The following is a 209,384-nucleotide window of genomic DNA, read 5'->3' as shown; positions in this document are numbered from 1 at the left end:
CGCCGCGAACTGGACAGACGCGAACGGCAGGCCGCTGCCAATGGCCGCGCCTCCCTGACCGACCGCAACTAAGGAGCAACAGCCATGATGATGACCCTGGGCTGGTTCGTGTTTATGCGCTCGACCCTCGCCCCCCTCTCACAACAAGACGAACGGGCATGGCGCCATCCGGGCAATAACCGGATCGGTGCTCGTCCTGCCTATCAGTTCCTCGGCCCCGATGATGAAACCACAACCCTGAGCGGGGTGCTGCTGCCCGAAGTGACCGGCGGCCCCGTCTCCCTCGACTTGCTCAACAATATGGCTGACAGCGGTCAGGCTTTCCCCCTGATCCAGGGCGATGGCGTCATGCGTGGGTCATTCGTGATCGAGGGCATCAGCACCACCCGCAGCGAGTTTTTCAGCGATGGCACCGCCCGTAAAATCGAGTTCACCATCAAGCTCAAGCGGGTCGATGACAACGACAGATCCCTTGTCCAAACCCTGCTGGGCCGCACCGCGGGCAACCTCTTTGGCCGCCTGGGCCTGGGCAAGCTGGTCGGCAGTATCGGCAACAAGCTCGGGGGGCTTCTCTGATGGGGGCTTTCGACCAGTTCGGCACGCGATTGGCCGAAGATTTGGGGCTGACCAATCCGCTCGACGCCTTGCGCCAAGGCCACCCGATACCGGCTTACCAGGTACTTGTCGACGGCAAAGACATCTCGGCCGCCATCAGGCCGCGCCTGATGTCGATGACCATCACAGACAACCGGGGCTTCACCGCCGACACCATCGAGATCACCCTCGATGACAGCGACGGCCAGCTCGATATGCCACGCCGGGGCGCCACCCTGCGCGCCCTCATTGGCTGGCAAGGCCAGGCCTTGGTCGACAAGGGCACCTACAAGATCGACGAGGTGGAGCACGGCGGGGCCCCGGATGTGCTCACCATACGGGGCAAGTCAGCAGACCTGCGCGGCGGCATGAACAAACTGCGTGAGCAAAGTTGGCACCAGACCACAGTCAGCGACATCGTCAGCCAGGTCGCCGCCCGCTACCAGCTCACCCCCTGCGTGGGTGACTCACTCAAGGGCCAGCTGATCGACCACATCGACCAGGCCAACGAGAGCGATCTCGCCTTCCTCACCCGCATGGCTGGTCAGTGTGATGGCATCGCCACCGTCAAGAATGGCCGCCTGCTGTTTATCAAGGCGGGCCAGGGCACCACCGCCAGCGGTCAGCCTCTGCCGGCCATCACCATCACCCGTCGGGATGGCGATCAACACCGCTTCTCGGTTGCCGACCGGGATGCCTACACCGGCGTGACCGCCTACTGGCAAGACAACAAGGAGGCGGAAAAGAAGAAAGTCGAGGTGAAGCGCAAGAAGAAGAGCAAGCCATCGCCGGAACGGCCCTTGCCCCCGGGGGTCATGGTGAACAAGCAAGAGAACGAGCTGCTGGTCGGTAGCAGCGAGAACGTCAAAGAGCTGCGGCATGTCTATGCCAGCCAGGCTAATGCCATGCGGGCCGCCCGGGCTGAATGGGAGAAGCTGCAACGCGGCGTGGCCGACTTCCAAATCACCCTGGCGATGGGCCGCCCTGAACTCTACCCGGAGCAACCCACCACCGTCAGAGGGTTCAAGCCCCAGATTGACGAAGCCGACTGGCTGCTCACCCAGGTGGTGCACGACCTCACCAATCAGGGCTTCACCAACCGCATGCAGCTCGAAGTGAAGCTGGCAGAGCTGCCGGAATAAATCTGTGTGGATCAAATGTGGACACTGATGAAAAACAAAAAAGGCCACTATTGCTAGTGGCCTTAGTAAGTCTTTGATTTTAATGGTGCCCGAGGCCGGAATCGAACCGGCACGACGCGAACGTCGAGGGATTTTAAATCCCTTGTGTCTACCGATTTCACCACTCGGGCACCGCAATCGGTATCAAGCTCGCGTGGCGGGCTTGTCAATATGGAGGCACGTTCCGGAGTCGAACCGGACTAAACGGATTTGCAATCCGCTGCATAACCGCTTTGCTAACGCGCCATGCAAAAGAGAGGAACTCTCTATTGTCTGAATTTGGAGCGGGAAACGAGACTCGAACTCGCGACCCCGACCTTGGCAAGGTCGTGCTCTACCAACTGAGCTATTCCCGCATCGGTCTGGCTGACTGCCTGACTGTGAGAACGCATTCTAGCGATGTTCCCCGCCCAGTCAACCAAAAACATTTAATACGCTGATCGTTCGGGTGTTTTTTACCCTTGTCCCACACTTTTGGCGCTCATGGCCGTTTCTCGGCGCCAGTGGCAGAGAAACGGCCATCTTCCCGTTTGGACTAGAACCGGGAGTGGTAGCTGAGATCGCCCCAGGCAGCCTTCATGTACTGGAACATGGACCAGAAGGTGAGCACGGTGGCCACGTAGAGCAGCACATAGGCGAGCCACACCATCCAGATGTCGTATTGCCAGATGAGGCCGGTGAGCGACACCATCTGGATCATGGTCTTCCATTTGCCAATCCAGCTGACCGCCACCGAGGAGCGCTTGCCAAGCTCGGCCATCCATTCACGCAGGGCGGAGATGATGATCTCCCGGCCAATCATGGTCATGGCGGGGATGGTGACCCAGACGGTGTTGTAGTGCTCGACGATGACCACCAGGGCCGCCGCCACCATGATCTTGTCGGCCACCGGATCGAGGAAGGCGCCAAAGGCGGTGGACTGGTTCAGCTTGCGGGCAAGATAGCCGTCAAACCAGTCGGTTGCGGCCGCCAGGATGAAGACGATGGCCGCCGCCATGTAGGACCACTGATAGGGAAGGTAGAACAGGATGACGAAGACGGGGATGAGCAAAATCCGAAAGAACGTCAGCAGGTTAGGAATATTTGTCATTATTTTCAGCCACTTCTTGTATGCCGCTACATGGTAGCCCCAAGCCGATCGCGGATGCAACCGAACTGGCGCCCGCCTTGGTCCATTAATCCATCAATAACCTCAGGATGCCGGTCATTATGGCATTTGGGAGCCCCCTGCGTCACGGCTCTTGTGCGCAGGCGGCACGCCCTGATGCCCCCTGGCGTGACCTCCTTCACACCAAAGGCAGCGCTAGAGCGAGTGCAATGCGTCGTGGATGGACTGGGCCAGCTCCTGGCTGATGCCGGGCACCTTGGCGAGCTCGTCCACCCCGGCCTTTTTCACCTCCTGCAAACCCCCCAGGTATTTGAGCAGCGCCTGTCGCCGTTTCGGCCCCACCCCGGGAATCTCTTCCAGGGTACTGGTGGTGCGGGCCTTTGCCCGCCTGGCCCGGTGGCCCGTGATGGCAAAGCGGTGGGATTCGTCGCGAATGTGCTGAATGAGGTGCAAGGCGGGCATATCTGCCGGCAGGTGCAGCTCTTCGTGGCTGTCCCCCAGGATCAGGGTTTCCAACCCCGCCTTGCGGGTCACCCCCTTGGCGATGCCCACCAGCAGCGGATATTTGCCACCGAGAAACTCCAGCTGGCGCGCCAGGATCTCCTCGGCGCGGCGCAACTGGCCGAGGCCGCCGTCGATGAACAGCACATCCGGCACCTTGTCCGGCTCCTGCTGCTTGCCAAAGCGACGCTCCAGCGCCTGCTCCATGGCGGCGTAGTCATCCCCGCCGGTGATACCGTCGATGTTGAAGCGGCGGTATTCCGAGGAGAGCGGCCCCTCCCGGTTGAACACCACGCAGGAGGCCACGGTGCGCTCCCCCATGGTGTGGGAGATATCGAAACATTCCATGCGGGCGATGGGGGTCTCGAGCTCCAGCAGCTCCTCCAGCTGATCATAACGGGCGGTGATGGTGCTCTTGTGGGCGAGGCGCGAGCGCAGCGCGGTCTGGGCATTGATGGAGGCGAGCTTGATGAAGCGGGCCCGTTCGCTGCGCGTCCGGCTCACCACCCGCACCTTGTAGCCGGCGGTCTGGCTCAGGGTGTCGGCGATGACGCTCTCATCCTCCAGCGCCACGTCCAGCAGCACCTCGCTCGGGATCTGCCGTCCCCCCTGCCCCGACAGATAGAACTGCAGCAGGAAGGATTGCACCACCTCGTCAAGCGGGGTATCGGCCGGCACTTTCGGGAAGTAGCTGCGCGATCCCAGCACCTTGCCCTGGCGGATGAAGAGCACGTGGATGCAGGCGGTCCCCTGCTCGAAGGCCACCCCCACCACGTCGAGCTCGTCCAGCACGTTGCCGCTCACCGACTGCTGCTCGGTGACCCGGCGCAGGGCCTGGATCTGATCCCGGTAGCGGGCCGCCTCCTCGAAGCGCAGATCGCCGCTGGCGGACTCCATCTTGCCCACCAGTTCGCCGATCACCTGCTGGTTCTTGCCCGCGAGGAACAGCTTGGCCAGCGCCACCTGCTGGGCATACTCGGCCTCGCTTACCAGCCCCGCCACACAGGGGCCGGCGCAGCGCTTGAGCTGGTAGAGCAGGCACGGGCGGGTACGGTTGGCATAGACGGCATCCTCGCACTGGCGCACCGGGAAGATCTTCTGCATCAGGTGCAGGCTCTCGCGTACCGCGCCACCGGAGGGGTAAGGGCCGAAATACTCCCCCTTCACCTTGCGGGCGCCGCGATGGACGCCAATGCGCGGGTGCCGATGGTCGGTGATGATGATCCAGGGGTAGGACTTGTCATCCCGCAGCAGCACGTTGTAGCGGGGCTGGTACTGCTTGATGAGGTTGTGCTCGAGGATCAGCGCCTCGGTCTCGGTGTGGGTGACCGTTACCTGCACATCGGCAATCTGGCGCACCAGGGTGCGGGTCTTGATGCTGTCGACATTGGCCCGAAAGTAGGAGGCGAGCCGTTTCTTGAGATCCTTGGCCTTGCCCACGTAGATGACGGTGCCGCCGCTGTCGTACATGCGGTAAACACCGCTCTGGTGGGTGACGGCACTCAGGAATGCCTTGCTGTCAAAATGGGGCTCGGGAGAGAGGGTCATCGGCAACTCGACTCAACGGATGAATGCAAAAAGACGGGGAGAGCATACTGCCCACAGCCTGCAAAAAGCAAAAGGCGGCCGGTGCCGCCTTTGGTGTCCACACGCCCCCGTTACAGGGTATCGGCATCCAGCATGCCATAACGAATGGCCAGATGGGTCAGCTCCACGTCACCGTTGATCCCCAGCTTGCTGAACAGGCGGTAGCGGTAGCTGTTGACCGTCTTCGGGCTCAGGTTGAGTTGCTCGGAGATGTCGGTCACCTTCTGCCCCTTGGTGATCATCATCATGATCTGCAGCTCCCGCTCGGAGAGGGACTTGAAGGGGTTCTCGTCGGCGGAGGCGAACTGGCTCAGGGCCATCTGCTGGGCGATCTCCGGGGAGATGTAACGCTGACCGGAGTGAACCAGGCGAATGGCGTGGATCATCTCGTCCGGCGCGGCCCCCTTGGTGAGGTACCCGGCAGCGCCCGCCTGCATCACCTTGGTAGGGAACGGATTTTCTGAATGAATGGTCAGCACTATGATGCGTACATCGGGGCGGATCCGCAGGATCTTGCGGGTCGCTTCCAGACCGCCGATGCCCGGCATGTTCATGTCCATCAGGATCACATCGGGGTGATGTTGCCGACAGAAGGCCACCGCGGTTTCCCCGCTCTGCGCCTCGCCCACCACCTTGATCCCGCGGACGTCTTCCAAAATGCGTCTTATCCCTGTACGCACCAACTCATGATCATCGACCAGGAATACATTAATCACCCAAACACCCCGTTTTTATCTCGTTATATGCCAGTTAGGGTTAACACGGCGTCTTGCATCATAACCAAACTCGATGATTTGGCAAACCATGGGCGGGAAAAGTTTGAAATTGCTCGTAAAATTCGTTTTAAATCAAATTATTATACAAAGAATCAATTAAAAAACGGCGCCCTGGGGCGCCGTATTGCATCAAAGCCGTTCCGCCAGCTTCAACCGGCCAGCAGCGCTCGCACCTTGTCGAGATCGGCCTGGGTGTCCACCCCCACCGGCGGGGCTTGCAGCGCCTGGGCCACGTGGATCTTCTCCCCGTACCAGAGCACCCGTAGCTGCTCCAGGGCTTCGACCTGCTCGAGCACGCTCGGTGCCCAGTCCACGTAACGCTGGATGAAGCCGGCGCGATAGGCGTAGATGCCGATGTGGCGCTGGTAGTGATCGCCAATCTGCTCGCGGCTCTGGGCAAAGCGGTCCCGATCCCAGGGGATGCTGGCGCGACTGAAATAGAGGGCATACCCCTCCCGGTCGGTCACCACCTTGACGGCATTGGGATTGAACGCCTCTTCGGCATCCCTGATCGGCACCGACAGCGTCGCCATGGGCGCGCTGGCCGCGGCCAGGTTGTCCGCCACCTGGCGGATGATGACGGGGGGAATGAGGGGCTCGTCCCCCTGCACGTTGACGATGATGGTATCGGCGGCAAAGCCGTAGTGACGGCACACCTCGGCCAGACGCTCGGTGCCGGACTGGTGATCCGCTGAGGTCATGCACACCTCGAACCCGGCAGCGGCGGCAAAGGGAGCCAGAGCCTGCTGCACCCGCTCGTCATCGGTGGCGACGATCACCCGATCGGCGCCCGATTGCAGGGCCTTCTCCACCACGTGCTGCACCATGGGCTTGCCGTGAATGTCGGCCAGCGGCTTGCCCGGCAGCCGGGTGGAGGCGTAACGGGCAGGAATGACGACGACGAAACTCATGGCTTCAGCTCTTCCAGCGCCAGGTGACGGGCCCGGTTCTCCAGCAGCACCGGGATCCCCTCCTCCAGGGGATAGGCCAGTCTGTCGAAGCGGCAGATGAGCTCCTGAGGGCCCTCGGCGTGCGCTTGATAGTGCAGTTTCCCCTTGCAGACCGGGCAGGCGATGATGTCGAGCAGTTTAATATCCAGTGCCACAACGAAACTCCTTTAACGATTTCCCACAGGCGATCTTGCCTGGCATGTCAATGTGCAGGGCCAGCCCCCGAGTCCGGGCGCTGGCCGTCTGTTCCAATCCGGTGGCGCCCCGTCAGGGCGCCTGGTGCCCGTCCCCTCTTCCGGGCTGCGGGCCCAGGGTGCGCAGCAGCGCCTCCCCCAGGGCATCGGGCAGCTCGGCGCTGACCGGCAGATACCACCAGTTGTCCGGGGCGAAGGGGCGGCACTTGACCGCATCCTTCTCGGTCATCAGCAAGGGGCGCTGGCCGAAGCGGGCCAGCAGCTCGGCGGCGTCGAACGCCTGGTGATCCCCGTAGCCGACGCTCTGCACCAGCTCATAACCAAGGGCGGTCAGGGTGGCGAAGAAACGGGGGGGATGGCCGATGCCCGCCAGGGCATCCACCGGCCCCGAGAGGGGGGCCGTGAGAGGCGCATCGTCGCACACCCGGCGCAGGGTATCCGGCACCAGGCGCATGGCGTACTCGCCACGGGCGGGTTCGCCGCCGTTGCAGATGATGGCGTCCACCCGCTTGAGGCGGGTCGTGGGCTCGCGCAGCGGCCCCATCGGCAGCAGACAGCCATTGCCAAAGCGGCGCGCACCGTCCACCACCACCAGTTCGATGTCACGGGCCAGGGCATAGTGCTGCAGGCCGTCGTCGGTGACGATGATGTCCACCTCACCGCTTTGCTCCAGCAACCGCACCGCATCGGCCCGTCTGGGGGCCACCGCCACGGGGCAGCCGCAGCGTCTGGCGATGAGCACGGGCTCATCCCCGGCCTCGGCCGGGGTGCTGCTCTCATCCAGTCGATAGGGGTAATGGGGCGCCTTGCCGCCATAGCCGCGGCTGACCACGCCTGGGCGCCAGCCCCGGGCCTGGAGTTGTTCCACCAGCCAGACCACCACCGGGGTCTTGCCGTTGCCCCCCACCGAGAGATTGCCCACCACCACCACCGGCAGGGTGGCCCGATAGGCGCTGAACCAGCCTCGGCGATACCCCAGACGGCGGACGCCGCTGATCAGGGCAAACAGCAGGGCGAAGGGGGCCAGCCCCCAGCGCCAGAGGCTGTTCCCGTACCAGAGTCTGGCCAGCATCAGCCCTTGTTACCCGTGGCAGTATTACCAAACTGAATGGCCCGCAGCTGGGCATAAGTACCATGCATGTCCATCAGGGTTTGGTGGTTGCCGCGCTCGACGATGTGTCCCTCGTCGATCACCAGGATCTCGTCCGCCTTCTCGATGGTGGAGAGGCGGTGGGCGATCACGAGGGAAGTGCGTGCCTTGCACAGCTCGTCGATGGCCGCCTGGATGTGGCGCTCGGACTCGGTGTCCAGGGCCGAGGTGGCCTCGTCCAGCAGCAGCACCGGAGAGTCCCGCAGCAGGGCGCGGGCGATGGCGATGCGCTGGCGCTGGCCGCCGGAGAGGGAGGCGCCGTTCTCGCCGATGACGGTGTCATAGCCTTCCGGCATCTTGCTGACGAAGTCGTCCGCATGGGCGATGCGGGCCGCCTGCTTGATCTCGTCGCGGCTGTACTTCTCTTCCGCCGCGTAGGCGATGTTGTTGGCCACGGAGTCGTTGAAGAGGTGCACGTGCTGGGAGACCAGAGCGTACTGCTTGCGCAGCTCGCTCAGGCGGTATTCGCGGATGTTGACGCCATCCAGCAGAATTTCCCCCTCTTCGATGTCATAGAAGCGGGTCAGGAGGCTCGCGATGGTGCTCTTGCCGGAGCCGGAACGACCCACCAGGGCCACCGATTTGCCCGCCTCCACCTTGAAGCTGATGTTGCGCAGCGCCGGTGTCTCCTTGGTCGGGTAGGTGAAGGTGACGTTGCGAAACTCGATTTCACCTCGGGCACGTTCCAGGGTGCGAGTGCCGGTGTCCTGCTCCGGAGTGGAGTCCAGCAGACCGAACAGGCTCTGGCAGGCGGTGATGCCGCGCTGGAACTGGTTGTTCACGTCGGTCAGGCTTTTCAGCGGCTTGAGCAGCATCATCATGGAGGTGACCATGACGGTGAAGGTGCCCGCGGTCAGGGTCGCCTTGACGCTGTCGATGGTGGCGACATAGAGGAAGACCGCAAGGGCCACGGAGGCCACCATCTGGACGATGGGGCTGCCGATGGCGTCGGCGGCGACCATCTTCATGGTCTGCTGGCGCATCCGGTTGCTCACCTGGTAGAAGCGCTTGTCCTCCACCTCCTGACCCCCGAACATCAGCACCTCTTTGTGCCCCTTGAGCATCTGCTCGGTGGAGGTGGTGATGTCACCTACCGCCTGCTGGATGTGGCGGCTTATCTTGCGAAAACGTCGGCTGATGATGCTGATGAGGATCCCGACCAGGGGCCCCACCACCAGGAAGATCACCGACAACTGCCAGGAGTGCCAGAACATCAGGCCCAGCAGGCCGATGACGGTGGCCCCTTCCCGCACCAGGGAGACCAGGGTCGAGCTCGCGGCGGACGACACCTGACCGGCGTCATAGGTCACCTTGGAGAGCAGGTTGCCGGTGTTCTGGCGGTCGAAGAAGCTCATGGGCATGGCCATCAGGTGGCTGAACACCTGCTGCTGCAGGCGCATCACCACGTGGTTGCCGACCCAGGCCATGCAGTAGTTGGAGAGGAAGGCGGCGCAGCCGCGCAGAGCCACGATGCCGAGGACGAAGAAGGGCATCCACTTGAGCACGCTGCTGTCGTTGCCGTTGAGCCCCTGATCGATGAGCGGTTTGATGGAGTAGACGAAGGTGGTATCCACGGCCGCATAACCCAGCATGCCAATGATGCCGCCCACCAGACCCAGCTTGCGATCCCGGACATAACCGAGCAGGCGCTTGAAGACGGTCCAGCTCTCTTGTGAGGTTTCTTGTTGCATGAATAGCCGTTAATAAGGGAAATGACGGGCTATTCTAGCCAAACCTTGGAGCTACACCAAGCGCCGCTGGCGCGATGGCTACAACCCGGGTCACAAATGAAGGCCGCCCCTTGCCGGGCTGGCTCACCGGATCCTCACTCCCTTCCCCATACCTGCGGCTGCCACCAGGGGCCGCCACGCCTGTACCAGGGCCCCTGCTCCCGCTCGGCCCGGATCCTGAGCCCCGCGTCCCCCGGCTCGATCAGGATGGCGCCATCCTGCCCCGTGACCCACTGCCGCGCCCCTTGGTATCGCGCCACCACCTCGGGGCGGGGAAAGCCCCACTGGTTCATGAAGCCTGCGCTGTGCACCACGAAGGCAGGTTTCACCGCCGCCACGAAGGGGGCCGTGGAGGAGGTGCGACTGCCATGATGCGGGCTCACCAGCAGGGTGCTGGCCAGCCCCGCGCCCTCACCCTCCTCCAGCGCCAGTGCCAGCAGGCGGCGCTCTGCCTGCTGCTCGATGTCGCCGCTCAGCAGCAGCCGATGACGCCCGTCGTCCAGCTGTACCACACAACTGTCATTGTTACGCCCCGCCCCGGCTGCCAGGGGCCAGAGCACCCGCACATCCAGTCCCTGCCAATGCCACTGCTGACCTCGGCGGCAGGCCTGGGTAGCCGGTGCAAAGGGGAAGGAGGAGAGCTCCCGGCGCACCGCCATGCTCTGCAGCAGAGCCTGCCGGTTGCCCGCGTGATCCCTGTCTCTGTGGCTGATGATCAGGGTGTCGATCACCCGGATGCCGAGCCGGTTGAGCAGGGGCAGGATGGCCGCATCCGCCATGTTGTAGCCCCCGGGGTAGCGATCCCCGGTATCAAACAGGATGGCCCGCTCGCCCCGGGTGACGAGCACCGAGAGCCCCTGCCCCACGTCCAGCACCCGCACCTGCCAGGAAGCGGGAGCAGGCCAGAGGGCGAGCAGCAGAGCCGCCGCCACCGGCCCCCCCAGGGCGCGCCCTCCCGGCAGGTGCCATCCCGTCCACAGCAGGATCAGCAGGGCGCTGGCGGGCATCAGCCAGCCGGGCACCGGCCACCAGAGCTGCAGGCGATCCGCCAGCTGCGTGAGCCCCCACAGCACCCCCTCCAGGCCGAAGGCGGAGACCCAGAGCAGGCCGTGGGCCAGCAACGTGGAGAGGGGCGCCACCAGTACGCCGACGAGCGCCAGGGGAATGATGACAAGGCAGAACAGCGGCAGTGCCAGCAGATTGAGCAGAAACGCCAGGGGCGCCATCCCCTCGAACAGCAGCAGTTGCAGGGGCAGCAATCCGAGCAGCAGCAGAAGTTGCAGCCGCACCAGGCCGGGGCGATCGTGCAGCAGGCTCGCCAGCAACAGCAGGGCCACCGCCAGAAAAGAGAGCCAGAACCCCGCAGAATAGAGGGCGAAAGGGTCCCACAATGTCAGCACCACGAAGGCCCACAGCCAGATCCGGTGGCTCGGCCAGTCCCGCTTTAGCCAGCGCAGCAGGCTCCACACCAGCACCATGATGAGGGCACGCTCGGTGGCCACCGCAAACCCCGCCAGCCAGCTGTAGGTGGCCGCGAACAGGAGTGACACGCAGATAGCCCCGCGCAGCCCGAACAGCCGCCCGAGCCACCAGCCGAGCACCGCCACCAGAGCGATATGCTGGCCCGAGATGGCGATGATGTGGGTCAGGCCGCTGCCGCGAAAGAGTTCCCACTGGGCATCCGTGATCCCCCCCTGTTCCCCGAAGGTGAGGGCTGCCAGCAGGGGGGCCTGCGCCATCCCCTCCCAGGCGCGACTCGCCGCCGCCAGCCAGCGATCGCGCACACCCGGGGGCACGGCATCCAGGGCGATGACCCGGCGCAGGTTGCCGGTGGCGGTGATCCCCTTGCCAAGGAGCAGGCGCCGCCCATCCATCCCCGCTTCGTTGGCCAGGCCATGGGCCAGCTTGAGAGAGGTCACCAGGGTGACGCGGCTGCCGGCAGGCAACGGCGGCAACACCTGATAGGCATTGACCCGCACCAGGGGTGGCACGATGAGGGGGCGATCGTCCAGGGTGTCGAGGCGCAGCAGCAGGCGCGCAAATTTATCCCCCTCTTTCTCTCCCGAAGACTCCGTACTTTGCACGTGTGCGGTTATGATGTGGCTCGTTTTTTTGCCAAGTTGATCCAGCCAGGCAAGCCGGTAGTGCAAATTCACCTGCATCCAGAGGATGCCGAGCAGCAGAAACAGCAGCCGCCAGCAACGACCACCGGCGAGAGGAAGCGCGAGCAGCAGCATCAGGCCACCCCATTCCCATGAAGGCAGCCATGGCCAAAGCAGTGAGGAGCTTGCCCCCAGGGCAAACGACAACAGACGCAGATCCATGGAGCAAGTATTTAGCAAGGTTCAGAACATGCCCAAACGAATCATACAACGCTGGCTACCCGACCCGGCGACCCTCAAGGAACACAAGCACTTGCGACTCTTTGGCAAGCTGCTGCTGGATACCAATCTCTGGCATCTCAACCGGCGCTCCGCCGCCGGTGCCTGTGCGGTCGGCCTCTTCATGGCCTGGGTGCCCCTCCCCTGCCAGATGCTGCTGGCCGCTGGCGGCGCCATCGCCTGCCGGGTCAACCTGCCCCTCTCGGTGGCCCTGGTCTGGCTCTCCAACCCCCTGACCATGCCACCGCTGTTTTATGGCGCCTATCTGGTGGGCTGCCAGTTGCTGGGGCACCCCTCCCAGCACATCGAGATCACCTTCACCTGGGCCTGGCTGGTGTCGGTGTTCGAGACGGTGGCCCCGCCGCTCTTGCTGGGCTCCCTGGTGCTTGCCCTGCTGAGCGCCCTCGTCGGCTATGTCCTGGTTCGCGCGGGCTGGCGCCTGAGCACGGTGCGCCAGTGGCAAAAACGCAAGGTGGCGCGCCCATGCTGAATCGCTGGTTGGCCCGCTTCAAGATTGACCCCGATACCCTGCGCCAACAGAAGTGGTTCGCCCTCTTTGGCGAGCGACTGCTGACCCCCGCCCTCTGGCAAGGGGGAACACGGGCCCTCTGTGGCGCCGTGGCGGCCGGGCTGTTCGCCAGCTGGGTCCCCATGCCCATGCACTCCCTGGTGGCCGTCGCCCTGGTGCTGGCCTTCAGCTTCAACCTGCCGCTGGCCCTCTTGGCGGTCTGGTTCAACAACCCGCTGACACTCCCCTTCATGTACCTCTACGCCTATCGTACCGGTTGCCTGGTGCTGAACGAGACGCCAGCCCCCTTCCATCTCACCTGGTCCCTGCACTGGCTGGAGCAGGAAGCGGCTATCCTGGTGCCCCCCTTCCTGCTCGGCAGCCTGCTGCTGGCGGTGCTGAGCGCTGCCGCTGGCGCCTTGCTCACCCTGCTGCTGTTGCAACTGGGCAAACTGGCCCGCCCCCGCTAGGTTGCCAGCACGCCGTCCTTGTCTCGGGCGGCGTGCCTTGCCATCGTCTGCCTCTGCCACCACACTCCTTGTAACCCGTTGTTTTTCGACCCCCATTCGAAACAAGGAGCCCACCATGGCCGAACCGCTCACGCTGGCCCATGCCAATGGCAACCCCCTCTCCCTGCTCCCCGCCATGGCCAATCGCCACGGCCTTATCACCGGGGCCACCGGCACCGGCAAGACAGTCACCCTGCAGGTGCTGGCGGAGGGGTTTTCCCGCCTCGGCGTGCCGGTCTTTCTGGCAGATGTGAAGGGGGATCTGAGCGGCCTGGGCGCCGCCGGCACCCCCTCTGCCAAGCTGGATGCCCGTCTGGCCCAGCTCGGCCTTCAGGCACCCGACTTTGCCGCCAGCCCCACCCTGTTCTGGGATCTCTTCGCCGAAGAGGGCCACCCGGTGCGGGCCACCGTCTCCGACATGGGGCCTCTGTTGCTTGCACGCCTGCTCGGCCTCAACGACACCCAGAGCGGGGTGCTGGAGCTGGTGTTCAAGGTGGCGGACGACGAGGGGTTGCTGTTGCTCGATCTGAAAGACCTGCGGGCCATGGTGCAGTTTGCGGGGGAGCACGCCAAGACCCTCACCACCCGCTACGGCAATGTGTCGACCGCCTCCATCGGCGCCATCCTGCGCAACCTCCTCACCCTGGAGAGCGCGGGCGGCGATCACTTCTTCGGCGAGCCCATGCTGGACATCCAGGATCTGATGCAGACCGACGAGGCGGGCCACGGCCATATCAATGTGCTGGCCGCCGGCAAGCTCACCCAGTCCAGCCGCCTCTATGCCTGCTTCCTGCTCTGGCTGCTCTCCGAGCTGTTCGAACAGTTGCCCGAGATAGGGGATCCGGAAAAGCCCGTGCTGGTGTTCTTCTTCGACGAGGCCCACCTGCTGTTCAAGGATGCGCCCAGGGCGCTGCTGGAGAAAATTGAGCTGGTGGTGCGCCTCATCCGCTCCAAGGGGGTGGGCGTCTATTTCGTGACCCAGAGCCCGGCCGACATCCCCGACAGCGTGCTGGGGCAGCTTGGCAACCGGGTGCAGCACGCCCTGCGCGCCTTCACCCCGAGCGATCAAAAGGCGGTGCGCATCGCCGCCAACACCCTGCGGGCCAACCCTGCCTTCGACGCCGCCGGAGCCATCACTGAACTGGGGGTCGGGGAGGCGCTCATCTCCCTGCTCGACGAGAAGGGGCGGCCCAGCGTGGTGGAGCGCGCCTTCATCGCGCCCCCGGCCAGCCGCATCGGCCCCCTGAGCGCGGCCGAGCACCAGGCGCTTATTCAGGGCTCATTGCTCTACGGCAGATACGACACCCAGGAGGACAGGGAGTCCGCGTTCGAGCGACTTCAAGAGACATCGCCCGCCGCCGGTGACGAGACCGCTTCCCCACAGAACGACCAGGGCGGCGGTCTGCTGGATGCCTTGAATGGCATCCTGTTCGGTCGCACCGGCCCCCGTGGTGGCCAGCATGACGGGGTGGTGCAGACCGCCGCCAAGAGCGTGGCCCGCACCCTCGGCAACGAGGTGGGACGCCAGCTGATGCGCGGGGTGCTCGGCTCCCTGCTGGGAAGCAGCAAGCGGCGCCGCTGATGCCGGAAAATGAAAAAGCCCGCCGATACGGCGGGCTTTTTATGGCTGAAGCAAGGCGCTGGGCGCAGATGCTTCTCTCTTACAACACCTTGGCGATGGCGTCGCAGAGGGGATCAATGTTGGCGCGGGTGATGCCTGCCACGCTGATCCGGCCGGAGCCGACGATATAGATGGCGAATTCGCTCTTGAGGCGCTCCACCTGATCCTTGGAGAGACCGGAGAAGGAGAACATGCCGTTCTGTTCGCGGATGAAACTGAAATCCTGGTTCACCCCCCGCTCGGCCAGCTTCTCCACCAGCAGCTCGCGCATCTCGCGAATGCGCACCCGCATGGCGGCCACTTCTTCCACCCACTCCGCATAGAGGGCCGGGTCGCTCACCACGGTGGTGACAACGGCGGCGCCATGTGACGGCGGATTGGAGTAGTTGGCACGAATGACGGTCTTCACCTGGGTGAAGGCGACGTCGGCCACCGCCTTGGTCGCGCAGACCAGGGTGAAGGCGCCGACCCGCTCGTTGTAGAGGCCGAAGTTCTTGGAGAAGGAGCTCGCCACCAGCAGCTCGTCGTGGCACTCGGCGAAGATGCGAAGGCCTTCGGCATCCTCTTCGATACCCCGGGCGAAGCCCTGATAGGCGAAGTCAAAGAGCGGCAGCCAGCCGGCGGCGGCACTCTGCCTGGCCAGGGCGCGCCACTGCTCGGTGGTGGGGTCGATACCGGTCGGGTTGTGGCAGCAGCCGTGCAGCAGCACCAGATCCCCCGCCTGCGCGTCAGACAGGGAGGCCTGCATGGCGGCGAAGTCGAGCCCCTTGGTGGCGGCGTCGTAGTACTTGTACCACTTGACGGTCAAACCGGCCGCCTGGAACACGCTGACATGGTTCGCCCAAGTGGGATCGGAGATCCAGATGGTCTTGGCGAGATTGTTGCGTACCACGAACTCGGCGGCGATGCGCAGGGCACCGGTACCGCCCGGCGCCTGCGCCGTCTTGGCGCGGCCGCTGGTCACCAGGGCGGCATCACGGCCGAACAGCAGTTGCTGCACGATGCGGCCGTATTCGATATTGCCTTCGATACCGAGGTAGTTCTTGGTCTTCTCGTCGGTCAAGAGCTTCTGCTCGGCTTGCTTGACGCAGTGAAGGATAGGAGTGGCACCGGTCTCATCCTTGTAGATACCGACCCCCAGATTGATCTTGTGGCTGCGAGTGTCGGCACGGAAGGCTTCGGTCAGGCCCAGGATCGGATCCGCTGGGGCGGCAACAACCTTTTCAAACATGGTATTCCCTGTAGTCCGTTGAGTTCGTTGGCTGGCAAAGTAGGTTGGCAAACAAAAGCGCCCGTCCAGGGAGCGCTTCGTCAGCTCTTTATACCACTGCCTTCCATAGGGGAAAACCGCTTTCTCGGCGCCGCCTCAACCAATCCCGTGCCAATCCGGTGCCAGGGCACACACCTCGACCGACAGACCCCGATTCGACTCCACCAGATCATTGCACTGCGCCAGCAGCGCACGGGGGATACGGCTCGGCTCCCAGGGCCGGCCATCCCCCAGGGGAACCCCGTAAGCCGCCTTGATGGGCACCAGATCCCGGGGCAACCACCAGCTCGCCGGTCTCCCCAACCGCTGGGCCAATGCCAGTACTCTGTCGACCCCGGCCGGATCCAGGGCAGTGAGGTGGCTCCAGAGGGTCTGGGGCGGCAAGGCGGCGATCAGGGGCTCCAGCGTGCCGGGATCCTCGGCGGGATACCAGACCAGCAGGGCGTCGGCGGGCAGTGGCAACTCGGCGAAGGCGCCGACGGCATCGGTCGTGATCACCCGCAGTATCTCCCCCTCTCCCCAGAGGATCTTGCCAAGCTGCGCCAGGGTGCGGGCTGGCAGCGCCACCTCCCCCAGGGTCTGGAGCCAGGGGGCGGCATCCAGCAGGGTGCCGCCGCTGAGAAACAGGCTGAACGGCCGTGCGGCCCGCAGACGAAGGGGCAGATCACTGCAAAGCCGGATCCCCTTGTCTTCGAAGTCGATCTGCTCGATGGGGCTGAAATGGCCCTCCCCCTTGCGATACAGGGCCGCCAGCACCCGCTCGTTGACCCTCTCCCCCAGTTGCCAGCCGTGGGATTGCAGCCACTCCTCGGGTTCCGGCGGGGCACTGGCCATCTTCGCCAGCATCAGCTCCCGGGTCAGATAGCGGTGCCCGGCAGGGGTGAGCTCATAGTGATGATTGCCAAGGGCCAGCAGCAACTGGTTGTCCCGAAGCATACCGATGAGCGGCTGCCATTGACGACCGCGAACAGCCTGGGGGCCGCCTCTCAGCAACTGCTGTGCCAGCGCGCGCCACTCGGGGTGGGTGAAATCGATCAAAGGCATCCTTCCCTGTCGGCCAATCTGCTTCAACAAATTGAATAATCTAGCGATTTACCAGAGGAGAACCAAGGGTGCAAAGAAGACAACGTGATATGGCGCAGGGCCAGAGGACGAAAAGTGGTGAAGGGGCCAAAAAACAGAACGGCCAAGCAAGCTTGGCCGTTCATCAACTAAATCAGCGCAGAGGCTAGATTAGAAGTTGTATTGCAGGGCAACAGTGAACTCGTCGTCCTTGTCGTTGATACCCTGGATTTTGTACTCGGTGTACGCCTTGAACTTGGAAGTGAAGTTGTACTGCACGCCCAGCAGGGTTTCGTCGACGATGTCTTCGTAAGAAGAACCGGCGGAGTTGGACAGTACCTTGCCTTCGGCGAAGTTGTAACCGGCCAGGAAGGTCCAGGCGTCAACGTTGTAGGAAGCAGCCAGCTCGTAGCCACGGCCCTTGTCCTTGTTGTTGCCTTGGGTGGTGTTGTCGTAGCTCAGGTCACCCTGGGTGTACATACCGGCGAAGTAGAAACCGTTGATGGCGTAGTGTGCGCCCAGGGCCCACTCTTTCTTGTCGCCAGAAGCGGTGCTGACGGTGCTTTCCAGGTCGGAGTAAGCGTAACCGGCGTTCAGGCCCAGACCGAAGTCGAAGTCGTAGCCAGCAGCAGCGGCGTAGCCGTAGTTGCGCTTGACGTTCGGACCGTAGACGTCGGTTTCCTTGATGCCTTGACCGATGTCAGTAACCTTGACGGCTACGTCATCGTTGGTCTGGTAGGACACTTTGCCCTTGAAGCCACCGAAGGTGTTGGAGTAGATGATCTGGCCTTCTTGACGACCGTCGTAGAAGTTACCTACGTCACCCCACTCGTTGAAGATATCGGTCGGCTCCAGCACGTCGTAGAACGCGGTGTCGGTCTGGCCGAAGATGATCTTGCCGTACTGGGTACCGTCCAGGCCGACATAGATGTGACGGGAGTTGAACTTGTTGTCAGAGTTTTCGGCGGATACTTGCCACTCGGTCTTGGCGATACCGGACCAGGTGTTGTTCAGGCCAACTTTGCCGGACCAGCCCAGACGGGAGGAACCAACCAGTTCAGCGTCGGTGTCGTCGTGGTCTGCGTACATGTTGGCTTGTACACGGCCGTAGATGTCAAAGGAGGTGCCGTCTTTGTCGTAAACGACAGCAGCGTTGGCTGCGGATGCGAACAGAGCCGGGATAGCAATAGCCAGAATTGTCTTTTTCATAGTTTCCAATGCCTACTGTAATTAAACACTAAGTCCTTGTTATTCCCTGTGTTAGCGATGTTCTTTGCATCACTATGGCGCCGAGACTATCACCGGGTTTTCGAATCCGCAATGAAAAAACTTGGAACTTTTTATGAAAACCATAGTCACAGGGAAAAATTTGTGAGCTGAATCTCACAATGTTTGCCCCATCAGGGAAAACGTTTACAGCGATACTCTCTGCCTGAATCCCTCTTTTTTGGTGGTTTATTGCAACCCCCTGTTCCCTCATAACATATGTGCAAAGCCGGGGCTGACCCGACTGCTTCTCCCCTGCCTCGACCAGGGCTGCCTGTTGCGGGTATCCTGTTGCCATCCACACCGACACGGCCTCACCTTCTTTATGCTATCGACTCGCCTCAAAGCCACCATCCGCAATACCTATCGCCAGATTGCCGATGGTTTACCCGGTTTTGTGCCGCGCAAGGAGCAGAATTTCCTGGTTGCCGAAATCGCCAAGACCCTGACGGGAGAATATGACAGGAGTCGCCGCATCCTGGTGGCCGAGGCAGGCACCGGCATCGGCAAGTCCCTCTCCTATGCCCAGGGGGCCATACCAGTGGCACGGCTGACCCAGAAGAAGCTGGTGATCTCCACCGCCACCGTGGCCCTGCAGGAGCAGCTCATCCACAAGGATCTCCCCTTTTATCACCGTCACAGCGAGCTGCCGTTTCGTTTCATGCTGGTCAAGGGGCGCCAGCGCTACTGCTGCGAGCACCTGCTGGAGCAGGCGGCAAACGGCAGCGAGATGGCCAATTTCGAACTCGACTTCGGCGCATTGAGCAAACACAAGCCATCGGATGCTGACAAAGCGTGCTACCAGGGGCTGTGGCAGGCCTACACCGAAGGCAAGTGGGACGGGGATCGGGACAACTGGCCCAAACCCATAACGGACCCTTGCTGGGATCGCATCGCCGCCGACCGCCACACCTGCAACAAGGCCCTGAGCCACCATCAGCACTGCCCCTTCCATCGGTCCCGCAACGACATGGACGCAGCAGACGTGCTGGTGGTCAACCACGCCCTGCTGCTCTCCGACCTCACCATGGGGGGCGGCATCATATTGCCGCCACCGGACGAGTGCATCTATGTGCTGGACGAAGCCCATCACCTGCCCACCATCGCCCGGGATCACGGCGCCGCCAGCGCCAGCATCAAGGGATCCCGCCGCTGGCTGGAAAAGCTGGTGCAAAGCGCGGGCAAGCTGGCAAGGACGCTGAACAAGGAGAGCCTCCTCGATCCCCAGCTCAAACTGCAGGATGCCCTGGCCTCTCTCCAGCCGGATCTCAAGGCCCTCGAGCAGTGGCTCACCAGCAATGATCACCTCTTTGGCGGCGAGCCCCACCACAGATTCGCCGATGGGGTGCTGCCGGATCCCCTGCCCATGCTGGCGGAAAACCTCAAGGAGGCGAGCAAGAAGGCGTTGCGGGCGCTGGACAGAATGCAGGGGGCCATCGGCGAGGCGCTCAAGGATGGCGAGATTCGTCGCAAGGAGGCCGAGCCTCTGCTGGCGGAGAGCGGTTTTCACTTGCAACGGCTCGAGAGCTTCTACGCCCTCTGGGAGATGCTGAGCCGCCATGTTCCCACCGGCAAGACCCCCCTCGCCCGCTGGATGGCCAGAAGCGAGGACGGGGACATCTGGCTGCACGCCTCCCCCATCGAGGTGGGGTATCTGCTGGAGGAGTGGCTCTGGTCCCGCTGTCTCGGGGCCGTGCTGGTGTCGGCGACCCTCACCGCCCTCTCCTCCTTCAGTTATTTTCGCCACCAGGTGGGGCTCAAGGAGCATGACGGCACCCGCTATCTGCGGCTGCGCTCCCCCTTCGACTACCACAAGGCCGAACTCTATCTGCCCAAGATGGCCCATGAGCCCAGTGCCCCCGCCTTCACCCAGGAGTTGATCGATACCCTGCCTCGCCTGCTGGCAGGCAAGGAGGCCAGCCTGGTGCTCTTCTCCTCCTATCGCCAGATGAACGAGGTGGCGGTGGGGCTGCGGGCCAAGGGGATGTCGCTCCTGGTACAGGGGGAAGCGTCCCGCAGCGCCCTGCTCCTCCTGCACAAACAGAAGTGCGACGGCGGCCAGGCCAGCATCCTCTTTGGCACCGGCAGCTTCTCGGAAGGGCTGGATCTGCCCGGCCACTACCTCACCAACCTGGTGATCACCAAGCTCCCCTTCGCGGTGCCCAACTCCCCCGTGGAAGAGGCGACCGCCGAGTGGATAGAGCAGCGCGGCGGCAACCCCTTCCTGCAACTGACGGTGCCGGAGGCGTCGCGCAAGCTCATCCAGGCCTGTGGCCGCCTCATCCGAAAAGAGGCGGATCGGGGGCGGGTCACCATCCTGGACCGGCGCCTGCTGACCAAGCGCTACGGCAAGGGGCTGCTGGACGCCCTCCCCCCCTTCACCCGACGCATCGAGTGACACGGCTGACGCCCGCCATGCGTTCCCCTGTCCCTCATGTCAGGAGGGGGCAGGAAGATAGAAGAGCACGCTGCCCGCAGGGCTCGGGGCAGCGGGATCCACACCCCGCACACCGGAAGGCGCCATAAACGGCTATTGCCGCTGTGGGGCAAACCTGTAAAAATGACCCCCTATTTTTCAGTGGGCAATTGCCTGACTGTTCAAGGAGATGAAATGAAACTGACTGTTCTGGTACCGGCCCTGGCTGGTCTGTTGTGGGCAGGTAGCGCCCTGGCCGCTAGCCAACTGGAAATTACGAATCCCTATGTCATCCAGCTGCTCGATGGCGAACCCGTCAACCCCCAGCTGCTCGATAAAGCCACCGTCTTCTCCCTGGAGCCCGGCAGGCACCAGGTCGTGGTCGCCTTCGAGGGCAACTACTCCAGCCGCAGTGAAACCAAGCTGGTCACCGCCGAGCCCCTGGTGATCAACTTCACCGCCGCCGACAACCAGCAACTCTTCCTCGACTTCAAGAAGCCCCGCAAGGAAGAAGAAGCCAAGCGTTTCGTCAAGGAACAGAACGTCGTTCTGAAAGACAAATCCACCGGCCAGGTTCTGAAATCCGAGCAGTTCGTCATGCCGACCGTGGGTGGCTTCCAGCTGACCCGTGACTATCAGCAGGAGCTGCTGAAGATGGGCAAGGCCTTCAACCAGCCCAAGACCGTTTCCGTCTCCACCGCCGCCGTGATGGCTGCCGCCAGCGCACCGGTGGAAGTGGCCCCGAGCAAGGCCATGAGCAACCCGGAAGCCCTGACCCAGCTGCAGAGCTGGTACAACAAGGCCGATGCGGAGACCCGCAAAGCCTTCCAGATCTGGGTGATCCAGCAGCAGTAAGGCGCATCGCACGCCTGCATCGAGGGGAGCCTGGCTCCCCTTTTTCATACCCGTTCATGGCCGATGCTTCATGTCACTGCGCATCTTCTATCACCCCCACTACTCCGCCCTGACGCTGCCCGAGCGTCACCGCTTCCCCCTGGCCAAGTACCAGGCGCTGTTTGAACGCCTTGTCGCCCTCGACTATCCGCTGGCACAGGCCGCCCCTGCCAGCCGTGAGCAGATAGAGAAGGTGCACGATACGGCCTATGTACAGGCCGCCCTCGCCGGCACCCTCGATGAAGGGGCCATTCGCCGGCTCGGCTTTCCCTGGTCTCCCCTGCTGATAGAACGTACCCTGCACTCGGTCGGCGCCACCCTGGCCGCCAGCCGCCACGCCCTTGCACAAGGCTGCGGACTGCAGATCTCCGGCGGCTACCACCACGCCCACCGGGGGTTTGGCAGCGGCTTCTGCCTCTTCAACGATCTGGTGATTGCGGCGCGAACCTGCCTGGACGAGGGACTCTGCGAGCGAGTATTGATTGTGGATCTCGATGTCCATCAGGGAGATGGCAGCGCTGCCCTGTGCGCGGGCAGCCGTGACATCATCACCCTCTCCCTGCACGGGGAACACAACTTCCCCCGCCACAAGCCAGCCTCCCATCTGGACTTTCCCCTGCCAAGCGGCATGGAGGACGACGCCTATCTCGAGACCCTGGACCAGGCCCTCGCCCTGGCTCATCGCCTCTACGCCCCCGACTTCATCCTCTATCAGGCCGGGGTGGATGTGCACCGGGACGACGAGCTGGGCTACCTCTCCCTGAGCGACTCAGGCGTGCGCCAGCGCGATGCCATGGTCTTTGACTCTGCGCTTCGCCACGGGCTGCCCATCACCGCCGTACCGGGAGGGGGTTACCGGCGAGACTGGCAGCAGTTGATCCCGCTGCACCTCTCGCTCTTTGAAGCAGCAAGGCACCGGTTTGGTTGAGCGGCACTACCCGGCCCATGACGAAAAAGAGGCGACCCTTGGGTCGCCTCTTCTATATACGTGCACAGGGATGATGACGCCGTCTGCCCTCAGGCATGGGCCATCGGCGTCGGGTGCTCGCCCATCTTGCGCAGCAGCATCAGCAGATAGACAAGGGAGACCCCGGCAATCACCATGAACAGCAGATGATCCGAGTAGTGCTGCATCAAGAGCGCCGTCAGGGTCGGCCCGAGCAGGCTGCCGATGGTGTAGCTCAGCAGCAGCGCCTGGTTCATGGCCACCAGTTGATGCTGCTCCACCTTCTCGCAGGCCCAGGCCATGGCCACCGGATAGAGCGTGAAGCCCGCGGCCCCCAGAATGAACAGCGTCGGTGCCATGGCCGCGTTGCCGAGCATCGCCATGGCCCCCAGGATCACCACCAGCACCTGTACCCGCAGCACCGGCAGGCGCCCGAAACGATCCGCCAGACGTCCCACCGGCCATTGCCCCAGGATGCCGGCGCTCACCATCACCGCCATCCAGTAGCCGATGGCCCCGTCGCTCACCCCCTGGTGGTTCAGATAGAGCGGCATCAGACCATAAAGTACCCCCAGCACGATGCCGGAGAGGATGCAGCCGTTCACCCCCAGACGCGCCTGACGCAGGCGCAGCATCGGCCAGACCGGAGTCCTGGCCTGGTGGTTGCCTGACGGACTGGCGATGCGGGTGAACAAGAGCGGCAGCATGGCCGTCAACACCAGGGCAATCACCCAGGGCAGCACCGCCATCAGCGACGTCGGCACCTTGCTCACCAGCAGTTGCCCAAGCACAGTGCCCACGTAATAGACCATCATGTAGGCGGCCAGCAGGCGACCCCGATTGCGGGCGTTGCCGCTGCACATCAGCGCGCTCTCCACCACCACCCAGATCATGGCGCAGCCGACCCCGGCGATGAATCGCCAGGCGAGCCAGCTCCAGAACGCCAGGGTAATGCCGAGCCCGACGCAGCCTGCGGCAAAGAGCGCACTGGCCAGGTAGTAACTGCGATTGAAACCGCAGCGGGCGATGAGTCTGCCCGCCAGCAGGGTTCCCAGCAGGTTGCCGGTGAAATAGGAGGAGCCGACCATGCCGACCTGCCAGGTGGGCAGATGCTCATGGGCGAGCCAGAGCGGCACCAGGGTATTCAATACCGCGATGGCTAGGGTCAGTAACAGCAGGCCACAGAGCAGGAGCAGCACCGGGCGGGAGTATGTGGTCATGGATAGAACCGTGGGGAGATGCAAAATGCGAGCGCATCATGCCACCGCCTGTGCCTTTGTCAATCGGCACTGAGGCCGGGTCGCAAGGTTTTTCTGCCCACCGTGATGGCAACGCGGCACGGCCCTCCCCTGGCGGGAGCCTCATCCCCTTGATTGGCCGGCACCTTGGTCATGATGAAGGGAACCGGGCGGTTGAATATCGCCCCTTTGCCTCCCTCACGCCAGAGCGCCATGACCAGAAGAGGCGACCCAGGGCCGCCTCTTCTTTCTAACAAGCACAACCTATCGTGCACAACGCCGGTCAGCGCTGACGCTTCTTGGCGTACTTGCGACGAGCCCGGGCCTGGCGCTCCTCTTCCCGCTCCGCCTTCTCCCTGGCTTTCTGCTCAGCCTCGGCCTCGGCTTCCACTATCTCGACGCTCACCATCTCTGGCGTTTCCAGGGAGATCCGCCCCAGCATGCCGGACCGGAATTCATTGACCAGGATTTCCGAGGCCTTGTGCAGATCCGCAAGCCCCCCCTTGCGCATGAAGCCGCGCTGACGGGCAATGAGATCCAGCAGCTCGATCTCGGTCTCCGGCAGCTCGCTCAGCTGGTAGCGTGCCTTGATGCGCTCCGGATAGGCCTTGATGAAGTAGTCGGCGGCAAACATGGCGATGTCGGCGTAATCGAAGACGGTATCCTTGATGGCCGCCGTGATCGCCAGTCGATAACCGCAGGAGGGCGGATTGAGCTTGGGCCACAGGAAACCAGGGGTGTCCGTCAGGATGACGTGGTTGTCGAGCTTGATCCGCTGCTGGGACTTGGTCACCCCCGCCTCGTTGCCGGTCTTGGCGATGATGCGCCCCGCCAGGGTGTTGATCAGGGTGGACTTGCCCACGTTGGGGATGCCCATGATCATGGCGCGCACCCCGCGCAGCTCGAAGTTGCGCTCCGGCAGCATCTCGTGGCACAGGGTCAGCAGTTGCTTGATCATCGTAGGCTCCTGCTGGGTCAGGGGCAGAGCCTTGATCCCCTTCTCCTGCTCCATGTGGGCCACCCACAGCGCGGTGATCTCGGGGTCGGCAAGGTCTGCCTTGTTGAGCACCTTGATCACCGGCGTCTCCCCGCGCAGCTCCGGCACCAGGGGGTTCTCGCTGGAGAAGGGGATGCGGGCGTCGAGCATCTCGATGATGACATCGACCTGGGGCATGACCTCTGCAATCTCTTTGCGGGCCTTGTGCATGTGGCCGGGGAACCAGTTGATGGACATATCCGTTACTCTCTCATTGGCATGCGGTCCCCTCTCGGGGCTGCGGGCGCTCGGGGTTGCGGGTGCGTGGTGATGCGCCAGACCGCTGGCACTCATCGCAAGGGGGCGCATTTTACCTGCTGCGGCCCCGATTTGACAGGCTATTCTGGCCGGGTGTTGTCACCCGGGTGGCCGGATGCCCACCACGCCACCGGGAGGTGAGTGGCAAAACACAATCAACATAACCCATTGATATAAGATAACATTTGCAAGGCGCTTTCACCGTATTGTCATCTCTCTTCACTAAAAGTGTCATCTGCCCCCTCTAGGCTGCGCTCAGGTTTCACAAGGAGCGAACCCCAATGAGAAAGATGGCAGGACTTGCAGTGATGATAGGCGCCGCCCTGGCCGCCGGCTGCAACTCCAACAACGACAGCAACACCCCGGAATCCAGCGCCAAGAACGTGATCTTCTTCCTCGGCGACGGCATGGGTCTCAACACCCTCACCGCCTCCCGGATCTATGGCGTCGGCGAAGAGGGCAGCCTCACCATCGACACCCTGCCGGAAACGGCCTTCATCAAGACCTTCTCCCACGATGCCCAGGTGACCGACTCGGCCCCCTCCATGGCGGCCTACATGACCGGGGTCAAGAGCAACAACGGCGTCATCAGCATGGACAGCGACGCCACCCAGGAGAGCGATTGCAGCCAGAGCGGCGGCAAAGCGGTGACCACCCTGCTGGAGCTGGCCAAGGCCGATGGCCGTGGCACCGGCGTGGTCACCACCACCCGGGTCACCCACGCCACCCCGGCCGCCACCTATGCCCATATCTGCAACCGGGACCTGGAGGCTGATATCGCCGTCCAGATGGTGCCGGGGGGCAGCGGTTACAACAGCGCCCTGAAGGAGGGGCTGGACGTGGTGCTCGGGGGCGGCAGCGGCTTCTTCCTGCCCAGCGCCGACAAGGGCAAGCGGACCGATGGTCGCAACCTCATCGACGAGATGAAGGCGAAGGGCTATCAGTTTGCCGCCACCCTGGACGAGCTGAACCAGGCCGATGCGAGCAAGCCGCTGCTGGGCCTGTTTGGCTCAAGCCACATGAAATATGACCTGGACCGGCCCGCCAGCGAGCCGTCACTGGCCCAGATGACCCTGGCTGCCATCAAGCAGCTCAAGGGCAAAGAGAAGGGCTACTTCCTGATGGTGGAAGGGGGGCGTATCGACCACGCCCTGCACGACACCAACGCCAAGCGCGCCCTGCAGGATACTCTCGCCTTCGACAACGCCATCCTGGCCGCCATCAATGAAGTGAAGAAAACCGATCCCGAGCTGAAAAACACCCTGATCGTGGTCACCGCCGACCATGACCACACGCTTGTGCTCAACGGGTACGCCAAGCGCACCGGCAAGACCACGGCAGGCAATGCGGGCGTGCTCGGGCTGGTGAAGAACTACGAGACCGGCGAGCCGAGCAAGGATAGCGATGGCATGCCCTACACCATCATCGGCTTTGGCAACGGCTACAACCGAGTGGATGGCCCGCGCAGCAGCGTGGCGGCCCTCGACGACGCCACCGCCTCCGCCGACGACTATCACCAGGAGGTGGTGGTCAAGGTGGGCGAGATAGGCAACGAGACCCACGGCGGTACCGATGTTTTCCTCGGCGCCATCGGCCAGGGGGCGGAGCGCTTCCACGGCTCTCTCGACAACACCGCCGTGTTCGGCAAGATCAAGGCTGCGGCCAAGCTGTAAGGGATTATCAGGATGAACATCACCATGAAAAAGACGCTGGTCTGCACCGCCCTGCTCGGCACGCTTGGCGGCCTCTCCCAGGCGCACGCCGCCGATGCCAAGAACGTCATCCTCTTTATCGGAGACGGCATGGGCCCCACCGTGCTCACCGCCACCCGCCTGTTCAAGGTGGGGGAAGAGGGGGATCTCGAGATGATGAAACTGCCCCAGAGCGCGCGCATCAAGACCTTCTCCCACGATGCCCAGACCACGGACTCCGCCCCCTCCATGGCGGCCTACACCACCGGCGTCAAGATGAACAACGAGGTGATCGCCATGAGCAGCGACACCAGGGCAGTGGCACCGTCCAAGGATGCCAACGGCAACAAGGGCATCAACAACTGCACCAGCGACAACGGGAGCCCGGTGCCCACCCTTCTCGAGCTGGCCAAGGCGGCGGGCAAGTCGGTGGGGGCCGTCACGACCACTGAGCTCACCCATGCAACCCCGGCGGCGACCTATTCCCATATCTGCCACCGGGATGCGGCCTACGCTATCGCCGAGCAGGCGGTACCAGGCGGAGCCGGCTTCAACCAGGCGCTGGGGGATGGGGTCGATGTGCTGATGGGGGGCGGCGCCAACCACTGGACGCCCTACAGTGCCAGCAACAAGGGCGGCCGGGCCGACGGCCGGGATCTCACCGCCGAGCTGACCGCCCGGGGCTACCGCTATGTCACCACCAAGGATGAGCTCTCTGCCGTCAACTCGGGCAAGGTGCTGGGGCTGTTCAGCACCAAGTCCCACCTCGACTACGAACTGGACCGCGTCGCCAAGGGGGCGGCCAGTACCCAGCCGTCCCTCTCCGAGATGACCGCCAAGGCGATCGATCTGCTCAGCCAGAACAGCCAGGGCTACTTCCTGATGGTGGAGGGGGGGCGTATCGACCACGCCCTGCATGCCACCAACGCCAAGCGATCCCTGACCGATGCGGTGGCGCTGGACGAGGCGGTCAAGACGGCCCTCGGCAAAGTGGATTTGAGCGATACCCTGATCGTGGTCACCGCCGACCACGACCACACCATGACCATCAACGGCTATTCCGCCAAGGGCAATAAGGTGCTGGATCTGGTCAAGAACGCCGATGGCTCGACCCAGAACGACGCGGACGGCAAGCCGTTCACTACTCTGGTGTTCGGCAACGGCCCCAACCGCCAGGACCAGCGCCCCACCCTCACCAGCGATGAAGTGATGGCGGATGACTACCTGCAGGAGACCGGAGTCAAGCTCGGCTCCGAGACTCACGGCGGCGGCGATGTGATGCTGTTCGCGGGCGGCGCAGGCAGCAGCCAGTTCAAGGGCACCCTCGACAACACCCGGGTGTTCGGCAAGCTCAGGGAGGCCCTCGGCCTGTGATAAAGGGGCCCGGCACCGCGCCGGGCACCTTTTCCGTCGAGCGAGAGACGATGATGAAATATCTGCTTTCTTTATGGCTGCTGGGCAGCGCCCTCTCCTTCCCCCTCCTGGCCGACGAGGTGCCCGATCTGGCCGCCCGCATCCGCTACGTGGACAGGGCTACCGGCAGCGACGGCATCACCCGGGAGAGCCAGTGGCAGGAGAAGTGGCTGCGGGTCGGTGACCAGGTGTGGAGCCAGCGGCTCATTCCCGTTCCCCTGGCCCGTGCCTATCACGCCACCCACGATGCCCGCCCCGGCCACAAGCACTTCACCCACCAGATGGCGGCGCGCTGGGTCACCCGCAGCGAGGGAGACACACTCCAGTTGCGCTACGCCGATGCCTGGCACAACCAGCTGGTGGAGGTGCCGCAGGAGGAGTACGGCCAGGTGGCCTTCAAGCCGGAGTGGGCGCGGATCCGCCACCTCATCAACCCTGCCCTGTTAGAGGGAATGACACCGCTGGATGAGGCCGCCCCCGACCAGGCGAACTGGTATGAGACCCGCGAAGGTCGCCAGCGTACCCGCATCCTCTGGTCGAGCCGCTGGCAGTTGCCCCTGGTGGTGGAGTCGGCAAGCCTCGACGGTTATCGCAGCTACCGGATGGAGGTGACGCTCAAGCCGCTGCCAAAGACCCTCCCCTGGCAGCAACTGGCAGGGTACCAGACCCTGGATCTGCGGGATTTCTTCGACTGATCCCCCCAGGCGGCAATCGCCTGGCTGACATGGCGTAACGGGATGTTACACTCTCTGTACTCATCCCGGACCCGAACATCCATGCGCCTTGTTACTCTGCTTCTGCTGCTCTCCCCTCTGATCGTCTGCGCCTTTTCGGCCCGTGCCGTGGTCGTCGTGGCCGCGGACATTCCCCCCTATGTGATCCGCGCCCAGCAGGGTGCGCCGAGCGGCATGGCCATCGAGGTGCTGGAGGAGGCTGCCCGCCGCCTCGGGGAACCGCTCGAGATCGAGTTGATGCCGCTGGCTCGCGCCCTCAGCCAGGCCAGCCACCGCCCGGATGTCCTGTTGTTGCCCCCGGCCCGAAATCCCCAGCGCGAACCACTGTTTCTCTGGATTGCCCCCCTGCTGGAGGAGGCCTTCGTGCTGGTCAGCCATCGCCGTCACCATCCAGCGCCGCTCTCCATGAAGACACTGCCAGGTCTCACCGTTGGCGTGATGCGTGGCTCCCATAGCCAGAGCCTGATCCAGCCGCTGACAGGGGTGACCCGGGAGCTGGTCACCGAGGAGGTCAGCAACGCCAGCAAGCTGGCGCGCGGCCGCATCCAGGCATGGGCGGTGGCCTGGAACACCGCCCGTTACAACCAGCAGCGGGCGGGTCTGCCGCTCCCGGATCTGGTGCGAGGCGAGACCTTGCAGCAGAGCACCCTCTACCTGGCCGCCAGTCCCCGCTTCTCCCGCAGCGAGGCGCTGCGCTGGCGCCGGGTCATTCAGGAAATGAGGGAGGATGGCAGTCTCGCGCGCATCCTGCACCAGTACGATTACCAGGCTCCCTGATGAGACAGTCAGTCCAATTGCCAAACCACCCCAGAATGGTTATGGTATCTCCATGAAAGCAATCATGATTTTTTCCAGTACGCTCACACCCCGCTGAGCCCCCGCCCTCGCCCCGCTGCGCGAGTCGCTCGGGGGCATCGCTTTTGCTGTCTGCTTTTTACCCTTGCACCGTTTTTTGTCGACCAGTCTGCCCGTCATCCTGGTCCCTTCAGTCATTGATAAGGAAATACCCTATGAAACAGCCTCATCTCGTCATCTCCAGCCTGGATCTGGATCGCATTGAACAGCTGCTTGGCAACCACCCCCAGCACCTGGCCCTGCAAGAGGAGCTGGATCGCGCCGAGATCCGCGAACCCGCCGACATGCCGCCGGACGTGGTGACCATGAACAGCACGGTGCGCTTCAAGATGCAAAACAGCGGCAACGACTTCTGCCTGACGCTGGTCTATCCGAAGGATGTGCAGGGGGACGAATCGAAGATCTCCGTGCTGGCGCCAGTGGGCAGCGCCCTGTTGGGGCTCAAGGTGGGTGACAGCATCGCCTGGCCGGGGCCGGCCGGTCGCACCATCCAGGTGGAGATCCTGGAAGTGGTCTATCAGCCGGAACGCGCGGGGGAGCTGCACCGCTGACAGGCGGCTAGGCGGCCATTCTGGTCTGATGCGACCAGGTAGCTGACTCGGTATGCCTTTGTCCGGTCGGAGCCAAGGGCCACCGGCCGGGCATGACCTGACGGGGGATCAGGCCCCCTGACAAATCCGGTTCTTGCCCTCCCGCTTGGCCTGATAGAGAGCGCGATCGGCCTGGCTGAACAGGGTGTCAAAGTGCCATTCGCGGGCGCTGGGCGCCCACCCCAGGCTGGCCGTCACCCGGACCCCCTTCAGCCCCAGCGTTTCTATCCCCTGGCGGATCTGCTCGCAGCGCGCCTGCTGGGCCAGGGGGTCCCGCTCGGGCAACAGCAGCACAAACTCCTCCCCGCCGAAGCGGCTGGCCACCAGATCCCGCTGGCCGGCAAGATAGCGACCCACCGCCTCCAGCACCCTGTCCCCGGTCTCGTGACCGTGGCGATCGTTGATCTGCTTGAAGTCGTCGAGATCCAGCACCACCAGCGCCCCCTGCCTTGCCATCGTCACGCAGTGGTCCATGAAGCCGCGCCGGTTCAGGAGGCCGGTCAGGGGATCCTGGCTGGCCTGTCGACGCAGGGCCAGGGCCCGGTACTGGGTACAGAGCAGCAGCACCCCGAAGGTCGACAGATAGTTGCCCATCAGCATGGAGAGGAAGGGGAGCACATTGACCGCATGCTGATCCATCAGGACCCGCACCTCGCCGCCGAGCAGGGCCCCCATGCGCACCAGATTGAAACCGTAGAGCAGGATGTTGACCACGGTGAACACCAGCACAGCAGGCAGATAGTCAGGGTAGCCATGGCGCCAGATGAGCCAGACAATCACCGCCCCCACCATCATGTAGCTCAGGCAGGCCAGCAGCACCCGGGGGGCCATCTTGTCGTTGAAGATGACGCTCCAGCAGAGGATCAGCAGATAGACCAGCATGAAGAGGGTGAATGCCCGCCAGTTTGGCGGCTCCCCGAAGAAGCGCTGGATGGCGAGTGGCATCAGGGCGAGGCAGAAGGTGATGAGCAGGTTGGCCAGCCAGATCCCCGCGATATGGGGGGAAAATGCCTGCATGAAGAAGAGCGATTGCGCCGCCAGGGCACAGAGGCTGGACCACCACCAGAGCCCGAGACCGGGTATTTCCCTGTGGGTCGACCAGATGATGGAGAGGGTGATGAATCCCAGGCTGTAGCCCCCGAGGGCCATCAACATCAGGGTAAATACGTCCAGATTGAGCAGAATTGAGGCGTCCATTCCCGAACCTTCCAATGGGGATGGCTGAGTATATGGGAAGCCCATGACAAGACACAGAGGGAGCCTATGGGCCGGGCAAAAATATTTGCCCGACTCGCACGCCCCATTCCCCGTGAAGCGTGCCGGACAACGCCCTGTCTGTGCCCGGATTTTCCACCGAGACGGCCGCCGGATATTTTGCACTTGAACCGGCGCCATTAGATAGATATGTTGTTTTCATGTGGTTTTATGAGTCACCACGAGGGATAAAAGTCTCCATAACTTATTGAGTCTTCTGGCACAAACAGGTTTTGGTACATTTTTCATCCAACGAACCATTCATAGAATCTCATATGGGGCTTTTGCCCCGACCAAGACAATAATCCTGTCTTGCCTGCTGCCGGATGCAGCAGTCTCTTGTGCCATGGAGTCGCACGGGAGCAGGTTCAAGGCCGACCACATTTACGACAGAGACGTCATTTATGATCAAAAAACTCATTCTCTCTACCCTGCTGCTGTGCGGGCTGGCCAACGCCGCGCCCACTTCCACCCTGGATGCCGTGCTGGAGCGCGGTGTGCTGCGGGTCGGCTTCGATGCCGGCTATCAACCCTTCGAGATGACCAACAAGCAGGGCCAGTACATCGGCTTTGACGTGGATCTCGCCAAGATGGTCGCCAAGGAGATGGGCGTGAAGGTGGAGTTCGTCAACACCGCCTGGGACGGCATCATCCCCGCGCTCTTGACCGACAAGTTCGACGTCATCATGGGCGGCATGACCGTCACTCCCCAGCGCAACCTGCGCGTGAACTTTGCCGATCCCTACATCGTCGTCGGCCAGACCATCGTGCTTCGCAAGGACAAGGCGGGCGAAATCAAATCCTTCCAAGACCTCAACGATCCCAAATACAAGATCGCGGTCAAACTCGGCACCACCGGCGAGCAAGCGGTCAAGCGCATGATCCCCAAGGCCACCCTGCTGCAGTTTGAAACCCAGGATGACGCCAAGCTGGAAGTGATCAACGGCAAGGTGGATGCCTTCGTCTACGACCTGCCCTACAACGCCATCTTCGCGTCCCAGAACCAGGGCGCCGTGGTGCACCTCGACAAGCCGTTCACCTTCGAGCCGCTGGCCTGGGCCATCCGCAAGGGGGATCAGGACACCCTCAACTGGTTCAACAACTACCTGCGCCAGATCAAGGGCGACGGCAGCTACGACCGTCTCTACAAGAAGTGGTTTGAATCCACCGCCTGGCTGAACCAGCTCAAATAACCTCTCAAAGGGGCGGCATGCCGCCCCTTCACGCAGACTCCCCACACGATAACGACAAAAGAGGTTGTGACAGTGATCAACCCCAAACTCACAAGACAGATGGAAAAACAGCCCAATCAGCTGCTCTGGCACGGGATCTTCCTGCTGCTGGTGCTGGCCGCCATTTTCGGCATCTACAAGGCCGTGCAGGCAGTGGATTACACCTGGCGCTGGGAACGCATTCCCCAGTACATCGCCTATCAGGCAGAACAGAAACACTATGCCGAGTTTGACGGCACCGTGGTCGCGGACAAGGGACAGCTCTTCCTGCAAGACGATCTCGACCCCAGCCGCCGTCAGGCCATCGCACCCAAGGGCTCCCAGCTGGCTGAAGGGGATACCGTCTTCCTCGGCGATACCCTGGATGTGCAACTGAGCTGGACCGCCGGCCCCATCGCCTGGGGCGTCTGGGTCACGGTCAAGCTCTCCCTGGTGGCGGGCATCTTCGCCATCCTGCTTGGCACCCTGGCCGGGCTCGCCCGCCTCTCCCCCAATCCGGCCCTGCGCAACCTGGCCGTGACCTATGTGGAGCTCATCCGTGGCACCCCGTTGCTGGTGCAGATCTTCATCGTCTATTTCTTTATCGGCACCGTGCTGAACCTCGACCGATTCACCGCTGGTGTGGCGGCGCTCGCGGTCTTCACCGGCGCCTACGTGGCGGAGATCGTGCGCGCCGGCATCAGCTCCATTCACAAGGGGCAGATGGAAGCGGGCAGAAGCCTTGGCATGACCTCGGCCCAGACCATGCGCTACGTCATCCTGCCCCAGGCCTTCAAACGGGTGCTGCCACCGCTCGCGGGTCAGTTCATCAACCTCATCAAGGACTCCTCTCTGGTCTCCGTCATCTCCATCACGGATCTCACCAAGGCGGGGCGCGAAGTGGTCAGCTCCACCTTCAGCCCGTTCGAGGTGTGGTTCACCGTGGCTCTGCTCTATCTGGTGCTGACCGGCACTCTCTCCTTCCTGGTGCGTCGTCTGGAGGTGAAATATGCGCGCAGCAACTGATCCCGTTATCAAGGCGCCATCGGTGTCGAAACGTTCTGCCATCACCGGCACTCCCTGCCCCTTCCCGGTGCGTCGTCTGGAGGTGAACTATGCGCGCTGCAACTGATCCCATCATCAAGGCAACCGGTGTAGAGAAGTTCTACGGCACTGAGGTGCACGCCCTGAAAAACGTCAGCACCCAGGTGGCCGAAGGGGAAGTGGTGGTGATCGTGGGGCCGAGCGGCTCGGGCAAGTCCACCTTCCTGCGCACCCTCAACCAGCTGGAGACCATCAACGATGGCAATATCGTGGTCGACGGCATCAGCCTCACCGAACCCGGGGATGTCAACAAGCTGCGGGAAGAGGTGGGCATGGTGTTCCAGTCCTTCAACCTCTTCCCTCACCTGACGGTGCTGGACAACATCACCCTGGCCCCTCAGAAGGTGAGAGGGCTCTCTCGCCAGGAGGCTGAGGAGCGGGCCAAGGCCCTGCTGCTCAAGGTCGGTCTCTCCAACAAGGCCCAGAGCTACCCCTCCCAGCTCTCCGGCGGCCAGCAGCAGCGGGTGGCCATTGCCCGGGCGCTCGCCATGCAGCCGCGCATCATGCTGTTCGACGAGCCCACCAGCGCCCTCGACCCCGAAATGGTGGGAGAGGTGCTGGACGTCATGAAGGGGTTGGCCCGCGAAGGGATGACCATGGTGGTGGTGACCCACGAGATGGGCTTTGCCCGGGAAGTGGCGGACAGGGTGCTCTTCATGGAGAGCGGCGAGTTGCTGGTGGACGAGAAACCCGCCGACTTCTTCGACAATCCCCCCTCCCCGCGCCTGCGCCAGTTCCTGAGCCAGGTGCTATAACCCGCGATGCACCAGCACGAAGAGGGAGCCCATGGCTCCCTCTTCTATGCTTGCCTTCTTCACCCCCCAGATCATCTCCCTGGCGCATTCCTTTCCGCAGCCTTTTGCCATCGGGTTGTCACCACGCCAACGAGCAAGGATGTTAATGAAATTTTAAATTCATCCGGTATGCTGACATCCAACTGGTCCAACCGGATGGCTCACATGGATGTGCAACTGCTCCTGCTCTACCTCTCGCCCCTCTTTCTGGTCTTCATCGGCTGGGAGATGCTCTACCTGCGAAAACACGGCACCGCCTATCCCACGGCGGGTTACCAGTGGAAGGATCTCTTCGCCAATGCCACCCTGGCACTGATGCATCAGGGGGGCGATGCCCTGGCAGCCATTGCCATCGCCTATCTCTATGACACCCTCTGGGGCTGGCGACTATTCGATATCGAACTGAACCTCTGGAGCCTCTTGCTGCTCTTTCTGTTGCAGGATCTCTGCTACTGGCTGTTTCACTTCGCGAGCCACCATGTGCGCTGGCTCTGGGCCTCCCACGTGGTGCACCACAGCTCGGAGCGGCTCAACCTCTCCACCGCCTTTCGCCAGAGCCTGATGTACCCGGTCTCCGGCATGTGGCTGTTCTGGATCCCCATGATCCTCATCGGCTTCCCCCCCGAGGCGGTGGTGGCCACCGTACTCTTGAGCCTGGGTTTTCAGTTTTTCGTCCACACCCAGGTGGTGGGCAAGCTGGGCAAACTTGAATGGATTTTCAACACCCCCTCCCACCACAGGGTGCACCACGCCAGCAACGCCAGATACATCGATCGCAACTTCGCCGGCGTGCTCATCATCTGGGACCGGCTGTTTGGCACCTTCGTGGAAGAAGACTTGGGCGAGCCGTGCCGTTTCGGCATCACCAAGCCAATCCACAGCTTCAACCCGCTCACCCTCACCTTCCACGAGTGGCGCGACATGCTGCAAGAGGCCCGTGGCCTCCCCTGGCGGCAAAAGCTCGCCGTGCTGTTTGGCAAACCGGCGGGCCCCACCAGCGGTTGACCCACCGACCAGGATAAAAAAAGAGCGCCCAGGGGCGCTCTTTTTCATGACAGGGACACCCCCCGGGTCAGACGTGAACGAAGGACCAGACGGCGGGGATCAGGCTCAGCAGCGTCACCCCGGCCAGCAGCCGTTCGCGCCCGCTGAGCCGCTGTTCGGCGCCGAGCTGGCGACGGCTGTAGAGAAACAACAGCAGACCCGGCCCGTAGAGCAGAAGCGACAGCAGCAGGTACTCCACCCCGGCGGCGTAGAGCAGCCAGAAACCATAACCGCTCGACACCAGCGCCACCACCCGCATCAGGCCGCGGCCCTGCCCACCCTTGCCACTGAAGACCAGCTTGAGCAGGAAGAGGCCGATGAGCAGGTAGGGCACCAGGATCATGGAGGTGGAGATGAGCAGCAGGTTGGTGTACCCCTTGCCAAGCAGCCACACCAGCAGCAAGCAGCCCTGCACGGTCAGGCTGGTGAGCCAGAGCGAGGCGATGGGGGTGCCGTTGCGGTTCTCGCGCCGGAAGATGGCCGGGAAGGCCCCGTGACGCGCCGCGCTGAACGGCACCTCGGCCGAGAAGAGGGTCCAGCTCACGTAGGAGGCGAGCACCGACACGATGAGACCGGCGCTGATGAGCAGCTTGCCCCAGGAACCCGTCATCTGGGCCATCAGTCCCGCCATGGAGGGGTTGGGCAGGGCCGCAAGCTCCGGGCGGCTCAATATTCCGAGCGCCAGCACCGAGATGAGCACATAGAGCAGCAGCGCCAGCACCACGCCGAGCACGGTGGCGGTGCCCACATCCCGCTTGTTTCTCGCCCGGGCCGAGAGCACCGCTGCCCCTTCGATGCCGGTGAAGACCCAGAGGGTGATGAGCATGGTGTTACGCACCTGCTCGGAGACCGGTACCGCCAGGGTGCTGCCCTCCTGATCCGCCGCAAAGGTGACCGGATCGAACCAGTAGCAGGCGAACAGGATGAACAGCAGCAGCGGCAGGCTCTTGGCCAGGGTCGCCACCAGATTAAACAGGGCCGCCTGCTGCACGCCGCGGGCCACCAGCAGGTGCACCGCCCAGAGGATGCAGGACTCGCCGACAAAAGCTGCCAATGTGTTGCCCTCGCCAAACCAGACCCGCTCCGGCGTGTCGACGAAGCTGCCCAGCGCCGCGAAGGCGATCACCAGATAACCCACCACGCCGATGGTGGCACAGAGCCAGTATCCCCAGGCGGAGAAGAACCCTACCAGCTCGCCAAAGCCGGCGCGGGCATAGCTGTAGATGCCGCCGTCGAGCTCGGGTTTGAGCCGCGACAGGTAAAGGAAGCTCATGGCCAGCGCCAGTATGCCGACCCCGGTGACGGCCCAGCCGATCAGCACGGCGCGAGCGCCCGCCACATCGGCCATGTTCTGGGGCAGGCTGAAGATGCCGGCCCCCACCATGGAGCTGAACACCAGCGCAGTGAGGGACCAGAGCCCGATCTTGCTCTCTTTCATGGGCGCTCCTTAACGCAGCCGGCTGGCCAGCGCCTCGATGTGTTCCGGGCCGATGCCGCAGCAGCCGCCGATGAGGTTTGCCCCGGCTCTGCGCCAGCGCTCGGCCCAGCCGAGGTAATCCAGCGGCCCCAGATCGCCGCGGATCTCGTCCAGACCGTCATTGGCAGTCGCCTCCTTGGGCTGGGGCGGGAAGGCGTTGGCATAGGCGCCGAGGCGAACGTCGGTGCGCCCCTGAACCTGCAACGCGGCGACGGCCACCTTAAGCGCCCCTTCAATCACCTCGGGCTGGCAGCAGTTGAACAGGATGGCATCCACCCCGGCCGACGCCAACGCGGTCACGGCATCCGCCACCCGCTCGCCGGAGCGCAGGGTGGGCTCGCTGCCCGGCGCCTCGTCTTCCAGAGTAAAGGAGACCCAGAACGGCTTGCCGTCCTCGGGCAGCAGGGCCTTGAGGGCCAGGGGCTCGGCGATGAGGCTCATGGTCTCCGCCAGCCAGAGATCCACATGGGGTGACAGGGCACGGATAAGCGGTGTCGCCAGCTCGCTCACCCGCTCGGCCTGATAGAGGTCCGCACGATAGGAGCCAAAGAGCGGCGGCAAGGAGCCGGCCACCTTGACGGCTCCCCCCTGTTCGTCGGCCACGTCTCGGGCCAGTTGCCCGGCCAGAGCCGCAAGTGCCTCCCCTTGGGCGGCAAAGCGTGCCTCGCCGATATGGAAGGGCACCAGGGCATAGCTGTTGGTGGTGATCACCCGGGCACCGCTCGTCGCATAGGCCTGGTGTACCTCGCGCACCGTCTCGGGCGCTTCCATCAACGCCAGTGCCGACCACTCCGGTTGACGGAACGGCGCACCACGCCGCGCCAGTTCACGGCCCATACCGCCATCGAGTACCCACAAATCCTGCTTGTCCATCTCTGTCTCTCTGCGTCTCCCCGCCATGACGGGTGTTTATTGTGTGAAACCACATTAAGCCATCAAAACATCTAGACGGCTAGAAATCCCAAATATCATGACCCAAAGTAGAACAAGAGGCAATCGGGGGCTACGAACAAATCCGGGCAAGCTCAGGATGATGGCGGCAAAGGGAGGTCTCCCCGGCACAGGCATCACCTGGCCAGGCACTGAAACGACAAGAGGCCACCCCGGGGGGTGGCCTCTTGTGAAACAGGGGATCAAGGCGGGCACAGCCGCCGATAACCAGGGGCTCAGCGCCCGGCCAGCACCCGCTTGGTCTGCTTGACCCAGTCGGAGACCCGGCCCTGCTGGGGATAGCCCTGCCAGATCTGCTCCCACTGGGCGGGGCTGAGGGGGCGGCCCAGCCGACGCTGCACCCCGGCATAGAGGTAGTCGTGGGCCGTGGTGCGTGCCTGGGCCGAGGTGAGGAACTTGGCAACAGGGTCAGTGAGACGCACGTCCCGCATGCCGAGCAGCGGATAGTCGCTGTGCACCGCCGCCAGCATGGTCTCGCGCATGGCGGATTCGATGTAACCCCGGGCAAACAGGGCGGTGACCGATTCAAGCGACCCTTGATCCGGGCCGTGATACTCCTCGTCGAACACCGGGCTGGGCTCTGCCACGGCGCTTTGCACCACCGCATCGGGATCCTGCTGCAGGACCACCACGGCAGGCTGGGGAGCGACGGGTTTGGCAGGCGTCACCGGCTTGCGCGGTGCGCTCTGGCTGCAGGCACCCAGTGCCAGGGCGAGCGCCACACAGGCCAGCGCACGGGAATGAGTCTTCATCTTCATGATTGCTAACGAACTCCTTTAGGATTCCTGAGCGGGCTTCTCATTGCTCACAGGTTCTACCCGGGTGACCAGCAACTGGTCAATCTTGTAACTGTCGATGTCCACCACTTCGAACTTGTAACCGGCATATTTGACCGAGTCGGTGCGCTTGGGGATCTTGCGCAGCATGTACATGATGAAACCGGCGATGGTCTCGTAGTTCTGGTTTTCCGGGAACTCCTCGATGTCGAAGGCGCGCATCACGTCGGAGATGGGGGTCACCCCGTCCACCAGCCAGGAGTTCTCGTCCCGCTGGACGATCTGCTCTTCCACCACGTGGGTGGCCCACTCCCCCATGACGGTACTCATCAGGTCATTCATGGTGACGATGCCCACCACCAGGGCGTATTCGTTCATCACCACCGCAAAGTCCCCGCGATGGTTCTTGAAGTACTCCATCGCCTCGTAGAGGTTGAGGGTGTCGGGAATGATGATGACGTTCTGCACCAGGGAGCCGCTGTTGAGATCGATGCTCTGGCCGCTGATGACGCGGATCAGCAGCTCCTTGGCATCCACGAACCCCTTGATGCTGTCGAGGTTGTGGTCGCACACCAGGAACTTGTTGTGGGGGTGCTCGGCGATCTTCGCCTTGATGCTCTCTTCCCCCTCTTGCAGGGTGAAGTAGATGAGGCTCTCTCGCGCCGTCATGGCGGAAGTGACACCCAAGGACTGGAGCTCGAACACGTTCTCGATGAGCTGGTGCTCCTCGCGCTGGATGACACCGGCTTCGGCACCTGCATCCATCACCGCATAAATATCGTCGGAGGTGATCTCGTCGTTGCGCACCATGGAGATGCGCATCAGCCGGAACAGGCCGTTGGCCATGCCGTTGAACAGCCACACCAGCGGCATCAGCAAGGTGACGCACAGCATCATGGGACGCACCACCACCACGGCGATCCGCTCCGGCATGGTCATGGCAAGGCGCTTGGGCATCAGATCCGCTATCAGGATGAACATGCCGGTGACGAAGACGAACGAGGCCGCAGAGCTAATCTGGCCGAGCCAGGGCCCCTGGTAGAAGCCGGCTATCAGCTCCCTGATGGCGGGATTGAGGGCGGATTCCCCCAGGATACCACCGAGGATGGCGACGGTATTGAGGCCTATCTGCACCACGGTAAAGAAGTTGCCCGGCTGGGCCTGCAATGCCAGCACCTTCTCGGCGTGGCGGTTGCCCTCGTCGGCCATCACCTGCAACTTGATCTTGCGGGAGGCGGCAAGGGAGATCTCGGAGAGTGAGAAGAACACGCTGCCGGCGACCAGCAGCATCAGAAAGAACAAACTATCGGCAAAACTCATGATTAACCTATTGCTACAGCCGCCTTAGCACAAGACGGCAAACTGGGCCCGGGAAACCGGACCGTGACTCCATCCGGGACTCACACAGGGGCCATATACTAGCAGAAAAGCGCCCGCTGGGTGGCGTTATCTTGAACTGCCGTGACATGCAATGAAAAAGGCGCTCAAAGCGCCTTTTTATTCAATCAGGGTTGGATTCCCGTCGTGCAGCCGCGACGGGAGCTCCACCCAAGGCGCCCCATCAGCCCTTGCCCAGCAGATCGCTCAGGTCATCGGCCTTGGTGTGACGCACATCCTTGCCCTTGACGTAGTAGACGATGTACTCGCAGATGTGCTGGCAGCGATCGCCGACCCGCTCGATGGCCCGCGCCGCCCAAAGCACGTTGAGCACCTGGGGGATGGTGCGCGGATCTTCCATCATGTAGGTCATCAGCTCGCGGATGATGGACTCGTATTCGCGGTCCACCTTGTCATCTTCCTTGTAGACCGCCAGGGCTGCATCCAGATCCATGCGGGCGAAGGCGTCCAGCACGTCGTGGAGCATCTTGATGGTGCGACGCCCCATGTTCTCCAGCGACACCAGCGGTGGCTGGGGTTTGTTGGCGTTGTCGGTCAGCATGCGGGCAATCTTGTCCGCCACGTCGCCAATCCGCTCCAGATCCGTGATGGTCTTGATGATGGCCATCACCAGCCGCAGGTCGGACGCGGTGGGCTGACGCTTGGCGATGATGCGGGTGCACTCCTCGTCGATCGCCACTTCCATGGCGTTGACCTTGTGGTCGTTGGCCACGATCTTGCGCGCCGCATCCAGATCCTGGCCATGGATGGCGGCGATGGCGTCGGTGAGTTGCTTCTCCACCAGCCCCCCCATCACCAGTACCTGGTTGCGCACGCTCTCAAGCTCGGCGTTGAACTGACCGGAGATGTGTTTGTTGAGGTTCATATTGTCCATACCAGTAATCCTTGTTGCTCCGATTATGCCTTAGCCGTTGAACTGACTGCCAATCTGTTTGTTGATGCCCATCTTGCTCATCTTGCTCATCTCAATCACCGGCATCCCTTAGCCGTAACGACCGGTAATGTAGTCTTCGGTCTTCTTCTTGGCCGGGGTGGTGAAGATGGTGTTGGTATTCGAGTACTCGATGAGTTCCCCCATGTACATGAACGCGGTCTGATCCGAGACCCGCGCCGCCTGCTGCATGTTGTGGGTCACGATCACCACGGTGAACTGGCTCTTGAGCTCGTTGATGAGCTCCTCGATGGTGAGGGTGGAGATGGGGTCCAACGCCGAGGTCGGTTCATCGAGCAACAGCACTTCCGGCTCGATGGCGATGGCACGGGCAATCACCAGACGCTGCTGCTGACCGCCGGAGAGACCAAAGGCGTTGTCGTGCAGACGATCCTTCACCTCCTCCCACAGGGCGGCACCGCGCAGGGAACGCTCGGCGGCCTCGTCCAGGGTACGGCGGTCATTGATGCCCTGCAGGCGCAGGCCGTAGACCACGTTCTCGTAGATGGACTTGGGGAAGGGGTTGGGGCGCTGGAACACCATGCCCACCTGACGGCGAAGGGCGGAGACATCCACGCTCTTGTCATAGATGTTGTGGCCGTGCAGCTGGATCTCCCCCTCGATGCGGCAAATCTCCACCAGATCGTTCATCCGGTTGATGCAGCGCAGCAAAGTGGACTTGCCGCAACCGGACGGGCCGATGAAGGCGGTGACCTGACCCTTGGGGATCTTCATGTTGACGTTGAACAGCGCCTGCTTGTTGCCGTAGTACAGGTTGAGATCCTTCACCTCCAGCGCAGTCTGCTCCGGGGTCAGGTTGAGCAGGTCGGTGGCGGTGTGCGGGGCCGAACTCGGTGTTACGTTGATCATCTGTTTACCTCAAATTCTCTTGGTGGCAGCGGGCAAACGTCTTGCCCGCTGCCGGAATATCTGGTTGGCAGGGAAGGTCCCTGCCCGTCTCTGTAATGGCTGGATTAATGTTCCAGCGACCGGAATTTCTCGCGCAGGTGGTTACGAATACCGATCGCCGTCAGGTTGAGGCCGACGATCACCGTCACCAGCAGGAAGGAGGTGGCGTAGACCAGAGGACGCGCCGCCTCGACGTTCGGGCTCTGGAAGCCCACGTCATAGATGTGGAAGCCCAGGTGCATGAACTTGCGCTCCACGTGCAGGTACGGGAAGTTGCCGTCCATCGGCAACGTGGGAGCAAGCTTCACCACCCCCACCAGCATCAGCGGCGCCACCTCGCCCGCCGCACGGGCGATGGCCAGGATAAGGCCGGTCATGATGGCCGGGCTGGCCATGGGCAGCACGATGCGCCACAGGGTCTCGGCCTGGGTGGCACCCAGCGCCAGCGAACCCTGGCGAATGGTGCTCGGGATCCGGGCCAGCCCCTCTTCGGTGGAGACGATCACCACCGGCAGGGTCAGGATGGCCAGGGTCAGGGCTGACCAGATGACACCGGGGGAGCCGAAGGTCGGGCTCGGCAGCGCTTCCGGGTAGAAGAGGCGGTCGATGCTGCCCCCCAGGGTGTAGACGAAGAAGCCCAGGCCAAACACGCCGTAGACGATGGAGGGCACCCCCGCCAGGTTGATCACCGCGATGCGGATGATCTTGGTCAGGCTGTTCTTGCCCGCGTACTCGTGCAGGTAGACCGCCGCCACCACTCCGAGCGGGGTCACGATGATGGCCATCAGGATCACCATGAAGACGGTGCCGAAGATGGCCGGGAAGACGCCGCCCTCGGTGTTCGCCTCCCGAGGGTCATCGGAGACGAACTTGCCAATCTGGTGGAACCAGTGACCCACCTTGGCCATCAGGCTCATGTCGTTGGGCCAGACCACATCCAGCACCCGGGACATCGGCATGGTCACCAGCTCGCCGCGCATGTCCTTGACAGTGATGCTGTCTCTGTCCGCCTGGGTACGCAGGGAGAAGAGCTCTTTCTCCAGCACCTGGTAACGGTCGTTGAGCGCCTGACGCTCGCTCGCCAGCTCGGCTTTAAGCTGATCGGTCAGCTTGTCATCCAGCTCGGCCTTGCGCTCTTTCAGGCGCAGGCGCTCCAGCTGGTAGTTGATGCTGCCGATGGCCCCTTTTTGCAGGTCGTTGGCTTGGCTTGAGAGGCCGTTGGCACGGGCCAGCACCCGCTGCAAGGCGGGATGCAGATCCGTGGTCAGCTCCTGGCCATCTTCCTTCACCGAGGTGATGTAACCATAGAAGTTGCCGTTGGTGGCGCGTTCCACCATGGCGAGCTCCGCCGGCTGGGTGCGCGATTTGATATCGGTCTCCAGCACCCAGCGAAAATCGAGGTCGACGAACTCCCGGTTGCCGGTCTTGACCAGATAACGGGTAATCTCTTCGCGCTCCTCCCCTTCCAGCGCCTGGCCTGCGGCGCGCAGGCGCTCCACCGGCACCAGCTCCCGGTCGTTGATCTCGCCAATCAGGACGCTCTTGTTGCCGCTTGCATCTTCAAGTTGCCACTCATAGATGGGATGGGGCCAGAAATAGACCAGACCACGCCAGCCAATCAGCAACAACAGACCCAGTACGGCCACCAGACTCAGGCTGACGGCGCCCCCCGTCATCCAGATCCAGGGGGCCCCCGATTTAAACCACTTACCCATTGTCGATTCCTTAGTCCTTACAGAGAGCTGTACTTTTCACGCAACCGCTGGCGGACGAATTCAGCCAGGGTATTGAACAAGAAGGTGAACACAAACAGCACGAAGGCGGCGAGGAAGAGCACCCGGTAGTGGGAGCTGCCCACTTCCGATTCCGGCATCTCCACCGCGATGTTCGCCGCCAGGGTCCGCAGCCCCTGGAACATGGAAAAGTCCATGATGGGGGTGTTGCCGGTGGCCATCAGCACGATCATGGTCTCGCCCACGGCGCGGCCAAGGCCCATCATCACCGCCGAGAAGATGCCCGGGCTCGCGGTGAGGATCACCACCCGGCTCAGGGTCTGCCACGGGGTAGCCCCCAGCGCAAGCGAGCCCTGGGTCAGGTGCTTGGGCACCGAGAAGACCGCGTCTTCGGCGATGGAGAAGATGGTGGGGATGACCGCAAAGCCCATGGCGATACCGACCACCAGGGAGTTGCGCTGGTCAAACTTGATGCCCATGTCGTGGGTCAGCCAGATGCGCGAATCACCGTGCATGAAGGCGTTCTCGATGATGGGGCTCAAGGCGAAGGCGCCCCATCCGATGAACAGCAGCACAGGGATAAGCAGGATGGCGTGCCAGCCTTCCGGCAGCCAGGTGCGGCCGCGCTCCGGCAGATAGTTCCACACCAGGGCGGTGAGCAGCATGCCCATGGGCAGCAGGATCAGCAGCAGGATCACCCCGGGCAGGGCCCCTTCGATGATGGGCGCGAGCCACAGACCCGCCAGGAAGCCGAGGATGACGGTCGGCAGCGCCGCCATGATCTCCACCGTCGGCTTGACGTATTTGCGCAGTCCCGCCGACATGAAGTAGGCGGTATAGATGGCGCCGGCGACACCCAGGGGCACCGCGAACACCATGGCATAGAAAGAGGCTTTCAAGGTACCGAACACCAGGGGCACCAGGCTCAGCTTGGCTTCGAAGTCGTTGCTGGCGGAGGTGGACTGCCACACGTACTGGGGCTCGGGATAGCCTTCATACCACACCTGTTGCCAGAGGGCAGACCAGGTTACCTCGGGGTGATCGTTCTCGACGTCAAAGACCTTGAAGTCATCCCCCTGCTGGGTCAACAGCAGGTTGTGGCGAGGAGAGATGGCAACGGCAGCCAGGTTGCCCCCGTCAACCTTCTCGCCAAGCAGCTTGGCTTCGCCGGTGGCATGGAAGAAGTTGATGGTGCCGTCGCTGCCTGCGCTGATGAAGCCCTTGCGAAAGTGCTCGGGGGTCAGCAGGGCGACCGGCGCGTCACTCTTGAAGTCACGGATCTGGGTGAACTGGCGCTTGCCATCCTTTGCCACCTCGAACCACTGGGAGATGACGCCGTTGTCGTTGCCCACCAGCAGGGAGGACGCACCGGAGAGCAGGGCAACCTGGGTCACGCTGGCATTGGGGGCGTTGATCTCCATGACATTGCGCAGGGAGATGTCGCTCAGGTTGTGGATGTCATAGACCGACAGGCGGTTGCCCTCGCGCACGAACAACAGGCGCAGGTTCGGGGTCAGCAGCATCTGGTCAACATGGCGTGGCAGGGACGGAATGGTGTAGGTCTGGTTGCTCCACTCGATTTCGCCGGAGAGGAAATTCTCCTCGCCGCTCATCACCATCAGCACACCACGACCATCTTCGGTCACGGCCGCGGTCGCCATCTTGTCCTTGGTCGCCTCGAAGACCATGCGCGTCAGCGCCTTGCCCTGGGGATCGATCACCACGGGGGTCTCGCCGAAGGGATATTGCAGGCTGGGCTCGATGACGCGCACGTCATTGGGATAGGAGATCTTGAAATAGGGTTGCACCACCTGGGCCTTGCCGTCGGCAAACCCATAGGCGATGAGTTTCTGGCCCGGCGCAGGCGGCGCGACCGCCGTGATCTCGCCGTTCACCTGCGCCTCGCCAATCACCTGTCCGGTCTTGATCTTGCCATCCGGTTGCACGGCAAAGAACTTGACCTTCCCCAGGTCACTGAAGCGGTAACCTATCTCGTTTTGCTCCTCGACCCCGAGCCAGGCGGTCTTGCCCTTGATGGGCAGGGTGAAGGAAGCGGTGCTCTCCATGCTGGCGCCATTGAAGATGGGCTTCACCACATAAAGCAGGTAGAAGAAGATAAGCAACAGCGCCACCAGCACCAGGGCTCCCCCTGTGGTGACGCCATATTTGGCCAATTTATCCTTGATCCGGCGTTTTCGACTGCCCGCCATGACCAGATTTAACGATTCCGATGACATGCAAGACCTCAATGTGAGCTAGGCTTGGCGGCATTATATGGCGGATGCATGACAGTTTTGTTACATCAACAGCGGCAAAGAGCGCGGGCTTCATCGCAGGGGTGGCAGTTGGTAGGAAGCAGGCCGCCGGTCTGGCAGTGAAATAAAAGCAAACGGGGCCATCAGGCCCCGGTGTCATCGTGAGGAAGCGCCTCTTTCGCGGCGAATCTGGCCGCCTTCTTCTCGGCGCGACGCCGTTTGAAGAAATCCGACAGCTGGGCCGAGCAGGCGTCGGCGAGCACCTCCCCCGTCAGTGCCACCTGGTGGTTGTGGCGGGGATCCAGCAGGATGTCGAACACAGACCCTGCCGCCCCCGTCTTCAAATCCCGGGCACCATAGACCACCCGTTTGACCCGGCTGTGGATGAGGGCGCCGGCACACATGCAGCAGGGCTCCAGCGTCACATAGAGGGTGGTGTCGAGCAGGCGATAGTTTTCAAGCTGCTTGCCCGCTTCCCGAAGCGCCATCACCTCGGCATGGGCGCAGGCGTCGTGCTCGCTGATGGAACGATTCCACCCCTCTGCCACTATCTCGTCCCCCAGCACCAGCACGGCGCCCACCGGGATCTCGCCTATCCCCTCTGCCCTGGCGGCCAGGGCCATGGCATGGCGCATCCAGCGTTCGTCCTGCTCGCGCTGGCTGATCTGTGCTGCAACTTCAGATGGTTTCACGCCCTGATCCTCTCGTCGATATGATGTCGGCTTGCCTGGCACCTGCACGGCATCGGCCGCGCACTCCCGGATTGCTGCGTCCCGGCCCTGGGCACACCGGGCCCCTTCCCCCTCGCGCTGACCGGTAGCCGGTAGCCCACGGCAGAAGATGCTGTCAATGAAAGAGAGGCCAAAGGCCCCGGCGACATCGGAACGCCCCGAGTTGGGTGTTCGCCACCCTGTGCCCGCCTAAGGGGGCGGCGATTATGCCAAAACTCCGGCCAGGGCCCAAGTTGCATCTTGGCTGAACAATAAAGAAGCAGTCGGCATCTCCCTGATAAAAAAGGAGTTGCGCCCGCCAAATCATCCGATTAGACTTCCTCCCCGTCAGCCGAGCTGACTCCGTCGGTGTGTAGCGCAGCCAGGTAGCGCATCTGCATGGGGTGTAGAGGGTCGGAGGTTCGAATCCTCTCACACCGACCAAATTCCCCGAAAATAGCCCAGTCAAACGACTGGGCTATTTTTTTGCCTGCACGCCCGACGCTTGCCTCTTTTCCTCTCACCTCCCCCGTTCATCGGGTCGCCGCTTTTTATTGGCATGAATTTTATACAGAACCACTTGAAGCTTTCATAAAGTGCCGCTAGGATACGCAACTTTTCCGCCGGCCATAAAAACAGGGAGGTGGACACTAGGGTGATGGAATCACCGACCGGCTTGCAATCAATGAGGCAAGCATCCATGACCCAAGCTGTTGACTCCCAGCCCGTTCAGCCCCTGATCTCCCCCACGCCCTCCGAGCTCGATTCCGCAGAGCACGAGTTTGGCAGTTCAGTGCACCTCGATGTGATCGATCTCGCCGCCCCGGATGAAGATTACTGAGACGAGCCCGTGCCATAGTGCGATTCAAGACGCCGGTTTTGCTGTCCGGCACCGCCCTTGACCCCGGCCAACAGACCGCCACCGCAAATAACGACAAAATGCTAGTTTTTCTTCAAAAATCAGTTTGATTGACTACTTACTGCGCCCCAACCTCCCTCTCCTTCATGGACACGCCTTGATACAAACCTACGTTATTGCTCGTCATTTCCCTCTCTCCTGTTCGCCTTCGCCATTTTGACCCAATTTGACATTTTAGTTTTAAACATAAGTTCACTATCCAGTCACTTCATAGCCCCCATGCATGCTGGATTGAACGAAGGCATTTCATACAAATGTTTTTGCAAAGCTTGGAGTAATGTCGGGATTTGTTTTTGCATTTGTAATTTAATTACGTAATTAGTTACATTTTTAACCCATCCCCTCTACCGAAATCCTCCCCCCTGCCGCCCCGGCAACCCAAGAGCATAACCATCTGCAAAGAGCTTTTGCACCAATCACATAAATCCATTTAAAACAGCATCTTAACTATCATCAAGAAACACCTGTTTTAAAAATCAAGTTGACGAATCCGCCATTCTTTTGCACCTTATGAATCGTGTTACCCCGCTGTTATGGGGAGTTTGAAAGAAAGGGATATAGACGTTAGTCGTAGTTAATAAATTCAAAATGTAACTTTTGGAGGAGTACCCACTATGTCGGCACCGGCCCAGACCATCAGCAGCACCCGCCTGCGCATTCAAGGCGAGATGCTTCCCGATTACGCGCAGATCCTGACGCCGGATGCGGTGGCCCTGGTGTCCGAACTGGTGGAACGTTTCGCTCCCCAACGCAACGAGCTGCTGAAGCAGCGAGTCGCACGCCAGGCCCGTATCGATGGCGGCGAGTTGCCGGACTTCCTGCCAGAGACCGCCCATATTCGCGATGGTGACTGGACGGTGCGCGGCATTCCCGCCGATCTGCAGGACCGCCGTGTGGAGATCACCGGCCCGGTCGAGCGCAAAATGGTGATCAATGCCCTCAACGCCAACGTCAAGGTCTTCATGGCCGACTTCGAGGACTCCCTGGCCCCGGCCTGGAACAAGGTGATCGAGGGCCAGATCAACCTGCGCGATGCGGTCAACGGCACCATTGCCTACCAGAGCCCGGAGGGGAAGGCTTATACCTTGAATCCCAATCCGGCCGTGCTCATCTGCCGGGTGCGCGGTCTGCATCTGCCGGAGAAGCACGTCACCTTTGATGGTGCCCCCATTCCCGGCGGCCTGTTCGACTTCGCCCTCTATTTCCTGCACAACCACAAGGCGTTGCTGGCCAAGGGCTCCGGTCCCTACTTCTACGTACCCAAGCTGCAGAGCCATCTGGAAGGGCGCTGGTGGAGCGAGGTGTTCGCCTGGACCGAGGACAAATTCGGTCTGCCCCGCGGTACCATCAAGGCCACCGTGCTCATCGAGACCCTGCCGGCGGTGTTCGAGATGGATGAGCTGCTCTATCAGATGAAGGATCACATCGTCGCCCTCAACTGCGGTCGCTGGGACTACATCTTCAGCTATATCAAGACCTTGAAAAACCACCCGGATCGCGTCCTGCCGGATCGTCAGGTGGTGACCATGGACAAGCCGTTCCTCTCTGCCTATTCGCGACTCCTTATCAAGACCTGCCACAAACGCGGCGCGCTGGCGATGGGGGGCATGGCTGCCTTTATTCCGGCCAAGGACGCGGCCGTCAACGAGCAGGTGTTTGCCAAGGTGCACGCGGACAAGCAGCGCGAGGCCGACAACGGCCACGATGGCACTTGGGTCGCCCACCCCGGTCTGGCCGATACCGCCATGGCGGTGTTCAACGCCACCATTCCGGCGGGTGCCCAGAACCAGATCGGCGTGCTGCGCGAGCAAGATGCCCCCATCACGGCCGCCGATCTGCTGGCCCCCTGTGAGGGTGATCGCACCGAGGCGGGCATGCGCACCAATATCCGCGTCGCCCTGCAATACCTGGAAGCCTGGATCAACGGCAATGGCTGCGTGCCCATCTACGGACTGATGGAAGATGCCGCCACCGCCGAGATCTCCCGCACCTCCATCTGGCAGTGGATCCGCCACGGCAAGACCCTCTCCAACGGTCAGGCAGTGACCAAGGCGCTGTTCCGCCAGATGCTGGCCGAGGAGCAGGAGGTGGTCAGAGGCGAAGTGGGCGAGGCCCGCTGGCAATCGGGCCGTTTCGCCGAGGCAAGCGCCCTGATGGACGAGATCACCTGCGCCGACACACTCATCGATTTTCTGACGCTGCCCGGCTACGAGCGGCTGTGAGACCCGGGCCGGTAACGGCCCCCATAACAAGTCAATGGAAACGTGAAATCAATGAAAGAGGGAACTGATATGGCACTGACCCGTGAGCAACAGATCCAGGCTATCGAGAAAGACTGGGCAGAAAACCCCCGCTGGAAAGGGATCAAGCGCGGCTACAGCGCCGAGGACGTGGTGAACCTGCGTGGCAGCCTGCAGCCGGCACACACTCTGGCCCAACGCGGCGCCGACAAACTGTGGGAGCTGATCCACGGCGGCGCCAAGAAAGGCTATGTAAACTGCCTCGGCGCCCTGACCGGCGGCCAAGCGGTGCAACAGGCCAAGGCCGGCATCGAAGCCATCTATCTCTCCGGCTGGCAGGTGGCGGCGGACAACAACCTCTCCTCCACCATGTACCCGGATCAGTCCCTCTACCCGGCCAACTCCGTCCCCTCCGTGGTGGAGCGCATCAACAACTCCTTCGCCCGGGCCGACCAGATCCAGTGGGCCAACAAGGTTGGACCAGAGGACAAGGGCTTCATCGACTACTTCCTGCCCATAGTAGCGGATGCGGAAGCCGGTTTCGGCGGCGTGCTGAACGCCTTCGAGCTGATGAAGGGGATGATTGAAGCGGGCGCCGCCGGCGTGCACTTCGAAGATCAGCTCGCGTCCGTGAAAAAGTGCGGCCACATGGGCGGCAAGGTACTGGTCCCGAGCCAGGAAGCGGTGCAAAAGCTCATCGCAGCCCGTCTGGCAGCCGACGTCTGCGGCACCACCACCCTGGTGATCGCCCGTACCGACGCCAACGCGGCAGATCTGCTGACCACGGATGCCGACCCCTACGATGCCGGCTTCCTGACCGGTGAGCGCACCAGCGAGGGCTTCTACAAGGTGCAGGCTGGTATCGAGCAGGCCATCTCCCGCGGCCTGGCCTATGCCCCTTATGCCGACATGGTGTGGTGCGAGACCGCCAAGCCCGATCTGGACGAGGCGCGCAAATTTGCCGAGGCCATCAAGGCCCAGTACCCGGACAAGATCCTGGCCTACAACTGCTCCCCGAGCTTCAACTGGAAGAAGAACCTGGACGATGCCACCATCGCCCGCTTCCAGCAGGAGCTCTCCGACATGGGCTACAAGTACCAGTTCATCACCCTGGCGGGTATCCACAACATGTGGTTCCACATGTACGAGCTGGCCTACCAGTACGCCCGTGGCGAGGGGATGAAGCACTATGTCGAGATGGTGCAGCAGCCCGAGTTCGCCGCTGCCGAGCGGGGCTACACCTTCGTGGCACACCAGCAGGAAGTGGGTACGGGTTACTTCGACAAGGTGACCACCGTCATTCAGGGCGGCCAGTCCTCGGTGACCGCCCTGACCGGCTCCACCGAAGAAGATCAGTTCCACTGATAGCTGTGTAATGCTCGCAAACAAACCCCGGCCAAGTCCCGGGGTTTGTCGTTATGGGGCTTAGAACCTATCCCAGTAGGCGTAATCGTTGAAGGCAGTTTGAACACGGACAGCGCGCAGAAACCGGAGCGTACTGTAGTACGTGAGGATTTCGAGCACTGCCCAGGTTCAAAATGGCGAATAAGATAGCCTAATGGGATAGGTTTTCAGAGCTCGAGTATCTCTTTGACAAAGGGAATGGTCAGCTTGCGCTTGGCACGGAAGGAGGCGTTGTCGAGACGATTGAGGGTGGCAAGCAGGGTGCGCATGTCGCGGGAGAGGCGGTTGAGCAGGAAACGGCCCACGTCGATGGGCAGCTTGAAACCCCGCAGCTCGGCGCGCAGTTGCAGGGCGCTGAGTTTGCCCTCGTCGTCCAGCTCGTCGAGGTGGAAGCTCACTCCCCAGTCGAGACGGGACGCGAGATCCGGCAGTTGCAGCCCCAGCTTGCGTGGCGCGCTGCAGCCGGTAACGATGAGCGTCCCCTCCCCCTTCTCCTTCCAGCGATTGTAGAAGTCGAACAGGGCCCGCTCCCACAGGGCGTTACCGGCGATCGCCTCCAGGCTGTCGAGACAGACCAGGGGCAGGCTCTCCAGGGCATCGAGCATGCTGGGGTCGAGCTGTTCGAATTGATCGAGGGAGAGATAGGCCGCCGCCGCGTCGCGGGCGTTGACCTCGGCGCAGGTGGCATGGAGCAGATGGGAGCGGCCCGACCCCTTGGCTCCCCAGAAATAGAGGAAGGGCGAGCCCTGACCGATGGCCGCATTCTTGAGGGCGGTGATCAGATGGGCGTTGTTGCCGGGATAAAAACTGACGAAGGTTTCATCATCCGGTAGTTGTACGGCTAAAGACAGTTGGGCCGGTTGCTTCACTCGTTGGGCTTTGACTGTGATATTTGCGGGCAAGTGTATCACCAGCGGGGCAGATAGAGAACCGCCCGGACCATGCCGGGCGGTCAGGATCCTTCCCCGGGATCAGGGCTGCGACCATTGATAGCGCAGGCCGCTCTCGTTGTCTTCCACCTGATGCAGGCGGCTCTCCAGTTGCAACCCCCTCACCAGCTCGGCCTTGTCCCCCTGCAGCGAGAGGTTGAAGGTCACCTTGTCCCCTTCCAGCTTGCCGATGGCCACCTTGGTGACACTGGCCATCCCCTGCAGCAGCTTCTGGATCTGGATCATGCCATCGATGTCGGACAGCCCCTCCACCACCAGGGTCTGGCTGGAGGCGACACCGGAGAGACGGGTACCGTACTGCTGCACCAGCCAACCGGCCAGGGCATCGGCAAAGCCCTTTGCCACCTCGGCCTGGGTACCTGAACCCGAGCCCTTGGTCAGCTCGGTCAGCTCTCCTGCCTGCGCCCCCGGCTTGGTACCATAAAGACCCCAGTCGATGCTCCAGGCCTCCCCCTCCGGGCTCAGTTTGCCGAGCACCACCATTTCGGCGCCGTAACGCTGGCTCGCCTTGAGCACGGGATCAGCAAAGCGGCCCCAGACATCGGTGGCATTGACCGCCATGTTGTCATCCAAGTCCATCAGCGGGAGACTGACCGGCAGCCCCATGGCCTGGGTCTGGGCACGCAGCGCCTCGGACCAGCCATCGCCGGACTGATCCGGCAGAATGCGCCGCTCGCCTTCGTCGACAACCAGCCAGATGGCGACCTGCGGCCGCACCGGGCCAAGCAGGGCAAACTTGCTCTGGCCGACCAGGGCGTTCACCTTGGCCACATTGAAATCCGCCTTGAGAAACTTGACCGAGCCGATGTCCTGATAGCTGTATTGCTGCACGTAATCCGCCGGCGCCGCCAGGGCCTTCACCACATCCGGCTGGGTGAGGATATCGCGCTTGCCCGTCACCTTGACGAGCACATCCCCCAGCGCCTGGGACTGGGCGGCCGTCATGTCGCCACTGGTGGGAGCCTTGCCCTGATAGAGGTCGGTTACCTGGGCGGCCGACACCACGAGAGGCAGACAGCAGCAGAGGAGAGTCGCTAAGCGTTTCAGCATAAAGAAGATTCTCGAAATGGGGGATGGTGCTTATGGTAGCGGCAAGGCGCGCATGGCAGCAAGCAAAGGGGGGGAGAAACAGCGGAGCCGGCAGGGTGCCGGCTCCGTTTGCGCGCCTTGGGCGCGGCGATGGGGTGAGGCTTACTTGGTGCCGAAGATCTTGTCGCCAGCATCACCCAAGCCCGGGACGATATAGCCCTTCTCGTTCAGCCCCTGGTCGATGGAGGCACAGAACAGCTCCACGTCCGGGTGAGCGGCTTCCAGCGCCTTGATGCCTTCGGGGGCGGCAACCAGCACCAGCACCTTGATGGACTGGCAACCTTTCTTCTTGAGCAGATCGATGGTGGCGATCATGGAGCCGCCGGTGGCCAGCATGGGGTCGATGACCAGGGCCAGACGCTCTTCGATGTTGCTGACGATCTTCTCGAAGTAGGGGACAGGCTGCAGGGTCTCTTCATCGCGATAGATACCGACCACGCTGACGCGGGCGCTCGGCATGTGCTCCAGCACGCCATCCATCATGCCAAGACCGGCGCGCAGGATGGGCACGACGGTGACCTTCTTGCCCTTGATCTGGTCGACTTCCACAGGGCCGTTCCAGCCATCGATGGTCACTTTTTCGGTTTCGAAGTCAGAGGTCGCTTCGTAGGTCAACAAACTGCCCACTTCCTTGGCCAGTTCACGGAAACGCTTGGTGCTGATGTCGCCTTCGCGCATCAGGCCGATCTTGTGCTTGACCAGGGGGTGTTTGACTTCAACGACTTTCATTATTATCTCCTCTAACCGGCGCCAAAAAAATCGCGGAATCATACAACAAAAGCCACGGCTTGTAGAGCTTTTCGATTCAAAAACGCGCAAACGATTTTCTTTCTGGTTTTTCGTGCCCGCTGGTAGAATACGCCCCGAATTTTACCCTCCACTTCTTTATATGACGGGGAATACGCGTGACTGACAAAACCTCACTGAGCTACAAGGATGCTGGCGTAGATATCGATGCCGGCAATGCACTGGTTGAACGTATCAAGGGCGTGTCAAAACGCACTCGTCGTCCTGAAGTCCTTGGTGGTCTTGGCGGCTTTGGGGCCCTGTGTCAAATCCCTGCTGGCTACAAGGAACCGGTACTGGTCTCCGGTACCGACGGGGTGGGCACCAAGCTGCGTCTGGCCATCGACCTGAAGAAGCACGACACCGTGGGGATCGACTTGGTCGCCATGTGCGTCAATGACCTCATCGTGCAGGGCGCCGAGCCCCTCTTCTTCCTCGACTACTATGCCACCGGCAAACTGGACGTGGACACTGCCGCTGCCGTGGTCACCGGCATCGGCGCCGGCTGCGAACAGTCCGGCTGTGCCCTGGTCGGCGGTGAAACTGCCGAAATGCCTGGCATGTATGAAGGGGAAGATTACGACATCGCCGGTTTCTGTGTCGGCGTGGTGGAAAAGAGCGAGATCATCGACGGCAGCAAGGTTGGCGAAGGGGATGCCCTGATCGCCCTGGCCGCCAGCGGTCCCCACTCCAACGGCTTCTCCCTCATTCGCAAGATCCTGGAAGTCTCCAAGGCCGACGTGCAGCAGCCGCTGGGTGATACCACCCTGGCCAACGCCCTGCTGGAGCCGACCCGCATCTACGTGAAGCCCGTGCTCAAGCTCATCGAGGAGTGCGAGATCCACGCCCTGTCCCACATCACCGGCGGCGGCTTCTGGGAGAACATCCCGCGCGTGCTGCCCGCCAACACCCAGGCGGTCATCGACGAGCAGAGCTGGCAGTGGCCGGCGGTGTTCAGCTGGCTGCAACAGGCAGGCAACGTCACCCGCCACGAGATGTATCGCACCTTCAACTGCGGCGTCGGCATGATCATCGCCCTGCCGGCGGATCAGCTGGACAAGGCACTGGCCCTGCTCAAGGCCGAAGGCGAGAACGCCTGGCACATCGGCCACATCGCCAAGGCGGCCGATGGTGAGGAGCAGGTCATCATTCAATGAATGATCGGATCAACGGCCAGATGACCTCCCCTATGAAACGCATCCTCGTCCTCATCTCAGGCAGCGGCAGCAACCTGCAGGCCATCCTCGACGGCTGTGCCGGCGGCAAGATTGCCGGTCAGGTGGTCGGCGTCATCAGCAACAAGGCTGATGCCTATGGCCTGGTGCGTGCCAGGGAAGCCGGGGTGGCAACCGCCATCCTGGCCCAGCAGCAGTTCGCCAGCCGGGAGGAGTATGATGCCGCCCTGCTGGCCCTGATGGCGGATTATCAACCGGATCTGGTTGTGCTGGCCGGCTTTATGCGGATCCTGAGCGCCGACCTCGTGCGCCACTTCGCGGGGAGGATGATCAACATCCACCCCTCGTTGCTGCCGAAATACCAGGGTCTGCACACCCACCAGCGCGCCATCGAGGCCGGTGATGACGAGCACGGCGCCAGCGTCCACTTCGTCACCGAAGAGCTCGACGGCGGCCCGGTGATCCTCCAGGCACGGGTCCCCATCTTCGAAGGGGACAGTGCCGACGAGGTCGCCGCCCGGGTCCAGGTGCAGGAGCACAGCATCTACCCCCTGGTAGTGCAGTGGTTCTGTGAAGCGCGCTTGCAGATGCGAGAAGGGTCTGCCTTCCTCGATGGCAAGCAGCTTGGCCTGGCAGGCTATGCCAGCGAGTAACCGCTAGCAGCAGTAAGACACAACAAGGGAGGCTCAGGCCTCCCTTGTCATTTCCATCGACCAGCGCAATGGCTGTCATCACGTCCGATGACGCCGCTGCGCGGCTAATCGGCCCTACACCGGATTGTCGATATCGATAAAGGTCACCTCCAACCCGTGTACGGTGGCGAGCCACTCTCCCAGCGCCTTTACGCCGTAACGTTCGGTGGCGTGGTGGCCTGCGGCGTAGAAGTGCATGCCCATCTCGCGGGCGGTGTGGATGGTCTGCTCGGAGGCTTCGCCGGAGATGAAGGCATCGATGCCCTGCTCCGCCGCCTGGCTGATGTAGCTCTGACCACCGCCGGTGCACCAGGCCACGGAGCGGATGAGCTCGGGACCACTGTCACTGCAATGAAGCGGCTCGCGACCGAGACGCTCGGCAATCAGCTTGGCAAAATCGCTGCCGCTCATGGGCTCCTCCAGCTTGCCCACCATGGCGACGCTCTTGCTGTTCCAGGGTTCGAGGCCGCGACGCACCTTGATGCCGAGCAGCCTGGCAAGCTGGGCGTTGTTCCCCACCTCGGGGTGCACGTCCAGCGGCAGGTGATAGGCAAACAGGTTGATGTCGTGGGTCAAGAGGGTCTTGAGACGACGCTGCTTCATGCCGGTGATCTGGGCCGGCTCGCCGCTCCAGAAGTAGCCGTGATGGACCAGGATGGCATCGGCCCCGGCGGCCACGGCGGCATCGATGAGGGCCTGGCTGGCGGTGACGCCGGTCACCACCTTGCGAATGCGCTCGCGCCCCTCCACCTGCAGGCCGTTGGGGCAGTAATCCTTGATGGCATGGGGTTCGAGCAGGTGGTTGAGCAGGCTTTCCAGTTTACGATGAGAGATCATGGGGGTCTCCTAGCTGGGCTCCCCACGCACTGTGCGGGGAGCCGGATTCCGATCGTCAGGGCCCATGATAATCGAGCCGGCCCGGCAAGGCCATGCGCCTGTCAGGCCTAGGCGGGCAGCTCGATGCCGGCGTCACGCATCTGGGCCAGCTTGTAACGCAGGGTGCGCGGGCTGATGCCGAGCTTGTCGGCCACAGCTTTGCGACTGCCGTTGCACTCCTGCAGGGTGTCCAGAATGATCTGGTGCTCCTGCTGCTTGAGTTCGCCGCCGAGCCCCTCCCCTGACAGCCGCTCGAGCGGGCGCACCAGGGTCTCGTCCGTCTCCTCCAGGATCAGGTGCTCACAGTCGATGAGGCCGTCTGGACAGAGGATCAGGGCGCGCTGAACCACGTTGTCGAGCTCGCGCACGTTGCCGGGCCAGGGGTGAGCCATCAGACGCTCTCGGGCGTCCTCTGCGAGCTGCGGCGTCGGCAGCCCCATCTGGCTGGCATGCAGCGCCAGCAGATGCTCCGCCAGGGGAAGAATGTCCCCCGGGCGCTCCCAGAGCGCCGTCCAGCGCAGGGGGAAGACGTTGAGGCGGTAGTAGAGATCCTCGCGGAACAACCCGTCCTGCACCGCTTTTTTCAGATCCCGGTTGCTGGTGGCAATGACCCGCACATCCAGGGGGATCATCTTGCGGCTGCCGAGCCGCTCCACCTCTTTCTCCTGCAAGACCCGCAGCAGCTTGGCCTGCAACCCCAGATCCATCTCGGTGATCTCGTCGAGCAGCAGGGTTCCTCCCTGAGCCTGCTCGAACTTGCCAGGGCACCCCTGCACCGCACCGGTGAAGGCGCCCTTCTCGTAGCCAAACAGAGTCGCTTCCAGCATGTTCTCCGGAATGGCGGCGCAGTTGATGGCGACGAAGGCCTGCTCTGCCCGGCTGGAGTGGTCGTGAATGTAGCGAGCCAGCACCTCCTTGCCCGTCCCGCTCGGTCCGGTCACCATGACGGTGGCTTCGCTTCTGGCCACCCGGGTCGCCAGCTGGAACAGCTCCGCAGTCCTGGGGTCCCCGTACACCACGGCACGCTTCTCCACCTTCTGGGCCGGCACATAACGGCTGACCTGGTTGAGCAGCACCTCGGGGGAGAAGGGCTTGGCCAGATAGTCGATCGCCCCCTCGCGCATGGCGCGCACCGCCCCGTCGATGTTGGCGTAGGCAGTCATCAGGAGCACAGGCACCTGGGGATATTGCTGGCGGATGTTGGCGAGCAGGGTCAGACCATCCATGCCCCCCATCTGGATGTCGGAGATCACCATGTCAAAGCGCTGACGGGACAGGGCAAGCAGGGCCCGCTCGCCGCTGTCAACCTCGCGGCACTCATAGCCACCGAGCAGCAGGGTATCCACCAGCGCCTCGCGCAGGCCGTTGTCATCTTCCACCACCAGAATACGAGCCTGGGTCATGCCACACCTCCTACAACCAACATGGCCTTGTCGAGAATCATCTTCACCGGCGCTCCGGCTTTTGCGCGCATCATGCCACGCCCCCCAACTGAACCTGTTGCTGATGCAGGGGGAAGGACAGGGTAAAACAGGTGCCCTCGCCAGGGACCGAGGCCACGCTTACCTCCCCCTGATGGGCTCGTACTACCGACTGCACCACCGCAAGACCGAGGCCCGTGCCCTGAGATCGGGTGGTAAAGAAGGGTTCGAAGATCTGGTTGAGCAGGGAGGGGGCCATCCCCTTGCCGTTGTCGATGACCCGCATCTCCACCCGGTTGCCGCTGCGCACAGCGCTCACCAGGAGCGAATCGGCGCCGGCCTGCCGGGCATTGGCGATGAGGTTGTTGATAGCCCCAGCCAGAGCACTGCTGTTGGCAAGCAGACAGAGATCGGGCTCAGGGGCCTCCAGATGCAAGGCGCAGCCCTGCTGCTGGCAGAAGGCTTCGGCCCCCGCCTGCACTTCCGCCAGCAAGCCCTGCACCGAGAGGGGCGCCACCACCTGGTTGTCGCCATTGCGGGCAAACAGCAGGATGTCGTTGATCTGTTTTTCCAGGTCTTGCAACCTGGCCATCAATTTTTGCTGGAACTGGCTGCGGGATTCAGGCTTGAGGGTGCGGTTGGCCAGGTTGGCCGCATAGAGCATGGCGGCGGAGAGCGGGGTGCGGATCTGGTGCGCCAGAGAAGCCGCCATGTTGCCAAGGGCGGAGAGGCGCTTCATGTGGTTGACCCTGTCCTGCAACTGGCGGGTCTCGGTCAAGTCGGTAATGAACACCAGTTGGCCGGGCTGATCCGGCAGCGGCTGGGTCGACAGCTGGACCCGGCGGCCGTCGCGCAAGGAAATCTCGTGACCGTCATCCTCACGGGGTTCGAAGCAGCGGGCGATGATCTGGCGCCAGGAAAGGCCTTCCAGTGGCTCTCCCAGCAGCGCCAGGGCGGCAGGGTTTGCGCGGGTGATCAGCCCCTCGCCATCGAGCAGCAGCACGCCGGTCGGCAGCGCCGTGAAGATGGCGTAAAGCTGACTCACTTCATGTGACTGGAGGGGGGCATCCTGCTGCAAGATTGTCATAAAGCTGACCTCAAACTGGCGATTGAGTCAGCTTATTCAATTTCCATGCCAGCAAAATAGACGTTATTTATCAATGTATTGGGTCTATGCGTCAAAGCATTGACCTCAATTGTCCTTGCTCATGCCGTACTTCTTCATCTTCTCCACCAGGGTGGTGCGGCGCATGCTGAGCAGGTCGGCGGCGCGGGCCACCACCCCGTCCTGGGACTCCAGGGCCTGGCGGATCAGCTCCACCTCGAGGTCGGCCAGCATCTCCTTGAGGTTGACTCCTTCCTGGGGCAACTGCATGGGCAGGGGCATGGCGATGCCGGGATCCAGCTCTGGTGGGGACTGGAACACGGCAGCCAGGGCGTCCCGCTCGTCCATCTCGGTGAGCCGTTCATCTCGTGGCTCGCAGGGCAGCAGGCGATAGCGGCCGGGCAGATCCGCCACATCGACGATCTGGTTCGGATAGAGGATGAGCAGGCGCTCGATGAGGTTGGACAGCTCGCGCACGTTGCCGGGCCAGGCGTACTGCATCAGGGACTCCATGGCGCGCTGGGTCAGACGGATGATCCCTTTGTGCTGTTCGGCATGGCGATTGAGCAGCTCCTGCAGCAGCAGCGGGATGTCGTCGGCCCGATCCCGCAGGGGGGGCGTCTCGATGGGAAACACATTGAGGCGGTAGTAGAGATCTTCGCGAAACGCCTGGGTGCGGATCATGGCTTCCAGATCCCGGTGGGTCGCCGCGATCACCCTCACATCTGCCTGGACGGCCTTGCCGCCTCCGACCCGGTCGAACTGGCGCTCCTGCAGCACCCGCAGCAACTTGACCTGCATCGGCAGCGGCATATCGCCGATTTCGTCGAGGAAGAGGGTGCCCCCCTGGGCCAGTTCGAAGCGGCCGCGCCGGGCGGCAATGGCACCGGTGAAGGCCCCCTTCTCGTGACCGAACAGCTCGCTCTCGAGCAGCTCCGCCGGAATGGCGCCGCAGTTGATGGGCACGAAGGGGCCCGCGCTTCGGGCGGACAGCTCGTGGATGGCGCGAGCCACCACCTCCTTGCCGGTTCCGGACTCACCGAGGATCAGTACGTTGGCGTCGGTCTCGGCCACCTGGCCGATGAGACGGCGCACCTCCTGGATGCCCCTCCCCTTGCCCACCAGCAGGCGCAGCAGGGTCTGACCCTTGTCGTGGGTCTGATGACGGGGATGCAGGGAGATGAAGGCCTGGCAGAAGTGCAGATGACGGGTGAGGGACTCATAGGTAAAGGGCGCCTCGGCCACCCCGATGAAGTTGCTGCAACCATGGCTCGCCGGCATCAGGGAGAGGAAGGGCAGACGAGGATGGGCGGCAAGCAGCTCACTCAGGGCGCGCTCGCGCAGTTCCCCGGCCAGAATCCCCTGCAAGGGCCCGGCAGTCTCGATGGCCACATCGAGATCGCTCTCCACCACCTCCTGCCAGGGGATCCCCATGAAGGAGAGCACAGTCCCCAGTTGCTGGCGCCGCACATCATCGGCATCAACAAGCAGCACACCCATAGCCATCCTATCCATATTTTCACACCTGACGCCAAGTTATTGTTTTTTAAGTGCTTATTAAAACCAATTTCGCACTGTGTCATAAGGGGGACAAAGTGCCAAAATTCTGGCGGATTGTCAAAACTTGTCGCATCCTCCCGGACCCTGGCGGGACGGGGATCACGCTTCCAGCCAGATTGAGTATCGGATGAAAACCAGCGAAGGGGAAAGAATGACGCCGACAGGGTGCGGCGTCAGAGGAGGGATCAGTGTTTCACGCTCTCCTGGGGAGCGGCATAGCGGCACTCGGGAAACCGGCTGCAGGCGAGGAACAGGCGACCGGCATGGGGACCCTTTCGTGCTTCCCGTGCCACCAGGGGCGCGGCACAGCGGGGGCAATGAGGGGTCGTCTCCCGGGGCTCCTCCTCATCCGGATCGAGGAAGGGATTCTCCTCCATCAACGCGGGCATTGCCTCTTCGGCCTGGGGGGGCGGCACCTGGGGCTCCCTGGCAGCCCCCGGGTGTGACGTACCCAGATCGACACCATCGAGCAGCAGCGGGCTGAAGGTCGGTTCGCGGCGCTCGCCGGGCAGCAGGTCATCCACCGGCGCCGTCGTTCTCGCCAGCAGGGGCAGCAGTTGCTCCCGCAACTCGTCGACCTGGTAGTGGCTGCTGGCCGGGATCTGCAACAGCGGCAGGCCGGCGCCATCGCAGGCCGCCTTCAGGAAGAGATCCCGCGCCTTGCGCTTCTGGTGGCGGTGCCCCTCGTCATCCAGCTCCACGGCACACAGGAAAGAGAGATCCGCCGGGTGGCAGAGCAGAAAATCGAAGTGCTTCTCCCCTATCTTGCCGAGCGCCTGCTGGCGCTTGCCCTTGCCAAGGTACGCCTCGGGCGCCAGTACAAAGGAGGCTCGTACCTTGGCAAAGACACGGGCCTTGTCCCCCACCGCCTGGTCCAGCACCCCGAAGAAGGTGCGCTCCGCTGGGCTCATCAAGGTTTCCTGCAGATCATAGGGCTCGGCCTTGCCCCCTTTCTCCCTGCGCCAGACGATCACCAGCAGGAGCAACCCCAGCAACACGGCTCCCGATACGACAAGGCTATTCATACACGCACATCCCGTTTACAAGACAAATTCAGTTCACACCAGAGGAAGGGGCACACTCTACCACGGGGAAAGCGACTCAGGCAGCGCAGAAATCAAGCCCGTCCCGGCATTCGCGTTTTTTCACTGAATTTGCGCAAGGCGGGCTTCATATGGCCTGTCACAGCAGGCACAATGCTAGAGCCCATGGACGTTCTGGCGCACTCCCCGTCGCCGCCAGGCGTCAACGGACCCCACGCAGCCCCATTCAAGGAGAGCAGGATGCAAAAGCAATTGGTCGTCACCGTGATCGGCGCAGACAAACCCGGTATCGTCGAGAGCCTGGCCGATACCATCACCCGGCAGCAGGGCAACTGGCTGGCCAGCTCCATGAGCGAGCTGGCGGGGCAATTTGCCGGCATTTTGCACGTCGCCGTGCCTGACGAGCATTACCGCAGCCTGTGCGAGGCCCTGGTGATGCTGCCTGGCCTCACCGTGAGCTTCGCCGAAGGGCAGCTCAGCCCGCAACCGGCCCATCAGGTGATGCTGAGCGTCACCGGCAACGACAGACCGGGCATCGTCCATGAAGTGGCCAGCATCCTGCGCCAACTCAACATCAACGTCGCCGACCTCACCACAGGTTGCGAACCTGCGCCCCACTCAGGCGCCCCCCTCTTCTATGCCCACGCTCTGGTGGCCCTGCCGCCGCAGCTCGAACTGGACGATCTCATCACAGCCCTGGAGTCCCTCTCCGACGACCTCGTCGTCGACATCGATCAGGATCTGAGCGAATAGTGTCGCCTGTCATAAATTTGTCATGGTTTGACGCCATAACTTCCGCGCAGACGCAACCAGAGCAAAGAGGCACCAGATGAGCACCGACAAGCAGTATGAAGAGAAAGAGCTTAGCTGGCTCTCATTCAATGAACGGGTGTTGCAAGAGGCGATGGACAAGACGGTACCCCTTATCGAGCGGGTCCGCTTCCTCGGGATTTTCTCCTCCAATCAGGACGAGTTCTTCAAGGTACGGGTGTCGGACGTCAAGCGCCGCATCCTCATCAACGAAGTCCACGGCGGCGACGACGAGGCCAAGGTGCTGCTGCGCGCCATCCAGCAGAAGGTGATGGCGCTCGGCGAGGCGTTCGACAACACCTACAAGGAGCTGCTGATCGCCCTGGCCCGCCACAACATCTTCCTGGTGAACGAAAGCCAGCTCTCCGAGTCCATCCAGCAGTGGCTGCGGATCTTCTTCCGGGAAAAGGTGCTGCGCCACATCATCCCCATCCTCCTCAACAAGGAGGTCAACCCGGTCAAGTTCCTGAAAGACGAGCACACCTATCTCGCCATCGAGATGAAGAAGAACGGCCAGGTGATCCAGTACGCCCTGGTGGAAGTGCCCACCGACGATCTGCCCCGCTTCTTCCAGCTACCGCCGGAGGGCACCCGTCGCAAGAAGCAGATCATCATCCTCGACAACGTTATCCGCTTCTGTCTGGACGAGATCTTCAAGGGCTTCTTCGACTACGACGAGATTGCCGCCTACGCGGTCAAGCTGACCCGGGATGCCGAATATGACCTCTCCGACCAGCTGGACCTCAGCCTGGTGGACAAGATGAGTGACGGCTTGAAACAGCGCCTCACCGCCATGCCGGTGCGCTTCGTCTACGAGCGGGAGATGCCGGCGGCCATGATAAGCTTCTTGAAGCTCAAGCTGCAGATCAGCTCCTACGACGCCATCATGCCCGGTGGGCGCTATCACAACTTCAAGGATTTCATCGGCTTCCCCAATGTGGGCCGGGATTATCTGGAAAACCCCAAGTTGCCGGCCCTGGATTGCCGCGACTTTGACGGCTTCGTCAACGCCTTCGACGCCATCGCCAAGCAGGACATCCTGCTCTACTACCCGTACCACAAGTTCCACCACTTCACCGAGCTGGTGCGCCAGGCGGCCTTCGACCCGGCGGTCAGCGCCATTCGCATCAACATCTACCGGGTGGCCAAGAAGTCGCGGATCATCCACTCCCTCATCGACGCTGCCAACAACGGCAAGAAGGTGACCGTGGTGGTGGAGCTGCGCGCCCGCTTCGACGAGGCGGCCAACATCGACTGGGCCAACATCCTGACCGACGCAGGCGTCAAGGTGGTGTTCGGGGTACCCAGCCTCAAGATCCACTCCAAGCTCTGCCTCATCACCCGCCACGAGAACGGCGAGGCGGTGCGCTACGCCCATATCGGGACCGGCAACTTCAACGAGAAGACCGCCAAGATCTACACCGACTTCTCCCTGCTGACCCGCCATCCGGACATCACCGCCGAGGTGGAGAGCGTGTTCGAGTACATCGAGTACCCGTACCGGCGCTACAAGTTCAACCACCTGCTGGTCTCCCCCATCAACAGCCGCCGCCAGCTCTATCGCCTCATCGACAACGAGCTGACCAACGCCAAGGCGGGGCAACCCAGCGGTATCACCCTCAAGATCAACAACCTGGTGGACAGAGACCTCATCAACCGGCTCTATGCCGCCGGCCAGGCCGGGGTGCCCATCCAGATGATCATCCGGGGCATGTGCGCCCTGCGCCCGGGGGTGCCGGGTCTGAGCGACAACATCCGGGTCATCAGCATCATCGACCGTTTCCTCGAACATCCGCGGGTGATGGTGTTTCACAACAAGGGCAATCCCCAGCTCTATATCTCCAGTGCCGACTGGATGAGCCGCAACATCGACGGTCGCATCGAGGTGGGCACCCCCATCTATGACGAGCGGCTCAAGCAGCGCATCCTCGACATTCTCGAGCTACAACTGAGTGATACCTGCAAGGCGCGGGTGATCGATGCCGACCAGAAGAACGAGTACGTGAAGCGGGGCAACCGCCGCAAGGTCCGTTCCCAGGTGGCGATTTACGACTACCTCAAACGCATAGAGTCAAACCATGGACAATAGTCTGTACGCCGCTGTCGATCTGGGCTCGAACAGCTTCCACATGGTCATTGCCCGCCTCACCGAGGGGCGGATGCAGATCATCGATCGCATCAAGGAGCGAGTGCGCCTCGCCGAAGGGATGGATGAGCAGCGCCGCATGTCCCAGGAGGCCATGGCGCGCGGGCTGGACTGCCTCGCCCTGTTCGCCGAGCGGCTCACCAACATCAAGCCGGATCAGATCCGCATCGCCGGCACCTACACATTGCGCCGCGCCAGCAACGCCCGCGACTTCGTGCGCGAGGCGGCCAAGGTGCTCAACCACCCCATCGAGATCATCAGCGGCCAGGAAGAGGCCCGCCTCATCTATCAGGGGGTCGCTCATACCCAGCACATCGAGGGCCAGGTGCTGGTTGTGGACATCGGCGGCGGCAGCACCGAGCTCATCATCGGCGAAGGGTTTGAGCACAAGGCGCTCACCAGCCGCAAGATGGGCTGCGTGAGCTTCACCCAGAGCTTCTTTGGCAACGGCAAGCTCGGCGAGAAGGCCTTCAACGCCGCCGTGCTGGAAGCCCAGCATCAGCTCGCCCCCATCATCAACCAGTACCGCAAGCTGGGCTGGCAGAGCTGCCTCGGCAGCTCGGGCTCCATCCGCACCGTGCGCGACGTGTTGCAGGGGGAAGAGTGGACCGATGGTGCCATCACCCTGGCGGGACTCGAGCGGCTGAAAGAAGAGATGCTCAAGCACAAGCGGGTCGACCAGCTCAAGCTGGCGGGCCTCACCGAGGAGCGTCAGGGGGTGTTCGCCGCCGCGGTGGCCATCCTGCTCGGGCTCTTCACCTCCCTGCCCATCGAACGGATGGAGTACTCCGACGGCGCCCTGCGCGAAGGGTTGCTCTACGAGTTCGAGGAGCGCCTGCAGCATCACGACATTCGCGAACGCACCGCGCTTGCCCTCAGCACCCACTATCGCATCGACAAGCGCCAGGCCACCCGGGTGGAGAGCAGCGTCCTCTCCCTGTTCGACGCCCTGAGCGGCCCCTGGGAGATGCCGGAAGAGCCCTATCGCGCCATCCTCGGCTGGGCGGCGCGGCTGCACGAAATCGGCCTTGCCATCAACTACAGCGGCATCCACAAACACTCCGCCTACATCTTGCAAAACACCGATCTGCCCGGCTTCAACCAGGACGATCAGGCCCTGCTGGCGGCCCTGGTGCGCTTTCACCGCAAGGGGCTCAAGCTCTCCGAGCTGCCGGCCCTGCCCAACCACGACGAGCAGACGGTGCTGCGCTGCATCCGCATCCTGCGCCTCGCGGTGGCGGCCCACCACAGGCGTCAGGACAACCTGCTGCCCGAGTGGAACGTGCAGGCCGCCGGGGATCAGCTGGTGGTCACCCTGCCGCTCGACTGGTGCGACGAGAACAAGTTGCTGATGCAGAACCTGGAAAAGGAGCACCGCTACTGCCACGAGCAGGGCTGGCCCCTGCTGTTCCAGCTCGGGTGATCCGCCCCTCTGTGCAAAAAGGCAGCCGATGGCTGCCTTTTTTGTCTCTTGTGCTTTCCTACTGCAGATCCGGCAGGATCAGCTTGGCTATCTCGAAGTAGATGATGAGGCCGGTACCGTCCACCAGGGTGGCGATGAAGGGGGCGGAGACCACCGCCGGGTCGATGCGAAAGCGACGCAGCACCATGGGGATCACCGAGGCGACGGTGGCGCTCCAGAGCACGATGGCGACGATGGTCAGGGTCACCACCATGCCGATCTCGGGCCCCACCCCCAGGCTCCAGGCCCGCACCCAGGCCGCCAGCGCGATGGCGGCCGAGATGAGCAGACCGGTGGAGATCTCCTTTTTCAGCACGGTGCCGAGGTTTTTCAGGCTCACCTCCCCCACCGCCATGGCACGCACTATGGTGGTGGTGATCTGGGTGCCGCTGTTGCCACCGGTGCCGATGAGGAGCGGGATGAAGAAGGCCAGGGCGATGGCCGCCTCCAGCTGCTCTTCAAAGGCCCGCAGCACGGTACCTGTGTAGGCTTCCGCCACGAACAGGATCAGCAACCAGCCCACCCGCTTGCGCCACAGCTGCCAGGGGGTGGCCTGCAGATAGGGGGTATCCAGCGGCGAGGAGCCCCCTTGCAGCTCCGCATCCTCGGTGGACTCCAGCTCCAGGATGTCGGCGGCATCGTCCACGTGGAAGACCCCCACCAAACGCCCCTGATCTTCCACCGGCAGGAGCGAGAGGTCACGGTCAATGAGCAGGCGGGCCGCCAGCTCCTGATCCGCCCGGGCGTTGATGCGCACTGCCTCCCCCTCCATCAGCTCCCCTACCGGCAGCAGAGGATCGGCGATCAGCAGCGACTTGAGGGAGACGCTGCCAAGCAGGCGCTGCTCGCCGTCAACCACATAGAGATGACCGAACAGCCTGGCCTGATCCCAGGCCCCGTGGATCAGCTGCTTGGCGCTTTCCACCGTCGCATCGGCCTCCACTGCCAGGTATTCGTGGCGCATGTTGGCCCCCACCGACTCGTTCGGCCAGGCCAGCAGTGACTGGAAGGCTTTACGGGCGGGGTCTGGCAGCCGGGCGAGCAGGGTCTTGCGATCGTGCTCGTCGAGCCTGCGCAGGATGGCCAGCAGGTCCCGACGGGCCAGGGTGCCCTGTAGTATTCCCACGATGCTGCCATGCAGTCTGAGCAGCAGATGGCCGGCACACTCCGCCGGGAGGGAGGCGAGCAAGGACGCCCCTTCCGGCATGGAGAGGGTATCGAAGATGCAGTTGAGCTCTTCCGGGCGCAGGGTCAGAAGCTGATCGGCACGGGCCACCGGATCCAGGTTGTGAGCCAGCCAGTTGCGCAGGGCGACCGGGTCGAGCAGTTGATGACGATTGAGCAGGGTGTGTGTTTTCTTCATCACAGATGTCCTCATGTGATTTCAGGCGAACCTGAACGCCTCCGGCACCTGGCCGGATGCAACGGCAAGAAAACAGCAATTTGATTGACGAGTAACAGGCAGGAAATGACGCCGTCCGGCGTGTTTTCATCCCCACGTACCAGCTTTAGCACTGCATAACGTATCCGGCATGCCGGAAGCCACTTGGGTTGACACCTTAATCCGATGAAAACTGTCCTGATCTTGGGCGTCTCTGGACGTCGTGAGATCAGTGGCCTGTGTTTATGCAGGAGCCTCGCCTAACGAGATGCTGCGAACATTGATTGCACGGCGCTACCGTGCGGGCGGCATCATCTGCCCAGGCGCAGGTCGAGTCAAGGCAAACGGGCCCCTGGCAACGGGTTGTTACAAATTGGCCGGACGGCGGGCCTTTCATGAAATGAGGCTCCCCCGTACGTGGCACGGAGGAGCCTGCGGTCAACGGACGAACGTCAGCGGATATAGTCGAAGAGGGTCAGCTTGCTTATCTTGCTGAAGGCGAGCTGGGAGGCGCTCATGGCTGCATCCTCCTTGGAGAGGGCCGCGATCACCTCGTACATGTCCGCCTCGGACACCTTGGCCCGCGCCTGCTGGTTCAGGGTGCTGAGTCCGTCGTTGGAGCTCATCACCTGCTCCAGGCTGTTCATCCTTCCCCCCAGCTCCCCCAGTCCCCGGTCTATCTTGGTTCTGGCGTTGCTCATGTGGGTGGTGGCATCGGAGACCGCCAGCTGGAAATCGCTCTCGGACAGGGTCGGATCGCGCATGGCGGAGATGAAATCGGACATGCCATTGAGGATGTTGTCGTTTTTCGGGGTATCCAGCACGAAGTTCTGGGTCGCCGATCCCGCAGGGAGGTCGAGGGTGAGCGCCAGGCCGTTGAAGGGGATCTTGTTGCCCGCCACATAGTCGCCGCTTTGCAGCAGGGTACCACCGCTGTCACGGATCTCGTAGGTGTCCGGCGGCCCGGCCAGGGTGCTGACCGCATACTGGTTGCTCGGCAGGGAAGCATCATAGTTGTTGCGATAGAAGCTCTCGAAGTTCCCCTGATCCGCCACCGACACCTGGATGTTGCCACTGGCGGCGCTGGCGGTGCGCCGGGTCGCCACCATCTCGAACAGATCGAAACCGGAGTCGTTGGCCGGGATCTGCACCGTGGGAGAGACCTGGATGTTGCGCTGCCCCGTGTCCCCCTGAAACACATAGTTGCCGCTGGCATCCTTGACGAAGGGCTGGGTCTTGCTCTGATTGCCGCCGAAGATGTACTCCCCCTGGGAGTTCTTGCTGTTCATCAGGTCGAACATCTGCTTTTGCAGCCCCTCCAGTTCGCTCGCGATGGCGTTGCGCTCCTCGGAGCCCATGGCGGAGTTGTTCGCCTTCTGGATCAGGGTCTGGGCACTCAGCATGGCGTTGTTGAGGGAGGTCAGCACCGTCTCCTCGTGGCCCAGGCTGTTCTCCAGCAGGCTGCCGTTGACGCCGTACTGCTTGAAGAGATCGATCTCCTTGGTCAGCGCCATCTTCTGGCTCATGCCGGCCGGGTCCTCCCCGGAACGGGAGAATTTATCCCCCGTCATCAACTGGTTGTAGGCGGTGTTCTGGCGCTCGCTCACCTTGCTCATGGAGGCAAGGTTGCGGTCATAGATCATGTTGGTGGTGATGCGCATGACTTACCTCACGGAGGAGAGCAGGGTGTCGAAGATGGTCTTGGCGGTATTCACTATCTGGGCCGAGGCCGCATAGGACTGCTGGAAGCGGATGAGGTTGGCCGCCTCCTCCTCCAGATTGACGCCGGAGACACTCTCGAAGATGGCGGTACTCTGGGTCAGCTTCGCCTCGTTGGCTTGCAACAGGGTCTTGGCCTGACTGGTCTTGTTGCCAATGCCGCTCACCAGACCCGAGTAGGCATCGTTGAAGGTCATCTTGTCGTTGCTGGTGGCGGCGTTGTTGTTCTTGCGCACCAGCTCCTTGTTCTGCAGCTCCGCCAGCGCCAGGCCGTTGGCGTTGTCCGCGAAGCCATCCTTGTTGTAGCTGAGCGTGAAGCTGTCGCTGGCCTCCACCTTGCCGGTGATGCTGAACTCATAGCCCGGGCTCTGGGTCGGATCGGCGTAGACCTTGGGCCCCCCCAGGGGGCTCTCGAGGGCGGCCATCAGGTTCTTTCCCTTGCTGGAGGCGGGGGCCACACCGAGCAGGTTGTTGTTCTTGTCATAGACCTCGTAGTTGCCGCTGCCGTCGATCTTGATGACCTGGGGTGCACTCGGGTCCAAAGTGTTGGTGCCAAAACCCGAGCCCGTGCCGGTGTTGTAGACACCGCCCAGCGTTATCTCGCCCGAGCCCAGGTTCTGGGATCCCTTGTCCGCCTTCAGGGGGGATGCCAGCGCGATATCCTCGGGACGGGTGATCGCCTGCTCCAGGTTGGCAGCCGCATTCCGGGTGGGTTGCAACAAGATCTTGTCACCCGCGACCGGAGTGCCGGAGAGATCGATTTCGATGCCGTGCCCCGCCACCTCGAAGGTGGCTGGCGGCGTGGTCCCCGTGGCGAGCGAGGTACGCTGCCCGCTGCCATCGATGGCGAATACCTCGTAACCGGTGGCGCTGTTGAACCGCACCTCGTAGTCGAAGGTGGTGACCTCGCTCCCCTTGCCGGGGACGAAGTTGACGCTGGCCGCCCCGTTACCCTGGTTGCTGGCGTAGGGCAGCCCCTGGCTTCCCTTGAGGGTGAAGAGATCCCCCCCAAGCTCGTTGTCGAGATCCATCCCCAGCCGGTTCTGCTGGTTCATGGCATCCCCCAGGGCGACGGCCAGCTGCCCCAGCTCCCGCTTGGCGGGCTCCAGATCCCGGCGCGCGGTGAAGAGGCCACCGATGGCACCGCCAATATCCTTGTCGTTGATGCTGGCCTGGTTCTTGCCCAGGGTCAGCTGCAGGGAAGGCTCACGGGAATCCGGGTCCCCCGGCACCACCTTGAACTGGGCCACGCCGCCATCGAGCACCAGGGAGTGCCCTGTACTCATGTTGACCAGCATGCTGCCATTGGGCTGGGTCACGGTGCGGATCTCCATCTTCTCGGAGAGCTGGCGAATGGCCTCATCCCGCTGATCGAACAGCATCAGGTTCTCTTCAGGGGAGCCCTGGGTGCGGACGATGGCCTGGTTCAGATCGTTGATGCTGTTCAGCAGGCTGTTCACCCTGTCCGTCTCGTCCCCTATGGTGGCATTGATGGTATCGGACTGCTTGTCGAGCTGGGCGGAGAGGGTATGGAATCTGTCCACCATGCCGCTCAGTTCACTCAGGGTCGTCTTGCGCCCCCCGATCTCGGACGGTGACTCGTTGGCGGTGTGGAAAGCCTTGAAATAGGAGGTGATGGTGGTCCCCACGCTGTTGCTGGCATCACCGAGCAGGCTGTCGAGCCGGAACAGTTGATCGTAGCGGGTGTTGGCCGCCTGATAGGCGGACGTATCCCGGCGCACCTCGGCCTGGGCATAGGCGTTGATGATGCGCTCGCTCACCATGTCGCCCGTCCCCAATCCGACGGAATTGGTGTAGATCAGGGTGCGTTCACGTACATAGCCCTGGCTATTGACGTTCACTATGTTGTTGCTGGTGGTCTGCAGCAGTCGCTGCTGGGCCAACACACCCGAGGTCCCAATTCCAAGCAGATCGCTTGCCATAGCTTACAGCTCCATCTCTGTGTTCCTGTCTGCAATGTTGCCGGACGTCGAGTAACCGGCGATGGCATCACTGCGCAACACTTGTTTAAGTTTCCTGGCGTACTGGGGATCGGTGGCATAACCGGCCTGCTGCAACGCCTCGAAGTAACGATCCGGGCTGTCCACCTTGGCCAGCGCCCCCTTGTAGCGACTCCCAGAGGTCAGAAAATCCACGTAGTCGTTGAAGCTCTCTTCGAACGACTCGTAGGAGCGAAACGCCGCCTTCTGGCGCGAGGCCACCCCTTGCTCGTATTCCAGGGTGCTCACCACCGCCTTGGGGCCTTCCCAACGCGGATCGGCCTTGATGCCGAACAGGTTGTGCGTCACGTTTCCGTCTGCATCCTTGATCACCCGCTTGCCCCAGCCACTCTCAAGGGCGGCCTGGGCCACCAGCACCGCCGGGCTCAACCCCAGCTTGTCCGCCGCCTTCTTGGCCAGCGGCATCAGCCTGTCGACGAACTCTTCCGGGCTGTCAAACACCTTGGCGCTGCCATCCAGGGCCGAAGGCCTCTGGCTGCTGCCCATGGGCGGCACGGTGCGGTGGGGACGTCTTGGCATGGCCAGCGTACGCTCGGCCCCATTCAGCTCACCCTTCATTTCGTTATCAGCAAAATCTTTGCCAACTTTGGAGGCAGCAATCAGATCGTTGGAGGCACTGGGGGGTTGATAGGGCTTGTAGACCCGCTCGGTACGCTGGGGCAGCTTGAGTACCCGGCCATCCTGATGGGTGAAAGTCTGCTCGGGTGAGAGCTGCCTGGCCACCATCTCGGCAATGCCCAGCCCCCCCTTGCTCGACATGTCGGCAACCCGCTGCTCGTCCAGCATCCCTTCATAGAACTGGGTGTAGCTGCTGTTCATCGGGTTGCCCTCGGTGAGCACCGAGTTGGCCTGGCGCATCCCCTTGAACAGGGTCTGGGTGAAGATGGATTCGAACTGGCGGGCGGCCGCCATCAGGGCCCCTTGCTTCCCCTCCTTGCTCAGGCTCATCTGGCGCAGTTTGTCCAGGTTCTGGACGTCCTGCACCATGCCAATATTGATACCGCTCTGGGTGTCGAACTCTGCCATAACCTACCTCTTTGCCGCCCGTGGCAACCGCTTGCCGCTCACGAAATTACAGAATGACCAGTTGGCCCTGGATCGCGCCCGCCTGCTGCAGCGCCTCCAGGATCGCCATCAGATCCCCGGGGGCGACCCCCACCTGGTTCACCGCCCGCACCAGGTCGTCCAGGGTCGCGCCGGTATCAAGCTTGAACATCCGACCGGGATCCTGCTGCACGTTGATGGTGGAGTTGTTGGTGACCGCCGTCTGCCCGCCAGCGAGCGGATTGGGTTGGGAGACCTGCTGGTTCTCGGCGATGGTCACCGTCAGCCCACCGTGGCTGATGGCCGCCGGGCGCAGCTTGACCTCGCTGCCGATGACGATGGTCCCGGTGCGCGAATTCACGATGATCTTGGCGGACTCGCTCGCCGGGTCCACTTCCAGGTTCTCGATGGTGGAGAGGTAGGAGACCCGCTGGGCCGGATCCCGCGGCGCGAATACCTTGATGGAGGTGGCGTCCATCGCCTGGGCGGTGTTCGGACCCACCAGATCGTTGACCACGTCCGCCAGACGGCGGGCGGTGGTGAAGTCCGGCCGGTTCAGGTTGAAGGTGATGGTGTCGCCCTGGCTGAAGGAGTTGGGAACCTCCCGCTCCACGGTCGCCCCGTTGGCGATGCGCCCCACTGTGGGCGTGTTCACCACCACCTTGGAGCCGTCCGCCCCTTCGGCCCCGAGGCCACCGACCACTAGGCTGCCCTGGGCCACCGCATAGACGCGGCCATCCAGCCCTTTCAGGAAGGTCTGGAGCAGGGTGCCGCCACGCAGGCTCTTCGCCTCGCCGATGGCGGAGACGGTGACGTCTATGGTCTGACCCGGCTTGGAGAAGGGGGGCAGATCCGCGTGGATGGCTACCGGTGCCACGTCCTTGATCTTGGGCTTGATGTTGTCAGGCACCTTGATGCCGAAGTTGTTGAGCATGGTCCTGAAGGTCTGCTCGGTGAAGGCGTTGTTCTTCTCCCCCGTGCCGGGCAGGCCCACCACCAGACCGTAACCGATCAGCTGGTTGCTGCGCACTCCTTCCACCGAGGCGAGGTCCTTGATGCGGGATGCGTGCGCCAGCCCGAAGGGCAGCAGGCAGCACAGCAGAGCAAGCAGACGGAATCGGTTCATGACATCTCCTAACAAAACCTTCCTGATCCGGGGCCCGTGAACGCCCCGGACTCTTGAGTCTTAAATGGGCCACCAGGGGCCGTTGAAGAAGCTGGTGAGCCAGCCCTGTTCCTGGGTGTTCGCCAGATCCCCGGTACCGCCGTAATAGATACGCGCATTGGCCACCCGCTGGGAGGAGACGCTGTTTTCCGAGCTCACGTCCTCCGGACGCACCAGACCGGTGATACGGATATATTCGTTGCCATTGTTGAGCATGATCCACTTCTCGCCGCGCACCAGCAGGTTGCCGTTTGGCAGTACCTTGACCACGCTGACCGAAATGTTGCCCTGCAGGCTGTTGCTCTGATCCGCCTTGGCCTGCCCCTTGAAGGCACTGTTCTGGCCGATGGAGGCCGACAGATCGTAGGGCCCCGCCGTGACCGGCACGCCACCCAGGGTGACGGGGTCGAGCGCCAGCTTGTTGTCCTTGCCGCTCTGGGTGTTGGCCTTTTTCGACGCCGAGGTCGACTCCGCCAACTGGATGGTGATGATGTCACCCACCCGGTGCGCTTTGATGTCCGAGTAGATGCCGTTGACCTGCTCGGGCTGGAAGATGGCGCCGGTCGGGCGCACCGACACCGGCTCCGACTCCCCGTAGACGGGGGCGAAATCCGGGTCATCCGGTTTGGCGGTATTGGGGGTACTGGTGCAACCCGCCAGCGTCAGCAGTCCCAGCATCCATATGGCTTTCATCATGGCACTCCTTTCATCAGGTCCGCTGGGTCAGGAAGGACATCATGGAGTCGACGGCGGAGATGACCTTGGAGTTCATCTCGTAGACCCGCTGAGCCTGGATGAGATTCACCAGCTCCTCGGTCACGTTGACGTTGGAGGTCTCCAGCATCCCCTGCTTGATCACCCCCAGCCCGTCCGCGCCGGCAGTCCCCTGAATGGGGGCGCCGCTGGACTGGGTCTCGAGGAAGAGGTTCTCCCCCATGGGCTGCAGGCCGGTGGGGTTGACGAAGTCCGTGGTGTTGATCTGGCCCACCACCTGAGACTGGCCATCCCCCTTGAGCTGGACGGAGACCTGGCCATCCTCCCCCACGGTGACGCTCTGGGCGTTCTCGGGGATCTGGATCTCCGGTTGCAGCGGATAACCGTTGCCCGGGGTGACGATGGTCCCCTCGTCGTTCAGGGTGAACTGGCCGTTGCGGGTATAGGCGGCGCTGCCATCGGGCAGCTGGATTTCGAAGTAGCCGCGGCCGCTGATCATCAGGTCAAGGGAGTTGTCCGTGGTCTGGACGTTGCCCTGACTGTGGTTTTTCTGGGTGGCGACCACCTTGGCCCCCGCCCCCAGCATCAGGCCGGAAGGGAGCTCGGTATCCGCCGAGGAGCGACCGCCAGGCTGGTTGATGTTCTGATAAAGCAGATCCTCGAAGATGGCCCGCGCCTTCTTGTAGCCCACTGTGCTGGCGTTCGCCAGGTTGTTCGAGGTGACCGAGATGTTGGTCTGCTGGGCATCGAGGCCGGTCTTGCTGATCCAGAGTGCAGGATTCATGGGGTGCTCCTTGATTAGCTGATACGCAGCAGCTGGGTTTGTGCCTCGTCGTTCTCCTCGGCGGTCTTCATGATCTTGACCTGAGTTTCAAACTGACGTTGCAAGCGAATAAGGTTGGTCATCTCGTCGACCACGTTGACGTTGCTCCCCTCAAGGGAGCCGGCGATCAGGCCCACATCCGCAGACGCGGCCTCATTCTGGCCATCCTTGCGGCGAAACAGGCCGTCCTGGCCTTTCTCCACCGCATCTGCCGCCGGGTTGACCAGCTTGATACGCTGGAAATCTTCCGGCAGGTTGGCGGCTGCCCCCTCGGGACGGCCGCTGATGGTACCGTCACGATTGATCTCAATTTTCTCCATGGGCAGGGGCAGCACGATGGGCTGACCGGCATCATCCACCACATTCAGACCGGTAGAAGTTTGCAGATTACCGGTGGCATTGAGCTGCAGGTTGCCCATGCGGGTATAGGCTTCCGCGCCGTTGGGATCCTGCACCGCAATCCAGCCCGGCCCATCGACGGCAACGTCAAGATCCCGACCCGTGGTCATCAGCATGCCGTGCTGCAGGTTCTGGCCCGGCCGCTCGGTCATGGCGAACACCCGCGTGGGCAGCCCTTCGCCAAACGCCTGCATGCTGCGCGCCTGCTCGAAGTCAGACTTGAAGCCAATGGTGTTGGCGTTGGCAAGGTTGTTGCCACGAACAGCCAGGCTGTTCATGTTCTCCTTGGCCCCGGACATGGCGATGTAAAGCAGGTGATCCATGGGATCCTCCGTCAAACAGATGACTCTCACAGCTCAACTGCAAGTTGAATGCCAAGAGAGATGACGAAGACGGAATGAAAGGAGGAAATGAGGCGGGACGGAAATGACAAGGGGCGCCGAAGCGCCCCTGCCAACTACCCGCCGTCTTAGCGGATCTGCAGTATGTTCTGCTGCAGGGAGCTGTTCACTTCCAGGGAACGGGAGTTGGCCTGGAAGTTGCGCTGGGCAGTGATGAGGTCGACCAGCTCGGTGGTGAGATCCACGTTGGACTGCTCCAGTGCCGACGACTTGATGGAGCCGAACGTGCCGGAGTTCGGGGTGCCGGGCAAGGCATCGCCAGAGAGCAGGGACTGGCGCCAGGAGGTGTCGCCGACCTGGGTGAGACCCTGGGCATTGGCAAACTTCGCCATGGCCACCATGGCCACCTTGACGGTGGTGGCGTTGCTGTAAGTGGCGGAGACTATGCCATCCGCCCCGATCTCCACCTTGGTCAGGCGGCCGACGGTGGAGCCGTCCTGGGTCAGCTTGCTCACTTCAAAGGGGGAGGCGTACTGGGTCACGGTACCAAGCTTGAACTCAATCTCCTGGGTGCCATCGGCGCCATTGGTGATGATACCAGCCCCTGTCGCCCCCAGGGGTTCCGTCTTGATGACCGCCGGGGTGGTGGGTGTGACCATCTTGCCGGAGGCATCGAAGGTCACCCGGGCGCTCAGGGGGGCCTGGCTCAGACCGGTCGCCATGGTGGTGGCCGTACCGCCTACGATGTCGATGGGCTTGTCCCCTTCATAGAGGTACATGCGCCAGGCAGTCGGCACCGCCGCTTGGGTAGGATCGGCCGGATCCGCTTCCTTGGTGAAGTACTGGGTGATGGTGTGTGGCTCGCCCAGGGAGTCATAGACCACCACGGAAGTGGAGGAGGAGTAGGTGGTCGAGTCCGTGGGATCGAATTTGGAGGCATTGACATCCATCAACGTTTTCGTGCTGGAAGGCAGGTTGAAACCAGCTTCGACCGTCGTGGTCTGCACCGGCTCACCGGCCTTGTCCGGGATCTGGATGGGCTTGGTGGCGTTGATGCTCACCGCCTTGGGGGTGCCGTCAGAGTTGATCTCGTACCCCTGCAGATAACCGCCGGAGTTGCTGACCATGTAGCTGCTTTCATTGAGCTTGAAGGCGCCCGCACGGGTGTAGGTGCGATCCAGGTTGGTCAGGCCGTCCGAGGTCACGAAGAAGCCGTTGCCCTGGATGGCGAGATCCAGCGCGTTGTTGGTGAATTGCAGCGCGCCCTGGTGGAACTGCTGGGCCACAGCGCCAGTCGCCACCCCGTTGCCAACCTGGGTCTTGGCGTTGACGAAGATGGAGTTGGCGTAGACGTCGGCAAACTCGGCACGGGACTCCTTGAAGCCGGTGGTATTGACGTTGGCAATGTTGTTCGCGGTGACGTTCAGGTCTTTTTGAGCCGCATTGATGCCGCTGAGGGCATTGTTGAATGACATGTCTTTCTCCTTAGATCACTGCGTTAGAGGACGAAGCCGACTGGGTGGTGGTCTTGCCGGTCGTCGCGCCAATTTCCAATACATCGGTCAGGTAGATGCCGCCCAGTCCCTTGAGTTTGAGGGTGCTGGGGTTGGTGCTCGTTCCCAGGGTGACGCTCTCCACCTTGGCGTAAGTCAGGGCGGGGACGCTCTCCGACTTGCCGTCGACGGTGGCATGCGCCTCTATCGAATATTTGCCGCTCTTGGCCTGGTTGCCGGACTTGTCCTTGCCATCCCATTCAAAGGCCACGTTCCCCTTGTGGCTCCCTTCGATGGCGAACTCTCGGATGACCTGGCCGCTCTCGTCCTTCACCGTCACCTTGATGTTGCTGCCGCCATCGCCGGTGGCGATGACCCCCGTGAGGGTGCCTCCCTTCTCCACGTAACCCGTGTTGGACGGGATCAGCACGTTCTGTCCCACCAGCGCGGAGGCCTGCAGCGCCTGGCTGGAAGTCATCAGGCTGTTGAGGCTCTCCATCTGGGTGGAGAGGCTGCTGATCCCCTGAGACGTCGACATCGAGGTCATCTGGGAAAGCATCTGGGCGTTGTCCACCGGTTTGAACGGATCCTGATAGGAGAGCTGCATGGTCAGCAGCTTCAGGAAGGACTCCTGATCCAGCTCCTTTTTCTGGGTACTGGTGTTGACCGTACTGGTCTGGGCCGACGTCGTCCGGTTGACGCCCAGCAGGCTGTCATAGGTATCTGCCACTTATGCTCCCCCCTCTAGGGCGTGCCCACTGGGCCGATTGTTGCCGCCAGGCAGGCGATCACGGGTCACTCTCATCCGGGTTCACCTCTGTCAGGACTTGCCCAGACCCAGGGTCTGCTGCAACATTTTCTTGGCCGCATCGGCCACCTGGACGTTGGTCTGATAGCTGCGCGACGCCGCTATCATGTCCGCCATCTCTTCCACCATGTTGACGTTGGGCTTGAAGATGAAGCCATCCTTGTCCGCCATGGGGTGATTCGGGTTGTACTCCTTGAGCAGGGGCGCATCACTCTCGACGATGCCCTTCACATCCACCCCGACCGAGGCCTGCTTGTCGGACATGGCCTGATCCAGCTGGGCGGCAAAGACTGGCCGCCTGGCGTGGTAAGTTTTTTCCACGCTGGAGCTGACACTGTCAGCGTTGGCCATGTTGCTCGCCACCGTGTTGAGGCGAACGGACTGCGCGCTCATGGCAGAGCCTGCAATGTCAAAGACCTTGAACAAACTCATCCTTGCTCTCCTTTCAGTGCCTTGAGCAGGCCGCTTATCTTGCTGTTCATGAATTCAAGGGAGGCCTGGTATTCGAGGCTGTTGCGCAGGAACTCGCTGCGCTCCTGCTGCACGTCCACCGTGTTGCCGTCACCGGTATCCGGTTGCAGGGGATTGCGGTACTGGGTCGTGCCCGGGGTATCCATCTGCAAGGCGAAGTGCTTCTCGCTGGTGGTGCTGAGCCCGAACCCTTGCTGGCCCTGGGCATCCTGCAACGCCTGTGAGAAGTCGATGTCACGAGCCTTGAAGCCCGGCGTGTCCGCATTGGCGATGTTGCTGGACAACACCTCGGCACGCTTGGCGCGCACGCTCAGCGTGTACTGATGAACACCGAATGCCTTGTCGAATGAAATTGCCATAGCACACCTCCTGCTTCATGAATATTTAGCAAGAGGTGTGCCAAGAGGGTATTGAGCGGGGTTATTTGACCTTGTAGACGATGCCGGGGTTGCAGCGGATCATCTCGAACTTGTCGGTGAGGCCGGCCAGAGACTCGGAGGCCCCCAGCATCAGGTAGCCGCCAGGATTGAGGCTGCTGGCGAACTGGTTGAGGATCTTGGATTTCACTTCGGGCGCAAAGTAGATGAGCACGTTGCGGCAGAAGATGATGTCAAACTTGCCGAGCAGGCTGTAGCTCTCCAGCAGGTTGAGGGGACGGAAGCTGGTCAATTTTCTGACACGCTCCACCACCCGCATCTTGTTGTCGCCACAGGGTTCGAAAAAGAGTCGCTTGCGCTCGGGGGAGAGCCCGCGGGCCAGCGCCAGGCTGTCGTAGACCCCCTCCTTGCACTGGTTGAGCATGGTGCTGGAGATATCGGTCCCCACTATCTGCACCCCGCCCGGCAAGGTACCCGGCCGCTTGACTTGCTGCTCCAGCGCCGTCATGGCGATGGAGTAGGGTTCCTGCCCGGATGAAGAGGCGGCAGACCATATCTTGATGGGACGACCGCTCTTGCCAAGCTCCGGGAAAATCTTGTCGCTCAGCAGCTGGAACGGATAGGTATCGCGAAACCACAGGGTCTCGTTGGTGGTCATGGCATCGACCACCGCCATCTTGAGCTCCCGCTCGCGCACGCTCATCGCCCGGGTGACCAGATCAGACAGACTCTCGATACCAAACTGAGTCATCAAGGGCGACAGGCGGCTCTTGACCAGATACTGTTTGTTGTCACCCAGCACTATGCCGCTCTGTTGCGCCAGAAAATTGCTGAATTGCCTGTATAAGTCGTCCGAAAGTGTCTTCATGCAGTTGTTCTTCTTGATTAGAGAGCGCCTTGTACGGCCTTGGCCAATTCATCCGGCTGGAATTTGGCAATGAAATTGTTCGCTCCGACTTTCTGCACCATGGCCTGATTGAACACCCCACTGAGGGAAGTGTGCAGGATAACATGCAAATCCTTGAGGTTGGGATTGTTGCGGATCTCGGCGGTGAAGGTATAACCGTCCATCTCCGGCATCTCGATGTCCGAAATGACCAGGGCTATCTGATCCTTGATGGGACCGTTCTTGGACATCTCCAGCAACATGTTGAGCGCTTCCCGTCCATCCTTGGCCAGCACGCACTGCACCCCGATTGCCTCCAGTGCCCGTTGAACTTGCTTGCGCGCCACCGAAGAGTCGTCCGCAACCAGCACGGGACGCCCGTGAGGATTGCGCTCCACGCTTGCTTCCACCAGTTCGGTGGACACCTCGGTGGAGACCGGCGAGATCTCGTTGAGAATGCGCTCCACATCCAGGATCTCCACCAGCTCACCATCTACCTCGGTCACCGCCGTCATGTAGTTGATGCGACCTGCCCCTTTGGGTGGCGGCAGGATGGACTCCCAGTTCATGTTGATGATGCGTTCGACCGAGTGGACCAGGAACCCCTGAATGGAGCGGTTGTACTCGGAGATGATGATGAAGCACTTGGAGAGGTCCTGGATGGGGCGCTTGCCCATCGCCATGCTGAGATCGATCACCGAGATGGTCTGGCCACGGATATGTGCCACGCCGCGAATGCAGGAGTTGAGCTTGGGCATGACGGTCAGAGGGGGACACTGCAGCACCTCGCGTACCTTGAATACGTTGATGCCAAATCTTTGACGTCCATTGAGACGAAACAACAGCAGCTCCAGCCTGTTTTGTCCCACTAGCTGGGTTCGCTGGTTGACCGAGTCCAGAATACTCGCCATAAACACTCCCTAAAAATGCTTGGCACTGATCGTGCATGTCATTATGCATGCACATTGGCTTGCATCAGATCATCGTTGTTTCAACAATCGAATAATTCTGGAGCAAGCATAGTTAACTACGGTGGTATACGTGAATAACTTATCGACCGGTAAGCAAAAATGATTAGTAGACTTTTCCTTATCTTACTGCCGTTTTGCAGTCTGTCTCACGCCATGGCGTCCGAGGTCACCGACTATCTGCAAGAACAGGCACAGGCGTTCGTGCTCGACCAGCTCGATATTCCCCTCGATGCACAGGCCGACGTCAAGGCCGGTACCATTGACGAGCGCCTCCCCCTCACGCGCTGCGAAGATGCCCTCACCATTTCCCTCCCCGCCAGGATGGAGATCCGTCGCAACACCACCGTCTACCTCAAGTGCGAGGGAGAGAAATCCTGGGATCTCTATCTACCGGTCCGGGTCAGTATCCAGAAACCCTATGTCACCGTCACCGTCCCGGTTGCCAAGGGAGATATTCTGAGTGAACCCATGCTGACCCTGGCATACCAGGATCAGACCCTGATCCGTGGCGACTACCTTACCGACCCGACCGCCCTCATCGGGGTACGCAGCAAGCGTGAGCTCAAACCGGGTCAGCCAATCAGGCTCACCCAGGTATGCGTGGTCTGCAAGGGGGACCAGGTCACCCTGAGCGCCGAAAACAGCAGCATGCAGATCAAAACCATGGCCCGCGCCTTGCAAGATGGCAGCTTCGGAGACATGATCCGGCTTGTCAACACGCGCTCGGGCAGAACGGTGCAAGGCCAGGTCAGTGCAGTGGGCTCCGTGGTCGTGACATTCTGACACAGGAATGCACTGCGCAATTTTTTTCTAAAGTTCTGACCGCCGTCACCGATACACAGGTAAGCGAACAGCAAAGCAGACGAAGGTAAACCTTATGGCTATCAACAATATCAACAACTTGGCTAACAACCGCCTGCAAAACAGCGGCAACAGCCAAGGTGTAGCCACCAAGTCGGCGACCTCCAGCGAGAGCAGCCGTGCGACGACCGTCAAGAGCGACTCTGTCTCCTTGACCAGTGAGGCGCAGCAATTGCAACAGATGCAGAAGACCCTCAACACCGCCTCCACCGGTAACGAGAGCCGCGTCGAGAGCCTGAAGAAGGCCGTGGCCAGTGGGGAGTACAAGGTCAACAGCGAAGCCGTGGCCAGAAAGATGTTCAGCTTCGAAGCCGATCTGGATAAACGGTTGGGATGATGGACCTCCCTTCGCTGCTGCGCGCTCAGGACGACAACCTCTCCCAGATGCAAGGCTTGCTGGCAGAGGAGTTCGACCTCCTCAAGGCTCACCGGGCCCTTGCCTTGCCGGCACTCGCCGATCGCAAGCAACAACTGCTGGTGGCCATCGAGATGCTGGACAAGACTCTGGCAGAGCTACCCGACTTGCAGCAACAGCTGGGCGCCTTCCCGATCCAATTGCAGGCCCTTCAAGCCAAGCTGGAAGCCTGTCAGGAGCAGAACAACCTCAATGGACGTCTGCTCGAACTCAGCATTGTCTCCAATCGCCGTCTCGCCAGCTTCCTCAGCAAGCTCAGAGACAGCAGCTCCCTGACCTATGACGCCAAAGGCAATACCCGCTCAGGCACCCGCTCTTTCGGGATCAAGGCCTGATCTCCTCTCCCCCTTCTGATTTTCTCTCCTTGTCAGCCCCTAGTCAGAGCACCAGCTGCATCAGGGTTTCTCCATCCTTGCAGGCATGGATGCTCATGCAGCCCTCGTCATAGCGCCCATAACTGGCCACCCACTCGCCCCTTGGAAAACAGATAGACCCCGGGTTCATCAGGATCATTTCTCCCTCCTGGCGCAGCACAGGCACATGGGTATGACCGCTGATGAACAGGCTCCCTGCTGGCAGGGGCACGTTGCCGGGCTCATAGAGATGACCGTGGCTGACAAACCAGCGCCGCCCATCCACCAGCAGTTGGTTGTAGGGCGCCGTGATGGGGAAATGGAGCAGCATCTGGTCCACCTCCGAATCGCAATTGCCACGCACCGCCATGATGCGGGGGGCCAGCTCGTTGAGCCTTGCCGCCACAGTTGCAGGATCATACCCCTCCGGCACCGGATTGCGCGGCCCGTGATTGAGCAGATCCCCGAGCAGCAGATAGTGATCAGGCTGCCAGGGAGCGAGTTGCGCCAGCACCTGCTCGAGGGCAGTCAGACTGCCGTGCAGATCCGAGATAATGGCAATCTTCATTCCACACTCCTCATGGCTGGCTGAAATAGAGATCCTTGGTGGCGATGGCGCCCTTGAGGTTGCGGCTCGGCAAGCCGCGCAGTGCCGGGTCCACCAGTCGCATCTGGTTGTAGTGATAGACGGGGATGACGGGCACCTCCTCCATCAGCAGTTGCTCGGCCTGATGATAGATCCCGGACCGGGCGTTGGCATCCAGGGTCTCGGAGGCCTGCTGCAGCAGACCATCGAAGGCGGGGTTGCAGTAGCCGCTCTCGTTCTGGGGATCCTGGCAGCGGAAACTGCCAAGCATGGACGACGGCTCGACATAATCACCAAACAAAAATGAACGAGCCAGCATGAAATCACCACTGTCCTTGGCTACCTGATAGGCATTCCACTCCATGTTGTTGAGGGAGACCTCGACCCCCAGCGGTTTCCACATGGCCGCCACCGCCAGGGCCAGCTTCTTGTGGTTCTCCGACGTGTTGTAGGTCAGCGTCAGCCTGAGGGGATGTGCGCTGTTGTAGCCCGCCTGGGTCAACAGCGCGGCGGCCCGGGCCAATCGGGTCGGCTGGTCTTCCCGGGAGAGGGGGATATCCAGCTCGTCATAACCCGGCATGGCGGGCAGCAGTGACCAGGCTGAGCGCTCCCCCTGGCCGCTCACCTTCTCGGTCAGCAGGTGGCGATCGATGGCCATGGAGAGCGCCTGGCGCACCCGCACATCCTGCAACTCGGGGCGATTGAGATTGAAAGTGTAAAGATAGGTGCCAAGCAGCGGCAGACCCCAGATCCGCTCCGGTGCCTCCTGCATGGTCTTCTGGTAGTACTCCAGCGCCACCTTGTTGGTGAGCTGGATCTCCCCCGCTTCGTAACGCAGCCGCTCCCCATGCTGGGAAGCGATCGGCAGGTAGGTCACCCGCTGGATCCGGGTATGGGCGTCATCCCAGTACTGGGGGTTGCGTTCGGCTTCGATGCGCTCGTTCACCACCCAGCTCGCCAGCTTGTAGGGGCCATTGCTCACCATCTTGCCTGGCTGGGTCCACTGCTTGCCAAACTGGGCGATGACCCGCTCGTTGACCGGCACGAAGGGGCGCTGGCTGACCAGTTGCAGGAAATAGGGAACGGGGCGCTCCAGGGTCACTTTCAGGATCTGGTCGCTTTCTGCCTCCACCCCCAGGGCATCGAGGTCGAGCGCCCCGGCATAGATGGACTGGGCATTGTTGATGCCGGTCGCCAGCAGCAGGCCAGCGGAGGGGGAAGCCTGCGCCGGGTTCAGCAGCCGCCGCCAGGCGTAGACGAAATCCCGGGCGGTGAGGGGCTCGCCGTTGGACCATTTGAGCTGGGGACGCAGGAAGAAGCGCCACACCAGCCCATCCTCGCTGGTCTCCCAGCGCTGGGCCTGGGCGGGCACTATCTTGCCCTGACCATCCTCGCTCACCAGCCCCTCGAACAGGTCCACCAGCACCACCTCCCCCGGGAAACCGGAGCGGATCAGGGCCGGATCGAGGGACTCGGGTTCGGCGCCATTGCCCTTGACCAGGGTCTGCCTGTCCGACAGCACGGGCTGCTGCACCACGGTAGTGGCCTGAAGCGGCGGCACCGCCATCAACCCGAACAGCAAGGGAGAGAGCCAGCGGCGGGCTGGCCTGGCGGCGAAACGGTAAAACATGACATCAACCTCGTTCAATTCTTTTGACTGCAATGGGGGGAAGGCCGGCGGCGCGCCTGGAACCGAATGCATCATGCCGCGCTTGTTATCCCCGAAGACGACCCGTATTGTATCGGGCCTGCCCGATAGAGGGAGTCTTTCGGGCTATTTTTTTCAAGGTTTTATGACGACACGGCCGCCACGGGTGGGCGCAATCGCCAGAAGGCGCACTCCCCTGCCCCGTTGGCAATCGGCCCGGGGCGATGTGTCGCCTGCAAGTCCGGTTGTCGTCTACCGTTTCAGGGGTCTTTATGGGTTACGAATGGCTGGCGCTGGCTGCCGCCAGTTTATGGGCGATCGCCGCCCTCATCTCCGTCAAACCGGCTCGCCATCTGGGGGCCTTTGCCTACAGCCGCTGGCGGATGTTCCTGGTCAGCCTGATGCTGGCCAGCGCAAGTCTGGTGACGGGAGGCTGGCAGACCCTCACCGAGAGCGCCCTTCCCCTGCTGGCCCTCTCCGGCCTCATCGGCATCTTCGTCGGCGACACCGCCCTCTTTGCCTGCATGAACCGACTCGGCCCCAGGCGCAGCGGTCTGCTCTTCTCCTGCCACGCCCTCTTCTCCGCCCTGCTCGGGCTCTGGCTCTTTGGCGAGCGGCTCGATGGTTGGCGCCTGCCAGGCGCCTTGCTGGTCCTGGCCGGGGTCATGCTCGCCATCCTGTTTGGTCGTCGTGGCGACAACCCGCAGAACGAATGGGAGCTGGTGCGCGGCCGCCTCGTGGTCGGCATAGCCCTTGGCCTCACCGCAGCCCTGTGCCAGAGCCTCGGAGCCATCATCGCCAAGCCGGTGATGATGAGCGGCACCGTGGACGCGGTGAGCGCTTCCGGCGTGCGCATGGGCAGCGCCCTCTTGGCACACTGCGTCTTGCGGGCACTTCGCCTGCCGCTCGCCATGCCGCACAACCCCATCAACCGGCAGGTGCTCGGCATGATAGGCATCAACGGATTTCTGGCGATGACGCTGGGAATGACCCTGATCCTGGTGGCCCTGCGTCAGGGAGATGTGGGCATGGTGGCCATCTTGTCTTCCACCACACCGGTCATTCTGCTGCCCTTGCTGTGGTGGCACTCGGGGATGCGTCCCTCGCTCCCCGCCTGGGCCGGAGCCCTGCTGGCCACCCTGGGCACGGCCCTGGTGCTGGGAATGGGGAACTGAGCCCCGTCTCTCCTGCAAGAAGGAAGGACCAACACGCCCATCGGCGGCACTGAGCCGCCGATGCTCCCCCGTGCCGGACAGGGAGAGAGGCGATCGCGCCCCTAGAACAGAGCCACTTCCTCTTCGGTCAGCTCCCGGTATTCCCCCGGTGCCAGCTCATCGTCCAGAGCCAGATCGCCGATGCGTTCCCGATGCAGCCCGACCACCTTGTTGCCGATGGCGGCGAACATCCGCTTCACCTGGTGATACTTGCCCTCGTGGATGGTCAGGCGTGCTTCCCGCTCGTCCAGGATTTCCAGCTCCGCAGGGCGGGTCTTGTCGTTCTCGTTGCGCAGGTAGATACCGTCGGCAAAGAGCGAGATAGCCTCTTCACTCACGGGATCAGCCAGCCAGACATGGTAGGTCTTCGCACACTCGTGCCGGGGCGACGTGATGCGATGGGACCACTGGCCGTCATCGGTGATCAGCACCAGCCCGGTGGTATCGAGATCGAGGCGCCCCACCACATGCAGTTTGCCCATGGCCGGCTCGTCGAGCAGGTGGAACACGGTGGCGTGATCCGGGTCCTCGTTGGAGCAGACATATCCTTCCGGCTTGTGCAGCATGAAGTAGCGATTCTGCAGGTTCAGGGTCAAGGTCACACCGTCAAACTCGATCTGGTGTTGCTCATTGATGTGAAAGGCGGGCTGCTTGACCAGCACGCCGTCTACCAGCACTTCCCCCTGACGGATCAGCTTGCCCGCCTGGGAACGGGTCAAATCGGAGCAATCGCAAAGAAATTTGTCGAGCCGCATGCAAAAACCTCGGAATCCATCATGATTGGGGGCGACATTATATCGGTCAGACCCGACAACACCAGTACTAAGCGACAGGGACTCAAGATGGCGCCTGACGCCATGATGTGCCAGTGATAGACTGCCGTCAGCAGACCGACATCACACATAATAATAAGCCCAGGATGTACCCATGAAGCCGACGAAGTCTCACCCCGTCATCCCCGTCAGCCAGTTGAAACCTGGCATGTACGTCATTGCCATTGCCAGCCAGACCGGCGCCATGGAAATTGCCCAGACGGGCATGGTGACCAACCCTCAGCAGGTGGAGGCGCTGATCCGGCGTGGCGTGCTGACGGTGCGGGTGGATCTTGCCCGCAGCAAGCTGCCGGGAGGGGGCACGGCAAGCCCGGCGGATGTGGTGACAAACGGGGCGGGCTCCTCTCGTCAGATCGGCAGTGGTGAAGGGCGCGAGCTCAAGATCCGTCGGCTCTATCAGGAAGCGCGCGAACTCCAGGGCAAGTTCATTCGCCATCTCAAGGCCGGTGAGCCCATCGACATCACGCCCCTTGCCGCCGTGGCCGAAGAGATGGTCGATACCATGTTCACCCACGGCGATGCCATGCTCTGTCTGGCGCGGATCCGTGCCAAGGATGCCTACCTGATGGAGCACTCCATGAATGTCGCCATCCTCCTGGCGAACTTCGGCCGCTACCTGGGGCTGGATCGCAGCGTGCTCAAGGAGCTGACCCTGGGTGGCCTGCTCCACGACGTGGGCAAGATCATGACCCCGGACGAGGTGCTCAACAAACCGGGCAAGCTCACCGATGAGGAGCTGGAGGTGATGCGCGAGCACGTGGTCCACAGCCACGACATCCTGGCCGCCACCGCCGGCATCACCCCCATCATGCTGGAGGTGGCCGCCAACCATCACGAGCGGATCGATGGCACCGGCTACCCGCGGCGCCTCAAGGGGGATCAGCTCTCCCTCTACACCCGCATGAGCGGCATCGTCGATGTTTACGATGCGGTGACGGCAGACAGGGTCTACAAACAGGGCATGCAGCCAACCCAGGCGTTTCGCATTCTGCTCAAGGGGGTTGATCTGCATTTTGATGCCGACCTGGTAACCAGGTTCATCAAGTGCATGGGGGTCTATCCGGTGGGTACCCTGGTGCAGCTCTCCAACCAGCGCCTGGCCATCGTGATGCAGCGCAACGAACAGCAACCGCTCAAGCCCGTGGTCAAGGTGATCTATCACGCAGGCCATCGCCATTATCTCGAGGTGCAGTGGCTGGATCTCGCCAAAAACGGGGTTCAGGAGACCATAGAGAGCACGGTGGACCCCAAGGAGTTTGGCATCAACCTGGCCAACTTCGTCTAACCTGTCCGGCTTGTTGGCGGCTGCTCGCGGCAATGGCGAATCAGGAACTCCTCATCCAGCGGGGAGAGATCGAAGCGCAGGCAGGCCTCTTCGATGGCCCGGATGTCGTGTTGATGGTGTTCGCTGAGCCAGCGCACCGCGCGGCGCAAGTCTTCACCATGGGGCAGCAGGGTATGGTCGCTCATGGAATACCTCCGGTCAGCCATCGACGCCAGCCCGTCAATCCGGGCTCTCACTTTTAGCTTAGCCCGCCCGCACTCGCCCGGCAGACACCTGCGCCCTTGACGGTGCCCACCCTGTAGCAGGTATGCTCGACCCCTTCGGCGCCCTGCCGTGCCGGCGCCGCTCAAACAAGGATGCTGCATGCAAACCAAGGACAAGTGTCTGGCCGCCCTGGTCATTCTCTGCTGGGGACTCAACTTCGTTGCCATCAAGTGGGGGCTGGAAGGCATCCCCCCACTGCTGCTGGGAGCACTGCGTTTCGTCGGAGTCGTCTTCCCCGCCATTCTGCTGGTTCCCAGGCCTGCCATGCCCTGGCGCTGGCTGCTGGCCTATGGCGGTGCCATCAGCCTGGGCCAGTTTGCCTTCCTGTTCTGTGCCATGAAATTCGGCATGCCCGCCGGCATGGCCTCCCTGGTGCTGCAATCCCAGGTGGTCTTCACCCTGCTGTTCGCCATGATCTGGCTGGGAGAGCGCTGGCAGCCCCACCACTGGGTAGCACTGCCGCTGGCGGGAGCAGGTCTTTATCTCATTGCCACCCATGGGGAGGGCAACCTCACCCTCATCGGATTTGTGCTGACGCTGTGCGCAGCCGCCTGCTGGGGCCTCGGCAACGTCATCAATCGCCAGATAGGTCTGCGCTATCGCACCTCTCTGCCGAGCCTGGTCGCCTGGGGCGGGCTGGTGCCCATCCTGCCCTTCTTCGCGCTCTCCTGGCTGTTCGAGGGGCCCGAACTCATCGCAAGCAGCCTGCTCAACATCCGTTGGCAGGGCGTCTTGTGCGTGCTCTATCTCTCGTTTATCGCCACCTGGCTCGGTTATGGCCTGTGGGGGAGGCTGCTGATGCGCTATCCGGTGGCCCAGGTTGCCCCCCTCTCCCTGCTGGTGCCCTGTGTCGGCATGGTGGCCGCCGCCCTGCTGCTCGATGAACACCCCACTCCCCTGCAATGGCTGGGCTCGGGTCTGGTACTGCTCGGCTTCGTGGTGCATCTGCTGGGGGGCAAGATGCGCTTCTTGAAGACCCAAACCGAGGATTGACCTCGCCCGGGAAACTTCCCATCATGGGTCAGGCCCTCTTGGGCCCACCCCGTTATTTCGGCAGGACGCCATCATCAGGAGAGCAAGGACATGCGTCATCCGTCACTTTCGATCATCCCCTCTTTACCAGGCATCATGCGGGTCACGGCCATGCTGCTCCCCTTCTGCTGGAGCCCGTTCGGCTGGAGTGCCACCCTGCCGGCAGATCTCAAATGGGAGAGCAACGACACCGACCCCGTCTATGCAGACCCCGAGGCCAAGCGAGGCGGCACCTTCCGGGATTTCATGTCGAGCTTTCCGCTCACCTTGCGCAAATACGGGCCGGATTCCAACGGCGGTTTTGCAGCCTACGTGCGCGAGACCAACCTGCCGCTCCTGAGCACCCATCCCGTGACGCGTAATCCCATCCCCATGCTGGCCAACCAGTGGGCTTTCGGCACGGATAACAAGACGCTCTATTTTCGCATCAACCCCAAGGCCCGCTGGTCGGACGGCCAGCCCGTCACTGCGGATGACTGGGTCTTCACCCTCAAGATGATGCGCAGCAAGGAGATCAACGACCCCTGGTACAACAACTACTACAGCACCCAGATAAGCGAAGTGACCAAGTTTGACGATCACACCCTCGCCATCACCAGCGGCACCGAGAAGAGCCGGGAAGATCTGCTCGAAGCTCTCCCCTTCACCCCGGAGCCCAGCCACGCCATCAAGCTGACCGCCAACTGGGTCAAGGAGTACAACTGGAAGGTGCTGCCGGTCACCGGCCCCTACCAGATTGGCGAGCTCAGGAAGGGCAAGTCGGTTACCTTCGACCGGGTCAAGGATTGGTGGGGGAACGACGAGCGCTACTTCCAGCACCGCTTCAATCCGGATCGCATCGAGATCAAGGTGCTCAGGGATCAGAACATCGCCTGGCAGCACTTCCTGCGCGGTGAGCTCGACACCTTCCCACTCGTGATGCCCAACTGGTGGCATGACAAGAGCAAAACCGCCGAATTCGAGAAGGGCTATATCGAGCGGCTCTGGTTCTACAACCAGACGCCTCAGCCCCCCATGGGGCTCTATCTCAACACCGCCGATCCCTTGCTGAGCAATCTCGACGTCAGACTCGGCATCCAGCACGCCCTCGCCCTGGACAAGATGATCGCGACCCTGCTGCGGGGGGACTACCAGCGTCTCAACACCTATGGCTCGGGCCAGGGAGATTTCACCAATACCGACCTCAAGGCGCGCCCCTTCGATCCCGCCCTTGCTCGCGAATTCTTTGCCAAGGCGGGCTTTACCAAGACCGGACCGGATGGCATCTTGCGAAACGACAAGGGCCAGCCCCTCTCCCTCAGCATCACCTACACCACGGCGGAACATGCCCAGCGTCTCACCCTGCTGCGGGAAGAGGCGAAAAAGGCGGGGCTCAACCTCGAGCTCAATCTGATGGATGCGTCTGCCGGCTTCAAATCCATGCTGGAGAAAAAACACCAGAGTGCCTGGATGGCCTGGAGCGGTGGTCGTTATCCCGCCTATTGGGAACACTTCCACAGGGTCAATGCCAACAAGCCCCAGACCAACAACATCATGAACATCGATGACGACAGGATCTCGGCCCTGGTGGAGCAATACGACAAGGCGTTCGATTTCGGCAAGAAGGCCGACCTCTCCCGCCAGATCCAGCAGCGACTCTATGAGCTCGCCAGCTTCGTCCCCGCCTATCAGGTGCCCTATACCCGGGCCGGCGCCTGGCGCTGGATACGCCTGCCCAAGGTGCCGGCAACCCCTCAGAGCGACTTGCTCTACTGGCCCCTCGACGGCTCCAACTCGGGTTACAGCTTCGGCGGCCTGCTCTGGATTGACGAAGCGGCAAAGGCGCAGACCCGGGCCGCCATCAAAGGGGGGCAGACCTTCCCGCCAGTGACCATCACGGATACCACCTACCAACAGAAATAGGGCAGCTGGCACCGTCAGCCCCAAAACAAAAGACCCCGCACATTGGCGGGGTCTTTGTTACAACCGGGATGGCACCAGGCAGAGGGCATTCAGCCGCGTTTGGCCTGCTTTTGCGCAATGGCGTCGGCGACGTCGGCCGGGTCCAGCACAATGCCTTCCTGATCCGGCGTCGGGAACACGGCCACGCAGAGATCATCCTGCTCCATGCCGTCCACCCAGCGATCCAGCCACACCTTGAGGGTGATGGATTGCGGCTTGCACTCGGCCCACTCCCCTTCGGCCCAGGCCTTGGCGTAGTCGGGATGCGGCCATACCGGGATGCAGTCTTCCTCTTCGGTCGTCAGCATCATGACGCCGTGTTCGTCGGTCAGGACAAACAGCTCTTCGTGCTCGACCAGCTTGCTGATGAAGTGATCAAAGCGGTAATCGGCGTTCAGTTGCAGCGCGGCATTGCGCTCGGTGTCGCTAAGTTCATAGCTCATCGGTCAAGTCTCTCGTTCATTAAAGGGCGACATGTTCACATCTTGCCGACCCCTTGTCCAGCAGGAGTAATGGGTCATCCGTCTTTCCATCGCCTCACCCCAGCTCGGGGGTCAACAGCCGGAGTCCCGCGGTCTCACCCAGTCGCTCCCTCAGCCAATAGGCGGACTCCACTTCCACAAAGCAGAGCTGATCCCGCCCCGCAGCGACCCCCACCATGATCTGCTCAAGCCGTGCTTGCTGGGCGGTACTCCAGGCAGCAACCAGCTTGCCGCCATGGGCCTCGTCCACCACCTCGCGGCGCAGCTCGAACAGGTTATCGGTGATCGGGCTGTTTATCTTGCTCGGGTGGCGCCAGTACATCTGCAGGTTGTCCAGCATCTCCTCATCGTAGCTTGCCAGCGCATCGAGCTCCGGCGTCTCTTTGCTCTGGGCCGCGAATTCACACCAGCCTGCCGACAAGGTAGCCAGACTCTGGGCATCCTTGCCATGCTGGCGCAGGGTTGTCACGTCTTCCCCACGAATGGCCGGCAGCCAGAGATCTCCTTGATGTTGCGCCAGGAGAGGGAGCAGCAAGGAGGGAGCATAAACAGGAAAACGGGGACCCAGAGAGTGCAGCAGAGAGACCAGAGTAACAGTGATCATGAGACGCGCCTTGAACAAGATGACCTGGCATCACGCCTGGTCATGAGGGTGAACGAGGGTGCCATTCTAGCATGTTTGCCTTGCTGGGGGCGTTTGCGTCCAGCCGGGCCGGTGATAGATAGCGTCCAAAAAAGCAGCGTTTGAACCAGAGCGGCCCCGATAAAGGCCAATTGTTTGAGCCAGCGCCCACTAAAGAGGCACCGGGGATGCTAGGTTGCATACATCTTTAGCGTAAGGAGTGCATCCATGAGTGGGATCAACCAGGTTTCTGACGATTTTGTGAATGAGCTGAAAATACTGGCGTGTTTTGATCCGGCCAACATGAGCCTGGGGATCAAGCTGCGCAGCGACATGTCGGAAGCGCTTTGCCAGGCGGCAGCGCGCCTGCACAGCCAGGGCCTGATCACCGCAGCAGATGGCGGCTATCTGACCCCTTTCGGCATGACCATGCTGGAGCATCTCCAACACCTGCTGGTTGCACTCAAGCCGAATTGAGCGGTTGTGGTGCCCAGAGCGAGAAGTTGAGCAACTCCCAGCGCTCTCCTTGTCGCAGCAGACAAGCAAACAGCAAAGGACCTTCGGGTCCTTTTATCTTGCCATCGACCAGCCACTCTCCCGCCCGTTTTGGCACCGGCTGTACCCTGATCTCATCGGGTTTCACCGCGTTTCCCAGGCGAACATGTACAAACTGTTGGCACACGGACACGGCATCATTCACCGCAGGATCCGGCGCTGGCGGGCTGGCCTGACCGGTCAACGCCACGGTCAGCAAAAGGGAGGAGAGCAGGGCCATGACGCGTATTGATGAAGCCATGAAAACAAAAAGCCGTGGCACCAGAGGTACCACGGCTTTCTTAAATTCTGCAAGAATTACAGAGCAGTTACGTTCTCAGCCTGCGGGCCTTTTTGACCTTGGGTCACAGAGAACTGTACGCGCTGACCTTCAGCCAGGGTACGGAAGCCGTTACCTTGGATAGCGCTGAAGTGAACGAAAACGTCCGGGCCGTTTTCTTGCTGGATGAAGCCAAAACCTTTGGTTTCGTTGAAAAACTTAACGGTACCGGTGATCATGTTAGACATATCTTTAAACCTGTATTCAAAATAATTACTTATGCTTTTCAGCGGATAAAGCTCAAAAAACGGGATTACTTATGAACAACAGGAAAAGATGTAAAACATCATATTCATTGACATAACTATCGCCCTTTCAAGCTGGTTGAGATTATACGTGCCTTTGTCGATTACGCAAACAAATTTGTACCCCGCCAGCGGCGGGGTACAGCGGTTTAGACCTGTGCCGACTCCAGTGCCTGAACCAGGGCTTTGAGGAAGCGAGCCGCCTCTCCACCGGTGCAGGCTCTGTGGTCAAACGTCATCGACAGGGGAAGTGCACGCACCGGGCGCGCCTCGCCGTGGATGAACACCACCTTCTCGAACAACTTGCCCGCTCCTATGATGGCCACCTGGGGTGGTGTGACGATGGGGCTGGCGTAACGGCCAGCGATGGCGCCAAAGTTGGTGAGGGTGATGGTTGCCCCCTGCAGCATTTCCCGCGGCACGGCACGGGCCTTCACATCGGCGATCATCCGATCCAGCCCCTGCCGTATGTCAGCCGGGTCCCGCTCTGCCACGTTCTCCATCACGGGCACATAGAGCCCATGCTTGGAGTCGACCGCGATGGCCACATTGACCTCCCTGAACAGGCGCCGCGACAGGGTCTCTCCGTCAAACCACGCATTCATGGAGGGTTCGGCCCGACACGCCACGCCGATCGCCTTGATGAGGCGCACCGTCACATCTTCATCCGGGCGCCAGTGGCGCAAGTCCACTTCGTCGGTGATGCTCACCGGCACCACAGTCCGGTGCGAGAGCTCCATCGCCTTGGCCATGGCCCGGCGCGAGCCTTTCAGGAATTCGTTGCCGCTCTCCTGCTGGGCCTCGAACGCCTGTTGCACATCCTGCTCGGTCACCATGCCAGCGCTGCCGGTTCCCTTGACCTTGTCGATGTCCAGTCCCAGTTTTTGCGCCAGCAGACGTACCGCTGGCATGGCTTGCACCAGCGTGCCGCCGGGCGCCATGGCCCCCACCACGAAATGATCCTCGATATGCTGCTGATGGGCGCTGACCTTGCCAACGACGGTGCCGTCATCCTCGCCCCCTTCAAACTCCACCAGCGGTGCCCCGATGTGGAGGATGTCCCCCTCCTGCCCGCACAATCTGGCGATGACCCCGGCCACCGGTGAGGGCACATCCACCAGCGCCTTGGCTGTCTCCACCGACAGCAGTACCTGATCTACCTGCACCGTATCACCGGCGCTCACCTTCCACTCGACGATCTCGGCCTCGGCCAGTCCTTCGCCCAGATCCGGCAATTTGAAAAATTTCATGACCTGCTCTCCCTCTGCTGGGACATCACCAAACATTGACAGACACCATGGAGCCCTGTGGCCCAGGCACTTGCGCATCCGTACCTGTCGTGCGTCATAGCCACTGGTTCTCCATCAGTTGCCGAGCCGCCTGCGCGATCTCCTGCTCGGTGATGAGGTAATACTCCTCGTTGCGATAGTAGGGGACGGCGGCATCCACGCCGGTGAGGCGTCTTGGCGGCGCCTTGAGGGCAGTCATCGCCTCTTCGGTCACCTGGGACACGATTTCGGCACCCACCCCGAAACTGCCACAGGCTTCGTGTACCACCAGCAGCCTCCCGGTCTTGCGTACCGAGGTCAGGATGCTCTCCATGTCCAGGGGTTTGATGGTGGCAAGATCCAGCACCTCGCACTGGATGTCCTGCTCCGCCAGCAGGTGCGCCGCGCGCATGACTTCCTGGATGCAGGCTCCCCAGGCCACCACAGTGATGTCCCGGCCGGGACGCAGGGTGAAGCAGACATCCAGCGGCAGGCCGATGCCGTCATCCACCACATCCGACTTCATGGAGCGATAGATGCGATCCGGCTCGAAGAACATCACGGGATCCGGGTCCCGAATGGCCGACAGCAGCAGGCCGTAAGCCCGCTTCGGGCTCGAAGGGATCACGACCCGCAGCCCGGGGATATGGGCAAACAGGGCCTCGACGCTCTCGCTGTGGTGCTCGGGTGAATGGATGCCGGCGCCGTAGGGGGAGCGGTAAACGATGGGACAGGTGATGCGGCCACGGGTCCGGTTTCGCATCCGTGCCGCCTGGCAGATGATCTGCTCCATGCCCGGGAAGATGAAGCCCTGGAACTGGAATTCGGCCACGGGTTTGAGCCCCTGGGTCGCCATGCCCACCGCCACCCCGGCGATGAGCCCTTCGGCCAGCGGCGTATCGATGACCCGCTTGAACCCGAATTTATCGCGAAGCCCCACGGTGGCGCGAAACACACCGCCGTTGACCCCCACATCCTCCCCCAGTACCACCACATCAGGATCGCGTGCCATCTCGTGGTGCAACGCCAGATTGATCGCTTCGAGCAGCGTGATATCGCTCATAGTCCCTCCCCGCTCTGCTGCATGCCCTTGGCGATGATGCGCTGGCGCTGGGCAAGATAGGCCTTCGGCAGCTCGGCAAACTGGTAATCGAGCAGGGTCTCCGGCGCCTGGGGCGTGATGGCCTCATAGGCGGCAACGGCGCGTTCCACTTCCCGGCCCGCCTCTGCCAGCAGCGCCTGTTCCTGCTGCTCGTCCCACCAGCCCCGTTCAAACATGAACTGGCGCAGCCGCTTGACCGGTTCCCTGGCCCAGGCCGCTTCCACCTCGGCGCCGTCACGATAGCGAGTCGCATCATCGGCGGTGGTGTGATCCCCGAGCCGGTAGCTGACGGCTTCGATGAGCGTCGGCCCCTTGCCGCTGCGAGCCCGCTCGACGGCGGCGCGGGTCGCCTCATAGACCGCCACCACGTCATTGCCGTCCACCTGAAGGCTGCGCACCCCGGCTCCTATGCCCTTCTGGGCCAGGGTGGGCGCGCTCGACTGCAACTTGCGCGGCACCGAGATGGCCCACTGGTTGTTGTTGATGATCATCACCATGGGGAGATGCCAGACACCGGCACAGTTGAGCCCCTCGAGGAAGTCTCCCTTGGAGGTGCCGCCATCGCCGATGGTCACCACGGCGACCCTGGGCTGGTTGCGCAGCTTGAAGGCGGCCGCGATGCCGGCAGCATGGGTGATCTGGGTGGCGATGGGAACGCAGATGGGCAAGTCTTCCGACAACTCGCCATCGGCCTTGTAGAAGACGCTGCCCCGTTCATCGCCGCCCCAATACTGCAGGTTCTGCTCCATGGGCACGCCCCTCACGTAGAGAGTGGGCATGTCCCGGTAGTAGGGCACATAGACATCCTCTGGCTGCATCGCGAGCCCGACCCCGATCCCCACCGCTTCCGCCCCGAGATGGGAGGGAAAGGTGCCGAGTTTGCCGGTTCGCTGCAGTGCTATCGCTTTCTTGTCGTAACTGCGCACCATCACCATGTTGCGGTAGAAGGTGTGCAGCATCGCCTTGTCCAGCCAGGTCGGCAGTGTCGCGACCGGGCGCCCCTCCTCATCGAGGTAACGAAGGAAGGGGATGTCGACATGGGTCATAACTGGCTCCTTGCCGTTGTCAGCGTCACCACCATGAGGTGACATTTAAAATGTAAACAACATGTTAATCAAAGGGCAACGAGATTCATCCAGGTAAGACCAGTAGAAACTTCTTTTATTTTCGAAGGTAATCGGAATTTTCGGCGAGCATAAACAAAGAAGGGAGCCTGTTCAGGCTCCCTGTCATATCGAGTTCGGGATCATACCCATCACCGCCATGCTGCTTGCCACCGCCCGTGGCGCAGGATCAGCATGACAAAAAGGCGTCAATTCACTCCCACAAACGGGTGGGTACCACCAGCAGCATGGTGCGCTGCCCGATGGCCACGTTGGCGTTGGGGAAGACCACCGCCTCCCGCGGTTTCTCTACTCTGTATTGCCGATCCCCATCTTCTGCCAGCACAAAACCCTGGGGAAATTCGGTGAAATTGTCCACATCGCTGGCAAACAGGAAGCGGAACTGCTCCGACTGCTTGTTGATCACCCGATCTATGGCAAAAAGGGTGAAGTCATCGGCTCGCCATGGCTCGAGGGCCACCTCATCCCGGGTCACCAGCTCCTGCAATGTCTGGCGCACCTCGATGAAGCGGGTCATGTCGTTTTCACCGAAGGGCCGCACCTTGCCCAGCTCCACCGTAAAGGCATGGGCGCCGTGCTGGTGCGAGCTGTAATAGCTGAAGGTGGTAGTCGGGCCGCTCGAGAGCAGTATGGTGCGCACGCCGCAGGCACCGAGGAAACGTACCTGCTCCTTGCAGTGGGGGCGTTCGTGGGGGAAGGGATAGACGGCAAACTTCTCGTGGCGCGAGCCGCGAATGGCGGTATGCAGATCGTAGTGGTAACGGGGCCTGCCCGAGTCGGCAAAGAAGCGGCTCACATACTGCTCCAGACGCATGGCGCGGATGCGCTCCCGGTTGCACAGCCCCTCCCCCTTGCTGTGGGCGCCCGAGAAGAGGCGATTCATGTTCTCTTCCACCTCCCTCACCCCCTGGTTCATGGCGGCGGGGTTGCCAAAGAGGAAGAGCACCCGGTGACGAACCTTGAGCTCCTCTGCGAGCAACCGGGTCAGCAACTGGTTGCAGATCTCGATGGGGGCGGTCTCGTTGCCGTGAATACCGCAGGAGAGGACGATGTCCTTGTGCCCGGGTTGCCCCGCCTCGGAAGCGGGTTCCAGGCAGATCACGCCGGTATCCCACACGCTCACCCGGGTACCGTCGGTCAGATTGAAGGCGAAAGGCTCGAGCTGCCACTCATGGCGGCGCGTCAGGGCCAAAAAGTCATGCTGGGGAATCATCCGTCTCACCCTTTAGTCTGGAATGCCATGGCCGGATTATACGCAAGGCAACCGGGCTTAAAATCAGTTTTTAAACAAATTCAAACAGTAAGGATACAAAAGTGGCGAGAATGAATGACAACTCATGCAACAGGGTCAAGCGGGGGGAAACACGGGAGAGGGAAATCAGTGAACGGGTATCGGCAGGTGAAGACAGCATGCCTTCGGCAGACGGGTGGGCAGAATGCCCCTGGGATCAGCAGAAAAACAAGGCATCCATGCCCGGCTGATCAACCACGCCAGAACGGCTTGGTGGTCTCTTGATAGCGGTCGGCTTCGTTCAGACCGATGTCCTTGAGCAAGTAGGCGGGCAGCTCGGAGAGCTGGCGACGGCTGCGACTGCGTTCCAGCCAGGTCAGGACGGTCATCTTGACGCGAGCAACCAGATTCGATTCGCTGGAATGCTGGTAACCGGCTTCGGTATAAGTCATGTTGGCCATGATATGGCTCCTCTCTCGTTCTGCGCAAGGCTCGGATTTGATGCGCAAAGCTTAGTCAGGGCGGGGAGGTGCCTCAATTGACGAATTTTGATACATGACATTAGTAAAAGTAATGGTTGATATCGCCAGGGCAATAACCATAACCATATGATTTTAAAATGAAATAATGCTGAAAATTTCCCCCTGGCAGCCTGACAGCATTTTCTCCTGCGCCACCCACTTCTAACTATGCACTTTCCCACGCTAGCTATGCACGGCACGACGCCGAGTCAGCAGGGTGCAAACTCTCGGCCACCAGGTTTTGTTAACAAATAGATCGCAACAAGATCGTTATTTAACAAAAAGATACGAACAGGCAACCTGAACCGGATGCCCCCATGTCACCCCCATCGTCAGGGTGGCACCGGACACTTGGCACCCTGCTATCATACTGGTATGGTTATTTATACAGTAGTTTATCATGCTGCCTCCCCACGTTGTCCCGATACCATGCTGAACAAGGGAGCGGCACACACACAGGATCTGCCGATGGACACCTTTACCCCCACCGCCGCCCTGCGTCAACAGATGGCCCTGCTGGAGGCGTCGCTGGCACGCCTTGCCCGGCAACTGGGCCAGCTCGACCTGCTGGAGGCTCATGTCTATCCCCTCCCGGCCGTGGCCCAGGGGGAAGAGCATGAGCCCATCGAGGCCATCGAGGTGGGCTATCTCTCGGGCGAGGCGGCCCTGGCCGCCACCCTCGCCGCCTTTCAGGACCACAGCGCCCGCCCCGGCTGCTCCACCAAGGCGACCCACCGTCTGCCCGGCTGGCTGCGCTTTCCTGCCGCCTGCGCCAGGGAGCTGGCACCCGTCATCGAGGAGATCAACGCGCACAAGCTCGCCTTCAAGGCCATGGTGCAGGCGGCGGGCGGGCGGGACGAGAAGTTCGAGCTGGTGCACGGCGCCCTGCCCGGCGTCATCACCCTGCAGGTCTATCGCAAGCTGACCTGGCTTCAGGGGGATCTCCATTCGCTGGGTTTCACCTGGGCCGACAAGCAGAGCATCAGCCGCCTCAGCCGGGAGCAGGTACTGGAGATGCTGGAGCGCAGCCGCCGGTATGTACCGGCGCTCTTTGACAACGAAGAGTGGAGCAAGATGGTGGATCAGGAGGTATACGACATTCGCCGCCTGCCGGCGGATGCCGCCCTGCGGATCCGCAGGCCGGTCAAGACCCACCCCATGATCAACCTGCTCTGGCAGGACCGGGAACCCCGCAAGCAGCAGATCAAGGCGAGCCTTCCCCTGCTGCTCTGCTCCGATACCCAGCCGGCCGTCACCCATCTGGGCCACTACCCGCCCAAGCTGCGCCAGGCACGCCGGGATCGCAAGATTGGCGGTGACCCCATCATAGAGCGGCTGCACCTCTACCTCTATCAGGGGTAGCGCAGGCTCGGCACCGCCACAAACGACAAGGGGAGCATCACGGATGCTCCCCTTGTCACATCGGGCGACAGCCCATCGCCGTCAGCTCATCAGCAGTGCCCGCAGGCTCTCCACATCCAGCCCCTTCACCTCGGACTGGCCGCTCAGGAGGCCGTCGGCCAGTGCCCGCTTCTCGTCGTGCAGCGCCACTATCTTCTCCTCCACCGTCTGCTCGCACACCAGGCGATAGACGGTTACCGGCTGGGTCTGGCCCATGCGGTGCGCCCGATCGCTCGCCTGATCCTCCACCGCCGGGTTCCACCAGGGATCGAGGTGCAGCACGGTGTCGGCCTGGGTCAGGTTGAGGCCCGTGCCCCCCGCCTTGAGGCTGATGAGGAAGAGCGGCACCATTTCATGGCGAAAACGCAGGATGGACTCCTGACGGGACTTGGCCGAGCAGCCCCCATCCAGATAGCAGTAGTCCCACTGCCGCTGTTCGATACGGCTGCGCAGCAGGCTCAGCAGATCGACAAACTGGCTGAACACCAGCACCCGGTGGCCACCATCGATGGCTTCGTCCAGCAGCGCCATCGCCTCGTCCAGCTTGCTGCTGGTCTGGGACCACTCCGGCATCACCAGCTGGGGGGAGCAGCAGAGTCGGCGCAGCCGGGTCAGGCCGCTCAGCACATGCATCAGGGCACGGCCATCGGCACTTTGCACCTGCTGCACCACCTCGCGCCGGGTCGCCTCGTAGAGCTGACGCTCCTCGGGGGAGAGGCTGATGTGATGGATGATCTCGGTCTTGTCCGGCAGCTCCGTCAGCACCTGTTGCTTGAGGCGGCGCAGGATGAAGGGGCTGATCACCGCCCGCAGCATCGCCATGTGCTGGGGATCCTTGACCGCCTTGCCAAAGCGGCGCTTGAACTCCCCGAGGCTCCCGAGCAGGCCGGGATTGATGAAGCTGAACAGGCTCCACAGCTCCCCCAGATGGTTCTCGATGGGGGTGCCGGAGAGGGCGAGGCGAAAATCCCCGTCGAGCTGGAACAGCAGCTTGGCGCGCTGGGTACCGGCATTCTTGATCTGCTGTGCCTCGTCCAGCACCATGCTCGACCAGCGGCGGGACTTGAGCGCCTGGGAGAGACTGCCGAGCATGCCGTAGTTGACCAGGACGATCTGTCCGGCCCTGGCCCCCTGGATCAGGGTCTCCCTCTCGGCGGGATGGTCGAACACCACCACCTCGAGCTCGGGGGCAAAGCGGACCACCTCCTCCTGCCAGTTGGTGACCACTGACTTGGGCACCACCACCAGCGCCGGGCCCAGGTGCTGGCGCATGCGCAGCACAATGAGGGCCTGCAAGGTCTTGCCCAGACCCATGTCATCGGCCAGACAGGCGCCAAAGCCGTGATGGGCCAGGGTCGCCATCCAGCGTACCCCCTCCTTCTGATAGTCCCGCAGCGCCGTCAGCAGCTCGGGGGGACAGCTCACCTCCTGCTGCCACTCCTGCTGGAGATTCTGCCAGGCGGCATCCCCCTCGGTGGTGATGACGGAAAGCAGGCGGGCCAGCGGATAGGCCAGCTTGTTGTTGATGCGCTGCTCGTTGTCCAGCATGGCGCCGAGCACGGTGAGGCGTTCCACCAGCTTGTCGCTCAGCATCAGGCTGGTCTTCTCGTCGAGCTGCACCGTGCGCTGGCCCGGTGTCAGCTGGCGCAGGATGAGGCGAAGATCGAGGATCTGGTGCTCGTCCAACGAGAGCGCCCCCTCCACCTGGAACCAATCCTGACGCCGCTCGATGCGCAGGCTCAGGGCCGCCTCATCAAGGCTCTTGAGGCGGGCGCTGTCCTGGTGCCAGTGCACCACCACACCGGCGTCCACCAGCTCGGGCAGGGCGTTGACCAGGGTAAGCGCCTGCTCCCCGTCCAGCTTCCACTCGTTGCCGGGCAGGCCGATGGGCAACTGGTTGCGAAGGCGTTGGGCATCGTCCTTCTCGGCAGCCAGATCCCGCTGCCAGTAGTGATACTCCCGGATACCCTGGCGCACGATGGCCTCCCCCTTGCCCAGAGGCAAGGGAGGCAGGTCCCCCTCCCGGGTCACCAGCTGGACCACGAGCTGCCCCTCCTGCCAGTCGAGCAGGACGGAGGGAACGCCGGGCCAGGGGGCCAGCTCGGCGTTGCCTCTGAGCCCCGCCACCTGGCTGTGCCAGGGGAGATCGGGGATCGCATCCAGCGTGCGTTGCAGCTCCTCGAGCCCGGCCGGCGGCAATGCCGGAATGGCCTCCAGGGCCGGTAATCTGTCCAGCAGCGCCTGCGGTGTCAGAATAAGCTGCCACAAATCCTGAGCCAGGGGGACGATGTGCGCACCGCGGGCGGCGGGAGCAGGATGTAGTCTGGCGCTCATGCCCTCCCCGCTCTGTACCAGTTGCAGCAGGGGGGCGCTGACGGCCAGTTGCAGCTTCTGCCCCTTGGCATTGAAGAGGCGAGGATGGTTTGCCAGGGGCACCCAGGCATCCCGGGGCAGCTTGCCCATGTTGCGCGGCAGGGTGCGCACCAGTGCCCAGTCCGCCTCGTCCAGCAGGCTGGCGTACTGGGTGGAAAGCAGGGCCGGATCGACCCTTCGCCCGGCGGTCCACTCCCCCTTGGTGCTCTGCTTCTGGATCTTGCACTCAAGCTCAGGCCCCTCCGCGTGGAGCAGCCAGACCAGCCGCTCCTGGGGTTTGCGCACCCCGCTCGAGCGTCCCAACCCCTGCAGCCAGTTGAGCCAGCTTGCCGAGGCGGGGGCCTTGCCTTCCTCCTCGGTGGCATCCTCTTCCTCCCCTTGAGCAGGACGCAACGCGCGCAGGGGCCAATGGGCGGCTTCCCGGCCAAGCAGGAGTCGCAGCAGATCCTGGCAGAAGGCCATCAGGCGATGCCGGGGCTCGGCGTCCAGCACGTGGGAGAGGTCCCACTTGTGCAAGATGGTCACCTGGGGGCTCTGCTCGCCGTGGCGCGCCAGGGCGCAGAGATCGAGCCAGAGGTAACCCCAGTGGAGCTCCTCCAGCGGCAGTTGCAGGGTATCGAACAGGCCGACCGCCTGGCCGTGGCGATCTCCGGCCCACTGCCCCAGCAGATCGGCCAGCAGGGGGGAGTGATGGCCCAGACTGCGCTGCCACTTCTTGCGCTGCTCGCTCCCCTGCACCGGATCTGCCTGTTGCAACCAGCCGAGCCAGAGCAAGGCGCTGAACATCCGAGGCCAGGGCGACGCCTCTTGCCCCTGCCACTGGCCAAGCGCCCCCAGCAGCCGCTCGGCCAGGGGTTGCTCATCCCCCTGCTGCGCCAGTTGTTGCAGTGCAGGCCAGTGAGTGGTTACCTCGCCCCCAAAGGAACCGCAGAGCCACTCCCATTCTCGGGCGCGAGCCTGGATCAGGCCAGAGAGCACCGGGGAGCAGGAGGCGACCAGCGTTGCCAGCGGCCAGCCCTCGTCAGGCTCAGCATCAAGCAGGGCCTGCAGGGCGAAGTGCTCGAGCAGCAGGGCCTGCCAGGCGGGGCTGGAGCCTGCCAGCAGGCGGGGAGCATCGGGGAGATCCAGGAGGCTCAGGAGCTCGGCACTCTGGTAATAGGCCGGGATCTGCCCCGCCTCCCCCAGACAGAGCTCGCGCACCACCTCCTGTGCCCGCTCCAAGCCCGTGACCGAGGGGATGCGGGACCACTGCGGCATGGGGCACTCCCCCGCACGCACCGCCAGGATCAGGGTCAGGGTTCCCTCTGCCGTCAGACTCCACTGCTGCTCCGTTCGTTGACGGACAAGCCCCCACTGCTGCAACTGATCAAGGGTGCCGAGCAGCGCACGCCCGGGTGCGCCCGGGGCATAGAGGGTGTCTTGCAGGTAACGAGTGCTGGCGGCGCGCTGCAATTGCAGCTCGCACAGCAGGGCATGGCAATCTGAAGAGAGGGTGAAGGCTGACATCAGAACTCACGGGCAAGTGCAAAGGCGGAATTTTAACGGGAAAGCGGCGGCGGCTCGACCCTTAAGCGCGAAATAGTGCAAAAAAGCTGGCGCCTTTGATGGGTACGCGAGCGACAGGGCTGACAGGGCACTCGTCCCTGCCACCGGGCAACGGGCTGCAGGAGCGGCGCTGTCATCAAAAAAGGCGCCGCAGCGCCTTCTGGAGACAGGTTGTTGGCTCAGCCTTCCAGCCGTGCCAGACGGGCTTCCAGCCCCTGCAACTGCCCCTTGAGGTGCTCGACCTCTTCTTCGAGCGCTGCCAGTCTGTCTGCCGCCGGTGACACAAGGTTGCCAGCGGGCGCCGCGTCGGCCAGCGCCTGCAGATCCACCTCGCCACTGAACAGGTGCGCGTAGCGGGATTCCCGCTTGCCCGGCTCACGGGGCAGCTTGACCACATAGGGCCCCCGTTCGATGAGGGTGGCCAGCACGGCATCCACTTCGGTCACATCGTCAAAGCTGCACAGCCGGTTGGTGCGCGAGCGCAGCTCACCCGGGGTCTGCGGGCCACGCAGCAAGAGTTCGCAGATAATGCCGAGCTCCTGGGCCGAGAACTTCAGCTCACCGAACTCGGTATTGCAGAAACGATGCTGATAACGGGGCACCCTGGCGTTGAAACCGGCGGTATTGACCACCAGACGGCGGCGGATCAGCTCGTCGATGACGGCGCGAATATCCAGCTCGGCGAGCTCCAGCACGGGTTCCCGGTTGCTCTTCTGGTTGCAGGCATTGACCAGTGCATTGAGCGAGAGAGGGTACTGATCCGGCGTGCAGATCTCTTTCTCAATCAGGCAGCCGATCACGCGGGCCTCTAATGGGCCTAGTACTATCTCCATGTCATACTCCCTTGCCAAACAAGACGTTAAGACGGTTATCTTAACCAAGGCGCTTGCGCCGTCCAGCAGATAACCCCATTTTTGCGAGCCGATGAAACCCTTGCTGCAACCTTGTACAGCAAAACGGCTGCGGTGCGCGGCGATGTGGACGGATGGCCAGGAGCCTCTTTGGCAACAAGCCCCTCCCCCTTCAACGAGGCGGGCACAAAAACCATCACGGCCGCAAAGGCGGCCGTGATGGTTGACAGATTGAAACGCCCCTCATGAAGAGGGCTTGCGCTCCAGGGTCGCGGCCACCTTTCTTGCGGCCGACACGGTGAGCAAAGGCTCACCCGGATAGAGCATCAGGGCGCTTGCCCGCAGGTTGTCCGCCTCCGCCGTGCGCCCCAGGGCATTGAGGGCGATCACCATGTTGGCGTAGATGTTGGCCCTCGGGGTATGGCGCACGAAGGCCTGCCCCCAGTCAAGGTAGGCTTCAAGCTCCGCCTGGTTGTTGGCCTGCAGACCGACCATGAGGCGCACCGCGTTCACGTCGAACTCCACCCGGGTCAGCCAGGCCATGGGGTTGACGATGTCGAGCAGGAGCGCAGGCTGCTTGTAACCGCCCCGCTCATACTTGGTCACCACCCAGGCGGTATGCAGGGCGGTCAGCATGAAGGGGATGACGATCAGGGGAATGGCGATGGCCATGAAGCGCAGCAGCAACCAGGGGCGGCACAGATGGTCGCGCCAGTTGCCGTGGCCTTGCTCCTCTACCTCCGCATCCATCGCATACAGGAGCAGCAGCAGCGCCCACCACAGGGCGATGGCGTGGTAGAAGGGGTACTCGGTCTGGGTGTGCAGCAAGATGGGGGTCACCAGCGCAAGCAAGGCGGCGCCCTTGACCCAGCCCGCCCGGCTCAGACGCCACAGCAGGGCTCCGCCCATCAGCACCATGCCCAGCATGGGTGCCAGACCCCCTTCCACCGCCCAGTAGAGAAACTCGTTGTGGGGGTGATCCAGGTTGTACTCGATCTGCACCATGGCCGGGTTCAGCGCCTTGTCGGCCATGTAGTGATGGAGAAACACCGACTCGAAGCTGCCATAGCCCCAACCGGTCCAGGGCATCTGGGCAATCAGCTTGGCGGCGTAGGGCCAGTAGATGGAGCGCATGCCGCCGGACTGGTAGATCTCCAGCCCTCGTCTGGCACCGGCCATCAGGTATTGCGAGGTCAGCCCGAGCAGAATGCCCAGAGCCACCAGCGCGAGCATCCGGCCCAGCCGCCGCTCACGACCCAGCTGGGCAGACAGCAGCAAGAGAGCCATCACGCCGCCAAGTTGCCCGACCCGCGATTGCAGGACCACCAGCAGCAGAGAAGTGGCCAGGATCACCCCATAGCGCAGCCCCTTGAGCCAGGGGTTGGCATCACCGCGCAGCTCCAGCCAGATGGCCAGTGATAGGCCGGTCGCCATGAAGCTCGCCATCACGTTGGGTTGCTGGAAGATGCCATAGGGGCGGTTGGTCTGGGTGTCGTACCCAATCCAGTTGCCCGGCACCAGCAGGTAGTACTGCACCAGGCCGAGCAGCGCCTCGATGGCAACGGCCCCCAGCAGCAGATAGAGCAGCCTGTCTCGCGCCTCGCGGTCGAATCGCCACTGATAGAGGCTTGCCAGAAACAGCAGGCCGGCAAACAGCCCCAGCAGCCGGGGAATGGCATAGTCCTTGAGCTCGAATCCCGGATAGGCCATCGGCAGCAACAACAAGATCCCCCCCAGCCACTGGGCCGTCAGCAGCGGCGAGACCACCAGTCGCTGGCTGAGGGTCACATGCCACAGCCCCTGCGCCATCACCAGGCTGGCGAAGATCCAGCCCCAGGCATTGAACGGCAGATAGAGCCCTGCCCCGCCTGGGTTGTGCATGAAAAAATGCATGCCAAGCAACCAGTAAAGGAGGCTGACAACCCCCAATATCCCTGTCGTCGACATCACCGTCACTGCTCCCTGTTGTGTCATGCTCATGCTCGTTTTCTTCCGACACGCCATACATGAAGGGGGGCAAAGCCCCCCTTGTTCACTTCAATCATCCTTGTGCCGATTCCGGTCGGCGAAACGCATGGCGCACCAGCACGATGCCCACCCCCAGCATGCCACCGAGCAGGGTAGCCAGCACCACGACCAGAGGGCGCTTGGGCTGCTCGCGGCTCAGGGGCTCACTCGGCGAAGCCAGATAGGCGAACGACTGGAAGGGCTGTGCCTCAAGCTTGAGGGCCTCAAGACTGCCCAATTGCAGGCGCAGGTCGCTCAGCGCCGGGTTGAGGAACTCGGGGTTCTTGATCTCCTTGAGGATCTTGAGCTTCTCGGAGAGGGCGCGCGCCCCCAGATCGATGGGAAGGCTCCCCTGCTCCTGCAGATTCTGCACCGGCGCCTCCAGCCCGGCCGCCTGTGTAATACGCAGACCATATTCGGTACGCAGAATATCGTCTTGCAACTGCTTGAGGGTATCGGCCTTGGCACTCTCGAACTGGGTCTGCAGCGTCTTGATGCGGTTCTGCCAGATGGTATACAGCTCCTTGCCCTTGGCCGCCGACTCCTGATGCTGGATAAAGGCGATGTACTGCTCCAGCCGGGATTTGGCCTCCCCCGCCGTGGCCGCGGCAAAGGAGAGCGTCACATCTTCACGCAATTTGTCCGGTGCCTTGGCGCTGATCCCCTCGGCCATCTTCTTGAGCAGCAGCCGCTTGCCTTTGGGGTCTGTGACGTCGGCCTGCGCGGCCTCGGCATCCAGGTAACCCCTTTCTTGCAGGAACTGGCGCTTGTTGTTGAAGCTGTTGAAGTTGTTGACGAAGTCGCCATAGAGCGCCTTCTTGTCAAAGGCAGTAAAAGCCGCCACCGGTACCTGGGCATTGATTAGCTGATTGATGTTGAGCTCGAGGGACTCCACCTCCTTGAGGGTGGGCGACTTGATCTCGGCCTGGCTGACCCAGACCTGGGGAGCCAGCAGGGCATAGGCGATACCTGCTGCGGCAAAGACGCCTGCGACCAGCAGGATCAGTATTTTCTGGCGCCACAGGACCAGGATCAGCTCACGCAGATCGATTTCATCACCGGAAGAGGCTTGCCAACCCTGGGGCAACTGACTGTCTGAATTATCGAATACTTGTTTGTTCATATCGGGCTCTGAAGATGAGGTGATTGCCAGAGAGGGGCGTGACGGTCTTTCTCTGACAAGCGTAATGGCACATTGTCCATGAGGGGCCACTCAATAGCCAGTGTCGGATCCGACCAGTGAAGGGAGGCTTCCAGCTCGGGAGCGTAATAGTCGGTGCACTTGTAGAGCACCTGGGCCCATTCGCTCTGAACATAAAAGCCGTGGGCAAAACCTGGCGGGATCCAGAGGGAGGTTCCCTCCTCGGCCGAGAGCGACACCCCCACCCACTGGCCCAGGGTCGGGCTCCCGGCGCGCACGTCGACGGCCACGTCGAAGATGGTGCCTGCCAGCACCTGTATCAGCTTGCCCTGGGGCCGCTGGCGTTGATAATGCAGCCCCCGTAGTGTCCCTTGTCGGGAACGACTCAGATTGTCCTGAACGAAGCAAAAATCACCGCATCTGCGGGTGAAGAGATCGTGGCGAAACAGCTCCATGAAGTCGCCCCGCTCATCTGGATGACGCTGGTGGCGGATCTGGATAACATCCGGAATCTTCAATGAAATAAAGTGCATAGGTGTTTTCTTTGGAATAATGGGCAAGGATATATCACCCAATGGAGTGCCTTATCAATCCCAATCGGGGTGCATTTTGCCAAAGGGCTCTTGCAACAGACGCAACAGATAGGCGCCATACCCGCTTTTTGCCAGTGGCTGTGCCAGTGACGCCAGCGCCTCGTCAGAGATCCAGCCCTGGCGCCAGGCGATCTCCTCCGGAGCGGCCACCTTGAGCCCCTGGCGTTTCTCCAGAGTCTGGATGAAGCTGCTCGCCTCCTGCAGGCTGTCATGGGTCCCGGTATCCAGCCAGGCAGCACCACGCCCCATGAAACAGACCTCCAGACTTTGCTGTGCCAGATAATGGAGATTGACATCGGTGATCTCGAGCTCTCCCCGTGACGAAGGGCGCAGGCCCCGGGCAATCTCGCTTGCCGTGGCATCGTAGAAATAGATGCCCGTCACTGCGTATTGACTGGCAGGAGATGCCGGCTTCTCGACGATCGACTCGACCCGCCCCTCACCGTCGAACCCCAGCACACCGTAACGTTCGGGATCCTGTACATGATAGGCAAACAGGGTGGCGCCTTGCGTCTTGGTGCTCGCACGCTGCAACTGGCGGGGCAGCTCGGTGCCATAGAAGATGTTGTCCCCCAGAATCAGGCAGCAGGGGTTGCCGGCCAGAAAGGGTTCGGCAATGAGCAGCGCCTGGGCCAGCCCGGCAGGCTCTTCCTGCACCGCGTAGCAAAATTGCATCCCCCACTGGCTGCCATCCCCCAACAGCAGCTCGAAGCGGGACAGATCCAGCGGCGTGCTGATGATGAGAATCTCACGGATACCCGCCTGCATCAGGGTTGAGAGGGGGTAATAGATCATGGGCTTGTCATAGACCGGCAGCAGTTGCTTGCTGATGGCCAGCGTCGCCGGATAGAGACGGGTGGCGGATCCCCCGGCCAGGATGATGCCTTTACGCTGGTGCATGGAACACCTCCAGAGGAGAACAGAGAGCCATCAAGACACGCGTCACGTCATTCACCTTCACACTGACTGGCAAGCCAGCGGCTCATCAGCCCTTCCCAGGCCGGGATCTGGATCCCGAACACAGTGGCAAACCGTCGACAATCGAACCTGGAGTTGGATGGCCGACGGGCTGCCTGGGGCCAGTTTGCAGATGGAATGGGTTTTATCGGAACGGGCTGCGCCAGCAGACCAAGCCGACAACCTTCCTCAACCAGGGCGGATGCAAAGCCATGCCAGCTCGTCTCGCCTGCGGGGCAGAGATGATAGAGGCCGCCCTTGTCTGGCGCCTTTACGACCTGTGTCAGCGCCAGGAGAACGGACGTTGCCAGCCAGTCCACCTGGGTCGGCGCTCCCCACTGATCCGCCACCACCTCAAGGGGCTGGCCCTCGTTGGCACGGCGCAAGATGGCTCGGGCGAAGTGTGCCCCCTCCCCACCATAAACCCAGCTGGTGCGCACGATCAGATGATGGGGACATAGCTCCTGAATGGCCTGCTCTCCGGCCAGCTTGCTGGCACCGTAGACATTGAGCGGGGCAGGCACATCCACCTCGCGCCAGGGAGCGCTGCCGGAGCCATCGAACACATAGTCGGTGGAAAAATGCACCAGCAGCGCCCCCCTGGCACCGGCTTCCCGGGCAAGCAGTGCGACGGCCTGATGATTGATACGCTCTGCCAGCTCGGGCTGGCTCTGTGCGAGATCGACTGCCGTAAAGGCCGCACCGTTGAGGATGACATCAGGCTGATGGCGGTTCAGGGCGCTGATCAGCGCACCGGGGTCGGTGATATCACACGCATCCCTGCCAAGGGCCGTCACCTGCCAATGGGGATAATCCCGGCAAAGGGCAGAAAAAAGGGCTCGTCCCAACTGGCCACGAGCCCCCAGCAACAAGATCCGCATCGGGATTACCGCGCGCCAAAACCGGTCAGGATGGTGCGGATGGTCTTGAACACGATGAGCACATCCAGCCAGAGGGAGAAGTGCTTGATGTAGTAAAAATCGTGCTCGATCTTGATGCGGGTATCATCGGCATCGGCGGCATAACCGTGGACCACCTGCGCCCAGCCACTGATCCCGGGCCGCACGATGTGACGGTACATGTAGAACGGGATCTCCCGTTCGAACTGATCGACGAACGTGCGCTGCTCCGGTCTTGGCCCAATCAGGCTCATGTCCCCTTTAAGGACGTTGAAGAACTGCGGCAGCTCGTCGATGCGCAGCTTGCGGATCACCTTGCCCACCCGGGTGACGCGCATGTCGCCGTCCTGGGCAAACTGGGCGCCGGCTTTTTCCGAATCCTTGCACATGCTGCGGAACTTGTAGATGCGAAAATCCTTGTTCCCCTTCCCTACCCGGTTTTGCAGGAACATCACGGGGCCCGGACTCTCCAGCTTGATGAGGATCGCCGTCACCAGCATCAGGGGGGAGAACAGCGGGATCGCGATCAACGCGGCCAGAATGTCCATTCCACGTTTGATGAAGGCATAGACGGGGGACGGCAAGAGGGAACCAAGCTGGTTCTCGTGCAGATGATCAATCTTCACGCGCCCGGTCAGGGTCTCGCTGATCTGCTTGATGTGATAGACGGGAATGTGAGACAGGGCGCAGCGCGCCAGGAAACGCTCCCACTCACCCGCCAGCTTCTCATCCCGAAGGTCTGCCACCACGGCGTCATAACGCACGGCCCCGAGATCGGGTTTGTCCAGCAGACGCCACTGCACACACTCGTGCCGGGTCAGGGCCTGATAGTCCCCAAAGGGCAACAAGGCGTATTTGGGGGTCCGGTAACGGCGGCCAATGAAGTAGGCCAGCCAGCAGCAGAGCAAGGCAACCAGATACGATTCGAACAATACCTGACGGCTGTAAGGCAGCCGCAGGAAGAAGAGAATGCCGACCAGGGCACCATAGAGGGTGGTCACCGTGGGGATCATATAGGCCACGGGACTTGCGCCCGGATAGCGCAGGAAGCGATGCAGCACAATCCCGGTCAGCAGAAACGCCACAAAGGCACCGCTCAGGGTATTGATCCGGACGGCATCGAGGTGATGCCAAAATTCCAGGCCCCATCGCTCAATGGCAGGCAGGCAAACCGCAAGCAAGGCCCCGAAGATGAACAAGGCAGGAGGGCTGAATAACACACGTTCATACCAGCGTGAGTGACGGCGTTGAAAGGACAAAGTTACCCCCAGAGATCGAAATAAAGGTCAAATAAATACATAACTTTCTAATTCTACTCGCGAATTCGTTTTTTCAACGCGATGACGACATAGCTGAGCCAATGATACAAACTATCTGGCAAACTTAACAACAACTTGTGCCGATAGATATGCCACTGCCATTTTGCTGCGGTCAATTTATTTGCAGATAATGAGTTTGAACTCAATCTATAACGAGCAATGATGTCTTGAACGCAGGCAGCCTTTTTTGCAACCTTCATTATTGCAAGCCACATCAGGTAATCTTCATGCCCACAGCGCTCTTGGTAAAATGTGCCAAGCAGTTCGCGGTTATATATTCCCGTCAGATTTCCGATCCGGTTGCTGTTCAGCATATCCTTGTAGCTGAATTCCATCGGACTGGTTCGCACTGCCACGGTGCGATCAATGTCATCAGAGAGAAAAGTAGAGTAATTGCCACACACCACAGCATACCCTTGCTCCAGCAAAGATATCTGTTTTTCCAGTTTGTTTGATTCCCAGAGATCATCACTATCCAGAAAAGCAATATACTTGCCCTTGGCTGATTGAATGCCGACATTGCGGGCATTGGCTACACCACCATTATCCTTGAGCAGGATATATTCGATTCTATCATCGTGGATATCTGCCACAACATTCGCTGTGTCATCTGTTGATGCATCATCAACAATATAGAGGCGCCAATCGCCAAATGATTGGGACAATACAGATTCAACACTATGCCTTATATATCTTGCCGCATTATAAGCGGGCATGATAATAGACACTGATTCAAATGGCATTTATATCAACCTCATCCACTGTTTGACAATGATCTCGGGTGAATAGCGCTCTGCTGCAGACAAGGCTGCGAGCTGCATGTTTCTTCGTGCATCATCCGAGTTCATTAAAAAGACCAACTTCTCCTTGTATGCTTCCATGTCACCATCCGATACCAGGAATCCATCAACACCTTCGCTGATAATTTCTCTTGGCCCGGTCTTGCAATCAAATGCAACCGCCGGCAATCCAAAAGACTTCGATTCTATCAATACCAGAGGAAGGCCTTCATAATGGGAGGTCATCGCCAGAATGCTCGCATTGGCATACTCAATGTCAATGTTCTTGGCAGCGGGGAGCAAGGAAACTGTGTCAGCAAGCGCATGATCATCGACAATCTTTTGCAACTTGTCGCGATCCTCTCCATCTCCGATGATACGCAGCTCCCACCCCTTTTTATCGTCGATAGCAGCCCAGATATGCAATAAACGATCAAATGCTTTTTGATAGGTGAGACGACCAACCGCCAGGACGACTTTTTTCTTTTGTGCCAGGCTATCTGCACCTTGCACCGGAAATGCACTGGCGTTGGAAATAACACTCACATTGGCTTTGACCTTTCCATCGAGAATGGATTGATCATGTTGTGTCAATAACACCAACTCATCCGCAAGATGATAGCTTAAGCGTTTTAAAGCACGAATCCAACAAGGTGAAGTTTCGTAGGCTACATGCTCACTTAGAATAATTTTACTCTTGTGGCGCAACAAGAAATGAATAATCGATAATTGAAATGAGAGCCGCCCCATGGAGATTGATATCAATATATCACAGCAATGATTTTTTAGAAATTTTGCCAAAGCATACTGTGATGTAGACCCAACTACTTGACATGTGACTGACTCATTTAGATGATAGTATGGCTCTTGTTTGTTTAGTGTTAAAGATATAAGTGCAACATCGTAGCCTAATAACGAAAAACTATTAGCCAAAAATGATGCTACGCGTTCCGTTCCACCTGAACAACTAATATCATTAATGAAGATAGATATTTTTTTATTTTTTTGCATAGTTTGCCACTATATAAACTAACGACCTAATGGTATGAAATACATATCAACAAGATAAGGTGATTGAAAACCAATCGATATAACTAGCTGTAATACAAACACCGCAATACAGATAAATGTTGCAACACCAGAAGAAAATCTACTTGCTATTACCATTGGTAGCATGAAGACTTCGGCATATGAAAATGCTGTTGACAAACGTCCACTCAGAATACCAAAATCAGAAAAACCTATTCTCGTTGATATTGCTACAGACTGCATAAAAAACATAAATCTAAATAAATTGTCATTCCAAAGTTTCATGGGTGACATTATGAGCACAAAAACAAATATGCCTACTGTTCTAATAACAGGAAGGGTTAATATACCGACAGGATCTGAGAATTTTTCGGATGCAGCATAACTCTGCAATCTAGATGACATACCAATCAGCATATCAAGTAGTAAAAATTTAAATACAACAATCAAAAATATCATCATCACTGAGCATAAAAATATAACTTTCTTTCCTTTAAAAAGGGATGATGAATTAAAAATAAAGAAAACAAGGGAAAACAAAAACAATATGAATGCTGACTGATGAAAACACGATGCGCATAACATCAATGCAAATAGATAAGTAACTCTCTTGAATACAAGATAATGCGAAATAGCAAAAAAAGCTATACTAATAGCCAATCCTTGGCGCATCTGCATAAATTGCTGCATAAAAAAATATGAACTTGATATATAAAATAAAAAAATCAGGTGATATTTTACATGCGTTAGCTTTGTTGTTTTATATATGAAAATAAAATTCAAAAATGAAAACAATGAAAAAAGAACAAATGAAGAGTCAGAAATTAAAGATACAACATAAGCATACCATCCAAAGCCAATCTCAACACCTGATAACATATAAAAATCAGATGGACTAAATAGTGGATAGCTATTTATATCAAGAAACAATCTGTAGTATATTTGTGTATCGGGAGTCCCTCCCCTCATTCCCACTATAAGTATAATAGGCAGGGACATTAATATCGATATCACAAAGCTCTTCTTAATTACCATGGTAGCACTCTATAATGATCATATATATTTAAACCCTTGCCGACATTAACGTTTGCTGGAGGTTTTTTATAATTTCCTTCCATGATATCCGTGTTACTAAAAGCTTTAGGTTGATATATAGCATTGAGGGTCGCAAAAACTATTTCATTAATGTCATCCACGCCTCAAGCTTTAATAGGTTGAAAATTGTGACACAAGCACTTAAATATAAAAACGCTCATACTAATAAGAGCAATTAAATTCTATATTGTTATGGTTTTATAAGTAAAATCATAATCAAAACCTGAAGTCTCTATGTCAAAAACATAATTAACAACACCACGATGTGAGCTCATATTTATTTGAACTGAACTTCCAAAACCATATAAATTTATTGTTTCATATCTTTTTAACAAAGATAGAATTTTGCTTTCAGCAATCTCAGGCCCATCGATACGCATTCCATTTATAAAGAAGTTATGTGTATCTCTTGGGTGTGGGATATAATAGAAATCTTTATCGGCAAAAAAGCATGACAATTTTTTAATTATTACCTCATTATCCGAAAACACCTCATCATAAACTGTACCTAACAATACATTGGCGACTGAGTTTTTGTCGTTAGTTTCCTTTCGGCCATCAGAACATTGAGCAGGAAACTCAAAATCAATATATGTTGTATTGGGTACTATATTTTTTTTATTCTTATATACGGTATAATGAGAACGAATTATTGATTTCGTTTTTCTCAAGTCATATTTACAACCTGTCAATCTGAACAATATCCGTTTAAAATAACCTCTCTGTTCAATGTAATATGTAGAGTTTCTATTTAAATTAGCAGACCCATCATCAAAAGAGTAAAAATTGTCAAATTTTATAAACGATAAAATACTGTGTGTGAATACACTATCAACAGAGGCACTGTAGACAGATTGGTAATACCTACCTTTGAATAGACGCCTGATGTCTAATATATGATAAGGATAACGCTTGTCACTAATATAGAGTTGTGATGAAATAGCGTGCTTCTTAACTTGCTCAAAGTAATATTCTACTTGTGCAGTTTTATTTTTACAAAAATAAAAAAAATCGAAGTTTGTTATTATTCCTTTGGCAACCAAATTGATAATCTGCAAAGCTTGAAATGGTGTATTACAAACAACTAAATTCATAGTTTCCCACCTTGAGGTAACCATGGCATAGCTAGAACAAAACTTGAATAAAGCCAAGTGCTAATGAATTGAATGAATTTGGTAATAGCGAACGCCCATGCAGCCCCAATCAAACCGAACGAGTTAACTAGTAGTAGTAATAGTCCAACATTGATGATGCCGGATGTAATGGTAATTAAAGATAACCCACTATTTTTCTTAGCATAAAAAATATAATTAGTCACCATTAAATACATACCACCAAATATTTGCCCTAAACAAAGCCAGCCAATTATCTCTCCTGCTTTTCTAAACTCTTCTCCAGCAATGAAACATAAAGCCCAAGGCCCAATCAAAAAGGGAATGGGAGCGATGGCTAGTAAAAATATGAAATATAGATAAGTATAGTTAACGACTCTACGTTTTTCCGCCATTTCATCATGCTTTAATATTTCAAATAACCAAGGCACATAAGCCTTGTTTAGCGCATCAAATACAATATTAAATGCCATGCTTAATTGGACCGCAACCATATATATACCAGCATGACCAAGCCCTAACTTTTGATTTATTACAAAGCGATCAATTGCTGATAGCAAAAAAAATCCGAAAACATGAGGGATTAATGGAATTCCGAATTGCAGTGCTTGCTTAATATAATCTACACGCAAGGAATACAGATGAACCAACCCATCTTTCATTAATAGATAAACTGCAACAACAGTAGACAATCCAGCAGCAATTATTTGTGCATCAATCCTACCCTGAGCGCCGTGATGTAAGGAGAGGACCAATAGCAATGATAATCCCATATTAAAAAGGCTGTTGCTGATCTGTAGTGCGCCAAATTTAATGGCCTCCCCTCGAATCTGCCATTGCCCTAAACGTAAATTTAAAATGAAATTAAAAGAGCTTAATAGCACAGCACTGTAAATCCAATTAACAGGGATAGACAAATAGCTGACCAACAGTTCAGAAAATAACACACACAGGATAAAAACAATTATCATTGAACCTAATAATATCTGTAAGCAAGCTCCATTGTATAAACCAAGCGCTTTCAAACTATTATTATGCTCATAAAACTTCCGATTAGCTGCACCTACCGTATTTAAACCTACAAATGCAGCCAAGCCTGCCACCAATATTTGAAACATGGCTACTTGGCCATACTCGGCAGGTGAAAGCAGCCGAGTCAATATTGGTAATAATAAAAATGGGATTAATGCATTGATAATATTTGAAATGAGATAAACTAAGGAACTTTTGGCTAAAGACATATTTTATTGGGTGAAGCAAAAGCTTCACCACCTTCTTAAATAAATTCAAATGATAACGGAGTTCCGCGTTTAATATCAACTATAGCCGTTTTGCCAAGGACTTGCTCTAAATACTTCGGAGCCAAACCAAATCCGGGCCTAATGCTACGCACATTATCATTACTTAATACATCCCCAGCTTTAATGTCTCGTATCACATATAGAGAACGCCGAAATTTGACATTTCCTTTTTCGGCTTCAGTACGCGTATAATTTACGCTGCCTAATGCTGACCAAGCAGTTTTAGCATCTTTACATAACGCAGCAAGCTCATGAGGTTCGAGCGAGAAGCTATCATCAGCGCCCCCGCCATTTCTATCCATGGTGACATGCTTTTCGATTAAACAAGCCCCCAAGGCTACCGCGGCCACAGCGGTGGCATTATCGATAGTGTGATCAGACAAGCCAGATAGCACACCAAAACGCTCAGCCATATCGGCAATGGTCCGCAGATTGTATTGATCCGCCGGCGCAGGATAACCGCTGACACAGTGCAACACGACCAACTCTTGGCAACCATTGGACTGGGCAGTAGCAATCGCTTCGGCAATCTCTTCCGCATTGGCCATGCCGGTAGACATGATCATTGGCTTACCTGTTTGCGCCACACGTTTTATCAATGGCAAATCTATCAACTCAAAAGACGCTATCTTGTAGGCTGGTGCGTCAAGATCTTCCAACAAATCAACAGCAGTAAAGTCAAAAGGAGAACTGAAGATGGTGATCCCCAACTCTTTGGCTTTCTCAAACAACGGTTGGTGCCACTCCCATGGCATTTGGGCCTCTTTGTAGAGTTGGTACAAATTTTTACCATCCCATAGCCCACCGTGAATTTGAAATTCCTCACTATCACATTCAAGAGTAATAGTGTCTGCGGTATATGTTTGAAGTTTTATTGCATCTGCGCCCGCTTTTTTTGCCTCTTCCATGATCGCAAAAGCACGATTGATATCACCATTGTGGTTAGCGGAGAGTTCCGCAATAATATATGGTGGATAGTCAGGGCCAATCTTGCGGCCATTGATGGTAATAAACGGCTTGATTATTTTGTCCATAATGGTTCTCTTATAAATTTATCTGGCGCTACCTGCTGGTAGCCAGCATTAGAAAAAAGGCGCTGCGATGCTATATTTTCGGTCAGTACTGTGGCATGAATCCTGATTTTTGGTAGGCATCTATCAAGTAATTTCAAACCTGTTAATCCAATACCCTGACCATGCTTATTAGGAGCAACAAAAATTGAGATAAGGTAATTGTCAGTACCTAGTTCATCTAGTCTAACTGCACCACAGGGTTCGCTACTTTCAGCATTAATTATCAAAAAGAAATAATCTTGCTGGCACTGTATTTTTTTTTCCATCCAGCTTTTGTGCTCTACCCAACTAGGGGGATTGGGATTAAGCGCATAACGTCTGGTTATTGGATCAGATTGCCACTGATAAATCAGTAGAGTATCATCGATTGATACCGGCCTTAGCCTAAATCCTGATATTTCTGTATTAGCCATAATAGTATTAATGACTCGCTGCGCCCCCTTGCCATCACACAACTCGAGATTATTATCTACGTATTCTTTATAATTATTCAACAAGTCATGCAGTGCAGGGATTAATCTACTTTCAATATCAGACTGTTGTACTAATAAAGCAGCTTGATGTGCCAACAATGCTTGGCAAATGGCCTGTTGGTTTTCTGCTATCGGAATTACTATATTTGGTAATCCCAGACAGGCTCGCTCCCAAGTGGTTGTCCCTGGAGCACCGATGGCCAGATCGTGCTCGCTCATCAAGGTTGCCATATCTTGTATAAAATCATAATGAACAACATTAACACGATCATCACACCACGTTTTCACTGCTTGATAGTGTGGTGCTCGAGGGCTTAACAGCACGGTAAATACAGCATTAAACTCACTTAACGCCTTAAGTACTCTTAGCGTCACATTTGGCTCATCAATACCACCAAAGGAGAGTAAAATCCTAGGCTGACGACTGGCAGGGGCTCGTAGTATCCCCTGATTTCTTATTTTTCCAAATTGTGAAGACAGCAAGGCGTATGCAACTCCACTTAATACTACAGGCTGCTTGTCTGATATATTAAAACACTCAAAATAGGCCTCCGGAGTGCGGTCAAGCGTTTGATCCAGAATCAAATCAGCATCATGGGGGCGCACCAGATCATCGATAGACAAAACTTTACAATTTAACGACAGCCTTATTTCCCGTTCCCACTGAGCATTAATTCCATAATGATCAACTATCAGCCAGTCAGCGTATACCACACTTTCTAAAACATCTGCAGCGTCTTGTTGCCATGGCACTTGCAACCAAGAAGAATAATCAGCCCCATGCTCAGGTCTGATAACAGTTGTCAGAGATGGTAAGGCAAGCAGATTATGGTTACGCGCAGCAATCAAATCGAGCAAATCACCATCTTGCGGTCTACAAATAAATGTTACCTGATGACCTGCCGATTTTAAGCCATCGGCTAGCACTAGGCAGCGCATTACATGGCCGGAACCTATCCAACGTGATGCATCGGTGCGAATAAAAAACTTCATGGCTATTACCTTAGCGTAAATAGCTTCTCAGCACGCAGCCAATCATCCTGAGTATCAATATCTTGCACCCTGTGGCTGGGTAATAGAACTACCTGTGTATGCGCGGCAAATATAGGTAATTTATTAAGCCAAGCATTAGCCTTTCCCCAATAAAATTGCCCCGCATCATGGTAGGCTTCCTCCAGATCTTGGGAACGAGTTAGTTGATACTCGGGATGAAACATACTCACCCAACCTGACTCATCAAGCTTGATAGCGCGTTGAATCGGAAACGAAAAGCGAGTAGCACTGAAAACAAATTGGCATTCCTTGTTGAACGTTAACAATTCTAATCCCTGGCATAAATCATCAGGCTCAACAAAAGGTGCTGTTGCATAGAGGCAGCATACGTTTTCCGGCACTTGCCCTTGCTGATTTATCAACCAATTAATGGCATGGCTTATCACCTCACCAGTAGTGGCATAATCGTTAGCAATCTCTGCCGGGCGAGTAAATGGCACTTCAGCACCATATTCGAGTGCAACAGCAGCAATTTCAGCATCATCGGTTGAAACAATTATACGTTCAAAACAACCAGCCTTCTTAGCAGCTAAGATGGACCATGCGATCATGGGCTTGCTATGAAATGGTTTGATATTTTTCCTAGGAATACGCTTACTGCCACCACGGGCAGGGATGATGGCAATATTCATTTATTTCCCTTCCAATATCTCAGACAATACGCATACTACTTTATCTTGCTGCTCTTCTGTCATGCCGTGGAACATCGGCAAAGAAATAGCTTCACGATAATATTGCTCTGCCTCAGGAAAATCACCAGATTTGAATCCCATATCTTCGTAATAAGGCTGTGTATGTACAGGTATGTAATGAACATTCACCCCGATACCATTTTCACGTAACGCTTCAAAAACCTCTCGGTGCGTTAATGAAATATTATTAAGCTGAAGTCGTATAACGTAAAGATGCAATCCGGAATGGGTATTTTCTAACTGGAATGGTAAGACTATCGGTAACCGCTTCAAAAGTCTGTTATAACGGTCAGCCAAGCGATGACGAGCAGCGATAAATTCATCAAGGCGTTGTATTTGGGTGATCCCTAATGCAGCTTGTAACTCGGTCATTCGGTAGTTAAAGCCCAAGTCAATCTGTTGATAATACCAACCACCATGACTTTCGCCTTTCATCTGCTCGATATCACGGGTGATACCATGGCTACGTAACAAGGCCATTTTATCAGCTAAATCTTTTTGGTTAGTTACCACTGCGCCACCTTCAGCAGTAGTGATAATTTTAACCGGATGGAAACTAAATACCGTAATGTCGCTGTATCGACAATTGCCAATGGGTTCGTTTAAATAACTACCGCCGATAGCATGTGATGCATCCTCGATAACTTTAAAGCCATATTCAGTTGCCAGACGGGAAATCGCTTCCATGTCACAAGGTTGGCCACATAAATGAACAGGAACGACTATCTTGGGTAAGGTACCGTTGGCTTTAGCTGCAATTAGCTTTTTCTCCAATTGCTTCGGACACAGATTATATGTATCTGGATCTATATCTACAAAATCGACTTTGGCGCCACAATACAAACCGCAATTTGCTGATGCAACAAAAGTAACTGGGCTTGTCCATAAAACATCGCCAGGACCAAGACCCAAAGCCAAACAGGCAATGTGTAGTGCCGAAGTAGCACTATTTAAAGCCAACGCATACGCTGCGCCAGTATGGGTTGTTAAATATTTTTCAAATTCAGGGACTTTTGGTCCCTGAGTTAGAAAATCAGATTGTAACACCGCAACCACGCCATCAATATCTTGCTGGGTGATCTCTTGTTTACCGTATGGAATCACGTTTTATCTCACACTTCAAAGTTGGCATCTACATGAGTTTTTATCAATTCCCGCAGAGACTCCACGGTCTCCCACTCAGTGTTAGTACCTGAGTTATATTTGAAACCAAACGGTACTTTTACGGCACTATGATGCTTAATATAGTCTTCTTCTGTATGATTGAATGACACAGAAGGTAAAATTGCGTAATAGCGGCCCAAATCAATTGTGTTCAATGAATCGGTATCTGTAATCATCTCTTCATGCAGCTTTTCTCCTGGACGAATACCAACTACCTTCGTCTTGCATTCAGGAGATATTGCTGTTGCTATATCTAAAATACGATATGATGGGATTTTTGGCACAAAAATCTCACCACCGAGATGATGCTCCAGAGCATACATCACCATATTAACACCATCCTGCAGTGAAATATTAAAACGTGTCATTTCTTCATGGGTGATCGGCAACACACCCTCAGCACGTTTTTTCAAGAAAAATGGTATTACAGAACCCCGAGACCCCATTACATTTCCATAGCGAACTACACTGAATCTTATATTTCGCGAACCTTTGATATTATTTGCTGCTGTAAACAACTTGTCAGAGGTCAGCTTTGTCGCTCCATAAAGATTGATCGGCGCACAAGCTTTATCTGTTGACAACGCTACAACTTCTTTTACTCCACACTGCAAAGCAGCGTGGATAACATTTTCAGCACCATCGACGTTAGTGCGAATGCACTCTGTCGGATTATACTCGGCTGTATCTACTTGTTTAATAGCAGCAGCATGAATAATGACATCGATTCCTTCGCACGCTTGAACCATTCGATTACGATCACGTACATCACCAATGAAAAAGCGTAGTTGTGGATAATCTTTTTGCGGATAATTTAAACGTAATTCAGATTGCTTTAGTTCATCTCGAGAAAAAATGACAATGCGCTTAACTTGGGGGTAGCGCTCAAGGATAGTTTTTATAAATTGTTTACCAAATGATCCCGTACCACCTGTGATTAATACTGTTTTATTATTCAGCATAACAATTCCTATATGTTCTCTCAAATTAAACAAGTTATCACTACATTAGTGATTCCAATACTGAGCTTATCAAAAATCAGTGTTGCCTATTGGGATTAAAATGTCTTTGGATAACTGCAATGAATATTATCAATATTCATTGTGCTAGTTTTACAAACACCACGAGCTATCTAAGTACCATTGTACTGTTTTATACAATCCTGACTCAAAACTCTCCTGCGGCAGCCATTTCAATTCAGTGGCTATTTTGCCGGCATCAATGGCGTAACGTCGGTCATGGCCGGGCCTGTCGGCCACATGGGTGATTTGATCCCGATAGCTTTTCACCCTTTCCCCGGGCTTTTCTCCCTCAAGAGGAGATGGGGACAAGGGGACCAGTTCGTCGAGCAGATCGCAGATGGTTTGCACCACTTCCAGATTGCGCTTCTCATTGTGGCCCCCGATGTTGTAGGTCTCTCCCACTCGCCCTTTGGTCAGCACCAGCAACAGTGCTCTGACATGATCCTCCACATAGAGCCAGTCGCGGATCTGATCTCCCCGGCCATAAAGCGGGATGGGCTTGCCGGCCAGGGCGTGGGCGATCGTTTGTGGAATCAGTTTTTCCGCATTTTGCCAGGGCCCGTAATTGTTCGAGCAGTTGGTCACCAGCACGGGCAGCCCGTACGTTCGGTGCCAGGCGCGCACCAGATGATCGCTCGATGCCTTGGCGGCAGAATAGGGGCTGCTCGGCGCATACGAGGTAGTCTCGGTGAAAAACGGCAACGCGGCTCCGGAAGTCAACTCATCCGGATGGAGCAAATCGCCGTATACCTCGTCGGTGGAGACATGATGGAAGCGAAATGCAGCCTTGCGTACCTCGTCCAGATCGTTCCAATAGGCGCGTGCCGCTTCCAGCAACATATAGGTGCCGACGATATTGGTCTGGATAAAATCGGCAGGACCTGTGATGGAGCGATCAACGTGGCTCTCGGCGGCCAGGTGCATTACGGCATCGGGTTGATGGGTTGTAAAGACCCTGTCCACTTCAACGCGATTGCAGATGTCGACCTGCTCGAACACATAACGATCGCTCGTAGATACAGACGCCAGAGATGCCGGATCCGCCGCATAGGTCAGCTTGTCCAGATTGACAACTGAGTCCCGGGTATACCGGATGATATGGCGGACAACGGCAGAACCGATAAAGCCGGCACCACCGGTAACAAGAATTTTCATATCAGTGGGTGTTCATGCATGGTCAGTGAATAGCTGAGGCAGGCAAGGCCATACTTGTATGACCAGTATTCGAGGTCAATATTGCCTGAGAAAACCACGACAGCCAGAAGCTGGCAACAGTGTTAGCTACCGCCCTTGGGTTACAGCTCCCAACATGCTGCTTTTAACCTGATTGTCCGTGCTGTTGGCCATCACATCCTCCAGCTTCTTGTTTTGATTGATGTTTAACAATGTTGTCGCATTACATTACACACCCAGGCAGTCCACAGCCTGCATTGCTCACATCTTGGGCTATCTGCGCCCCAAACCCGATTCGGGGTCAGATTCTATCTTGTTTAACCCAAAGATGAACAGTCAAAACAATAGGAAAGCGCCTATTGAAATCAGGATTCAAAAAAAACCATTCATGTGATACTGCCCTCCGTGAATCCACTCAGCCGTTGCCGGGGATTACCCTGCTTTGTTCCAGCATCCAGGCCAGGGCATGTAAACATGTTTAATTTCAAACAATTAAATTCATACCTCAAGCGCGTGCAGGCACTCGGGGATGGCCTGACGCCAGCAAGGCCCCCCGCCCCTGTGTACCGGCAGGCTGAAAGCGGCAAGCCGCTTGTGCGATAAGAATGGTCGCGACCAACCCCTGCACCGGCTCTGACCCTCAACACCCAGAAACCGACAGGCACGGATAGCGAGCCTGAACACGAGGCTGATGACACAGCGTTGCATCATGGGAAATGCATGAGGAAAGAAGGCAGGGATGATTCAGTCCCGATACAGCGGGGTCAGGTAGGATCCGGATTGACTCTCCCTCTTGTTGACCCTCTAATTGACAGCCTGGACCCTCATCATCATGCATCTTATGAAAATCCTACTGGTTGAAGACGACAAGCTGCTCAATCACCACCTCTCCACCCTGTTGACCGAGGCCCAGAACCAGGTTTACAGCACGGACAATGCCCAGGTGGCGCTGCACTACGCAGCCGACTACCCCATCGATGTCGCCATCATCGATCTGGGCCTGCCTGACATGGATGGCCTTCAGCTCATCACCCGCCTGCGCGAGCAGCAGATCCCCTTTCCCATCATTGTGCTGACGGCCAGAGGCAACTGGCAGGACAAGGTGGAAGGACTGGAGGCCGGGGCGGACGACTACCTGGTCAAACCCTTCCAGAAGGACGAGCTGCTGGCCCGCCTCAATGCGCTGGTACGCCGCAGCGCCGGCTTCATCTCCCCCAGAGTGAAGGCGGGTGACTACGAGCTGGATCTCTCCCGCAAGGAGCTGACCATCGCCGGCGAGGTCACTGTGCTGACCAGTTTCGAATATCTGATCCTGGAATACCTGATGCGAAATGCCCGTCAGGTGGTCTCCAAACAGCAGTTGCTGGATCAGCTCTATGGGGATGGTGAAGGGGATCCCAACACCATCGAGGTGATGGTGAGCCGGCTTCGCAAAAAACTGGATCCGGAAGGGAGCATCCAGCCCATCTCCACCATCCGCCGCCAGGGCTACATCTTCAACCTCGCCTGCAGCTGATGCGCCTTGCCATGTTGCATCCCCTGACCCTGATCCGCCGCTCCCTGCATCTCAAGCTGATGCTGAGTGCCATGCTGGTCATCGCGCTCATCATGGCCTTCTCCGTCTACATCCTCTACCTCGGCCATGCCGAGGAGCAGGCCCAGAAAGCCAGTGTCCGCATGCAGGAGAACCTCTCCAAGCTGTTCTCGTCCAAGCAGCCGGAGCCCCACGCCATGACGGATCTAGGCAAGCTCACCCCGGATGCCATCGATCCCAATCTCGATACCCTGATCTGCCGCGCCGACGGAGTGCTGAGCTGGTCCAGCCTGCACATGCCGGAGGTGGTCTCCATCAAGGAGACCATCTGCCGGGATCTGATGAGATACCTGGGGGGACTGGATCAGGACTATTTCTTCAAGCTGCATACCATCAAGAACGGCGAGAGCTACTTCATCTACAGCCTGCGTTTCCTGCGCAATCATGGCGCCGGCCCCACCACCTACTACGTGGTGATGGTCGATTCCGCCCGGCGCTATCAGGCCCAGACCCGCGATTACCTCTACCGCTGCATTCGCCAGGCGCTGCTCGCCTACTGTCTGCTGGGCGCTCTGTTGCTGCTCACCAGTTTCTGGAGCCTCTCTTCCCTGCGCACCATGGCGCGCCAGATTGACGAGATCCGCGCCGGTACGCGAGAGGCGCTGTCAAACGACTACGAGCGCGAACTGACCCCCCTGACAAGCTCGGTCAACCAGTTGCTGGAGAACGAACGCCAGCAGACCCAGCGCTACCAGCACGCCCTCAACGATCTCGCCCACAGCCTGAAAACCCGGCTGGCGCTCATCCAGATCACCGCCCAGGAGCTCAAGCTCGGCCACGACATCCATGACAACATCAATGAACAGATCACCACCATGGATCAGATCATCCAGTACCAGTTGCGCCGCGCCGTCACCGGGCGAAAGCGCCTCGCGAGCAAGGGCACCGAACCGGTTCCCCTCATCGAGAAGCTGCTGGCCAGCCTCGCCAAGGTCTATCGCCACAAGAAGCTGCAGACCGGCTTCCAGTTTGACGACGATGTCTTCTTTCACGGCGAGCAGGGCGATCTGATGGAGCTGATGGGCAACCTGCTGGACAACGCCTGCAAATTCGCCATCAGCGAGATCCGGGTTCATGTCCGCCACCGGGAGCGCGGCCTGCTCATCGTGGTGGAAGACGACGGTCCCGGCATCGATCCCGGCAAATCGCAGCAGATCTTCCAGCGCGGCGTGCGGGCTGACAGCTCCCCCGGCCAGGGGATTGGCCTCGCCGTGGTGACCGAAATCGTGCACAGCTACGGCGGCGAGATCCGGGTGGATGACTCCCCGCTCGGCGGCGCGAGATTCCACATCACCCTCCCCTGACAGCGCAGGGGTCAGTACCTGGCCCCTGCCGCATTCGGGCATTGCCATCCCGGTGCTTGCCCTGTCTCACGCCTCACTCCTTATGCTTCGACCAGGCCAAGCACATGGCAGCGAGGCTGACGAGCTTGTGCACCCATCAGAAGCTGGCCTGCCGCTCCCCTCGGCCCCATGCTCGCGCAGAAACAACAGGCATAAAAAAACCGGCCGCGAGGGCCGGTAAAACAGTTCAGGCTTGTCAGGTGACAATGCGCACCCAGCGGATGAAGACCGGTTTCAATTCCCTATGAAGCCCCGTCCTCTTGAGTACGTAGGTTCACTTTACGCCCCGGTCACTGAATCGGGACTGAACCATGTTCACGCTGGCAAGGCTCAGAGACGGATCCCGAGTGACTGGCGCAGATAGGCGCCGGCACCGAGCAGCCCCGGCCCTTCATGGGTGATGAGGAAGACCGGAATGTCTTTGAGATAAGGCTTGAAGCGCCCCTTGTCCTCGAAGGCGACCCGAAAGCCCGATCCGATGAAGAACTCCTGGAAGCGCGGCACTATGCCACCGGCGATGTAGACACCGCCGAAGGTGCCCATGTTGAGTGCCAGGTTGCCGGCAAAGCGGCCCATGAGCACGCAGAACAGGCTCAAGGTGCGGCGGCAATCGAGGCAATCCCCCGCCAGCGCGCGCTCGGTGATGTCCTTGGGGGCAAAAGGTTCGGGCTCGCGGCCATCGGATTTGACCAGGCCGCGATAGAGATTGACGAGCCCGGGGCCCGAGAGGAAACGCTCCGCCGACACATGGCCCAGCTCGCCGCGCATCACCTGCAGCACCGCATCTTCCTCTTCCGTGTTGGCGGCGAAGTCCACGTGACCGCCCTCACCCGGCAGGCTCAGCCACTGCTCACCGGCCTGCACCAGGTGGGCGACGCCAAGGCCGGTCCCTGCGCCATAGATGGCGATGGGCTTGCCGGCTACCGGAGCCGCGCCCCCGAGCTGGATGCGATCGCTCTCGCCGAGCACGGGCACCGCCATGGAGACGGCAGTGAAATCGTTGATCACCTGCAGGCGCGCAAGGCCGAGGTTGGCCTGCATCTCGCGGATGGAGAACTCCCAGCTGTGGTTGGTCATGGCGACCCAGTCACCGTTGATGGGACAGGCGATGGCGATGCACGCCTCGCCCACGGTGGCATCGTGCTCTTCGAGATAGAGGCGCACCACGGCCTCCAGGCTGGGATGAGCCAGCCCCGAATAGGTTTTTGCCTGGGAAATGGCGCCCGTCGCCAGTTCGCAGAGGGCCAGCCGGGCATTGGTACCGCCAACGTCGCCCACCAGCGCATGGGTATGCTGCATAACAAACTCCTTCGTTACCGACTCGGGGCGGCCCTTACCGTCCCGACATTATTATTTGGCTGCAATACTACTCGAGCCCACAGCCGGGCTGCGCGATTTATGCAGACAAGTGTGCGCCCGCTCACAGTGTTGTTGCTTTGCAACATTTGTAAGCGTTTTCAAGACGCAAATGGAAGTTTGCAACTAAAAACACGAAATAATTAGACATGAGTCATACTTTGCAGGGCCGAGATTAGTTCCGATAAGCGCTTGTCTTGTATAGTCATCGCGGAGACTGGAAACCTGCTTGAGCTGTGAATTTAGTGCACAGACACTGAAGTTAAATTACAAAAATGCCTGGTGGTAATGATGAATACCCTCGATAAAATTACGAACAATCTGGAAAGTTTCAGTAAATCAGAGCGTAAGGTGGCTGAAGTGATCCTGGCCTCACCCCAGACCGCCATTCACTCCAGCATTGCTACCCTGGCCAAGCTGGCCGATGTGAGCGAACCGACCGTCAACCGTTTCTGCCGTCGCCTCGATACCAAGGGTTTTCCCGATTTCAAGCTGCACCTGGCCCAGAGTCTGGCCAACGGCACCCCTTATGTGAACCGCCACGTGGAAGCGGAAGACGGCCCGGATACCTATACCGCCAAGATCTTCGAATCCACCATGGCCTGCCTCGATGCCGCCAAGAACAGCCTGGACATCTCGGCCATCAACCGCTGCGTCGATATTCTGACCCAGTCCAAGAAGATCAGCTTCTTTGGTCTGGGCGCCTCCTCCGCCGTCGCCCGGGATGCCCAAAACAAGTTCTTCCGCTTCAATATCCCCGTGGTGAGCTTCGATGACATCGTCATGATGCGCATGAGCTGCATCAACAGCAGCGAAGGGGATGTGGTGGTCCTCATCTCCCACACCGGCCGCACCAAGGCCCTGGTGGAAATTGCCGCGCTGGCCCGGGAAAACGATGCCACCGTCATCGGCATGACCGCCAAGGACTCTCCCCTGGCCCGCGAATGCAACCTGGTGCTCTCCATGGACGTGCCGGAAGACACCGACGTCTACATGCCCATGGCCTCGCGCATCGCCCAGCTCGCCCTGGTGGACGTGCTGGCCACCGGTTTCACCCTGCGCCGTGGCATGAAATTTCGCGAAAACCTGAAGAAAGTCAAAGAAGGTTTGCGCGAATCCCGCTTTGATACCCCGCATTCCTCCTGATCATTCGGGGGTCCGCCCCCGACTGTCTATGCCAACGGGCTTGGTGTAGTATCGAAATTCAATCAAACAAGGCCACCCAGATGGCCTGCCAGTTGGCGCCATGCCACATGCTTGACGGGGCAGTATTTCAAGTCATATCAACTTCACATTGGAGTCTTTCATGCCAAGACGTACAAAGATTGTTACCACACTCGGTCCGGCGACCGATCGCGACGGCATTCTCGAGGGGATCATTCGCGCCGGTGCCGACATGGTGCGGATGAACTTCTCCCACGGCACTCCTGAAGATCATATCCAGCGCGCCAACCAGGTGCGTGACATCGCCGCCAAGCTGGGCCGCCACGTGGCCATCATGGGCGATCTGCAAGGCCCCAAGATCCGCGTCTCCACCTTCAAGGATGGCAAGATCTACCTCGCCATCGGTGACAAGTTCATTCTCGATGCCGCCCTCGGCAAGGGCGAAGGCTGCCAGGAGCAGGTCGGCATCGACTACAAGAGCCTGCCGCAGGACGTGGTATCCGGTGACATCCTGCTGCTGGACGATGGCCGCGTGCAACTGAAGGTCGAGCAGGTCGAAGGCACCCGCATCCACACCACGGTGACCGTGGCCGGCCCTCTCTCCAACAACAAGGGCATCAACAAGAAAGGTGGCGGCCTCTCCGCCCCGGCCTTGACCGAGAAGGACAAGGAAGACATCAAGACCGCCGCCCGCATGAACGTGGACTACCTGGCGGTCTCCTTCCCCCGCAGCGGCGATGATCTGCGCTACGCCCGCGAACTGGCCCGCGAAGCCGGCTCCAACGCCAAGATCGTGGCCAAGGTCGAGCGCGCCGAGACCGTCGCCAGCGACGAGGCGATGGAAGACATCATCCTTGGCTCCGATGCCGTCATGGTGGCCCGTGGTGACCTGGGTGTCGAAATCGGCGACCCCGAACTGGTGGGTGTGCAGAAGAAGCTCATTCGCCACTCCCGCCGCCTGAATCGCGTGGTCATCACCGCGACCCAGATGATGGAGTCCATGATCAACGCGCCGCTCCCGACCCGTGCCGAAGTCATGGACGTGGCCAACGCCGTGCTGGATGGTACCGATGCGGTGATGCTCTCCGCCGAGACCGCCGCCGGCCAGTTCCCCATCGAGACCGTGACCTCCATGGCCAGCGTCTGTGTGGGCGCCGAGAAGCACCCGAGCCTGAACGTCTCCAACCACCGCATGAACTACACCTTCACCTCGGTGGAAGAGGCGGTGGCCATGTCCACCATGTATGCGGCCAACCACCTGGAAGGGGTCAAGGCGATCGTGGCGCTGACCGAGTCGGGCACCACCCCGCTGCTGATGTCCCGCATCAGCTCCGGCCTGCCCATCTTCGCCATGTCTCCTCACAACAAGACCCTGGCCTGGGCCAACCTCTACCGCGGCGTCACCCCCGTGCTGTTTGATGGCGACGAGACCAAGCCGGTCTACGAGGTGTGCCGCGACGCGCTGGACGTGCTCAAGGCCAAGGGACTGCTGCAAAGCGGCGACATGGTATTGCTCACCCACGGCGACAAGATGGAGACCGTCGGCAGCACCAACACCTGCAAGGTGATGATGGTCGAGTAATCGCCCCTCCTCCCTGCCACAAAAACGGCTCCCGCGGGAGCCGTTTTTTTATGGGATCTGCCCAGGTTCAACCGCGAAACAGCTCCACCTTGTCTCCATCCTGCAGGCTGCCGGCGCCGCGCACCACCACCTTGTCTCCCTGCTTGAGAGCGCCGCTCACCGCCACCTCCCGGCTGTCCCCAAAGAGCACGGTGACCGGCACCCGGTTCACCGTGAGCGCCTCGCCGCGCTGCTCCACCTGATAGACCACGCTTCCCTCGGTGCCGAGCACCAGGGCATCCCGTGGCAGCAGCATGGTGTGCTGCTCTCCCATCGGCAGCGCCACCCGCACTGGCGAGCCGATGATTAACGTGCCCGCTTCCGGCTTGAGGCGCAGCTCGATGAGCCGGGACTTGGGATCGGCGCTCGCCGCCCGCTGGTAATAGATGGCGTGGCTGCTGAGCTGCTCCCCTTCCACCCGCAACCGGGTCTGGGTGGCCAGTTGCCGGGCCCAGGCAATAGGCGCACGCAACCGGAGGTCCGGCTGGTCCGGATTGACCAGCTCAAGCGCCTGTTCGCCCGCATCCACATGCTCCCCCGGCTGGATGAAGTGTTCATTCACCACCCCGTCAAACGGGGCAAAGATGCGGCTTCTGCGCAGCTGCTCCTCAATCTGGCGCACCTGCACCCGCGCCAGCTGCTCGGCCAGCTCAGCCTGCTCCACGTCATAGCGCGCCTTGTCATACTGGCTCTGGGAGGCACTCTTTTGCTGGTGCAAACGATCCAGGCGCTGGAACTCGGCGCGAGCGTAACGCAGGTTGCTCCCCTCTCTGGCTTGTTCAGCCCTCGCCTGCTCCAGCGAGAGGCGCAGAGCCGCGCTGTCCAGGCGCAGCAACTCGTCCCCCGCCTTCACCCGGCTGCCAAACTCGGCTATCCACTCCACCCGACCGCTCACTTCGGCGCTGAGCGCCGCCTGCTGGCGGCTCGCCACCGTGCCGCTGACCCAGATGCTGGCCCCCGCCTCTCCCTGGGCCACCTCCGCCAGCGTCACCATCTTGCTTTGTGCAAGCGCAGGCAGCCCGCCAGCCAGCAGCAGAGCCCCCACCACCATCCTTGTGAAACCTTGTGTCATCGATGAGCTCCTTGCTCAGGCACGCTGCCGAAGGGCGTGCGGTATGTCGGTCTGCTCCCCCAACCGCAGGAAGGCGGGCAACAGGATCAGGGTGAAGAGGGTGCTGCAACTCATGCCGCCGACGATGACGGTGGCCAGCCCCCGGTAGATTTCGCTCCCCTCGCTCGGACTCAGCATCAGGGGCAGCATGCCGAAGATGCTGGTGAGGCTGGTCATGGCGATGGGACGCATCCGGCTTTGCAGAGCATCGGTGACTGCCGACTGTCGGCTCATCCCCTCCCGCTCGGCCATCCTGGTCTGGTGCACCAGCAGAATGGCGTTGTTGACCACCAACCCGAGCAGGATGACGAAGCCGATGATGGTGAGCAAGTCCATCGGCAGCGGCGCCACCAGACCGCTCAGGTGCAGCGCCAGCACGCCGCCGACAGTGGCGAGTGGCAAGGTGAGCAGCACCAGCACGGCATCCTTGAGGGAGGCGAAGACCCCCCACAGCAGAATGAGCAGTATCATCACGGCGAACAGGAAGATGCTGCCGAGGTTGCCCAGCGCCTGCTGCAGGCTGTCGGCATTGCCGGCGACCCGCAGCTCCCCCCCGGCCGGCAGCAACGGCCGGATGGCGGCAAAGCTCTTGTGCTGCAGGGTGTCGAGCACCTGCTCCATGCTCATCCCCGCAGGGGGCGAAATCTGCAGGCTGATGCTGCGCCGCCCATCGGATCGGAAGATGCTCTCAGGCCCGAGTTGCGGCTCCACCCGCAGCAGTTCCCCAAGGGGAACGATGCGCCCGGACGGGGTAGCAAGCGGCACCGCCTTGAGCTCGTCCGGGTTGGCGGAGGCCTGCCCCATCAGCAGGATGTCGAGCCGCTCATCCCCGTCGAAATATTCGCCGACCCGCAGACCATCGCCAAAGGTCTGGATGATGGCGGGCATGGGGGAACGATCCCAGCCCACCTCGGCCAGGCGCCTGTCCTGGGGCACCAGCCGAAGCTCGGGAGCGGTGAAATCGAGTCCGGGTTCTGGCCTGACCTGGGCGCCGGGCAAGTCCCGCTGCACTATGGTCATGCTCTCCCGGGCCGCCTGATAGAGTTCGGGCAGCCCACCCCCCTGGATCAGCAGGGAGATGCTGTTTTCACTGTCAAAACCGCCAAACAGGGACCCCTGACCGCCAAACACCCGGGTGTCGGGAATGCCCACCAGCAATTGCTTCATCAAGAGCTGCTCCAGTACCTTGATCTGGCTCTCCTCCTTTGGCCGCACCCCGATCTGGGCACCACCCGGGTAGCGCAGGATGTAGTAGTTCTTGAGGACAGGCTCCTTCTCCCCTTTCATATAGGGGTCGAGGCGGGCAATCAGGGTATCGATCACCTCCTCCCGCTGGGCCTTGAGATTGACCCCGGGGGTGAAACTCATCCAGACGTCAATGGCGTCCCGCTTCACATCCGGCAGGTAGTTCATCTTGGGCAACATCAACCAGCTCACCAGCACAGGCCCCGTCATCATCAGGACGATGATGGCCCTGCGCCTGGGGGCGGTGGCCGTCCAGCGGATCACATGGCGGGTGGCGCGGCACCACAGGCGCTCAAAGGGATCAATCAGCCGCTCGTGCCCCATCCAGCGCGCCGCCACCGCAGGCAACACAGTCACCGCCACCACCATGGAGACGGTCACCGCGCAGGCGATGGTGAGCGCAAGATCGGCAAACAACTGCCCTTCCACGTCGTTGAGCAGGAGCACCGGCAGGAAGATGGCGACCGTGGTCAGGGTGGACGCCACCAGAGCGGTCCACACCCGGCGGGTGCCCTCCAGCGCCGCCTCTCCCTTGCTGATGTCACCCCGCTCATGGCGCCGGTAGATGCTCTCAAGCACCACGATGGCGGCGTCGAGCACCATGCCGACCGCAAACGCAATGCCCGCCAGGGAGATGATATTGAGGGTCCGCCCCATCACCTTGAGCAAGCAGAAGGTGAGCATGATGCTGATGGGAATGGCGATCGCGATCATCAGGGTCGCCTTGAGCTGGCGTAGAAAGACCCAGAGGATGGCGCAGGAGAGCAGCACCCCGAGCCCCAGGTTGGCGGTCACCATGCTCACCGCCCGGTTGATATAGAGAGAAGCGTCAAACGACTGCTCCATGTGCAGGCCGACCGGCTCCAGCACCTCCCGGTTAAGCTCCCCGACCTTGGCCTTGATCCCCTCGAGCGCCGCCAGGGCATTGGCGCCGCTCTCCTTGAAGATCTGCGCCGCGATGGCGGTGTTGCCGTTCTGGATGCGCAGCACCGGGCTCTCCTCCCGGGCCACTCTGATCTCGGCAACGTCCCGCAGATAGATGGGCAGGCCGTCACGCCAGTCCACCACCTTTTCCCCCAGGGCCGCCACGTCATAGCGACCGGCAAAGCGCAGCTTGTACTCCCATCGTCCGATGTCGAGGGTGCCGGCCGACACATCCCAGCCCGTCGTTGCCCGGCTGGCGAGCACCGGGATCTCCACCCCCAGCTCGGCGGCGCGGTAAGGGTCGAAGCGGATCTGGATCTGGCGCTCGTTGATCCCCTCGATATCGACCGTGGACACCCCGGGGATCCGCTCCAGCTCGGGCTTGACCCTCGCCTCGATCAGCGCCTGGTGATCGTCTATCTCCCCCTTGGCACCGGGCAGTTGCTGGATGAAGAAGAAGGTCAGGGTGTCGTTGCTGCTGTAGTTGTTGACGTAAGGACCACCGATGTTGTCCGGCAGTCCCGAGACCCGGTTCAGGCGGGAGATGACGTCAAGCTGGGCTCGCTGCATGTCGGTGCCGAGGGCAAACTCCATGTCGATTTCGGTGAAGCCGGGGTAGCTGTTGCTGCTGAGGCTCTTGAGCCCCTGTACCCCCTGCATCTCCTGCTCGATGGGATCGGTTATCTCCGACTCCATCTCCTGGGGCGAGGCCGAGCGCCAGTCCACCGTGATGTTGAGGTGAGGACGGTCTATGTCGGGAAACAGCTGGACGGGCAGTCCCCGGATGCTGAGCAGGCCCAGCAAAAAAATCAGCACGACCGAGACCGCCACCCAGATGGGGCGTTCGATCGCCGTTTTGGCGAGGTTCATTCACTCTTCCTGAGTTGTTGTTATCGGCCATTCCGATGGCCTTGCTTCCTGCCCCAAGGGTGGGGGCCATTGCATTAAACTGGAATTAATCGACCTTGTAAATGCCTGGTTAAACAACAAAAAACCGGCCACTAGGGCCGGTTGTCGGTTTACGCTCGGGGTCAGGCTGCATGCTCGACCGGGTTCGGTTGAGACAATCCTTCCAGCTCGCCAGGAGCGAAGTTGTCCACCTGGATAGCCTCGTAGCGCAGGGCATCGGCGGCCAGCAGCTTGTCCGCCTCCTCCTTGCCGAGGATGGACTGGGACAGGGCCGCAGCCACCAGCTCAGGCAGCGCCAGCTTGCGGGGCAGTCTGCCCTCTTTCTGGGCCTGCACCAGCTTCTTCTCGATGGGCTGCACCGAGACCATGGCCTGGAAGGCACGCTCCATCAGCCCCACCGGATCCGCCTCGTCCTTGCCCACGTAACAGAGCGCGGTCAGACGATCCCGGAACTCGCCCGGCGTCATCATGGCCAGGCAGATGGCATGGCAGCGATCGTCCGCCGGCATCTTGTAACCGACGCCGAACGGGAACACCACCCGCTTGAGTACGGCACCCACCACCTTGTTCGGGAAGTTCTGGAAGAAGCCCTCGAACGCCTTGCCAATCAAGTAGAGGTTGCGCTCCACCGCGTACTGGACGAACGGCAGGTCAGAGACCATGCGGCCCTGATCCTCGTAATGCTTGAGGGTGGCGGAGGCCAGGTAGAGGTGGCTCAGCACGTCACCCAGACGGGCGGAGATCATCTCCTTGCGCTTGAGATCCCCGCCCAGCATCAGCATGGAGACGTCGGCGCACAGGGCCAGCCCCTTGCTCATGCGGGAGAGCTGCTTGTAGTAGCGGGCGGTTTCGCCAGCTACCGGCGCGCTGTTGAACTGGCCCAGGGTCAGCCCCTGGAACAGGGCACCGAAGAAGTTGCCGGTACCGAAGGCGATGTGCTTCATCAGCAGGGCGTCAAACTTCTCGAGACCGCGCTCCACATCGGTGTCGGCCGCCGCTTCCAGCTCGGCAAACACATACGGATGGCAGCGGGTGGCCCCTTGCCCGAAGATCATCAGGTTGCGGGTCAGGATGTTGGCCCCTTCCACCGTGATGGCTACCGGAATGCCCATGTAGGCGTAGCCGGTGTAGTTTTTCGGGCCCAGCTGGATGGCGCGACCGGCGTGGATGTCCATGGAGTCATCCATCACCTGGCGGGCCATCTCGGTCATGTGGTACTTGGAGATCGCGGTGACGATGGCCGGTGCCTGACCCAAGTCCAGGGAACCTGCGGTCATGCGACGAGCCCCTTCAAGCTGATAGGTGAGGCCGCCGATGCGGGCCAGCGCTTCTTGCACCCCTTCAAACTTGCCGATGGACATGCCGAACTGCTTGCGCACGTAGGAGTAGGCGCCCACGGTGCGGCTCGCCATGTGTCCACAGGCGGTGCCCAGAGCAGGCAGCGAGATGCCGCGACCGGCGGAGAGGCACTCCACCAGCATGCGCCAGCCGCGGCCGGCGTAATCCGGGCCACCGATGATCCAGTCGAGCGGAATGAACACATCCTTGCCGAAGGTCGGGCCGTTCAGGAACGCCAACCCCATGGGGTAGTGGCGATCGCCGACGCGCACGCCAGGGTGACTGGTCGGGATCAGCGCACAGGTGATGCCGATCTCTTCCTTGTCACCCAGCAGTTTTTCCGGGTCATAGAGCTTGAACGCCAGCCCCAGTACGGTGGCGCGCGGCGCCAGGGTGATGTAGCGCTTGTTCCAGTTCAGGCGAATGCCCAGCACCTCTTCCCCCTTGTGCATCCCCTTGCAGACGATCCCCTTGTCCGGGATGGCGCCCGCATCGGAGCCCGCTTCCGGCCCGGTCAGGGCGAAGCAGGGCACCTCCTTGCCGTTGGCCAGCCCCGGCAGCCAGAAATCTTTCTGGGCCTGGGTGCCGTAGTGCATCAGCAGCTCACCCGGGCCGAGGGAGTTGGGCACCATGACGGTGACCGCGACGCTCAGGCTCTTGGTGGCGATACGGGTGACGATGGTGGAGTTGGCAATCGCCGAGAACTCGCGGCCACCGTAGGATTTCGGGATGATCAAGGAGAAGAAGCCTTCTTTCTTCAGATAGTCCCACACCGGCTCCGGCAGGTCCTTGGTCTCGTTGACGATCTTGAAGTCGTCCACCATGGCGAGCAGGGTTTCGACCTGGTTGTCGATAAAGGCCTGCTCTTCTGCGCTCAGCTCGGCCTTGCCGTAGCCGTGCAGTTTCTTCCAGTCCGGGTTGCCGCGAAACAGCTCCCCGTCCCACCAGACAGAGCCGGCCTCCATGGCCTCCCGCTCGGTGGCCGACAGGGGCGGCAATATCTTCTTGAAGATGCCGAACACGGGGCGGGTCACCACCTTTTTACGGATGGCGGGGACACCGAGCACCACGGCTATCGCCAGCACCAGCAGGACAAGCAATGTGATCATACCGAAGTTCCTTCTATTTCACTGTTTCCGTTGATTATTGTTAGGTGTTACACGGCCAGGGAGAGCCTGGTCGACTCCACGGGCGCACCGACACCGGACGCCAGATAAGGAATGACGTTGCGCACCAGCCCTTCCACATCGAGCTGCTGGCCAAAATCGGCCTGGGCGATGTCACGCAGGGCATCCGCAGAGGCCATGGTGAAGACGACGGTGCCCAGGGTGAAGTGCAGGCGCCAGAAGAGATCCGCTGGCGACAAATCCGGATTGGCCTTGGAGATGGCCTGGGTGATCCCGTGCAGGGTCGCCCCATAATGGGTGGTAATAAAGCGGCGCAGGTGCCCCTGACTGTCGATATAGCCGCGCCCCAGCAACTGCATGAAAAGCGCCGGGCCATTCGCCCTGACGGCCGACAGTTTCATCAGGGGTTCGACAAAGCTCTCGAACACCTGCAACAGGGTCAGCTGATCCTGCGCCATCAACGTCTGCAACCGCCCGTCCAGTGCCGGCATGAAGAGGCTCAGATAACGGTCGAGCACCGCCTGGATAAGCTCCTTCTTGGAGCCGAAGTGATAATTGACCGAAGCCAGGTTCACATCGGCCTCGCTGGTGATCAGACGCAACGAGGTATCGGCGAACCCCCGCTCGGCAAACAGCACCTCGGCGGCATCGAGAATACGGTTCTTGGTATCGATTTTACTCACTGGACACCTCACTTAAACGAATGTTTAAAAAGTACGTTTCACGCCCACCCATGTCAAGAGAATGTGAACAAGTGTTGGCTAAATGTTTTTAATCAAAAAAGAGGGAAGATGGCGGGAACTTCGCGGCGAGACGGCACTCTATATCTATGCCACTGCAATTAAACATTAAGTCTCGCCCAACCTGCGTCATGCTAGTTGGGCATTTTTTTGCCCTGCCGTCACCCGATGCGCCGACAGAGAACCAAAAAAAACCGTCGCAGGGGCGACGGCGGGGAAAACGGGTCTGACCATCCAGTGTCGACCCATCGATGGGTGTTCAGGCTTGCATCGATGTCGCTATCCTCGCAGTGAAACGTCATCAGACTTTGTCAGCACAGACCCAAATTGTGACAAAGTATGGCAACCAGCCACATGGCCCGGCTTCGCCAATCTTGCTATGCTGTCGCCTTATGCCAGAGGGGAGAGAAGATGAAGTATACGGTCGATACCCACACGCACACCGTCGCCAGCACCCACGCCTACAGCACCATTCATGATTACCTGCCCATCGCCAAAGCCAAGGGGATCAAGCTGTTCGCCACCACGGACCATGGCCCGGACATGGCAGATGCCCCGCATTACTGGCATTTCGTCAATCTGCACGTGTTGCCCAGGGTCGTGGACGGGGTCGGCATCCTGCGCGGCATAGAAGCCAACATCAAGAACATCGATGGTGAAATAGACTTCCCCGAGCGCTACGAATCGCGGCTCGACATGATCATGGCGGGCTTTCACGAACCGGTGTTTCCCCCCTGCGATCAGGCGACCCACACCCAGGCCATGATCAACGCCATTCGAAGTGGTCGGGTCGACATCATAAGCCACCCCGGCAATCCCGCCTTCCCCATCGATATCCAGGCGGTGGTCAAGGCAGCGGCAGAGTATCGAGTGGCGCTGGAGGTCAACAACTCCTCGTTCAGTCACTCCCGTGCAGGCAGCGAAAGCAACTGCCGCGCCATCGTCGAGGCGGCGCGCGATCTGGGTGCCTACCTCACTTTCGGCTCCGACTCCCACGTGGCATTCAGCCTCGGCGACTTTGATCACTGCCATCGGCTGGTCACCGAAGCCAACTTCCCACATGAGCGGATCCTGGCCCGCTCCCCCCGCGCCCTGCTCGATTTTCTCGAGAGCCGCGGCCGTGCTCACATCCCGGAGTTCGTTGACCTCTGATATGCCTTAACATCATGAGCCAACTCATAAAATCGAGTTGGCTCAATTGACTTGTCCGGCTTTTTTCACGACTCTGAACATCAAACCGCCGGTATAGCTCAGTTGGTAGAGCAGCGCATTCGTAATGCGAAGGTCGTAGGTTCGACTCCTATTACCGGCACCAGACAGACGAAGGGTTGGCCTCAGTGCGAGGCCAACCCTTCGTGCTTTTTGTCCCGGGTCTCTGGCCAAGACGCCGGTGTGACTGCACCAGAACCCCCTCCCCCTCCAGGACACCGCCATCCGCGACGGTCCTGTTCATCTTTCAGAGCCTGACGCACCAACCTGGCCCCACCATCAGAGAGGGCAGCCAGGCAGCCACGCCCCGGCTGCACCTGGGTGAGCATCGTTATCCCGGGGCGCCTCAGCGCTGGGCATAGATCTGGTCGAACACCCCGCCCTCCTTGAAGTGAGTGCGCTGGATCACAGGCCACTCGCCGAAGGTCTTCACCACGTCGAGGAAGGTGGCGTTCGGGAAACGGTCTGCAAACTCGGCGAGGATCGCCGGGTTGCGCGGGCGTAGATAGTTGCTGGCAGCAATGCGTTGGCCTTCGTCGGACCAGAGATAGGCCAGATAGGCTTCGGCCTCCTTGCGGGTACCCTGCTTGTCGACCACCTTGTCCACCACTGACACCGGCAGCTCGGCCACGGCGGTGACGCTCGGATAGACCACCTCGAAGCTGCCACGACCAAACTCCCGGGCAATCATCTCGGCTTCGTTTTCGAACGTGACCAGCACGTCCCCTATGCGGTTCTGGATGAAGGTGGTGGTGGCAGCGCGGCCGCCGGTGTCGAGCACGGGAACCTGCTTGAACAGCTTGCCGACAAATGCCCTGGCCGCATCTTCATCGCCCCCCTGCTCCAGCACATCCCCCCAGGCAGACAGGTAGGTGTAGCGGCCGTTCCCCGAGGTCTTGGGGTTGGGCACGATGACCTGTACCCCCTCCTTGAGCAGATCAGGCCAATCCTTCAGCCCCTTGGGGTTGCCCTTTCGCACGATAAACACGGTGGCCGAGGTGAAGGGGGCGCTGTGATCCGGCAGGCGATCCGCCCACCCCTTGGGCACCAGGCCCCCATGCTCGGCGAGGGCGTTGATGTCGGTGGCCATGTTCATGGTGATGACATCGGCGGGCAGGCCGTCGATGACGGCGCGCGCCTGCTTGCTCGATCCGCCGTGGGACATGTTGATCTGCAGTGGCTCCCCGCCTTCGGCCTGCCAGTGCTTCAGGAAGGCTCCGTTGTACTCCTTGTAAAAATCGCGCATCACGTCATAGGAGGCGTTGAGCAGGGTGGTCGCCTGGGCCAGCGGGGCGAGAGCCAGTCCTGCAACAAGCAGGGTGGCGGGCACGAGTCGTTTCATTTCACATCCTTGGAATGAGGGGCGAGTGACTGACTATAAGAGTCGACCATTTATTCTTTGAAAGAATAATTACGGCACAGCTTATGCGATAAATGGCATCTCCTGGGTCCAGCGCAACGGATGACGGCGATGAGGTGGTCACCTCCAGGCGGGTCATGATGGTTGCCGAGGGCGGCGCCCATGAGCGTGGAGATCCTCCTGCCCGCGCCCTGACCCGGGCAGGGAGCGCCGTTGTCACCTGCCTCGATTTGGCTTCTCGACATGACAGATAAAAAAACGGGGCGAACCTAGTGGTTCGCCCCTGATGCTTTTTACGTCAACCCCGAGGGGTCAACCCTGTTTGTCTGATGCCGGCTCTGCGTCCTTCGGCGCCTGCCAGCCGCCACCGACGGCCTTGTAGAGGGCGACCTGGTTACTCAGCTGGGCGAGCCGGGTGCTGATGAGCCCCTGCTTGGCGCTGAACAGGGAGCGCTGGGCATCGAGGCGGGTCAGGTAGCTGTCCACCCCTTGCTCGTAACGCACCTCCGCCAGCCTGAAGTAGGTCTGGTTGGCATCCACCAGCGCCTGTTGCGCCTGCAGCTGCTGCGCGTAGTCAACCTGGGCACCGAGGGTGTCCGCGACCTCCTTGAAGGCGGTCTGGATGCTCTTCTCGTAGCTCGCCACCGCCTGCCTGGTCCCCACCTCGGCCACGTCCAGATCCGCAACGCGCTTGCCGCCATCGAAGATGGGCAGATTGATCTGGGGCATGAAGGTCCAGGTGCCGGTGCCGCCGTCAAACAGACCGCTCAGCTGGTTGCTGGCGGTGCCCGCCGTCGCGGTGAGCGAGATGGTCGGGAAGAAGGCGGCGCGGGCCGCCCCTATGTTGGCGTTGGCCGCCTTCAGGTTGTGCTCCGCTGCCAGGATGTCCGGGCGTTGCTGCAACAGGCTGGAGGGAGCCCCCACCGGGATCGGCGCCAGTTTCACCTCGGCCAGGGTGGCCGGTTGTGCCGCCAGCACCGGGATATCGGTGCCAAGCAGCAGGGCCAGACCGTTTCTGTCCTGTTTCACCAGACGCTGGTATTGCGCCTGGCTGACCTTGGCGTTTTCCAGTGCCGTGCGCCCCTGGGCCAGCTCCATCTCGGAGGCGGCGCCCAGGCGGTATTTGTGCTCGGTCAGGGCATAGCTCTCCTGCTCGGTGGCGAGGGTCGCCTGGCTCAGGGCCAGCAACTCCTGATCCGCCAGCAGGGTGAAGTAGGCATTGGCCACCGAGGCCACCAGCGCAATCTGGGTGCTGCGCTGGGTCTCGATTTGCGCCAGATAGGTCTCAAGGGCCTGATCTTTCAGGCTCTGGATCCGGCCAAACAGATCCAGCTCATAGGCGGTGATGCCGATGTTGGCGCCGTACTGGCTGCTGATGGTGCCCTGCCCCGTACTACTGAGATCGTCGGATCCCTGCTGGCGGGTGCCGCTGCCACTGGCGGCCAGGGTCGGCAACTGGGCCGCCCGCTGGATACGGTATTTCGCCTCGTAGGCCTCGACGTTGAGGGCTGCCAGGCGCAGATCCCGGTTGCTCTCAAGGGCGGTGCCGATCAGCGTCTGCAGGGCCGGGTCCTGGAACTGCTGGCGCCAGGGGGCAAGTTCCCCCTTGGCGGCCAGGTCAGCTTGCCAGGAGGCGCCTTGGGGCAGCTCGGGGCGCTGGTAGTCGGGGGCCATGGAGCAGCCCCCCATCATCAGGGTCACGCCCAGGGCGATCAGGGTCTTAGTCATGGTTGATCTCCTTGGTGTGGACACTCTCTTCCCCGGCATGCTTGCGTTCGGTGAAATAGCGCATCACCAGCACAAAGAACAGCGGCACGAAGAAGATGGCGAGCACGGTGGCACTGATCATCCCCCCCATCACGCCGGTCCCGATGGCGTTTCGGCTGCTGGCGCCCGCCCCGGTGCTGATCACCAGGGGCAGTACCCCCAGGATGAAGGCGAGCGAGGTCATCAGGATGGGGCGCAGGCGCTGACGCGAGGCCTCCACCACCGCATCCCCGAGCCTCATCCCCTTGTCGTGCAGCTCCTTGGCGAACTCGACGATGAGGATGGCGTTCTTGGCCGACAGCCCGATCGTGGTGAGCAGGCCCACCTGGAAGTAGACGTCATTCTCAAGCCCGCGCAGGGTCGCGGCCAAAATGGCCCCCAGCACCCCGAGCGGCACCACCAGCATGACCGAGAACGGAATGCTCCAGCTCTCGTAGAGGGCGGCCAGACAGAGGAAGACCACCAGGAGCGAGATGGCGTACAGGGCCGGCGCCTGGGAGCCTGCCTGACGCTCCTGGAAGGAGAGGCCGGTCCACTCGATGCCGATCCCTTCCGGCAACTGCTTCACCATCTCCTCGATGGCCGCCATGGCATCACCCGTACTCTTGCCAGGGGCCGCCTCACCGACGATCTCCATGGCGGAGACACCGTTGTAGCGCTCAAGACGGGGCGAGCCGAAGCTCCACTCCGTGCTGGCAAAGGCGGAGAAGGGCACCATCTGGCCCGCGCTGTTGCGCACGTACCACAGCTTCAGATCTTCCGGGTTCATCCGGAAAGGGGCATCCGCCTGCAGATAGACCTTCTTGACCCGGCCTCTGTCGACGAAGTCGTTCACATAGGAGGAGCCCCAGGCCGCCGACAGGGTGTTGTTGATGTCGGTGATGGAGAGCCCCTGGGCCAGCGCCTTCTCGTAATCGATCTTGATGTCGAGCTGGGGTGTGTCTTCCATCCCGTTCGGGCGTACCCGCACCAGGTTGGGATCCTGCGACGCCATGCCGAGCAACTGGTTGCGCGCCTGCATCAGCTTCTCGTGACCCAGACCGCCTCGGTCCTGCAGGAAGAAGTCGAAGCCGGTGGCCGTGCCGAGTTCCGGAATGGGGGGCAGGTTGAAGGCGAAGACCTGGGCTTCCTTGATGCTGAACAGGAACCCCATGGCGCGGCCGATGATGGCATTGGCGCTGCGCTCTTCTCCCTTGCGCTCGCTCCAGTCCTTGAGCTTGATGAAGGCCATGCCACTGTTCTGACCGCTACCGGCGAAGCTGAAGCCCGCCACCGTCAGCACGGAGTCCACGTTCTCCTTCTCGTTCTCGAGGAAGTAGTCGCGCATCTCCCCGAGCACCACCTCGGTCCGCTCCTTGGTCGCCCCCACCGGGAGCTGCACCATGGACATGATGACCCCCTGATCCTCTTCCGGCAGGAAGGAGGTGGGCATGCGCATGAAGAGCACCGCCAGCACCGCCAGCATGGCCAGATAGATGATGCCGTAGCGGGTGCCCTGCTTGATCACCTTGCGCACGCCGTTCTGGTAACGGTTGGCGTTGGTGTCGAAGAAGCGGTTGAACCAGCCGAAGAAGCCGCGCTGGGCGCCGAATTCACCGTGCTTCATGGGTTTGAGCAGGGTGGCGCACAGGGCCGGGGTCAGGATCAGGGCCACCAGCACCGAGAGCACCATGGCCGAGACGATGGTGAGGGAGAACTGGCGATAGATGGCACCGGTAGAGCCACCGAAGAAGGCCATGGGCACGAACACCGCCGACAGCACCAGGGCGATGCCCACCAGGGCGCCGGTGATCTGGGTCATGGACTTGCGGGTCGCCTCGAGGGGGGAGAGATCCTCCTCGCTCATCAGACGCTCCACGTTCTCCACCACCACGATGGCGTCATCCACCAAGAGGCCGATGGCGAGCACCAGACCGAACATGGTCAGGGTGTTGATGGAGAAGCCGAAGGCTGCCATCACCCCGAAGGTGCCGAGCAGGACCACGGGCACCGCGATGGTCGGAATCAGGGTTGCCCGGAAGTTCTGCAAGAACAGATACATGACGCAGAAGACCAGGAAGATCGCCTCGATCAGGGTCTGCACCACCTCCTCGATGGAGATCTTCACGAACGGCGTGGTGTCGTAGGGATAGACGATCTCCATGTTGGCCGGGAAGTACTCGGAGAGTTCACCCAGCTTGGTCCGCACGTGCTCGGCGGTGTCCAGGGCGTTGGCACCGGTCGCCAGCTTGATGGCGACGGCGGCGGTGGCCTGGCCGTTGTAGAGCGCGGTCGCGTCGTAGTTTTCACCGGCAAGCTCGACCCGGGCCACGTCCTTGAGCTGGACCTTGGAGCCGTCCTGGTTCACCCGCAGCAGGATGTTGTTGAACTCCTCCACGGTGGAGAGCCGGGTCTGGCCCATGATGGTGGCGGTAAATTGCTGATCGCTCACCGCAGGGGTCCCCCCCAGCTTGCCGAAGGCAACCTGGGCGTTCTGGGCCTTGATGGCGGCCTGAATGTCGGCCGGGGTCATCTGCACCCGGTTGAGCTTGTGAGGATCGAGCCAGACGCGCATGGAGTACTGGCTGCCGAACAAGGTGATGTCACCGACCCCGTCCAGACGGCTCAGGGGCTCCTTGATGTTGGCTACCACATAGTCCGCCAGGTCATCGTTGGTCATGGCGCCATCGGTGGAGATGAAGGCGGCCACCATCAGGAAGCTGCTGGAGGTCTTCTGGACCCGCACGCCCTGTTGCTGCACCTCTTGGGGCAGGAGCGACATGGCCTGTTGCAGCTTGTTTTGCACCTGCACCTGGGCGATGTCGGGATCCGTACCCGGCTTGAAGGTGAGGGTCACGCTGACGTTCCCTGACGAGTCGGATTGCGCCGACATGTAGAGCAGGTGATCCAGACCGGTCATGTTCTGCTCGATGATCTGGGTCACCGAGTCTTCTACCGTCTTGGCGGAGGCCCCCGGGTAGCTGGCGGAGATGCCAACCGCCGGCGGGGCGATGGTCGGGTACTGGGCCACCGGCAGGCCGATGATGGCCATGGCCCCGGCCAGCATGATCACCAGGGCGATCACCCAGGCGAAAATGGGTCTATCTATAAAAAAACGTGCCATGAGGCGACTACTCCATCCTACTGCTTGGTTGCCGGGGTCTGTTGTGCGCTGTTGCCGGCACGTTCAGTGGGCGCCACCACGACCCCGGGTTTGACTTTCTGCAGACCGGCGACGATCACCTTCTCGCCAGCCTTGAGACCGGACTCCACCACCCAGCTGTCGCCGGACATGCGGCCGACCTGCACTTCACGCAGTTCCACCTTGTTGTCCGCCGTCACCACCATGACGGTGGCACCGCCCTTGGGGGTACGGGTCACGGCAGTCTGGGGCACCAGCAGGCCTTGCGGGCGCTCGCCCTCCTGCAAGGTGGCGCGCATGAACATGCCGGGCAGCAGCAGTTGATCCGGGTTGGGCACGATCACCCGCAGGGTCACCATGCCGGTCGCCTCGTCCACGGTCACGTCGGAGAACTGGAGGGCCCCTTTCTCGCCATACTGGCTGCCATCTTCCAACTGGAAGCTGACACCGGCCCCGTCCTTCTCCCCCTGGGTCAGCTTGCCCTCGGCCACCAGGCGCTTGAGGCGCAGCAGGTCGGCGGTGGACTGGCGCACGTCCACGTACATGGGATCGAGCTGGGAGATGGAGGTGAGGCTGTCCGCCTGCTGGGCGGTCACCAGGGCACCCTCGGTCACCGCCGACTTGCCGATGCGGCCGCTGATGGGGGCCGTGATGCGGGTGTAGGCCAGGTTGATGTTGGCGGTCTGCAATGCGGCCTTGGCGGCCCCGATCTCAGCCAGCTGCTGTTTCCAGGCCGCGTCGGCGTCGTCATACTCCTGGCTGCTGATGGCTTTCACCTTCACCAGCTCGGCGTAGCGCTGGGCCTTGAGGCGGGCGCTGCGCTCGTTGGCCTCGGCCTTGGCGAGGTTGGCCTTGGCGGAAGCCACTTCGGCCTGATAGACGGCGGGATCAATCTGATAGAGCAGCTGACCGGCCTTGACATCGCTCCCCTCGGTGAACAGGCGCTTGAGGATGATGCCGTTCACCTGGGGACGCACCTCGGCCACCCGCAGGGGGGCGGTGCGGCCGGTGAGTTCGGACAACAGTTGCAGGGGGGCCGTATGCAGGGTGACCACGTCCACGGCGGCGGGAGGCATCTCCCCCATGGCCTGCTGGGCCCCGTCCTTGTCACCACAGCCAGCCAGCAGGCCGCTTGCCAGCAAGGCAAGGCCGACCGAACGTGCGAGAATATGTTTATGCATCAAGTCTCTGAACCTCAGTTTCAATCAAAAAGAAGTGACAAAACCACAGGGTTTATAAGGCCCCTGTTGGTAAAACGGCGAAGATGAGGCAATATACATACATTCATGAATGTATGTAAGAAACTTTTTTCACTTTTAAACAGGACCGGAGTCAATGGCCAGACGCACCAAAGAAGAGGCGCAGCAAACCCGCTGCAACATCATGAGCACGGCCCTGGATCTCTTCTGCCAACAGGGGCTGGCACGCACCAGCCTGACCGATATCGCCAAGGCGACGGACCTCACCCGGGGCGCCATCTACTGGCACTTCAAGAATAAAGAAGAGCTGTTCGTCACCCTGTGGGAGGAGCTGTGTGCCCCCCTCTCCCACCAGCTCGATGCCTGCGTCGACGAGGCGGAGCCGGATCCCCTGGGCAAGCTGCGCAGCTTTCTCAAGGAGGTGATGCTCAAGATCAGCACCGAGCCCGCCCACCAGCAGATGTTCACCATCATGTTCAATCTGGAATCCATGGAGGGAGAGGCCGCCGTCATGCGCGAGCACATGCACCTGCAATCCATGAATTTCTTCCGGGATCTGGAGATCACCCTGGCCAATGCCGTGCACCGCGGCCAACTGCCCGAGGGGTTGGATCTGCGCCGCGCCGCCACCCTGCTCCACTGCACTCTGGACGGCTACATCATCAATTGGCTGCACTTCCCGGATCGCATCGATCTGATGGAGGAGTCGGACTTCCTCCTCGATACCCTGTTCACCCTCATCGCGAGCCCCACCCTTCGCCGCCACCCCTGAGTCAGCAAGACGCGCCGCCCCCGCCAATGCTCAACAGCCGGGGGCAAACCTGCTAGAGTAACGCCCCCCCACCACGATGAGCCCGACACCCTTGCCACACGCCCCCGCGCCGGCGCACGACGCCGCCCCTCGCCCCGCCCTCGTGGCAGGCGCCCATGCCCCCTTCCTGGCCCTGCTGGGCAACGGCCGTCATCTGCTGGAGGCCGGTTGCGGGGCAGGAGAGGATCTGCGCCTCTTTCGCCAGCAAGGCCTCACCGTGACCGCCTTCGATGCGAGCCGGGCGCAGGCCGCTGCCGCCTCGCGCCTGTGCGGTCAGCCGGTGCGAGTCTGCCGCGTCGAGCAGATGCAAAGCGTCGTTCCCTATGACGGCATCTGGGCCAGCGGCTCCCTCCCCTGTCTGCCCGAGCACGAGATAGCCCCGGCGCTCGGTCATCTGGCCACCCTGCTCAAGGCCGGGGGCCCCCTCTACGCCTCCTTCCCCCACGGGAAGGGCGAACCGCTGCCACGGTCGGGGGAATATCCCCTGCAGACCCGGCTCGACGAGGCGGGACTACGACGCCTGATCGCTCCCCTCCCCTTCACCCTGCACCATAGCTGGGTGGGGGAAGATGAAGTGAACGGCCCCTGGCTGCACGCCTTGCTGGTGCGGCGCTGATCCGCGAAAGCCCCCGGGGACAGTGACACCTCACGGCATTCAGCCCGTTAACAATATTTAACCCTGAGTTAACCACCATAAAGCAGACAAGATGCGGTGTTTGTGTTAAAAAGCGGCATTAAAATCAAAATTAAATAACAAATCAGACACCAACACCTGGATTCCCCCATGAAACTCGTTCTCAATCTGGTTGCCGGTATCCTCGCCGGCCTGCTGCTCGGTCTCTATGCCCCCGAATGGGTCGCCCGCGTGCTGTTCACCGCCAAGACGGTGATAGGCCAGCTCATCACCTTCACCATCCCGCTCATCATCCTCTTCTTCATCATGAGCGGCATCGCCAGCCTGCCGAAGAACTCCGGCAAGCTGCTGGGCAAGACGGTGGGGCTCTCCTACTGCTCCACCATACTGGCGGGCCTGTTCGCCTTCACCGTGGCGAGCCACCTGATCCCGCACCTGACCACGGCCGCCGAGCCCACCGCCGAGGCTGCCACCAAGCTCGCTTCCTATATCAATCTCGAGATCCCGCCCCTGTTCGGGGTGATGTCGGCCCTGGCCGCCGCCTTCGTGTTCGGCATCGGCATCAGCGCCACCCAGGCCACCGACCTGCGCCGGGTCGCCGATCAGGGCCGTGACATCATCGACCGCCTGCTGGCACGCGTGATCATTCCCCTGCTCCCCTTCTACATCGCCGGCGTCTTCGTCGAGATGACGGTGGAAGGCACCGTCTTCGCCACCCTCAAGACCTTCGGAGTGGTGCTGGTGATGGCCATCGTCATGCACTGGATCTGGCTCTGCGTCCTGTTCGTCGGCACCGGCCTCGCTCAGGGGCGCTCCCCCGTCATGCTCATCAAGAACATGCTGCCCGCCTACTTCACCGCCCTTGGCACCATGTCCAGCGCCGCCACCATTCCGGTGGCCCTGCAAGCCAGCAAGCGCAACGGCGTGAGCGACGGCATCGCCAACTTCACCGTGCCCCTGTGCGCCACCATCCACCTGTGCGGCTCCACCATCACCCTGGTAACCTGCGCCACGGCGGTGATGTTCCTCTCCGAACACCTGGCCATTCCGGGCTACGGCACCATGGTGCCCTTCATCATGATGCTGGGCGTCATCATGATTGCCGCGCCGGGCGCACCGGGTGGCGGTGTCATGTCCGCGCTCGGCCTGCTCACTTCCATGCTCGGCTTCGGTGAGGCCTCCATCGCCCTGATGATCGCCCTCTACCTGGCTCAGGACAGCTTCGGCACCGCCTGCAACGTCACCGGTGACGGCGTCATCGCCCTGTGGGCCGACCGCTTCGCCCGGGGCGAGCCAGCACTCAGCACCGAGCAGGACGCAGCCTGATAGCGCAGGCAATAAAAAACGGGAGCCATCGGCTCCCGTTTTTCGTTGGCGCAAGGGGGCGTCTCAGCCCCGGCGGCGGATCACCCCTTCCTGCATGGTGCTCGCCACCAATACTCCATCCCGGGTGAAGAACTGGCCGCGCACCAGACCCCGACCGCCGCTGGCGCTCGGGCTGTCCACCACGTAGAGCAGCCAGTCGTCCAGCCGGAACTCCCGGTGGAACCACATGGAGTGATCGATGGTGGCCACCTGCATGTCCGGCTCCCAGTAGGAGACCCCGTGGGGCTGCAGGGCGGCGAACAGGAAGTGGAAGTCGGAGGCATAGGCCAGCAGGTAGTTGTGGACCCGCTGATCGTCCGGCACCGGGCCATTGGCCTTGAACCAGGTGTAGCGAAGGGGCTCGTGAACATCCGGGCGAATGGGGTCCACCAGGGTCACGGGGCGAATTTCGATGGGCTTCTCGCACAGGATCTTGTCCCGCAGGGCCGCCGGGATCATCTGCTCGTAGGGACGCACCAGCTCCAGCTCGCTCTTGAGCTGCTCGGGGGGCGTGATGCCGCCCGGCATCTTCGCCTGGTGCTCGAAGCCCTCGGCCTCCACCTGGAAGGAGGCGTTGAGGTAAAAGATGGGCTTGCCATTCTGGATGGCCTTGACCCGGCGGGTGGAAACGGTCTGGCCGTCGCGGATGTTCTCCACGTCGTAGACGATGGGCTTGTTGGCATCCCCGGGGCGCAGGAAGTAGGAGTGGAAACTGTGGACCTGGCGGTCGCTTGCCACCGTCTGCTTGGCGGCTGACAAGGCCTGCCCCATCACCTGTCCGCCAAACACGGATCGCAACCCGAGATCCTGGCTCTGGCCCCGAAACAGGCCCTCCTCGATCTTTTCGAGCGCCAGCAACGCCAGCAGCTCATCCAGTACCTTGCTCATTGGTTTCTCCTGTCTTTGTGCGCGAAAGGCTAACAAGCCCGTCCCGGCAGGGCAACCATCCTGATGCACATCCCCGTCTGCAACCACCTCCCCTTCAAAAAAGGGAAGTGTATGACGCTTTCCAGCCCGTACAGAGGGCACTCTGGCCCCCTCCCCTGGCAAGGGGAGGGCTGGGGTGGGGTCAGACGCGATCAAGCCATGCCCGAATAGAGACAACCACCCCGGGTAGATTTTCCATCACCTCCCTGTTGCTAAATCTCAGTACCGTCAGCGACAGGGCCGCCATGTAGGCATCCCGTCGCTTGTCATGACGCAAACCCCGCATGTCGAAATGGCTGTCGCCATCAACCTCAATGACCAACAACCGCCCGGGGCAGTAAAAATCCGCAATGTATGGGCCTATACCTTGCTGACGGCGAAACTTGACTCCGAGTTGCCCAGCCCGAAGCGCCTGCCACAATCGCCGTTCAGGCTCTGTTGGATTGTTTCGCTGTTCACGCCGTTTATCCAGGGTGGCCTCGCGGTTGAAAACACGAACTGGCTTCTCGTTCATGACAGTATTCCTCCGACTATGACCCCTGTCAGCATAACAACTACTCACCCCCTCCCAGCCTCCCCCTTCAAAAGGGGGAGGAGCTTGTCTGGCCCTTTCTCTCCCCTGTGCGATTCAGTCTCAAGGAGCCCGGCAGGAGCAGAAAACAAAAAAGCCCGCACCTTGGGGTGCGGGCTTGTGGCGTGTCCGGGGCGAGCGGCCCGTGGCGGCGGCTTACTTGCTGCCGGTGCCGGAATTGCGGGTGGAGGAGGTCGGCTTGCGACGGGCGGTGGTGGCACGGGCGCGCGGCTCCTTGCCCTGCATCTCCTTGTGGCGCTTGACGGCGCGACGGATCTGGGCGGCCTGCTTGTGGCGGGTGTTCTTGCCATCCTGCTGCAGGTCGACCTTGGACTCGGTCTCGTTGGGCAGGTTGACCAGGCCGCGCAGGTAGTTCACCTCGGGCAGTTTCAGCTCCTGCCAGCCGCCGCGGGGGATGCCGCGATCCAGCTTGACGTCGCCGTAGCGGATACGCATCAGGCGGCTCACCTGCACTTCCTGGGACTCCCACAGGCGGCGCACTTCCCGGTTGCGGCCCTCGGTCAGGGTGACGTTGAACCACTGGTTCAGCCCTTCACCGCCAGCCGGCTTGATCTTGTTGAACTTGGCCATGCCGTCTTCCAGCTGCACGCCCTTGCGCAGGCGCTGCAGCATGGCTTCGGTGATCTCGCCAAAGACGCGCACCGCGTATTCCCGCTCCACTTCGTGGCTCGGGTGCATCAGGCGGTTCGCCAGCTCGCCGTCGGTGGTGAACAGCAAGAGGCCTGAGGTGTTGACGTCGAGGCGGCCGACCGCTATCCAGCGGGCGCCATCCATCTTGGGCAGACGATCAAACACGGTGGGACGTCCTTCCGGATCGTGACGGGTGCACATCTCCCCTTCGGGCTTGTGGTAGGCCAGCACGCGGCAGATCACTTCCTCTGCGGCGCGGGTCTTGACCTGGTGGCCATCCACCCGGATCACGGCGTTCACTTCGACGCGATCCCCCAGCGTGGCGACCTTGCCATCCACGCTGACCCGACCTGCGGTGATCAGGGCCTCCATCTCACGACGGGAGCCTTGACCCGCGCGGGCCAATACTTTTTGCAGTTTTTCACTCATCGGGTTTACCTGATTGTTGATCGCTGCCCGCCGACATCGCGGACAACCTTGGCTCTTGTGGGAAGGCCCCGTTGGTCTCCCCACCATGTTCATGCTCAGCACGGCCTGCCAGAGGCTGACCGTCACCGCCCTCGCCCGGCATGAGCGACAAGGGGGCCTGCAGCTCGGGATCCAGCTCGGGGAGCTGCTCCAGACTCTGCAGGTTGAAATAGTCCAGAAATTCACGGGTGGTGGCGAGCAGCTCGGGGCGACCCGCCACCTCCTTGTGGCCGATGCTGCGCACCCAGCCACGCTCCTTGAGGGTGTTGACGATCTGGCTCGACACCGCCACCCCGCGGATGGCTTCTATCTCCGCCCGGGTGATGGGCTGACGATAGGCAATCAGCGTCAGCGTCTCCATCACGGCGCGGGAATAACGGGGAGCCCGCTCGCTCCACAGGCGCGACAGCTCCTCGGCATACTCCTGGCGGGCCTGGAAACGCCAGCCGGAGGCCACTTCTTTGAGCTCGACCCCCCGCTCGCTGTAATCCTGTCTGAGCTCTGCCAGCAGCAGCTGGACATAGCGGCCGGTGACCGGGTAGTCCGAGAGCACGCTGCCCTTGATTTCGCTCACCGTGAGGGGACGCCCCGCCACGAAGATCGCCGCCTCGATCAGGGTCTTCAATCGTTCAGCAGGCAGCGCCACGGTGGACCTCCCGGGTCCACGCCCCTGGCGCCGCCCCTCGCTCAGTGTAGATGCTCATGCTCCTCCCCTTTCCCCTGACTGGCCAGGGCAAAATGGATGGGGCCCAGGGGCTCCGCCTGCAAGATCCAGATCAATTGCTCCTTGCACAGCTCCAGCAGGGCCAGGAAGGTCACCAGCACCCCCATGCGCCCCTCCTCGGCCCGCAGCACCTGCTCCAGGCGCAGGGTCTGGCCCAGGGAGAGCATGGCGAGGATCTCCGCCATCCGTACCCGGGTCGGGATCTGCTCGCGGCGGATCTGGTGATGTTCAAAATGAGTCGCGCGTTTTACCACACTTTGCATGTAAAGGGCGAGTTCAACCAGAGAAACATCGGGCGCCAATGGCTTCAAGGCACCAAAATCCGGCGCCATGGCGGCGGCGACGAAGATCTCCCGCTCCACCCTCGGCAGGGCATTGACCCGCTCCGCCCCCAGCTTGTAGCGCTCGTACTCCTGCAGGCGACGAATGAGGGTGACGCGAGGGTCTTCTCCCTCCTCCTCGTCTTCCAGCTCCGGGGCCTTGGGCAGCAGCAGGCGGGACTTTATCTCCGCGAGCCAGGCCGCCATCAGCAGGTATTCCGCCGCCAGCTCGAGGTTGAGACCCTGCATCAGATCCACGTACTCCATGTACTGGGCGGTGATCTGCAGGATGGGCAGGTTGAGGATATCGAGCTGCTGGCGCCGGATGAGGTAGAGCAAGAGATCCAGCGGCCCCTCGAAGGTGTCGAGAAACACCTCCAGCGCATCGGGGGGGATGAACAAGTCCTGGGGCAGCTCATGGTAGGGCTGCCCCAGCACGGTGGCGATGGGCGGGGGAAGGGAAGCCTCCCCCGTCGTGCCCGCGGGGGTTGTCAGCGCGGGCACGGGGTCGGCAAGATCACTCAAACGGCGTCGGATCCCCGGCACCGCGGCGACGCAGCACTGGCTCGTCGTCGGAGAAATCCACCACAGTGGTGGGCTGCTCGCCCAGATACCCGCCGTTGACCACCAGATCCAGCTGCTTGCCGAGCTTGTCGGCAATCTCCTCGGGGTCGAACTCCGCCATCTCGGAGCCCGGCAGGATCAGAGTGGTGGAGAGCAGCGGCTCACCGAGGGCCTCGAGCAAGGCCAGCGCGATGTTGTTGGCCGGGACCCGGATGCCGATGGTCTTCTTCTTCTCGTTCATGAGGCGACGCGGCACCTCCTTGGTGGCCTTGAAGATGAAGGTGTAGGGTCCGGGGGTGTTGTTCTTGACCAGCCGGAAGGCGGTGTTGTCCACCTTGGCATAGGTGGAGATCTCCGAGAGATCCCGGCACACCAGGGTGAAGTCGTGGTTCGGCTCGATGCGACGGATGCGGCAGATGCGCTCCAAAGCATCCTTGTTGCCCATCTGGCAGCCCAGGGCGTAGCCGGAGTCGGTGGGATAGACGATGACGCCGCCGTTTTGCAGGATCTGCACCGCCTGGCTGATGAGGCGAACCTGGGGATTGTCGGGATGTACGTAAAAATGCTGACTCATATGCTCTTCTCGCGATAGGGGGCACGCTCGTTGCCCGCTTCATGGTCAAGGGCCCCTTGGCCCATGACACTACCTTAACCTGTTTGACGCAGACTCGCCTGCATCAAAGATGCCGGCCAGGGGGGTCAGCGGCTGGCCAGCAGGCCCGCATGCTCCTCGGGGGTGAGCCCGAAATGACCGGGGTGACCGAGCCACAGCGGCATCCCCTCCTTGGGGAGCCAGAGGTGGCGGCCAAGCTCGGTCCAGTTGGAGGGGAAGTGAAAATCGGACCCCACCGAAATATAGAGATCGTGCTCCCTGGCCCACTGGCCGAGATTCGCCCGCTCCTGGGGGCTCTGCTGGGGCAGGGAGACCTCCATGGCATCCCCCCCGACTGCCTTGAAGGCCACCAGCAGCCGCTTGATCCACTTGGCGGTGAGATTGTAGCGGCTCGGGTGGGCCAGCACCGCCAGCCCGCCTGCGGCGTGGATGGCCTCGATGGCCTCCCCCATCCCGGGCCACTCGGCGGGCACATAGCCCTTGTTGCCCCGGCTCAGGTACTTCTTGAACACCTTCTGCATATTGTCGGCCACCCCGCGCGCCACAAGCACCCGGGCAAAGTGGGCCCGGGTCACGGCGGCGTCACCGGCAAGCTGCTTGGCCTCTTCATAGGTGCCCGGGATGAGGCACTTCTCCAGACGACGCCCGATCTCCTCGGCGCGCGCCTCCCGGCGGGCTCGCTGCCCTGCCAGAAAGGCGAGCAACTGGGGATTTTTCTCGTCCACCCCGAGGGCCACGATGTGGATCTCGTGATGCTCCCACCCGGTGGAGATCTCCACCCCGCTCACCAGGCGCAGTGGCAACTGGTCGGCCGAGATGGTCTGGCGCACCTCCTCAAGCCCGTCGAGGGTATCGTGGTCAGTGACCGCTAACACCTCCACCCCTTTTTCGGCGGCGCGGCGCACCAGGTCGGCGGGGCTCAGCACCCCGTCCGAGGCGGTGGTGTGGCAATGAAGATCGAATCTCATCGGCGTGTTTCGCTCTTGTTTGGGACCTGCCTGGAAAAGGCCGGCAAAAAAGCGACTTGACTTGGCCGCGGCTTTATCGTTTTCTGTAGGCACTTCATTGCAAACATCTTTTTACAGGACTCAATCTCATGCAAGCGACTTCCATCCTGACCATCTGGTGGTGGCACACTCCCTGACATGCGGGCGTGTGGTCGTTGCTGTACCTGTAATCTGACAGCAAGTTAAGAACCCAAAGAAAAAGCCCGCTGACCCCAGCGGGCTTTTTTATTATCCGGCAAATGGACCTGTGATGAAACCGACAATTCAGAGAAGCACACTGACATGGCGATGGCGAACTCGCTGACGTGACCCGAACCCGACCCATTTTCAAGAGAGACAGCGCCATGACCATCGGTGACACACAACACATGCAAGGGAAGGCATTATGACAGGCAACAAGACCCGTTTGCCCCTGGGCGAATTCGATACCATCCGGCTCAATGCCCCCTATGTGACAGACCCCCTGGCACTCTATACCCGACTCTGCCAGGACAGACCCAACAACCTACTGCTCGAATCGGTGGAGATCGACTCCAAGGCCGGTACCCAGAGCCTGCTGCTGGTGGACGCCTGCCTGCGCATCGAGTGCCGCGGCCGCGCCGTGCAGGTGCGCCCCCTCGGCGACAACGGCGCCGCCCTGCTGCGCCTGCTGGAGCAGCGCCTGCCCGCCGTCATCACCCAGACCCGGGTGGCGGACGAGCTGCACCTCGACTTCCCGGCGTCCGATCGGGAGCTTGACGAAGACAGCCGCCTCAAGGGCAGCAGCGTGCTGGACGTGCTGCGTACCCTGCAGCGGGAGCTGCAATGCCAGCAGGGCAAAGAGGCCCTCTTCATGGCGGGCAGCTTCGCCTACGACCTCATCGCCTCCTTTGAAGACTTGCCCGAGGTGCCAGAGGGGAGCAACGACTGCCCTGACTACTGCTTCTATGTGGCCGAGACCCTGATCACCATCGATCACATCAAGCAGAGCACCCAGTTGCTGGCCTGCCTGTTCGGCGGCGAAGAGGATGAGCAGCTGGACGCGCGCTACGCCCGCCTGACCGCTCGCCTCGAGTCCTTCAAACAGGCCTGTCAGCAGCCGCTGCCTGCGCCGCAGGGCACGGCGCCGCTGACCGGCGCCCTGGCCATCGACAAGGGAGACAAGCAGTTCTGCGCCGAGGTCGAGAAGCTCAAGGGCTTCATCCGCCGTGGTGACATCTTCCAGGTGGTGCCGTCCCGCAGCTTCTCCCTCCCCTGCCCGGATCCCGTCGCCGCCTATCGCCGCCTCAAGCAGACCAACCCCAGCCCCTACATGTTCTACGTGCAGGACGAGGGCTTCACCCTGTTTGGCGCCTCCCCCGAGAGCGCAGTCAAGTTCTGCGCCAACAGCCGCCAGGTGGAGATGTACCCCATCGCCGGTACCCGCCGCCGCGGCCTCAACCCGGACGGCAGCATCAACCTGGATCTGGACGGCCGCATCGAGCTGGAGCTGCGTCAGGACGAGAAAGAGGTGGCCGAGCACCTGATGCTGGTGGATCTGGGCCGCAACGACATCGCCCGCATCTCCGCCCCCGGCACCCGCTACGTCAAGGATCTGCTGAAAGTGGATCGCTACAGCCACGTCATGCACCTGGTCTCCCGGGTGGTGGGCACCCTTCGCGCCGACCTTGACGCCCTGCACGCCTACCAGGCCTGCATGAACATGGGCACCCTGACCGGAGCCCCCAAGCTGCGCGCCAGCGAGCTTATCCGCATGGTGGAAGGCAAGCGTCGCGGCAGCTACGGCGGCGCCGTGGGTTACCTGAACGGCGCAGGGGAAATGGACACCTGCATCGTCATCCGCTCCGCCTTCGTGAAAGAGGGGGTCGCCCATGTCCAGGCCGGCGCCGGGGTGGTCTATGACTCCAAACCCCAGGCCGAGGCGGACGAGACCCGCGCCAAGGCGGCGGCCGTGCTGGCCGCCATCGCTGCCAGCCATGGCACCTCCCTGCAGGCCCTCAGCGCCCAGCAGGAACAACACAAGGACGTGAGCCATGACTAACATCTTCCTGCTCGACAACTTCGACTCGTTTACCTACAACCTCGTCGACCAGTTCCGCACCCTGGGCTACCCGGTGCGCATCTACCGCAACAGCCTGCCTGCGAGCCGCATCATGCAGGAGATCGACGCCTGCGAAGGGGACGCCGTGCTGGTGCTCTCCCCGGGGCCGGGCGCTCCCCATGAGGCGGGCTGCCTCATCGATCTCATCAAGCTGGCCCGGGGCCGGGTGCCCATCCTCGGCATCTGCCTCGGTCATCAGGCCCTGTGCGAAGCCTACGGCGGCACCGTCGGGGCGGCGGGGGAAATCGTCCACGGCAAGCGCTCCCTCATCGAGCACAACGGCCATGGCGCCTTCGCGGGGCTGCCGAGCCCCTTGCCGGTGGCCCGCTACCACTCCCTGGTGGCCACCTATGTGCCACAAGAGTTGCAGGTGATTGCCCACTATCAGGGCATGCCCATGGCCATCGAGCAGCGTGACGAGCGGGTGCTGGGCTTCCAGTTCCACCCGGAATCCATCATGACCAGCGAAGGGGCCCGCCTGCTCACCCAGGCCCTCGCCCATGTCACCCGTCCAGAAAGCCACGTGCGGTAAGGAAGAGACCATGCATCAACATCTCAACACCCTCTATCAGGGTCAGTCTCTCACCCGCGACGCCGCCCGCGACGCCTTCGGCCAGGTGGTTCGTGGTGAAGTGGATCCCATCGTGCTCGCGAGCCTTTTGACCGCCCTCAAGATCAAGGGGGAGACCCCGGAGGAGATCGCCGGCGCCGCCGAGGCGCTCTTGGCCGAAGCGCGCGACTTCCCGCGCCCGGACTATGCCTTCTGCGACATCGTCGGCACCGGAGGGGACGGCCTCAACACCATCAACGTCTCCACCACCTCGGCCCTGGTGGCCGCCGCCTGCGGCCTGAAAGTGGCCAAGCACGGCAACCGCTCGGTCTCGAGCAAGTCGGGGTCGAGCGACCTGCTCGACAAAATGGGCATCAAGCTCGACATGAGCCCGGCTCAGGCCCGCCGCTGCCTGGACGAGCTCGGGGTCTGCTTCCTGTTCGCCCCCCAGTACCACGCCGGGGTGCGCCACGCCATGCCGGTGCGCCAGGCCCTCAAGACCCGCACCCTGTTCAACGTGCTGGGGCCGCTCATCAACCCCGCTCGCCCCAGCTTCCAGCTGATGGGGGTCTATGCCCCCGAGCTGGTGCGCCCCATCGCCGAAACCCTGCTGGCACTCGGCCTGAAAACCGGTATGGTGGTGCACGGCGCCGGTCTCGACGAGATTGCCATCCACGGCCCGACCCAGGTGGCGGAAATCCGTGACGGCGAAATTCGCGAGTACTTGCTCACCCCGGCGGACTTTGGCCTCGACACCTACCCGGTCAGCGCCATCCAGGGCGGTGAGCCCGAGGAGAACCGCGCCATCACCGCCGCCATCCTGGAAGGACGCGGCAGCCCGGCCCACAACGCCGCCATCGCCGCCAACGTGGCGCCGCTCCTGGTCATGGCGGGCGAGGCCCCGGACTTTAGGCAGGCCGCCGCCCGGGTGCTGGCGGTGCTGGCAAGCGGCCAGGCCGCCCTCCTCGCCCGGGATCTCGCTACCCTGAGCCATCAGGAGGCATGATGTCAGCCACCACCACAGCGTGCCCCAGGGGCACTCACCCAGAACGCCCGACGGGCAACAGCCAGCTTCGCAAGGATAACGAGATGTCAGATGTCATTGCTCCCCACGCCTTTCTGAACATGGCCTCCATCAGCCAGACCATTCTCGGCAAGATCGTGGCGGCCAAGCAGGAGTGGGTCGCCGCCCGCAAGGAGAGCCAGCCCCTGGCGAGCTTCCAGGACGCGCTGACCCCGAGCGATCGGGATTTCGAGGGGGATCTGCGCAAAGGCTCCACCCGCTTCATTCTGGAGTGCAAGAAGGCCTCCCCCTCCAAGGGCTTGATCCGGAATGACTTCAGCCCGGAGGCCATCGCCGACATCTATGGCCACTACGCCACCGCCATCTCGGTGCTGACGGACGAGAAGTTCTTCCAGGGGGATTTCGCCTTCCTGCCCCGGGTACGGGGCCGCGTCCAGCAGCCGGTGCTCTGCAAGGACTTCATGATTGACCCCTATCAGGTCTATCTGGCCCGCCACTATCAGGCGGACGCCATCCTCCTGATGCTCTCCGTGCTCACCGACGAGGGGTATCGCGCCCTGTTCAAAGTGGCGAAAGAGTTGGGCCTCGGGGTGCTCACCGAGGTGAGCAACGAGGAGGAGCTGACCCGCGCCATCGACCTCGGCGCCCCGGTGATTGGCATCAACAACCGGGATCTGCGGGATTTGAGCGTCGATCTTGCCCGCACCCGGCAGCTGGCGGCCAGGATCCCGGGGGATCGGGTGGTGATCAGCGAATCCGGCATCAACCACCGCGCCCAGGTGGCGGCCCTGCGCCACCACGCCAAGGGCTTCCTGGTGGGATCTTCCCTCATGGCGGAGCCGGATCTGGAGGCCGCGGTGCGCAAGCTCGTGCTCGGCCAGAACAAGGTGTGCGGCCTGACCCGTCCCGAGGACGCCGCCGCCGCCCATCAGGCGGGCGCCGTGTTCGGCGGCCTTATCTTTGTGGCGAAAAGCCCGCGCTACGTGGACATTCCCGCCGCCCGCGCCGTGATGGCGGGTGCGCCGCTCTCTTACGTCGGGGTGTTTCGCAATGCCCAGCCCGCCACCATCGCCAAGACGGTGGATGCGCTGGGGCTCGCCGCCGTGCAACTGCACGGGGATGAAGATGCCGCCTATGTCGAGGCACTGCGCGCGCTGCTGCCGGCAGGCTGCCAGATCTGGAAGGCCGTCGGTGTCACAAATGGCGAGCCCCTGCCCGCCCTCGACTACCCGGCGGATCGCCTGCTGCTGGATACGAAAGTCGGCAGCCAGAGCGGCGGCACCGGTCAGGCGTTCGACTGGACTCTGCTGGCCGGGCTCGACAAGAGCAAACTGATGCTGGCAGGGGGGCTCAACCCCGACAACGCCCTCGAGGCCGCCCGGGTGGGCTGTGTGGGCCTTGATTTCAACTCCGGGGTGGAGAGTGCCCCGGGCAGGAAGGATGCCCACATGCTGGCTGCCGCCTTTGGCGCCCTGCGCCAACTGTGAGCGCCCCCGTGACTCATTCAACGAATTAATGAACTGCGTTTGCCCATAAGCACAAGGAATAATGTATGACCCTGCTCCATCCGTTTTTTGGTGAATTTCGTCGATGACATGTATGTGCCCCAGCCATACGCCTCAGCCCGCCAAGGCTCATACCTGATCTCAATTGCAGAATGTAAAGGAAGATAACCATGACCCTGCTCAATCCGTTTTTTGGTGAATTTGGCGGTATGTATGTGCCCCAGATCCTCATCCCCGCCCTGCTCCAGTTGGAGAAGGCCTTCGTCGATGCCAAGGATGATCCGGCTTTCGTCGCCGAGTTTCAGGCACTCCTGACCGAGTACGCCGGTCGCCCGACGCCGCTCACCCTGACCCGCAATCTGACCAAGGACACCAAGACCCGCCTCTACCTCAAGCGTGAGGACCTGCTGCACGGCGGCGCCCACAAGACCAACCAGGTGCTGGGTCAGGCCCTGCTTGCCAAGCGCATGGGCAAGCACGAGATCATCGCCGAGACCGGCGCCGGTCAGCACGGCGTGGCGACGGCGCTGGCCTGCGCCCTGCTCGGCCTCAAGTGCCGGGTCTATATGGGGGCCAAGGATTGCGAGCGCCAGAAGCCGAACGTGTTTCGCATGAAGCTGATGGGCGCCACCGTGATCCCGGTGCGCTCCGGCTCCAGCACCCTGAAAGATGCCTGCAACGAGGCGCTGCGGGACTGGGCTGCCAACTATGAAACCGCCCACTACCTGCTCGGTACCGCCGCCGGCCCCCACCCCTTCCCCACCATCGTGCGGGAGTTCCAGAAGATGATCGGGGAAGAGGCCAAGGCCCAGTGCTTCGAAAAAGAAGAGCGCCTGCCGGATGCGGTGATCGCCTGCGTTGGCGGCGGCTCCAATGCCATCGGCATGTTTGCGGACTTTATCGATGAGCCTTCCGTGCGCCTTATCGGGGTCGAGCCCGGTGGTCACGGCATCGAGAGCGGCGAGCACGGCGCGCCGCTGGGTCACGGCAGCAAGGGGGTCTTCTTTGGCATGCACTCCTTCCTGATGCAGGACAACCAGGGCCAGATCCAGGAGTCCTACTCCGTCTCGGCGGGGCTGGACTTCCCCTCCGTCGGCCCCCAGCACGCCCACCTGGCCGCCATCGGCCGCGCCGAGTACCCCTCGGTGACCGACAAGGAGGCGCTGGACGCCTTCCAGGAGCTGGCCAAATCCGAAGGCATCATACCGGCGCTGGAGTCCTCCCACGCCCTGGCTCATGCCCTCAAGATGGCCCGCAGTGAACCGGAAAAAGAGCAGGTGCTCATCGTCAACCTCTCCGGCCGTGGCGACAAAGACATCTTCACCGTTGCCGACATCTTTGAAAAAGAAGGAACCTTGTCATGAACCGTTACGCACAACTCTTCTCCCGTCTGGACAAGGCCAATCAGGGCGCCTTCGTGCCCTTCGTGATGCTGGGTGACCCCACCCCCGAATTGTCCCTGGCCATCGTCGATGCCCTGGTCGAAGGGGGCGCCGACGCCCTCGAACTCGGCATTCCCTTCTCCGATCCGGTGGCGGACGGCCCCACCATTCAGGGTGCCGCCCTGCGTGCCTTTGCCAGCCACACCACCCCGGACGACTGCTTCGGCCTGCTCGCCCGCATCCGCGCCAAGTACCCACAGCTGCCCATTGGTCTCCTGGTCTACGCGAACCTGGTCTATGTACGCCACATCGACGGCTTCTACGAGAAGTGCCAGCAGGCAGGGGTGGACTCCGTGCTGGTGGCGGACGTGCCGGTGCAGATGTGCGAACCCTACAAGGCGGCCGCCGACAAGTTCGGCATCGACAGCATCTTTATCGCCCCGCCCAACGGCGATGCCGAGACGCTCAAGGCCGTTGCCGAGCTCGGCTCCGGTTACACCTATCTGGTGAGCCGCGCCGGCGTGACCGGTGCCGAGACCAAGGCCGGCATGCCGGTGGAGGGCCTCATCAACACCCTGCGCGAGTTCAATGCCCCCCCTGCCCTGCTCGGCTTTGGCATCAGCGAACCGGCTCAGGTGCGTGAGGCCATCGCCGCTGGCGCCGCCGGTGCCATCTCCGGCTCCGCCGTGGTGAAGATCATCGAGACCCACCACCAGAATCCGGAGCATATGCTCACTCGTCTGAAAGAGTTTGTGGAAGGGATGAAGGCGGCGACCCTGCGCTAAGCGTTCAGTCAAACGCCCACCCCCATGACAAGCAAAGGAGCCCAAGCGGGCTCCCTTTTGTTATCCACCATCCCTGGTTGGTGCCACCCTTGTAGGTCTGATTAGCGAAGCGTAATCAGACGTTCGCGGAATTGATGCTGATGCTATGGCGCGGCTTCGCCACGCAGGACACGAGGGCGCTGCCCTCGACAGGGTTTCGCCCGCCCTTCGGGCCAGGGCGAATGACTTTTCTTTGCGTGGCCAAAGAAAAGTCACCAATCGAGCGGCCACCCCCGCTTATTCGCCCGACTGACGTCGGGTACCTTCGTTTCCCCCTCTTGTCCAACGGCACGCGCCGATGGGCCTTTGGCCTCCGCCATCCATGGCTTCGCCCAAAGCCCGCTTCGAACATCCATGTTCTCGCGCCAAATCGGGTCGATCTGTGCTCGCCCTTTCCCGATTTTGCCCATGGCCCAACGCCGCTCGCTCGGCATCCTGCCTCGCGGCCTGGACAAGAGGACTCGCCTCAGCGAACAAGAGGGGGATCAAAACCGTGCTAACCCACAGCCCCGTCTAACAGCAGACATGCTCCCTCTCCCCTTGGGAGAGGGTTGGGGTGAGGGGAACTTCCGTACTATCCACTAACCCAACAACTCACTTAAACAGCAGTAGCGCACCAATTGCTTGAACCTGCTCAGGTTTCTATCAACTTCCTCTTTTCATGTCTCAATCCGGCCCCTTATGATAGCCACAAAACAACCCATCTCTCAAAAGAGCGCTGTGAAAGCGATTGCTGGTCAATGCAGCAAGGTATGACTCAGTTTGTAGAGGGTTCGCTATATGACAGCACATAATTAAAATAAGGCTTTAACAAAATGGATAATATGCCACCACAATATAATATATCTGACTTAGCTGAGTTTATGCGTAAAGCTAAGGAGAGCAATAAGCCATTTGTATTCTTCACTGGGGCGGGTTGTTCTTTTACAGCAGGGATTCCACTAGCAAAAAAACTGATCGCAGAAATGCATCTATGTTTTAAGACTGAGCTTAAATTGCTACTGGGGGCCGATCGCGAAGACTACGGCAAGTGCATGGCGCAGATTGGGCGCGATGATCGTAGAAGATTTCTAAAAAGTTATATTGACGAGGCAAAGATAAATTGGGCGCATATTGCCTTGGCATGCTTACTTCGTGCAGGCTATATCGGACGTGTTTTGACCTTTAACTTCGATAATTTGCTGGCACGCAGCTGTGGCTTATTGGGTTTGTACCCCGCTACTTATGACTTTACAGCTGCCAATTTAAATTTATACCACTTGATTGATAATCCTGCGGTTGTTCATCTGCACGGACAAAGTCACGGCTTCGCCCAGCTTAATTCCGATCAAGAAACGGCTGAACATGCAGCACAATTGAGTCAGTTTGTTTGCGCGACACTGAATGAATCACCAGCGTTATTTATTGGTTACAGCGGGCAGGCAGATGCTTTCTTTCCACAGATTAAAAATCATTTTTCAGGCCAGCATAGACTTTTTTGGGTAGATATGCCGGAGCAAGCGCCCACACATATTTCTGACTCTATTTTAAAAACGAGCCTAGCTTACTATATGAGCTGTGCAAATCGAGCAGATTCATTCTTGATCGAACTAGCGCAGCAGCTAGATTGCTTTCCTCCAATGATTATTACTGATCCATATGCTCACTTGCTCGAAGAACTCGATGCAGTCACTGATTATCCACAACATCATAATGAAAATACAGTCCGTCCAGATGTTAAATTAGACGATAGCCAATCAGTTTCCATAGCAGCCGAAGATATTTTGCAAGAACTACGGCAGCGCCTCATGCAAGCACAAAAAGTAGAGCATCATGCACGACGACCAAATTATCTTGAGTTGTTCTTACAAGGCAAATATCAGGATATTATCAAACTATCCAAACAGGTCAGGCCTAAAGATATTACTGAAGAAGTTTGGGTTGCCAAAGCCTATTTCAACTGGGCGCTTAAACAAACCAGTCTTGCACAAGAGATCAATGTTTATGACGAGCTCATCCAGCACTTTGGCACCAGTGAAGTACCCGCACTGCAAGAGCAAGTGGCTAGCGCGCAGCTCAACAAAGGCTTCAATTTAGGTCAGTTGATTCGTGCAGAAGACGCAATCACGGTATATGACGAGTTAATCCAACGCTTTGACACCAGTGATGCCCCCGCCCTGCAAGAGCTAGTGGCCAAGGCGCTGCGCAACAAAGGCGTCACGTTAGGTCAGTTGGGTCGTTCAGAAGACGCACTCACGGTATATAACGAGCTAATCCGGCTCTTTGGCACCAGTAATACTCCCGTACTGCAAGAACAAGTGGCCAAGACGCTGTGCAATAAAGGCTTCAGTTTAGGTCATTTGGGTCGTTCAGAAGACGCACTCACGGTATATGACGAGCTAATCCGGCGCTTTGGCACCAGTGATGCCCCCGCACTGCAAGAGCAAGTTGCCAAGGCGCTGTGCAACAAAGGCATCACGTTAGGTCAGTTGGGTCGTTCAGAAGACGAAATCACAGTATATGACGAACTAATCCGGCTCTTTGGCACCAGTGATACTCCCGCACTGCAAGAACAAGTGGCCAGGGCGCTGCGCAACAAAGGCATCACGTTAGGTCAGTTGGATCGTTCAGAAGACGCACTCACGGTATATGACGAGCTAATCCGGCTCTTTGGTACCAGTGATACTCCCGTACTGCAAGAACAAGTGGCCAAGGCGCTGTGCAATAAAGGCATCCGTTTAGGTCATTTGGGTCGTTCAGAAGACGAAATCACGGTATATGACGAGCTAATCCGACTCTTTGGTACCAATGATGTCCCCGCACTGCAAGAGCAAGTGGCCCAGGCGCTGTACAACAAAGGCATCACGTTAGGTCAGTCGGGTCGTTCAGAAGACGAAATCACGGAATATGATGAGCTGATCCGGCGCTTTGGCACCAGTGATGCCCCCGCACTGCAAGAGCAAGTTGTCAAGGCGCTGTGCAACAAAGGCATCACGTTAGGTCAGTTGGGTCGTTCAGAAGACGAAATCACGACATATGACGAGCTAATCCGGCGCTTTGGCACCAGTGATGCCCCCGCACTGCAAGAGCAAGTTGCCAAGGCGCTGTGCAACAAAGGCATCACGTTAGGTCAGTTGGGTCGTTCAGAAGACGAAATCACAGTATATGACGAGCTAATCCAGCATTTTGGCTCTAGCGATGTGCTAGCCATACAAGAACAAGTGGCTAAGGCACGGCACTTAAAAGGGCTGGAGCAACTAAGGGGGAATGAGAATGTCCACGTGTCCAAGAAATAGGGACATAATCAACCCTAATAAATGTGGTAGTCCCAGTGGCCTGATTAGACGATTATAATCAGGACTCTCGAACAACTAGATAAATCCTAAATAAAACAGGTAAATAACAGTGAGCTTTTTGATTGTTGGGATAAATGGAAATGTCATCTCACTATGTCCATTTAGTGGTGAAGAAAACTGGCGGACTAAGGTCGGCTCTGGCCATGTGTCAATTTTACAAAAAGAAGGCGTCGTTATCGCTGGATGTAATGGCCATGTATTTGGTCTACGAGCTGAAAATGGAGAAGCTATTTGGGAAAACAAATTACCAAAAGCAGGGTATGGTGATGTCTCATTAAACCTAGAAAACAACTCAATTCAGTACCTTGAAACTGTAGTTATAAAAGAAGTCATAAGAGAAAGGGTTGTTCACAGATAGAAATAAACTAACGTACCGCAATACAGTTTAGAGAAGAAAAGTCGGGGCTACTGCTCTTCTGAGAACGTCGCTGCAACTGTAGCCGGACCTTGTCCACCCCCATGGGACGCAACCCAGCCTTGAGCCCATGGCGGGCATTGCCTACAATGACCCACTTTTTATCACACTCAGGTCTATAAAATGAGCGACAACAAACCGGCACTGCCCGACCGTCTGGCGGCCAACCCGCGCAGCCCGCACCATGTGGCAGAGTGCTTCCAGCACGAGATCGGCATTCGCGTGAACGGCAAGGAGCGCAAAAAATCAGGACACCCACATTTCTGAGTAAGGCGCTGTATAGCCAGCGCACAAAAAGATGGGTGTCCACGTTTTTTTCAGGCATCAGAGATGCAAATAAACATAACAAAGAATTTAAGTCTGGATAGTGCCGCCTAGCATTTTTATTATTTAGGTTTTTTGTAGTATAGCTAGAATACTTAAATTTGACTTTGTACGATTTCCTTTAAAATTACACTGTTTTTAACTTTAACCAAAGAGGCATTAAATAATGGATCGTCAGTTAGCAAAAAACCTAATCAGGTCAATTGGTGAAGAATATGGCTATGAAGTGTCTGGTAATGAAACAGATGCTGAATTCGATGTTTATTTAGCTAGAGAAAAGCATGGGATAGCCTTTCAAATTAAAAATTCTACACATGACTCTGCACGACAGGGCGGTTGGTTGCAAGTTCACCATTATGAAGGTGAGCCAGCTAACTGGGGGCCTGCTCTGCATTCTCTTAGAACGATGGGAGACGTTGTGGCATTTTGCCAGACACTTATAACATTTGCTCAAATTAAATCAAAACGACAAGCATAAAAAATGTGGGCACCCATTATTCTTAGCTGAACGTCACATCGCCAGAATAAAAGAAATGGGTGTCCAAGTTTTTATTTTTTTGCTCAACCACGATATATCCCCCCCCACCTACCGTCCCCTGCCCCACCCCCGCCATCCCATCAACACCAGCATCAATACAACCCCAGGCAGCCAGACCCAGTAGAGCTCGGAGAGGATCACCGCTTCATCCCGGGCGGTGAGATAGGCCTCCAGCTTGAAGGGGGCGACCCGGATCATCTGCCAGGGGGCGAAGAAACGCTCGTCACGCCATGGCCAGAACCAACCTACCCCCTTGCCGCCGGTGGTAAACGAGTCGAGCAGGCTGTGGGAGAGCAGAGAGACCAGAGCGGTGGCGGAATGCTGGGAGTATTCCTATGGACAAGTAGGCTCGTCTCCATTCGTGGCTCAAAACGCTTGCCATGGGTATCCATATTACGCATCATTCACCATTCATAGAGTCATACGAAAACGGAATGGTGATGAAAAAAGGGTTATTCCTGCTTTTAATGCTGTTGCAAGCACAAGTTTTAGCCGAAGGCACCCCTCTGAAAGCCAAAGATCCGCTCGATTTTGTCCCCAAGGGATATGTCGTCTTTGAGAAAATCGAGGGGGATTTAAACAAGGATGGCCAGAGTGATATGGTCATCGTCGTCAAAGGCACTGACAAGCGCAATGTCATTGTTGACGAATACCGTGGTGAGCTGGATCGTAATCGGCGAGGCCTTATCATCGCGTTCAATAAGGGGGATCACTATGAGCTGGCGCTCGATAATCCAAGCTGTTTCTCCTCGGAGAATGAAGATGGTGGTGTCTATTTTGCCCCTGAGCTTTGGGTCTCCGTAGAAAAAGGGATCTTGCAGATCCACTATGGCCATGGACGTTATGGTTACTGGTCTTACAAATTCAGATATCAGAACGCCGGTTTCGAATTGATTGGCTATGACATGAGTGAAAACCGCGGCCCCCTCGTCGAGCGGGTGACGAGCATCAACTTCTCGACCAAGAAAATATTAATAAAGGAGAACATCAATCAGAATGCGCAAGAAGATGGTGACGAGATCTTCAAGGAAACCTGGAAACGATTCACCTTGCCAGCACCGTTTACCCTAAAAACGGTTGCTGACTTTGATGATTTTTACTACGACAAACTGTACAAAATCATTCTCTAGATACCTTGAAGGGTATCTGGATGAAAAGACTACATATATAAAAAACGGTAAATCCAAGTGACGGCAGCGTATACCCAAGACTTTGTGAAAATTTGTACATACAAGGAACCACCGTGAATACAAACAAATTATCCAATTACTGTCAAGCGCAGTGATAGTTCAGGAAACCAGAGAATGAGAGAGTTAATCCAACGGATTGGTAAGATGGAAAACTGCAAGGTATTGCCACCTTCAGACATTCCTGACATGGATATTCCAGATGATTTAAAAGAATTTTATTCACTCTGCGGTGGTGTCATTCTTTTTGAGGCAAGTGACTATTGTTTCAAAATCTCGACACCAGCAGAATTAATCTCTGCGAATCCATCTATACTGCCTGAAGGGTATGAGCAAGACATACCCAAAGATGATATGTCCAATGATTTCTATATCATCGCGAGAAATGGCCCTGAACAAGCAATAAGCATAAATCTCGGGGATTCTCAATTTGGCTACTGTTACGATAGCTTCTGGGACCTCCATGCAACGAGTGATTCCCCCATAATCGCATACAGTTTCACATCGCTCTTGAATAACTTGGTCAAAAATAAAGGTTCTTGTCTTTATTGGCTCAATTCAAGCTTTGTTAGTTTGGGGTACTTATATGACTAGGCGCTTTACAAGGGCCAGCAAACGACAGGGTAACGCCAATTAACATACTGGCAAACAGGTGAGGCCGGGAGCATGTGCCCACAGCCAAAAGTACCGACATATCGCACACCCGCCTTGCTGAGCAAGGCGCTGGATAGCCAGAACACAAAAGATGGGTGTCTACGTTTTTGATTTTCGACTCCCATAGGGATACAGCTGCAATCGCTGCATCACCCCGCCAGATCGACGCCCTTTCGCTTTCCTGCTTGTTGCCAATCACGGCATCGTTGTCGCCTCGCTCGACGGAAGTCGGCAGGAGCGAAGGGGCTTTTTTCATACATCTGCTCACTCAGCAGCCCGCTTAAAACAATAATCTTTCACTAATGTATTGAAGCTAATAGTATTTTTCTCCCCCCCTCTTCCCATGACCCGATCAGAGCCCTTATGATAGCCAAACGACAATCCATCTCTCGGGAGAAGGCCATGACAGCGATTGTTGCTATCTCGCAGGTTAACAGCAGCGAACTGGGGGCTGGAACTCAGGGGCGGTAGCCTTGCCAGGATTGTGGCGCCAGACTCGAAAAAGATGGCGCTCAATGCAGGTTCAACCACTGCAAGGGCTTCGATATCGACCAACAATCCGGCAACATAGCCGGGACTTTTCCATCGTATCGAGATCTGAGTGTGACCAAGACTCCAATTCTGCTTTTAGTCGGCCGCGACGATTGGCAAAGAGATGAAGCATTGAACCAGGCCCTGCTGACCAGATTGAGAAAAAACAATGTCGACATTCGTTGGGAGGATCCAGCGGCCAGCTTCATTTTTTCATTCAGAAAATGGGTAAAACGGCTCCGTCTTCTTCCAAAACACCTGGAACGATTACATCTTCGGGCGGCACAGGTACTCTATGGTATCTTGCACCCATCGTATTTTTCCTATCTGTATCACAGGAAAGACAACGCTGTGTTATCTCGTTGTGATTTTCTCAAGAAGACAATCAGCAGCCAGGGTATCGCTGAACGTGTCATCGTGCTTGCACGCTCTTCAGGTGGACGGGTGTCATCATTGATCGCCGATGAACTGGGTCTCAAGAAAATAATTTGCCTGGGCTACCCTTTCAAACATCCTGATTCGCAGGATGAGCCAGAACGTTATCAGCATCTGGCCAATCTCCAAACTCCCATGCTGATTATCCAGGGTGTTCATGATGAATATGGTGGTCTGGGTATAGAAGATCACTACCCTCTCAGTGCGAATATTCAGATCTCTTATTTTGATACGAATCATAATTTCACTGTCGATGATGCCACCATCACCCGATTGGTTGATGCCATTGAAAACTACTCGGGTTTGGTGAAACGGTCTTGATATTTATACACAGATACATGTGTAGAGACCAGGAACGGTTTGAAACAGGCGGGATAATCAGTTCACCTACCTATTGACCAGAGGTGGTTCTTCTTTGATGATGAGACCACCTTTTTATTATTACCGCCTTTCCGGCTAATTACTATTGAGGTATTCTTGAAAAGTGAAGGATGCCCAATCTGTGGCTTTACAGATATAACCGTGTTGGATGAGTCAAATTGCACCACTTTTGATATTTGCGCATGTTGTGGTGCCGAGTCAGGTTTTGATTATGATCAACACTCCACACCTGAGCATTGTGCCAAGATCCGTCATCAATGGGTTGAAACAAAACATTGCGCATGGTGGGGGAATAAAAAATTGACTCCATTAAACTGGAATCCAAAAAAGAAAATGGCGCTGGCCAATATTGAGATGTCTCTGTAGCAGCCAGTTGTTGGCAAACCATGCACTCACCAAAAACCGGCACTTGAAAACAGCCACGGGTTCTATATTAACCATTGAGAAAATATGAGCTACCGACTCACTGAAAAGGAAATGCAAAACGTCCTTGCTCTTCCGTCGACAGAGCGTGTCATGCATTTCATCAAACGCGTCGCAGACCAGGAGTCTGCCTGGGGATTGCGTGCATCTGACGGCTGGGTGTCTGGCGATATTGATGGTTGTGGCAAGCCAGCATTTGCCATCTGGCCTCACCCTGAATACGCCAGCGCATGTGCCACGGGTCCTTGGTCAACGGCGAAACCTGAGATCATTGGCCTGGACGACTTGATGGACGAGTGGTTGCCTGAAATGTCCAGACTGGGCGTTCCGCTCGCAATATTCCCCACCCCTCAGGACGCCGCTGTGCCCATGACGGCACAAGCGTTATCGGCAGCCCTGGCATATGAACTGGTAAACTACTAGGTGTCAGCGGTCACCCATTCCTGTCGGGCTTCTCATAACGGCGCCTGAACTCGGACCTCAGCAGATAAAAGAAAAGGAGCATCTTTTGAACCCAGACTACCTTGAAACCGGCAAGCAGTTTTTTGTTGGGTGGGGGACATTGATGCTAATCAATGCTGTCCTCGCCCAAGGGAAGAATCGTAGCGGTTTAGCCTGGTTTTTTATTTCATTGCTACTAGGCCCGGTTGCAACATTGATATTGGCTCTGGTTCCAAAAAGAACAGAAAGTCAATGACAAGACATGCTTTAACCATGAGTTTTTTCAATTCTGTGATAACAGGTGGATCATGTAGCGATTCATTTTTATCAATTTGGCAGGCTCTAAAAATCAGTCAATATGCTTGAAAAAAACAAATTATATCGCTGTGAACTGGCGCTATATGAATTTTCCTGGTTGATGTTCATGTTTGCACCGCAATCCAGGTCGTGTATCAATCCCTCACCATGAATATATTTCCATCAGACATATTCGGATATCCCGGTAAGGACCTGGTATCTGATGGTGCGATCATGCTCTCAATCTGAGGCTCATCAAAAATGAACCCCCTTTTTCTATCCGAAAGATATCCTGTTTCCCATAAGGCGGCCATTCTTGCTGATGAAGGGACTTCGGTCTGGCTCTACATGACAGACTCCGGGTCTGATTACCCTGCAGCGGACTGTTGGCTGCTCAATACGGTACCATCCCCTGAACATCTGAATGAGCACTGCGACAACAACGCACCGCCGGCAATCCTCAAGTTTGTTGTTCCTGGTAGTGAAGGTGATGCACCCCTCGAAAGCGATATTGAGCTGCGTTGGGCGCCTGACGGTCATTCCGTCGCCCTGTTGGTCAAGGGTACGCCACTGGGGTTTATTGCACAGGGAAACAAACATGGCTACAGCAAGAATCTGGTGACTGCCAGCCCATTTGGCATGCCATTTGAACAAGAGCTTTATGAGCGGTTGTTCCCATGATCACTCTTGTCTTGTCGGCCTGTCATTCAAGACGCTTATAGCCTTCACTGGTCTGGATTGAACACCCCATCTTGCCAACAGGTCGGGCAATATTGCAGCCAAATCCCCAACACAGAATCTGCCGCAGAACAAATTTCTGTTATACATGTCGACCGCCGCCGCTGGATATAACACGCCATAACATAGAATCTGAGAAGGCAAAATGGACAATCTGGAAAAAATCAGAAACCTTATTCCGCTATGGTATGCACAAAGGAAGTGGGCTGAAGAGCTGCTTGTACGTGTTTTTCATCTGGCCTCCGCAGAGGAAATATTGGAGCCAGAGCATAGGGGAAGCATGACCATACCAGGGACTCATTGGGTCTATCGTACTCATGATGTTGGTGTCGATATATACCGAACTGCTTCTGTCGGTGGAATAGACTTTGATTTCAACAAGCCAGATCCCGACGAATGGCGCTTAAAAGTATTCTTTGAAAAACAGTACAATGAAGGCAACCTCTCTTTCACCGCGTACCGCGAGCTCTATGAGGATGAAGAACTGCTTGACCGCGTTATAAAAATGGCGCTTGACAGGTGATCTACAACACCTGTTGTTTATCAAACCAATATCTGGTTTTAGTGGGTCGTGTCACGACAGGGCGGCGTAGATTTCCCTGGCAAGGTGTCATTCGATCTGGAGGATAATGATGGACATTCGACATAGAGAGCCCGTCAAAGAGTATGTTATCAAGGCAGGCATGACGTCTGTTTCGAACAATTCCAAATGGAATCGTCTTTTTGCGTTGCTGCATCAGAGCAACAGGTTCTTCCAATACCGGCGAACGGATCTGGATGGTTCCACATTTCCAGAAGATGGCAAGAGCTATACACCAGAACTGGCCCAATATTGGGGCAACTTCTGGGCCATGGAGTTTCTGGACGTCCTGGCATACCAGGCTCACTCCAGAGGGGCATTGCTGGCACCGGGCATTGAAGATTTCACGGATGAAGCGATTCATATTGCGAGCCAGGCCGGTGTCAAATTTACCATGCTGGAGCGTGGTATCCGGGTCTGGGGCTATGTGAGAAAAGAGAGCCATCCCGTTTTCGTCTGCATGCACAACCAGTCTCTACAGGCGCAGCGGCAGGACCACTGCGCGAACTAGCGTACTGTGTTGACCCTTATTTTTCTGCATTGCGCAAACGACTTGCGCCCCAAAAAGAGCGACGAATGTCTTGGTGCAAATACATGCCCTACACAGGGTTGTGTTACTGGACATATCAACCATCGTCACCACACCTGATGTTGCAGGTAAAACAATATGCTCGATGAAATACAGCTTGCATTTACGCCAGACAATGTAAAACAGGTTTTGACATGGGGTGCCCATCCAGAAAGTGCACCTCACCATCATGAGTCCATTGCTCACTGGTGTGAGGCTTTCTGGAACAAATACGCTGATATAGATGCCCCCGCAGAGATTGATGCCGTGATGCCCATCCTCGCAGAGGTAGAAACGAACTGGGATATCCACGTTGCACTGAATAAAGAGTCTGCCTCCATGCCTGCTGAATGGTTTGTCGCATGGTTATCTCAACTACCGGAGTGACAAGGCAACTCCTCGCCAGACCGGAATCGCAAAATAGCACGCACGTGACAAAATAGAGTGCCCGAAGAAGAAGACCCATTGTTGAATTACACCAACTGGCATGGCTGATTAACGCAGCGAAAGGCTCGCGACAAGCACCTGCTCCTCCATATTTCGCATCCAGTAAGTGAATCGCCCCATGACAAAAACACTTATCCAGCTTCTGTTGACACCGCTTCTGGCGGTTGCCTTCCTCTATCTTTGCAGCCTGCCGGAGGATCTCTATTTCGACCCGCCGCTCTTAAGCTATGCCGTCATGTTTCTTGTCACTCTGGCTGGCACCGCCTATGGCAGGTTCAAGGCCTGGCGCACCTCCTGACCGACCTCATCACAGATTCTCAAGGCTGCGCCGACGCTGCCTTGAGCCCATGACGGGCATTGCCTACAATGACCCACTTTTTATCACACTCAGGTAAATAAAATGAGCGACAACAAACCTGCACTGCCCGACCGTCTGGCGGCCAACCCGCGCAGCCCGCACCATGTGGCAGAGTGCTTCGAGCACGAGATCGGCATTCGCGTAAACGGCAAGGAGCGCACCAATGTCGAGGAGTACTGCATCAGCGAAGGTTGGGTGAAGATCCCCTCCCCCAAGGCCAAGGATCGCTACGGCAACCCCATGCTGATCACCGTCAAGGGCACCGTCGAGGCTTTCTACGCCTAAGCGGCCCTGACCGCGCGCCCCGCCGGGCCCGCCGCCATGCTGTTCAGAACACCGGCCTTGCGCCGGTGTTCTGCTGTTGAGGGCGGCCCAGGGTGACAGGCGCCTCTCTCTTTGTTCTCTTTTACCTTCCTGTTTCTTCCTTTCCCTCCCTTTCTTTCGCCTTTTCCTTTTCATCTGGGCCCTGATCCGGCTGGCGAGCCGCCTTTTGCATCCAGGCAGGGCGGCGCTCCTGTCATCCCTGCCGGTTTACCCAGGCCATCACAGCATCACTCACCCTCGGGAACGCGACTTGCCGCCCTGCCAGCGTTGCAGCGCAGCCCCCGCCAGCACCAGCAGGATGCCGAGCAGATCGCTCGCGGCCAGCCGTCCGGCCAGGGCATCGAGCAGGGCGCCCCCCGCCAGCTGGCCCGTGACGATGAGCAGGGCGCAGGCCAGGGCGCCGATCCGGCCGATGGCCCAACTGCTGATGGCGACGAACAGCGCCCCCAGCACCCCGCCGAGCAGCAGCCAGGGATCGAGCCCGGCGAGCCGCTCCCAGGGTGCCCCTTTGAGGATGAGCAGGGCGCCGAGCAGCCCGAAGCCGAGCAGGTGGTTGGCCAGCGACGCCGTCATGGCGCCCCGGGCGCTGGCGAGGCGGCCATTGAGGGTGCGCGACAGGCTCACCGCCACGCCGTTCAGCAGTCCCAGCAGGATCAATAGGGTCATGGTGTCTCTCCTAATGCAGCACGATAAGCAGGGCGCCGGCCAGCACCAGCAGGGCGGCGAGCGCGTCTTTTCCCGAGGGGCGGCGGCGAGCCAGTCCGAGCCAGCCGAGGCCATCGCACAGGGCACCAAACAGCAGTTGGCCGAGCAGCAGCAGGGCCAGGGTGCCCGCCATGCCGAGGGGCGAGTTGAGGCAGAGGGCCGCCAGCACCACGGTGAGCGCCCCCGGCAGACCGCCGAGCCAGGCCCAGGGCGGGGCCGCCTCCGGCGTCGGGGGCCTTGGGGAGAGCCACCACAGGAGCCCGGCCACCAGGCTGCCGACCCCGTGGGCCAGCCAACTTGCGAGCCAGGGGTCGGTGGCGCGGGCCAGGGCGCCGTTCTGGGCGATCATCAGCGCCAGCAGCAGGCCGGCGGCGAAGGCGGCCAGGGCACCCAGGGTCTGGCCAAGTGTCTGGCCGAGGGCGGGGCGGCCGGGGCCGTGGTCAACAAGCGGGGGGATCATGGGGTTGCTCCTTGGTTGAACTGACGAGCAGGGTAAATTGTTTTTGATTTGGGGATAATCTACCCTCCTGGAACAGCATTGTTTCCATATCGAGAACAACATGAACCAGGAAGCCTTCGCCCTGCTCCCCGCCTTCGTCGCCGTGGTGGAGTCGGGCACCTTCTCCGGCGCCGCCCGTCAGCTCGGCCTCAGCAAGTCGGTGCTGAGCAAGAAGGTGAGCCAGCTCGAGCAGGCCCTCGGCTGCCAGCTCCTCTATCGCACCACCCGCTCCCTCACCCTCACCGAGGCGGGGGAGCGCTACTTCGAGACGGTGCGCCATGCAGTGCGCCTGGCCAGCGACGGGGAAGATGCCATCGGCGCCCTGCAATCGGCCCCCCGCGGCCTGCTGCGGGTGACGGTGCCTATGGTCTATGGCCGGCGCCACATCGCCCCCCTTGTCCCCGAGTTTCTCGCCCTTCACCCCGAGGTGCAGTTGCAGCTGGAGATGAGCGACGCCCGGCAGGATCTGGTGGCCGAGGGGTTCGACGTGGCGGTGCGCATCGGCGAGCTGGAGGATTCGAGCCTGGTCGCCCGCCGCCTCGCCCCCTGTCTCAGCACCCTGTGCGCCGCCCCCGCCTACCTGGCGCAGGCCGGCACGCCCCGCATCCCGGCGGATCTCGAGCGCCACAACTGCCTCTTCTACTCCCTGTTTCGCGGCGGCACCCAGTGGCGGCTGCACGGGCCCGAAGGAGAGGTGGCCATCACCCCCAGGGGCAATTTCGAGGTCAACAACAGCGATGCCATCCACACCGCGCTGCTGGCGGGGCTTGGCATCGGCAACATGCCGGACTTCATCGTGGCGCGGGATCTCGCCATCGGGCGGCTGGTGCCCGTCCTGCCAGACCATGCCCTGCCCGAGCACGGCATCTGGTGCGTCTATCCCAAGCGCCGCCACCTGCCCGCCAAGGTGGAGGCCTGGCTGGCCTTCCTGCAGGCGCGTCTGGGGCTGCGCTGAGGGGGGCCATCGGGATAACCGGAACGGTTCACGTTTTTTTCATCGGGAAGGGAGTAGAGTAAGCAGCAAACCAAGCATCTGTTTTTATTGGAAAAGCATTCAGGGGACGAGCCACGGCATCGCGCCCCGCACCCCAGAGAGAGCCCCATGATGAAGAAAACCGCGATTGCCCTGACCCTCACCAGCCTGCTGACGCTGCCGCTCGTTGTCTCATCCGATGCCTGGGCCGCCCCGGTGCGCTCCCTGCAAAAGGAGCAGAATTACGAGCAGTTCATCAGCAAGCGCCAGGTGGTGGATCAGCTGCTGGCAGACGCCGCCCGCATCTTCCACTCCCCCGCCCGGGTCTCCGATGCGGGCTTCACCGCCAAGATGCCTAGCAACATGGAGCAGGTGACCACCCTGCTGCTGGAGGCCCACCAGCTCGAGCCCTATCGCACCGATCTGCTCATCTCGGCGGCCAACGCCCAGATCTACAACGGCAACGTGGACAGGGCCATCGCCCTGTTCGAGCAGGCCCTCACCGCCGCCCCGGACGATCTGGACATCAACACCTATCTGGCCACCTGGCAGCGCTTCAAGGGCAACCAGGCCAAATCCGATGGCTACCTCAAGCGGGTCGGCGAGCTCAATGCCGGTCGCGCCGCCGACTTGCAGCGGCTGTTCGCCACCGTGGACAGGGTGGTCGCCACCCCCCTCAAGGAGCGTCAGGGACGGGGCGAGAAGAAGGGGCGCCGCGCCATCGTCACCCTGGGCTATGCCCTCAATCCCGACGGCTCCATGCACGACATTCTGCTGGGACGCCTCGAGACCACCCGCGCCCTGGCCCAGGCCGATCCGGCGGCCCTCGTCATCCTCACAGGCGGCGTGCCCCAGAACCGCCAGACCGAGGGCAAGCTGATGGCGGACTGGCTGGCGAAAAAGGGCATCGACCGCTCCCGTATCATCGAGGAGAACTACGCCACCAGCACGGTGGAGAACGCCCTCTACAGCGGCTATGCCCTCGCCCGCCACGAGATTGAGTTCGCCACCCTGGTGAGCTCGGCGAGCCACGTGCGCCGGGGCCAGACCCTGCTGGAAATCGCCTGTTGGCAGAGCGGCCCGGCGAACATCCGCATCGACAGCGTCGCCTACCCGGACAAGCCCCTCTCGGCCCTGGCCAAGGCGAGCCCGGAGGAGCTGCTTGGCATCTACCGGGACGCCCTGCGCACCTATGGCCTGTGGAGCTACCGCTCGGCCCCGCTGGTGGAGCGCTGATCCCCCGGCCCCGCCACCCTGGCGGGGCCTTTTCCTCTCTTCCCCCTGCCAGTCACTGCGCCCCCTGGGGGCTGGCCCTTGGCCCCTTGCGCCAGCCACCCGATAGACGGCGGGTGAGCAAGCTATCCACTTTCTGGCATATCTCAATCAGATCATTGATTTACCGTTCTTTTTCTAAGAACCAAACGGCATGAGAGCACCCTTCTCGTTCCTTCGCCCTCGGGGATGTTCAGATAAAGATGTGGCTTCCAACACCCCCAACAAGGAAGTGCATCATGACAGCAAAAGGCATCTCTCTGTGGCTCGCGGCCTCCATGCTGCTCGACCAGTCCACCCAGGCCCTCGACGTCACCGTGGCCTACCAGACCTCCGCCGAACCCGCCAAGGTGGCCCAGGCCGACAACAGCTTCGCCAGGGAGAGCGGCGCCACCGTGGATTGGCGCAAGTTTGACAGCGGCGCCAGCGTGGTACGGGCGCTCGCCTCCGGCGACGTGCAGATAGGCAACATCGGCTCCAGCCCCCTGGCAGTGGCGGCGAGCCAGAATCTGCCCATCGAGGTGTTCCTGCTCGCCTCCAAGCTCGGGGAGTCCGAGGCCCTGGTGGTGAAGCAGGGGCTCGCAAAACCCGAAGACCTGGTGGGCAAGCGCATCGCCGTGCCCTATACCTCCACCACTCACTACAGCCTGCTGGCGGCCCTCAAGCACTGGAACGTCGACCCCGCGACGCTGCAGATCGTCAACCTGCAACCACCGGCCATCATCGCCGCCTGGCAGCGGGGCGACATCGACGGCGCCTATGTCTGGGCCCCCGCCCTCAACCAGCTCACCAAGGAGGGCAAGGTGCTGACCGACTCCGCCCAGGTGGGTGACTGGGGGGCGCCGACCCTGGACGTCTGGGTAGTGCGCAAGGACTTTGCCAAGGCCCACCCCGAAGTGGTGCAGGCCTTCGTGAACAGCACCCTGGCCGCCCAGCGCGACTACCTGGCCAACCCCGACGGCTGGCTCACCAAGCCGGACAACCTCGCCAAGCTGGCCAAGCTGAGCGGCGTTCCCGAGGCGGACGTTCCCGCGCTGGTGAAGGGCAACACCTACCTCGATGCGAAGGCCCAGAGCGCCGAGCTCGGGCGCCTCGTCAACCAGACCATCATCGACACCGCCCGCTTCCTCGAGAGCCAGGGCAAGGTCGCGAACGCCGCCTCGGACTACCGCCAGTTCGTGACCGATCGCTTCGTGAAAGCCGTGGCCCAGTAAATCAAAGGAGACGACCATGCTGCAGCTCTCTCATGTGTCCGCCGAGTACGCCGGCAGGCGGGTGCTCGACAACATCAACCTCTCCCTGTCCGAGGGGGAGCTGATGGTGGTGCTGGGGCCCTCGGGCTCGGGCAAGACGACCCTCCTCAACCTGGTGGCGGGCTTCGAGCCTTGCCACCACGGCCAGATAAGCCTTGAGGGCAAGCCGGTCACCGGCCCCGGCGCCGAGCGCGGCGTGGTGTTCCAGAGCGAGGGGCTGCTGCCCTGGCGCAACGTGCGAGACAACGTGGCCCTCGGCCTGCAGCTGGCGGGCGTACCCAGTGCCGAGCGCACCGAACAGGCCCAGGCACTGCTGCGTCAGGTGGGGCTGGAGGGGGCCGGCGATCGCGCCATCTGGCAGCTCTCCGGCGGCCAGCGCCAGCGGGTCGGCATCGCCCGGGCCCTGGCCACCCAACCCCGCCTGCTCCTGCTGGACGAGCCCTTCGGCGCCCTGGACGCCTTCACCCGGGAGCAGATGCAGACTCTGCTGCTGCGCCTGTGGCACGAGCACCGGCGTCAGGTGCTGCTCATCACCCACGACATCGAGGAGGCCATCTTCATGGCCACCGATCTGGTGCTGCTCTCCCCCTCCCCCGGGAGGGTGACGGAGCGGCTGACCCTGGATTTCGGTCGCCGCTTCGCCGCCGGGGAGCCCTGCCGCAGCATCAAGTCCGATCCGGCCTTCATCGAGCGCCGTGAATACGTGCTGGAACGGGTGTTCGCAGAGCGGGAGGCCTTTGCATGACTCTCGCCCTCGCCCGGCAACGGGATCTCACCCACGCACGGGCAGCGGGCTGGCCCCTGTCCCGCCGCCTGACCCTGAGCCTCGCCACCCTGATCGTGCTGCTGGCCCTGTGGTGGCTGGTGGCCCACTTCGGCTGGGTCGATCCCCTGTTCCTGCCGCCCCCACAGCGGGTGCTGGCACAGCTCATCACCATCGCAGGCCCAACGGGCTTTATGGATGCCACCCTGTGGCAACACCTGGGGGCCAGCCTGGGGCGCATCCTGGTGGCGCTCGCTGCCGCGGCGTTCTTTGGCATCACAGTGGGCATCGCCATGGGGCTCTCCCCCACGGTGCGCGGCGTGCTGGATCCCCTCATTGAGCTCTACCGCCCGGTGCCGCCGCTCGCCTACCTGCCACTCATGGTGATCTGGTTTGGCATCGGCGAGACCTCCAAGGTGCTGCTCATCTATCTGGCCATCTTCGCGCCCGTGGCCCTGGCGACCCTGGCGGGGGTGCAGAGCGCCAACGCGGTGCGAGTGCGGGCAGCCCAGGCGCTGGGCGCATCCCGGTCCCAGGTGCTCTGGCACGTGATCCTGCCAGGGGCCCTGCCGGACATCCTGACCGGGCTGCGCATCGGGCTCGGGGTGGGCTGGTCCACCCTGGTGGCGGCCGAGCTTATCGCCGCCACCCGGGGGGTGGGCTTCATGGTGCAATCCGCCGGCGAGTTTCTCGCCACCGACGTGGTGCTGGCGGGCATCCTGGTGATCGCCCTGATCGCCTTCGTACTGGAACTGGGACTGCGCGCCCTGCAGCGCAGGCTCACCCCCTGGCATGGAGAAGGACAATGAGCCACAGGCTGACCTCTTTCCTTCGCCCCCCTTTCCTATTGGTATCGGGCCTTCACGCCCCCAGACATGGAGCAAGACCATGACCGACAAGTTGACCATTACCCCCCTCGGCCCCCACATCGGCGCCGTCATCGCCGGCGTCAATCTGGCCGAGCCCCTGAGCCAGGAGCAGTTCGAGCAGCTCCATCGCGCCCTGCTCAAATACCAGGTGCTGTTCTTTCGCAACCAGCCCATCACCCCGCGAGCCCAGCGGGCGCTGGCGAACCGCTTCGGGGATCTGCACATCCACCCCGTCTACCCCCACACGGAGGAGGCCGAGGAGATCATCGTGCTCGATACCCACGATGACAATCCGCCGGACAACGACAACTGGCACACCGACGTGACCTTTATCGAGACGCCCCCGGCACTGGCCATTCTGGCCGCCAAGCAGCTGCCCCCCACCGGGGGGGACACCCTCTGGGCCAGCGGCATCGCGGCGCTGGCGGCCCTCTCCCCGCCCCTGCAAACCCTGCTGGCAGGGCTGGAAGCCGAGCACGACTTCACCAAGTCCTTCCCGGCCCATCGCCATGATGACAGCGAGGAGGCGCGCCAGCGCTGGCAGGCGGCCGTGGCCCGTCACCCGCCCCTGCGCCACCCGGTGATCCGCACCCACCCGGTGAGCGGCCGTCAGGCCCTGTTCGTCAACGAGGGGTTCACCACCCGGCTGCCCGGGCTGCCCCCCAAAGAGAGCGAGGCCCTGCTCGGCTTTCTGTTCGAGCACATCACCCGCCCCGAGTTTCAGGTGCGCTGGCGCTGGCAGGAGAACGACATCGCCATCTGGGACAACAGGGTGACCCAGCACTATGCCAATGCCGACTACCTGCCGGCCCGCCGAGTGATGCACAGGGCCACCATTCTCGGGGACAAGCCCTTCTGGCGCCCGGGCTGAACGTCCCCCATGGAGAGCGACCATGAGATAACGCCCAGCAAAAAGCCCGCCGGATGGCGGGCTTTTTCATCATCTGACGGGCCTGGGTCTCGCTGACGGGCCTGGGTGTTGCTATCGGCCCTTGCGCTCCGGCCACCAGGGTGAAAAGCCCCGATGGCCAGTCTCAGCCCTTGAGCTCCAGCACGGTGTTGAAGCCTCCGAAGATCATGCGGGCGCCATCAAACGGCATGGTCTGGTGCAGGGGATTGGCGGGGTCCATCCTGGGGTCCTGCATCATCTTGCCCATGGCGTCGTCCCGCACCGCCTTGCTCGGCCACTCCACCCAGGAGAAGACCACGGTTTCATCCTCCCTGGCCGCCACCGCCCGGTAAAAGTCGGTCTGCTTGCCGTGAGGCACGTCGTCCCCCCAGCACTCCAGCACCCGGGTGGCGCCGTATTCGAGGAAGATGGGGTCAAACTGCCCCGCATGATCGATCAGGGCCTGCTTGTTGGCCGTCGGCACGGCGAGCACGAATCCGTCCACGTATGACATCAGAGGTTCCTCCTGTGAGTGAGGATCTCAGCATAGCAGCCGCCCATCAGCCCGCGCTCTGCGCCGCCCCGCGCAGCCAGCCATCACAACGAGACCAGCCGCTCCAGATCGCTGCGGGTCAGGCGCTTGCTGTCCACCTTCACGTAGAGGGAGTGCTCCTCGCGCACCAGCAGCACGTCGCTTACCCCCTCGCAGGCGCGGATCCGCTGCTCCAGGGCCGGGGTGGCCTCGACCCCTTCCGGCAGCACGATGCGCAGGCTGCTCACATAGGGGGGCTCGGCCATGGTGAGGCTCACCCCGAGCCAGGCGAGGGCCAGGGCGGCGCAACCGCCAAACACCAGGGGGCCACCCCCCAGGCTGTAGAGCAGGCCGCCGAGACTGCCGCCGATGGCAACCCCGAGGAACTGACTGGTGGAGTAGACCCCCATGGCGGTGCCCTTGTAGCCCGGCGGGGACTCCTTGCTGATGAGAGACGGCAGCAGTGCCTCCATCACGTTGAAGCCGATGAAGAAGAGCTGCAACCCGGCGAGCAGACCCCACAGCTGCTGGCCGCTCTGCCAGAGCACCAGCTCGGCGGCCAGCATCACCACCACGCACCCGATGAAGACCCGCTTCATCTGGCGGTGCTTCTCGGCATAGATGATGAAGGGCACCACGCTCACGAAGGCGATCATCATGGTAACCAGATAGGCCTGCCACTGGCTGTCACGGGGCAGCCCGGCACGCTCCAGCAGGGGCGGCAGGGCCACGAAGCTCGACATCAGCAGGGTGTGGACGCAGAGGATGCCGAGGTTGAGCTTGAGCAGGCGAGGGTTGGTGAGCACGGTACGAAAGCTGCCTCGCACCATGGCGGACTCGCGATTTTGCAGGTGGGCCGCCGGGGTCGGCACCACCCAGAGCACCATGGCGATGGCGGCCAGGGCCAGCAGGGCGATGAGCCAGAAGAGGCCGGACAAGCCCAGGGCATGGGTGATGAGGGGGCCGGTCACCATGGCGATGGCGAAGGTGATGCCAAAGCTCACCCCGATGAAGGCCATGGCCTTGGTGCGATTCTGCTCCCGGGTGAGATCCGACAGGAGCGCCATGACGGCGGCGGAGATGGCGCCGCTCCCTTGCAGGGCGCGCCCGACGATGACCCCCCAGATGGCGTCGCTCAGGGCGGCGATGACGCTGCCAAGAGCAAACATCAGCAGGCCGCCGACGATGAGGGGCTTGCGCCCCACCTTGTCGGAGAGCAGGCCGAAGGGGATCTGGAACAGGGCCTGGGTCATGCCGTAGATGCCGATGGCAAGCCCGATGAGCGCCTCGGAGGCGCCCGCCAGGGACATGCCGTAGGTGGTCAGCACCGGCAGCACCATAAACATGCCGAGCATGCGCAGCGAGAAGACGGAGCCGAGCGCCCAGGTCGCGCGTCGCTCGCCCCTCGTCATGGTGAAATCATTCATGAGGGCCTCGATGAGTCAAAAAGAAGAGAGAAAGAAAGGGGTGACAGGCGCCCGGCCGCCCCCGATAAATCGGCGATGCCCCTCGCAGGGCGGCGCCCATAATAGCAGAGCCGGGAAGATTCCCGGCTCTGGATTTCATGCATTTCAGGGGTGCAGTTCACACTATCAGGGCAGCATGCTCACCAGCACCGGCGCTGCGTCCGGCTGGAAGTCAACCGACATCATCACACTCAGGCAGGTGAAGATGATGACGACGATGGAGAACATGTCAGCTCCAGCGTCAGGGCAGCATGCTCACCAGCACCGGCGCTGCGTCCGGCTGGAAGTCCACCGACATCATCACGCTCAGGCAAGTAATGGTGACGATGGAGAACATGAACAGCTTGCGCGCCCAGAGGGAGTCGTCCACCGCCGCCTTGTAGCCCGACAGCGCCATCCCCAGCCACCAGACGCTCACCGCGGTGGCCACCACCAGATACTTGTACCCGGCGTAGCCGCCGAGGAACAGCATCAGGGTCGGCACCATGAACGCCAGGATGTAGAGGGTGATGTGGAGCTTGGCCACCGGGATCCCCTTCACCACCGGCAGCACCGGGATGTTGGCGGCCTGGTAGTCCTTGAAGCGGAAGATGGCGATCGCATAGGAGTGCGGCATCTGCCACAGGCTGAAGATCGCCAGCAGGATCAGGGCCCCCGAGTCGAACTGCCCGCTCACCGCGCAGTAGCCGATGACCGGCGGCGCGGCGCCGGAGAGGCTGCCGACCAGGGTGCCATAGACCGAGTGGCGCTTCATGTAGAGGCTGTACACCCCCACATAAACCAGGAAGCCCAGCACCGCCAGCAAGGCGGCCAACGGATTGGCCGCAAAGTAGAGCAGTGCAATGCCCGCAACGCCCAGCGCCGTCGCATACCAGAGGGAGACACCGGGGGCGATGAGCCCCCGCACCAGGGCGCGGTTCTTGGTGCGCTCCATGATGCAGTCGATGTCCCGGTCGATGTAGTTGTTGAACACGCAACCGGAGGCCACCACCAGTGACACCCCCACCATGGTCAGGATGAACAGGGGCACATCCAGGCTCCCCTTCGAGGCCAGCAGGAATCCCCCGATAACCGAGATGAGGTTGCCGAAGATGATGCCCGGCTTGGTCACTTGCAGGTATTGCTTCATCATCATCAACCCGCTCAGTGAACCATCATGTTGATGTTGAGGTTGTACATGATCCACAGGGAACCCACGACCACGATGGCGATGATGAGCACGGTAAAGACCAGTGCCACCAGGTTCCAGCGCTCCTCGGAGGAGGTGTTCATGTGCAGGAAGTAGACCAGGTGTACGAAGATCTGCACCACCGCCATGGCCACCACGGTGCCGAGCACCACGGCGTGGGAGGCGGAGCCGTCCATCACCATCCAGAACGGCACGGCGGTCAGGATGAGTGACAGCACGAAACCGATCATGTAGGACTTGACGCTGCCGTGGCTGGCGCCGTGATTGTCAACGGAATGACTCATTTACATGACCCCCATCAGATAGACCACGGTGAAGACGCAGATCCATACCACGTCGAGGAAGTGCCAGAACAGGCTCAGGCACATCAGGCGAGTGCGGTTGCGCTCGGTCAGCCCCTTCTTGGTGATCGACACCATCATCACGATGATCCAGACCAGGCCGCTGGTCACGTGGATACCGTGGGTCCCCACCAGGGTGAAGAAGGCAGAGAGGAAGCCGCTGCGATCCGGGCCCGCCTCGTGCACGATCAGGTGATGGAACTCGTAGATTTCCATCGCGATGAAGCCGGCACCCAGCAGGAAGGTGACGAACAGCCAGGTGTTGACCGCCGCGACCTTGTTCTTGTTCATGGCCAGCATGCCGAACCCGAAGGTGATGGAGCTCAGCAGCAGCAGCATGGTTTCGGCGAACACGAACGGCAGTTCGAAGATGTCCTTGCCGGTGGGGCCGCCGGCAGTGCCGTTGACCAGGACCGCATAGGTCGCGAACAGGGTCGCGAACAGGATGCAGTCACTCATTAGGTAGATCCAGAAACCGAATACCTTGGTGGCACCGGCATCGTGGTGCCCATCCTCATGGGCACCGTGAGAGTGATGTAGTACGTCAGTCGCCATGGAATTAAGCCACCTTGTTGATGTTGTCGAAATGCTGACCTTCGATGCGCTCGATCTCGTCAACCTGTACGTAGTAGTCCACATCGTCGTTGAAGCTGTGGATGATCCAGGTGGCGATCATGCCGATGAAGCCGGCGATGGCCATCCACCAGATGTGCCAGATCATGGCAAAGCCGAACACCACGCTGAAGGCGGCGATGATGACACCGGCACCGGAGTTCTTCGGCATGTGGATGGGGGCATACTGGGCAGGCTTCTTGTAAGCGCTGCCGTCAGCCTTGGCTTCCCAGAAGGCGTCCAGACCGGTGACCTTCGGCTCGATGGCGAAGTTGTAGAACGGCGGCGGAGAGGACGTCGCCCACTCCAGGGTACGGCCACCCCAGGGATCGCCGGTCAGGTCGCGGTTCTTCTCGCGGTCGCGGATGCTGACCACGATCTGGATGACCTGGCACAGCACGCCCAGGGCAATCAGACCGGCGCCGCAGGCGGCGACCACCAGCCAGCCGTGGAACTCGGGATCGATGTTCTGGCTGACACGACGGGTCATGCCCATGAAGCCCAGCACGTAGAGCGGCATGAAGGCCACGAAGAAGCCGGTGATCCAGCACCAGAAGGCACGTTTGCCCCAGACGTCATCCAGCTTGAAGCCGAACGCTTTCGGGAACCAGTAGGTGATACCGGCGAAGCAGCCGAACACCACGCCGCCGATGATGACGTTGTGGAAGTGGGCGATGAGGAACAGGCTGTTGTGCAGCACGAAGTTGGCGGCCGGCACGGAGAGCAGTACCCCGGTCATGCCACCCACGGTGAAGGTGATGATGAAGCCGACGGTCCACAGCATGGGCGAGGTGAACTCGATGCGACCGCGGTACATGGTGAACAGCCAGTTGAAGATCTTCACCCCGGTCGGGATGGAGATGATCATGGTGGTGATGCCGAAGAAGGCATTCACGTTGGCGCCGGACCCCATGGTGAAGAAGTGGTGCAGCCAGACGATGAACGACAGCACGGTGATCGCCACGGTTGCCCACACCAGGGAGGTGTAACCGAACAGCTTCTTCTTGCAGAAGGTCGCCACCACTTCGGAGAAGATCCCGAACACCGGCAGCACCAGGATGTACACCTCGGGGTGACCCCAGGCCCAGATCAGGTTGATGTACATCATCATGTTGCCACCCATGTCATTGGTAAAGAAATGGGTACCCAGGTAGCGGTCTGCGGTGAGCAGGGCGATGGTGACGGTCAGGATCGGGAAGGAGGCGATGATCAGGATGTTGGCACACAGGGCGGTCCAGGTGAAGACCGGCAGGCGCATCATGGTCATGCCAGGGGCACGCATGCGGATGATGGTGGCGAAGAAGTTCACGCCGGTCAGCAGGGTCCCCAGACCCGAAATCTGCAGACTCCATATCCAGTAATCGACCCCGACCCCGGGACTGAACTCCAGCCCCGACAAGGGCGGATAGGCCAGCCAGCCGGTCTGGGCGAATTCACCGACCCCGAGGGAGACGTTGATCAGCACCACGGCCGCGGCGGTGAACCAGAAGCTCAGGTTGTTCAGGAAGGGGAAGGCCACGTCACGGGCACCGATTTGCAGCGGCACCACGATGTTCATCAGACCGATCACCAGCGGCATGGCCACGAAGAAGATCATGATGACGCCGTGGGCGGTGAAAATCTGGTCGTAGTGATGGGCATTCAGGTAGCCTTCGCCACCCCCGGAGGCGATGACCTGCTGGCCACGCATCAGCACGGCGTCGGCAAAGCCACGCAACAGCATGACCATGCCCAGAATGAGATACATGATACCGAGGCGTTTGTGGTCGACCGAGGTCAGCCACTCTTTCCACAGATATTGCCACTTGCCGTAGTAAGTGATGAGACCGGCGATGGCCAGGCCCCCCAGAATGATACCGGCTATCGTGACCATGATGATGGGTTCATGGTACGGAATAGCCTCGAGTGTCAATTTTCCAAACATCGATTATTCCTCGGATCCTGCTTTCACACTCTTGTCGGCCGACATGGCCATGTGTCCGGCATGGGCGTCATGGTTCATGGCCTGGTTCTCCATGGCGTCCTCTTGCGAGGCCTCATGGTTCATCCCTTCGTGGTCCATGGCACCCGCTTTCGGGGCGGCGTCATGGTTCATGGCCTCGTGGTTCATGCCCTCGTGATCCGCGGAGCCCGCAGCCGGGGTGGCGTGACCACCATGGGACATGCCGCCCATGAACTTGTTGATGATGTTGACGAACAGCTTGGGATCGGCGCTGGCGAAGTACTCCACCGGGTGGTTTTCGCTCTTCTTGGCCAGGGCATTGAACTCATCCATGGTGCTCAGGGCCTTGGAAGAGGCCTTCACCTTGGCTACCCAGGCGTCGAAACCGGCTTGGTCCTGGGTCGCGATGGCCTTGAACTTCATGCCGGAGAAACCGGCACCGCTGTAACCGCCGGAGATGCCCTTGTACTCGCCCGCCTCGTTGGCAATCAGGTGCAGCTTGGTCTGCATGCCGGCCATGGCGTAGATCTGGCCGCCCAGTTGCGGGATGAAGAAGGAGTTCATCACGGTGTCGGAGGTCACCCGGAAGTTGACCGGGGTGTTGACCGGGAAGGCCAGCTCGTTGACCGACGCAATGCCCAGCTCCGGATAGACGAACAACCACTTCCAGTCCAGGGAAATGACATCCACCTGAACCGGTTTGACGTCCGATTCCAGCGGCTTGTAGGGGTCGAGGGAGTGGGAAGTTTTCCAGGTGATCACCGCCAGGATGACGATGATGATGACGGGTACAGTCCAGACGACTGCCTCAATCTTGTTGGAGTGGGCCCAGTCCGGCGCATAGGTGGCACTGGTGTTGGACGCCCGGTATTTGTAGGCGAACGCCACCGCCATGACAATCACGGGCACCACCACGATCAGCATCAAGCCGAGTGCGGTGAGTATCAGTGACTTCTGCTCCATACCGACCTGCCCCTTGGGGCTCATCAGTGCCATGTCGCAGCCACTCAGCAAGCTGGCGGTCGCGAGCAGCAGCAAAGCGCCCAAGCCCCTCTTCACATCAAAGAGTCTCATGCAATGTCCTCATCTTTTGAAGGCTTATTGGTATAAAAAAATGCAGCATTTTATTGCATCAGACCGGCATGTGAACAACATGAAAAATTAATCCCAAAAATGTTCAAAAGGTGATGGAAAGCGGTATCAGATGTTAATCCCTTGACAATGACCAATTTATTCAAGTTACACCGCGGCAATTCATCTTCCGTTAATCTCTCGCGCCACCAAAAGTGACCACCAATTAACCAAAAAGATCCATCTGGTCTGTTTTTAACCCACCATTGCGATCAAAAAAGAGCCATACAGCCCCTTTTCGACTCACAGGTCATTTTTCCACACCTTGATCTGGATGGGTATTTTTCGGGGAAAATTAAAAAAATAATTAATCAAACGAATGTATGATTAACTTCCCGTCCCCCGACAACGGTCGCAACCCCTGGCGTCAGAAGGCACACTTCGTAACAAAACGGGCCCTTGTGCGGGCCCGTTGACAATCGTTTTCTCTCCCTCCCTCGGAGTCGGAGTCAGGAGTCAGGAGTGATCGTGTTCCATCCGGGTCGCCACGGCGATCCGGTTCCAGGCGTTGATGGTGACCACCTGCATCAGGCACTGGGCCAGCAGGGTTTCCCCCAGTTGGGCCAGCGCCGCCTCATAGGTCTGCGTCGTGAGCCCCTTGTCGGCGATCAGGGTCACCTCGTCGGTCAGGGCCAGCACCGCCCGCTCCCGGGCGTCGAACAGCGGCGACTCCTGCCAGGCGGCCAGCGCCAGCAGACGCTGGGCGCTCTCCCCGTGCTTCATTGCCACGTCGGCGTGCATCTCGATGCAGTAGGCGCAGCCGTTGATCATGGAGGCGCGCAACTTGATGAGCTCCTTGAGCGACAGGGGAATGTCGGTGCCCCCGAGGTAGGACTCAAGGCCCATCATGGCCGAGACGGCGGCGGGCACCTGGTTGGCGAGCTGGATACGGTGTGACATGGCGAGACTCCTGTGATGGACCCCGGATGGGGCGGTGAGCCGATTGTTCACTTTTTCATTGTTGATTAGAATATCGTCATAACCTGCAACAGTTTTGCGTTTATCGCAAAGGTGAATCCATGCTGGATCGCATCCGCATCCTGGCCCAGGTGGTGGAATCGGGCAGTTTCTCCCGTGCCGCCCGCGCCCTCAACCAGGCCCCCTCCTCCGTGACCCGTGCCATCGACGCCCTGGAGCAGCAGCTCGGGATCCCGCTCTTCAAACGCAGCACCCGCCAACTGGTGCTGACCGAGCAGGGCGCCTATTTTCTCGCCCGCTCCCTGCCCCTGCTGGAGGAGGCGGATCAGCTGGTGCAATCCCTGCAACCCCTCTCGGTGGCGCCAGAGGGGCCGCTGCGGGTCTCGGTGTTCGAGAGCTTCGGCGCGTCCTGGCTCTCTCCCCGCCTGCCCGACTTCCTCGCCCGCTACCCCGGGGTACGCCTGGAGGTTGCGCTGGACAACCGCATGGTGGATCTCGATGCCGAGAACGTGGACGTGGCGGTGCGCATCGGCAAGCCCGCCGACAGCAGCCTGCACACTCGCCATCTGCTCACCAACCGCTCGCTGCTGGTCGCCTCCCCCGCCTATCTGGCCCGCCATGGCGAACCAGCCCATCCCGCCGAGCTGGCCCACCACAACTGCCTCATTCGCGGCCATGGGCGCCAGCGCCAGCACTGGTACTTCCAGCAGGGCACGGAGCGCGAGAAGGTGGCGGTGCAGGGCAACCTCGCCTCGGTCGGGGGCACGCCCCTGCTCTGCGCCGCCCTCGCGGGGTGCGGCGTGCTGCTGCTGTCGAGCTGGATGGTGCAGCAAAGCATCGACGAGGGCACCCTGCTGCCGCTGCTGCCAGAGTGGCTCGCCTCCCCCTACGAGGATCGCCAGGACGAGATCCACGCGGTGTTTCGTGGCGGCCGCTTCCTCAAACCCCAGACCCGCGCCTTCATCGACTTTCTGGTCGAGGCGATCAGGCCCCTGCAAGGGCTGCGCTGACCGCAACAGGGCCTCCTGGCGAAACCCTGAAAACGCAGACGCCGGGCACAGGGCCCGGCGTCTGGAAATGAGGGTCGCCACGGCGACCGCTCAGCGTGATTTTCGCCCGTCAGGGCTCGGGGAGAGCCCCCGGTAATCCCCGTAGGGGAAGATGTTGCGCAGGCGCTGGGCCACGGGCTCGGGGATGGAGCGGGAGAAGACCAGCCTCACCCCGTTGCCGTCCCGCAGGCCCAGGATGCGCCCGCGCACCGGCTCATGGTGCAGGATCTGGGTCGCCTGGGTCACAAAGCGCGGCGGCACCGAGCCCCGCTTCACCACCACCTTGCCCGGCGCGAGCCGGACCTCGAACAGGGCGCCGCGCCCCAGCGTCATCAACCACCCGATCAGGGCTATCGCCACCAACAGAGACAACCAGGCCATTGCGTCTTCCTCCCGTCAACCCGATGTTCGCCAGTATAACCGGGGGCGCCTCACCATGACCCGGCCGCCATCACGCTTTCACTCACTGCCGTGCCTTATCGGCGCCCCTTGCCCCAGGCCACCAGGGTATCCCGATAGAGGGCGAGCAGGGCCTGATCCCGCACCGCGACCCCGACCTGCTGGGCCGGGCAGTGGGCCCACTCGTCATGGGGATGGCGGGTGTCGTCAAATTTTTGCAGGGTATGGCCGATGGCGGGCCCCTCGGTGATGACCCGCACCGGCCCCTTGCGCAGGGTGAACAGCGCAGGATCGATCACATAGGCGATGGCGGAGGGATCGTGCACATGGCACCCCGCCATGCCGATGCGCTCGGAATAGAAGCGCAGGTAGAAGCGGCTGACATCCCACAGGAAGCGGCCCGGCTCCCCCGCATCGTCCCGCAGGGCATCCAGATAGTCGGCGGTGAAGATGCTCTGCTGGGTGACGTCGAGCCCGATGATCACCAGGGGCCAGGGGGCGGTGAAGACCCGGTCCGCCGCATCGGGATCGTCGTGGATATTGGCCTCGGCATAGGGGGTCACGTTGCCGCGATGGCCGTTGACGCCAAAGGCGCCGCCCATCACGACCACTTCTTTCACCAGGGCGGCTACTTCGGGGGCCGCCTCGAGCGCCAGCGCCAGGTTGGTGAGGGGACCGATGGTCACCAGGGTGATCTCGCCGGGATGGGCCTTCACCGTCTCGACGATGTATTGCCAGGCCGGGCGGGGATCCGGGATGAGGGTCACCTCCCCCGCCTGAACGTCACCAAAGCCGCTCGGGCCGTGCACCACCGTCGTCGGCCCCACGGGCTCGCGCAGCAGCGGCGCGGCGGCGCCCCGGGCCACGTCCGCCTTCATGCCATATTTTTGCTTGAGCCAGAGGGCGTTGCGGGTGCCGTTTTCGATGGTGGCATTGCCAAACACCGTGGTGATGGCGAGCAGGTCAATGGCGGGGTGCGCCTCGGCAAACAGAATGGCCATGGCATCGTCGATGCCGGGATCGGTATCCAGAATGATCTTGTGGGTCATGGGTCCTCCGTGAAACGAGCAGCCAGTGTAGCGGGCCGTCGCCGCTTTGACAGCACCGGGATCACAACCTCGGGGCTTCCTTTGCATCAGGCATGCTGGCGGGACCACTCGCCCTTGGGGTCAGGGCAGGAGTCACTCGGAAGGGGCGACCACGGCCTCCTCTCCCCTGGCGGTGCGTTTCAGTTGCCCCATGAATTGCTTGAAATGGGGGAGAAACCCCTTGAACAGCTCCTCTTTGCGATGCTGCATCATGACTTCGCCAAACAGCTTCAACCCGACGATAAACGCCTGATGCTCCTGCTCCGACATGGCCAGCTTCCCCTTGCTGAGCGCCAGGATGGCAAAGATGTCGTCGTGATTCTGGCAATCGAACTGCAACGGGGGCACCTCGCGGTCCAGCGCCTGGACCTGTACACGATAGGTGTGTGGCATCTTTCATCTCCTCTCGGGCTAGGCTTTTGCCCATATGGTTGATAAAATCAATTAAACCCTTTTAAGTTGACTTTATCAACCATGAAGTTGTCAAACCGCCTCTTCCGGATCCTCGATCAGTACAAAATCGCCATGACGCAGCATTTCCGGGCACAGCAGATCGCCCTTAGCCCCCTCCATTACAAGGTGCTGCAACTGATCCATGCGCTGGATCCCGCCACGCCGCAGCTCATCGCGCAGCGGTCGGGCCGCGACAAGGCGCAGGTGACGCGCCTGCTGCAGGAGATGGAGAAACAGGGGCTCATCGAGAAGCGGCCCCATCCCACTGACAGACGCAGCATCTGTCTGGCCTTGACCCCGCTGGCCTGCGAGCGGGTCAACCAGGGGGAGCAGGAGGCAGCACGGCTCGACGAACGGCTGTGTTCCCTGCTGACGCCGGCGGAGATAGCGCAGTTGCAGCAACTGCTGGACAAGATAGAAAAAGGGCTTGAGTCGACCGATTAGGGTCAGCGTCAGGGGGCCGCTGCCTGATTTGTGGCCAACCAGCGCGGCCTGCGCTGGCGGCGCCTTGTGAGCCACTCCCGGAGATGGTATCACTGGCCCCACTCTCCCCTTCCCGCCGAGGCGCCATCGTGATCACCCTGATTAAAGAGTCCGACCAGTTGAAAATGCCCTGGAAGAACAGGCAGGGCACCACGGCCCAGATCCTGATCTCCCCCCCTGGTTCGACCCTGGACAAGCTCGACTTTGACTACCGGCTGAGCTCGGCCCCCATCAAGGAAGCAGGGAGTTTCTCCCGCTTTCCCGGCTACCAGCGCATCCTGCTGCCCGTCAGCGGTGCCGGTTTCGTGCTCAACGGCCACCCCTACGCCACCTTCGAGGCGGCCCACTTCAGCGGGGATGACGAGACCCACTGCGAGCTGCTGAAAAAAGAGGTGACGGATCTGGGCCTCATCTACGACCCCGCGCGCCTCAGCGCCAACGTGCGGGTGCTGAACCTGCCCTTCCCCCTCAGCCTAACCCTGGAGGCGGACAAGTGCTACCTCTGCCACCTGCTGGAGGGCCAGCTCACCGTGCAGGGGCAACAGGTCGCACCGGGCGAGACCCTGGTGGTGCAGGGGGAGGAGAGCATCCGCTTCGAGTGCGGCAAGAAGACCACCCTCGCCTTCTTTACCCTGCAGCCCAAGCAGGCCGCCGTTTAACGCCGGGGGCACGGCCCCCGCTGTCGAGGCAGGCCTGCATGGTGTCATAGGGGGTATAGTGCCTGGTGCGGCTGTAGTAGGTGCCGCCCTTGGGGTGGCAGATGCCGCTCCGGCTCTTCTTCACCGGGGGCTCGGCGGCCAGCCCGATGGCGCAGACCAACAGCAGGCAACAGCCGAGCACCCATTTGATGGCATTTCTCCCGACAACCTGTTCCTCTTGGGGGGGCATCAGGCCCGAAAGGCGCCTATCTTACCCTCTTCCGTCCCCCACTCACCCCGCGCCGGATCATGAAACGGGGCACGCCATCCCCAGGCGGACGCCCAAAGCTTGGCATGCCACGGCAAGCGGGCACAAAAAAGCCGGGATACCCCGGCTTTTTCCTGTCAGGCCATGGCGGCCTAGCCGACCTTGAAGGCCCCCTTCATCAGGGCGAAGTGGCCCGGGAAGGAGCAGAAGAAGGTGAGATCCTTGCCCGCCAGGCCGTCGGTCTTGAAGGTAACGCTGGTGCTCTCGCCGCCCCCCACCAGCTTGGTGTGGGCCAGGATCCTGGGGTCATCCTTGGGCAGGTAGTCGTGATCGACCCCGGCGCTCATGCCGGCGGTGGCGATGGCCTGATAGTCGGCGGTGTTGGCCAGCACCCAATTGTGGCCCATGTTGGCCACCGGCAGCTTGCCCGTGTGATTGAGGGTCACCGTCACCTCCTTGCAGGTGGCCGGCACGCTCATCGCCGTCTGGTTGTACTGCATGGCGTCATTGCCTTCGATCACCAGTGCGCACTCGTCGGCCAGGACCGGGGTGGCGAGGGAGCCAAGAAGCAGCAGGGTTAACACCTTTTTCATCATTTTCTCCTTTGATTGACGAAGGATGACAGCACAGGCATCTCGCCCCCGTGGGCGCGACCCGCAAAGATGCTGTCAGGATCGATCTTCATTGTATTCAAATGTCGCCGAAGGACGACCGCTTTTGGGCCAGCCTGCGGGCCCGGTCACTTCTTTTCTCCCGACCCGGGGCCCAAAGCGGGTTGATCACATCCCCGTCTGGCTTAATTATTTGCGGCCTTCCCGCCCACGGCCACTCGCCAACACCGCAGCCGTTGGCTAAGCTGCTCCCCCGTCGATGACTCCCGCGAGAATGAGAGATGAAGTTCCCCTTTGCGCCTGCGCTGGCGCGCACCCTGCTGCTCTCCCTGATCCTGCTGCTTGGCGCCTGCCAGCCGGCCCCGACCCAGACCCGCATCCAGGGCAATACCATGGGCACCTATTATGCGGTGACCCTGAGCGACCCCTTCCCCGGCGGACAGGGGGCACTGCAACAGGAGGTGGAGGCGCTGCTGGCACGCCTGAACAAGGAGATCTCCACCTATGATCCGGGCTCCCTCATCTCCCGCTTCAATCAGGGAACGGGGCAGCCCCCCCAGGTCATCCCGGCCACCATGGCGAAGATTGTGCAACAGGGCATTGGCGCCGGGCACCTCACCCGGGGGGTTCTCGACGTCACCGTGGGCCCCCTGGTCAATCTGTGGGGATTCGGGCCGGACAAGCGCCCGGTCAGGCGGCCCAGCGCAGAGCAGATCGCCAAGGCGCGGGAGCGGGTCGGCATCGACAAGCTCACCCTGACCCCCGAGGGGGATCACTTCCTGCTCGGCAAGGCCATCCCAGACCTCTATCTGGATCTCTCCACCCTGGGTGAGGGGGCGGCCTCCGACGAGATAGCCGGGCTGCTGGAGCAAAAAGGGGTCCACAACTACCTCATCGAGGTGGCGGGGGCGGTGCGCAGCAAGGGGCACAACGACAAGGGCAATCCCTGGCGGGTGGCCATCGTCGAGCCCTCTGACAGACCGGGCGCCATCGAGGACGTGGTGACCCCGAACGGCATGGCGGTGAGCACCGCCGGCAGCTATCGCAACTATTACGAGCTCGACGGCAAGCGCTACTCCCACATCATCGATCCTGCCACCGGCGAGCCCGTGACCCACAAGTTGGTCTCCGCCACCGTCATCACCCCCACGGCCCTGGAGGCCGATGCCCTCGACACCGCCCTCATGGTGATGGGTCCCGAGCGGGCGATGGCCTTTGCCAGGGAACACAAGCTGGCGGTCTATCTCATCGAGAAGACCGCCACGGGCTTTGCCGCCAGACACACCCCCGAGTTTGCTCCCTATCTGGTGCGCAAGCAGCCCTGAATGACGAGGCCCCGCAGTGCGGGGCCTCGTTCACTGACCGCCTATTCGATGGGGATGCGGTGGGGCACGGGGCTGGCCGCCTGCTTGGGCAGGCGCAGGGTGAGGATGCCGTTGTCAAAGCGGGCGCTTACCTGCTCTGGCGACACCTCTACCGGCAGCTCGACGCTGCGCGACACGCTGCCATAGTAGCGCTCGCTGCGCAGGGCCCGTTCATCCTTGTTCTGGCTGTCAAACTGGCGGATCTCCGCCTTCAGGGTCACCAGCTTGCCGTGCACGTCCACGTGGATGTCCTCCTTCGCCACCCCGGGCAATTCCGCCTGCAGCAGGTAGTCATCCCCGCTCTCCCGCAGATCCAGCTTGATCTGGTCGGGCAACGGGTCCCCGTGCAGGGGGCGGATGTAGAAGCCGGAGGCCATGTCGTGGAACAGGTCATCAAACAGGCTGGTGCGACTCGGTAGCAAACTCATCTGATCCCTCCTTGTGAGCGGGCAAGGGAGCAGACGGGCACCCTGCCCCCTGCCGCCTCCCGCATGCTGACGCTCTTCAAGTCTAAAAACCGGGACAGCGCCTGCCAGTGCCAACTCGCCTTCCCTTGACCGGGATCAAAGGCAAGACACCCTTTTTTTCACCCAAGGTCTGCGGGAAAAACCGGGGGGCCTCCCCATGTGCAATTGCCTGCCTGCGGACTTTGGTGGCACACTTCTCCCACCAGCCCGTAGCGCCTTGATGCCAGACAGATGCAGACACCGGACTCCGTACCCGAGAAGAAACCCCAGCCCAAGCCCAAGCGCATCCTGCTGGTCAACGAACAGCGTTCCTTCCAGATGATGATGAAGGCGATGCTGATCAACATCGGCATCAACCGCATCACCTACACCAACTCCGCCGACGAGGCGCGCCGCCGCTGCCAGAAAGAGAGCTTCGACATCTATCTGCTCGACTATGAGCTGGGGGCGGGCGAGAACGGCCGCCAGTTGCTGGAAAGCCTGCGGGATCAGCAACTCATTCCGCCCCAAAGCGTGGTGATCATGGTCAGCAGCGACGGCTCCCGCGCCATGGTGCTGAGCGCGCTGGAAGCCGAGCCCGACGAATACCTGATGAAGCCCTTCTCCCAGGAGCAGTTCTCGTTTCGCCTCAAACGCGCCCTCGCCCGTCGCCAGGCGCTGGAGAGCGTCTTCAGCGCCCTTACCCGGGACGATCTGCCCGCCCTGGTGGAGGCCTGTGCCAAACAGGCGGACGCGGTGCCTCGCTTTGCCAACTTCTGCCGCTGCCTGCAGGCCGACACCCAGCTCAAGCTGGGCCAGGCCAAGGAGGCCCGCAGCCTGATGCGCCAGCTGCTGGCGGGGCAGGAGAACAGCTGGGCTCGCCTCACCCTGGGCAAGGCGTGCCATACCCTGGGTCTGCACGAGGAGGCGGTGAGCCACCTGCAAGCCACCCTGAAACACACCCCCCTGATGGTGGAGGCTTACCTCTGGCTCGCGGAGTCCCTGCTGGCGCTGGGCAATGACGAGCAGGCCCAGCAGGAGCTGCGCCGGGCGGTGGACATCTCTCCCCAGTCGGTGCAGCTCTCCCGCCGTCTGGCGGAGGTGTGCCTGCAACGGCACGACTACGCCCAGGCCAAGGACGTGCTGCTCGCCCTCATCGACTTGTCGCGCAACTCGATCCACCGCACGCCGCATTATCTCGGGGCCTATATCCAGACCCTCACCTTGTACGCCCTCAACAGCAACGACGGCTACCACATCGCCAACCTGCAAAAGCAGGTGAACTCCGCCCTGTCGCGCATCCGCGACTCCCTGATGATGTCGGAGTTCAACTACCCGGTGTTCGAGCAGATCTGCCAGGCCCGGGTGCGCATCGCCCTGGGGGAGCTGCTCAAGGGCAAGAAGATGCTCTATCGCGCCAACCAGAACTGGCTGGACGAGCCCGCCACCATGCCTCCGGCTCTCCTTGGCGAGACCATACTCGCCCTCTATCAGCTCGGGGAGTTCGAGTACGCCGAGAGCCTGCAACCCCTGCTGGCGGAGGATGAGGATCGGCTGCTCACCACCTGCATCCAGGTGACCCGGGATGACAAGACGGTGCAGGAGCGGCGCCAGCGCTATCAGCAGCTCAACGATCTGGGCATCAAGGCCTATCAGGCCGGAGAGCTGGAGCAGGCCCTCGGCCACTTTCGCGAGGCCCTGCGCCGGGCGCCCGCCAATACCGGCGCCGCCCTCAACAAGATCCAGGTGCTGCTGCAACTCATGCAGAAGAACCGCAAGAGCCCGGAGTTTGGCGCCGAGTGCAAGGAGACCCTGGAGGTGCTGGAGGGCATCCCCCTCAACCCCGCCCAGCAGGAACGTTTTCGCAAGCTGCGCCAGGAATATCATCAGCACAGCTGATATCCCCCCTCCTCCCCTCACCTATGCTGATACTGACTCAGGGAAGGGAGGGGCAACACCATGGCAATGTGCCGATACCTGGTGGCCGATGGCCGCCACTGCACCGAAGAGGCAGGGGATCATGATCTCTGCCGCTGGCACGACCCCGCTGCGGCCCACAACACCCCTGATACCGCCGAGGCGCTGGAGCGCTATGTGCGCCAGGGAGGCCTGTGCCACGGCCTGCAACTGGCCCGCGCCGAGCTGGCGGATCTCAACCTGGTGAACAGGCAGGGTCCGGAGGGATTCTTGCTGGAGCAGTGCAACCTCTATCGCGCCAACCTGCGAGGGGCACACCTCTATGGCATTCGCATCAAGGGCGGCAGCCTGATGAAGGCCGATCTGAGCGAAGCGAACCTCCATTGCGCCACCCTCGACGACGTCAACCTGCTCGGCATCCGCTGGAAGAACACCCGCCTCGACAACCTGGAGACGGGCAAGCGGCTGATGCAGGACAGAAAGGGGCGCCGCGAGCGGGACCCGGCGCAGGCCCGCGTCTGGTTCAAGGAGGCGGAGGAGACCTACCGGGATCTGCGCAAGGCCTCGGAGGCCCAGGGCATCTTCACCATGTCCGGTCGCTACATCCAGCAGGAGCTCACCATGCGCCGCCTGCAGATGCCGTTCTGGTCCTACCGCCGCTTCGCCTCCTGGATAGTGGATCTCTTCTGCGGCTACGGCGAGGCCCCCATGCGGGTGGTGCTCTTCTCCCTGCTGCTCATTGTCATCTGCAGCATTTTTTACTTCTTCTGCGGCCTCAACTTCGCGGGCACCCACCTCATCTATCGCCCGGACGCTCCTCTGGAGCAGAACGCCATCTTCCTGATGGAGTGCCTCTACTACAGCGTGGTGACCTTCACCACGCTGGGGTATGGGGACTTCACCCCGGTGGGGTTGTCGCGGATCTTCGCCGCCTTCGAAGCCTTTACCGGCAGCTTCACGCTGGCACTGTTCGTGGTGGTGTTTGTCAAGAAGATGACCCGCTAGAAACCTGTCCACGATCTTGCTGGGAAGCCGCTTCCAAGGCTCATGTGCTGCTCGCTTATGTGTCGCCAGGCGCTCTCATGTATACATATACACTCAGGTTCCTCTGCTGCGCGTCACCTTGCTGACAGCCTCACGCGACAGATCGTGAACAGATTCCCGAGCCGCTGCGCCAGTCACAGTCCCCGAACTTGCATCCATCGCGGATTCCTAGTCCAATAAGCGACGAACAAAAACGACATGAGCACCCCGAACATGAAGATCATCTCTTTCAATATCAATGGCTTGCGCGCCCGTCTTCATCAGTTGCAAGCCCTTATCGACAAGCACCAGCCGGACGTGATCGGCCTGCAGGAGATCAAGGTGCACGACGAAGCCTTCCCGGTCGCGGATGTGGAGGCCATGGGTTACCACGTGGTCTTCCACGGCCAGAAGGGGCACTACGGGGTCGCCATCATGAGCAAGCAGGCTCCCATCGAGGTGCAAAAGGGCTTCCCCACCGATCCGGAAGATGCCCAGCGCCGCATGATCATGGCCAGCTTCAAGCGGGAAGACGGCTCCGTCATCAAGGTGATGAACGGCTACTTCCCCCAGGGGGAGAGCCAGGATCACGAGACCAAGTTCCCGGCCAAGCAGAAGTTCTATGAAGACCTGCAGCACTACCTCGAGACCCACCACACCCCGGACGACCAGATTGCGCTGATCGGGGATATGAACATCTCCCCCACGGATCTCGACATCGGCATCGGTGAGGCGAACCGCAAGCGCTGGCTGCGGGATGGCAAGTGCTCCTTCCTGCCCATCGAGCGGGAATGGATGGAGCGCCTGAAAGGCTTCGGGTTGACCGACACCTTCCGCGCCGCCAACCCCACCGAGTGCGAGCGCTTCTCCTGGTTCGACTACCGCTCCAGGGGCTTTGACGAGAACCGGGGCCTGCGCATCGACCTCATCATGGCCTCCGACGCCCTCAAGGACAAAGTGACCGAGACCGGCATCGACTACGAGCTGCGCGGCATCGACAAGCCCTCGGATCACGCCCCAATCTGGACCTGCTTCGCCTGATCCCCACGTCAGGCTAGCCCTCGCCAAAAGAACCTGCCCCCGCCCATGCGGGGGCTTTTTTTGTTCACTGCCCCGCCCTTTCTTAATCCATATCAATTCCCAGGCAGACGGCGCTTGCCAGGCCTTGACCTTCTCCTTTCGGCAAGGTTTAGATTCGGCCCATCCGTCACAGGGAAGCCACCCATGCTCTCATCGAGATTGCCCACCACGTTCATCGCCCGGCTGTTGCTGGGGCTGATGCTCGTCTGCAATCTCACCCTGTGCATCGGCTGGCATGGGGCGGCCACCGCCCTGCCAAGCGACGCATCCGCATCCATCCTGACTCCGGCGCAGTCCCCCCTGTCTCATGGGCTGCACCAGAGCGAGCCTGTGCAGCACTCCGCCATGCACCAGGCCGACACAGCCTCTCTCTCCTGCCACGGCGGCCCCCAGAGTGAGGCGGCCCCGCCCGGGGAGGAGTGCCAGATGCAGAGCGGCGTCTTCGGCGCCACCAGTGCGCCGCCCCTGCTCGGCCTGCTGCTGTCACTGCTGCTTCCCCTGCTGCTGTTCCCTTCGTGGCGCCTCGCCCCCCTGCTGGACAACTGGTTGCGGGATCCCTTCCTGCGATCCCGCGGTACCCACCCTCCCTCCTGGCCGCGCCGACACCTGATGTTGTCGGTGCTGCGCCACTAGAAAGCGCTTCTCTCGCGGCAGCGGCAAGCCTCGCTTGCCCGTTTTCTGCCGCCTTGCCTGACCCTGCGCCCCGGCCAAGCCGGCCCGCTCGCAGGGAGCCGTGCGCGCTGACACAGCTGCGCCCCGTTTGCCGCCTCGTGGTGATGCCCTTCCCGCGCACACCACCACACTGGCGGCCTGACAGAAGAGAAGAGATATCATGTCATCCACCCCCGTTACCCGATCTGCCTGCACGCAGCCGTGCCAGCCCTGCCTTCGCCTCCCGTGCGTCGGAGGCTTGTCATGAACAAGACGTTGTTGATGTCCGCCCTGCTGCTCGCCCTCGGCGCCGGTGGCGGCTACTGGGCCGCCAAACAGACCCCCACTGGCACTGCGGCCAAGGAGAAGACGCCGCTCTACTGGGTCAACCCCATGGATCCCCGCGACAAGCGCGATGCTCCCGCCAAGGACAACATGGGGATGGACTTCATCCCCGTCTATGAGGAAAAACAGGGCGGCTCGCCGGGCACTGTCACTATCAGCCCCGAGATCCAGCAGAACCTGGGGGTGCGGCTCGCCAAGGTGGAGAAGCTCCCCATCCACCAGCAGATCGAGACAGTGGGATACGTCGGCTATGATGAGGACAGGCTGGAGGCGGTCAACGCCCGCATGGCTGGCTGGATCCGCACCCTCGCCATCAAGAGCGAGGGGCAGCAGGTGAGCAAGGGAAGCCTGATTTACGAGCTCTACGCGCCGGATCTGGTCAACGCCCAGCACGAATACCTGCTCGCTCTCAACACCGCCAACCCACTGCTGCTGCGCGCCGCCGAGGGCAAGCTCAAGTCCCTGCAGGTGCCGGCAGATCAAATCTCAGCCCTCAAGCGCACCCGTCAGGTGCGCGAAACCATCAGCATTTACGCCCCCAGCAGCGGTTATGTCTCCGAGCTGAAGGTGCGCGAAGGCCAGTATGTGGAGCCCGCAGCAGCGCTCTTTAACATCAGTACCCTCAAGCAGGTGTGGGTCAGTGCCGAGGTGTTCGAGCGCCAGGCGGCCCAGCTGAAGGTGGGCGATCCGGTCACCATGACCCTCGACTATGCCCCCGGCCGCCACTGGCAGGGCCGGGTCGATTACCTCTACCCGACCCTGGATGCCGCCACCCGCACCCTCAAGGTGCGGCTGCGCTTTGCCAACCCGGACGAGTTTCTGAAACCCAATATGTTCGCCAAGGTGAGCATTCGCACTGGGCAGGGAGAACCCCGGTTGGTGGTACCGAGCGAAGCGGTGATCCGCACCGGCAGCCAAGACCGGCTGGTGCTGGCGCTGGGGAATGGCAACTTCAAGTCGGTCGCCGTCACTCTCGGCCCCCAGTTTGGCGACAAGGTCGCCATCAAGGCGGGGGTGGAAGCGGGGGATAACATCGTCAGCTCGGCCCAGTTTCTGCTCGACTCCGAATCGGCCATCGATTCGGACTTTCAGCGCATGACGGCGGTACGCCCCGCCCAGGTGTGGACCCAGGGCGAGGTTGAAAGCGTCGATCTGGCCAACCGCACCCTGATGGTCTCCCACCAGCCCATCCCCGAGTGGCAGTGGCCCGCCATGGAGATGGAGTTCACCGTCGCCGACGGAGTCGATATCAGCAAGCTGGCCGAGGGACAGACCCTGCACCTGCAAGTAATGCAGGAGGGGGATGAGTACCGCATCACCACCATCCATCAGGAGCAAGCGCCGGCAACTGGCGACACCGCCAAGCCCGCAACGGATGAGATGGAGAAGATGGAAGGCATGGACCATAGCCAGCACGATATGGGAGCCAAGCCATGATCCCTGCCATCATTTGCTACCTTGCCGACAAACCGGCTCAGCTCTCTGCACCCAATGAGCAAGGAGCCCAATCATGATCCCGTCAATTATTCGCTGGTCAGTGGGCAACCGCTTTCTGGTGCTGCTATTGACCCTCATGCTCACCGCCTGGGGGCTCTGGTCGGTCAAGCAAACTCCGGTGGATGCCCTGCCGGATCTCTCCGACGTGCAGGTGATCATCAAGACGGCCTATCCGGGCCAGGCACCCCAGGTGGTGGAGGATCAGGTGACCTACCCGCTCACCACCGCCATGCTGGCGGTGCCGGGGGCCACCACGGTGCGCGGCTACTCCTTCTTCGGAGACTCCTTCGTCTATGTGCTGTTTGACGACAACACCGACCTCTACTGGGCCCGCGCCCGGGTGCTGGAGTATTTGAGCCAGGTTGCCCCCAACCTGCCCGCCTCCGCCCGCCCCCAGCTCGGCCCCGATGCCACCGGGGTGGGCTGGGTCTATCAGTACGCGCTGGTGGACAGAACCGGCAAGCATGACCTCAGCGAGCTCACCTCCCTGCAGAACTGGTTCCTCAAGTACGAGCTGCAGACGGTGGAGGGGGTCTCCGAGGTCGCCACCGTCGGCGGCATGGTGCGCCAGTATCAGGTGCGGGTCGACCCGGACAAGCTGCGCGCCTACGGCATCCCGCTCTCCCTAATCGAGACCGCCATCAAGCAGGGCAACCAGGAGATCGGCGCGTCCGTCATCGAGATGGCGGAAGCCGAGTACATGGTGCGTTCCAACGGCTATCTCAAGAGCGTCGAGGATCTGAAGCAGATCCCGCTCGGTACCAATGTGCGCGGCGCCCCACTGCTGCTGGGTGACGTGGCGGATGTAGTCACCGGCCCCCAGAGCCGGCGCGGTCTGGCCGAGCTCAACGGTGAGGGGGAAGTGGTGGGCGGCATTATCGTCATGCGCTATGGCGAGAATGCCCAGCACACCATCGACGGGGTCAAGGCACGGCTGGCGGAGCTGAAAAGCAGCCTGCCGGAGGGGGTGGAGGTGATCACCGTCTACGACCGCTCCGACCTTATCCAGCGCGCCATCGACAACCTCTCCGGCAAGCTGGTGGAGGAGTTCGCGGTGGTGGTGCTGGTCTGCCTCGCCTTCCTGTTCCACCTGCGCTCGTCGCTGGTGGTGGTCATCTCCTTGCCCATCGCCATCCTGACCGCCTTTATCGTGATGCACCTGCAGGGGATCAACGCCAACATCATGTCGCTCGGCGGCATCGCTATCGCCATCGGCGCCATGGTGGATGGCGCCATCGTGATGATCGAGAACGTCCACAAACACATGGAGCGAGAGGCGCTCACCGACAAGAACCGCTGGCGCATCATCACCGCGGCGAGCATAGAGGTGGGGCCCGCCATCTTCTTCTCCCTGCTGATCATCACCATCAGCTTCCTGCCGGTGTTCGCGCTGGAGGCGCAGGAGGGGCGGATGTTCCACCCCCTCGCCTACACCAAGACCTATGCCATGGCGGCGGCGGCCGGGCTCGCCATCACGCTGGTACCGGTGATCATGGGTTACTTCATCCGTGGCAAGGTGCTGGCGGAGCAGGCCAACCCGCTCAACCGCTGGCTGAGCCAGGGCTATGTGCCTTTGCTCAAGGCCGTCCTGGCCCGCCCGAAAACCACCCTGGCCATCGCCGCCGTGGTGACGGTGGCGGGCTTCTGGCCGCTCAAGTACCTGGGCTCTGAGTTCATACCGCCGCTCGATGAGGGGGATATCATGTATATGCCCACCACAGCGGCCAATATCTCGGTGGGCAAGGCGCGGGAGATTTTGCAGCAGACCGACAAGCTCATTCGCACCGTGCCCGAGGTGCAGAACGTGTTCGGCAAGGCGGGGCGCGCCGAATCGGCCACAGACCCTGCAGACCTGGTGATGATGGAGACCAGCATCCAGCTCAAGCCACGCGACCAATGGCGCCCCGGCATGACCCCGGAAAAGCTCAAGGAGGAGCTAGACTCCCTCATCCGCTTCCCCGGTCTCACCAACGCCTGGGTGCCCCCCATCAAGACCCGCATCGACATGCTGGCCACCGGCATCAAGACCCCGGTCGGCATCAAGATAGCGGGGCCCGATCTCAAGGTGATCCAGCAGCTCGGCCAGCAGCTGGAACAGATCATCGGCAAGGTGGAGGGCGCCTCATCGGTCTACGCCGAGCGGGTAGCGGGCGGCCGCTATGTGAAGGTGGACATAGACCGGCTCAAGGCGGCCCGCTACGGCCTCAATATCGCCGACGTGCAGGCGGTGCTCGCCACCGCAGTGGGCGGCATGGAGGTGGGCCAGACCATCGAGGGGCGCGAGCGTTACCCCATCAACCTGCGCTACCCCCAGAGCTATCGCGACTCGGTGGCGAGCCTCGAGCTGTTGCCGGTGGTCACTCCGAGTGGCGCTCGTATCGCGCTGGCGGACGTGGCCCGGGTCTACATCAGCGATGAGGCGCCCATGCTGCGCAGTGAAAACGCGCGCCTCAACGGCTGGGTCTACGTGGACATTCGCGGCCGCGACATCGGCTCTTTTGTGGCAGAGGCCAAGACCGAGGTGGACAAGCAGCTGGTGCTGCCGGCGGGCTACGCCCTCACCTGGTCCGGCCAATATGAGTACATGGAGCGGGCCAAGGCGCGCCTCGCCTACGTGGTGCCGCTCACCGTCGCCATCATAGTGCTGCTGCTCTATCTGGCGTTTCGCCGCTTCCAGGAGGTGTTGCTCATTCTCACCACCCTGCCGCTGGCGGTAGTGGGCGGGATCTGGACCCTCTGGCTGCTCGACTTCAACCTCTCGGTGGCGGTGGGAGTGGGCTTTATCGCCCTGGCCGGGGTGGCGGTGGAGACCGGCGTCCTGATGCTGGTCTACCTCAACCACGCCTGGGACGAGCTCGTTGCCAGCGGCAAGCCGGACCAGGCGGGCCTGCACCGGGCGGTGATCCACGGCGCCGCCCTGCGCCTGCGCCCCAAAATGATGACGGTGGTCACCATCATTGCCGGCCTTTTGCCCATCATGTGGAGCCAAGGCACCGGCTCCGAGGTGATGCAGCGTATCGCCGCCCCCATGATTGGCGGCATGGTGAGCGCCTTAGGTCTGACCCTCTTGGTACTGCCCGCCGCCTACTACCTGTGGCGCAGCCGCAGCCTTGGCAAGACCGAAACCCGGCAAGCCGATTGACCCAACTTCACCACCGACTTTGAATAAACGACGAGGAAAAGATCATGAATTACAAGACGTTGACCCTGACATTGCTGCTCGGCCTTGCCACCCACACCAGCCTGCAGGCAGAGGAGATGATGAACCACCAGGGGCACGACATGGCGCAAATGGAGGGGATGAACCATGAGGGCCACGGCATGGCCGCCATGCAAACCGAGCAGACCCTGATCAAGGGGACCATCACCCACCTTGATGCCGCGAATGGCAAGCTGGGGATCAGGCACGAAGCGATCACCAACCTCAAGATGCCCCCCATGACCATGGTGTTTCGAGTGGCCGATCCGGCCCTGCTCAAGGATCTGAAGGTGGGGGATACGGTGCGCTTTCATGCCGAGAATCCGGCCGGCAAGCTCACCGTGACCGCCATCCAGAAACAGTAAGCGGAGTCATTTCAATAAAAGACGGCGGGATCATCCCGCCGTCTTTATTTATGACATCACAACATGTGGCTATTTCAGCCACGAATATGCGCGATAAAGGCGTCGATCTGTTCGCGGCCGCAGGCGGGGTTCATAAAGACCGCCTTCTCGCCGGCGATGTAGGAATACTTGCCGCGCTCGTCGTATTCCGAGTGCGCCACCGCCTCCACCCAGTTGGTGTAGAGCCCCACCTTGCCGCGTCCCTTGAACAGGCTGCGGTGATACTCGGTGTTGCGGGCCAGCCGCGCCTTGTAGGCCGCATCCGGGCTGCGGGCCAGCTCGAAGGCGAACTCCGCCTCGGGGTCCTGTACCCACTCGGGGTTGTAGATCTTGAAGCCGACACTGGGCCCCTGGTTCTCCTGGGCCACCAGCTTGACGTTGCCGAGCTGGCTTAACCGGAAGCGGAAGTAGTTGGCGTTTTGCAGGCAGTGGGCCAGCACGGTGCGATAGCCCTCCACCCCCAGGTAGTTGAGGGCCGCATAGGCACCGAACAGGCCGCTCGCCCCCCGGGAACACTCGATGGTGGACTGCAGGTGGGTCTGACCCTGAATGTCCCGCTCAAAGTAGGAGAAGTTCTCCGGGTCGTTCTCCATCGCCTTGAGATCGCTCTGCTCCTTGATCATCACCAGGCTGGAGGTGTAGGGCACATAGCCCCACTTCTGGAAGTCGACGGTGAAGGAGTCGGCATATCTGAGCTCGGCGAAGCGGCTCACGTTGCGCTCGATCCCCGCCAGGGTGGCGGCGTTGATGGCCAGCGGGTTGGCGGCAAAGTCGTAGTCCAGGAAGAAGATCATCGACCAGCCGATGGCGGCGTCGACGTGGATGTGGGGCCTGACCGCCACCTCGAACCGCTCGCAGAGGCGATCCCGCAGCTCGACCACGGGTTTGACCCTATCCACCCCGAAGGTGTCGGTGGTGCCCATGGTGAGCATGATGGTGGGCACCACGTGATGAAGGGCGAAGCAGGCGGTCAGGGTACGCTCGAGGTGGTCGAGATCGATGTCGTTGTTCTCACCCACCTGGATGCGGATGGTCTTGTTCTCTATGTCCACCCCGAGCAGGGAGAGGTTGGTGATGTTGGAGTAGTGGCCGCCCTGAGAGTTGATGATGCGGTAATCCTGATAGTGGCCCAGCCCCTTGTGCTTGGCCTGTGGCAGGCTCTTGCGGATGCCGAGCAGGTAGCCGTAGAGGTTACAGAAGGTCCCCCCCTGGGTGAAGATGCCGGTGGCGCGGGCCGGGTCGTAACCCGCCAGCAGCGCTATCTGGCGCACCACCTTCTTCTCCAGCTCCTCGGCCACCCCGGCGTATTCGGAGTAGACCAGGTTGGGATTGGCCAGAATACCCATCTGGGCGCCATAGATGGCTGGATCCGCCGACATGGTGATGACGTTCTCGACGCTGGAGGGGTTCTCCCAATCCTTTGACAAGGCGCCGGCAAACAGCAGCTCCGCCATGGGCTCCCCCGGCGTGCGCATGGTGGCTGGCACCGGCATGGTTTCGCAGAGATCCGCCAGACGGGCGCGACCATCGGGCCAGGCATTGAGCCGCGCATCCGGCGCCAGTCCACGGGCGCGAAACTCGTTGAGGGTGGCAAAGCCGGGCTCGCGAAAGACCGGCCAGAGGTCGGGGTTGCGTGAGAAAAAGTGGGCTTTGACGGTGGCAAAACGGCGGGCGAATTCGGGGGAGACGGCGTTGACGCCCTCATCTTTCAGATAGACCAAGTGATTCATTTTTATACCAT

192 protein-coding genes, 5 tRNA genes, 3 pseudogenes and 1 riboswitch are annotated in these 209,384 nt (G+C 60.6%); of the genes and pseudogenes, 85 read left to right on the top strand and 115 right to left on the bottom strand.

Going from position 1 to position 209,384, the window contains the following annotated elements:
• Positions 1–84 precede the first annotated feature (84 nt).
• Entirely contained in the window at positions 85–576 is a 492-nt protein-coding gene (locus tag AB5Y59_RS19990; protein WP_104452358.1) for a phage tail protein, read from the top strand.
• On the top strand, positions 576–1,736 hold the full coding sequence (locus AB5Y59_RS19985; protein ID WP_342040397.1) for a phage late control D family protein: 1,161 nt from the start codon (positions 576–578) through the stop codon (positions 1,734–1,736). Before AB5Y59_RS19990 ends, AB5Y59_RS19985 begins: the two co-directional genes overlap by 1 nt.
• 83 nt (positions 1,737–1,819) lie before the next feature.
• On the opposite strand, the gene AB5Y59_RS19980 is transcribed toward AB5Y59_RS19985, so the two are convergent.
• From AB5Y59_RS19980 to AB5Y59_RS19930, 11 genes are all read right to left on the bottom strand, one after another.
• Positions 1,820–1,906 (bottom strand) — tRNA-Leu (locus AB5Y59_RS19980).
• Positions 1,907–1,947: 41 nt separating this feature from the next.
• Positions 1,948–2,021 (bottom strand) — tRNA-Cys (locus tag AB5Y59_RS19975).
• Positions 2,022–2,055: 34 nt separating this feature from the next.
• Positions 2,056–2,131: transfer RNA gene (locus tag AB5Y59_RS19970), tRNA-Gly, on the bottom strand.
• A 179-nt stretch (positions 2,132–2,310) separates the two neighbouring features.
• Complete coding sequence (gene pgsA, locus AB5Y59_RS19965; RefSeq protein WP_010675229.1) at positions 2,311–2,865, bottom strand: CDP-diacylglycerol--glycerol-3-phosphate 3-phosphatidyltransferase; 555 nt, start codon at positions 2,863–2,865, stop codon at positions 2,311–2,313.
• A gap of 213 nt (positions 2,866–3,078) precedes the next feature.
• Entirely contained in the window at positions 3,079–4,932 is a 1,854-nt protein-coding gene (gene uvrC / locus AB5Y59_RS19960; protein WP_029314745.1) for an excinuclease ABC subunit UvrC, read from the bottom strand.
• Positions 4,933–5,042: 110 nt separating this feature from the next.
• Entirely contained in the window at positions 5,043–5,687 is a 645-nt protein-coding gene (gene uvrY, locus AB5Y59_RS19955; protein ID WP_010675231.1) for a UvrY/SirA/GacA family response regulator transcription factor, read from the bottom strand.
• A 209-nt stretch (positions 5,688–5,896) separates the two neighbouring features.
• Positions 5,897–6,658 (bottom strand): 3-deoxy-manno-octulosonate cytidylyltransferase, encoded by a 762-nt coding sequence (gene kdsB / locus AB5Y59_RS19950; protein ID WP_368212550.1) that lies wholly within the window; start codon positions 6,656–6,658, stop codon positions 5,897–5,899.
• Positions 6,655–6,852 carry a Trm112 family protein gene (locus AB5Y59_RS19945; protein WP_010675233.1) on the bottom strand — a complete coding sequence of 66 codons (198 nt, stop codon included), beginning with the start codon at positions 6,850–6,852 and terminating at the stop codon, positions 6,655–6,657. Before AB5Y59_RS19945 ends, kdsB begins: the two co-directional genes overlap by 4 nt.
• A gap of 112 nt (positions 6,853–6,964) precedes the next feature.
• On the bottom strand, positions 6,965–7,963 hold the full coding sequence (gene lpxK / locus AB5Y59_RS19940) for a tetraacyldisaccharide 4'-kinase (protein WP_049636855.1): 999 nt from the start codon (positions 7,961–7,963) through the stop codon (positions 6,965–6,967).
• The gene (msbA, locus tag AB5Y59_RS19935; RefSeq protein ID WP_010675235.1) at positions 7,963–9,732 is read right to left on the bottom strand and encodes a lipid A ABC transporter ATP-binding protein/permease MsbA; all 1,770 of its coding nucleotides are present in this window, start codon (positions 9,730–9,732) and stop codon (positions 7,963–7,965) included. The genes lpxK and msbA overlap by 1 nt, the downstream gene beginning before the upstream one ends.
• Positions 9,733–9,866: 134 nt before the next feature.
• Entirely contained in the window at positions 9,867–12,008 is a 2,142-nt protein-coding gene (locus tag AB5Y59_RS19930; RefSeq protein ID WP_342040394.1) for a DNA internalization-related competence protein ComEC/Rec2, read from the bottom strand.
• A 115-nt stretch (positions 12,009–12,123) separates the two neighbouring features.
• Here AB5Y59_RS19930 and AB5Y59_RS19925 point away from each other — a divergent pair, with 115 nt between their 5' ends.
• The 3 genes from AB5Y59_RS19925 (at position 12,124) to AB5Y59_RS19915 (ending at position 14,751) form a co-directional block, all read left to right on the top strand.
• Positions 12,124–12,642 carry a DUF2062 domain-containing protein gene (locus AB5Y59_RS19925; protein ID WP_103242902.1) on the top strand — a complete coding sequence of 173 codons (519 nt, stop codon included), beginning with the start codon at positions 12,124–12,126 and terminating at the stop codon, positions 12,640–12,642.
• Positions 12,636–13,130: a DUF2062 domain-containing protein gene (locus AB5Y59_RS19920; protein WP_102948610.1), complete on the top strand. Its 495-nt coding sequence runs from the start codon at positions 12,636–12,638 to the stop codon at positions 13,128–13,130. Before AB5Y59_RS19925 ends, AB5Y59_RS19920 begins: the two co-directional genes overlap by 7 nt.
• A gap of 115 nt (positions 13,131–13,245) precedes the next feature.
• Complete coding sequence (locus AB5Y59_RS19915; protein ID WP_368212549.1) at positions 13,246–14,751, top strand: helicase HerA-like domain-containing protein; 1,506 nt, start codon at positions 13,246–13,248, stop codon at positions 14,749–14,751.
• Positions 14,752–14,830: 79 nt separating this feature from the next.
• On the opposite strand, the gene AB5Y59_RS19910 is transcribed toward AB5Y59_RS19915, so the two are convergent.
• The 3 genes from AB5Y59_RS19910 to AB5Y59_RS19900 form a co-directional block, all read right to left on the bottom strand.
• Complete coding sequence (locus AB5Y59_RS19910; RefSeq protein WP_010675240.1) at positions 14,831–16,021, bottom strand: amino acid aminotransferase; 1,191 nt, start codon at positions 16,019–16,021, stop codon at positions 14,831–14,833.
• Between the two features lie 135 nt (positions 16,022–16,156).
• On the bottom strand, positions 16,157–17,098 hold the full coding sequence (locus AB5Y59_RS19905; protein ID WP_368212548.1) for a hypothetical protein: 942 nt from the start codon (positions 17,096–17,098) through the stop codon (positions 16,157–16,159).
• 195 nt (positions 17,099–17,293) lie between these two features.
• Positions 17,294–18,331, bottom strand: coding sequence for a porin (locus tag AB5Y59_RS19900; RefSeq protein ID WP_041214891.1), 1,038 nt, complete (start codon positions 18,329–18,331; stop codon positions 17,294–17,296).
• A 382-nt stretch (positions 18,332–18,713) separates the two neighbouring features.
• On the opposite strand from AB5Y59_RS19900, the gene dinG reads away from it, so the two are divergent.
• The 3 genes from dinG (at position 18,714) to AB5Y59_RS19885 (ending at position 22,626) form a co-directional block, all read left to right on the top strand.
• Positions 18,714–20,786, top strand: a complete 2,073-nt coding sequence (gene dinG / locus AB5Y59_RS19895) for an ATP-dependent DNA helicase DinG (protein ID WP_368212547.1) — start codon at positions 18,714–18,716, stop codon at positions 20,784–20,786.
• A gap of 213 nt (positions 20,787–20,999) precedes the next feature.
• Positions 21,000–21,659 (top strand): DUF2057 domain-containing protein, encoded by a 660-nt coding sequence (locus AB5Y59_RS19890; protein WP_039040268.1) that lies wholly within the window; start codon positions 21,000–21,002, stop codon positions 21,657–21,659.
• Positions 21,660–21,729: 70 nt separating this feature from the next.
• Positions 21,730–22,626 (top strand): histone deacetylase, encoded by an 897-nt coding sequence (locus AB5Y59_RS19885; protein WP_368212546.1) that lies wholly within the window; start codon positions 21,730–21,732, stop codon positions 22,624–22,626.
• 89 nt (positions 22,627–22,715) lie between these two features.
• On the opposite strand, the gene AB5Y59_RS19880 is transcribed toward AB5Y59_RS19885, so the two are convergent.
• Complete coding sequence (locus AB5Y59_RS19880; RefSeq protein ID WP_324032861.1) at positions 22,716–23,864, bottom strand: MFS transporter; 1,149 nt, start codon at positions 23,862–23,864, stop codon at positions 22,716–22,718.
• A 301-nt stretch (positions 23,865–24,165) separates the two neighbouring features.
• Entirely contained in the window at positions 24,166–25,116 is a 951-nt protein-coding gene (ylqF, locus tag AB5Y59_RS19875; RefSeq protein ID WP_041213141.1) for a ribosome biogenesis GTPase YlqF, read from the bottom strand.
• A 341-nt stretch (positions 25,117–25,457) separates the two neighbouring features.
• Between ylqF and AB5Y59_RS19870 the strand changes: the two genes are divergently transcribed.
• From AB5Y59_RS19870 to rnk, 5 genes are all read left to right on the top strand, one after another.
• Positions 25,458–26,849, top strand: a complete 1,392-nt coding sequence (locus AB5Y59_RS19870) for an alkaline phosphatase (RefSeq protein ID WP_368212545.1) — start codon at positions 25,458–25,460, stop codon at positions 26,847–26,849.
• A 24-nt stretch (positions 26,850–26,873) separates the two neighbouring features.
• The gene (locus AB5Y59_RS19865; protein ID WP_171865824.1) at positions 26,874–28,241 is read left to right on the top strand and encodes an alkaline phosphatase; all 1,368 of its coding nucleotides are present in this window, start codon (positions 26,874–26,876) and stop codon (positions 28,239–28,241) included.
• Positions 28,242–28,291: 50 nt separating this feature from the next.
• On the top strand, positions 28,292–28,975 hold the full coding sequence (locus AB5Y59_RS19860) for a hypothetical protein (RefSeq protein ID WP_143237753.1): 684 nt from the start codon (positions 28,292–28,294) through the stop codon (positions 28,973–28,975).
• A gap of 81 nt (positions 28,976–29,056) precedes the next feature.
• On the top strand, positions 29,057–29,791 hold the full coding sequence (locus AB5Y59_RS19855; protein WP_010675251.1) for an ABC transporter substrate-binding protein: 735 nt from the start codon (positions 29,057–29,059) through the stop codon (positions 29,789–29,791).
• Positions 29,792–30,024: 233 nt separating this feature from the next.
• The gene (rnk, locus tag AB5Y59_RS19850) at positions 30,025–30,420 is read left to right on the top strand and encodes a nucleoside diphosphate kinase regulator (RefSeq protein WP_010675253.1); all 396 of its coding nucleotides are present in this window, start codon (positions 30,025–30,027) and stop codon (positions 30,418–30,420) included.
• A 108-nt stretch (positions 30,421–30,528) separates the two neighbouring features.
• On the opposite strand, the gene AB5Y59_RS19845 is transcribed toward rnk, so the two are convergent.
• Positions 30,529–31,656: a GGDEF domain-containing protein gene (locus AB5Y59_RS19845; protein WP_069652540.1), complete on the bottom strand. Its 1,128-nt coding sequence runs from the start codon at positions 31,654–31,656 to the stop codon at positions 30,529–30,531.
• Between the two features lie 461 nt (positions 31,657–32,117).
• Here AB5Y59_RS19845 and AB5Y59_RS19840 point away from each other — a divergent pair, with 461 nt between their 5' ends.
• The 5 genes from AB5Y59_RS19840 (at position 32,118) to AB5Y59_RS19820 (ending at position 35,827) form a co-directional block, all read left to right on the top strand.
• Positions 32,118–32,906: a transporter substrate-binding domain-containing protein gene (locus AB5Y59_RS19840; RefSeq protein ID WP_010675255.1), complete on the top strand. Its 789-nt coding sequence runs from the start codon at positions 32,118–32,120 to the stop codon at positions 32,904–32,906.
• Positions 32,907–33,005: 99 nt separating this feature from the next.
• Positions 33,006–33,950 (top strand): amino acid ABC transporter permease, encoded by a 945-nt coding sequence (locus tag AB5Y59_RS19835; RefSeq protein WP_041201654.1) that lies wholly within the window; start codon positions 33,006–33,008, stop codon positions 33,948–33,950.
• On the top strand, positions 33,934–34,056 hold the full coding sequence (locus AB5Y59_RS19830; RefSeq protein ID WP_257692682.1) for a hypothetical protein: 123 nt from the start codon (positions 33,934–33,936) through the stop codon (positions 34,054–34,056). Before AB5Y59_RS19835 ends, AB5Y59_RS19830 begins: the two co-directional genes overlap by 17 nt.
• Entirely contained in the window at positions 34,040–34,783 is a 744-nt protein-coding gene (locus AB5Y59_RS19825) for an amino acid ABC transporter ATP-binding protein (protein ID WP_010675257.1), read from the top strand. Before AB5Y59_RS19830 ends, AB5Y59_RS19825 begins: the two co-directional genes overlap by 17 nt.
• Before the next feature lie 204 nt (positions 34,784–34,987).
• Positions 34,988–35,827, top strand: a complete 840-nt coding sequence (locus AB5Y59_RS19820) for a sterol desaturase family protein (RefSeq protein WP_029314750.1) — start codon at positions 34,988–34,990, stop codon at positions 35,825–35,827.
• 67 nt (positions 35,828–35,894) lie between these two features.
• On the opposite strand, the gene AB5Y59_RS19815 is transcribed toward AB5Y59_RS19820, so the two are convergent.
• From AB5Y59_RS19815 to tadA, 9 genes are all read right to left on the bottom strand, one after another.
• The gene (locus AB5Y59_RS19815) at positions 35,895–37,304 is read right to left on the bottom strand and encodes a basic amino acid/polyamine antiporter (protein WP_042864109.1); all 1,410 of its coding nucleotides are present in this window, start codon (positions 37,302–37,304) and stop codon (positions 35,895–35,897) included.
• Between the two features lie 9 nt (positions 37,305–37,313).
• The gene (locus AB5Y59_RS19810) at positions 37,314–38,216 is read right to left on the bottom strand and encodes a homocysteine S-methyltransferase family protein (RefSeq protein WP_039040257.1); all 903 of its coding nucleotides are present in this window, start codon (positions 38,214–38,216) and stop codon (positions 37,314–37,316) included.
• A gap of 293 nt (positions 38,217–38,509) precedes the next feature.
• The gene (locus tag AB5Y59_RS19805) at positions 38,510–39,052 is read right to left on the bottom strand and encodes a hypothetical protein (RefSeq protein ID WP_180344755.1); all 543 of its coding nucleotides are present in this window, start codon (positions 39,050–39,052) and stop codon (positions 38,510–38,512) included.
• A gap of 18 nt (positions 39,053–39,070) precedes the next feature.
• Positions 39,071–40,390, bottom strand: coding sequence for a hemolysin family protein (locus tag AB5Y59_RS19800; protein WP_124244578.1), 1,320 nt, complete (start codon positions 40,388–40,390; stop codon positions 39,071–39,073).
• Positions 40,391–40,631: 241 nt separating this feature from the next.
• The gene (phoU, locus tag AB5Y59_RS19795; RefSeq protein WP_029314752.1) at positions 40,632–41,342 is read right to left on the bottom strand and encodes a phosphate signaling complex protein PhoU; all 711 of its coding nucleotides are present in this window, start codon (positions 41,340–41,342) and stop codon (positions 40,632–40,634) included.
• Positions 41,343–41,450: 108 nt separating this feature from the next.
• Positions 41,451–42,269: a phosphate ABC transporter ATP-binding protein PstB gene (gene pstB, locus AB5Y59_RS19790; protein WP_010675264.1), complete on the bottom strand. Its 819-nt coding sequence runs from the start codon at positions 42,267–42,269 to the stop codon at positions 41,451–41,453.
• Between the two features lie 104 nt (positions 42,270–42,373).
• Positions 42,374–44,023, bottom strand: coding sequence for a phosphate ABC transporter permease PstA (pstA, locus tag AB5Y59_RS19785; protein WP_042864111.1), 1,650 nt, complete (start codon positions 44,021–44,023; stop codon positions 42,374–42,376).
• Between the two features lie 17 nt (positions 44,024–44,040).
• Complete coding sequence (locus tag AB5Y59_RS19780) at positions 44,041–46,278, bottom strand: ABC transporter permease subunit (RefSeq protein WP_045524162.1); 2,238 nt, start codon at positions 46,276–46,278, stop codon at positions 44,041–44,043.
• A 161-nt stretch (positions 46,279–46,439) separates the two neighbouring features.
• Positions 46,440–46,988 (bottom strand): tRNA adenosine(34) deaminase TadA, encoded by a 549-nt coding sequence (gene tadA, locus AB5Y59_RS19775; RefSeq protein ID WP_102948620.1) that lies wholly within the window; start codon positions 46,986–46,988, stop codon positions 46,440–46,442.
• 385 nt (positions 46,989–47,373) lie between these two features.
• Here tadA and AB5Y59_RS19770 point away from each other — a divergent pair.
• From AB5Y59_RS19770 to aceA, 4 genes are all read left to right on the top strand, one after another.
• A tRNA-Pro gene (locus AB5Y59_RS19770) sits at positions 47,374–47,450 on the top strand.
• A 256-nt stretch (positions 47,451–47,706) separates the two neighbouring features.
• Positions 47,707–47,847, top strand: coding sequence for a hypothetical protein (locus tag AB5Y59_RS19765; RefSeq protein WP_164882083.1), 141 nt, complete (start codon positions 47,707–47,709; stop codon positions 47,845–47,847).
• A 692-nt stretch (positions 47,848–48,539) separates the two neighbouring features.
• Positions 48,540–50,147, top strand: a complete 1,608-nt coding sequence (gene aceB / locus AB5Y59_RS19760; RefSeq protein WP_102948621.1) for a malate synthase A — start codon at positions 48,540–48,542, stop codon at positions 50,145–50,147.
• A gap of 69 nt (positions 50,148–50,216) precedes the next feature.
• Complete coding sequence (gene aceA, locus AB5Y59_RS19755; protein WP_041214877.1) at positions 50,217–51,530, top strand: isocitrate lyase; 1,314 nt, start codon at positions 50,217–50,219, stop codon at positions 51,528–51,530.
• Positions 51,531–51,736: 206 nt separating this feature from the next.
• Here aceA and hda read toward each other — a convergent pair whose 3' ends face one another.
• From hda to upp, 3 genes are all read right to left on the bottom strand, one after another.
• Complete coding sequence (gene hda, locus AB5Y59_RS19750; RefSeq protein ID WP_010675272.1) at positions 51,737–52,438, bottom strand: DnaA inactivator Hda; 702 nt, start codon at positions 52,436–52,438, stop codon at positions 51,737–51,739.
• Positions 52,439–52,540: 102 nt separating this feature from the next.
• Positions 52,541–53,569: a DUF2066 domain-containing protein gene (locus AB5Y59_RS19745; RefSeq protein ID WP_042864114.1), complete on the bottom strand. Its 1,029-nt coding sequence runs from the start codon at positions 53,567–53,569 to the stop codon at positions 52,541–52,543.
• A 141-nt stretch (positions 53,570–53,710) separates the two neighbouring features.
• Complete coding sequence (upp, locus tag AB5Y59_RS19740) at positions 53,711–54,337, bottom strand: uracil phosphoribosyltransferase (protein WP_005302745.1); 627 nt, start codon at positions 54,335–54,337, stop codon at positions 53,711–53,713.
• Between the two features lie 176 nt (positions 54,338–54,513).
• Here upp and purM point away from each other — a divergent pair, with 176 nt between their 5' ends.
• Together purM and purN are read left to right on the top strand one after the other, a co-directional pair.
• A complete protein-coding gene (gene purM / locus AB5Y59_RS19735; protein ID WP_368212544.1) occupies positions 54,514–55,551 on the top strand; it encodes a phosphoribosylformylglycinamidine cyclo-ligase in 1,038 nt (345 codons plus the stop codon).
• A 32-nt stretch (positions 55,552–55,583) separates the two neighbouring features.
• Complete coding sequence (purN, locus tag AB5Y59_RS19730; protein WP_368212543.1) at positions 55,584–56,222, top strand: phosphoribosylglycinamide formyltransferase; 639 nt, start codon at positions 55,584–55,586, stop codon at positions 56,220–56,222.
• Between the two features lie 114 nt (positions 56,223–56,336).
• Here purN and AB5Y59_RS19725 read toward each other — a convergent pair whose 3' ends face one another.
• The 5 genes from AB5Y59_RS19725 to AB5Y59_RS19705 form a co-directional block, all read right to left on the bottom strand.
• The gene (locus AB5Y59_RS19725; RefSeq protein WP_368212542.1) at positions 56,337–57,098 is read right to left on the bottom strand and encodes a Nif3-like dinuclear metal center hexameric protein; all 762 of its coding nucleotides are present in this window, start codon (positions 57,096–57,098) and stop codon (positions 56,337–56,339) included.
• Positions 57,099–57,205: 107 nt separating this feature from the next.
• On the bottom strand, positions 57,206–58,540 hold the full coding sequence (locus tag AB5Y59_RS19720; protein ID WP_010675277.1) for a sigma-54 dependent transcriptional regulator: 1,335 nt from the start codon (positions 58,538–58,540) through the stop codon (positions 57,206–57,208).
• Positions 58,541–58,610: 70 nt separating this feature from the next.
• Positions 58,611–59,645 (bottom strand): PAS domain-containing sensor histidine kinase, encoded by a 1,035-nt coding sequence (locus tag AB5Y59_RS19715; protein ID WP_010675278.1) that lies wholly within the window; start codon positions 59,643–59,645, stop codon positions 58,611–58,613.
• A 105-nt stretch (positions 59,646–59,750) separates the two neighbouring features.
• Positions 59,751–61,169 (bottom strand): sigma-54 dependent transcriptional regulator, encoded by a 1,419-nt coding sequence (locus AB5Y59_RS19710; protein WP_041213159.1) that lies wholly within the window; start codon positions 61,167–61,169, stop codon positions 59,751–59,753.
• 239 nt (positions 61,170–61,408) lie between these two features.
• Positions 61,409–62,248 (bottom strand): DUF2726 domain-containing protein, encoded by an 840-nt coding sequence (locus tag AB5Y59_RS19705; RefSeq protein ID WP_368212541.1) that lies wholly within the window; start codon positions 62,246–62,248, stop codon positions 61,409–61,411.
• Between the two features lie 258 nt (positions 62,249–62,506).
• Here AB5Y59_RS19705 and AB5Y59_RS19700 point away from each other — a divergent pair, with 258 nt between their 5' ends.
• The 3 genes from AB5Y59_RS19700 to ppx all read left to right on the top strand — a co-directional run bounded on the left by AB5Y59_RS19700 (position 62,507) and on the right by ppx (position 66,645).
• Positions 62,507–63,019: a glycine cleavage system protein R gene (locus AB5Y59_RS19700; RefSeq protein ID WP_104454390.1), complete on the top strand. Its 513-nt coding sequence runs from the start codon at positions 62,507–62,509 to the stop codon at positions 63,017–63,019.
• Between the two features lie 76 nt (positions 63,020–63,095).
• Positions 63,096–65,165, top strand: a complete 2,070-nt coding sequence (gene ppk1, locus AB5Y59_RS19695; RefSeq protein WP_039040240.1) for a polyphosphate kinase 1 — start codon at positions 63,096–63,098, stop codon at positions 65,163–65,165.
• Positions 65,155–66,645 (top strand): exopolyphosphatase, encoded by a 1,491-nt coding sequence (gene ppx, locus AB5Y59_RS19690; protein WP_041214872.1) that lies wholly within the window; start codon positions 65,155–65,157, stop codon positions 66,643–66,645. The genes ppk1 and ppx overlap by 11 nt, the downstream gene beginning before the upstream one ends.
• Positions 66,646–66,703: 58 nt before the next feature.
• On the opposite strand, the gene mgtE is transcribed toward ppx, so the two are convergent.
• The 14 genes from mgtE to AB5Y59_RS19620 form a co-directional block, all read right to left on the bottom strand.
• The gene (gene mgtE, locus AB5Y59_RS19685; protein WP_042017552.1) at positions 66,704–68,047 is read right to left on the bottom strand and encodes a magnesium transporter; all 1,344 of its coding nucleotides are present in this window, start codon (positions 68,045–68,047) and stop codon (positions 66,704–66,706) included.
• Positions 68,048–68,170: 123 nt separating this feature from the next.
• Positions 68,171–68,340: riboswitch (M-box (ykoK) riboswitch) on the bottom strand.
• Between the two features lie 177 nt (positions 68,341–68,517).
• The gene (flgL, locus tag AB5Y59_RS19680; RefSeq protein ID WP_010675285.1) at positions 68,518–69,726 is read right to left on the bottom strand and encodes a flagellar hook-associated protein FlgL; all 1,209 of its coding nucleotides are present in this window, start codon (positions 69,724–69,726) and stop codon (positions 68,518–68,520) included.
• 3 nt (positions 69,727–69,729) lie between these two features.
• A complete protein-coding gene (flgK, locus tag AB5Y59_RS19675; RefSeq protein ID WP_010675286.1) occupies positions 69,730–71,727 on the bottom strand; it encodes a flagellar hook-associated protein FlgK in 1,998 nt (665 codons plus the stop codon).
• A 3-nt stretch (positions 71,728–71,730) separates the two neighbouring features.
• Entirely contained in the window at positions 71,731–72,831 is a 1,101-nt protein-coding gene (gene flgJ / locus AB5Y59_RS19670; protein WP_010675287.1) for a flagellar assembly peptidoglycan hydrolase FlgJ, read from the bottom strand.
• Between the two features lie 46 nt (positions 72,832–72,877).
• Entirely contained in the window at positions 72,878–73,975 is a 1,098-nt protein-coding gene (locus AB5Y59_RS19665; protein ID WP_010675288.1) for a flagellar basal body P-ring protein FlgI, read from the bottom strand.
• Positions 73,976–74,035: 60 nt separating this feature from the next.
• Complete coding sequence (gene flgH / locus AB5Y59_RS19660) at positions 74,036–74,707, bottom strand: flagellar basal body L-ring protein FlgH (RefSeq protein WP_010675289.1); 672 nt, start codon at positions 74,705–74,707, stop codon at positions 74,036–74,038.
• 16 nt (positions 74,708–74,723) lie between these two features.
• Positions 74,724–75,512: a flagellar basal-body rod protein FlgG gene (gene flgG / locus AB5Y59_RS19655; RefSeq protein WP_010675290.1), complete on the bottom strand. Its 789-nt coding sequence runs from the start codon at positions 75,510–75,512 to the stop codon at positions 74,724–74,726.
• A 14-nt stretch (positions 75,513–75,526) separates the two neighbouring features.
• Entirely contained in the window at positions 75,527–76,273 is a 747-nt protein-coding gene (gene flgF / locus AB5Y59_RS19650) for a flagellar basal-body rod protein FlgF (protein ID WP_010675291.1), read from the bottom strand.
• 146 nt (positions 76,274–76,419) lie between these two features.
• Positions 76,420–77,766, bottom strand: a complete 1,347-nt coding sequence (gene flgE / locus AB5Y59_RS19645) for a flagellar hook protein FlgE (protein WP_039040233.1) — start codon at positions 77,764–77,766, stop codon at positions 76,420–76,422.
• Positions 77,767–77,776: 10 nt separating this feature from the next.
• Positions 77,777–78,514, bottom strand: coding sequence for a flagellar hook assembly protein FlgD (locus tag AB5Y59_RS19640; RefSeq protein WP_010675293.1), 738 nt, complete (start codon positions 78,512–78,514; stop codon positions 77,777–77,779).
• A 90-nt stretch (positions 78,515–78,604) separates the two neighbouring features.
• Positions 78,605–79,024: a flagellar basal body rod protein FlgC gene (gene flgC, locus AB5Y59_RS19635; protein ID WP_005329775.1), complete on the bottom strand. Its 420-nt coding sequence runs from the start codon at positions 79,022–79,024 to the stop codon at positions 78,605–78,607.
• On the bottom strand, positions 79,021–79,422 hold the full coding sequence (gene flgB / locus AB5Y59_RS19630; protein WP_010675294.1) for a flagellar basal body rod protein FlgB: 402 nt from the start codon (positions 79,420–79,422) through the stop codon (positions 79,021–79,023). Before flgB ends, flgC begins: the two co-directional genes overlap by 4 nt.
• Before the next feature lie 61 nt (positions 79,423–79,483).
• Positions 79,484–80,308: a protein-glutamate O-methyltransferase CheR gene (locus AB5Y59_RS19625; RefSeq protein WP_010675295.1), complete on the bottom strand. Its 825-nt coding sequence runs from the start codon at positions 80,306–80,308 to the stop codon at positions 79,484–79,486.
• Between the two features lie 17 nt (positions 80,309–80,325).
• Entirely contained in the window at positions 80,326–81,237 is a 912-nt protein-coding gene (locus AB5Y59_RS19620; RefSeq protein WP_010675296.1) for a chemotaxis protein CheV, read from the bottom strand.
• A 237-nt stretch (positions 81,238–81,474) separates the two neighbouring features.
• Here AB5Y59_RS19620 and flgA point away from each other — a divergent pair, with 237 nt between their 5' ends.
• From flgA to AB5Y59_RS19605, 3 genes are all read left to right on the top strand, one after another.
• Entirely contained in the window at positions 81,475–82,080 is a 606-nt protein-coding gene (gene flgA / locus AB5Y59_RS19615) for a flagellar basal body P-ring formation chaperone FlgA (protein WP_045524230.1), read from the top strand.
• Positions 82,081–82,174: 94 nt separating this feature from the next.
• Positions 82,175–82,495, top strand: coding sequence for a flagellar biosynthesis anti-sigma factor FlgM (flgM, locus tag AB5Y59_RS19610; protein WP_042864123.1), 321 nt, complete (start codon positions 82,175–82,177; stop codon positions 82,493–82,495).
• Complete coding sequence (locus AB5Y59_RS19605) at positions 82,492–82,908, top strand: flagella synthesis protein FlgN (RefSeq protein WP_180344754.1); 417 nt, start codon at positions 82,492–82,494, stop codon at positions 82,906–82,908. The genes flgM and AB5Y59_RS19605 overlap by 4 nt, the downstream gene beginning before the upstream one ends.
• Positions 82,909–82,951: 43 nt before the next feature.
• Here the strand turns inward: AB5Y59_RS19605 and yfcE are convergent, their stop codons facing one another.
• Together yfcE and AB5Y59_RS19595 are read right to left on the bottom strand one after the other, a co-directional pair.
• Positions 82,952–83,494 (bottom strand): phosphodiesterase, encoded by a 543-nt coding sequence (gene yfcE / locus AB5Y59_RS19600; RefSeq protein ID WP_139736369.1) that lies wholly within the window; start codon positions 83,492–83,494, stop codon positions 82,952–82,954.
• Positions 83,495–83,504: 10 nt separating this feature from the next.
• Positions 83,505–85,142 (bottom strand): peptide ABC transporter substrate-binding protein, encoded by a 1,638-nt coding sequence (locus AB5Y59_RS19595; RefSeq protein WP_180344753.1) that lies wholly within the window; start codon positions 85,140–85,142, stop codon positions 83,505–83,507.
• A 290-nt stretch (positions 85,143–85,432) separates the two neighbouring features.
• Here AB5Y59_RS19595 and AB5Y59_RS19590 point away from each other — a divergent pair, with 290 nt between their 5' ends.
• Positions 85,433–86,335 (top strand): DMT family transporter, encoded by a 903-nt coding sequence (locus tag AB5Y59_RS19590; protein WP_139736367.1) that lies wholly within the window; start codon positions 85,433–85,435, stop codon positions 86,333–86,335.
• A 101-nt stretch (positions 86,336–86,436) separates the two neighbouring features.
• Here AB5Y59_RS19590 and rsuA read toward each other — a convergent pair whose 3' ends face one another.
• Positions 86,437–87,129 (bottom strand): 16S rRNA pseudouridine(516) synthase RsuA, encoded by a 693-nt coding sequence (gene rsuA / locus AB5Y59_RS19585; protein ID WP_039040228.1) that lies wholly within the window; start codon positions 87,127–87,129, stop codon positions 86,437–86,439.
• Between the two features lie 172 nt (positions 87,130–87,301).
• Between rsuA and AB5Y59_RS19580 the strand changes: the two genes are divergently transcribed.
• Positions 87,302–88,492: an HD-GYP domain-containing protein gene (locus tag AB5Y59_RS19580; RefSeq protein ID WP_041213169.1), complete on the top strand. Its 1,191-nt coding sequence runs from the start codon at positions 87,302–87,304 to the stop codon at positions 88,490–88,492.
• On the opposite strand, the gene AB5Y59_RS19575 is transcribed toward AB5Y59_RS19580, so the two are convergent.
• Positions 88,489–88,677: a hypothetical protein gene (locus tag AB5Y59_RS19575; RefSeq protein WP_010675305.1), complete on the bottom strand. Its 189-nt coding sequence runs from the start codon at positions 88,675–88,677 to the stop codon at positions 88,489–88,491. The genes AB5Y59_RS19580 and AB5Y59_RS19575 overlap by 4 nt on opposite strands.
• A gap of 178 nt (positions 88,678–88,855) precedes the next feature.
• Between AB5Y59_RS19575 and AB5Y59_RS19570 the strand changes: the two genes are divergently transcribed.
• A complete protein-coding gene (locus tag AB5Y59_RS19570; RefSeq protein WP_010675306.1) occupies positions 88,856–89,749 on the top strand; it encodes an EamA family transporter in 894 nt (297 codons plus the stop codon).
• Between the two features lie 90 nt (positions 89,750–89,839).
• Positions 89,840–91,690, top strand: a complete 1,851-nt coding sequence (locus tag AB5Y59_RS19565; protein ID WP_139736366.1) for an extracellular solute-binding protein — start codon at positions 89,840–89,842, stop codon at positions 91,688–91,690.
• An 89-nt stretch (positions 91,691–91,779) separates the two neighbouring features.
• Here AB5Y59_RS19565 and AB5Y59_RS19560 read toward each other — a convergent pair whose 3' ends face one another.
• Together AB5Y59_RS19560 and AB5Y59_RS19555 are read right to left on the bottom strand one after the other, a co-directional pair.
• The gene (locus AB5Y59_RS19560; protein WP_010675308.1) at positions 91,780–92,172 is read right to left on the bottom strand and encodes a DUF2750 domain-containing protein; all 393 of its coding nucleotides are present in this window, start codon (positions 92,170–92,172) and stop codon (positions 91,780–91,782) included.
• Positions 92,173–92,266: 94 nt separating this feature from the next.
• Positions 92,267–92,815, bottom strand: coding sequence for a hypothetical protein (locus tag AB5Y59_RS19555; protein ID WP_010675309.1), 549 nt, complete (start codon positions 92,813–92,815; stop codon positions 92,267–92,269).
• A 246-nt stretch (positions 92,816–93,061) separates the two neighbouring features.
• Here AB5Y59_RS19555 and AB5Y59_RS19550 point away from each other — a divergent pair, with 246 nt between their 5' ends.
• Positions 93,062–93,310, top strand: coding sequence for a TIGR02647 family protein (locus AB5Y59_RS19550; protein ID WP_010675310.1), 249 nt, complete (start codon positions 93,062–93,064; stop codon positions 93,308–93,310).
• On the opposite strand, the gene AB5Y59_RS19545 is transcribed toward AB5Y59_RS19550, so the two are convergent.
• The 7 genes from AB5Y59_RS19545 to AB5Y59_RS19515 all read right to left on the bottom strand — a co-directional run bounded on the left by AB5Y59_RS19545 (position 93,297) and on the right by AB5Y59_RS19515 (position 99,138).
• On the bottom strand, positions 93,297–93,608 hold the full coding sequence (locus AB5Y59_RS19545; protein ID WP_104454402.1) for a hypothetical protein: 312 nt from the start codon (positions 93,606–93,608) through the stop codon (positions 93,297–93,299). The two genes, AB5Y59_RS19550 and AB5Y59_RS19545, sit on opposite strands and share 14 nt — an antisense overlap.
• 77 nt (positions 93,609–93,685) lie before the next feature.
• On the bottom strand, positions 93,686–93,895 hold the full coding sequence (locus AB5Y59_RS19540) for a cold-shock protein (RefSeq protein WP_005302803.1): 210 nt from the start codon (positions 93,893–93,895) through the stop codon (positions 93,686–93,688).
• Between the two features lie 206 nt (positions 93,896–94,101).
• Positions 94,102–95,202, bottom strand: a complete 1,101-nt coding sequence (locus AB5Y59_RS19535) for a dihydrolipoamide acetyltransferase family protein (protein WP_010675312.1) — start codon at positions 95,200–95,202, stop codon at positions 94,102–94,104.
• A 94-nt stretch (positions 95,203–95,296) separates the two neighbouring features.
• Positions 95,297–96,283: an alpha-ketoacid dehydrogenase subunit beta gene (locus AB5Y59_RS19530; protein ID WP_139736365.1), complete on the bottom strand. Its 987-nt coding sequence runs from the start codon at positions 96,281–96,283 to the stop codon at positions 95,297–95,299.
• On the bottom strand, positions 96,280–97,368 hold the full coding sequence (gene pdhA / locus AB5Y59_RS19525) for a pyruvate dehydrogenase (acetyl-transferring) E1 component subunit alpha (protein WP_041214862.1): 1,089 nt from the start codon (positions 97,366–97,368) through the stop codon (positions 96,280–96,282). The genes AB5Y59_RS19530 and pdhA overlap by 4 nt, the downstream gene beginning before the upstream one ends.
• Before the next feature lie 271 nt (positions 97,369–97,639).
• On the bottom strand, positions 97,640–98,659 hold the full coding sequence (gene astE / locus AB5Y59_RS19520; RefSeq protein ID WP_041213176.1) for a succinylglutamate desuccinylase: 1,020 nt from the start codon (positions 98,657–98,659) through the stop codon (positions 97,640–97,642).
• Positions 98,660–98,928: 269 nt separating this feature from the next.
• Positions 98,929–99,138: a DUF1127 domain-containing protein gene (locus AB5Y59_RS19515; RefSeq protein WP_010675316.1), complete on the bottom strand. Its 210-nt coding sequence runs from the start codon at positions 99,136–99,138 to the stop codon at positions 98,929–98,931.
• Between the two features lie 528 nt (positions 99,139–99,666).
• Between AB5Y59_RS19515 and AB5Y59_RS19510 the strand changes: the two genes are divergently transcribed.
• Positions 99,667–100,560, top strand: a complete 894-nt coding sequence (locus AB5Y59_RS19510) for a DNA replication terminus site-binding protein (protein ID WP_039040220.1) — start codon at positions 99,667–99,669, stop codon at positions 100,558–100,560.
• An 81-nt stretch (positions 100,561–100,641) separates the two neighbouring features.
• On the opposite strand, the gene AB5Y59_RS19505 is transcribed toward AB5Y59_RS19510, so the two are convergent.
• From AB5Y59_RS19505 to AB5Y59_RS19470, 8 genes are all read right to left on the bottom strand, one after another.
• A complete protein-coding gene (locus tag AB5Y59_RS19505) occupies positions 100,642–104,478 on the bottom strand; it encodes a DEAD/DEAH box helicase (protein WP_368212540.1) in 3,837 nt (1,278 codons plus the stop codon).
• A gap of 218 nt (positions 104,479–104,696) precedes the next feature.
• The gene (locus AB5Y59_RS19500; protein WP_039040218.1) at positions 104,697–105,350 is read right to left on the bottom strand and encodes a YceH family protein; all 654 of its coding nucleotides are present in this window, start codon (positions 105,348–105,350) and stop codon (positions 104,697–104,699) included.
• 261 nt (positions 105,351–105,611) lie between these two features.
• The gene (locus AB5Y59_RS19495) at positions 105,612–107,315 is read right to left on the bottom strand and encodes a PglL family O-oligosaccharyltransferase (RefSeq protein WP_202044491.1); all 1,704 of its coding nucleotides are present in this window, start codon (positions 107,313–107,315) and stop codon (positions 105,612–105,614) included.
• Positions 107,316–107,409: 94 nt separating this feature from the next.
• Positions 107,410–108,498, bottom strand: a complete 1,089-nt coding sequence (locus AB5Y59_RS19490) for an LPS O-antigen chain length determinant protein WzzB (RefSeq protein ID WP_222705744.1) — start codon at positions 108,496–108,498, stop codon at positions 107,410–107,412.
• The gene (rfbC, locus tag AB5Y59_RS19485; protein WP_042017517.1) at positions 108,495–109,049 is read right to left on the bottom strand and encodes a dTDP-4-dehydrorhamnose 3,5-epimerase; all 555 of its coding nucleotides are present in this window, start codon (positions 109,047–109,049) and stop codon (positions 108,495–108,497) included. The genes AB5Y59_RS19490 and rfbC overlap by 4 nt, the downstream gene beginning before the upstream one ends.
• Positions 109,050–109,103: 54 nt before the next feature.
• A complete protein-coding gene (gene rfbA, locus AB5Y59_RS19480) occupies positions 109,104–110,009 on the bottom strand; it encodes a glucose-1-phosphate thymidylyltransferase RfbA (RefSeq protein ID WP_139736363.1) in 906 nt (301 codons plus the stop codon).
• A gap of 47 nt (positions 110,010–110,056) precedes the next feature.
• Positions 110,057–110,947, bottom strand: coding sequence for a dTDP-4-dehydrorhamnose reductase (gene rfbD / locus AB5Y59_RS19475; RefSeq protein WP_319858918.1), 891 nt, complete (start codon positions 110,945–110,947; stop codon positions 110,057–110,059).
• A gap of 5 nt (positions 110,948–110,952) precedes the next feature.
• Positions 110,953–111,978 (bottom strand): sugar transferase, encoded by a 1,026-nt coding sequence (locus tag AB5Y59_RS19470; protein ID WP_225315733.1) that lies wholly within the window; start codon positions 111,976–111,978, stop codon positions 110,953–110,955.
• 39 nt (positions 111,979–112,017) lie between these two features.
• Here AB5Y59_RS19470 and AB5Y59_RS19465 point away from each other — a divergent pair, with 39 nt between their 5' ends.
• Positions 112,018–112,182, top strand: coding sequence for a hypothetical protein (locus tag AB5Y59_RS19465; RefSeq protein WP_225315731.1), 165 nt, complete (start codon positions 112,018–112,020; stop codon positions 112,180–112,182).
• 95 nt (positions 112,183–112,277) lie between these two features.
• Here the strand turns inward: AB5Y59_RS19465 and AB5Y59_RS19460 are convergent, their stop codons facing one another.
• The 11 genes from AB5Y59_RS19460 to rfbB form a co-directional block, all read right to left on the bottom strand.
• Positions 112,278–113,027, bottom strand: a complete 750-nt coding sequence (locus AB5Y59_RS19460; protein WP_319858919.1) for a glycosyltransferase family 2 protein — start codon at positions 113,025–113,027, stop codon at positions 112,278–112,280.
• Positions 113,028–114,074, bottom strand: a complete 1,047-nt coding sequence (locus AB5Y59_RS19455; protein ID WP_319858920.1) for a glycosyltransferase family 4 protein — start codon at positions 114,072–114,074, stop codon at positions 113,028–113,030. It lies immediately after the preceding gene.
• A gap of 18 nt (positions 114,075–114,092) precedes the next feature.
• Positions 114,093–115,127, bottom strand: a complete 1,035-nt coding sequence (locus tag AB5Y59_RS19450) for an EpsG family protein (protein WP_261999554.1) — start codon at positions 115,125–115,127, stop codon at positions 114,093–114,095.
• A 242-nt stretch (positions 115,128–115,369) separates the two neighbouring features.
• The gene (locus AB5Y59_RS19445) at positions 115,370–116,281 is read right to left on the bottom strand and encodes a glycosyltransferase family 52 (RefSeq protein WP_319894155.1); all 912 of its coding nucleotides are present in this window, start codon (positions 116,279–116,281) and stop codon (positions 115,370–115,372) included.
• The gene (locus tag AB5Y59_RS19440) at positions 116,278–117,540 is read right to left on the bottom strand and encodes an oligosaccharide flippase family protein (protein ID WP_319894156.1); all 1,263 of its coding nucleotides are present in this window, start codon (positions 117,538–117,540) and stop codon (positions 116,278–116,280) included. The genes AB5Y59_RS19445 and AB5Y59_RS19440 overlap by 4 nt, the downstream gene beginning before the upstream one ends.
• Before the next feature lie 35 nt (positions 117,541–117,575).
• Entirely contained in the window at positions 117,576–118,610 is a 1,035-nt protein-coding gene (gene pseI, locus AB5Y59_RS19435) for a pseudaminic acid synthase (RefSeq protein ID WP_218972404.1), read from the bottom strand.
• Positions 118,611–118,621: 11 nt separating this feature from the next.
• Positions 118,622–120,139, bottom strand: a complete 1,518-nt coding sequence (gene pseG / locus AB5Y59_RS19430) for a UDP-2,4-diacetamido-2,4,6-trideoxy-beta-L-altropyranose hydrolase (RefSeq protein WP_319858923.1) — start codon at positions 120,137–120,139, stop codon at positions 118,622–118,624.
• 5 nt (positions 120,140–120,144) lie between these two features.
• Positions 120,145–120,831: a pseudaminic acid cytidylyltransferase gene (pseF, locus tag AB5Y59_RS19425; protein WP_319858924.1), complete on the bottom strand. Its 687-nt coding sequence runs from the start codon at positions 120,829–120,831 to the stop codon at positions 120,145–120,147.
• A complete protein-coding gene (gene pseC / locus AB5Y59_RS19420) occupies positions 120,832–121,995 on the bottom strand; it encodes a UDP-4-amino-4,6-dideoxy-N-acetyl-beta-L-altrosamine transaminase (protein WP_319858925.1) in 1,164 nt (387 codons plus the stop codon). It abuts the gene before it with no gap.
• 8 nt (positions 121,996–122,003) lie between these two features.
• On the bottom strand, positions 122,004–123,017 hold the full coding sequence (gene pseB, locus AB5Y59_RS19415) for a UDP-N-acetylglucosamine 4,6-dehydratase (inverting) (protein WP_139737852.1): 1,014 nt from the start codon (positions 123,015–123,017) through the stop codon (positions 122,004–122,006).
• Positions 123,018–123,167: 150 nt separating this feature from the next.
• Positions 123,168–124,232, bottom strand: coding sequence for a dTDP-glucose 4,6-dehydratase (gene rfbB / locus AB5Y59_RS19410; RefSeq protein ID WP_139737853.1), 1,065 nt, complete (start codon positions 124,230–124,232; stop codon positions 123,168–123,170).
• Positions 124,233–125,091: 859 nt separating this feature from the next.
• Here rfbB and AB5Y59_RS19405 point away from each other — a divergent pair.
• Together AB5Y59_RS19405 and AB5Y59_RS19400 are read left to right on the top strand one after the other, a co-directional pair.
• Positions 125,092–125,766 carry a response regulator gene (locus AB5Y59_RS19405; RefSeq protein WP_041207018.1) on the top strand — a complete coding sequence of 225 codons (675 nt, stop codon included), beginning with the start codon at positions 125,092–125,094 and terminating at the stop codon, positions 125,764–125,766.
• Positions 125,766–127,148, top strand: a complete 1,383-nt coding sequence (locus AB5Y59_RS19400) for an ATP-binding protein (RefSeq protein ID WP_045524088.1) — start codon at positions 125,766–125,768, stop codon at positions 127,146–127,148. The genes AB5Y59_RS19405 and AB5Y59_RS19400 overlap by 1 nt, the downstream gene beginning before the upstream one ends.
• Before the next feature lie 369 nt (positions 127,149–127,517).
• On the opposite strand, the gene glk is transcribed toward AB5Y59_RS19400, so the two are convergent.
• Positions 127,518–128,486: a glucokinase gene (gene glk / locus AB5Y59_RS19395; protein WP_039041241.1), complete on the bottom strand. Its 969-nt coding sequence runs from the start codon at positions 128,484–128,486 to the stop codon at positions 127,518–127,520.
• 348 nt (positions 128,487–128,834) lie between these two features.
• Between glk and AB5Y59_RS19390 the strand changes: the two genes are divergently transcribed.
• Both AB5Y59_RS19390 and pyk read left to right on the top strand, forming a co-directional pair.
• On the top strand, positions 128,835–129,689 hold the full coding sequence (locus AB5Y59_RS19390) for a MurR/RpiR family transcriptional regulator (RefSeq protein WP_029314760.1): 855 nt from the start codon (positions 128,835–128,837) through the stop codon (positions 129,687–129,689).
• Positions 129,690–129,849: 160 nt separating this feature from the next.
• The gene (gene pyk, locus AB5Y59_RS19385; RefSeq protein WP_005324189.1) at positions 129,850–131,289 is read left to right on the top strand and encodes a pyruvate kinase; all 1,440 of its coding nucleotides are present in this window, start codon (positions 129,850–129,852) and stop codon (positions 131,287–131,289) included.
• Between the two features lie 67 nt (positions 131,290–131,356).
• Here the strand turns inward: pyk and AB5Y59_RS19380 are convergent, their stop codons facing one another.
• The 4 genes from AB5Y59_RS19380 to AB5Y59_RS19365 form a co-directional block, all read right to left on the bottom strand.
• The gene (locus AB5Y59_RS19380) at positions 131,357–132,400 is read right to left on the bottom strand and encodes an efflux RND transporter periplasmic adaptor subunit (RefSeq protein WP_368212539.1); all 1,044 of its coding nucleotides are present in this window, start codon (positions 132,398–132,400) and stop codon (positions 131,357–131,359) included.
• Positions 132,401–132,415: 15 nt separating this feature from the next.
• Positions 132,416–135,478, bottom strand: coding sequence for an efflux RND transporter permease subunit (locus AB5Y59_RS19375; RefSeq protein ID WP_368212538.1), 3,063 nt, complete (start codon positions 135,476–135,478; stop codon positions 132,416–132,418).
• A 161-nt stretch (positions 135,479–135,639) separates the two neighbouring features.
• A complete protein-coding gene (locus AB5Y59_RS19370) occupies positions 135,640–137,964 on the bottom strand; it encodes an acyl-CoA dehydrogenase (RefSeq protein WP_041213197.1) in 2,325 nt (774 codons plus the stop codon).
• Between the two features lie 47 nt (positions 137,965–138,011).
• Complete coding sequence (locus tag AB5Y59_RS19365) at positions 138,012–138,665, bottom strand: TetR/AcrR family transcriptional regulator (RefSeq protein ID WP_005324182.1); 654 nt, start codon at positions 138,663–138,665, stop codon at positions 138,012–138,014.
• Positions 138,666–139,133: 468 nt separating this feature from the next.
• On the opposite strand from AB5Y59_RS19365, the gene AB5Y59_RS19360 reads away from it, so the two are divergent.
• Positions 139,134–139,874 (top strand): phosphatase, encoded by a 741-nt coding sequence (locus AB5Y59_RS19360; protein ID WP_368212537.1) that lies wholly within the window; start codon positions 139,134–139,136, stop codon positions 139,872–139,874.
• Positions 139,875–139,961: 87 nt separating this feature from the next.
• Positions 139,962–140,037 (top strand) — tRNA-Thr (locus AB5Y59_RS19355).
• Between the two features lie 240 nt (positions 140,038–140,277).
• Here the strand turns inward: AB5Y59_RS19355 and AB5Y59_RS19350 are convergent.
• The 4 genes from AB5Y59_RS19350 to AB5Y59_RS19335 all read right to left on the bottom strand — a co-directional run bounded on the left by AB5Y59_RS19350 (position 140,278) and on the right by AB5Y59_RS19335 (position 147,360).
• Positions 140,278–141,273, bottom strand: coding sequence for a sulfate ABC transporter substrate-binding protein (locus AB5Y59_RS19350; protein WP_368212536.1), 996 nt, complete (start codon positions 141,271–141,273; stop codon positions 140,278–140,280).
• 330 nt (positions 141,274–141,603) lie between these two features.
• On the bottom strand, positions 141,604–143,019 hold the full coding sequence (locus AB5Y59_RS19345; RefSeq protein ID WP_268453192.1) for an efflux transporter outer membrane subunit: 1,416 nt from the start codon (positions 143,017–143,019) through the stop codon (positions 141,604–141,606).
• Complete coding sequence (locus AB5Y59_RS19340) at positions 143,012–146,161, bottom strand: efflux RND transporter permease subunit (protein ID WP_010673711.1); 3,150 nt, start codon at positions 146,159–146,161, stop codon at positions 143,012–143,014. Before AB5Y59_RS19340 ends, AB5Y59_RS19345 begins: the two co-directional genes overlap by 8 nt.
• A gap of 17 nt (positions 146,162–146,178) precedes the next feature.
• On the bottom strand, positions 146,179–147,360 hold the full coding sequence (locus tag AB5Y59_RS19335) for an efflux RND transporter periplasmic adaptor subunit (protein WP_010673710.1): 1,182 nt from the start codon (positions 147,358–147,360) through the stop codon (positions 146,179–146,181).
• A 154-nt stretch (positions 147,361–147,514) separates the two neighbouring features.
• On the opposite strand from AB5Y59_RS19335, the gene AB5Y59_RS19330 reads away from it, so the two are divergent.
• From AB5Y59_RS19330 to AB5Y59_RS19320, 3 genes are all read left to right on the top strand, one after another.
• Positions 147,515–148,150 carry a TetR family transcriptional regulator gene (locus tag AB5Y59_RS19330; protein WP_043155094.1) on the top strand — a complete coding sequence of 212 codons (636 nt, stop codon included), beginning with the start codon at positions 147,515–147,517 and terminating at the stop codon, positions 148,148–148,150.
• A gap of 91 nt (positions 148,151–148,241) precedes the next feature.
• Positions 148,242–148,805, top strand: a complete 564-nt coding sequence (locus AB5Y59_RS19325) for a methyltransferase (protein WP_319918700.1) — start codon at positions 148,242–148,244, stop codon at positions 148,803–148,805.
• 168 nt (positions 148,806–148,973) lie between these two features.
• Positions 148,974–150,149: a dicarboxylate/amino acid:cation symporter gene (locus AB5Y59_RS19320; protein ID WP_042014198.1), complete on the top strand. Its 1,176-nt coding sequence runs from the start codon at positions 148,974–148,976 to the stop codon at positions 150,147–150,149.
• 63 nt (positions 150,150–150,212) lie between these two features.
• Here AB5Y59_RS19320 and tesB read toward each other — a convergent pair whose 3' ends face one another.
• From tesB to AB5Y59_RS19285, 7 genes are all read right to left on the bottom strand, one after another.
• Positions 150,213–151,076 carry an acyl-CoA thioesterase II gene (tesB, locus tag AB5Y59_RS19315; protein WP_041214836.1) on the bottom strand — a complete coding sequence of 288 codons (864 nt, stop codon included), beginning with the start codon at positions 151,074–151,076 and terminating at the stop codon, positions 150,213–150,215.
• Between the two features lie 181 nt (positions 151,077–151,257).
• Positions 151,258–151,629 (bottom strand): endonuclease domain-containing protein, encoded by a 372-nt coding sequence (locus AB5Y59_RS19310; RefSeq protein WP_039039189.1) that lies wholly within the window; start codon positions 151,627–151,629, stop codon positions 151,258–151,260.
• A gap of 213 nt (positions 151,630–151,842) precedes the next feature.
• Entirely contained in the window at positions 151,843–152,766 is a 924-nt protein-coding gene (rluB, locus tag AB5Y59_RS19305; protein ID WP_368212535.1) for a 23S rRNA pseudouridine(2605) synthase RluB, read from the bottom strand.
• Positions 152,759–153,451 carry an SMC-Scp complex subunit ScpB gene (scpB, locus tag AB5Y59_RS19300; protein ID WP_041213209.1) on the bottom strand — a complete coding sequence of 231 codons (693 nt, stop codon included), beginning with the start codon at positions 153,449–153,451 and terminating at the stop codon, positions 152,759–152,761. The genes rluB and scpB overlap by 8 nt, the downstream gene beginning before the upstream one ends.
• A 41-nt stretch (positions 153,452–153,492) precedes the next feature.
• On the bottom strand, positions 153,493–154,374 hold the full coding sequence (locus AB5Y59_RS19295) for a ScpA family protein (protein WP_010673703.1): 882 nt from the start codon (positions 154,372–154,374) through the stop codon (positions 153,493–153,495).
• Positions 154,367–154,987: an L-threonylcarbamoyladenylate synthase gene (locus tag AB5Y59_RS19290; protein ID WP_010673702.1), complete on the bottom strand. Its 621-nt coding sequence runs from the start codon at positions 154,985–154,987 to the stop codon at positions 154,367–154,369. The genes AB5Y59_RS19295 and AB5Y59_RS19290 overlap by 8 nt, the downstream gene beginning before the upstream one ends.
• Positions 154,988–155,112: 125 nt before the next feature.
• A complete protein-coding gene (locus tag AB5Y59_RS19285; RefSeq protein ID WP_039039192.1) occupies positions 155,113–155,994 on the bottom strand; it encodes a PHP domain-containing protein in 882 nt (293 codons plus the stop codon).
• Positions 155,995–156,418: 424 nt separating this feature from the next.
• On the opposite strand from AB5Y59_RS19285, the gene AB5Y59_RS19280 reads away from it, so the two are divergent.
• From AB5Y59_RS19280 to AB5Y59_RS19235, 10 genes and pseudogenes are all read left to right on the top strand, one after another.
• Positions 156,419–158,053, top strand: coding sequence for an anthranilate synthase component 1 (locus tag AB5Y59_RS19280; protein ID WP_368212534.1), 1,635 nt, complete (start codon positions 156,419–156,421; stop codon positions 158,051–158,053).
• Complete coding sequence (locus AB5Y59_RS19275; protein ID WP_039039194.1) at positions 158,046–158,645, top strand: aminodeoxychorismate/anthranilate synthase component II; 600 nt, start codon at positions 158,046–158,048, stop codon at positions 158,643–158,645. Before AB5Y59_RS19280 ends, AB5Y59_RS19275 begins: the two co-directional genes overlap by 8 nt.
• 10 nt (positions 158,646–158,655) lie before the next feature.
• Positions 158,656–159,669, top strand: a complete 1,014-nt coding sequence (trpD, locus tag AB5Y59_RS19270; RefSeq protein ID WP_010673697.1) for an anthranilate phosphoribosyltransferase — start codon at positions 158,656–158,658, stop codon at positions 159,667–159,669.
• Entirely contained in the window at positions 159,669–161,174 is a 1,506-nt protein-coding gene (gene trpCF / locus AB5Y59_RS19265; RefSeq protein WP_368212533.1) for a bifunctional indole-3-glycerol-phosphate synthase TrpC/phosphoribosylanthranilate isomerase TrpF, read from the top strand. The genes trpD and trpCF overlap by 1 nt, the downstream gene beginning before the upstream one ends.
• A 188-nt stretch (positions 161,175–161,362) precedes the next feature.
• Positions 161,363–162,556: a tryptophan synthase subunit beta gene (gene trpB / locus AB5Y59_RS19260; RefSeq protein ID WP_368212532.1), complete on the top strand. Its 1,194-nt coding sequence runs from the start codon at positions 161,363–161,365 to the stop codon at positions 162,554–162,556.
• Positions 162,553–163,359, top strand: a complete 807-nt coding sequence (trpA, locus tag AB5Y59_RS19255) for a tryptophan synthase subunit alpha (protein WP_261999609.1) — start codon at positions 162,553–162,555, stop codon at positions 163,357–163,359. Before trpB ends, trpA begins: the two co-directional genes overlap by 4 nt.
• An 854-nt stretch (positions 163,360–164,213) precedes the next feature.
• Positions 164,214–166,673, top strand: coding sequence for an SIR2 family protein (locus tag AB5Y59_RS19250; RefSeq protein WP_368212531.1), 2,460 nt, complete (start codon positions 164,214–164,216; stop codon positions 166,671–166,673).
• Between the two features lie 109 nt (positions 166,674–166,782).
• On the top strand, positions 166,783–167,091 hold the full coding sequence (locus AB5Y59_RS19245) for a hypothetical protein (RefSeq protein ID WP_239053839.1): 309 nt from the start codon (positions 166,783–166,785) through the stop codon (positions 167,089–167,091).
• Positions 167,092–167,271: 180 nt separating this feature from the next.
• Positions 167,272–167,388: pseudogene (locus AB5Y59_RS19240) on the top strand (DUF3297 family protein); the annotation flags it as partial.
• Between the two features lie 250 nt (positions 167,389–167,638).
• Complete coding sequence (locus tag AB5Y59_RS19235) at positions 167,639–167,950, top strand: hypothetical protein (protein ID WP_139407340.1); 312 nt, start codon at positions 167,639–167,641, stop codon at positions 167,948–167,950.
• 108 nt (positions 167,951–168,058) lie between these two features.
• Here the strand turns inward: AB5Y59_RS19235 and AB5Y59_RS19230 are convergent.
• Positions 168,059–168,369, bottom strand: a pseudogene (locus AB5Y59_RS19230) (metal-dependent hydrolase); the annotation flags it as partial.
• A gap of 81 nt (positions 168,370–168,450) precedes the next feature.
• Here AB5Y59_RS19230 and AB5Y59_RS19225 point away from each other — a divergent pair.
• The 12 genes from AB5Y59_RS19225 (at position 168,451) to AB5Y59_RS19170 (ending at position 175,335) form a co-directional block, all read left to right on the top strand.
• The gene (locus AB5Y59_RS19225) at positions 168,451–169,140 is read left to right on the top strand and encodes a hypothetical protein (protein WP_368212530.1); all 690 of its coding nucleotides are present in this window, start codon (positions 168,451–168,453) and stop codon (positions 169,138–169,140) included.
• Between the two features lie 174 nt (positions 169,141–169,314).
• Complete coding sequence (locus AB5Y59_RS19220) at positions 169,315–169,791, top strand: SMI1/KNR4 family protein (RefSeq protein WP_368212529.1); 477 nt, start codon at positions 169,315–169,317, stop codon at positions 169,789–169,791.
• Between the two features lie 663 nt (positions 169,792–170,454).
• Positions 170,455–171,138, top strand: coding sequence for an alpha/beta family hydrolase (locus AB5Y59_RS19215; RefSeq protein ID WP_216944446.1), 684 nt, complete (start codon positions 170,455–170,457; stop codon positions 171,136–171,138).
• Between the two features lie 156 nt (positions 171,139–171,294).
• On the top strand, positions 171,295–171,564 hold the full coding sequence (locus tag AB5Y59_RS19210; RefSeq protein WP_216944447.1) for a hypothetical protein: 270 nt from the start codon (positions 171,295–171,297) through the stop codon (positions 171,562–171,564).
• Between the two features lie 84 nt (positions 171,565–171,648).
• Entirely contained in the window at positions 171,649–172,044 is a 396-nt protein-coding gene (locus AB5Y59_RS19205) for a DUF2750 domain-containing protein (RefSeq protein ID WP_368212528.1), read from the top strand.
• An 85-nt stretch (positions 172,045–172,129) separates the two neighbouring features.
• Positions 172,130–172,318, top strand: a complete 189-nt coding sequence (locus AB5Y59_RS19200) for a hypothetical protein (protein WP_048208017.1) — start codon at positions 172,130–172,132, stop codon at positions 172,316–172,318.
• 302 nt (positions 172,319–172,620) lie between these two features.
• Positions 172,621–173,040, top strand: a complete 420-nt coding sequence (locus tag AB5Y59_RS19195; RefSeq protein WP_324036658.1) for a hypothetical protein — start codon at positions 172,621–172,623, stop codon at positions 173,038–173,040.
• Between the two features lie 202 nt (positions 173,041–173,242).
• Positions 173,243–173,620, top strand: a complete 378-nt coding sequence (locus AB5Y59_RS19190; protein WP_324036657.1) for a hypothetical protein — start codon at positions 173,243–173,245, stop codon at positions 173,618–173,620.
• A 109-nt stretch (positions 173,621–173,729) separates the two neighbouring features.
• Complete coding sequence (locus AB5Y59_RS19185; RefSeq protein WP_152551750.1) at positions 173,730–174,188, top strand: DUF6678 family protein; 459 nt, start codon at positions 173,730–173,732, stop codon at positions 174,186–174,188.
• A gap of 156 nt (positions 174,189–174,344) precedes the next feature.
• Positions 174,345–174,632 carry a hypothetical protein gene (locus AB5Y59_RS19180; protein ID WP_103260460.1) on the top strand — a complete coding sequence of 96 codons (288 nt, stop codon included), beginning with the start codon at positions 174,345–174,347 and terminating at the stop codon, positions 174,630–174,632.
• 178 nt (positions 174,633–174,810) lie between these two features.
• Positions 174,811–174,990, top strand: a complete 180-nt coding sequence (locus AB5Y59_RS19175; protein WP_113978034.1) for a hypothetical protein — start codon at positions 174,811–174,813, stop codon at positions 174,988–174,990.
• A 102-nt stretch (positions 174,991–175,092) separates the two neighbouring features.
• Complete coding sequence (locus AB5Y59_RS19170) at positions 175,093–175,335, top strand: DUF3297 family protein (protein ID WP_010673692.1); 243 nt, start codon at positions 175,093–175,095, stop codon at positions 175,333–175,335.
• 270 nt (positions 175,336–175,605) lie between these two features.
• Here AB5Y59_RS19170 and AB5Y59_RS19165 read toward each other — a convergent pair whose 3' ends face one another.
• Positions 175,606–176,040 (bottom strand): DMT family transporter, encoded by a 435-nt coding sequence (locus AB5Y59_RS19165; protein WP_045524056.1) that lies wholly within the window; start codon positions 176,038–176,040, stop codon positions 175,606–175,608.
• A gap of 10 nt (positions 176,041–176,050) precedes the next feature.
• Positions 176,051–176,539, bottom strand: a complete 489-nt coding sequence (locus AB5Y59_RS19160; protein ID WP_203764668.1) for a DMT family transporter — start codon at positions 176,537–176,539, stop codon at positions 176,051–176,053.
• A gap of 100 nt (positions 176,540–176,639) precedes the next feature.
• Between AB5Y59_RS19160 and AB5Y59_RS19155 the strand changes: the two genes are divergently transcribed.
• The 6 genes from AB5Y59_RS19155 to tauD all read left to right on the top strand — a co-directional run bounded on the left by AB5Y59_RS19155 (position 176,640) and on the right by tauD (position 182,579).
• Positions 176,640–177,533, top strand: a complete 894-nt coding sequence (locus AB5Y59_RS19155) for a LysR family transcriptional regulator (protein ID WP_161653013.1) — start codon at positions 176,640–176,642, stop codon at positions 177,531–177,533.
• 150 nt (positions 177,534–177,683) lie between these two features.
• Complete coding sequence (locus AB5Y59_RS19150; RefSeq protein ID WP_010673688.1) at positions 177,684–178,787, top strand: ElyC/SanA/YdcF family protein; 1,104 nt, start codon at positions 177,684–177,686, stop codon at positions 178,785–178,787.
• A 275-nt stretch (positions 178,788–179,062) separates the two neighbouring features.
• The gene (gene tauA, locus AB5Y59_RS19145; RefSeq protein WP_368212527.1) at positions 179,063–180,037 is read left to right on the top strand and encodes a taurine ABC transporter substrate-binding protein; all 975 of its coding nucleotides are present in this window, start codon (positions 179,063–179,065) and stop codon (positions 180,035–180,037) included.
• A gap of 16 nt (positions 180,038–180,053) precedes the next feature.
• Positions 180,054–180,821, top strand: a complete 768-nt coding sequence (tauB, locus tag AB5Y59_RS19140; RefSeq protein WP_042014207.1) for a taurine ABC transporter ATP-binding subunit — start codon at positions 180,054–180,056, stop codon at positions 180,819–180,821.
• Positions 180,818–181,648 (top strand): taurine ABC transporter permease TauC, encoded by an 831-nt coding sequence (gene tauC, locus AB5Y59_RS19135; RefSeq protein ID WP_042864156.1) that lies wholly within the window; start codon positions 180,818–180,820, stop codon positions 181,646–181,648. The genes tauB and tauC overlap by 4 nt, the downstream gene beginning before the upstream one ends.
• Before the next feature lie 79 nt (positions 181,649–181,727).
• Positions 181,728–182,579, top strand: a complete 852-nt coding sequence (tauD, locus tag AB5Y59_RS19130; protein WP_052815882.1) for a taurine dioxygenase — start codon at positions 181,728–181,730, stop codon at positions 182,577–182,579.
• 163 nt (positions 182,580–182,742) lie between these two features.
• On the opposite strand, the gene AB5Y59_RS19125 is transcribed toward tauD, so the two are convergent.
• From AB5Y59_RS19125 to AB5Y59_RS19085, 9 genes and pseudogenes are all read right to left on the bottom strand, one after another.
• The gene (locus tag AB5Y59_RS19125) at positions 182,743–183,111 is read right to left on the bottom strand and encodes a DUF1428 domain-containing protein (RefSeq protein WP_139736972.1); all 369 of its coding nucleotides are present in this window, start codon (positions 183,109–183,111) and stop codon (positions 182,743–182,745) included.
• An 83-nt stretch (positions 183,112–183,194) separates the two neighbouring features.
• Positions 183,195–184,556 (bottom strand): MFS transporter, encoded by a 1,362-nt coding sequence (locus tag AB5Y59_RS19120; protein WP_048208024.1) that lies wholly within the window; start codon positions 184,554–184,556, stop codon positions 183,195–183,197.
• Positions 184,557–184,721: 165 nt separating this feature from the next.
• Positions 184,722–184,823, bottom strand: a pseudogene (locus AB5Y59_RS19115) (protoheme IX farnesyltransferase); the annotation flags it as partial.
• A 13-nt stretch (positions 184,824–184,836) separates the two neighbouring features.
• Positions 184,837–185,730, bottom strand: a complete 894-nt coding sequence (gene cyoE, locus AB5Y59_RS19110; RefSeq protein ID WP_010673685.1) for a heme o synthase — start codon at positions 185,728–185,730, stop codon at positions 184,837–184,839.
• An 8-nt stretch (positions 185,731–185,738) separates the two neighbouring features.
• Positions 185,739–186,068, bottom strand: coding sequence for a cytochrome o ubiquinol oxidase subunit IV (locus tag AB5Y59_RS19105; protein ID WP_010673684.1), 330 nt, complete (start codon positions 186,066–186,068; stop codon positions 185,739–185,741).
• Positions 186,069–186,764, bottom strand: a complete 696-nt coding sequence (locus AB5Y59_RS19100) for a cytochrome o ubiquinol oxidase subunit III (protein WP_080560441.1) — start codon at positions 186,762–186,764, stop codon at positions 186,069–186,071.
• Positions 186,685–188,661 (bottom strand): cytochrome o ubiquinol oxidase subunit I, encoded by a 1,977-nt coding sequence (gene cyoB / locus AB5Y59_RS19095; RefSeq protein WP_041211612.1) that lies wholly within the window; start codon positions 188,659–188,661, stop codon positions 186,685–186,687. The genes AB5Y59_RS19100 and cyoB overlap by 80 nt, the downstream gene beginning before the upstream one ends.
• Positions 188,662–188,664: 3 nt before the next feature.
• Entirely contained in the window at positions 188,665–189,753 is a 1,089-nt protein-coding gene (cyoA, locus tag AB5Y59_RS19090; protein ID WP_080767819.1) for a cytochrome o ubiquinol oxidase subunit II, read from the bottom strand.
• A 513-nt stretch (positions 189,754–190,266) separates the two neighbouring features.
• Positions 190,267–190,710, bottom strand: a complete 444-nt coding sequence (locus tag AB5Y59_RS19085; RefSeq protein ID WP_041214824.1) for a carboxymuconolactone decarboxylase family protein — start codon at positions 190,708–190,710, stop codon at positions 190,267–190,269.
• Positions 190,711–190,829: 119 nt separating this feature from the next.
• Between AB5Y59_RS19085 and AB5Y59_RS19080 the strand changes: the two genes are divergently transcribed.
• A complete protein-coding gene (locus AB5Y59_RS19080) occupies positions 190,830–191,738 on the top strand; it encodes a LysR family transcriptional regulator (protein ID WP_368212526.1) in 909 nt (302 codons plus the stop codon).
• A gap of 90 nt (positions 191,739–191,828) precedes the next feature.
• Here AB5Y59_RS19080 and AB5Y59_RS19075 read toward each other — a convergent pair whose 3' ends face one another.
• The 3 genes from AB5Y59_RS19075 to AB5Y59_RS19065 all read right to left on the bottom strand — a co-directional run bounded on the left by AB5Y59_RS19075 (position 191,829) and on the right by AB5Y59_RS19065 (position 193,657).
• Complete coding sequence (locus tag AB5Y59_RS19075) at positions 191,829–192,158, bottom strand: DUF3634 family protein (RefSeq protein ID WP_039039207.1); 330 nt, start codon at positions 192,156–192,158, stop codon at positions 191,829–191,831.
• 95 nt (positions 192,159–192,253) lie between these two features.
• Positions 192,254–193,225: a nucleoside hydrolase gene (locus tag AB5Y59_RS19070; RefSeq protein WP_041213226.1), complete on the bottom strand. Its 972-nt coding sequence runs from the start codon at positions 193,223–193,225 to the stop codon at positions 192,254–192,256.
• Positions 193,226–193,357: 132 nt separating this feature from the next.
• Positions 193,358–193,657: a DUF3861 domain-containing protein gene (locus tag AB5Y59_RS19065; RefSeq protein ID WP_042014216.1), complete on the bottom strand. Its 300-nt coding sequence runs from the start codon at positions 193,655–193,657 to the stop codon at positions 193,358–193,360.
• An 81-nt stretch (positions 193,658–193,738) separates the two neighbouring features.
• Here AB5Y59_RS19065 and AB5Y59_RS19060 point away from each other — a divergent pair, with 81 nt between their 5' ends.
• Positions 193,739–194,161 carry a MarR family winged helix-turn-helix transcriptional regulator gene (locus AB5Y59_RS19060; RefSeq protein WP_050498310.1) on the top strand — a complete coding sequence of 141 codons (423 nt, stop codon included), beginning with the start codon at positions 193,739–193,741 and terminating at the stop codon, positions 194,159–194,161.
• A gap of 128 nt (positions 194,162–194,289) precedes the next feature.
• Positions 194,290–194,859, top strand: a complete 570-nt coding sequence (locus AB5Y59_RS19055) for a HutD family protein (protein ID WP_151028319.1) — start codon at positions 194,290–194,292, stop codon at positions 194,857–194,859.
• Here AB5Y59_RS19055 and AB5Y59_RS19050 read toward each other — a convergent pair.
• On the bottom strand, positions 194,828–195,088 hold the full coding sequence (locus tag AB5Y59_RS19050; protein WP_368212525.1) for a hypothetical protein: 261 nt from the start codon (positions 195,086–195,088) through the stop codon (positions 194,828–194,830). The two genes, AB5Y59_RS19055 and AB5Y59_RS19050, sit on opposite strands and share 32 nt — an antisense overlap.
• 170 nt (positions 195,089–195,258) lie before the next feature.
• The gene (azu, locus tag AB5Y59_RS19045) at positions 195,259–195,699 is read right to left on the bottom strand and encodes an azurin (RefSeq protein ID WP_161653018.1); all 441 of its coding nucleotides are present in this window, start codon (positions 195,697–195,699) and stop codon (positions 195,259–195,261) included.
• A 299-nt stretch (positions 195,700–195,998) separates the two neighbouring features.
• Here azu and AB5Y59_RS19040 point away from each other — a divergent pair, with 299 nt between their 5' ends.
• Positions 195,999–197,042, top strand: coding sequence for an FAD:protein FMN transferase (locus AB5Y59_RS19040; protein ID WP_368212524.1), 1,044 nt, complete (start codon positions 195,999–196,001; stop codon positions 197,040–197,042).
• Positions 197,043–197,083: 41 nt separating this feature from the next.
• Here the strand turns inward: AB5Y59_RS19040 and AB5Y59_RS19035 are convergent, their stop codons facing one another.
• Positions 197,084–197,509 (bottom strand): Hsp20/alpha crystallin family protein, encoded by a 426-nt coding sequence (locus AB5Y59_RS19035; RefSeq protein ID WP_368212523.1) that lies wholly within the window; start codon positions 197,507–197,509, stop codon positions 197,084–197,086.
• A gap of 270 nt (positions 197,510–197,779) precedes the next feature.
• Between AB5Y59_RS19035 and AB5Y59_RS19030 the strand changes: the two genes are divergently transcribed.
• From AB5Y59_RS19030 to AB5Y59_RS19000, 7 genes are all read left to right on the top strand, one after another.
• On the top strand, positions 197,780–199,426 hold the full coding sequence (locus AB5Y59_RS19030; protein WP_010673669.1) for a response regulator: 1,647 nt from the start codon (positions 197,780–197,782) through the stop codon (positions 199,424–199,426).
• Positions 199,427–199,486: 60 nt separating this feature from the next.
• Positions 199,487–200,449: an ion channel gene (locus AB5Y59_RS19025; RefSeq protein ID WP_029314056.1), complete on the top strand. Its 963-nt coding sequence runs from the start codon at positions 199,487–199,489 to the stop codon at positions 200,447–200,449.
• A gap of 252 nt (positions 200,450–200,701) precedes the next feature.
• Entirely contained in the window at positions 200,702–201,508 is an 807-nt protein-coding gene (gene xthA, locus AB5Y59_RS19020) for an exodeoxyribonuclease III (RefSeq protein ID WP_010673667.1), read from the top strand.
• Positions 201,509–201,691: 183 nt separating this feature from the next.
• Entirely contained in the window at positions 201,692–202,180 is a 489-nt protein-coding gene (locus tag AB5Y59_RS19015) for a hypothetical protein (RefSeq protein WP_043154755.1), read from the top strand.
• Positions 202,181–202,462: 282 nt separating this feature from the next.
• Positions 202,463–203,980 carry an efflux RND transporter periplasmic adaptor subunit gene (locus AB5Y59_RS19010; RefSeq protein WP_286701243.1) on the top strand — a complete coding sequence of 506 codons (1,518 nt, stop codon included), beginning with the start codon at positions 202,463–202,465 and terminating at the stop codon, positions 203,978–203,980.
• A gap of 73 nt (positions 203,981–204,053) precedes the next feature.
• Entirely contained in the window at positions 204,054–207,182 is a 3,129-nt protein-coding gene (locus tag AB5Y59_RS19005) for an efflux RND transporter permease subunit (RefSeq protein ID WP_286701244.1), read from the top strand.
• Positions 207,183–207,226: 44 nt separating this feature from the next.
• On the top strand, positions 207,227–207,604 hold the full coding sequence (locus AB5Y59_RS19000) for a copper-binding protein (RefSeq protein ID WP_286701245.1): 378 nt from the start codon (positions 207,227–207,229) through the stop codon (positions 207,602–207,604).
• Positions 207,605–207,678: 74 nt separating this feature from the next.
• Here the strand turns inward: AB5Y59_RS19000 and AB5Y59_RS18995 are convergent, their stop codons facing one another.
• Complete coding sequence (locus tag AB5Y59_RS18995) at positions 207,679–209,373, bottom strand: pyridoxal-dependent decarboxylase (RefSeq protein ID WP_286701246.1); 1,695 nt, start codon at positions 209,371–209,373, stop codon at positions 207,679–207,681.
• Positions 209,374–209,384: the final 11 nt, after the last annotated feature.

The organism is Aeromonas sp. s10, assembly GCF_040907975.1.
Lineage (GTDB): Bacteria > Pseudomonadota > Gammaproteobacteria > Enterobacterales > Aeromonadaceae > Aeromonas > Aeromonas caviae.
The sequence above is the reverse complement of the archived record's forward strand: the minus strand, read 5'-3'. Positions and strand labels throughout refer to the sequence as shown.

Coding starts and splice junctions, on each gene's coding strand:
- AB5Y59_RS19580 (WP_041213169.1), top strand. CDS start 87,302: ATGAAGCCGACGAAGTCTCACCCCGTCATCCCCGTCAGCCAGTTGAAA.
- AB5Y59_RS19400 (WP_045524088.1), top strand. CDS start 125,766: ATGCGCCTTGCCATGTTGCATCCCCTGACCCTGATCCGCCGCTCCCTG.
- mgtE (WP_042017552.1), bottom strand. CDS start 68,047: ATGAAGAAAACACACACCCTGCTCAATCGTCATCAACTGCTCGACCCG.
- AB5Y59_RS19030 (WP_010673669.1), top strand. CDS start 197,780: ATGCAGACACCGGACTCCGTACCCGAGAAGAAACCCCAGCCCAAGCCC.
- AB5Y59_RS19925 (WP_103242902.1), top strand. CDS start 12,124: ATGCCCAAACGAATCATACAACGCTGGCTACCCGACCCGGCGACCCTC.
- azu (WP_161653018.1), bottom strand. CDS start 195,699: ATGAAAAAGGTGTTAACCCTGCTGCTTCTTGGCTCCCTCGCCACCCCG.
- AB5Y59_RS19180 (WP_103260460.1), top strand. CDS start 174,345: ATGCTCGATGAAATACAGCTTGCATTTACGCCAGACAATGTAAAACAG.
- phoU (WP_029314752.1), bottom strand. CDS start 41,342: ATGGACAATATGAACCTCAACAAACACATCTCCGGTCAGTTCAACGCC.
- trpA (WP_261999609.1), top strand. CDS start 162,553: ATGAACCGTTACGCACAACTCTTCTCCCGTCTGGACAAGGCCAATCAG.
- AB5Y59_RS19445 (WP_319894155.1), bottom strand. CDS start 116,281: ATGAATTTAGTTGTTTGTAATACACCATTTCAAGCTTTGCAGATTATC.
- AB5Y59_RS19530 (WP_139736365.1), bottom strand. CDS start 96,283: ATGAGCGATATCACGCTGCTCGAAGCGATCAATCTGGCGTTGCACCAC.
- AB5Y59_RS19175 (WP_113978034.1), top strand. CDS start 174,811: ATGACAAAAACACTTATCCAGCTTCTGTTGACACCGCTTCTGGCGGTT.
- AB5Y59_RS19075 (WP_039039207.1), bottom strand. CDS start 192,158: ATGGCCTGGTTGTCTCTGTTGGTGGCGATAGCCCTGATCGGGTGGTTG.
- AB5Y59_RS19765 (WP_164882083.1), top strand. CDS start 47,707: ATGACCCAAGCTGTTGACTCCCAGCCCGTTCAGCCCCTGATCTCCCCC.
- pseB (WP_139737852.1), bottom strand. CDS start 123,017: ATGCTGAATAATAAAACAGTATTAATCACAGGTGGTACGGGATCATTT.
- flgM (WP_042864123.1), top strand. CDS start 82,175: ATGGCTATCAACAATATCAACAACTTGGCTAACAACCGCCTGCAAAAC.
- AB5Y59_RS19060 (WP_050498310.1), top strand. CDS start 193,739: ATGAAGTTGTCAAACCGCCTCTTCCGGATCCTCGATCAGTACAAAATC.
- AB5Y59_RS19625 (WP_010675295.1), bottom strand. CDS start 80,308: ATGAAGACACTTTCGGACGACTTATACAGGCAATTCAGCAATTTTCTG.
- AB5Y59_RS19865 (WP_171865824.1), top strand. CDS start 26,874: ATGAAAAAGACGCTGGTCTGCACCGCCCTGCTCGGCACGCTTGGCGGC.
- dinG (WP_368212547.1), top strand. CDS start 18,714: ATGCTATCGACTCGCCTCAAAGCCACCATCCGCAATACCTATCGCCAG.
- tesB (WP_041214836.1), bottom strand. CDS start 151,076: ATGAGCAAGGTACTGGATGAGCTGCTGGCGTTGCTGGCGCTCGAAAAG.
- AB5Y59_RS19570 (WP_010675306.1), top strand. CDS start 88,856: ATGCAAACCAAGGACAAGTGTCTGGCCGCCCTGGTCATTCTCTGCTGG.
- AB5Y59_RS19605 (WP_180344754.1), top strand. CDS start 82,492: ATGATGGACCTCCCTTCGCTGCTGCGCGCTCAGGACGACAACCTCTCC.
- AB5Y59_RS19105 (WP_010673684.1), bottom strand. CDS start 186,068: ATGAGTCATTCCGTTGACAATCACGGCGCCAGCCACGGCAGCGTCAAG.
- AB5Y59_RS19800 (WP_124244578.1), bottom strand. CDS start 40,390: ATGAGTTTTGCCGATAGTTTGTTCTTTCTGATGCTGCTGGTCGCCGGC.
- AB5Y59_RS19000 (WP_286701245.1), top strand. CDS start 207,227: ATGAATTACAAGACGTTGACCCTGACATTGCTGCTCGGCCTTGCCACC.
- AB5Y59_RS19780 (WP_045524162.1), bottom strand. CDS start 46,278: ATGTCATCGGAATCGTTAAATCTGGTCATGGCGGGCAGTCGAAAACGC.
- AB5Y59_RS19470 (WP_225315733.1), bottom strand. CDS start 111,978: ATGATCCCCACGGTGACCACCCTCTATGGTGCCCTGGTCGGCATTCTC.
- AB5Y59_RS19745 (WP_042864114.1), bottom strand. CDS start 53,569: ATGCTGAAACGCTTAGCGACTCTCCTCTGCTGCTGTCTGCCTCTCGTG.
- AB5Y59_RS19065 (WP_042014216.1), bottom strand. CDS start 193,657: ATGCCACACACCTATCGTGTACAGGTCCAGGCGCTGGACCGCGAGGTG.
- AB5Y59_RS19700 (WP_104454390.1), top strand. CDS start 62,507: ATGCAAAAGCAATTGGTCGTCACCGTGATCGGCGCAGACAAACCCGGT.
- tauC (WP_042864156.1), top strand. CDS start 180,818: ATGACTCTCGCCCTCGCCCGGCAACGGGATCTCACCCACGCACGGGCA.
- AB5Y59_RS19340 (WP_010673711.1), bottom strand. CDS start 146,161: ATGGCACGTTTTTTTATAGATAGACCCATTTTCGCCTGGGTGATCGCC.
- AB5Y59_RS19195 (WP_324036658.1), top strand. CDS start 172,621: ATGAACCCCCTTTTTCTATCCGAAAGATATCCTGTTTCCCATAAGGCG.
- AB5Y59_RS19280 (WP_368212534.1), top strand. CDS start 156,419: ATGACAGGCAACAAGACCCGTTTGCCCCTGGGCGAATTCGATACCATC.
- AB5Y59_RS19860 (WP_143237753.1), top strand. CDS start 28,292: ATGATGAAATATCTGCTTTCTTTATGGCTGCTGGGCAGCGCCCTCTCC.
- AB5Y59_RS19220 (WP_368212529.1), top strand. CDS start 169,315: ATGAGAGAGTTAATCCAACGGATTGGTAAGATGGAAAACTGCAAGGTA.
- AB5Y59_RS19010 (WP_286701243.1), top strand. CDS start 202,463: ATGAACAAGACGTTGTTGATGTCCGCCCTGCTGCTCGCCCTCGGCGCC.
- AB5Y59_RS19380 (WP_368212539.1), bottom strand. CDS start 132,400: ATGACACAAGGTTTCACAAGGATGGTGGTGGGGGCTCTGCTGCTGGCT.
- ppk1 (WP_039040240.1), top strand. CDS start 63,096: ATGAGCACCGACAAGCAGTATGAAGAGAAAGAGCTTAGCTGGCTCTCA.
- AB5Y59_RS19550 (WP_010675310.1), top strand. CDS start 93,062: ATGAGTGGGATCAACCAGGTTTCTGACGATTTTGTGAATGAGCTGAAA.
- AB5Y59_RS19335 (WP_010673710.1), bottom strand. CDS start 147,360: ATGCATAAACATATTCTCGCACGTTCGGTCGGCCTTGCCTTGCTGGCA.
- AB5Y59_RS19555 (WP_010675309.1), bottom strand. CDS start 92,815: ATGATCACTGTTACTCTGGTCTCTCTGCTGCACTCTCTGGGTCCCCGT.
- AB5Y59_RS19050 (WP_368212525.1), bottom strand. CDS start 195,088: ATGCCCCCCCAAGAGGAACAGGTTGTCGGGAGAAATGCCATCAAATGG.
- AB5Y59_RS19545 (WP_104454402.1), bottom strand. CDS start 93,608: ATGGCCCTGCTCTCCTCCCTTTTGCTGACCGTGGCGTTGACCGGTCAG.
- flgH (WP_010675289.1), bottom strand. CDS start 74,707: ATGAAAGCCATATGGATGCTGGGACTGCTGACGCTGGCGGGTTGCACC.
- AB5Y59_RS19985 (WP_342040397.1), top strand. CDS start 576: ATGGGGGCTTTCGACCAGTTCGGCACGCGATTGGCCGAAGATTTGGGG.
- AB5Y59_RS19440 (WP_319894156.1), bottom strand. CDS start 117,540: ATGTCTTTAGCCAAAAGTTCCTTAGTTTATCTCATTTCAAATATTATC.
- AB5Y59_RS19500 (WP_039040218.1), bottom strand. CDS start 105,350: ATGGAGATAGTACTAGGCCCATTAGAGGCCCGCGTGATCGGCTGCCTG.
- AB5Y59_RS19900 (WP_041214891.1), bottom strand. CDS start 18,331: ATGAAAAAGACAATTCTGGCTATTGCTATCCCGGCTCTGTTCGCATCC.
- AB5Y59_RS19815 (WP_042864109.1), bottom strand. CDS start 37,304: ATGAAAGAGAGCAAGATCGGGCTCTGGTCCCTCACTGCGCTGGTGTTC.
- AB5Y59_RS19840 (WP_010675255.1), top strand. CDS start 32,118: ATGATCAAAAAACTCATTCTCTCTACCCTGCTGCTGTGCGGGCTGGCC.
- AB5Y59_RS19320 (WP_042014198.1), top strand. CDS start 148,974: ATGAAACTCGTTCTCAATCTGGTTGCCGGTATCCTCGCCGGCCTGCTG.
- AB5Y59_RS19225 (WP_368212530.1), top strand. CDS start 168,451: ATGAAAAAAGGGTTATTCCTGCTTTTAATGCTGTTGCAAGCACAAGTT.
- AB5Y59_RS19710 (WP_041213159.1), bottom strand. CDS start 61,169: ATGGCTATGGGTGTGCTGCTTGTTGATGCCGATGATGTGCGGCGCCAG.
- xthA (WP_010673667.1), top strand. CDS start 200,702: ATGAAGATCATCTCTTTCAATATCAATGGCTTGCGCGCCCGTCTTCAT.
- rluB (WP_368212535.1), bottom strand. CDS start 152,766: ATGAGTGAAAAACTGCAAAAAGTATTGGCCCGCGCGGGTCAAGGCTCC.
- AB5Y59_RS19160 (WP_203764668.1), bottom strand. CDS start 176,539: ATGATCCCCCCGCTTGTTGACCACGGCCCCGGCCGCCCCGCCCTCGGC.
- AB5Y59_RS19835 (WP_041201654.1), top strand. CDS start 33,006: ATGGAAAAACAGCCCAATCAGCTGCTCTGGCACGGGATCTTCCTGCTG.
- AB5Y59_RS19535 (WP_010675312.1), bottom strand. CDS start 95,202: ATGAAATTTTTCAAATTGCCGGATCTGGGCGAAGGACTGGCCGAGGCC.
- AB5Y59_RS19120 (WP_048208024.1), bottom strand. CDS start 184,556: ATGAATGATTTCACCATGACGAGGGGCGAGCGACGCGCGACCTGGGCG.
- AB5Y59_RS19390 (WP_029314760.1), top strand. CDS start 128,835: ATGAATACCCTCGATAAAATTACGAACAATCTGGAAAGTTTCAGTAAA.
- trpB (WP_368212532.1), top strand. CDS start 161,363: ATGACCCTGCTCAATCCGTTTTTTGGTGAATTTGGCGGTATGTATGTG.
- AB5Y59_RS19035 (WP_368212523.1), bottom strand. CDS start 197,509: ATGAGTTTGCTACCGAGTCGCACCAGCCTGTTTGATGACCTGTTCCAC.
- AB5Y59_RS19405 (WP_041207018.1), top strand. CDS start 125,092: ATGAAAATCCTACTGGTTGAAGACGACAAGCTGCTCAATCACCACCTC.
- AB5Y59_RS19665 (WP_010675288.1), bottom strand. CDS start 73,975: ATGAACCGATTCCGTCTGCTTGCTCTGCTGTGCTGCCTGCTGCCCTTC.
- kdsB (WP_368212550.1), bottom strand. CDS start 6,658: ATGAGTTTCGTCGTCGTCATTCCTGCCCGTTACGCCTCCACCCGGCTG.
- AB5Y59_RS19845 (WP_069652540.1), bottom strand. CDS start 31,656: ATGGACGCCTCAATTCTGCTCAATCTGGACGTATTTACCCTGATGTTG.
- AB5Y59_RS19250 (WP_368212531.1), top strand. CDS start 164,214: ATGGATAATATGCCACCACAATATAATATATCTGACTTAGCTGAGTTT.
- AB5Y59_RS19370 (WP_041213197.1), bottom strand. CDS start 137,964: ATGATCACATTGCTTGTCCTGCTGGTGCTGGCGATAGCCGTGGTGCTC.
- AB5Y59_RS19005 (WP_286701244.1), top strand. CDS start 204,054: ATGATCCCGTCAATTATTCGCTGGTCAGTGGGCAACCGCTTTCTGGTG.
- flgF (WP_010675291.1), bottom strand. CDS start 76,273: ATGGATCACCTGCTTTACATCGCCATGTCCGGGGCCAAGGAGAACATG.
- AB5Y59_RS19455 (WP_319858920.1), bottom strand. CDS start 114,074: ATGCAAAAAAATAAAAAAATATCTATCTTCATTAATGATATTAGTTGT.
- uvrC (WP_029314745.1), bottom strand. CDS start 4,932: ATGACCCTCTCTCCCGAGCCCCATTTTGACAGCAAGGCATTCCTGAGT.
- AB5Y59_RS19565 (WP_139736366.1), top strand. CDS start 89,840: ATGCGTCATCCGTCACTTTCGATCATCCCCTCTTTACCAGGCATCATG.
- AB5Y59_RS19290 (WP_010673702.1), bottom strand. CDS start 154,987: ATGAGTCAGCATTTTTACGTACATCCCGACAATCCCCAGGTTCGCCTC.
- AB5Y59_RS19310 (WP_039039189.1), bottom strand. CDS start 151,629: ATGAACGAGAAGCCAGTTCGTGTTTTCAACCGCGAGGCCACCCTGGAT.
- AB5Y59_RS19830 (WP_257692682.1), top strand. CDS start 33,934: ATGCGCGCAGCAACTGATCCCGTTATCAAGGCGCCATCGGTGTCGAAA.
- AB5Y59_RS19080 (WP_368212526.1), top strand. CDS start 190,830: ATGCTGGATCGCATCCGCATCCTGGCCCAGGTGGTGGAATCGGGCAGT.
- AB5Y59_RS19510 (WP_039040220.1), top strand. CDS start 99,667: ATGGACACCTTTACCCCCACCGCCGCCCTGCGTCAACAGATGGCCCTG.
- AB5Y59_RS19450 (WP_261999554.1), bottom strand. CDS start 115,127: ATGGTAATTAAGAAGAGCTTTGTGATATCGATATTAATGTCCCTGCCT.
- tauB (WP_042014207.1), top strand. CDS start 180,054: ATGCTGCAGCTCTCTCATGTGTCCGCCGAGTACGCCGGCAGGCGGGTG.
- rsuA (WP_039040228.1), bottom strand. CDS start 87,129: ATGCGGCTCGACAAATTTCTTTGCGATTGCTCCGATTTGACCCGTTCC.
- AB5Y59_RS19025 (WP_029314056.1), top strand. CDS start 199,487: ATGGCAATGTGCCGATACCTGGTGGCCGATGGCCGCCACTGCACCGAA.
- AB5Y59_RS19275 (WP_039039194.1), top strand. CDS start 158,046: ATGACTAACATCTTCCTGCTCGACAACTTCGACTCGTTTACCTACAAC.
- flgB (WP_010675294.1), bottom strand. CDS start 79,422: ATGGCAATTTCATTCGACAAGGCATTCGGTGTTCATCAGTACACGCTG.
- trpD (WP_010673697.1), top strand. CDS start 158,656: ATGCATCAACATCTCAACACCCTCTATCAGGGTCAGTCTCTCACCCGC.
- AB5Y59_RS19100 (WP_080560441.1), bottom strand. CDS start 186,764: ATGTGGACTACTACGTACAGGTTGACGAGATCGAGCGCATCGAAGGTC.
- AB5Y59_RS19920 (WP_102948610.1), top strand. CDS start 12,636: ATGCTGAATCGCTGGTTGGCCCGCTTCAAGATTGACCCCGATACCCTG.
- AB5Y59_RS19375 (WP_368212538.1), bottom strand. CDS start 135,478: ATGAACCTCGCCAAAACGGCGATCGAACGCCCCATCTGGGTGGCGGTC.
- AB5Y59_RS19540 (WP_005302803.1), bottom strand. CDS start 93,895: ATGTCTAACATGATCACCGGTACCGTTAAGTTTTTCAACGAAACCAAA.
- lpxK (WP_049636855.1), bottom strand. CDS start 7,963: ATGCTGGCCAGACTCTGGTACGGGAACAGCCTCTGGCGCTGGGGGCTG.
- AB5Y59_RS19870 (WP_368212545.1), top strand. CDS start 25,458: ATGAGAAAGATGGCAGGACTTGCAGTGATGATAGGCGCCGCCCTGGCC.
- AB5Y59_RS19155 (WP_161653013.1), top strand. CDS start 176,640: ATGAACCAGGAAGCCTTCGCCCTGCTCCCCGCCTTCGTCGCCGTGGTG.
- pseG (WP_319858923.1), bottom strand. CDS start 120,139: ATGAAGTTTTTTATTCGCACCGATGCATCACGTTGGATAGGTTCCGGC.
- AB5Y59_RS19725 (WP_368212542.1), bottom strand. CDS start 57,098: ATGATCTCTCATCGTAAACTGGAAAGCCTGCTCAACCACCTGCTCGAA.
- msbA (WP_010675235.1), bottom strand. CDS start 9,732: ATGCAACAAGAAACCTCACAAGAGAGCTGGACCGTCTTCAAGCGCCTG.
- flgK (WP_010675286.1), bottom strand. CDS start 71,727: ATGGCAAGCGATCTGCTTGGAATTGGGACCTCGGGTGTGTTGGCCCAG.
- pgsA (WP_010675229.1), bottom strand. CDS start 2,865: ATGACAAATATTCCTAACCTGCTGACGTTCTTTCGGATTTTGCTCATC.
- pdhA (WP_041214862.1), bottom strand. CDS start 97,368: ATGACCCATGTCGACATCCCCTTCCTTCGTTACCTCGATGAGGAGGGG.
- AB5Y59_RS19705 (WP_368212541.1), bottom strand. CDS start 62,248: ATGAATAGCCTTGTCGTATCGGGAGCCGTGTTGCTGGGGTTGCTCCTG.
- AB5Y59_RS19910 (WP_010675240.1), bottom strand. CDS start 16,021: ATGTTTGAAAAGGTTGTTGCCGCCCCAGCGGATCCGATCCTGGGCCTG.
- AB5Y59_RS19185 (WP_152551750.1), top strand. CDS start 173,730: ATGGACATTCGACATAGAGAGCCCGTCAAAGAGTATGTTATCAAGGCA.
- AB5Y59_RS19880 (WP_324032861.1), bottom strand. CDS start 23,864: ATGACCACATACTCCCGCCCGGTGCTGCTCCTGCTCTGTGGCCTGCTG.
- pstB (WP_010675264.1), bottom strand. CDS start 42,269: ATGATCAACGTAACACCGAGTTCGGCCCCGCACACCGCCACCGACCTG.
- AB5Y59_RS19285 (WP_039039192.1), bottom strand. CDS start 155,994: ATGAGATTCGATCTTCATTGCCACACCACCGCCTCGGACGGGGTGCTG.
- AB5Y59_RS19015 (WP_043154755.1), top strand. CDS start 201,692: ATGCTCTCATCGAGATTGCCCACCACGTTCATCGCCCGGCTGTTGCTG.
- AB5Y59_RS19150 (WP_010673688.1), top strand. CDS start 177,684: ATGAAGAAAACCGCGATTGCCCTGACCCTCACCAGCCTGCTGACGCTG.
- purN (WP_368212543.1), top strand. CDS start 55,584: ATGAAACGCATCCTCGTCCTCATCTCAGGCAGCGGCAGCAACCTGCAG.
- upp (WP_005302745.1), bottom strand. CDS start 54,337: ATGAAAGTCGTTGAAGTCAAACACCCCCTGGTCAAGCACAAGATCGGC.
- cyoE (WP_010673685.1), bottom strand. CDS start 185,730: ATGATGATGAAGCAATACCTGCAAGTGACCAAGCCGGGCATCATCTTC.
- AB5Y59_RS19930 (WP_342040394.1), bottom strand. CDS start 12,008: ATGCTGCTGCTCGCGCTTCCTCTCGCCGGTGGTCGTTGCTGGCGGCTG.
- AB5Y59_RS19515 (WP_010675316.1), bottom strand. CDS start 99,138: ATGGCCAACATGACTTATACCGAAGCCGGTTACCAGCATTCCAGCGAA.
- AB5Y59_RS19855 (WP_010675251.1), top strand. CDS start 29,057: ATGCGCCTTGTTACTCTGCTTCTGCTGCTCTCCCCTCTGATCGTCTGC.
- AB5Y59_RS19820 (WP_029314750.1), top strand. CDS start 34,988: ATGGATGTGCAACTGCTCCTGCTCTACCTCTCGCCCCTCTTTCTGGTC.
- AB5Y59_RS19330 (WP_043155094.1), top strand. CDS start 147,515: ATGGCCAGACGCACCAAAGAAGAGGCGCAGCAAACCCGCTGCAACATC.
- AB5Y59_RS19890 (WP_039040268.1), top strand. CDS start 21,000: ATGAAACTGACTGTTCTGGTACCGGCCCTGGCTGGTCTGTTGTGGGCA.
- AB5Y59_RS19590 (WP_139736367.1), top strand. CDS start 85,433: ATGGGTTACGAATGGCTGGCGCTGGCTGCCGCCAGTTTATGGGCGATC.
- AB5Y59_RS19885 (WP_368212546.1), top strand. CDS start 21,730: ATGTCACTGCGCATCTTCTATCACCCCCACTACTCCGCCCTGACGCTG.
- AB5Y59_RS19205 (WP_368212528.1), top strand. CDS start 171,649: ATGAGCTACCGACTCACTGAAAAGGAAATGCAAAACGTCCTTGCTCTT.
- AB5Y59_RS19620 (WP_010675296.1), bottom strand. CDS start 81,237: ATGGCGAGTATTCTGGACTCGGTCAACCAGCGAACCCAGCTAGTGGGA.
- AB5Y59_RS19490 (WP_222705744.1), bottom strand. CDS start 108,498: ATGAACAAACAAGTATTCGATAATTCAGACAGTCAGTTGCCCCAGGGT.
- astE (WP_041213176.1), bottom strand. CDS start 98,659: ATGATTCCCCAGCATGACTTTTTGGCCCTGACGCGCCGCCATGAGTGG.
- flgJ (WP_010675287.1), bottom strand. CDS start 72,831: ATGGCAGAGTTCGACACCCAGAGCGGTATCAATATTGGCATGGTGCAG.
- AB5Y59_RS19345 (WP_268453192.1), bottom strand. CDS start 143,019: ATGACTAAGACCCTGATCGCCCTGGGCGTGACCCTGATGATGGGGGGC.
- aceB (WP_102948621.1), top strand. CDS start 48,540: ATGTCGGCACCGGCCCAGACCATCAGCAGCACCCGCCTGCGCATTCAA.
- AB5Y59_RS19165 (WP_045524056.1), bottom strand. CDS start 176,040: ATGACCCTATTGATCCTGCTGGGACTGCTGAACGGCGTGGCGGTGAGC.
- pstA (WP_042864111.1), bottom strand. CDS start 44,023: ATGGGTAAGTGGTTTAAATCGGGGGCCCCCTGGATCTGGATGACGGGG.
- cyoB (WP_041211612.1), bottom strand. CDS start 188,661: ATGTTTGGAAAATTGACACTCGAGGCTATTCCGTACCATGAACCCATC.
- AB5Y59_RS19465 (WP_225315731.1), top strand. CDS start 112,018: ATGCAGCACAATCCCGGTCAGCAGAAACGCCACAAAGGCACCGCTCAG.
- AB5Y59_RS19505 (WP_368212540.1), bottom strand. CDS start 104,478: ATGTCAGCCTTCACCCTCTCTTCAGATTGCCATGCCCTGCTGTGCGAG.
- cyoA (WP_080767819.1), bottom strand. CDS start 189,753: ATGAGACTCTTTGATGTGAAGAGGGGCTTGGGCGCTTTGCTGCTGCTC.
- yfcE (WP_139736369.1), bottom strand. CDS start 83,494: ATGAAGATTGCCATTATCTCGGATCTGCACGGCAGTCTGACTGCCCTC.
- rfbA (WP_139736363.1), bottom strand. CDS start 110,009: ATGCACCAGCGTAAAGGCATCATCCTGGCCGGGGGATCCGCCACCCGT.
- tauD (WP_052815882.1), top strand. CDS start 181,728: ATGACCGACAAGTTGACCATTACCCCCCTCGGCCCCCACATCGGCGCC.
- AB5Y59_RS19085 (WP_041214824.1), bottom strand. CDS start 190,710: ATGTCACACCGTATCCAGCTCGCCAACCAGGTGCCCGCCGCCGTCTCG.
- AB5Y59_RS19125 (WP_139736972.1), bottom strand. CDS start 183,111: ATGTCATACGTGGACGGATTCGTGCTCGCCGTGCCGACGGCCAACAAG.
- tauA (WP_368212527.1), top strand. CDS start 179,063: ATGACAGCAAAAGGCATCTCTCTGTGGCTCGCGGCCTCCATGCTGCTC.
- rfbD (WP_319858918.1), bottom strand. CDS start 110,947: ATGCGGATCTTGTTGCTGGGGGCTCGTGGCCAGTTGGGACGAGCCCTT.
- AB5Y59_RS19715 (WP_010675278.1), bottom strand. CDS start 59,645: ATGACAATCTTGCAGCAGGATGCCCCCCTCCAGTCACATGAAGTGAGT.
- AB5Y59_RS19560 (WP_010675308.1), bottom strand. CDS start 92,172: ATGAGCTATGAACTTAGCGACACCGAGCGCAATGCCGCGCTGCAACTG.
- AB5Y59_RS19595 (WP_180344753.1), bottom strand. CDS start 85,142: ATGTTTTACCGTTTCGCCGCCAGGCCAGCCCGCCGCTGGCTCTCTCCC.
- AB5Y59_RS19190 (WP_324036657.1), top strand. CDS start 173,243: ATGGACAATCTGGAAAAAATCAGAAACCTTATTCCGCTATGGTATGCA.
- AB5Y59_RS19235 (WP_139407340.1), top strand. CDS start 167,639: ATGGATCGTCAGTTAGCAAAAAACCTAATCAGGTCAATTGGTGAAGAA.
- flgG (WP_010675290.1), bottom strand. CDS start 75,512: ATGAATCCTGCACTCTGGATCAGCAAGACCGGCCTCGATGCCCAGCAG.
- ppx (WP_041214872.1), top strand. CDS start 65,155: ATGGACAATAGTCTGTACGCCGCTGTCGATCTGGGCTCGAACAGCTTC.
- flgC (WP_005329775.1), bottom strand. CDS start 79,024: ATGAGTTTGTTCAAGGTCTTTGACATTGCAGGCTCTGCCATGAGCGCG.
- AB5Y59_RS19990 (WP_104452358.1), top strand. CDS start 85: ATGATGATGACCCTGGGCTGGTTCGTGTTTATGCGCTCGACCCTCGCC.
- AB5Y59_RS19460 (WP_319858919.1), bottom strand. CDS start 113,027: ATGCCATTTGAATCAGTGTCTATTATCATGCCCGCTTATAATGCGGCA.
- AB5Y59_RS18995 (WP_286701246.1), bottom strand. CDS start 209,373: ATGAATCACTTGGTCTATCTGAAAGATGAGGGCGTCAACGCCGTCTCC.
- AB5Y59_RS19825 (WP_010675257.1), top strand. CDS start 34,040: ATGCGCGCTGCAACTGATCCCATCATCAAGGCAACCGGTGTAGAGAAG.
- ylqF (WP_041213141.1), bottom strand. CDS start 25,116: ATGTCCATCAACTGGTTCCCCGGCCACATGCACAAGGCCCGCAAAGAG.
- rnk (WP_010675253.1), top strand. CDS start 30,025: ATGAAACAGCCTCATCTCGTCATCTCCAGCCTGGATCTGGATCGCATT.
- trpCF (WP_368212533.1), top strand. CDS start 159,669: ATGTCAGCCACCACCACAGCGTGCCCCAGGGGCACTCACCCAGAACGC.
- rfbB (WP_139737853.1), bottom strand. CDS start 124,232: ATGAAAATTCTTGTTACCGGTGGTGCCGGCTTTATCGGTTCTGCCGTT.
- AB5Y59_RS19360 (WP_368212537.1), top strand. CDS start 139,134: ATGAAGTATACGGTCGATACCCACACGCACACCGTCGCCAGCACCCAC.
- AB5Y59_RS19040 (WP_368212524.1), top strand. CDS start 195,999: ATGAAGTTCCCCTTTGCGCCTGCGCTGGCGCGCACCCTGCTGCTCTCC.
- AB5Y59_RS19720 (WP_010675277.1), bottom strand. CDS start 58,540: ATGACCCAGGCTCGTATTCTGGTGGTGGAAGATGACAACGGCCTGCGC.
- AB5Y59_RS19350 (WP_368212536.1), bottom strand. CDS start 141,273: ATGAAACGACTCGTGCCCGCCACCCTGCTTGTTGCAGGACTGGCTCTC.
- pyk (WP_005324189.1), top strand. CDS start 129,850: ATGCCAAGACGTACAAAGATTGTTACCACACTCGGTCCGGCGACCGAT.
- flgE (WP_039040233.1), bottom strand. CDS start 77,766: ATGTCATTCAACAATGCCCTCAGCGGCATCAATGCGGCTCAAAAAGAC.
- aceA (WP_041214877.1), top strand. CDS start 50,217: ATGGCACTGACCCGTGAGCAACAGATCCAGGCTATCGAGAAAGACTGG.
- flgL (WP_010675285.1), bottom strand. CDS start 69,726: ATGCGCATCACCACCAACATGATCTATGACCGCAACCTTGCCTCCATG.
- AB5Y59_RS19170 (WP_010673692.1), top strand. CDS start 175,093: ATGAGCGACAACAAACCTGCACTGCCCGACCGTCTGGCGGCCAACCCG.
- glk (WP_039041241.1), bottom strand. CDS start 128,486: ATGCAGCATACCCATGCGCTGGTGGGCGACGTTGGCGGTACCAATGCC.
- AB5Y59_RS19495 (WP_202044491.1), bottom strand. CDS start 107,315: ATGTCGACGACAGGGATATTGGGGGTTGTCAGCCTCCTTTACTGGTTG.
- AB5Y59_RS19805 (WP_180344755.1), bottom strand. CDS start 39,052: ATGAAGATGAAGACTCATTCCCGTGCGCTGGCCTGTGTGGCGCTCGCC.
- AB5Y59_RS19575 (WP_010675305.1), bottom strand. CDS start 88,677: ATGAGCGACCATACCCTGCTGCCCCATGGTGAAGACTTGCGCCGCGCG.
- AB5Y59_RS19070 (WP_041213226.1), bottom strand. CDS start 193,225: ATGACCCACAAGATCATTCTGGATACCGATCCCGGCATCGACGATGCC.
- AB5Y59_RS19915 (WP_368212549.1), top strand. CDS start 13,246: ATGGCCGAACCGCTCACGCTGGCCCATGCCAATGGCAACCCCCTCTCC.
- AB5Y59_RS19810 (WP_039040257.1), bottom strand. CDS start 38,216: ATGGACAAGCAGGATTTGTGGGTACTCGATGGCGGTATGGGCCGTGAA.
- pseF (WP_319858924.1), bottom strand. CDS start 120,831: ATGAATATTGCCATCATCCCTGCCCGTGGTGGCAGTAAGCGTATTCCT.
- rfbC (WP_042017517.1), bottom strand. CDS start 109,049: ATGCACTTTATTTCATTGAAGATTCCGGATGTTATCCAGATCCGCCAC.